The following is a 220,817-nucleotide window of genomic DNA, read 5'->3' as shown; positions in this document are numbered from 1 at the left end:
GCTGCAGCCAGCAGCTGCCGCTGAGGACGACGTGGAAGCCGGCCCCTTCGTACGGGGCGAGCCGCGCGCACCAGCGTCCGCCGACCCGTACCCGGTCGGAGGAGGGCCGCCCGACCCGTACGGCCGCGATCGCGTCGCTCACCACGTCCACCATGGCGGGAAGCGTAGTGAGCGTCTCGCGTATCCGAAGGAGCCGAGTGGGCATTGAGCGGCTCGCCCACTCCTCCCTACCGTCGATCCCATGACGAACGAGAGCGCACAGAGCATCGTCCTGGGGGACGTCGAGATCATCCGCATCGTCGAGTGGCAGGGGCCGTTCGCGCCCGCCCGTGCCCTCGTCCCGGACGCCGGGGCCGAGGTGTGGAAGGACAACGAGCAGTGGCTGGCGCCGGACCACTGGGCGCCGGAGGGCGACAGCGCGGTCATGGCGCTGCAGACCTGGGTGCTGCGCAGCGGCGGACGGACCGTCCTTGTGGACACGGGGGTGGGCGACGGGCGGGAGCGGCCGCACTCGCCGCACTTCCACCACCGGCAGGACGGTTTCCTCGGGCGTCTGGAGCGGGCGGGCATCCGGCCCGAGGACGTCGACGTCGTCGTCAACACGCATCTGCACGCGGACCACGTCGGCTGGAACACGCGCTCCGTCGAAGGGGAGTGGGCGCCGACGTTCCCGAACGCCCGCTACCTCCTCCCCGCCGCCGACGACTTCCACTTCGGCCCGGAGAACGCGTACGGCGGCGGCCTCCATGAGGAGGACCGGCTGATCTACGAGGACAGCGTGGCGCCCGTGCACCGCGCGGGGCTGATCACGCTCTGGGACGGGTCCCACCGCATCGACGAGAACCTCGTCCTGGAGTCGGCGCCGGGTCACACCCCGGGCTCGGCCGTGCTGCGGCTGGCGTCCGGGACGGACCGGGCGGTCTTCGTCGGCGACCTGCTCCACAGCCCGGTGCAGATCCTCGACCCGGAGCGGGCCAGCTGCTTCTGCGTGGACCCGGCGGGGGCGGCGGCCAGCCGCCGGCGGATCCTCGAACGGGCCGCCGACGCGCGGGAGCTGGTCGTCCCCGCGCACTTCGGCGGGGCGGGCGCCGCCGAGGTGCGCAGGGAGGGGACGGGGTTCGCCGTGGCCGCGTGGGCGGCCTACGGCGACACGGAGCGGGTCAGGCGCTGACGGAGGAGGAGCTCTCGGAGACGGGCGCGGCGCTACCGACGCCGTCCGCGGTCTCCTTCGCCTCCTCCGTCTCCTCGGCCTCCTTGGCCTCTTCGGTCTCTTCGCACAGGGCCTTCCGCAGCCGGATCGAGTACCCGACGGCCGCGATGACGCCGATCGCGGCGCACGCGGCCCACAGGACGTCGGGGCCGGGGCCGCCGACGATCGCGCCGGCGCCGATCGGGGCGACGAAGCCGGCGACGGCCCAGGACATGCCCATCACGCCCTGGTAGCGGCCCCGGGCGTGCTCGGGGGCGAGGCGGGCGGTGGCGGCGGCGTTCGTCGGGACGTGGATCATCTCGCCGACCGTCCAGACGACGACGGTCGCGGCGAAGGCGACGGGGGAGCCGGCGAGGGCGGTGGCGCCGGTGCCGAGGGCGAAGAGGAGGGAGGAGAGGCTCAGCAGGACGACCGGGGAGCGCTTGTCGGTCAGCTTGTTGACGAGCAGCTGGAAGCCGACGATCACGATGCCGTTGACGGCGATGACGACGCCGTACGAGGAGGAGGAGAGGCCCTCGCCCGCCATGGTGAGCGGCAGGCCGATCCAGGGCGCGGTGAAGACGAGGCAGACGAGGAGGTTGAGGAGCACGAGCGTGCGGAAGGGCGCGTCGCGCAGCACGGTGAGCATGCTGACCTTCTCCTCGGCGACCGGCTCGCCCGCCTTGTCGGTCGGGGCCTCGGGCCGGGTCTCCGGGAGCCGGAGGAAGACGATGAGGGCGCACAGGGTGGTGGCGACGGCGTCGACGACGAAGAGGGAGCGGTAGCCGAGGAACATCGCGGCGCCGCCGGCGATGGAGGCGATGGCGAAGCCGAGGTTGAGGGCCCAGTAGTTGAGGGCGTACGCCCGGCGCACGTCGTGGGCGGGGACCATGTCGGCGATGGTCGCGTTGATGGAGGGGCGGACGGCCTGCATGGCGACGCCCATGAGGAGCACGACGCCGGCGATGGCCCAGGCGCTGGTGACGAAGGCGAGCAGCAGGGCACAGCCGGCGGCCGCGAGGTGCATGGAGACCATGGTGGGCCGGCGGCCCCAGCGGTCGGTGAGCATGCCGCCGAACGGCGATCCCGCGACGCCGCCGAGCCCGTGGAGGGCGACGACGAGTCCGGCGAACCAGGCGGAGTACCCGAGCTCGACGGTCAGGTAGAGGGGGAGGAAGGTCAGGACGAAGGCCCCGGTCCGGTTGACCAGGGTGGACAGCCACAGCCACCAGAAGCCGTGCGGGAGGCCGGAGACCGTCGCGCGGGCTGATCGTCTGAGCGAATCGATGGACATGTGTGGCGGCCCCCTGCTGTACGTAAGCCCTGCTTCCGGCTCACGTAACTTACGCATCTCATACGTCGGACGCCAGCGAATTGACGACGCGCGTCAATCGTCAGCGGTCGTCTAGGCTCGTACGCATGGCCGACGCACCGTACAAGCTGATCCTCCTCCGCCACGGCGAGAGCGAGTGGAACGAGAAGAACCTGTTCACCGGATGGGTGGACGTGAACCTCACCGCCAAGGGTGAGAAGGAGGCGACGCGCGGCGGCGAGCTGCTCAAGGACGCCGGCCTCCTGCCCGACGTGCTGCACACCTCCCTCCAGAAGCGTGCCATCCGCACGGCGCAGCTCGCCCTCGAGTCCGCCGACCGCCACTGGATCCCGGTCAGCCGCTCCTGGCGCCTCAACGAGCGCCACTACGGCGCCCTCCAGGGCAAGGACAAGGCCCAGACGCTCGCCGAGTTCGGCGAGGAGCAGTTCATGCTGTGGCGCCGCTCGTACGACACCCCGCCGCCGGCCCTGTCCGACGACAGCGAGTACTCGCAGGCCAACGACGCCCGCTACGCCTCGATCCCGCCGGAGCTGCGCCCGCGGACCGAGTGCCTCAAGGACGTCGTCGAGCGGATGCTCCCGTACTGGTACGACAACATCGTCCCGGACCTCCTCGCCGGCCGCACGGTCCTGGTCGCCGCCCACGGCAACAGCCTCCGCGCCCTGGTGAAGCACCTGGACGGCATCTCGGACGCCGACATCGCGGGCCTCAACATCCCGACGGGCATCCCGCTCGCCTACGAGCTGGACGAGAACTTCAGGCCCCTCAACCCGGGCGGCACCTACCTCGACCCGGAGGCCGCGGCGGCCGCCATCGAGGCGGTCAAGAACCAGGGCAAGAAGAAGTAGCCCCGCGCGCTTCTCTGACGGGCCCCCGACCGCGGTTCCTCCGCGGTCGGGGGCTTTCGCGTTCCGCCCGGGTGCTGGGGAGGTTCCAGGTGTGTGACATCGCGCGGTGAGGTGCTGTGTCCGGGGAGCGGCGTTGCTACGTTCCCGGGCAGGGGGCGGCCGTGTGGTGGCCGCCCGTGAACAGGGGGACTTCCCTATGAACGCCGACCGTCTCAGACCCGCCGTCCTCGCGCTCGCCGCCGGCGCGCTGGCCGCCGTGCTCACCGGGTGTCAGCAGGGCGGTGCCGCCGCCGGTGGTGCCGCGCCGAGTGCGACCGCCGCGAGCAGCGCCGCTCCCGGACCGGCCGTATCGAGTGGGGGCGGCACGCCGACCGCCGCCCCCACCGACGCGCCGACCGTCGCTCCCGTCGTGAAGAAGCCGGCCGCGACGAAGACGTCCAAGCCCACGCCCGCGCCGAAGCCCAAGACCGCCGCGCCGGCACCCACCTGCGTCGACGCGACGCCCGGGCCCGACGAGGTCGACCCCCACGAGTTCGCCCTCTACCGGATCGAGGAGCTCGACGGCAGCACCGGGAAGGTCAACCTCGTCGTCCAGCACGGGGCTTGGGGCTGCGGGTCGCCCGACTCCGACGGAGAGCCGTTCGTCGTCACCGGCGAGGAGAGCCGCTGGGCCCTCGACCAGGCCGCGTACGTCACCGCCACCAACCCGATCGTCACCAGCACCGAGAACCAGCGCATCGGCGTGCAGGAACTGATCGACTGGGTGAAGGCCCACCCGGACTCGGGGCTCGTCTTCCGGTACCAGGTCGGGGACGACGGGGCGATTCACCAGCTCGAAGAGGTCTTCACTCCGTAGAGGGGGTCGCTGGGCCGGTCGGGTGAGGGCGAAACCTTCCGGCTGCGGTGCGCCGCTTACGGGGCGGGGGACGGGGCCAGGGATGAGGTGACCTTGGCCGTCTCCCTCGCATTCATCGCATTCATCGAAACGAGAACCCCGTGCGTCTCCGCCACTCCGTCGCCGCCGTCTGCGGCGCCCTCGCCCTCACCGCCACCCTGGCCTCCCCCGCCCACGCCGCCACCGGCGACTTCGGCTACTCCTTCGTCGGCCTCGACGGCGAGACGCAGCGGGCCACGCTGCTCGACCCGCCGAGCGGCGGGTGCGTCACGCTCCCCGAGGTCGCCGACCCGAGCGCCTCCGAGCCCGCGTTCGCGCCGCACAACGACACCGACGAGTACGCGATCGTCTTCACCGGGCCCGACTGCTCCGGCGACGACTGGACCCTCCGCCCCCACGGCCGCCCGGCCAGTGACCGGTTGAAGCTGCGGTCGGTGTTCTTCTTCCAGCCGTAGGCCACAGAGAAAGGGGAGAGGGGGTGGAGTGCGGGATCCGCACTCCACCCCCTCTCACCGGTCAGCCCGAGCAGCCCCCGCACTGGCACGGCGAGCCCGACTGGCAGCCGCAGCCGCAGCCCGAGCCGCAGCCGCAGGCGCCGAGCACCGGCAGGAACACCGCCTCGCGCGGCGCCTCCGGCGTGGAGTCGGTCGTCATGGGGGATTCGGCCATGGGGTCCCTCCCTAGTCGAGGCGAGCTTCGCCTCCCCCCATTGCATGCCCACCCGGACCGGCGCATCAACGGCGCATCGGCGCCCGTGCGCCTCTACGCGCCCTTCACCGGCGCCCGTGCGCCTACGCGCCCTCCACCGGCGCATCCGCGGACTGCAGCTCGTCCGCGTGCTCACCCGTCACCAGGTACACGACGCGCTTCGCCACCGACACCGCGTGGTCCGCGAACCGCTCGTAGTAGCGGCCGAGCAGCGTCACGTCCACGGCCGTCTCGATGCCGTGCTTCCAGCGGTCGTCCATCAGGTGCTGGAAGAGCGTCCGGTGCAGCAGGTCCATCTCGTCGTCGTCCTGCTCCAGCTGGAGCGCCAGGTCGACGTCCTTCGTGATGATGACCTCCGCGGCCTTCGCCATCAGGCGCTGCGCCAGCTGGCCCATCTCCAGGATGGTCGCGTGCAGGTCCCGCGGCACCGCCGTGGCCGGGAACCGCAGCCGCGCCAGCTTCGCGACGTGCTGCGCCAGGTCGCCGGAGCGCTCCAGGTCGGCGCTCATCCGCAGCGAGGTCACCACGATCCGCAGGTCCGTCGCCACCGGCTGCTGCCGGGCGAGCAGCGCTATCGCCCGCGCCTCCAGGTCGTGCTGGAGGTCGTCGACCTTCTGGTCCGCCGCGATCACGCTCTCCGCGAGCTTGAGATCCGCGTCGAGCATCGCCGTCGTGGCGCGCCCGATCGCCGACCCGACCAGCCGGGCCATCTCGACCAGGCCTTCGCCGATCGAGTCCAGTTCCTCGTGGTACGCGTCCCGCATGGATGTCCCTCTTTCCGCAAAACTCCGGGGTCCGGGTGGGGCTCGGACCCCCACGCTCCCACGTTCGGCCCCCAGTGCGTCCGGTTCCACCCCCTGATGTGAACCGGCACTTTCCCCTAGGTGAACTCTGGGCGACGCCCGTCACCCTGGCTCCCAGTACAAATGAACCACCCGTATCTCCATGGTGAACTCTGGGCGACGACTGTTCGAGCAGCCACTCGGACGGCTGGGAGAGTGTCCGCGACCCCGCATAACCTTGGAGGCATGGACGTGAACGCGGCGGTCGCCGCATTGGCAGCGATCGCCGGCGTGTGCACCGGCGTGATCGCCATGCTGGCGTTCCGCTGGAGCGAACGCGACCAGGCGCGCCCGACCCGTACCTCGCTGCACACCGACGCCGTGCTCCCGCCCGGCGTCGACACCGTGCTCTCCGTGCTGCGCTCCTCCGCGGTCGTCCTCGACGAGAGCGACTCCGTGGTGAAGGCGAGCTCGGCGGCGTACGCGCTCGGCCTGGTCCGGGGCGGCAAACTGGCCGTCGAACCCATGCTCAACATGGCCCGCGACACCCGCCGGGACGGAGAGATACGACAGGTCGAGCTGGACCTGGCCCGGCGCGGCACCGGACGCGGCGAGGCCCTCGCCGTCTCCGCCCGGGTCGCCCCGCTGGGCTCGCGGCTCGTGCTGCTCCTGGTCGAGGACCTCACCGAGGCCCGCCGTATCGAAGCGGTACGGCGCGACTTCGTCGCCAACGTGAGCCATGAGCTCAAGACTCCCGTCGGCGCGCTCTCCCTGCTCTCGGAAGCGGTCATGGACGCCTCCGACGACCCCGAGGCGGTCACCCGCTTCGCCGGCCGGATGCAGATCGAGGCGACCCGCCTCACCAACCTCGTACAGGAGCTCATCGACCTCTCCCGCGTCCAGAACGACGACCCGCTGGAGGACTCCGAGCCGGTGTCCGTGGACGAGCTCGTCGCCGAGGCGATCGACCGCTCCCGGCAGCCCGCCTCGAAGAAGCAGATCACCATGGTCTCCGGCGGAGCCGCCGACCTGTACGTCTGGGGCAGCCGGGGCCAGCTCGCCGCGGCCCTCGGCAACCTCGTCGAGAACGCCGTCAACTACTCACCGGCGCACACACGGGTGGGCATCGCCGCCCGCCACGTCGCCGCGCCCGCCGGCGACGTGATCGAGATAGCCGTCACCGACCAGGGCATCGGCATCCCCGACAAGGACAAGGAGCGCGTCTTCGAGCGCTTCTACCGCGTCGACCCGGCCCGCTCCCGTGCCACCGGCGGTACGGGGCTCGGCCTGGCCATCGTCAAGCACGTGGCCGCCTCGCACGGCGGTGAGGTCACCGTCTGGAGCACCGAGGGTCAGGGCTCCACCTTCACCTTGCGGCTGCCCGAGGCGGGCGCCGTACGGGACCGCCGGCCCGCCTCTTCTCCCACCCCTGATCTCATGACCGAACCGCTTACCGCCCCGGAGGTCCTTCCGTGACCCGAGTGCTCGTCGTCGAGGATGAGGAATCCTTCAGCGACGCCCTGTCGTACATGCTCCGCAAAGAGGGCTTCGAGGTCGCCGTCGCGGCGACCGGGCCCGACGGCCTCGACGAGTTCGAGCGCAACGGAGCCGACCTCGTCCTCCTCGACCTGATGCTTCCGGGCCTGCCCGGTACCGAGGTGTGCCGCCAGCTGCGCGGCCGCTCGAACGTCCCGGTGATCATGGTGACCGCCAAGGACAGCGAGATCGACAAGGTCGTCGGCCTGGAAATAGGAGCCGACGACTACGTGACCAAGCCCTTCTCCTCGCGGGAGCTCGTCGCCCGCATCCGCGCGGTGCTGCGCCGCCGCGGGGAGCCGGAGGAGGTCACCCCGGCGGCCCTGGAGGCCGGCCCGGTCCGCATGGACGTCGACCGCCACGTCGTCACCGTCGGCGGCGGCAAGGTCGACCTGCCGCTCAAGGAGTTCGACCTCCTGGAGATGCTGCTGCGCAACGCGGGCCGCGTGCTGACCCGTATGCAGCTCATCGACCGGGTCTGGGGCGCGGACTACGTCGGCGACACCAAGACCCTCGACGTCCACGTCAAGCGCCTCCGCGCCAAGATCGAGCCCGACCCCGGCGCGCCGCGGTACCTGGTGACGGTCCGGGGCCTGGGGTACAAGTTCGAGCCGTAGGCCGGCCGGGCCCGGATGGGGCCGGACGGAGTCCGGCGCAGCGTCCCGAAGCCTGCGTGGCCCCCTGGGGCCGCGCAGTGCGAGGGGCGCGTCCGGGATGGGGCTCGAGCCCGACCCCGGCGCGCCGCGGTACCGGGTGACGGTCCGGGGCCTGGGGTACAAGTTCGAGCCGTAAACCGGATTGCGGATACGTGAAAGGGGCGCCCCCTGGTGGGGGCGCCCCTTTCACGCGTACGTGATCAGTGATCACTGATCAGCGACCGGTGATCAGTGACCGGCCGTCGTCGGCTCGCCCGAGGGCGACGCCGGAGTGGTCGGCGTGGTGGTCGCCGACGCGGTCGCCGAAGCGGTCGCCGAGGCGGTCGGGGCCGCCTCCGGGAGGGCCGGGACGACGCTCGGGCCGTACTTCTCGAAGTAGCTCTTCGCCGGGACGACGAAGGCGCTCAGGGCGACGTCGCCGGTGCGGCTCAGCTTGAAGACGACCTTCTGCGCGTCGCCGTCGCGGGCGGCCTCGGAGCCGTTCAGGACGACGGCGGAGGCGTTGCCCTCGCCGCCGATGACGACGGAGCCGTGGGCCGGGACGACGATCGGCCCCGTGCCCTCGGCGGGCTTCAGCGCCACCGCGGCGCGCAGGCCCGGCAGGCTGATCGAGTCGAGGGTCTGCGGCAGGGAACCGTTGTTGAAGACGGTGGCCGAGACGGCGGCCGGGCCCTTGACGCCGGGCTCGGGCTGGGTGATGACCAGCGCGTTCTGGATCTTGACGTCGTCCACCGTGACGGCGGCGTTGTCCGGCCGCACTTGCAGCGTCTGTGCGTCGTTGCCCGCACCACAGGCGGACAGCGCGGCGACGGAGAACACGGTGGCGGTGGCGGCGAGGGCGCCGCGTCGAAGGCTGCGGCTCACGGCGGCGGCATCTCCTAGGACGAACGGACAGGCGTGGGAACTAAGGGACAGCTAAAGGTGTGTCAGCGCGCTTAGGTTACCGAGCCTCACTCAGCGTCCCGCACCCGACCCGCCCCTAACGGTCACAGCTGTCCCCGGGGTGCCCGTACGCCGCGCCCTCCCGTCACCCGGCGCGCGTCGGCCCGCGTGGCCGGATCACGACCCATTGACCTGTTGTTCACATAACCGCCTTGATCAATTCGGGGGAGTCCCCGCATTCCCCGCGGCGACCCCCGCGGAAAATCCCGTACCGATGTCACTTGATGTCCGCTGATCAATTTCGGGAATCTCCCCGGCGTGCCTCCGGACGGGTGGGCGATCCTCGAACGGAGTAGGCGAAGAAGGTCACTCCGAACCCGACAAAACGGGACATCGCCCCTCCCTGGAGGGCCTCCAGGTGGGTGTAACGTGCGCGTTTCTCTGCGTCGACGTAGCCGCTCCGACCTGCGAATACCGCCTTCCGGAAGCCCTCCGCAGCACGTCCGTGTCACCGTTGTCAAGCCCCGAGATATGCCCTGACCTGCGGAAACGCCATTCAGAAGAAGCCGAATCCGTGTTACCCTGGATAGCCACGGAAGGGGTACCTGTCACATGACGTTCAAGGTTGGCGACACCGTGGTCTATCCCCATCACGGGGCCGCGCTGATCGAGGCCATCGAAACTCGCCAGATCAAAGGCGTGGACAAGACCTACTTGGTGCTCAAGGTCGCGCAAGGCGACCTGACGGTTCGTGTGCCGGCGGACAATGCGGAGTTCGTAGGCGTTCGCGACGTGGTCGGTCAGGACGGGCTGGACCGGGTCTTCGAGGTGCTGCGCGCGCCGTACGCCGAAGAGCCGACGAACTGGTCCCGTCGCTACAAGGCAAATCTCGAGAAGCTCGCCTCCGGCGATGTCATCAAGGTCGCCGAAGTGGTGCGCGACCTGTGGCGTCGTGAGCGCGAGCGCGGACTCTCCGCCGGTGAGAAGCGCATGCTCGCCAAGGCCCGCCAGATCCTGGTGAGCGAGCTGGCCCTCGCGGAGAACACGAACGAGGACAAGGCCGAGGCCCTCCTTGACGAGGTCCTCGCGTCCTGAGCCGCACCTGAAGCGGTCGAGCAGTGAAGCAATGCCGCGGTGCCCGCTGGCGTACTGTGATCCACACAGTGCTGTCGCCGGGCGCTGCGGCATGTTCGCGTGTATGAGCCCATGGGCGAAGCCGATGCACGAGAGCCCACGTACGGGCGCTTGTACACGGCGCGTCCATGTGACCGCACCGCTGAAGTAACCCGCACCCCCTGAACTTCTCTACGTCCGAGCCCCTGTGCCGACGCGGCCACGCCTCGACCGTCGTCACGGAAAGGGCCCGGTCATGGCGGAGCGTCCGGCACGCTGAGGCCATACCCATGTCGGCCGCGGAAACAAACCTGCCGGAGTGCAACCGATGTCAGACGAAGCGCGTCCCAGTCGTACCGCCGTGGTGATCCCGGCCGCAGGGCGGGGCGTACGCCTCGGCCCGGGCGCCCCCAAGGCGCTCCGCGCGCTGAACGGCACCCCCATGCTCATCCACGCCGTCCGCGCGATGGCCGCCTCCCGCGCGGTCTCGCTCGTCGTCGTGGTCGCACCCTCCGACGGTGCCGCCGAGGTCAAGAACCTCCTCGACGACCACGCCCTGCCCGAGCGGACCGACTACCTCGTCGTCCCGGGCGGCGAGACCCGCCAGGAGTCCGTACACCTCGGCCTCCAGGCGCTCCCCGAGGGCATCACCACCGTGCTCGTCCACGACGCGGCCCGCCCGCTGGTCCCCGTCGAGACCGTGGACGCCGTCATCGAGGCCGTACGGGACGGGGCCGTCGCCGTCGTCCCCGCGCTGCCCGTCGCCGACACCGTCAAGGAGGTCGAGCCGGCCGAGAAGCCCGGCGACCCCGAGCAGGTCGTCGCCACCCCGGTCCGCGCCCGCCTCCGCGCCGTCCAGACCCCGCAGGGCTTCGACCACGACACCCTGGTCAACGCGCACGCGACCATCGCCCTCACGGGTGAGGGCGCCACCGACGACGCCGGCATGGTCGAGCGGCTCGGCGCGCCCGTCGTCGTCGTGCCCGGCCACGAAGAGGCCTTCAAGGTGACCCGTCCCCTCGACCTCGTCCTCGCCGAGGCCGTACTCGCCCGCAGGAGGGCCAACGATGGCTTCTGAGCAGCCCCTCATTCCCCTGATTCCCCGTACCGGCATCGGCACCGACGTCCACGCCTTCGAGAAGGGCCGCGAGCTGTGGTGCGCGGGGCTCCTCTGGGAAGGCCCCGACAGCGACGGGTACGGGCTCGCCGGGCACTCCGACGGTGACGTCGCCGCCCACGCCGCCTGCGACGCGCTCTTCTCGGCCGCCGGCATCGGCGACCTCGGCGCCCACTTCGGCACCTCGCGCCCCGAGTGGTCCGGCGCCTCCGGCGTCACCCTGCTCGCGGAGGCCGCCCGGATCGTCCGCGCCGAGGGGTACGAGATCGGGAACATCGCCGTGCAGGTCGTCGGCGTCCGCCCCAAGGTCGGCAAGCGGCGCGACGAGGCGCAGAAGGCGCTCAGCGAGGCGGCGGGCGCCCCCGTCTCCGTCTCCGGCACCACCACGGACGGGCTCGGCCTCACCGGCCGCGCCGAGGGCCTCGCCGCCCTCGCGACCGCCCTCGTCTACCCCGTATCGGCCCGGTAGCAGCGCCGTATCGCGGCGGCAGTGGCGTCGTACCGCCGCGGTGGCAGCCCCGTATCGCCGCGGCGGCACCCCTGTATCGCTCCGACAGCCGCCCCGTATCGCCCCGGCGGTGGTGAGAATCGTGCCCTGCCTCCGGGAATCGGTCGCAGGGCACTACCACACGCCCACTACCCTGGAGTGGTGACTATTCGCCTGTACGACACCAGCGCCCGGCAGATCCGTGACTTCACCCCGATCACACCGGGCTGCGTCTCGATCTACCTCTGTGGTGCCACCGTGCAGGCGGCCCCGCACATCGGCCACATCCGGTCGGGGCTGAACTTCGACATCATGCGCCGCTGGTTCGCGTACCGCGACTACGACGTCACGTTCATCCGCAACGTCACCGACATCGACGACAAGATCATCAAGAAGGGCGCCGAGCAGGGCCGCCCGTGGTGGTCGATCGGCTACGAGAACGAGCGCGCCTTCAACGACGGCTACCACGCCCTCGGCTGCCTCCCGCCGACCTACGAGCCCCGCGCCACCGGTCACGTCCCCGAGATGATCGAGATGATGCGGGGTCTGATCGAGCGCGGCCACGCCTACGAGGCGGACGGCAGCGTCTACTTCGACGTGCGCTCCTTCCCGGGGTACCTGGAGCTGTCCAACCAGGACATCGACGACCTCCGCCAGCCCTCCGAGGACGGCATCACCGGCAAGCGCGACCCGCGCGACTTCGCCATGTGGAAGGCGACCAAGCCGGGCGAGCCCGACTGGGAGACGCCGTGGGGCCGCGGCCGTCCCGGCTGGCACCTGGAGTGCTCGGCCATGGCCCACAAGTACCTGGGCTCCGCCTTCGACATCCACGGCGGCGGCCTCGACCTGATCTTCCCGCACCACGAGAACGAGATCGCCCAGGCCAAGGCCTTCGGCGACGAGTTCGCCCAGTACTGGGTGCACAACGCCTGGGTCACCATGAGCGGCGAGAAGATGTCGAAGTCGCTCGGCAACAGCGTGCTGGTGTCCGAGATGGTGAAGCACTGGCGCCCCATCGTCCTGCGCTACTACCTGGGCACCCCGCACTACCGCTCGATGATCGAGTACAGCGAGGAGTCCCTGCGCGAGGCCGAGTCGGCGTTCGCCCGCATCGAGGGCTTCGTCCAGCGCGCCACCGAGAAGGCCGGGCGGACCGTCGCCCCCGCCGCCGAGGTGCCGCCGGCCTTCGCCGAGGCCATGGACGACGACCTGGGTGTGCCGCACGCGCTCGCGATCATCCACACCACCGTCCGCCAGGGCAACAGCGCCCTCGCCGCGGACGACAAGGACGAGGCCATCGCCCGCCTCGCCGAGGTCCGCGCCATGCTCGGCGTCCTCGGCCTCGACCCCCTCGACCCGCACTGGGCCGAGGAGACCGGTGGCGGCGAGGAGCTCCACGGCGTCGTCGACACCCTCGTACGCCTCGTGCTCCAGCAGCGCGAATCGGCGCGCGAGCGCAAGGACTGGGCGACCGCGGACGCGATCCGCGACCACCTGAACCAGTCCGGCCTCGTGATCGAGGACAGCCCCGACGGCCCCCGCTGGACGCTGGGCAACCGTTAGAAGACGTGCCGCTCGGGACACCGGGCGGCACACTTCAGTTACAGACTTCGTACGTCTTCAGAGGAAACAGGTAGTAGTCATGGCCGGGAACAGCCAGCGCAGGAACCGTCGCACGTCCAACAAGAAGGGTGCGACGATCGGCAGCGGTGGCCAGCGGCGCAAGGGCCTCGAAGGCAAGGGCCCGACCCCCAAGGCCGAGGACCGCAAGGGCCACAAGGCCTTCCGCGTCTCCAACGCGATGGCCCGGAACGCGGCCAAGCGCAAGCCCGTCGCCCGCCGCGGCGGCAAGGGCCTGTCCGAGATGGTCGTCGGCCGCAACCCGGTCTTCGAGGCCCTGCGCGACGGCGTGCCCGCCACGACCCTGTACGTGCAGCAGTTCATCGACAACGACGAGCGCGTGCGCGAGGCCCTGAACCTCGCCACCGGCCGCGGCAACATCAACATCATGGAGGCGCCGCGCCCCGAGCTCGACCGGATGACGAACGGCCTCAACCACCAGGGCCTCGTCCTCCAGGTCCCGCCGTACGAGTACGCGCACCCCGAGGACCTCGTCGCGGCCGCCTTCGACGACCACGACGACCCGCTGATCGTCGCCCTCGACGGCATCACCGACCCGCGCAACCTCGGCGCCGTCGTCCGCTCCGTCTCCGCCTTCGGCGGCCACGGCGTCGTCGTCCCCGAGCGGCGCGCCGCCGGCATGACCGCCGGTGCGTGGAAGACCTCGGCCGGCACCGCCGCCCGCACCCCGGTCGCCCGCGCCACCAACCTGACGCGCTGCCTGGAGCAGTACCAGAAGGCCGGAGTCACGGTCGTCGGCCTCGCCGCCGACGGTGACCGCGACGTCCACGAGCTGGAGGAGCTGGGCGGCCCGGTCGTCATCGTCGTCGGCTCCGAGGGCAAGGGCCTGTCCCGCCTCGTCGGCGAGACCTGCGACTTCCTCGTCCGCATCCCGATGCCGGGCGGCGCCGAGTCGCTCAACGCCGGCGTCGCCGCCGGTGTCGTGCTCTACGAGGCGGCCCGCCGCCGCATGGGCTGACCCGAACGAGGGACGCGCCCCGGCCGTGATCTTGACGGGCCTCGGACATTTGGCAACCGTCAAGGCAGTGTCCTAACCGCACATCACTCGGTTAGATGAGTGTGGACACCAGAACGCCCCGGCCGGGGTTCGACGATCAGCCCGCGCTGAGCATGGTCAAGGTGGATTCCGATCCCGCCCAGGTGATCGTGAACCACGCCAGCTTCCGTGTGCGGCTCGCGCCGGCCCCGCAGCCGAAGTTCGCGGCCCGTACCGCCGCCCTGTCCGGAGTGGGCGCGGGCGGCCCCCGCCGCCGCCCCGTCGTGTGGAGCGGGAAGTCCGCGCCGGGCGCGACCGGCCTCCTCCAGGCCGTGCGCGAGTCCTCCGTCTCCACGCTCGAACCCGTCGGACACGGCGGCCACGGCGTCGGCGACACCCAGGCCATCCCACGCGTCGACACCACGATGCCCACTCCCGTGGTGCCCGCCGAGGCCGCGCCGCTGCTGCCGCCGATGCGCCGCGCCGAGGGCGCCTACGACGAGCTGTACGACCTCCGGCCGGAGCCCACCGAGCCGTACGGGCACGAAGCGCCGCACGCCCGGACGGCACAGCGCCACGGACAGGACAACGTCCGGCACGCCTACTACCCGGGCCGCCGGATGAACCTCGGCGTCGTGCTCCTCCCGCTCCGCGTCTTCCTCGGCTTCATCTCCATCTACGCGGGCATGGGCAAGCTCTGCGACCCCGTCTACTTCGACGGCGGCGAGCGCGGCTCCATGGTGAAGTGGCTCAACTCCCTCCACCCCTGGGCCCTCGCCGAACCGCTGCGCGACTTCGCCCTCCAGCACCCCGTCGGCGCCGGACTCACCGTCGCCTTCCTCCAGGTCGTCGTCGGCGTCCTCACCGTCCTCGGACTCTGGCAGCGGGTCGCCGCCGTCGTCGGCGGCCTGCTCTCCGCCGCGCTCCTGCTGACCGTCAGCTGGAAGACCGTCCCGGTGTACGACTCGGCCGACATCATCTACCTGGCCGCCTGGTCCCCGCTGATCATCGCCGGCGCCCCCGTCTACTCCCTCGACGGCCGGCTCGCCGGCGAGGCCTGGCGCACCCTCGGCCCCCGCGCCGAACTCTGGGACCTGCGCCGCCGGGTCACCCGCCGCAGCACCCTCCTCGCCGCCGTCGTCGTCGGCCTCACCCTCCTCGTCGGGTCCGTCCTCGGCGGCGCCGTCCGCTCCACCGAGATGGTCACCGTCCCCGGCCCCAACGACGACCCGATCAACCACCTCCCCGGCCAGCCGCTGCCCGGCGAGCCGACGAGCAGCGCCCCGTCGAAGGCGGCCTCCACCGCGCCCGAGCCCGCCACGGCGACCAGCGAGGCGCCCGCGCGCAGCGAGAAGACCGAGGAGGCCACCCGGCCCACCGAGACGACCCGCGAGTCCACCCGGACGCAGGAGCAGCAGCGCCCGACCTCGACCCAGGGCACGAGCACCGGCACCACCAGCCGTACGCCCACGCAGTCGAAGCCGGCGGCCCCGCCGTCCACGAGCGACAGCCCGAGCGGCACCAGCGGCGGCACGACGAGCGGCGGCTCGACCGGCTCCACCAGCACCCCGTCCGAGAGCGGCTCGACGGGCGGCGGCGCGCACAACCCGATCGGCGGCCTGCTGGGCTGACGTACGGGAACGGAAAGGCCGGCACCGAGGGGTGCCGGCCTTCTCGTATGCCTCCGCCCTGTCAGGCCTTCTGGGCGGCGAGCTCCTTGGCCGCCTCGGTGAGGTCCTTGGCGGTGTCGATGGCCCGCCAGTAGGCGCCGTGGGGCAGCGGGAAGCCGGCCAGGCGGCGCTCGCGGGCGAGGCGCGGGAAGGTGGCGCGCTCGTGGTCCCCGACGTCGGGGAGGAGCTCCGTGAAGGCCGCTGCGAAGACGTACACGCCCGCGTTGATCAGGAACGGCGAGGGCGGCGCCTCGATGAAGTCGGTGATGTTCCCGAAGGTGTCGGTCTCGACGGCGCCCCACGGGATCCGGGGGCGGGCCAGGGCGAGCGTCGCGAGGGCGTCCCGCTCGGCGTGGAAGGCGGCCATCTCGCGCAGCGAGAAGCGGGTCCAGATGTCGCCGTTGGTGGCGTACCAGGGCTGGTCCGGGGCGGGCAGGTGCGCGGCGGCGTACTTGAGACCACCGCCGCGGCCGAGGGGCTCGGTCTCGACGACCGTCGTCACCCTCAGAGGCAGGTTCGCGGAGTCCAGCCAGTCCTGGAGCACCTCGGCGAGATGGCCGCAGGAGACGACGGCGTCCGTCACGCCCTCGGCGGCCAGCCAGGAAAGCTGATGGCCGATGATCGGGGTCCCGGTGCCCGGGATCTCGACCATCGGCTTGGGGCGGTCGTCGGTGTACGGGCGGAGCCGTGAGCCCTGGCCGCCCGCCAGGACCACGGCCTGCGTCGGAGTGGTGTGCATACGGGGAACGATAGGCGCCCGGTATGCGTCAGGCCGTTCAGCTCGCGCGCATCACGCCGGTCGCGTACGAGGTGTCGCAGACCGGGCGGGAGAAGGACTGGGCGCGGGAGGGGCCGTAGTGCTCGACGGCGGCGCGGCCGAGGGCGCGGGCGATGGAGAAGCAGTGCTTGGCGAGGGAGGGCCGGTTCTCCACCTCGCGCTGGAGGTGGGTGAGGGCCACGCCGGGGTCCTTCGTCTGAAGCTCTGCGAGGAGCTGGTCGCGGAGAATATCCTGCGGGGCACGGGACTTGGCCCGGGTGGAGACGTCCGTGGAGGACGCCGTCAGCTGGGTGCCGGAGTCCTGGCCGGCCCACGGAACGGCGGACACCGCGAGCGTTCCCGAGAGCACCAGGACGACGGGCAGGACGAGGGCGAGAGAGCGGCCGATTCGGCGGGCAGTGTGCGTCACGCAGGCGAGCGTAGCGGCCGGTAGTGATATGGCGACATTTAGTCACTCTCGCGAGGGATGGTTCGAGGCGGCTTTTCGAATTACGTGTTGACGCGGGGGTGGGGGCGGGGCCCCGAATGCCGGGGTTTTCGGGGGTAAGCCCGTTTAAACGAACGGCCCCGCATCTGCAAGAGATGCGGGGCCGTACGGCAGTGCTTCGGGCGCGGTCTCGGTCGCTGAGGCGCGTCCGTTCCGGGCGGCGGTCTCAGTCACTGAGGCGGGCCCGTTTCGGGCGGTCTCAGTCGCTGAGGCGGGCGCCCGTGGAGGTCGAGAAGACGTGCAGCTCGTCGGCGCGCGGGACGACGTGCAGCGTGGAGCCCTTCGCGGGCACGTCGCGGCCGCCGACGCGGACCACGAGCTCCTTGTCCTCGCCGCCGACGCGGGTCGTGCCGTACACGAAGCCGTCCGAGCCAAGCTCCTCGACGACGTTGACCGTGACGGCCAGGCCGTCCTTGCCGGTGGCGCCCTGCACGTCGAAGTGCTCGGGGCGGACGCCGACCGTCACCGTGGTGTCGCCGTTGGCGGAGGCGGCGGCGATCGCGTCACGGGTGACCGGGACGACGCTCGTGCCGAACTTCACGCCGCCGTCGACGATCGGGACCTCGACCAGGTTCATGGCCGGGGAGCCGATGAAGCCGGCGACGAAGAGGTTGGCGGGCCTGTCGTACATGTTGCGCGGGGTGTCGACCTGCTGGAGCAGACCGTCCTTGAGGACGGCGACGCGGTCGCCCATGGTGAGCGCCTCGGTCTGGTCGTGCGTGACGTACACGGTCGTGATGCCCAGGCGGCGCTGGAGACCGGCGATCTGCGTACGGGTGGAGACGCGGAGCTTGGCGTCGAGGTTCGACAGCGGCTCGTCCATGAGGAAGACCTGCGGCTCGCGGACGATGGCGCGGCCCATCGCGACACGCTGGCGCTGACCGCCGGAGAGCGCCTTCGGCTTGCGGTCGAGGTACTCGGTGAGGTCGAGGATCTTCGCGGCCTCCTCGACCTTGGCGCGGATCTCCGACTTGTTGACACCGGCGATCTTGAGCGCGAAGCCCATGTTGTCGGCGACGGTCATGTGCGGGTACAGCGCGTAGTTCTGGAACACCATCGCGATGTCCCGGTCCTTCGGCGGCAGGTGCGTGACGTCGCGGTCACCGATACGGATGGAGCCGGCGTTGACGTCCTCGAGACCCGCGAGCATGCGCAGGGAGGTCGACTTGCCACAGCCGGAGGGGCCGACGAGGACGAGGAACTCGCCGTCCGCGATCTCGATGTCGAGCTGGTCGACGGAGGGCTTGGTGGCACCCGGGTAGACCCGGGTGGCCTTGTCGAACGTGACGGAAGCCATGGTGATGCGTCCCTTCACCGGCAGGAACGTGCCGGACGATCCGAGTAAAGGAAGGATTGAGGTCTAGTCCACCAGGGTGAACCGCAGGTGACGCTACCTGCCGCCGCCCGTTCTGTCAGCACTCAAGGGCCCGTGAGATTTCCGACCGCCCCCGGGGCCGGGTTGGTTACACTTCACTCGCTGCCTCCTTAGCTCAGCTGGCCAGAGCACCGCTCTTGTAAAGCGGGGGTCGTCGGTTCGAACCCGACAGGGGGCTCAGAGGGTGAAGGGCCGGTGCGGGGGGTGATCCCCGGTGCCGGCCCTTCGGCGTGGGGTCGTGTGGTGTCCGTGCAGGTCGGGGGCGGGTTTCCGGGCACGTTGGGGGCAACCTTCGGGGGCGGTCGGGAGTCTTCGGGCTGAGTGTTTTCTCTGTTCTGGCCGAAGGGTCCCCGTGTCTTCGAAGAGTCTCGTCGCCGCGCTCGGCGGTGGCGTCCTGTCCGCCGTCGTGCTCGGCGGTCTGGTGGTCGTCGCCCCGCAGGCGGCCGCCGCCGGTGTCACCTGCTCCACCAACGTCCCGATGCGGACGTTCTACAACAACACCTCGTTCTCCGGGACGCCCGTGAGGACCGACTGCGACGCCGCCGTCGCCGAGAGCTGGGCGGGCAGCCCGGCCGCCGGCGTGGCCGCGAACAACTTCGGTGTCCGCTGGTGGGTGTCCCGCGACTTCGGCTCCGGCGGGCCCTTCACGTTCGCCGTGTCCGCCACCGACGGAGCCCGCGTCTATCTGGACGGCGTCCGCAAGATCGACCTGTGGGCGAACACCGGGGACACCGCGCGCTCCCGGAGCGTCAGCCTCACCGTGCCCTCCGGCCGGCACACCGTCCGCGTCGACTACGCGAACTGGAGCGGCGCCGCCAAGGTCGGCTTCAGCTATGAGCCCCGGACCGCGGCCGCGTACGACACGGTGAAACCGCTCGCCCCCACCGGCGTGGCGACCGCGTACAACACCACCGCCCGCCGGACGACCGTCTCCTGGGCGGGCAACAAGGAGATGGACCTCGCCGGATACTCCCTGCACCGGCGGGCCGTCGGCTCCGGCACCTGGACGACCGTCACCGCCTCCACCACCGCGCGCAGCTTCACCGACCCCCTGGTGAACCCCTACGACCGCACGCCCTACTACTACGAGGTGCGCGCCAGGGACAAGGCGGGCAACACCTCGGCCGGCAGCGCGGACGTCATCGTGCGGCCGCTGCCCGAAGTCACCTCCCTGACCGGCACCTTCGACAAGGCGACCCGCAAGGTCACCCTGAAGTGGCCCCTCAACACCGAGCCGCACTTCGACCACTACACGGTCCTGAGCAACGACCTCATCGAGGGCTACTACCGCTGGGTCACCCTCGGCACCACCAAGGGCAACACCTGGACCACCGCCCCCATCGCCGCCGACGGCGAGACCCGTCACTACCGCGTCCTCGTCACCAACGACGGCGGCACCACCACGCCCAACCCGAGCAACATCAGCGCCACGGCGCTCAACGAGCTGTGGCTGGAGGTCCCCGACGGCATCGCCCCCGCCAACGCCCCGGACCTGGCCCTGGGCTCCTGCGCGGGCGGCGTACAGGCCACCGCCACCGACTGGACCCCCGCCCCCATCCGTGACTTCTCCGGCTTCGAGATCACGCGCCGCGCGGCCGGAGCGGCCACCTGGTCGGTCGTCCTGGACAAGACGTACGACCCGCGCCTCGACCCGGCCAAGGTCACCGTCTGCGCCCCGCAGGCCGCTGACGGCCTCGCCTACGAGTACCGGGCCCGCACCTACGACGAGGCCGGGAACTACTCGCCGTACAGCGGGAGTCGGACGGTGACGCTGCCGCTCGGCTGACGCCCGGCAAGGCGGGGCGCTCCGCGGTTCTCGTGCCCCGGCCCGCCGCCGTCAGGGACACTTGTGCGACACGGGGGCGTGCAGGTGTCGGGGTCTTGGGGAGGGGTGCGCGGATGAGTCGGCGGTCCGGTGGGCTGATCGCGGTGTGGGCCGAGCAGCAGCGGGTGGCGCAGAGGCAGCGGGAGGGCCAGCACCAGGCGGTGCTGCGGCAGCGGCGGGACGCCGAGCGGGCGCAGCGGGCGTACGAGCGGGACGCCGCCCGGATGCGGCGGGAGCAGCGGGCCGCCTACCGGCAGCAGCGGGACGCCGACGCGCTGCGCCGCACCCGGGAGTTGGACGAGCGGGTCGCCCAGCTGGAGGGGCTGCTCGCGGCGGGCTGCCGGGCGCCGGCCTTCGGGGTGGAGTCCTTGCGGCGGGAGGTGACCGTCGAGCCGTTCGCCCCCGGGCCGCTCGCCGAGCCCGTCGCCATGCCCGACCAGCGCTTCTACCAGCCGCAGGCCGCCTGGACGGCTTCCGGGCGCGCCCAGGCCGAGCGGGACGCGCGGGCCCGGTTCGAGCACGACTGGTACGCGGCGCAGGCCGCCGAGGCGCGGAGGGCCGGGCAACTCGCCGCGTACCAGCGGGAGTACGACACCTGGGCGGCCGCCCGTATCGCCGAGATACGCGCCCACAACAGCGGGATCGACGGGACCGTCACGGCCCTGCGGAACGGGGAGGCCGACACCGTCGTCGAGTACTTCTCCGCGGTGCTGTTCGCGTCGACCGCCTGGCCCGAGGGCTTTCCCCGCGAGGTGTCGGCCGCCTACGACCGGGCCGGGCGCGGGCTCGTCCTCGACTGGGACCTCCCCGGGTACGAGGTGGTTCCGGAGGCCAAGGGCGTCAAGTACCTGCCGAGCACCGACCAGGACAAGGAGGTCCCGCGGCCCGTCACGCAGCGGCGGGCGCTGTACCGGGACGTCCTCGCCCAGAGCGCGCTGCTCGCGGTGCGGGAGCTGTTCGCCGCGGACCGCTTCGGGGCGCTCGAAGCGGTGGCGCTGAACGGGTACGTCGGCGGGGTCGATCCCGCCACCGGGCTCGCCGGGCGGGTGTGCGTGGCCTCGGTCGTGGTGGAGCGGCCGGCGTTCGACCGGCTGAACCTGGAGCTCGTCGGTGCCGTGGAGTGCCTGACCGGGGCCCTCGGCGGGCGGCTCTCCGCCAAGCCCGACGAGCGGGTGGCGGTCGTGCCGCTGCGGGAGCCCGACCAGGTGGGCTCGGACGTGGTGGTGCAGGGGGACGGCGAGGAGCCCGACCTGCTCACCATGGACCCGATCGCCTTCGAGGGGCTCGTCGCCGAGCTGTTCCGGGCGCGGGGGCTCCAGGCGGTGACGACGCAGCGGTCGGGTGACGGCGGCGTCGACGTCAAGGCGCTCGATCCCGATCCGATCAGCGGCGGGTCGATCGCGGTGCAGGTGAAGCGGTACCGGAACACGGTGCCGCCGAGTGCCGTACGGGATCTGTACGGGACCGTGCAGGACGTCGGGGCCAACAAGGGGGTCCTCGTCACCACCTCGAAGTTCGGCCCCGGTTCGTACACCTTCGCCAACGGCAAGCCGCTGACCCTGATCTCGGGGACCGAGCTGGTGGACCTGCTGCACCAGCACGGTCTGCGGGGCCGGCTGGGGGGATCCGCTGCCGCGCCGGCTCCCCCCTCTGCCCCCACCTCCGCTCCCGCCGAGGCCGTCGAGGACTTCAACCTGCTCGGCATGGTGTGGTCGGGCTCCGCCGCGCTCGACGTCTGCGCGCTGGTCTGCGCGGGGAACCGGGTCCTCGGCGACGAATGGTTCGTCTTCTTCAACAACCCGGCGACGCCCGACGGTTCGGTCGCGATGGTGGCGGCCGCGCCCGGCGACCGCGCGGCCGTGCGGGTCGGTTTCGACGCGCTGCCCGCGCGGGCGGACCGGCTGGTCCTGGTGGCGGCCGTCGACCCGGAGGTGAACCCCGACGCGGACCTCGGCGGGTTCACGGAGGCCGGGATCCGGCTCCGGGACGACGCGGGCGCCGAGCTCGACCGTCTGGAGGTTTCGGACGGGCGTCCGGGGGAGACGGCGCTCGTCCTCGGGTCGTTCCGGCGGCGTGCGGGTGGGGACTGGGACTTCGTGCTTGGCGGGAAGGGGTACGGGGGCGGGCTCGAGGAGCTCGTGGGGGACTTCGGGATCGAGGTGGAGTAGGTCCGTCCGCCGGGTGGGGCGCGTCGCGTTCGCCGGGTGGGCGCCCACCCGGCGGACGGGTCCCTCAGCGGCCGCTCAGGCGGTTCGCCAGGACCGCCACCCGGTCCGTCTCCGCCGTGTGGGCCGTGGCCTCGCGGCGGTCGGCGCCCCGGAAGGCGGCGTACATGGTCTGGACGCCGAGCCAGCGCAGGGGCTCCGGCTCCCACTTGCGGACCTTGTGGTTCACCCAGGGGAGGGCCGTGAGGTCGGTGGGCCCCGACTGGCCCGAGTCCTCCTTGATCAGGTCGCGGAGGGTGCGGGCCGCGAGGTTGGCCGTGGCGACGCCCGAGCCGACGTAGCCGCCGGCCCAGCCCAGGCCGGTGGAGCGGTCGAGGGTGACGGTGGCGCACCAGTCGCGGGGGACGCCGAGGACGCCGGACCAGGCGTGGTCGATCCGTACGCCCGCGAGCTGGGGGAAGAAGCGGACCAGGATCTCCCGCAGGGCGTCGATGGTCTGGGGCTGGGTGCGGTCTGCGTTTATGGCGGTGGCGGCCTTCGAGCCGAAGCGGTACGGGACGCCCCGGCCGCCGAGCGCGACGCGGCCGTCGGCGGTGCGCTGGGCGTACATGTAGGCGTGGGCCATGTCGCCGAGGGTCTCGCGGCCGTCCCAGCCGATGGACTCCCACTGGGCGTCGGTGAGGGGCTCGGTGGCGATCATCGAGGAGTTCATGGGGAGCCAGGTGCGGCGCTGCCCCGCGAGGGAGGCGGTGAAGCCCTCGGTGCAGCGCAGGACGTACGGGGCGCGGACGGTGCCGTACGGGGTGATCGCGTGCTTCGGCTTGATCTCGGTGACGGGCGTCGACTCGTGGATCGTGACGCCGAGGGCCTCGACGGCGGCCGCGAGGCCCTGGACGAGCTTGACCGGGTGCAGGCGGGCGCCGTGCGGGGTCCAGGAGGAGCCGACGGCTCCGGCGACGCGGATGCGCTCGGCGGTCTCGCGGGCGCCGTACAGCTCGCGGTCGGTCTCGCCGAAGGCGAGCTCGGCGGCGTGGAAGGCCTTGAGGCGGGCGAGCTGGGCGGGGGAGAGGGCCACCTCGAGGACGCCGCCGCGGTGCTGGTCGGCGTCGATCTTCTCGGCCTCGCAGACGTCGAGGACCTCGGCGACGGTGGCGTTCATGGCCTGCTGGAGGCGGGCGGCGGCCTCGTGGCCGTGCAGCTTGGCGTAGCGGTCGCGGCCCGCGATGCCGTTGTAGAGCCAGCCGCCGTTGCGCCCGGAGGCGCCGTAGCCGCAGAACTTGGCTTCGAGGACGGTGATGTTGAGGAAGGGGACGGCCTTCTTGAGGTAGTAGGCGGTCCACAGTCCCGTGTAGCCGCCGCCGACGATGCAGACGTCGGCGGTGGTGTCGCCGGGGAGCGGTTCGCGGGGCGCGGGGGCGCCCTCCTGCGCGTACCAGAACGATATGCCGCCGTTGACGGTGCCGTTGACCGTGCTCATCTCTATCCCTCTTCCGGGTGCGTGGCGGGAGGTTACCGCTGGCCAGGGGTCCGTGGATACGGGTGCTTCGCCTGCCCCACCCCGTTGTGCCCACCCTCCCCCAAGCTCTCGGCCTCGCTCGAGCAGGGGGGACCCCCAGCGCCCCAGCGGAACGATTGCCCACAACGGGGGCGGAGACGGTGGGCGGGCGGTCGTCTGGACGCTCGGCCGGGTGCTGCAGAACGGGCTGTGGGACGTCGCGGACGGTGCGCCGGCCCTCGACCCCGGGCAGGTGCCGCCGCGCGGATGCTGCTGGCCAGGAGGGCCTGAGCCGGGCAGGCTGGGGCCATGATCCGTACTGCCACGCCCGCCGACGTTCCCGTCATCCACGCCCTGATCCGTGACCTCGCCGAGTACGAGAAGGCCCTCCACGAGGTCCGGGCGACCCCCGAGATGCTGCACGAGGCCCTGTTCGGCGAGCGGCCCGCCGCCTTCGCGCACATCGCCGAGAACGAGTCGGGCGAGCCGGTGGGCTTCGCGCTCTGGTTCCTCAACTTCTCGACCTGGCGCGGAGTCCACGGCATCTACCTGGAAGACCTGTACGTCCGCCCCGAGGCCCGCGGCGGCGGCCACGGCAAGGCCCTGCTGCGCGAACTGGCCCGTATCTGCGTCGAGCGCGGCTACGAGCGCCTGGAGTGGTCCGTACTGAACTGGAACCAGCCGTCCATCGACTTCTACGAGTCCCTGGGCGCCCGCCCGCAGGACGAGTGGAGCGTGTACCGCCTGACGGACGGGGCCCTGGCGAAGCTGGGCGCGGCGACGGTGTAGGAAGGAGCCATGGACATTGAGCAGCGGTTCCAGCGGATCACCGGCTTCATCGAGGCACGTCTGACGCCCCTCTTCGACCCGGCCAACGGCAGCGACCACGGGTTCGGCATGGACGACACGTCGCGGGCTCTGCGGGCCCTGCGCTACACCGTGCAGGCCGCGTCGGCGGTGAACGGGCTCGTGGAGAAGCGGGAGACGGCGCCGGAGCTGCGGCAGGTCGTCGACCAGGCTCTGGAGCACAACTGGGACGTGCTGCGCTCCATCGCCCGGATGTGGGAGGACCACCCCGACTTCACGAAGGAGTTCAAGGCGCACTCCTGGGATGTCCTCGGGGTCTGATTCCTTTAGGGGATCAGGACGACCTTGCCCGTCGTGCCCCGGTTCTCCAGGGCGCGGTGGGCCTCCGCCGCCTCCGCGAGGGGGAAGCGGTGGACCGCCGGGCGCAGGGTTCCGGTGGCCGCCGCGTCGAGGGCGGCGAGTTCGAGCGTACGGATGTCGCCGCCCGCCTTCTGGATCATGACGGGGCCGAGGACGGACTCCGAGGTGATCCCGCGCGCGGTGAGCTCCTCCTCGGTGAACGTGAGCGGTTCGCCGTCGTGCAGTCCGGCGCCGGACCAGCCGAAGACCAGGTGCTGTCCGCCCTTGCCGAGCAGGTCGACGGCGGTGCGGCCGGTGTCGCCGCCGACCGAGTCGAAGACGACGGTGGCCTTCTTGCCCACGGAGTCGAGGTACGCGCGGACCTTCTCCGGCCAGTCGGGCCGCTTGTAGTCGACGGCCAGGTCGGCGCCGTTCGCCTCGACGAGGGCGACCTTCGCGGGGCCGCCGGCGAGGCCGATGACGGTGGCGCCGGCGTTCTTGGCGTACTGGACGAGCAGGGTGCCGATGCCGCCGGCGGCGGCCGGGACGACCGCGACCGACTCGGGGCCGAGTTCGGTGAACCCCAGGATGCCGAGGGTCGTGCGGCCCGTGCCGATCATGGCGACGGCCTCCGCCTCGCCGAGGTGGTCGGGCAGGGCGTGCAGCCGGGCGGCGTCGGTGACGGCGAGTTCGGCGTAGCCGCCGGGGTTCATGCCGAGGTGGGCGACGACCCTGCGGCCGAGCCAGGACGGGTCGGTGCCCTCGCCGAGGGCGTCGACCGTGCCGGCGACCTCGCGGCCGGGGACGGTGGGGAGCGGGGTGGGCGTGGGGAACGGGCCCGTGGCGCCCTCGCGCAGGGCGGTGTCGAGCAGGTGCACGCCGGCCGCCGCCACCCGGATCCGGACCTGGCCGGGGCCCGGCACGGGGTCGGACGTCTCCTCGTAGGTGAGGTTCTCGGCGGGGCCGAAGGCGTGGAGGCGGATGGCGTGCATGACGTTCCCCTGTCGTCGTACGGGTGGGCTGACAGGTACAGCCTTTGACCTCAAGCGCGCTTGAGGTCAAGGCGGTCGGAGTGCTCTGCGTGGGAGAGCCGGTGCCTCACGCGTGCTTGAGGTCGAGACGGTCGGAGTGCTCTGCGTGGGAGAGCCGGTGCCTCACGCGTGCTTGAGGTCGAGGCGGTCCAGGTGATCCGCGCGCAGCGCCAGCGACACCGCCTCGACCGCGCTCGTGAACGACACCTCCGCGAGCACGCCCGGCGCCGCCACCTGGTCGCCCACCAGGTACACCCCGTGGCCCCGGTCGACGGCCGGCCGGTCGCGCCATGTGGTGCCCGGGCGGTCGAGCGCTCCCGTACGGCCCTGGCAGACGGACTCCTGCCGCCACACCGTCCGCTCGCGCCAGCCGGGGAAGCCCAGGTCGAGCAGCCGCTCGCCGTGGGCGACGCCGTCCGCCTTCGACGCGTCCGGGCCGATCGGCAGCTGCGCCTGGAGCAGCGACTGCCCGGCCGGGGCCAGCGAGGGGTCCTGCGCCGTGTACCGCTCGATCCAGCCGGGCGCGTCCAGGTCCGAGACCACGAACGGATCGCCCTTCCGGGTGCGCAGCGCCAGGTCGAACAGGACCGTACGGCCGCTCTCCCAGGTCAGCGACGGGTCGCCGAGGAGCCGGGCGGCGGCCGGGAGCGCGGTCGCGACGACCACCGGCCCCCCGCCGGCCGGCAGCACCTCGACCCGGGACGACGTCTCGATCCGTACGCCCAGCTCACGCGCGCGCGTGGCCATCCGGTCGATCAGCGCGCCCCAGCCGCCCCGGACGTACTGCGCCTCGGCCGGCAGGGCGGCGGACCGGTGCAGCCGCTCCTGCACGAAGCGGGCGGAGAGCGAGCCGGGGTCGTGGTGGAAGAGCGCGACCCCGACGTACGCCGCGGCCATGCGCGCGGTGCGCTCGCCCGCGACACCGGCGGCCCAGGTGCGGAAGTCGACGTCGACGGGGGCCTGTTCGGCGGTGCGGCGGGCCAGACGGAACAGGCTGATCGGCGGGATGCCGCGCATGGCGCCGTCGCGGTGGACGCGGAACCGGAGGGCCTCGGCGGTCGGCAGCACGGCCATGGGCGGGAGGAGCCCGCGCTGCTTCAGCCAGGTCCAGTGCGGGCCGCCGTTGTAGAGGGCGTGCGGACCCTCGTTCGTGCGGTACGGGCCGTCGGCCGTGCGCGCCCGGCCGCCGAGCGTCCGGTGCGACTCGTGGACGGCCACCTCGGCGCCGGCCTCGGCGGCCGTGATGGCGGCGGTCAGTCCGGCGAAACCGCCGCCGATGATCGTGAGCTTGCGCATGGGTCTGTCTCCCTCGTGCCGGTGTCGGTCTCGGTCTCACACGGGGGACGGCGGGAGGGGGCGCGGATGTGACATCGGGGCGTTGTCAGTGGCGTAGGTCACGATGGGGTCATGGCGACGAATCGGAAGAGGAAAGTGGCGGGGGCGCGGCGACCGGAGGTCCGGCTGCCTCCCCTGGAGGCGTACGAGGGCGGGCTCGCGCCCGACGGGGACTACGACGGCCTCGAACTGGCCGGGCTCGACCTGACGGGTCAGTCCGGGGAGGGGGCGCGGTTCCTGGACTGCGCGCTGCGGGAGTGCGGGCTCGACGCGGCGCGGCTGACGGGGGCGCGGTTCCTCGACTCGGTGCTCACGGGGGTACGGGGGGTGGGCACCGAGCTCGCCGGGGCGCAGTTCCGGGACGTCGAGGTCGTCGACGCGCGGCTCGGCGGGACGCAGCTGCACGGGGCGGTCCTGGAGAGAGTCGTCGTCCGGGGCGGCAAGATCGACTACCTGAACCTGCGGGCGGCGAAGCTGAAGGACGTCGTCTTCGAGGGCTGCGTGCTGAGCGAGCCGGACTTCGGGGGCGCGGCCCTGGAGCGGGTCGAGTTCGTGGACTGCGCGCTCACGGACGTGGACTTCACGGGCGCCCGCCTCACGGACGTGGACCTGCGGGGGGTGCAGCGCCTGGAGATCGCGGCGGGCGTGGAGTCGCTGTCGGGGGCGGTGATCTCGACGGGGCAGCTGCTCGACCTGGCGCCGGTACTGGCGGCGAGGCTGGGGGTGCGGGTGGAGTGAGGTACCCGCACCGCGGGGCAGGGGCTACTTCACGCGGGGGAAGCGGGACTGGAGGGTCCAGATCGTGGGGTTGTCCGCCAGGCCCTCGTGCATGTCGACGAGGTCCGCGATCAGGTCGTGCAGGAAGTCCCGCGCCTCGCGCCGCAGCTCCGCGTGGTTGAACGTCACCGGCGGTTCGTCGCCCGGCATCCAGTCGGCCTCGACGTCCACCCAGCCGAAGCGGCGCTCGAAGAGCATCCGGTCCGTGGACTCGGTGAAGTCGAGCTCCGCGTACTGGGGCTGCGCGGCGCGGCTGCCGCGCGGGTCCTGGTCGAGCTGCTCGACGATGTCGCACAGCGCCCACGCGAAGTCGAGCACCGGCACCCATCCCCAGGCTGTGGACACTTCGCGGTCCGTCTCGGTGTCGGCGAGGTACACGTCCCCGCAGAACAGGTCGTGCCGCAGCGCGTGGACGTCCGCGCGGCGGTAGTCGGTCTGCGGCGGGTCGGGGAAGCGACGCGAGAGGGAGTAGCCGATGTCGAGCACGGGACCGATGGTGTCACGGCATCCGGCATGCCTCGTACGTGAGGCGGCCCGGAGGTGTCACAGGGTCGGTCCCGCCTCGTACGCGTGGGTCACCGGCTGGGCCTTACGGGGCCGGTCCCGCCTCGGACCGTACCTTCACGGCGCCAGCCCCGCCTCGTACGCGAGGATCACCAGCTGGACCCGGTCGCGTGCGTCCAGTTTCGAGAAGAGGCGTGCCACGTGGGCCTTCGCGGTGGCCGTGCTGATGTGGAGCCGTTCGGCGATCTCGCCGTTCGACAGTCCCCGGCCGACGAGGGTGAGGACCTCACGCTCGCGGTCGGTGACGCCGTCCAGGCCGCGCGACGGACGGCGTACGGCCTCCGGCCGCGCCGCGAACTCCTCGATCAGGCGGCGCGTCACCCCCGGTGCGATCAGGGCGTCGCCCGCGGCCACCACCCGGATCGCGCCGAGGATGTCGTCGAGGGCCATGTCCTTGACGAGGAACCCGCTCGCACCGGAGCGCAGCGCGCCGTACACGTACTCGTCGTCGTCGAAGGTGGTGAGGACGAGCACCCGGGGCGCGCCGGGGCCCGCCGTGACGATCCGGGTGGCCTCGATGCCGTCCATGCCGGGCATCCGTACGTCCATGACCACCACGTCGGGCCGCAGCTCCCGCGCCAGCGCCACCGCCTCCGTGCCGGTGCCCGCCTCCCCGGCGACCTCCAGGTCGGGGGTGTCGGCCATGAGGACGCGCAGCCCGGCCCGGACGAGGGGCTGGTCGTCGACGAGGAGGACGCGGATCCGCGGGTTCACGGGGTGGGGGTTCCTTCCGGGAGGCGGGCGGGCAGTGGCAGCAGCGCGGTGACGTGGAAGCCCCCGCCGGGCCGGGGTCCCGCGGTGAGGCTGCCGCCGAGGAGCGCGGCGCGCTCGCGCATCCCGACGAGACCGTAGCCGCCCCCGGTGTCCGCGCCGGGCGGCGTCCCGCGGCCCTCGTCGGCGATCTCGACGAGCAGGGTGTCGGTGCGCCGTTCCACCGTCACCCGGCAGACGGGCGCGGCCGCGTGGCGTACGACGTTGGTCAGGGACTCCTGCACGATCCGGTACGCGGCGAGGCCGACCTCCGGCGGGAGCGACACGTCGGGGTTGCCGAGGTGCCGCAGTTCGACCCGTACCCCCGCGTCCGCGGTGGACGCGGCGAGCCGTTCCAGGTCGGCGAGGCCCGGCGCCGGGTCGCGCGGTGCGGGACGGCCGTCCGCGGTGGCGCCCCGCAGGGCGCCCAGGGTGCGGCGCAGCCCGGCGAGCGTCTCGCGGCTGGTGGTCTCGATGGTGGCGAGTGCGTTGCGGGCCTCGGCGGGCTGGGTGTCGATGACGCGGCGGCCGACGCCCGCCTGGATGGCGATGACGCCGATGCTGTGCGCGACGACGTCGTGGAGCTCGCGGGCGATCCTGAGCCGTTCGGCGGCGACGGCCTCGGCGGCGGTCGCGGCGCGCAGTTCGGCGGTGTGGCTGCGCCGTTCGCGTACGGAGCGGCCGAGGAGCCCGGCGGTGAGCAGGGCGAGCGCGAGGGCGACGACGGTGCTGACGAAGACGTCCTGCCCGGAGGTGGTGTACGTCGCGGCGCCGATCTGCACCGCGAGGGCGCCGAGGGCGGTGGGCAGCAGGATCCGCGGCGGGCGCAGGGCGGCGATCCGGCCGACGAGGGCGTCGGCGGCGAGCACCGGGAGGTAGAGGAGCGCGGCGTCGGGGCGGGTGGTCGCCGTCGCGAAAAGGCCGGCGAGCAGCAGCCCGAGCGCGGTGAGCGGGTTGCGGCGCGCGAGGGGCAGGGTGAGGCCGACGGCGACGGCGGTGAGGAAGAGCCGCAGTTCGGTGGAGCGGTACGGGCCGGTCCGGGCGGCGAGGAGGAACAGGAACGGCTGCGCGACGGCCGCGCCCCAGGCGAGGGCCGCCGGTATCCGCCCGGGGTGCGGGCGGTCGGTCGGGGTGGCGGGCATGATCCCGATCGTAGGTGCGGCCGTCCGCCGCCACATCGGCCCGCGGGCGTACGCCTCCGGGCCACCCCCTCGGGCGGGTTGTGGCCGCCGGGCCGATGTGGCGGCGGGTGCGTGACGGCCACGGTGGACCGCATGATCGAAGTCCACGAACTGACCAAGCGGTACGGCCGCCGACGCCAAGGCCTGCCTCGTCTCGCGGGCCGAGCCGCCACCCTCCCCACCCCCGCCCGCCCCGCCGTCGATCGGCTCACCTTCTCCGTGCAGCCGGGGCGTGTGACCGGTTTCCTCGGGCCCAACGGGGCCGGGAAGTCGACGACCCTGCGGTTGATCCTCGGGCTCGGCGAGCCGACGTCCGGGACCGCCACCGTCGGCGGGCGGCGCTTCCGGGACCTGCCGAGGGGGCTGCGGGACGTCGGGGCCCTGCTCGACGCGCACGACGTGCACGGCGGCCGGACCGCCGAGGCCCATCTCGCGGCGCTGGCCCGCACCAACGGCATCCCGCGCCGCCGGGTCGGCGAGGTCCTCGACGAGGTCGGGCTCGCCGGGGCCGGGCGGCGGAGGATCGGCGGCTATTCGCTCGGCATGAAGCAGCGCCTCGGGATCGCCGCCGCGCTGCTCGGCGATCCGCCGGTGCTGCTCTTCGACGAGCCGGTCAACGGCCTCGACCCGGAGGGTGTGCTGTGGGCGCGGGGGCTGTTCCGGCGGCTGGCCGCCGAGGGCCGGACGGTGTTCGTCTCCAGCCATCTGATGAGCGAGATGGAGCACACCGCCGACGACCTCGTCGTCATCGGCCGCGGCCGGCTCATCGCGGCCGAGAGCGTCGCCGGCTTCGCCGCGCGCGGCACCCGCCGGAGCGTGACGGTCCGGACGGCCGATCCGGCGGCCTCCCGGGGCCTCGCCGACGCCCTGGAGGCCGACGGGGCCACCGTACGAGGAGACGAAGGACGCCTGGGCGTCACCGGGATCGACGCGGAACGGGTCGGGCTCCTCGCCCACCGCCTCGGCGTTCCGCTCGCCGAACTGACCGCGCGCGCCTCCTCCCTCGAAGAGGCGTTCATGGAGCTCACCGCCGACAGTGTGGAGTACCGCTGATGCCGCACGCCCGTTTCCGCGACCTGCTCGCCGCCGAGTGGATGAAGCTGTGGTCGCTCCGCTCCACGCCCTGGGCCTTCGCCGTCGGCGCGGTCGCCGCCCTCGGCGTCAACCTCAACGCGACCCTCGCCGACTACCGCAACTACCCGCACTACTCGGACGGCATCAAGGAGCTCTTCGTGCCGATCTGGGCGATGCGCGACGCGTTCACGCTCGGCGGTGCCATGGTGTTCGTCCTCGCGACCGGCTCGATCGGCGCGCTGGTGATCGTCGGCGAGTACGGCACGGGCCAGATCCGTACGACCTTCGCGGCCGTCCCCGCCCGCCGGGCCGTCGTCGCGGCGAAGACGCTCGTCCTCGCGGCCGTGATGACGGCGTACGGCGCGCTGGTCGCCGGGGTGTCGTTCGCCGCCACGCAGGCCGTGCTCGACGGCCGGGGCGTCGGCATGGCGCTCGGCGACGAGGGCGTGGCGCGGGCGGTCGCCGCGTCGGCGCTCCTCGCGCCGGTGTGCGCGCTCGCCGGCTTCGGTCTCGGGGCGCTGCTGCGGCACACGGCGACGGCGATCGTCTCCCTGACCGGCGTACTGCTCCTGCTGCCGGCCCTGATGGACGACCGCAACCGCTGGGGCGCGACGTTCCTGCACGCGCTGCCGCAGGGCGCGTGGCAGCGGCTCACGCAGGTGGGGGCGTCGCCGGTGCCGGTGGACCATCCGTGGACCGCGGGCGGGGCGTGGACCGTGTACGCGGCCTGGGCGGTGGGCGCGGTGGCGGTGGCCTTCCTCGCCGTCCACCGCCGGGACGTGTGATCCGCGAGGCTCAGCGGCCCCGGCCGTGCACCGCCCGCGCCACCCGCGGCCCCAGCCAGCGCTTGAGGCGCCGCAGGGACTCCAACTGCTCGGCGGCCCGGTCGATCCGGTAGTACAGCTGCGGCGGTACGTGCGGCAGCAGCGGCGAGTGCCGCTGGCCGAGGAGGGCGAACATCTTGGCCGGCTCCAGGCACATGTAGCGCGGCAGGTTCTCGTACCACCGGGCGCTGTAGCGGGCCGCGCTCTGCGCCGAGACCAGTTCGGCGCGCCGCCGCCTGCCGTACGCGGTGAGGGCCGCGTCCAGCTCGCCGGGGGCGCTCAGGGCGTCGGCGAGGGCGAGCGCGTCCTCCAGGGCGAGGGTGGTGCCCGCGCCGATCGAGTAGTGCGTGGTGTGGGCGGCGTCGCCGAGGAGGACGAGGTTGCCGCGGTGCCAGACCCGGTTGGTGAGGGTGCGGAAGGTGAGCCACTGGGCGGCGCCGTCGGCGCGCTCGCGGCCGATCAGCTCGTGCCCGTCGAGGAGGTCGTGGAAGAGCTTCTCCAGGAGGTTCAGGCTGTCGGCCTCGCCGCGCGTGTCGAGGCCGAGGCCGGTCCAGGTCTCCGGCGAGCACTCGACGACGCAGGTGGAGCGTTCGCCGCTGAACCCGTAGGCGTAGCACCAGATCCAGCCGTGCTCGGTCTCCTTGAACGCGAAGCTGAAGGAGTCGAAGACCTTGGTCGTGCCCAGCCAGATGTACTGGTTGCGGCCGCTCGTGACCTCGCTGCCGAAGTGGTCGGCGTGCGCCTCGCGGAGCGCGCTGTTGACGCCGTCGGCGGCGACGACCAGGTCCGCGCCGGTGAGTTCGGGCGCGTCCGGGCCGGGGATGTCGTGCTCGAACTCGACCCGTACGCCCAGCTCCTCGGCCCGGTCGGCGAGCAGCGCCAGCATCCGCCGCCGCCCGATCCCGAAGCCCGCGTCGCCGCGGTGGACGGTCCGCTCGTCGCGGACGATGGCGACCCCGTCGGTCCAGGTGACGGAGGCCTCCGCGACCGCCGCCGCGGACTCGGGGTCGCCCGCGCGCAGCTTGTCGAGCAGCCCCGCCCAGTACGTCACGCCCCAGCCGTACGTGGAGCCCTCGGGGTTCCGTTCGTACACGGCGATGTCGTGGGACGGGTCCTGCCGCTTCAGCAGGATCGAGAGGTAGAGGCCGGCGGGTCCGCCGCCGACGATCGCGAGCTTCACGTGCGCTCCCACTGAGACATGACACCGTGCGGTCGAATGACGACGCACGGTAGCAGTGGGGGTGGGGTGGTGCCGGGGAATGCCACCACGGACCAGTCCTACGGGCTACGGCAGCAGGCGATGGCCATGGGAGAAGGCGGTGGCTACGGCAGCAGCGAGCGGCTACGGCATGAGAGGGCGGCTACGGCAGCAGGCGGCGTTCCTTCGCCACCGCGACCGCGCCCGCCCGGGTGTCGACGCCGAGCTTCGCGTAGATCCGGCCGAGGTGCGTCTTCACCGTCGCCTCGCTGATGAACAGCGCCCGCGCGATCTCCCGGTTGCCCAGGCCGCGGCCCAGCTGGCCGAGGATGTCCCGTTCCCGGTCCGTGAGCGAGGGGCCCGCAGCCCCGCGCATGCGGTCCATGACCCGGCTGGCGACCGGCGGGGAGAGGGCCGTGCGGCCCTGGGCGGCGGAGTGGATCGCCGCGAACAGCTCCTCGGGCCGCTCGGCCTTGAGCAGATAGCCCGTCGCGCCCGCCTCGATGGCCCGGGTGATGTCCGCGTCCGTGTCGTACGTGGTGAGGACCAGGACGTGGACACCGGTGGGCGCGATCCGCCGCGTCGCCTCCACGCCGTCGATGCCCGCGCCGAGCTGGAGGTCCATGAGCACCACGTCCGGCTTCAGCTTCGCCGCCATCGCGACGGCCTCCTCGCCGCTGCCCGCCTCCCCGACCACCTCGATGTCGGGCGTGCTGCCGAGCAGCGCGAGCAGGCCGGCGCGGACGACGACGTGGTCGTCGCAGAGGAGGATCCGTACGGACATCAGGACTCCAGGGAGAGCGGGATCGCGGCGGAGAGCACCGTGCCCTCGCCCGGGGTGGACTCGACCGTCAGGGTGCCACCGAGCTGCTGCGCGCGCACCCGCATCGCGGGCAGACCGTGGCCGCGCTCGGCCTGTTCACGCGAGAGCGCCGGGTCGAAGCCGCGGCCGTCGTCGGCGATGTCCAGGACGACCTGGTCGTCGAGGTAGCTGAGGGTCAGGGCGGCGGAGTCGGCGCCGGCGTGCTCGCGGATGTTCGCGAGGGCGCCCTGCGCGATCCGCAGCAGCGCCGCCTGCACCCGGTCGGGCAGCGGCACCGGGGTGCCGTCGACCCGGAAGGCCGCCGACTCGCGGGCGGCGAGCCCGCGCAGGGCCTCCTCCAGGCCGCCGCCCCCGGCGAGGTCGGCGGGCGCGAGGTCCTGCACGAAGCGGCGGGCCTCGGCGAGGTTGAGCTCGGCGATGGACTCGGCGGTACGGACGTGCCGGCGCGCGGTGCCCGGGTCGCCGTCCCACAGCCGGTCGGCGGCCTGGAGCAGCATCTGCTGGCTGGACAGGCCCTGCGCGAGGGTGTCGTGGATCTCCATGGAGAGCCGCTGGCGCTCCGCGAGGGTGCCCTCGCGGCGCTCGATCGCGGCGAGTTCGCGCCGGGTGCGGATCAGGTCGTCGATGAGCGCCCGCTGCCGGGCGGCCTGCCGGTCGGAGTACACGAAGACGCCGGTGGCGAGGGCGGCGACGGCCGGCGGGGCGACGATCAGGTTCGGGTCCCAGCCGCCGTGCGACAGCTGGACCTGTGCGAAGACCACGAACGCGGTGAGCAGGGCGACGAGGCCGAGCGCGGCGCGCGGCGGGAGGGTGCGCAGGCCCGTGTAGAAGAGGGGCACCGCGCACCAGGCGAAGCTGGGCGCGAGGACGACGAGGACGACCCAGACGGCGACGACCGTGCCCAGCCAGGCGATCCGGCGCGGGGTGGCGCGGGTGCCGAGCACGGGCCCGAGCAGGTAGAGGGAGGCGAGGGTGCCGGTGAGGGTGATGATCCAGGGGCTGCGGGCCTCCCAGTCGTGCCGCAGCAGGAAGCGGGCGAGGGAGGCGCCGAGCAGCAGGAAGAACGCGATGTGCATGACCCGCGCGAGCCAGCGGGCGTCGGGGTCGTGCTTCGTGGGCCGGGTCACCGTGCCGCCTCCCTGCCGTTCTGACCTGGGCCTGTCTGACCTGGGTGTATCCGTCCATGGTGGCCCGGAGGGACCAGGGCGGCATCAACCGATCGGCTGACAGACCCGTCGTCCGGAGTGCGCGCGGAGGACAGCCGGACCGTGGACCGGTGGGCGCCGGTTCCGGCCGGAGGATTGAGGCAGAGCGAAGGACGAACGAACCGCTCGAAAGCTTCCCCCTCCCTCTCCTCCTCACCTCTTACGGAGTCAGTCATGAAGAAGATCCTCCTCGGTGCCACCGCCGCCGCTGTCGTCGCCGCCGGTACCTTCGGCGTGGTCTCCGCGAACGCCGCCGCCCCGGCCGCCGCTCCCGCCGCCGTCATGGCCGACGCGGTGGGCGACAACACGATGCAGACGACGCACCTGACGATCGAGGCCGCCACCAAGGCCGCGCAGGCGACCCTCGACGCCGCCGAGCAGGAGAACCAGCGGGTGTCGGTCGCGGTCGTCGACCGCAACGGCAACACGATCGTCACCCTGCGCGGCGACGGCGCGGGCCCGCAGTCCTACGAGTCGGCCGTGAAGAAGGCGTACACCGCCGTCTCCTGGAACGCCCCGACCTCCGTCCTCGCGGGCCGTCTCGCCAACGCGCCGACCCTGAAGGACATCCCCGGCACCCTCTTCCTCGCCGGTGGCGCCCCCGTCACCGCCAAGGGCGCCCCGATCGCGGGCATCGGCGTCGCCGGCGCCCCGTCGGGCGACCTGGACGAGAAGTTCGCGCAGGCCGGCGTCGCCTCCCTCGCGAAGTAACGCCCCCCAGCTGGTGGTGGCGCCCGGATCCCCCGCCGGGCGCCACTGCCTTTTTCGTTGCGACCTTTTCCTTATTTGACCTTTTAAGATCGGTACGTGTCACAGCGCAGCCGGACCGGAATCGCCGCCCTCGCCGCGGCCCTCACGTCCCTCGCACTCCTCGCGGGCGGCTGCACCGGGGCCGGCGGCGTCCGCGGCACCCCCGGTGCCGCCGGGCTGCGCGACCCGCTCTTCCCGAAGCTCGGCAACGGCGGCTACGACGTCGGCCACTACGGCCTGACCCTCGCCTACGACCCCGCCTCCGGCCGGCTCGACGGCACCGCCGAGATCACCGCCCGCGCCACCCAGGACCTCAGCGCCTTCAACCTCGACCTCGCCGGCCTCACCGTGCGCCGCGCCACCGTCGACGGCGCCCCCGCCGCGTACAACCGCGCCGGGAACGAGCTCACCCTCCGCCCGCGCGACGACATCCCCGAGGGGGCGGAGTTCCGGACCACCGTCACCTACTCGGGCGTGCCCGAGCCGCTCACGGACGCCGACGGCTCCAAGGAGGGCTGGCTGCGCACGGCCGACGGCGCGGTCGCGGTCGGCGAACCGGCCGGCTCCATGACCTGGTTCCCCGGCAACCACCACCCCTCCGACAAGGCGGCCTACGACCTCACGCTCACCCTCCCCGCCGGCCTCGACGGCCTCTCCAACGGCGTCAGGACCGCGACCCGGACCGAGCCGGGCGGACGCGTCACCACCGTCTGGCACACGGCCGAACCCATGGCGAGCTACCTCGCGACCGTGGCCGTCGGCCACTACGAGACGGCGACGGCCACCGCCCTCGGCACCGTGCCCGTCCTCACCGCCGCCGAGGCCCCCGTCGCGGCCGGCAGCGCCGCGCTGCGGGGCGAGGTCCCCGCGGTCCTCGCCCGCCAGGTGAAGCGCTTCGGCCCGTACCCCTTCTCCGCCGCCGGCGCCCTCGTCACGAAGGACGGGGCCCTCGGATACGCCCTGGAGACCCAGACCCGGCCCGTCTTCCCGGCCGCCTCGTTCGACCGGACGACCCTCGTCCACGAGCAGGCCCACCAGTGGTTCGGCAACTCGGTCACGCCCGCGAGCTGGCGGGACATCTGGCTGAGCGAGGGCTTCGCGACGTACGCCGAGTGGCTGTACGACGAGGAGTACGAGCACGTGCCCGCCCGCACCCACTTCGAGCGGGCCTTCGCCCAGGACGCCGACTGGGCCTTCCCGCCGGCCGCACCGCCCACCGCGGAGAACCTCTTCGACCCGCCCGTGTACCAGCGGGGCGCGATGGTCCTGTACAAGCTGCGCGAGACGGTCGGCGACCGCGTCTTCGACGAGATCCTGCGCGGCTGGGCCGCCAAGTACCGCCACGGGAACGCCTCCACGGACGACTTCACGGCCTACGCGGAGAGCGTGGCGGGCCGCGACCTGGGCGGGCTGTGGGACGTCTGGCTGTACGGCGAGGAGAAGCCGGACCAGCCCTAGTCCGTCAGGGACTTCCGCATCACGACGCACGGGCGGCCGTGCGCGAGGTCCCGGCGGCGGGCCGTCTCCTCGTAACCGAGTGCGGTCCAGAAGGCCAGCGCCTTCGGGTTGTTCTCCAGCACCGCGAGCCGGAGGCCGGTGCGGCCCCCGGTGCGGAACCGGTCCTCGACGTACGCGGCGAGCCGGCGCCCGTACCCGGCGCGCCGCGCGTCGGCGTGCACCATCAGCAGGCCGAGCCACGGGTCGGTCTGGGCCGGGTCGGGGTGGCGGCCGAGCGTGACCGCGACGGCGACGAGCCGGCCCTCGGAGCGGGCGAGCAGCACCTCGGCCGTCGGCTGCGCGAGTTCGTCGGCGAGAGCGGCGGCGACCTGCTCGGGCCGGATGTCGTCGGGGTCCGGGAAGTCGCCGCTGAGCTGCTGGAACTCCCGGTTCGACGCGTACAGCGCGGTGAGCTCGGTGAGCAGCGGGCCGGGGAGGGCGTGCGCTTCCGTGCGGGGGAGGGATTCGACGATCACGCGGGAAAGGGTAGGGCCCCGGCGCGAGTTCGCGCCGGGGCCCTGTCGGAGGCGTCCGTCAGAGGTTGACGCCGAAGTCGCGGGCGATGCCCTCGAGACCCGAGGCGTAGCCCTGGCCCACGGCGCGGAACTTCCACTCGGCGCCGTTGCGGTACAGCTCGCCGAAGACCATGGCCGTCTCGACGGCGGCGTCCTCGGAGAGGTCGTAGCGCGCGAGCTCGGCGCCGCCGGCCTGGTTCACGATGCGGATGTAGGCGTTGCGTACCTGGCCGAAGTTCTGCGAGCGGGAGACCGCGTCGTAGATGGAGACCGGGAAGACGATCTTGTCGACGTTCGGCGGGAGGGCCGCGAGGTTGACGTTGATCTGCTCGTCGTCGCCGCCGCCCTCGCCGGTGCGGTTGTCACCGGTGTGGACGATGGTCTGGTCCGGCGTCGACTTGTTGTTGAAGAAGACGAAGTGGGCGTCGGAGGCGACCTTCCCGGCGGCGTCCACGCCGATCGCGGAGGCGTCGAGGTCGAAGTCCGTGCCGGTGGTGGTGCGGACGTCCCAGCCGAGGCCAACGGTGACGGCGGCGAGGCCCGGGGCCTCCTTGGTCAGGGAGACGTTGCCGCCCTTGGACAGGCTCACAGCCATGGAAAGTCCCTTTCATCGTTCTGTCGTCGCCTGGAGAAACGCGTGCGTGCCTCCAGCGGTTCCCGGTGGTCCCGTGGCGAAAACAGGATGACTCCTATGGCCCCGTCCGGGGAACATGGAAGGCATGTCCGGTCCGTATCCCATCCGCGGCTCCGTCTCGCTCCCCGAGGCCGAGCTCCAGTGGCGTTTCTCGCGGTCGTCGGGGCCGGGCGGGCAGCACGTCAACACCAGCGACTCGCAGGTGGAGCTCCGCTTCGACCTCGCGGCCACCGACGCGTTCCCCGAGGTGTGGAAGGCCCGCGCCCTGGAGCGGCTCGCCTCCCGCCTGGTCAACGGCGTCGTGACGGTCCGCGCCTCGGAGCACCGCTCCCAGTGGCGCAACCGCGAGACCGCGGCGGTCCGGCTGGCCGCCCTGCTCGCCGAGGCGACCGCCCCGCCGCCGAAGCCCCGCCGGCCGACGAAGATCCCGCGCGGGATCAACGAACGGCGGCTGCGGGAGAAGAAGCAGCGCTCGGAGACGAAGCGCACCCGCCGGTCCCGCGACTGGAGCTGAGCGGGCCGTAAAGGGCCGCGGCGGGCGATCTCGGCGCTGCTCAGCCGAGCTTGCGGTACTTCCCCTGGTAGTACGTCAGCGGGTCGCCGCCCCCCGAGGACAGACCGACCGTCAGGACCCGGCCCACCACCAGCGTGTGGTCGCCGGCCACCACCCGGCTCTCCGTGCGGCACTCCAGGACCGACAGCGCGCCGCCCATCAGCGGGGCGCCGCTCTCCTCGCCGCGCGTGTACGGCAGGTCGGCGAAGAGGAGCCGGTCGCTGACGCGGTTCTTCATGGCGAATCGCCCGGCGATGTGCCGCTGGTCCTCGGCGAGGATCGACACCGCCCAGACGGGGACCTCGGCGAGCAGGTCGTCCATGCGGGAGCCGTTGCGGAGGCTGACGAGGACCAGGGGCGGGTCGAGGGAGACGGACACGAAGGCGGTGGCCGTCATGCCGACGTCCTCGCCGCGCGGGCCGTCGTCGGGGTCGTGCGCGGTCACCAGGACCACGCCCGCCGCGAGGCGGGCCATGGCCGCACGGAACTCGTCGTTGCTCACCCCCTCAGCATGAGGGATCGCCAGATCGGAGACGGGGGGTGAGGGGGGTGTCTTCTGCAGCACACCCGCACGCTATCCGCGGCCGTCCCGGCCCCGCATCGGGCCGGGGGACCAGGCGGACGGGGTCGGCGGACCTAGGCCCTGTCATATGCCATCGGTGAACGGCGGCTGTACGGCGGCCCACGGGACCCGCCATGACCTGCTGTGACTTGAGTCACAGAGGCCAGTATTTGCTGACCCTGTGTACCGGGTGTGGAGCTCACTGTGATTCAGTGGCGGTGACAGTGCAGTACGAAGCCGATGAGAACCCTGGAGTTGCTGTCGAGGTCTCGGGGAGAGCGAGCGATGGAGACCGAGTCGGAGCCTTACGTCCGTCTCTCGACCCTGCGGCAGCTGCATCAGGTCGTGGCGGACCTCAACACTGCCCGCAGCCTGGCGGACACCCTGCAGACCGTCGCCGACGGTGTGGTCGCCGGTCTCAACTACGAGCTGGCCTGCGTCAACCTCGTCCGCCCCGACGGTGACCTCGTCGTCGCCGCCTTCGCCGGAAGCTCCGCCGCGGAGGCCCTGATCACCGGCCGCGTCGGCTCCCGCACCTCCTGGGAGCGCCGCCTGTCCATGGGCGTCTCCTGGGGCGACCTGCGGTTCATCCCGCACACCGAGGGCTGGGTCCTCATGGAGGACGACGTCCCCCAGTGGCACACCGAGGGGCCCGCGCCCCGCTTCGAGGACGAGTGGCACCCGCACGACCGGCTCTACGCCCCGATGTACGCGTCGGGCTCCGGCCGTGAGCTCCTCGGCGTCATATCCGTCGACCGCCCGCGCAACGGCCGGCACCCCGGCCCCTGGGGTCAGGAAGCGCTCCAGATGTACGCCTCGCAGTCGGCCATCGCCATCAGCAACGCCCGCCTCCGCTCCAACATGCAGCGCGCCCTGGTCCGCCTGGAGCGCGAGCAGCAGGCCCTCCGCGCCTCCGAGGAGTCCTTCCGGCAGGCCTTCGAGTACGCGCCCTCCGGCATGGCCATCGCCGAGATGGGCGGCGACCAGCACGGCCGGCTGCTCCGTACCAACGACGCCCTGTGCCGGCTCCTCGGCCGCCCCTCCTCCGTCATGCGGCGGTACTCCTTCGCCGACCTCGTCCACCCCGAGGACATCGGGACCCTGCTCCGCACCTCCGCCGAGGGCGGCCGGGCCGAGCTGCGGCTCGGGCGCCGGGACGGCACGTACGTCTGGGTCTCCCTGCGCAACTCCGTCGTCGCCGACACCGCCGACGGGCCCCGCTTCCTCCTCACCCACGTCGAGGACATCGAGGAGCGCAAGCGGCACGAGCTCCAGCTCGCCCACCGGGCCTCGCACGACGCCCTCACCGGCCTCCCCAACAGCGCCGAGCTCCGCTCCCGGCTCTCCGCCCGGCTGTGCGAGCGGCCGTCGGCGCCGGGGGACGAGGCGGCGTACGGCGCGTACGACTCCCAGCGCGACGGCGGGTACGGGGCGGGGAACGGGGCCGGGAGCGGGAGCGGGAGCGGGGCCGGGAACGGTGCCGGCGGCTACGAGCCCACCTACGACCCCTCCTACGACTCCGGCTACGAGCCGCAGCCGTACGCCCACGAGCACGAGCACGAGCACGGCTTCGGTTTCGAGCCGGCGGGCGCCGGGCCGTACGACCACCACGTCCACATCGTGGCGCCCACCGGCGGCGAGACCGACGACGGCACGAAGGGGCTCGCGGTCCTCTTCTGCGACCTCGACGGCTTCAAGTCGATCAACGACCGGTTCGGGCACCACACCGGCGACGCCGTCCTCATCGAGGTCGCGCGGCGGCTCACCACGGGCGTCCGGGACGGCGACACGGTGGCCCGGCTCGGCGGGGACGAGTTCGTCGTCCTCGCCGACGGCCTCGGCGCCGCCGACGCCGCCGACCTCGCCGTCCGCCTGCGGAACGCGATCATCCCGCCGATCCGGGTGGACGGGCGGGCGGTCCGCGTCGGGGCGAGTTTCGGCATCGGCTGGGCCGAATGCGGGATGACCGTGGAAGAGGTCCTGAACTCCGCCGACCAGCGGATGTACGTGGAGAAGCGTTCCCGCGCCAAGGTCCACCGGCGGGCCGGCTGAGTCGCGCGCTCGCCCGTTCGAGGTAGGCTCGGCCGGTCGGCGACGGCCGGCGAGCATGGAGAGGACGACCCGGATGGCTGCCGGAAACGACGGCGCGAACACGCCCGAGGACGACGATCCGTTCGGCTACCTCTACGAGGACGGCCAGGCAGCGGGTGCCCGGCCCCCGCAGGGCGGCGGCTACGGCTACCCCGGCCCCGCCCCGGCGCAGCCGGGCGTGCCCCGGACCTCGTACAACCAGGTCAGGACCGTCGGCGAGCGCAAGTACGGCCACCACCAGCAGCAGCCGTACGTGCCGCCGCAGCAGGCCCCGTACGGGCAGCCGCAGGCGCAGTACGCGGCGCCCGAGACCTACGGTGCGCAGCCGCAGACCCGCCCGATCCCGGCCCAGCGCGGCGGCGGCTCCGGCCGCGGCCCCAACACGAAGGGCATCCTGGCGGGCGCCATCGCGGTCGTCGCGGTCGTCGTCATCGGCATCTCGGTCGCCCTGTTCAACAACACGGGCAACGAGAACGACAAGGACGCCCAGGGCGGCGGCAACACCCCGTCGACCGCCCCCTCCCAGGCCTCCGAGACGCCGAGCACCGAGCCGAGCGCCGAGAAGACCCCGGAAGAACTCCCGAAGCAGGACGCGGCGACGCTGACGCTGGGCGGGTCGGCGACGACGGAGAGCGTCGTGAAGGGCGCCGAGGGCGTCGGCGGCGCGTACGTGTCGGGCTTCAACACGCCGGGCGCCTCGGTGACCTGGAAGGCGAAGATGCCGACGGAGGGCAAGTACCGCCTGACCGTGCGCTACGCCATCCCGGCGGTCGACGCCAACGCCACCCTGACGGTGAACGGCAAGGCGAACTCCCTGCCGATCGGTCTGAAGAACTTCATCAAGTCCTCGGACCCGAACCTGGAGAAGAACTGGCAGACCACCTGGGCGCCGGTCGACCTCCAGAAGGGCGACAACGAGATCAAGATCTCGTGCGAGGCCGGCAACCAGTGCAACGTGCTGCTCGACTGGCTGGAAGTCACCCCGGTGGTGTAGGCGCCGCACCACCTGTGGTGATGCCCTGACGGCCACCCTTCCTCGGCCGCCCGTAAACGTAAGATCATCCTCTGATGATCCTTCCCTCGCTGACCACGAGGGAAGGCTGGACGATACGGGGAGTCCTCAGGGGCGGAAGGGCTGGGTCGCCGACAGGTGCGTGTCGCTCGGGCGCATCGCCTGAGGACCCGGTAGGACGGCGTGGTCAGGCAAGGGCCGGCTGCGCCGTCACCGTCACCCGCGTCAGCAGCTCCTCGTACGCCCCCGTGTCGAACTCGCCCGCCACCGGGGAGAGGACCGTCGCCGCTGAGAGGGCGACCGCGCGGGTGAGGCGTTCGGGCCAGGGGGCTTCGTCCACCAGGCCTGAGAGGAGGCCGGCGACGGCCGAGTCGCCCGCGCCTGTGGGGTTGCCCTTGACCGTGGCGGGCGGGGTCGCGCGCCACAGGCCCTCGGGGGTGGCGGCGAGCATGCCCTCGGGGCCGAGTGAGGAGACGACCGCGTGGGCGCCCCGGCGTCGGGCGTCGCGGGTGGCCCGATGGGGTTCGCGGGTGCCGGTCAGTTGGGCGAGTTCCTCGGCGTTGGGCTTGACCAGGTCGGGCCGGGCGGCGATGCCGCGGCGGAGGGGTTCGCCGCTGGTGTCCAGGAGGACGGGGACGCCGGCCGTCCGGGCGAGGCGGATCAGTTCCGCGTACGCGCCGACGTGGATGCCCGGCGGCAGGCTGCCGCAGAGGGCGACCGCCCGTGCTCCGTCGAGGAGTTCGGTGAAGCGGGCGCGGAAGGCGGTCCATTCCGCGGCGGTGACGGTCGGGCCCGGTTCGTTGAGCTGGGTGGTGTCGCCGCTCGCGGTGTCGACGACGGCGACCGTGCGGCGGGTGGTCCCGGCGGTCTCGACGAGTTCGTCGCGTACGGGCGTGGCCGCCAGCTGGTCCCGCAGCGTCGCGCCCGTCGCCCCGCCCGCGAAGCCCGTGGCGACGGTCTCGTGGCCGAGGGCGGCGAGGACGCGGGCGACGTTGAGCCCCTTGCCGCCGGGCCGTTCGATGACCTGGGTGACGCGGTGGGAGGCGTGCGGGGTGAGGGCGGGGACCCGGTAGGTCAGGTCCAGTGCCGTGTTGAGGGTGACCGTGAGGATCAAGACCCGTCCACCCCCCGTACTCCTCGTGAAGTTCTGTGGAACGCACGTTCCGACGGGCACCGATCATGCCAAACGAACGGCGGTTGGCCCAGACCCACGGCCAACCGCCCTCCCGGGTGACACCTGATCAGACGGTCGTGCTCTCCAGCGGATCCACGATCCACTCGCCCTTGCGCATGACGCCCTTGAGCTCGAACTCGGCGTCGAGGACCACGATGTCGGCGTCCTTGCCGGGCTCCAGGGAGCCGACGCGGTCGTACATGCCGAGCAGTCGGGCCGGGTTGGCGGAGATGGCCTGGACGACGGATTCGACCGGCAGGCCGTCGATGGTCGCCGCCCGCTTGAAGGCGCGGTCCAGGGTGAGGGTGGAGCCGGCGATGGAGCCGCCCTCGACGAGGCGGGCGACGCTGTCCTTCACCTCGACGGCCAGCGGGCCGAGCATGTAGCGGCCGTCGCCGAATCCCGCGGCGTCCATGGCGTCGGTGATGAACGCGACCCGCTCGGGTCCCGCGTGGTGGAAGGCGAGCTCCAGGGCGGCGGGGTGGAGGTGGGTGCCGTCGTTGATGAGCTCGACGGTGATCCGCTCGTCCTCCAGGAGGGCGGCGATCGGGCCGGGGGTGCGGTGTCCGAGGGCGGGCATCGCGTTGTAGAGGTGGGTGGCGACGGTGGCGCCCGCGTCGATGGCGGCCCGCGTCTGCTCGTACGTCGCGTCGGTGTGGCCGATGGCGGCGATCACGCCGTGCTCGGCGAGGAGGCGTACGGAGTCGATGCCGCCGGGCAGCTCGGTGGCGAGGGTGACCATCCTGGCCTGGCCGCGCGCGGCGTCGACGAGCTTGCGGACCTCGGCCGGGTCGGGGTCGCGGAGCAGGGTCTCGTCGTGGGCGCCCTTGCGGCAGGGGGAGATGAACGGGCCCTCGAAGTGGATGCCGGCGATGTCGCCCTGTTCGGCGAGCTCGGAGAGCAGCCCGGCGCGCCGGCCGAGGAAGTCCATGTCGCCGGTGACGAAGGAGGCGACGACGGTGGTGGTGCCGTGCAGGCGGTGGGTGTGGACGCCCTTGAGGACCTCGTCGACGGTGCCGGAGGTGAAGGAGGCGCCGCCGCCGCCGTGGTTGTGCAGGTCGACGAAGCCGGGGACGAGCCAGTGGCCGCTCAGGTCGACGACGGGGGCGCCCTCCGGGGCGGAGCCCGCGATGCGGTCGCCTTCGACGATCACGCGTCCGTTCTCCACCGTCCCGGTGGGCAGCACGACATGTGCGCCGGCGAGAACCTTGTGATCGGCCATCAGGCGGAAACCTCCGAGTCGGTGGGGTGCTGTGCGGCGAGAAGGTCCCAGGCGAGGAGACCCGCGCCCAGGCATCCGGCGGTGTCCCCGAGGGCCGCCGGGACGATGGCGGGCAGCTTCTGGAACGTGACGCGTTCCTCCACGGCGGCCCGGAGTGGTGTGAACAAGGTTTCCCCGGCCTCGGCGAGCCCGCCACCGATGATGAGGGTGCGCGGGTCCAGGAGGGTGAGCGCGGTGACGAGGCCGTCGGCGAGGGCGTCGACGGCGTCCTGCCAGACCCGTACGGCCGTGGCGTCGCCGGATTCGACGGCCTTGGCGCAGTCGGCGGCGTCGGCCTCGGGGGCGCCGCTCGCCTCGGCCCAGGCGAGGGAGACGGCGGAGGCGGAGGCGTACCGCTCCAGGCAGCCGCGCTGGCCGCAGCCGCAGTCGGTGCCGCCGGGGCGGACGACGATGTGGCCGATCTCGCCGGCGTAGCCGTGGGCGCCGGCCTCGATGCGGTCGCCGATGCCGATGGCTCCGGCGATGCCGGTGCCGAGGGGCACGAAGAGGAAGCGGTCGGCTCCGTTGCCCGCGCCGATACGGCCTTCGGCGAGGCCGCCGGTGCGGACGTCGTGGCCGAGGGCGACGGGGATGCCGTCGAGTCGGAGGCTGAGGAGTTCGCGCATGGGAACGTCGCGCCAGCCGAGGTTGGCGGCGTAGACGGCGATGCCGTTCTCGGCGTCGACGATGCCGGGGACGGCGACTCCGGCGGCCGCGGCGGGCTCTCCGTACCGCTCCTGGCCGAGGGCGCGGAGCTCTTCGGCGAAGCCGAGGATGGTCTCCACCACGGCCTCGGGGCCGCGCTCGCGCCCGGTGGCGCGGCGGGCCTCGTGCAGCAGGGTGCCGTCCGCCCCGACGAGGGCGGCCTTCATGCCGGTGCCGCCCACATCCAGGGCGATGACGTGTCTCACGGGGGACAGTCTGTCCCGCGGGAACCCAAAAGGTCTAGTCCACTGCCGAGGATTGTTGCGCGCGGATACAAATTCGAAGGCGGCCATGGAGCCATGGTCCCGTCGCAGTTGCGGAAGTGATACCCAAGTGGTGTAGACCTCACACCCGCGCCCGGTGCAGACTTACGGCCCTGAGAAGAGCAAACACGCAGCTCAATGCAGCGAGAACGCTGACGAAACGACAGCTCAAAGACGAGCAAAAGGTGGATGAAGCCGTGGAGCGGCGACGATTCCTTGGATTGACCGCGGCCGCCGCCGCCCTCGGACTGACCGCCACGGTCGCCGGCTGCGGCTCCCTGGGCGGGGACTCCGGCGATGTGACCCTGAAGCTGGTCGCCGCCGACTACGACCTGACGGGCGGCGACACCACCAAGAAGTACTGGGCCGACCTCGTCACCGCCTTCGAGGCGAAGCACCCCGGGGTCAAGGTCGAGGTCCAGGTCGTCTCCTGGGACGACGTCGACCGCAAGGTCGCCGAGATGGTCAAGGCCGGCCAGGCCCCCGACATCGCCCAGATCGGCGCCTACGCCGACTACGCGGCCGCCGACCAGCTCTACGCCGCCGACGAGCTCCTCTCCATCCGCGTCCAGGCCAACTTCCTGGCCCCGCTCGTCGCCGCCGGCGAGTACAAGCGCACCCAGTACGGCATGCCGTTCGTCGCCTCCACCCGGCCGCTCTTCTACAACAAGGACCTCTTCCAGGAGGCCGGCGCCAAGGCCCCCACCACCTGGGACGAGCTCGCCGAGGCCGCCGAGAAGCTCAAGGCCAAGGGCGTCACCACCCCCTTCGCGCTGCCCCTCGGCCCCGAGGAGGCCCAGGCCGAGGCCCTCATGTGGCTCCTCAGCGGCGGCGGCGGCTGGACCGACGCCGCCGACCGCTACGCCGTCGACTCCGACGCCAACATCCGCACCTTCGAGTGGCTCCGCACGAACCTCGTCGGCAAGGACCTCACCGGCCCCGTCGCCCCCGGCAGGCTCAACCGCAAGGCCGCCTTCGCCGCCTTCGCGAACGGCGAGGTCGGCATGCTCAACGGCCACCCCTCGCTCCTCAAGGAGGCCGCGAAGAAGGGCGTCCAGGTCGGCCAGGTCCCCCTCCCCGGCGTCGACGGCACGCCCAAGACCTCCATGGGCGTCGCCGACTGGATCATGGGCTTCAAGCAGAACGGCCACCGCAAGGAGATCGGCGACTTCCTCAACTTCGTCTTCAGCGACGAGAACGTCCTGAAGTTCGCCGGCGACAACGACCTCCTGCCGGTCACCGTCACCGCCTCCACCCGCATGGAGACCGACCCCGCCCACGCCAACCTGCGCGTCTTCCTCAAGGTCCTCCCCGACGCGCAGCTCCCGCCGGTCGGCAAGACCTCCTGGGCCAAGGTCAGCGAGGACGTCAAGCAGAACATCGGCAAGGCCGTCACCCCCGGCGGCAAGCCCGCCGACGTCCTCGGCCGGATCGGCCGGGCGGCGACGGCGGCGGAGAACGCGGAGTAATAGGTTGGTCGTATGACCGCCTTCGAGGAGACAGAGGAAGACGGCGAGAGCGGGCTCGGGGAGCAGGAGCGGGCGCTCCTCGCCGTCGAGCGCCGCTCCTGGCCCGGACCCGGTGCCAAGGAGCGGGCCGTCCGCGAGCGGCTCGGGCTCTCGCCGACCCGCTACTACCAGCTCCTCAACGCCCTCCTCGACGACCCGCGCGCCCTGGCCCACGACCCCGTGACCGTCAACCGGCTGCGCCGGGTCCGCGAGGAGAAACAGCGCCGCCGCGAAGGGTGACCCCGGCCACGCTGACGTGACCCCCGTACCTCGGTAGGGTCGGAAACATGGTCAGCAGCCTCCCGCACCCGACCACCCCTACCGGCCGAGACGGTCTGGCCGCGCTCCTCGCGCGGCCCGCGAAGGCCGTCGTCGCCCTCGACTTCGACGGCACCCTCGCCGAGATCGTCCCCGACCCCGAGCAGGCCCGCGCCCACCCCGGCGCCGTGCCCGCGCTCGCCGCCCTCGCCCCGCAGGTCGCCTCGATCGCCGTCGTGACCGGCCGCCCCGCCGGGGTCGCCGTCCGCTACGGCGGCTTCGCCGGCGTCCCCGGCCTTGAGCACCTCGTCGTCCTCGGCCACTACGGCGCCGAACGCTGGGACGCCGTCACCGGCACCGTCAAGGCCGCCGCCCCGCACCCCGGCGTCGCCTCCGTCCGCGCCGAGCTCCCCGGCTTCCTGGACCGGGCCGGGGCCTGGCCGGGCGTCTGGATCGAGGAGAAGGGCCGCGCGGTCGCCGTCCACACCCGCCGCGCCCAGGACCCGGAGGGCGCCTTCGAGGCCCTGCGCGGTCCCCTCGGCGAGCTCGCCGTCGCCCACGGCCTCGTCCTGGAGCCGGGCCGGATGGTCCTGGAGCTGCGCCCGCCGGGCATGGACAAGGGGCTGGCCCTCGCGGAGTACGTACGGGAGCTGGGCGCCGGGTCCGTGCTGTACGCGGGCGACGACCTGGGCGACCTGCCGGCCTTCGCGGCGGTCGAGAAGCTCCGCTCCGACGGCACCCCGGGCGTCCTGGTGTGCAGCGGCTCCACGGAGGTCCCGGAACTGGCCGAGCGCGCGGACCTGTCCGTGGCGGGCCCGGCGGGCGTGGTGGAGTTCCTGACGGCACTGGCGAGGGCGGTACGGGAGGGCTGACGGGCCCCCGAGAACGCGGCGGGGGCGGTACGGAGGGCCGCTGAGCCCCTCCGTACCGCCCCTGTCTTCTTACGTACCGGTCAGTGCGCGGCCGGGTTGGCGACGCTGATCGTCAGGTCGTCGCCGGCGTCACCGGTGACCGTGACGCGCACGCCGTGCCCGGCGACCTTCACGCTGGCCTGGGGCGCCGAGGCGTCCCAGTAGGCATTCGGGTCGGTGTCGTCGAAGACCGGGATGCCCGGGACGGAGGGGGCGCAGGCCGCCAGCGTCTCGACGGTCTTGTTGCCGCCCTTGCCCACCAGGACCTCCTTGTGGAGGCAGGTCGCGTCCGTGGCCTCCAGGCCGAAGGTCGCGTCGAAGGGCTGGCGCCGGTTGGTGGGCGCGGTGCCGTCGGCGTACCGGAAGGGGGCCGGGCGGGCGTCGACGGCCATCGCCGAGCCGCCACCGGGGTGCTTGCTGACGTTGTTGTCGTCGAAGGACCGGTCGACGTACCAGACGAGCATGCCGTTCTGGAAGCGGAAGTACTCGACCCAGTCGGGGGCGGTGATGCCCTTGCTGAACTGGTACGGGCCCTCGGCGAGGAGCGCGTCGGCGCCGACGTACTCGCGGTTCTCGACGAGGTAGTACCGCGGCGAGGTGGCCGTCTCGGTGCCGGTGGAGATCTTCCAGCGGCCCTGCGCGGTCCAGCCGCCCACGCCCTGCTCGACGTCGTCGGCCGCGAGGGTCGTCCCGCCGGAGGTCAGCGTGACGTCGTCGAGGAACGCGCCGGCGAAGTGCACGCCGCCGTCGCTCTGGTAGCGGAAGCGGAAGAGGGACGGCTTGCCCGCGGAGTCGTACGAGTAGCGCAGCGTCGTCCACTTGCCGGCGGAGGAGCCGGAGACGGAGGCGCCGGCGCGGGCCCAGGTGGCGCCGCCGTCGAGGGAGTACTCGGCGAAGAGGTAGTCGAAGTCGGCCTCGATCTCGTACCAGGCACTCGCCTTGACGGTCACCTTCGGGGCGGCCGGCACGGAGCGGGTGAGGGACTGGTTGAGGCCGTCGGCGGAGCCGGTCCACCAGGCGTGCGTGCCGGAGGCGGGCGTGGCGTAGGTGGTGCTGCTCGTCTTGTCCGGGAGCGCGACGCGGACGGCCTGCTCCTTGCCGGGGACCTGGAGGGCGGCCGGGCTCAGGGTGTACGAGCCGTCGGCGCCGAGCGGGGCGTCGGCGTAGTCCAGCCAGCCGAGGAAGAGCTTCTCCTCGGCGCCCATGAGGCCCGGGTGGGTGCCGATGCCGGCGTTGGCGGCGGCGCCGTGGCCGAGCCAGGAGCCGGAGCTCATCAGGGTCCAGAAGGCGGTGGAGTTCTCGCCGCCGTCGGTGTCGTAGTAGTCCGGCAGGCCGAGGTCGTGGCCGAACTCGTGGCAGAAGACGCCGAGTCCGCCGTTCTCGCCCTCGGTGGTGTAGTCGCCGAGCCAGTACCTGGACTGGCCGATGCGGGCGCCGCCGGCCTTGTTCTGCGCACCGGAGACGACGGGCCCGGTCAGCCCGTAGGCATCCCCGTTCACGTACCAGCGGTGGGACCAGATGGCGTCCTCGCCCTGCGCGCCGCCGCCCGCGTCCTCGCCCATGCCGGCGTGCACGGCCTGGAAGTGGTCGATGTAGCCGTCGGGCTCGTCGAAGTCGCCGTCGTGGTCGTAGTCGTTGCGGTCCCAGACGTCGAACTGGGCGAGGTACGCGTCGATCTCGGCCGGCGTCTTGCCGGCGGCGAGCTGGGCGTTCCACCAGGCGTCGCCGGTGTCCTGGATGAAGGCCCAGGAGCCGCCGGTGTCCTCGACGGCGTTGTCGCCGTAGGTGGAGGCGTTGCCGGGGACCTTGACCCAGTCCTCGACGGTGTTGGAGACGGAGTAGGCGCCGCTGGAGAGCTTCTCGTAGAAGGTCTTCATGGACTCGCCGGAGCCGTTGAAGAGTTCCTCGTAGTGGGCCTTGGAGAAGTCGGCGGTCCAGGCGTTGGAGTTGTCGGTGCCCCGGTCGGGCTGGGGTATCTGGTTGTGCAGCGGGCCGGGGGTGGTGCCGAGCTTGCCGGAGCCCTGGTCGCCGAACTCGGAGAGGATCGTGAAGATCTTCTCCTGGCGGGTGGCGGTGGTGGTCTCGGTCTCGGCGAACTTGCCGGGCGCGACCTCGACGACGCCCTGGGCGTTCGCCTTGGCCTTGCCCTTGGCGACCAGGTCGATCGCCTGCTCGCGCAGCTTGGTGCGCTGCTTCGTGAGGGGTCCGGGCCGCTCGTCGAGCCGGGGGGCGTTCGCACCCGCCGGGGCGGCGTCCCGGGCCTCCTGCGCGGCGGCGGGGGTGAGCCCCGCGGCGAGGAGTGCGGTGAGCGCCGACCCGAGAGTCATGCCCACGACAATCTTCTTCACGTGTGTCGCGATCCTTCCGCTTGCCTCATGTGCCTCATGGGGAAAAACGGATCGCCTGGGGGAACGATCGCCGCGAGTGTGACACGGGGAGACCCCTCAAGAGGAGGGGTCGGCACCGTTTGTCGTCACCGTTCTCGTCGTTGTCGTCACCGTTTATCGGAGCAGGAGGTCCACGAGACCGGTCAGATCCTCCTCCCCGCTCCCGATGTCGAGGCGCCGGCGCATGAGCGCGAAGTACGGCTGGAGCAACTCCGGGCTCACGCCCTGCCCTTCGGCCGTGGCCAGGAAGGTCGGGGTCCCGGCGACCTGCATGGCGAGGTTGGAGACGACGCCGGTGGTGAGGTCACCGCTCTTGAGCCGCTCGGCGGTCTGCCGGACGGCCGGCCCGGCCATGGCGGGGATCCACTCCCCGAGCAGCGGGGCGAAGGCCACGGGATCGATGTCCTCCCTCCGGACCAGCGCGAAGGCGTGCGCGACACCCGCGAACATCCCGTACATGGCGCTGAGCAGGGCGATGTCGTGCAGGGCGGCGAACCCGGCGTCCTCGCCGACGTACCGCGTCCCGACGGGAACGGCCAGGACCTCCCGCCGCGCCTCGAACACCTCCCGCGCCCCGCTGTAGAAGACGAAGCCACCCGCCTCCGGGACCCCCACCATCGGCGGTACGGCCATGATCCCGCCGTCCAGATAACGGGCCCCGCGCTCCTCGGCCCAGGCGGCACGGGCGCGGGCCTGGCCGGGAGTCGTGGTGGTCAGATTGACGAGGTCCTTCCCGGCGAGGTCGACGCCGTCGAGAGCGGCACCGACGGAGTCGTCGTCAAGCAGGCACACGACGACGAGGTCACCGGCCGCGACGGCGCCGGCCGCGCTGTCCGCCGCCTTCGCCCCCTCGGCGACGAGCGCCTCGGCGCGGGCCGGGCTGCGGTTCCAGACGGTGAGCGGATACCCGGCGGCGAGCCAGGCGCGGGCGAGGGCGGTACCCATGGCACCGAGCCCGAGAAGGGAGACGGGGGTCTGCGGAGACGTGTTCGCTGTCATGCAGACAAGGCTGCTCCGGCCCTCTGACCTGCTCAAGTACCCACTTTCAAGTGGGTGGTTACCCTGAGGTGAGCGAACAGCTCAGAGAGGGGGAGCGGATGGCGACACCGAACCGACCGTCGACGCCCGACGGCCACGTCTGCGGCATCGACACCGCGATGGAGGTCATCGGCGGCAAGTGGAAGGTCCTGATCCTCTGGGCGCTCCACGAACAGCCGCACCGCCGCTTCGGCGAACTGCGCCGCCTGATCCCCGGCATCACGGAGAAGGTCCTCGCCTCCCACCTCCGCGAACTCGAGGCGGACGGCATCGTGGACCGCGTCTCCTACGACGAGGTCCCACCCCGCGTCGAGTACACCCTCACGAAGACGGGCATCCGCCTGAACGAGGCCTTGGAACCGCTGGCAGCGTGGGGGAGGGAGCGGCGGGAGGGCCGAACGACCGCCTGAGCCTCCGGAGAGCCCGTCGTGACCTCGGCCCACGAAAGTCAGCCGAGGAGGCGGGAAAGCCGGAAGGGCGTCCGCCATGTGTGCCACGGCAACCACCCACCGACCCCGGCCACGCTTCCCTTTGATGCCGCGGCCTCGGCCCACGGCGGCCGGTGGATGCCCGGGGTGAGGGTGGGGCCTCCCGTACGGCGGGTGCGCTTACCTACTTAAGACGGAGCGGCAGGGGCAGGCGTCTGGCCTGCGGGGATACAGCGAGAATCTTGCGGCTATGTGAGATCCCTATGCGAAATCGCATAGGGATCAAATGTTCATATTGGCTGCCAATGCCAGAGTGCATAAGATGATGCCTGACCTGGGATTCTTATGCAGCCTTGGATGGTTCTATCCAGTCGCGGAGGTAATCTGTGCGTGCGGCCCGGCGCGTGACCAAGATCGAGACGGTCAACCGCTCCACCGGCGAGATCCAGGACCTCACCGTTCACTCGTCGGTCAGCTCAGGCTCCGGGCTCTGGTTCCGAGGAGGTGGCTACACCACGATGGGTTACGAGGCTCACAACGCCCTCGCTGAGGCCGACCTCAGCGGAGCGGCGTACAAGCTGTTCCACAAGATGTGTGCCCTGCAGAACCGCAAGGACCACGGCTTGGTCCGCGTTGAGACGCAGGCGAAGTTCGCCGCGCAGGTCGGGATGCAGCAGCCGACCGTGTCGCGGGCTCTGCGCCAGCTCGCCGAGGCCGGATTCATCTACCCCGACGGCCGTGACTGGCGCCTGCGCGCCGACTTCGTCTTCAACGGCAACGGCGCCGCCCAGGGCCAGGCCATCCAGAACATTCCGGACGGTACCCCCGACCCGTACGCGCCGAAGGGCGCCGCGCTGACCGTCATCGACGGCGGCGACGACAGCGGCGCGTGAGTGACCGTCCTAGCGGACGTGCTCCTCAGCCGTAGCGATCTTCCTGATCATCGCGGAGAGCAGAGGCGACTCGGGGGACGGCCGGCTCATGCCGATCACGTGGTAGCCCCATGACTCGTAGACGCGTTGGACCTTTCCTTCGCCCGCCGCAGCGTTGACCATCAGCGACACGTACGTCTCGCTGCGACCGGAGAGCAGTTCGTCGTGGATGCGGCGTGCCAGTCCGGTGCCTCGGTAGGCCGGCGCCACGCCGATCTCCTTGAGAGCCAGCGCCGGGGAGGTGGTGAATCCGGCGTCGACCTCGCCCATCCGCGTCCACCAGCGGTCACCGCTCTCCACGGTGTTCCCGTACGCGTAGCCCACTGGCTGTTCCTCGGCGTCGAAGGCCAGGACCGCCTCGAACCCGGGCTCTCTTCCGTGTCGCTCCAGACGTTCGGTGAAGGTCGGCACCGCGTAGTTCGGCAGGTGGAGCAGGGGCTCGCGCACCTTCGCGTACACCGCGATCAAGGGCGAGATGACCTGCTCGACGTCCCTCGGTGAGTTCGTGTAGCGGCGGAGTCGTGGGGTCATTCGGGCTGCCTCCAGGTGTCGCGGGCGTACTGGGTCCAGGTGTGGGCAAGGGCGGTGCCGGGGGCGATGGCCTCCAGGCGGCTGCCGAAGGCGCGGAGCATACCCACGACGCGAGCGTGACGGACTGCGGCATCGGAGGGGACGGACATGGCGCTCGCGAGGGCGGCTTCGACGTCACCCTGTTCGAGCTGGGCGCGTGCGACGCGGGTCGTGGCGATGGCCTTGGACCGGTGCATGTGGGGACGCAGGGCGGCGAGGCAGCGGTGACCGTGGGCCTCGGCGCGCTCGAAGTCGCCGAGGGCGAGGTAGGCGGACAGGGCGAGGCTGTCGAGTTCGGCCTGGTCGTAGAAGGCGTTCATCCAGACGGGACGCTGGGCTTCCGGGTCGGCGCGCAGCAGAGCGTCCTGTGCCTGGTCGAATGCACGGCGGATGGCCGTGCCGTCCCCGGCCGCACCGTGGATCGCGCCCTGCCGGGCCAGGCCGAGGGAGGCGAACAGGGGGTCCTGGCGGGTGATGCTCAGTTTCCGGGCCACGTCGTTGGCGGCGGCAGCGTCCGCCGCCCGGCCCATGTGCCGGTACATCGTGCCCGCGTGGGACCAGATGCGGAACTTGATGTACGGATCGCCGGCCATCTCGGCGAGCTGATGTGCGACGCGCATGTGCCCGGTGGCGTCCTCGAAACGGCGCCCGTCGATGGCGGCCCACATCGCGGAGGAGCGAAACGCGGCGGCCGAGGCGTAGACCTGCTTCCTGATGCGCTGGCTGGCACTTCCGGTGTCCTGGAGGGCCAGCGCTTCGTCCGCGAGAGCTGCGGCCTTGTGCTCGATGACGAGTTGGCCGCCGTGCCGGTGGTCGTTGGCGACGACGTCCGCGAATCTGCGATGGAGCCGCTCGATGTCGCTGACACCGATGCGGCGGGGAGCGCTGAGAACCGGGGTGGCTGAGCTGAGGGCCAGGGCCGTTCCGGCCGTGATGAACTGGCGGCGTTCCACTGGGCCCTCCGGTGGTGCTGTGGTGCTGGGGCAATCGAACCCCAGGTCTTTCAATGAGCAGCGGAAGACAGCTTCCAGCGCCTTGCGCGTGCGACCGATCGGGCGCCAGGTGGCCCCGTTGATCAGATTGCGAACGGTCCGGTCCGACACGTCGCCGGGCCTGCCGGTGATCTCCAGCAGAGCGGTGTTCATCCGCTCGGCCAGCTCCTCCTGCGTGAGGCCTAAGTCGACCATCCGCTGCTTCAACACGGCGTTGGCTGCCATGAGACAGAACGTAGAGCCAACTCATCGGTCGGGCCAGGGGCGTCGCAAAGGGCTCGCAAAGTCTTCCGGTTGCATCCCGTGCCACAGCCGATGACCTTTCCTGTTCCCCAGCCGGCTCGGGCCGTTGACTGATCACACGCCGTCCGAGTGTGGGCTGATCAGTGCAGCTCCCCCTACCAGCCCGGACGGCCCTCGCATTCCCCGAAGGCAGGAGCAGGCGATGGACAGCTCTCTTCCTCACCGGACGCCCGGCGCAAGCGGGCACGAGCCCGGCGTACCGAGGCCCGAGTACGGCGTTCCGAGCCGGGCCTTGCGAGTACGGGCGGCCGGTGGCTGGGAGCGGTTCATGCGCCGCTTCGCCGACGAGCGGCCCGACGAGGACGGCGAGGCGTGAACGCCGTCGACCACGCCGGGTACGAGCAGCACGAGCTGCTCGGACGCCAGGTGCGGGACATCGCCTCCCGGGGCGAGGGCGAGCTCATGGCGGTCACGCACGAAGTGCACTCTGGCGGACGTGTGGTCCGCGTCGCTCACATCCGCCCTCCGTCCGGAATCGAGTGGACGACGGCTGCCGACAACGTTCAACCCGCTCTTTCCTGAGGCAGACGCCTCATCTCCGTCTTTCAAGGAGTCCCATGAGAATCTCCGCTTCTCCCACCTCCATCCGACCGTGGGGCGCGAGCCGGCTCGCCCCCTACTTGACTACCGTCCGTCGGCCGCACGCCACCGTCACTGTCGACGCCGCAACCCAGCTTGGGGTGTTCCGCGACCGAGCCGGTCAGGTGGTCGAGATGGGCAAACACGGCACCAGCTCCGGCACCGAGACCTCCACGACGACGAACTCGGACTCCAAGAACGACCAGGGCCACGACCAGGACAGCAGCCAGGACTGATGACCGCGACCGAGAAGAGGCCTGTTCTGGTGGTCACCGAGGCGGATGACATCACCGCCGACATGGTGATCGGCGAACTCAACCGGCACGATGTGCCGGTGGTCCGGTTCAACCCCGCCGACATCGGAGGGGACCTCACGGTCTCGGCTCGGTTCGGCACCTGCCCGACCCCGGTGGTCGGGCAGGTGCGCACCCCGTCGAGAACCGCCGATCTGGTCTGCGTCCGATCGGTGTACTGGCGCCGCCCGGAGTGGCCGTCGTTCCCCAACCTGTCACCGGACGACTCCCGTTTCGCGGCGGCGCAGGTGCGCTACGGGCTTGGGGGCATCCTCTATGCCCTGGACGCCCCGCTCTGGGCCAACCCCCGTTACGCATCGCCGCGGCCGACTACAAACCCGCCCAGCTCGCCCTCGCCCAGCAGCTCGGCTTCACCATCCCTCGCACGCTCGTCACCAACGATCCGGTCGAGGCGCGCGAGTTCATCCGCAGCCAAGGCGACGCGATCTTCAAGACTCTGCGGTGGACCTCCTACACGCGTGATGGAGTGCCGGTGACCGGATGGGCCGAGCCCGTCACCCCCGACGAGATCGACGACAGCGTCGAGGTCGCGCCCCACCTGTTCCAGGCCCGCGTGGACAAGGTCGCCGACCTCCGCGTCCTGATCGTGGGCCGGCACACGTTCGCCGTACGCATCGAATCCGAGCTGCTTGACTGGCGCAAGGACTACAGCGCCCTGACCTACACCGTGGAGCACCTTCCCGACCGCTTGGGCAAGGCACTGCATACCTACCTGGAACGCCTGGAGCTGGTATCGGGAAGCTTCGACCTCGCGGTCGACCGGGCGGGGGACTACTGGTGGCTGGAACTCAATCCCAACGGGCAGTGGGCGTGGCTGGAGACCGAGACCGGCCTCCCGATGTCCGCTGCCTTCGCCGACCTACTTGCAGAAGGAGACAGCCGATGACCGACCCGGCATCCGAGCGACGCCGCATGGCGGCCGTGCTCGTGGGCAAAGGCGTCCTGAAGTCCCCCTGGCTGCTCAGGGCCGTTGAGACCGTCTCCCGCGAGCAGTTCCTCCTTCCCGGCGTCTTCCTGGATGATGGGCTGACTTGGCGGCCCGTCACCGCTGCCGATGCGGACCCAGGCGAGTGGCTGAGGATCGCGTACAGCGTCGACACTCTCACCACTCAGCTCGACGGTCGCCTCACCGCCGACCAGGTCGGCGAACCCGTTGTGGGTGTGCCCACGTCCTCCTCGACCGACCCGACCACCGTCGTCGCCATGATCGAGGCCCTGGACCTCGCGGCGGGCCATCAGGTGCTGGAGATCGGCACGGGCACCGGCTACTCCACCGCCCTGATGTGTCACTACCTCGGCGAGGACAATGTCACCACGGTCGAGGTCGACGCACAGGTGGCCGCGCGCGCCGATGCCGCTCTCGAAGCCGTCGACGTTTCGACGTGGACGGTGACGGGCGACGGGCTACTCGGCCACCCGTACCGGGCGCTGTACGACCGTGTCATCGCCACCTGCGCGGTCCGCCGCGTCCCGTACGCCTGGATCCGGCAGACCAAGCCCGGAGGCATCGTCCTCGGCACGGTCGGTTCCTGGCCGTGGGGAACCGGCCTGGCGAAACTCACCGTCGGCGATGACGGGAGCGCCGAGGGCGCGATCGTCGAGCGCTCCTCCTTCATGCAGGCACGGGCCCAGGCGGTGGCCCCCGTGGCGGGTGACCTCTCCGCCCGGACCGCGTACGCCGACAGCAAGCGGCACGCTTTGGTGTCCCCGCTCGTCCTGGAGGAGTGGATGCCCGCCTTCCTTGCGCAGTTGGCCGCACCGGGCACTCAGCTCGTCCGCGCGACGAACGGTGACGGCTCACCCTTGCGGCACCTGTTCGATCCGGAGAGGGAGTCATTCGCTGAGTTCCTCGTCGACGGCGAGAGCTGGACCGTCCGTCAAGGCGGCCCGGTGGCACTGTGGGACGACGTGGAACGTTCTCTCGTCGCCTGGCGGGACGCCGGAGCACCGGAAATCGACTCCGTACGGCTCCGCGTGACACCCGCTTCCCATCAGTACTGGATCGACCGGGCCCCTTCCCTGCGCTGGGAACACCGGATCACCTGACCCACTACGCTCCGGCCATGGACGACGAACCGCTCGCCGAGTGGGCCGAGCGCCGGGACGCGAGGATCGGGCAACTGCGTGCTGTCCCCCTCGTGACCGGCGACGGCCCGCGGGCTTTGCATCTGAACCCCGATGCACCCCGCGCGATCCAGCGGTGGAACGGACACTTGTGGGAGCCACACGGCTTCGTTGCGAACCTCGCGGAGGCGCGGCGCATCCTGTTTCCCCGGACCGAGGCCCCCTCGGCCCCGGAGACAGCGCCGAAGCTCGGTCCGGGGACCGGCAGACATCGGAAGCCTGAGGCGCCGCGATAGTCCCGACACGGTCTTCGAACCTGCGAGGCGTGGTTGCTTGGGGGTGCCCAGGACCCACCGCAAGGACCACGGCCTGGTGCGCGTCGAGACGCAGGCGAAGTTCGCCGTGCAGGTCGGGATGCAGCAGCCGACCGTGTCGCGGGCTCTCCGTCAGCTTGCCGAGGCGGGATTCATCTACCCCGACGGCCGTGACTGGCGTCTGCGCGCCGACTTCGTGTTCAACGGCAATGGGCTGCCCAGGGCCAGGCCATGCAGAGCATCCCCGCTGGCACCCCCGACCCGTACGCACCGAAGGGCGCCGAGTTGACCGTCATTGACGGCGGCAACGACAGCGACGCGTGAGCGACGGGCCGCGAGACCGTGCATGGGGTGTCGACCTCGTGCATCCGCCCTGCCGGGATCGGTCCGGACAGGGGCGCCGCCCTTCCGGACGTCAGTGGGTTTGCTCGATGCGTTCGAAGATGTCCGCGTCCGTCTCTCGCTGCCAGGTCGGCAGGTCGGCCCAGTCGGCGACGTATCCGGGCTTCGGTTCCTCGAAGTGCCGGAACATCTGGGCGGTCCAGCAGATCGCAACGAAGCGGCCCTTCTGCTCGCGAGTGAGCCGTGCCGCATGCCCTCCGCTGGCCTCGATGAAGTCGCGTACCTGTCCGCACACGGCGGCGGCCGCCTCGCGCTCCCACTCAGGGGTCTCGTCCCACGGCGTGATGTAGCCGGGCTTCGGCTCGCCGGGATAGTGCTTGTTCACCCCGGCGATCCACGCCTCGCGGAAGCTCTGGCCGTCACTCATGCGCGTGTCCTTCTCGTCATGCGGTACGCGGTAGCGCCGCGATTCGGTGGTCTAGGTCCGAGACTCGGCCATCGGCCATGAGCGGGGCAAGACGCCCTCGAAGCGCGTCCAGCTTCCTGCCGATGAATCCCGAGTGGGAGCGGTCGCCGAGCCGGGCCCTGCGGGTACGGGCAGCCAGTGGCTGGGAGAGGTTCATGCGCCGCTTCGCCGGCGAGCAGCCCGACCAGGAGGGCGAGGCGTGAACGACGTCGACCACGCCGGGTACGAGCGACATGAGCTGCTCGGGCACCGGGTACGGGACATCGCCTCCCAGGGCGAGGGCGAGCTCATGGCGGTCACGCAAGAGATGCACAGCGACGGACGTGTGGTCCGCGTCGCTCACATCCGTCCGGCGTCCGGTGTGGAGTGGTCGACGGCCGTTGCCAACATCCAGGGTGTCCGGCCGATCGAGAGGAGGAGCGCGCCCTCGCGCCGGCCCCAGCGGCTCGCGGCCGCCCCGCGCGCGGTGATCATGCAGCCGACGACGCAGTGCCTGCCCATGGACTGCACGTACTGCTACCTGCCCTTGCGGAAGAAGACGCACCTCATGACGGTGGATGTCGCCAGAGCGGTGGCTGCGCCGGTCAATGTGTGGGCGGCCGACGACCCGGTATTCGAAGTGGTCTGGCACGGAGGTGAACCCCTTGCCACGGGACGCGAGCACCTGGCCGCGCTCATGGCGCCTTTCGAGGGCGTGAAGCACTCCGTGCAGACGAACGCCGCTCTCGTCGATGACGCCTGGTGCGAGTTCCTGTTGGAGCGCAACGTGGCCGTCGGAGTCAGCATCGACGGCCCCGTGGACATGAACACGCACCGTGTGACCCTTGCCGGGCACCCCGGATTCCACGTCACCATGCGTGGGGTCGACCGTCTGCGCCGTCATGGCATTCCGTTCTCCGCCATCGCGGTCGTCTCCGACCCCGAACCGGCGAACGCCGCCCGGTTCTACGAGTTCTTCGCCGAACTCGGCGTCACCACTCTCGGCGTGAACGTCGAGGAAGAGGAAGGCGTCAACCTCTCCGCACCCGCGCCCGACCTCGTTCGAGCGGCCGAGTTCTGGGCCGCCTTCGCCGATGCCTGGCGGGCCAACCCGGTCATACACCTCCGGGAGCTCCAGCGCGTACTGAACTTCGCCGGCGCGGTCCTCCAGGGCCAGGTCGCGGGGCCCCTACCGGCCTCCGCCCCGTGGGACCCGCTGCCCACCGTCGCCTACGACGGCGGCGTGGTCTTGCTCTCTCCCGAACTGGCGGGGTTCACCGACGACCGGTTCGGCGACTTCACCACCGGCAACGTGCTCAGCCTCGGTCTCGACGTCCTGGTGGCCGAGGCCGAGGAACGTACCCCCTGGATCGCCGAGTTCTGGAAGGGCGTGGACACCTGCCGTGCCACATGCCCGTACTTCGCCTTCTGCGGCGGAGCTCACCCCGCCAACCGGTACTTCGAGCACGACGGTCGCATGGACGGGACCAGGACCCGGTACTGCACCACCGCCAAGATCGCCCTGATGGAAGGAGTAGCGCGCCATGCCCGCGAACACGCCCACTGACGCCACCACCCTCGTGATGGACTCGCCCCACGGCTTCCGGTCCCTCCTGGAGGCCGCCGGGGCGCAGGCTCTGGCCACTTTCGACAACCGGCCCACCTGGGACAACCCCACCCCGGTGTTCGACAACCGGCCCACGTGGGACGACTGGAGCAAGAAGTCCTAGCCCACGCTCACGCCGGGGCGGTCCCAGCCGACTCCGTGGGGCTGCCCCGGTCCCACGACAGAACGGAGCACAACCATGGCCACCCGCGTCTTCGGGCACGTCACCGTGACGACCCCGGACTTGGACGAAGCAGGCCTCTACCTGTCGAACGTCGACACCCTCGACAGCGCACGTGGCATCGTCCAGGACTTCTCCTTTCGGGACGCGGACCTGCGCTCGCTGGACCTGGCGGACACTCAGCTGATCGCGGGCCGTATCGCGGATGTGCGATCTCAGCGCGTCGAGCTACAGGCTGTGAACTTGCACAGTGTGGAGATCAACGGCAGCGATCTCCGGTCGGTCCGCTGGAGCGAGAGCAAGCTGACCCGTGTGGTGGTCCACGACTGCAAGCTCATGGGCGCTGCGCTGGACGGCCTGGTGCTCGACGACGTGCTGTTCGAGGGCTGCAAGTTCGACTACGCGACGTTCGACAAGATTCGCGCCACCGGGCCCGTGGTGTTCACGGGCTGCGTCCTCACCGAGGCCGTGTTCAGCGACTGCGACCTGTCCGACGTCGTGTTCTCCGACTGCACCTTGAGGACCACGGAGTTCAGCGGCGGCCGCTACCGGGACACCGACCTGCGCGGCAACGACCTGTCGACGATCCGGGGCGTCGCGAACGTCGCCAAGGTCCGCATTGACCACACCCAACAAGCCGACCTCGTTCACGCCCTGGTGAACGAACTCGACATCACGGTCGGGGACGACTGACCTCAGGAGGGCTCCCGTGCCCCTGTATCTGACCTTCAACGACTTGGGCGCTTTACGCGCACGCTGTGACTTCGCCGTAGTCCGCACAGCCAAGGACGAGGCGGAGTACGAGGACGGGGCTGTGGTCCCCTCCGGCCGCTGGCAGTCCCTGGACGATGAGGCCGCGCGCGTCCTGGCCGCTCCCCTAAGAGCGCGCTCCAGCATGCTCGTGGAGATCGTCCGGCCTCCCGTACCCACTGGCCGGGGTCTTGACGACCTGGTGAAGGACCTGGGGGACGACGAAGCCGAGTACATCGGCCAGGCCCTTGCCGAGCCCGGGACACGCACCACCACGGACAACTACCAGGACGGGCGCCTGATCGGCCTCCACCTCGACAACTGGGACAAGCTCGATTACGGCCAGAGGGCCGTGGGCAGGCGACGGCTCGCCCTCAACCTCGGGCCGGGCGACCGGTACGTCATTCTCGGAGACCTCGACGCCCAGGCCGTCTGCCGGGCGGTCCATCCCGACTCGTACGAGCGGCGGTATCCGCACACCGACGACTACCGCACGTACGCAGCTGCCGGCCATCCCCTCGGGTGCGTCCGGATCCGTCTCGCTCCAGGGGAGGGCTACCTGGCCCCCACCGAGTACCTCCTGCACGACGGCTCGACCGAGGGCCAGGACAAGCCGTCCGCCATGGCTTTCTGGCTCGGACACTGGAGCCGAGGCATCCTGCCCTCGCTCGTCTGACTCTGACCCGAGGAGGGCGACCTCGCGGCCGAGCCGGACTCGACCCGTGCCTACACCCCCGTTCTCGTGATCGGAGACCGCAGTGACCGCTGAGCCGATTCTGTGGATCAAGGACGACATCTGCGGCCTCGGCCCCTTCCGGGCCGACCTCGTCGAGACCTACTGGCGGTGGGAACAGGACCCGGTGCTCCTCGTGGGCTACGGGCGCCAGAGTCCCGAGTCCCTGGAGGCCCGTGCCGAGGGCATGGTCCACCAGCTCCGTGGCGAGAACATCCGCTTCACCGTCTACGACGTCAGCGGCGCCCAGCCCGCCCCCGTCGGCGTCGCGACGCTGCTGCCCGACCATCAGGTGCGCACCGCCGAGTACGTCGTGATGCTCGCTTCGGAGGCACGTGGGCGGGGTCTGGGGACTGCGGCCACGCGTCTCGTTCTCGACTACGCGTTCCACGTCGTCAACGTGCGCATGGTCTGGTTGAAGGTGCTGGCGCCCAACGTGGGCGGCGTCAAGGCGTACGAGAAAGCGGGGTTCCGGACGGCCGGCGCGCTGCGCGAAGCGGGCTTCTGGCTTGGGCAGGTGTGCGACGAGCTGATCATGGACGTTCTCGCCCGCGACTTCACCGGACCCTCCGCCGTGCGTGCCCTGGTCGACCCGGAAGGGGAGTAGGGATCAGGCGGTCGCGCACGTGGCGTTGACCGGACGGGCCTCAGGCCCGCCCCGGGGCACTGTCGTTTGTCAGGAGACTCCGCTGGTCGAACGGTTATTCTCCCTGTGTTCGGATGGACGTGGGGCGGGGGGAGACGAAGTGCGGATCGAGCGGCGGTTCAACGGGCCGGTGGACAGTGCCAACGGCGGCTACGCCTGTGGGCTCTTCGCGCAGCAGGTCGCAGGGTCTTCCGGGGGTGACGTCGGGGTGACGCTCCTCTCTCCGCCTCCGCTCGACACCGAGATCACCGTCGTCGAGGCCGGGGCCCGGACCCAGTTCTGGGACGGAGACACCCTGGTGGCCGTGGCCGGGCCGGGCCGGGCGTCGGGCCGCCCCCCGGAGTGGGTGCCCGCCTCCGTGGCCGCCGATGCCGAGCCGGGCTTCCTCGGTGCGGGGGCCCAGGCTCTCTCCCGGACCTGTTTCGTCTGCGGTCCCACCCGGCGGGACGACGGCCTGACCCTGCGGCCCGGTCCGGTGTCCGACGGCGACACGACGGCCTGCCTCTGGGAGCCGGAGGACCTCGCCGACGTCGACGAGGTCGCGCTCCTGTGGGCGGTCCTCGACTGTCCCGGCGGCTGGACCGTCGACCTGGGCGCCCGGCCCATGCTGCTCAGCCGGATGGCGGCGACGCTGATCGGACGAGTCCGCGCCGGGGAGCGTTACGTCGTACGCGGCGAACGAGTCCGCCAGGAGGCCAGCACCCTGGCCGCCGCCTCGGCGCTCTACCACGAGGACGGCGAGCTCATCGCCTGGGCGAGCACCTGGTGGACGGCCGTCTGATCGTGCTCACCCCTCCCGCAGCGCCTCCAACTGGTTCAGGAACCAGCGCTGCGGGGGCTGGGACGTGGCCGTCGCCGCCAGGCGCTTCGTGCGGTCCGTGCGTTCCGACGGGGGCATCGTGAGGGCCTGGTGCAGGGCCTCGGCCGTCGCCGAGACGTCGAAGGGGTTCACGACGAGGGCGTCCTCGTGGAGTTCCTCGTAGGCGCCCGCCTCGCGGGAGAGGACCAGCGCGCAGCCCGTCTCCGAGACGACCGGTATCTCCTTCGCCACCAGGTTCATGCCGTCGCGCACCGGGTTCACCAGGGCCACGTCCGCGAGGCGGTACGCCGCCAGGGAGCGGGTGAAGTCGTCCTTCACCGAGACCAGGACCGGCTGCCAGTCCGCCGTGCCGAACTCGGTGTTGATCTCCGCAGCCAGGGTGCCCACCGCCTTCGTGTACGACCGGTACGACTCCAGGTCCTGGCGCGAGGGGTACGCCGAGGCCAGATGGACGACCCTGTTGCGCCATTCGGGGTGCGTGGTCAGGAGTTCGCGGTAGGCCTGGAGGCCTCTCAGGATGTTCTTCGACAGTTCCGTGCGGTCCACCCGGACGATCGTCTTGCGGTCGCCGATCTCCGTGCGGAGGCGCGCCACCTTCTCGTCCACCTCCGGGCGGTACGCCAGTGCCCGCAGTTCGTCGCCGTCCACGCCCAGGGGGTACGCCGCGACCCGCGTGCGCCCGAGGTCGCCCGCGCCCTCCTCGAACGCCTTCGCCCAGGCCCGGGTGTGGAAGCCGAGACGGTCCGCGCCCAGCATGCCCCGGAGGAGTTCCTCCCGGATGTCGGTCGGGAGCATGCCGAGGTACTGAGGGGAGGCCCAGGGTGTGTGGGTGAAGTGGGCGATGCGGAGGTCCGGGCGGAGGTCCCTCAGCTGACCTGGGACCAGTGCCAGGTGGTAGTCCTGGACCAGGACCGCCGCTCCCTCCGCCGCCTCCGCCGCCAGTGCCTCCGCGAAGGCGCGGTTGTACGCGCGGTACGACTCCCAGCGGCGGCGGAACCCCGCGTCGAAGACCGGCTCCCGCGGGATGTCGTACAGATGGTGGTGGAGGAACCACAGCACCGAGTTCGCGATGCCGTTGTACGCGTCCGCGTACACGGACGGATCGATGTCGATCATCCGTACGCCCGGCTCGGCGACACCCCGCCGGACCGCCTCCCGGTCGCCCTCGCCGAGCGCCGCGCACACCCAGAGGCTCTCCTGGGCGTCGATGGTGCTCAGGGCCGAGACCAGGCCGCCGCCGCCCCTTCTGGTGCCGAGCGAGCCGTCCTCGCCGAGCACGTACGAGACCGGGCCCCGGTTGGATGCGACGAGCACAGTAGCCATGTGGCGAACCTAGCCCGTCCTGTAAACGCTCAAACGTACGTATACGAGACGGGCTGATCCGGCCACGCTGGGTCGCCGCCGGGGCCCGGCCACGCTGGGTAGCCGCCCGGGGGTGTCACGCCACGCGGCGCTGCGCGTACTCCGCGATCTCGGCCATCGGCGGCCGCTCCTCCGTGTCCACCGCGTACGTCCGCGGCTCGAAGCCCTTCTCGCCCCGCTCGAACTGCGTCAGCCGCGGCCGCACCAGATGCCCCCGCGACAGCCGCAGCTGCGCCGTCCGGTAGATCGCCGCCGCCATCCGGCCAAGCGCCAGCCCGTCCTGGTGCCGGTGCTTGCGTACGCCGACGTCCACCTGTGCGAGCGCGTCCAGGCCCACCGTGTGCAGGGCGTCCACGAGCAGCCCCAGCTCCACGCCGTAACCGACCGGGAAGGGGAGCCGTTCGAGGAGGGAGCGGCGTGCCGCGTACTCGCCGCCCAGCGGCTGGACGAAGCCGGCCAGCTGCGGCCAGTGGAGGTTGAGGAGCGGGCGCGCGACCAGTTCCGTCACCCTGCCGCCCTGGCCAGGGGTGTCCCCGAACGGGCGGTCGTACATCGCCTTCACGAAGTCGACGTCCGGGTCCGTGAGCAGCGGGCCCACGATCCCCGTCACGAAGTCCGCCGAGAAGTCCCGCAGGTCCGCGTCCACGAAGCAGACCACGTCCCCGCTCGTCACCATCAGTGACCTCCACAGGACCTCGCCCTTGCCGGGCAGGGCCGGTATGCGGGGGAGGATCGCGTCCCGCGCGACCACCCGCGCCCCGGCCGCGGCCGCCACCTCCGCCGTACGGTCCGTGGAGCCCGAGTCGATCACCACCAGCTCGTCGACGAGCGGCACCGCCTCCGTCATCAGCTCGCGGCGGATCACGGCGACGATGTCCCCGACCGTCGCCTCCTCGTTCAGCGCCGGCAGGACGACACTGACCCTCGTGTTCCGCTTGGCGGCAAGCACCCGCTCCAGCGGGCGGTCGGACACGGACCAGGACCGCCGGGCCAGCCAGCGCTCCACTTCCTCCAACAACGTGATCTCCATCTCGCGGATCGGACGTCGGTCTCCACCTTCGAAGCCTTCGGTTACAGTCTTGAACAACGCGGATGCCCGATGCATGTCGGGGTGCCGCCCGCGTCTCACAATCGAATACCGCTCATCCAGAGGGGCAGAGGGAAACGGCCCGTTGAAGCCCCGGCAACCCTCCAGTCGGTTCTCGTCCTCCAGCGAGGTCCCCGGCTAGGGAAGGTGCCAAATCCGTCTCATGGCGAAAAATTCGTCATGGGAAAGATGAGGAGAAAGGGCCTCGCCTCCATGGCTGTACAGACCGCTACCCCCGTGACCACCGTCGACCTCGGTCCGGCGTCCGGGCTCTCCTGTCGCGAATGCGGTGAAGTGTTCCCGCTCGGACCCGTCTTCGCCTGCGAGCTCTGTTTCGGACCGCTCGAAGTCGCGTACGACCTTCCCACCGGTGACCCCGAGGCGCTGCGCAAGCAGATCGAGGCCGGACCCGCCAACATCTGGCGCTACGCCCCGCTGCTGCCCGTCCCCGCCGACGTCGCCGAGAAGCCGAACCTGAACCCCGGCTGGACCAAGCTCGTCCAGGCCGACAACCTCGCCCGCGAGATCGGCGTCGCCCCCGGCAAGCTGTTCGTCAAGGACGACTCCGGCAACCCGACCCACTCCTTCAAGGACCGGGTCGTCGCCCAGGCCATCGAGGCCGCCCGCGCCTTCGGCTTCACCACCCTCTCCTGCTCCTCCACCGGCAACCTGGCCGGCGCCGTCGGCGCCGCCGCCGCCCGCGCCGGCTTCCGCTCCTGCGTGTTCATCCCGCACGACCTGGAGCAGGGCAAGGTCGTCATGGCCGGTGTATACGGCGGTGACCTCGTCGCCATCGAGGGCAACTACGACGACGTCAACCGCTTCTGCTCGGAGCTCATCGGCGACCCGCTCGGCGAGGGCTGGGGCTTCGTGAACGTCAACCTCCGCCCGTACTACGGCGAGGGCTCCAAGACGCTCGCGTACGAGATCTGCGAGCAGCTCGGCTGGATCATCCCCGACCAGCTCGTCATCCCGATCGCCTCCGGCTCCCAGCTCACGAAGATCGACAAGGGCCTCCAGGAGCTCATCAAGCTGGGCCTCGTCGAGGACAAGCCGTACAAGATCTTCGGCGCCCAGGCCGAGGGCTGCTCCCCGGTGTCCGTCGCCTTCAAGGCCGGTCACGACGTCGTCCGGCCGCAGAAGCCGAACACGATCGCCAAGTCCCTCGCCATCGGCAACCCGGCCGACGGCCCGTACGTCCTCGACATCGCCCGCCGGACCGGCGGCGCCGTGGAGGACGTGAACGACGAGCAGGTCGTGGACGCGATCAAGCTCCTGGCGCAGACCGAGGGCATCTTCGCGGAGACCGCGGGCGGCGTGACCGTCGGCGTCACCAAGAAGCTCGTCGAGGCCGGTCTCATCGACCCGGACCTCACCACCGTCGTCCTCAACACCGGCGACGGACTCAAGACCCTGGACGCGGTGGCCGACACCTCTCAGGCGACCGTCACCATCCGCCCGAGCCTGGACGCGTTCCGCGACGCCGGCCTGGCGCTCTGAAAGGTTACGAAGACATGGCCGTGAACGTCCGCATCCCCACCATCCTCCGCACCTACACGGGCGGTCAGTCCGAGGTCCAGGCCGAGGGCGCGACCCTCGCCGAGGTCATCGCGGACCTGGAGAAGAACCACACGGGCATCGCCGCCCGCGTCCTGGACGACCAGGGCAAGCTGCGCCGCTTCGTCAACGTCTACGTGAACGACGACGACGTGCGCTTCGAGCAGGGCCTGGAGACGGCCACCCCGGCCGGCGCGGGCGTCTCGATCATTCCGGCCGTCGCCGGGGGTTGCTGAGCCCCCGAAGGGCTTACCAGTCAGTACGAATTGCCCCTTCCGCGCGATAAGCGGAAGGGGCAATTCTGCATGGTTGAGCGCGGTAGAGTTGGGGAAGTCCCCTCCGCTGCTCATGCCGGGCGCATATGAGAATGCGCCCCCGCACGACAAGAAGCAGCCAAAGTGCGCGCACGTTGTGTACCTTCTGCGTGCTTTGCCGGGCCCGACTTGCCCCGTCATCTTGGGGATTCTCCCCAATTCCCCTTTCCGGGCCGCCCAGAATTCCCGGTCGAATGACCTGTTGCAGAGGGCAGTTGGGCAGATACATTCAGCCGCGGTCGACGCGTTCCGGCGCAGAGGTCTGACCCGGGTCCGCGAAGTGCGGGTCCCGCGCAAGGGCCAGTAATAGGGGAGTTAGGCATGGCTCAGGGCACCGTCAAGTGGTTCAACGCGGAGAAGGGCTACGGCTTCATCGCGGTAGACGGTGGTGCGGATGTTTTCGTCCACTACAGCGCGATCCAGATGGATGGCTACCGCAGCCTCGAAGAGGGCCAGCGGGTCGAGTTCGAGATCTCGCAGGGCCAGAAGGGTCCGCAGGCGGACATGGTCAAGCTCGCCGTCTGAGCGCGGCGCGATCGGCCACCGACGCAACGCCGTCGAGGGGTCCGCATCCCTGAGGGGATGCGGACCCCTCGTGCGTTCCCGGGGCTCCATCCGGAGTGTCCTGACAGTCGAGAGTCGCTTGCACCCTCCCGTCACCCGACCGCCACCCCTCATCGACGTTCCTTCGGAACGGCTTGCACTCTCCTAGGGCGAGTGCTAATCATTGGCGTTAGCACTCGGAAGGTGAGAGTGCTTACGAGGATCGGGCAGACGAGGTCCGCGGCCAGGTGGGGCAAGGAACCGCCGGGCACGCAGGCCGTCCGTCGCGGGCGTCGGCGCGGTCCTGGAGCGTTATCCACCCCATGTCCGGGAGGACCACTTCACATGGCCAAGATCATCGCGTTCGACGAGGAGGCCCGGCGCGGTCTCGAGCGCGGCATGAACCAGCTCGCTGACGCCGTCAAGGTCACCCTCGGCCCGAAGGGCCGCAACGTCGTCCTCGAGAAGAAGTGGGGCGCCCCCACGATCACCAACGATGGTGTCTCCATCGCCAAGGAGATCGAGCTCGAGGACCCGTACGAGAAGATCGGCGCCGAGCTGGTCAAGGAAGTCGCCAAGAAGACGGACGACGTCGCCGGCGACGGTACGACCACCGCCACCGTCCTCGCCCAGGCGCTCGTCCGCGAGGGTCTCCGCAACGTCGCCGCGGGTGCCAACCCGATGGCCCTCAAGCGCGGCATCGAGAAGGCCGTCGAGGCCGTCTCGGGCGCCCTGCTCGAGCAGGCGAAGGATGTCGAGACCAAGGAGCAGATCGCTTCCACGGCCTCCATCTCCGCCGCCGACACCCAGATCGGCGAGCTCATCGCCGAGGCCATGGACAAGGTCGGCAAGGAAGGCGTCATCACCGTCGAGGAGTCCCAGACCTTCGGTCTGGAGCTGGAGCTCACCGAGGGCATGCGCTTCGACAAGGGCTACATCTCGGCGTACTTCGCCACCGACATGGAGCGCATGGAGGCGTCGCTCGACGACCCGTACCTCCTGATCGTCAACTCCAAGATCTCCTCCGTGAAGGACCTCCTTCCGCTCCTGGAGAAGGTCATGCAGTCGGGCAAGCCGCTGCTGATCATCGCCGAGGACGTCGAGGGCGAGGCCCTGTCGACCCTGGTCGTCAACAAGATCCGCGGCACCTTCAAGTCCGTCGCCGTCAAGGCCCCGGGCTTCGGCGACCGCCGCAAGGCCATGCTGAACGACATCGCCATCCTCACGGGCGGCACGGTCATCTCCGAGGAGGTCGGCCTCAAGCTCGAGAACGCGGGCCTGGACCTGCTGGGCCGCGCCCGCAAGGTCGTCATCACCAAGGACGAGACCACCATCGTCGACGGTGCCGGTGACAGCGAGCAGGTCGCCGGTCGCGTGAACCAGATCCGCGCCGAGATCGAGAACTCCGACTCGGACTACGACCGCGAGAAGCTCCAGGAGCGCCTCGCGAAGCTGGCCGGCGGCGTGGCCGTCATCAAGGCCGGTGCCGCGACCGAGGTCGAGCTCAAGGAGCGCAAGCACCGCATCGAGGACGCCGTTCGCAACGCGAAGGCGGCCGTCGAGGAGGGCATCGTCGCCGGTGGCGGCGTGGCCCTGCTCCAGGCCTCCAACGTCTTCGAGAAGCTCGAAGCGGACCTGTCGGGCGACGAGGCCACCGGTGCCAACATCGTCAAGCTGGCCCTTGAGGCCCCGCTGAAGCAGATCGCCGTCAACGCCGGCCTCGAGGGTGGCGTCGTGGCGGAGAAGGTCCGCAACCTGCCCGTCGGCCACGGCCTGAACGCCGCGACCAACGAGTACGTCGACCTCATCGCCGAGGGCATCATCGACCCGGCGAAGGTCACGCGCTCCGCGCTGCAGAACGCCGCGTCGATCGCCGCGCTGTTCCTCACCACCGAGGCCGTCATCGCCGACAAGCCGGAGAAGGCCGCTGCGCCGGCCGGCGGCGGCATGCCGGGCGGTGACATGGACTTCTGATCCCCACCGGGATCGGCAGTTCATCGCTGAACGCGAACGAGGGCGGCACCCCCTGGTGGGGGTGCCGCCCTCGGGCGTTTCGACCGGTCGCCCGACGGGAGCGGCGGGGCGATCCTGGAAGAGGCTCCTTGTGAAGCTTCCTCGTGAAGGGAGACCGCGATGGTCACCCTCCTCACCACGCCCGCCGACCGTGAGCTCGTCGTCACCCGCACCTTCGAGGCCCCGCCGGCCCGCGTCTGGGAGGCCTGGACGCGGCCCGAGCACGTGCGGGAGTGGTACGGGGCGGCCGGGCTCACCACCTCCGTCGTCGACATCGACCTGCGGGCGGGCGGCGCCTGGCGCTGGGGCCAGACCGCGCCGGGCGGCCAGGAGATCGTCTTCTCCGGGACGTACGAGGACGTGGTCCCGGCGGAGCGGCTCGACTACACGGAGGTCTTCGAGCAGATGCCGGACGCCGAGCCCGTCCGCGTGACCCTCACCTTCGACGCGACCCCCGATGGCGGCACGGCCCTGACCAGCACCTCCTTCTGGCCGTCGAACGAGGTCAGGGACCAGGCGCTGGCGGCGGGCATGGAGGCGGGGGTGCGGGAGCAGTACGACCGGCTGGCGGCGTACCTGAGGGGGATGCGCTGAGTCAGGGGCGGCGGAAGAGGGCCGTCCAGAGGAAGGACTCGCCGAAGCGGGGGGAGTCGGCGGGTTCGTCGCGCATGCGGCGGAGGTCGACCTCGGTGAGACCGCCGAAGATCGCGCGGAGCGAGGTGTCGGTGTAGGCGAGTCCGCCGTGCAGCCTGCCCTCGCGGTAGAAGTCGGCGTCCGGGAGTTCGGAGCCCATGCCGCCCTCGCCGGCGGCGAACGTGGTGAGCGCGAAGTGGCCGCCGGGGGCGAGGACGCGGTCGAGGAGCGAGAGGTAGCTGACGCGCCGGTGCGGGGGCAGGTGGTGGAAGCAGCCGGAGTCGTAGACGAGGTCGTACGGGCCGTCGAGGGCGGCGGTGAAGGCGTCGGCGCAGAGGAAGCGGACGTTCTCGGTCCCTGCCTCGCGGGCCCGTTCCTCCGCCCAGGCGATGGCGGTGGGCGAGAGGTCGATCGCGGTGACGTCGAAGCCGAGGGACGCCAGGTGGAGCGTGTTCCGGCCGGGGCCGCACCCGAGGTCGAGGGCCCGTCCGCCGGCCGGGACCAGGCCCTGCTCGACGTACGACACGAGGTTCTCGTCGGGCTTCGCGACGAAGAACGGCACGGGCTTCTCCCGGTCCGCGTAGAAGCCGTCCCACCAGTCGGCCCCGCCCTCGGTCCACCGGTCGGCACCGGGCGAGAACAGGCTGTCGAGCAGGGCGAGTACGTCGTCGATGGTGCGGATGCTGCGGTCGGTCTCGTTCAAGTGGATCTCCCCTCCGAGTCCCTTAAGAATACGGGGAGTTGAAGTAAAAGCCCAGGTCAGGGGTGGTGTGGGGAGCCGCCGTGCGGGGGCTGTGCGGCCCGTGGGCGCCCGCGTGGGCCCACCCGCACGAGGGGGTGCGCGGGTCCCGGGAAAGGGGCACACAGGGCCGGGAAGGGGCCTTCCAGGGGGTCGCCGGGCCATGTTTTTCTGGCGTCTTTCCCGCGCCTGAACATACGATTCCGCTGCCGACAGGGGGGCCCGCCGGCCCCCGGCCGCGCACCTGTCGGCCAGGCCCCCGGTGTCTTCCCGGCCGTCAGGCCGGCGGCGCCACCAGCTGCTCCTCCTGGCCCGAGCGGCGCAGCGAGTCCGCGACGAAGCCGTTCGTCTTCAGTTCCTCGATCGTGGCGCGGAGGAAGGCGACCGTCTCGGGGCGGCGGCCGATCGTCGTCCCCACGGCCTGTCGGATCTCCATGAAGCGGCCCTCGATCAGGCGGACTTCGGGGTGCGCGGCGGCGTAGGCGGTGAGCGGCTGGCGGATGCCCGCGCCGACCTCAAGGCCTTCCGCCCGGAACGTATCGACGCCTTCCTCTCCCCGTACCACGGTCGCGTGGGCGAGGTTCCTCGACAGGAACAGGTCGTACGCGGAGCCCTTCTTGACCCCGATCCGGACGCCCGGCGCGTCCACGTCCTCGACGGTGGTGAGGGCCGAGCCGCGCGGCACCGCGTACACGCCCTCGATGACGACGTACGGCGCGGTGAACGCGACCTCCGTCTCGCGCGCCGGGTCCACGGCGAGGAAGCAGAGGTCGGCGCGGCCGTCCGCCATCGCCTCGAAGGACTTGCGCGCCGCGTCGAAGCAGAGCAGCTCGACGCCGACGCCGAGCCGGGCCGCGATCTCCCGCGCCAGGTCCACGGTGATCCCGGCCGGCGCCTCGGGCGTGCCCTGCGCGAGCACCGGGTTTCCGAGGTTGATCGAGGCCCGGAGGACGCCGGTGGGGGCGAGGTCGGTGACGAGGGCGGGGCTCGGTGTCGTGGTCATGAGGCGGAGTCTAGGCGGGGCCCTGAGGGGTGACGGGGGCGTGTGGCAACCGCCCCCGGCCGCCCGGGGGCGGGGCCCCGGAGAGGGGGCGGCGCCGTCGGGCAACCGCCCCCGCCCGCCCTGGGGTTGGCCCCACCGTCGATCCGCCCGCCTACCGGATGGGGTCCGGTCGACCCCTCCGCGAGGCTGTGCGCATGACAACGAATCGTGGACGCAAGGCCCTGATGATCGCTCTCTCCGTCGCCGCCGTCGCCGGGGTCGGACTCGTCGGGGGCGGGGTCACGCCCGCCGCCGCGGCGACGCTGAACTGGGGCGACTGCGACCTCGCCGTGAAGCCGCTGCCCGGGCAGCAGTGCGCCACACTCTCCGTCCCCCTCGACTACGCCGACCCCGACGGCGAGCGGATCGGGCTCGCCGTCGCCCGGCTGCCCAGCGCCCGGCCCGAGGCGCGGCGCGGGACGCTCATGGTGATCCCGGGCGGCCCGGGGAGCTCCGGTGTGCAGCGGCTCGGGCAGAAGGGGGCCGCGCTGGCGCGGGAGATGAACGGCGCGTACGACCTGGTGGCCTTCGATCCGCGCGGGGTCGGCGGCTCCGCGAAGGCCCGGTGCGGGTTCGCCGAGGACGACCGGCGCCTGGTGACCTTGCGGTCCTGGCCCGCCGCCGACGGCGGCATCGGCGAGAACGTGGCCCGCTCGCGGCGGATGGCGGAGGCCTGTGCGCGGAACGGCGGTGCGATGCTGCGCGGGCTGACCACCGCCAACCAGGTGCGGGACCTCGACCGGCTGCGGCAGGCGCTCGGTGAGCGGAAGCTGTCCGCGTGGAGCGTGTCGTACGGGACGTACGTGGCCGCCGTGTACGCCCAGAAGTTCCCGGAGCGCACCGACCGCTGGGTCCTCGACAGCAGCTCCGACCCCGACCCGAAGCGCGTCGCCCGCGGCTGGCTCGCGGGCATGGCGAGCGGCGCCGAGGACCGTTTCCCCGACTTCGCGGCCTGGGCGTCCGCCCCGGACCGGGACGAGGACGGGCTGCGGCTCGCCGCGCGGCCCGAGGACGTACGGCCGCTCTTCCTCGGCCTCGCCGCCCGGCTCGACCGTGCGCCGCGCGCCTCGACGACCCCCGGCACACCCCTGACCGGCACGGTGCTGCGCCAGGCGCTCCAGCAGGCCCTGTACTCCGACGCGGCCTTCCCGGCCTTCGCCCGGCTGATGTCCCAGGCCCTCGACCCGGCGGGCGTGCCCGTGCTGCCGCCCGAGCTGGCCGGGCCGATGCCCGACGAGGCGGCGACCGTCAGCGTGGGCGTGATCTGCAACGACGTGGACTGGCCCGCCTCCGTCCCGGCGTACGAGCGGGCCGTCGCCGCCGAGCGGATCCGCCACCCGCTGACGGCGGGCATGCCGGCGAACATCACGCCGTGCGCCTTCTGGAAGGGCGGTGCGGTGGAGAAGCCGACCCGGATCACCGACCGGGGCCCCTCGAACGTGCTGATGATCCAGAACCTGCGCGACCCGTCCACCCCGCACTCCGTCGGGATGAGGATGCGGGAGGCCTTCGGCGAGCGGGCGCGCCTCGTCTCGGTGGACAAGGGCGGCCACGGGGTCTACCTCGGCAACGGCGACGCGTGCGGCGACCGGGCCGTGACCCGCTTCCTGACCGAGGGCGTGCGGCCCGCGGAGGACGTCCTCTGCCGGTGACGGCTCACGCGTGGAGCGCCGCACGCAGGTGGCCCCCGGACGCCGTCAGGCGTGCGGCGGCCGTGTCGGCGTCGATGTCGGCGAGGATCATCAGGATCGCGGTCTTCACCTCTCCGTCGGCGGCGGCGAGCGCGGTCTCGATCTGCTCGTCCGGCGCGCCGGTGGCGAGCGCGACGATCCGCCGCGAGCGGGCCTGGAGCTTGTCGTTGGAGGCGCGGACGTCGACCATCAGGTTCCCGTAGGTCTTGCCGAGCCGGATCATCGTGATCGTCGAGATCATGTTGAGGACCAGCTTCTGTGCCGTACCCGCCTTCAACCGGGTGGAGCCGGTGAGGAGTTCGGGTCCGGTGACGACCTCGATGCCGTGCTCGGCGGCGGCGGCGAGCGCGCTGTCCTCGTTGCAGGAGATCCCGATGGTCAGGGCGCCGAGGGCGCGGGCGTGGGCGACGGCGCCGATCGCGTACGGGGTGCGGCCGGAGGCGGAGACGCCGACGACGGTGTCGTCGGCGGTGAGCCCGAGGGCGTCCAGGTCCGCGGCGGCGAGTTCGCGCGAGTCCTCGGCGCCCTCGACGGCCTTGATCATGGCGGTGGGGCCGCCCGCGATGAGGCCGAGGACCTGCGAGGGGTCGGTGTTGAAGGTGGGCGGGCACTCGCTGGCGTCGAGGACGCCGAGGCGGCCCGCGGTGCCGGCGCCCAGGTAGATCAGCCGTCCGCCGCGGGACATCCGCTCGGCGGTGGCGTCGATCGCGGCGGCGATCGCGGGGAGCTGCCGGGCGACGGCCTCGGGGACGGTCCGGTCCTCGCCGTTCATGGTGCGGGCGATGTCCAGGGTGGGGAGCCGGTCGATCTCGGCGAACTCGGGGCGGAAGGCCTCGGTGGTGAGGGTGGCGAGCTGGGCGCGGAGTTCGGAGTACGAGGTGGGCACGGGCGCTCTTTCGGTACGGCGGCGTCGTCGGCGCCGGTGAACGAGTTGGTCGGGCAGCGGGTGCGGGGCTCAGCGGGTTCGCGGGGAGTGGCGGTGGGCGAGGGCTTCGTAGGAGGCGGCGAGGGCCGGGGCGGCCGTCTCGTACGTGCGCTGGGTGACGCAGGTGAACAGGCAGTCGACGACGAGGAGCTGGCTGGTGCGGGACGACATGGCGGCGGGGCGCAGTTCGCTCTCGCGGGCGGTGGAGGTGGTCAGGACGTGGTCGGCGTACTGGGTGACGGGGCCGTCCGGGCGGCCGGTGATGGCGACCGTGGTGGCGCCGTGGTCGAAGGCCACGCGCAGGGGTTCTATGACGTCGCCGGTGGAGCCGGAGTGGGTGATGGCGATGGCGACGTCGCCGGAGCGGAGCTGCACGGCGTTGGTGACGGCGAGGTGCGGGTCGCTGTGGGCGTGGGCGATCAGGCCGATCCGGAGCAGCTTCTGGCCGAGGTCCTGGGCGACGAGGCCGGAGGCGCCGATGCCGTAGATGTCGATGCGGCGGGCGGTGGCGAGGGCGGCGACGGCGGCGCCGAGCTGGATGGTGTCGAGGCCGGCGGCGGTGTCGGCGAGGGTCTGCTGCTCGTCGTAGGCGAGCTTGGCTACGACGTCGGCCACGGGGTCGTCGACGGCGATGTCGGCGGTGACGGCCGGGGCGCGGCCGGACTGCTGCTGGGCGGCGAGGCCGGCGAGGGCGAGGCGCAGGTCGCGGTAGCCGGGGTAGCCGAGGAGCCGGGCGGTGCGGACGACGGTCGCCTCGCTGGTGCCGGTGAGCTCGGCGAGGCCGGTGACCGTGAGGGCGGCGCAGCCGGCGGGGTCTCCGGCGACGGCCTCGGCGACGCGCTGCATGGAGCGGGTCATGGACGGCGCGAGGGTCCGCACCTTGGCCGCGAGCGCGGCGGGGGCGGGGGGCGCCCCGCTGCTGAAACTTTCCTTCACATCATTGGTCACATGTGAAAGATACTTTCGGGAAGAGGGGGGCGACAAGACCCCGTCGGTCCACTTCGGCCCCGGATCCGGAGGGGACCTTCGCCCTTTCCGCCGCTCGGGTGACAACTCGGGTGACAATGAGTCCATGGACGACATCGACCCCGTGGAGCAGGCGCTGCACGCCGCTCGCGCGCTGGTTCTGGCCGACCTGGTGGCCCGGGAGGTGGCCGCCGCAGAGGTCGTGTCGATGGTGGAGGACGCGGTGACCCACCGCCGCTGGTGGGTCGAGCAGTGGCCCGAGGGGGTGTCGTACGTCGCCGGGCTCGTCGCCCAGGACGTGCAGGACGCCCTGCTCGAACGGCATGGACGCTGGCCGCTCTGTCCGGTCTGCGCCTCGGGCGACCCGCACGCCCTCGACGTCGAGCCGGAGCTCGGTCCCGACCCGCACTGGGTCTGCGGCAAGCAGGGCGTGGTGGTGGCCCCGGTGGGCGGCCTGACGTGACGGGAGTGCCGGCGTGAGCCTCTACATCGACCCGCCGACCTGGCCGGGTCACGGCCGCATGTGGTCGCACCTGGTCAGCGACGTCTCCTTCGAGGAGTTGCACGCCTTCGCCGCCTCGATCGGCGCGCCGCCGCGCGCCTTCGAGCGGGACCACTACGACATCCCGTCGGACCGGTACGGCGACGCGGTGGCGGCGGGCGCGATCGAGGTCGGCTCGAAGGAGCTGCTCGGCCGCCTCACCCGGGCGGGCCTGCGCCGCCCGAAGGGCCGGCCGGTCGCCTGAGCCCTCGTCTCAGGGCAGGTCGGTGACACCGACCTGCATGTGGACGTGGTCAGCGGACGACGTCGAACACGTTCTTCTGCAGGCCGTTGGCGTAGGCCTCGTGCTCGACGAGCTTGAGCTTCTGCGTGTCCTTGTCGGTGGTGCTGAAGAGGCGCTTGCCCGCGCCGAGCAGGAGCGGGAAGACGAGCAGGTGGTAGCGGTCGATGAGGCCCGCGTCCGACAGGGCCTGGTTCAGGGAGGCGCTGCCGTGGACGATGATCGGGCCGCCCTCGGTCTCCTTCAGGGCGGCGACCTCGTCGATCGAGCGCAGGATCGTCGTCTCGCCCCAGTTGTCGACCAGGTCGTCCTCGGTGAGGGTCGTGGAGACGACGTACTTCGGCATGGCCTTGTAGTCGGCGAAGTCCTCCATGTCGGGCCACACGGGGCTGAACGCCTCGTAGCTGGTCCGGCCCATGAGCATCGCGGCCGCTTCCTTCTGCTCGCGGCCCTTGATCTCGAACGCCTCGGGGAGGAAGTCGACGTCCTTGAAGGTCCACCCGGCGTTCCGGTAGCCGGGCTCGCCGCCCGGGGCCTCCACGACGCCGTCGAGCGAGATGAAGGCGGTGCTGATCAGGGTGCGCATGGTCGGTTCCTCGGCTTCTCGTGTCCTGGTCTGTTCATGAGCTTTGACTGTCGATCATGGAGGAACTCATCGCTCGCGGCGGGATTTTCTTCGAAAGGCCGGTCAGCAGGGCGCGTCGGCTGCCTGTTCCTGCTGCCGGGGCGTGCCCGAGGTGACCACGCGGGAGGTGGACTTGTGCAGCTTGAGGGCCACCGCGGCCGTCGCCAGGCCCAGGGCGGTCATCGCCGCGCCCGCCCAGGCGGGGGAGGCGAAGCCGAGGCCGGCGTCGATGACGGTGCCGCCGAGCCAGGGGCCGCCGGTGTTGCCGAGGTTGAAGGCGGCGGTGGTGGTGGCGCCCGCGAGGGTGGGGGCGGCGCCCGCGAGGTTGAACATGCGGGCGTTGAGGGCCGGGGCGGTGTAGAACGCGGAGACGCCGAGGAGGAAGGCGAGCAGGACCGTGACGACGGGGTTCGAGGCGAAGACCGCCAGGGCGATCAGGAAGACGGTGGAGGCGCCGATGCCGCTGAGCAGCACCCCGAAGAGGTGGGCGTCGGCGACGCGGCCGCCGATCGTCGTACCGGCCAGGGCGCCGATGCCGAAGAGGGCGAGGACGGCCGAGACCCAGCTCTCGTCGAGCCCGGAGACGTCGGTGAGGAGCGGGGCGAGGTAGGAGAAGGCGCAGAAGACGCCGCCCGCCGCGAGCGCGGTGATCGTGATGGAGAGGAGGACCTGCCGGTCGCGGTAGATGGCGAGCTCCCGCTTGAGGCGGGGCCTGGTGGCGGGGAGCGGGAGGTGCGGGATGCGGGTGACGACGCCGACGAGCGCGATGGCGGAGGCCGCGCCGACCGCCCAGAACGCCGAGCGCCAGCCGAGGTGTTCGCCGAGGAACGCGCCGGCCGGGACGCCGAGGACGTTGGCGATGGACAGGCCGCCGATCATGACGGCCATCGCCCTGGCGCGGGAGCCGACGGGGACCATCGCGATGGCGACGGCCGCGCCGACCGCCCAGAAGCCGGCGCAGGCGAGCGCGCTGACGACGCGGGAGGCGAAGAGGACGGTGTAGTTCGGGGCGAGCGCGCCGGCGATCTGTCCGAGGCCGAAGACGGTGATGAGGGCGACGAGGGTGGTCTTGCGGGGGAGCCGGAGGGTGGCGACGGCGAGGAGGGGCGCGCCGACGACCATGCCGATCGCGAAGGCGGAGATGAGCAGGCCCGCGCGGGGGATGGAGACGCCCATGTCGTCGGCGATGGGCGGCAGGAGCCCGGAGAGCATGAACTCGCTCGTGCCCAGGGCGAAGACGGAGAGCCCGAGGATGTAGACGGCCAGGGGCATACGGGTGGGGGGTATCGAGGGGGAGGGGGCGGCGGTGGAGGTCGTGCGCTCGACCGAGGGAGACGGCATGACATGCGTCAACCTGTGCTTTGTGCCTGTCATTCCGGGGTGACGGGAAGTCTTGCGATGCGGGACGGATCTTTCCCGGCCGGGGTTCCTTACGCCGGGTAACAAGATGATCAACGATGCGGTCGGTTTGTTCGGACCTGGGGTGCCGCGTGACCTTGGTCGGGATTATTTGATCTTCACGGGCGGGGGTGCGGCGTGGCATCGTCGCCGCGTAAGCGGCAGTGCCGGTTCCTGGGGAGGACCGAGCGCCGGTATGTGCCGTGACCAGGGGGGACACCGTCTGGCGGCAGACCGTCGTCTGTCATGCCCAGATCAGGGCACTGCCTCACGATCGAGAGATTGCCAGGCAGAACATGTCCCTGTTCAGAGACGTCGGCAGACGCCGGCGTCGCATGCGGTACGCCCTCACCCGGGCCACCAGCGCGACCGCGCTCGTCACCGCCGCGGCCCTGCTCACCGGCCTCGTCCAGGCCACCCCCGCCGCGGCCGACACGACCCCCGAGGCGGACACCGGATACGGCCGCAACAGCATCGGCGAGGACCGGCGGCGCGACCGCTGCCTCGCCGGTGTCGCGCTGCACGTCGGCGGCCCCCAGATGAAGGCCAAGGCGGTCGAGGGCCTCACCGGCACCGAGACGCAGCTCCGCGAGGCCATCGGTGACATCGGCTGGATCGGCTACGGCCCCCTGGGCCTGGCCGCCACCGCCGACAAGGACGCCGCCGGCGTCTACTCCGACGAGGTCCGCAACCGCGTCACCGCCCTCGATGAGGCCAACAAGCCCTACCGCGAATCGGCGTGGGCCGACGACGGCATGGAGTGGCACGCCCCCGCCTTCGGCCAGGACGTCACCTACTTCACCCTGGTCACGCAGACCGAACTCGCCTGGCAGCTCGGCTGGGACGGCCACAGCAACGCGAGCGCCGAGGCCGTGGCGCGCGCCCGGGCCATCGCGGAGGAGAACCACGGCAAGGACGACTGGCACGACTTCTACGCCGACTGGATGCTGCGGGACAGCGAGGTCAACGTCACCCGGTACTCCGGGGGTACGACGTCGAGCGACATCGCGTCCTACCTGCGGCACGGCGGCTACGCGACCGAGGCGCCCGCCAAGGACTCCCCGGCGTACCGCGTCGAGGCCGAGGACCTCAAGCAGGCCTGGGCCGCGTGCGACTACCAGAACCCGGTCGACCCGCGCCGCGTCCTCAACGACGCCGTCATGACCGCCATGGTCGAGTGGGAGCAGGAGTACGCCGGCCAGGCCCCCCAGCGCGCCACGATCATCCAGGCCGAGGCCGACGCCGCCGAGGCGACCCGCAAGGCCGCCGACGAGATGGTGAAGGCCATCGGGCTCGCCTGGTTCGCCGACCAGATCATGACCTGGCGCGCCTACTGGCAGGCCCAGCCCGCCGACACCATCTTCGAGAAGCCGGACCAGGCGTTCTACGACAAGGCCACGGCCGACCTCGCGCGGACCCGTGCCGACGCGGCCGCCGCGGTCACCTCCGCCAAGCAGTGGGCCGCGAAGGCCGCCGCCGCCTCGCAGAAGGCCGCCACCGCGCAGCAGGAGGCCTGGGGTGTCGCCGACACCGGCCACGTGCCGCGCGGCCGGGGTCTGATGTACGCCCAGCAGTCGGTCCAGGTCGCCCGCGCCTCCGCGGCGGCCGCCGAGGCGGCCGCGAAGGCCACCGAGACCGCGCAGAGCGCCGCGAACGCGACGGTCGCCACCAGCGACGCCCTGCTCGCCAAGGCGCAGACCGAGTCGCACGCGATCAACACCGAGTTCCGCCGCGTCGCCGCCGAGGAGGCCGCCGCCCAGGCGAAGGCCGCCGCCGACAGCGCCGAGGCCAACGCCACGGCCGCCGCGGAGAGCGCGGCCACCGCCAAGGCCGCGCGGACGACGGCCGAGGCGAAGCGCGACAAGGCGAAGACCGCCGCCGCCACCGCCGCCACCGAGCGCGCCAAGGCACAGGCGGAGCAGGCCACCGCCGTCGCCTCCCGCGCCAAGGCCGCCACCGAGCGCACCAAGGCCGTGGAGGCCGAGCAGCGCGCGGCCGGGCAGAAGACCGCCGCGCAGAGCGCGGACACGGCCGCCGGTACGGCGACCAGCGACGCCACGGCGAAGCGGACCCTCGCGAACACGAAGGCGAAGGCCGCCCAGACCGCGCGCGAGCAGGCGATCGCCGCACTCCAGGCGAAGCAGGCCACCGCGGCCCGCGCCGCCGCCCTCGAAGCCGCGGCCACCGCCGCCGAGGGCACGGCCGCGGCCACCGAGACCCGCGCCGCCGCCACCGCGGCCCGTACGGCCGCGACCCAGGCCGCCACGGCCGCCACCGCCGCGCAGACCGCGGCGGACGAGGCCACGGCGGCCGCCGTCACCGCACGCACCGCCGCCACCACGGCGGAGGGCGCCGCCGAGCGGGCCCAGGCGTCCGCCGAGAGCGCGTGGTCGGCGTACTACACCTCCGTCGGCGCGGCCTCCACCGCGCACGCGGCCGCCGCCGTCGCGCTCGACGCCTCCCAGGACGCGGCGACCCGCGCGGACAACGCCGCCACCGCGTCGGAGAACGCCACCGAGCTCGCCAAGAAGGCCCAGCAGGAGTCGGCCGCCGCGGGGGCCGGCGCCGCCGAGGCCCTGAAGTCCGCCGCCACCGTGGTGGGCCGGGCGTACGCCGCGGGCCAGGCCGCGCTCGCCGCCCGCGACAGCGCCCAGGCCGCGGTCGTCGCCGCCGGCGACGCCATCACCATCGGCAGCCCGTACCAGGAGAGGGACAGCTCCGCCGCCTTCGCCGTGCTCGTCGGCCAGTCGTCGAAGTCGATCGCCGAGCAGCAGGCGGCGGCGGCCGAGGCCAAGGCCGCGCAGGCCGCACAGGCGGCCGAGTCCGCGCAGCAGTCCGCCGCGCAGGCCACCGGCGACGCGAAGCTCGCCGCGGAGGCGGCCGCCCGCGCCGCCTCGGACTCCGTCCGCGCCGTCGAGGCCGTCACCCGCGCCCAGGCATCCGCCGCCGAGGCCACCACCGCGCAGAAGGGGGCTGAGACCGCCTCCGACGACGCCGCCGGCCAGGCCGTGCAGGCCGGGAACGACGCCGTCTCCGCCCGCCTCACCGCGAACGAGGCGAGCAACGCGGCCGCCGAGGCCGACCGCGAGGCCACGGACGCCGAGCGGCACGCCGCCGAGGCGAACGAGAAGGCCGGTCGGGCCGCCGACGCCGCCCAGAGCGCGCAGGACAAGGCGACCCGGGCCGAGCAGGACGCCAAGGACGCCGAGACCAAGGCGTCCGACGCGGCGGGGAACAGCACCGCCGCCGAGGAGGCCGCGAAGAAGGCCGAGCAGGAGCAGCGCGAGAAGAACGAGGCCGCACACAAGGACGCGCTCGCCGAGGGCACCACGCCCATCAAGGGCGGCGCCTCCAACTGGCCGGTGCTCGGCGAGCGCGAGGAGCGGATCCTGCTCGACGCCTGCGGCCAGACCTGCGTCGACGACTACCGGAAGGGCCTCGCGGCCGTCTCCGTGAACATCGTCGAGTGGGCCGGCGCCCACGGCGGGCAGATCCTCTTCGAGCAGCTCGACGCGGCCAAGGTCAAGGACTGCCTGGCCCGGAGCGACGTGGAGGAGTGCCTGTGGGGGCTCGTCGACGTCCCCTCGTCCGCCGTGATCGTGGGCCGGATCCCCGCGCTCGCGCAGGCGATCGAGCAGGTCTCCACCGGCATCCGGAAGATCTTCTACGACGCCGACGACGCCCTGCGCCGCCTCAACGACCTGACGGCCGTCATCCGTGACGTCCGCAGCACCCCGCGCCTCGACCGCTGTCTCGCGGGTGTCGCCCTGCACGCGGGCGGTGCGAAGACGAAGGCCGTCGCGATCCAGGGCCTGTCGGGCACGAACGACGACCTGAAGGCCGTCATCGGCGACGTGGGCTGGATCGGCTTCATGCCCCTGGGGCAGGCCGCCGACCAGGACCGCGAGGACGGCTACGCCTACCTGGACGCCTTCGCGGCCCAGAAGGCGATCCTGGAGGACGCCAACAAGCCGTACGCGATGAGCTCGTTCGACGACGGGATCACGCTGCACGCGCCGGAGTTCGGCGCCGACATCAGCGCCTACACGTACGCCACCCAGGCGAAGCTGACCGGCCGCATCGGCTGGGACGCGCACACCAACGCGAGCCCCGAGGCGATCGCCAAGGCCCGCCAGATCACCGAGCAGAACCTCGGCAAGGACCCCTGGCACGACTTCGCCGCCGACTTCATGCTGCGCGACTCCAACGTCGCCAACGTGCGGTACTCCGGCGGTACGACGTCCACCGACATCGCCACGTACCTGCGGTACGGCGGCTTCCCGAACGGGAAGATCACCGAAGGCACCCCCGAGTTCCGCGTCGAGGTCGAGAACCTCAAGCAGGCGTGGGCCTCGTGCAACCACGCCGACCCCGTCGACCCGCGCAACGCCCTGAGCGAGGCCGTCTCCCAGGCCTCTGCCGAGTGGGAGGCGGAGTACGCCGGACAGGCCGCCCCGCGCACCCTGATCGCGAAGGCGGAGGCGGACGCCGCCGCGGCGACCCGCCAGGCGACCGCCACCATGATCGAGGCCATCGGCCAGGCGTGGCGCGCGGACCAGATCCTGCGCTGGCAGAAGTACTGGCACGACCAGCTGGAGGCCGACCCGGACGACATCCTCAAGCCGAAGCAGGCCCTCTTCGACAAGGCGAAGACGGACCTGGCGAACGCCCGGGGCAAGGTCCAGGCGCTGAGCGCCGCCGCCAAGGACCAGGCAGCCGCCGCCAACGCCGCCGCCGCGCGAGCGGTGACCGGCCAGACGCAGGCCTGGGCCATCGCGGACGCCGCCGAGGTGCCGCGCGGCCGTGGCCTGATGTACGCCCAGCAGTCGGTGCAGGTCGCCCGTGCCTCGGGCGCGGCCGCGACGGCCGCCGCCAAGGCGACCGAGACGGCCATGAACGCGGCGAACGCCACCGTGTCGACGTCCGAGGCGCTGCTCGCCCTGTCGAAGACCGAGGCGCACGCCGTCAACACCGAGTTCCGCCGCATCGCCGCGCAGGAGGCCGCCGCCCAGGCGAAGGCCGCCGCGGACAGCGCCGACGCCTACGCGGCCTCGGCCGCGGCGAACGCCGAGACCGCCAAGAAGGCCAAGGAGAAGGCCCTCGCGGAGGAGCAGGACGCGAAGCAGGCGGCGGCCGACGCGCAGGCGCAGCGTGCCGTCGCCGAGCTGGAGCGCGCCAACGCGGCGGCCTACCGGGCCACCGCCGAGCGCGAGCGCGACAAGGCGGCGGGCTACGAGGCCGACGCCGTCGCCCAGGGCCGGATCGCGAGCGACGCCCGCACCTCGGCCGAGGCGGCGGGATCGACGGCCGCGTCCAAGCGCGGCGTCGCCGAACAGGCGGAGCGCGACGCGGTCGCCGCCCGCGACAGGGCCCTGGAGGCCGAGCAGCGACGGGACTCGCTGAACGCGAAGGCGGCGGCCCTTGAGGCCAACGCCGACGCCGACGAGGGCACGGACGCGGCGACCGCCTCCCGTGCCGCCGCGACCGACGCCCGTGCCGCCGCGAACGAGGCGACCACGGCGGCCACCAACGCGCGCGCGGCGGCGAACGCGGCCACGGCCGCGGCGACCGACGCCCGCGAGGCGGCCACCAAGGCGCAGGGCTCCGCGTCCCGCGCCAAGGCGGCGGCCGACAGCGCCTGGTCGTCCTACCTGACCGCGGCCGGTTCCGCCGCCGCGGCGCACGCGGCGGCGGCCGAGGCCATCGACGCCTCCGAGGCGGCGGCGGCCGACGCCAAGGGCGCCAAGGAGCAGTCGGAGAAGGCCTCCGCGGCGGCCAAGACCGCCAAGGCGGAGGCGGCCGCCGCCCGTTCCGAGGCCGCGCAGACCGCGTCCTGGGCGGCGACCACCGCGGGCAAGGCGCTCGCGGCCGTGCAGTCCTCGCTCGCGGCCCGCGACTCCGCGGCCGCGGTCAACAAGCCGGCGAACGAGGCCATCGCGCTCGGCGGCCCGTACCAGGAGGACGACAGCTCCGCGGCGTTCGCGGTGCTGACCGGCCAGCAGTCGCTGACGATCGCGCAGCAGCAGGCCGCGTCCGCCGCCGCGACGGCGAACCAGGCCGAGGCGTTCTCCGCCGAGGCGAAGGCCCTGGCCGAGCAGGCCGCGGCGGACATGAGGCTCGCGGCGGAGGCCTCCGCCGCGGCGGCGGCCGACTCGCTGCGCGCCGCCAAGGCGTACCAGCGGGCCCAGGCCTCGGCCACCCAGGCCGCGAAGGACGCCAAGGACGCCCAGGCGGCCGCGGGCCGTGCCGACGGCTACGCCATGGCGGCCGGCGAGGACGCCCTGAAGGCGTCGTGGGCGGCGTCGGACGCGCAGTCCGACGCCAACGCGGCGGACGCGGCGGCGACCGAGGCGGAGCAGGACGCCGCCCACGCCCGTACCGTGGCCACCCAGGCCGAGGAGGACGCGGCCAGCGCCCGTGCCACCGCCACCAAGGCGGAGGAGGACGCGACGGCGGCCGAGACGGCCGCGGCCGGTGCCAGGGAAGCGGCGGAGGAGGCCCAGGCCGCCGCGGACCGCACGGAGACGTCCGGCAACAACGAGCAGATCTCGCAGGGTGTCACCACCGGCATCGGCGGGGTGTGGGCGGTCCTCGACCACATCGAGTACATCGGCGAGCCGCAGAACGTCGTCAAGGACAACTGCAACCCGATCATCCACATCGGGGACTGCACGATCACGGCGACGGTCACGTACAGGTCGCACGTCGACCTGTACATGTGCATGGAGCCGTCGGCCGACACCACGACCGCCTGCTCGAAGGAGGACACGCTCTACCTCGGTCCGGACGTGACGGACGCGAAGACCGAGCGCATGTCGATCACGCTGACGATGACCGAGTTCAACTCGGGCATCGACCCGGTCGACATCCTGCTCGGCGACTTCATCGGCTGCGCCAAGCTGATCACGCCGGGCGTCAGCGGGGGCAGTTGGGGCGACTGCGCCTGGGCGGCCAGCTGGTTCGTCGCCGGTGCCCTCTTCAAGGGGGCCAAGGCCGCGGTGACGGCGATGGACGCCGCCATCAAGACCGGCATCGGCTTCACCGAGGCCTGGGTGGCGCTGCGTTCCATCGGGCTGACCGAGGGCGCCATCGCCGGTATCGGCACGAAGATCATCCAGAAGCTGCAGAAGGTCTGCGAGAAGGTCGACAACGTCACCCCGGCGGCCTTCTCCTTCGCCTCCTTCTCCGCCTCCAGCGTTCCGCACAACCCGGCATGCTGGGTCGAGATGGGTGGTCCCGGCGTCTGGAACATTTCCAAGGAAGGCGGCAAGAGCGCCCGCGCCATCGCCTACGAGTTCCAGATCACCGGAGTTCCCGAAGGCTTCGGCTATCTGATCAGGGAAACGCCGAATCCCAAGGGCGTGCTGAAGCTCGACGGCTACAAGAACGGTGTTCTCCTCGAAGCCAAGGGGCCTGGCTACTCGGCTATGCTGAACAGCTACAAGCCGAAGGTCGTCGAGGAGGACTTCGTCAAGCAGGCGAGGTATCAGGTCGAAGCGGCGCCGAATACGCCCATCGAATGGCACATCGCCGAGGAGGACGTCTTCCTGGAGGCCCAGCGGATCTTCTCCCAGACGCCCGACCTCGCGCGGATCACGGTCGTCCACACCCCGGCCACGACCCCCTAGCCGGTGCGCCGGCGCTCCCGAACCCTCTGGGGCGCCGGCCCCGTGTTCCTTCGTCTGGAGAGAAGTTTGAGTTACGACATCTTCGTGATGCGGTTCGAGAACGGCGAGACGGTTCCGCTGGACATGGCCGTGGCCCACGAGGTCCTCGACCCCTTCTCGGTGGCACGGGACCCCGAGGTGGACGTCCTGTCGGTGCGTACGGCAGAGGGGGAGGAAGCCGATGTGTACTTCAACCCCCCGAACGGCATCACCTTCAACCGCTTCGGCGGGGTCGGGGTCATGGACCTCCTGGCCGTCCTGCTGCGACGGCTGGACGCCGTGCTCGTCGTACCGGGCGGGCCGGTCGTGGTGCAGCGGGACGAGACCCGGCAGCACCTGCCGGAGGCCGTGACGGACGACTGCCCCGTGGTCGTCGCCCACACCGGTGCGGAGATCGACCGGGCCATCAGGGCCGCCTGAGCGAACGGCGAAGGGGGCCTCCCCGGTGCGTGAAGCACCGGGGAGGCCCCCTTTCCGCACGCATGGGAAGGGGTGTCAGCCCCTCGTGTCCGCGATCCGCTTCAGCTGGGCGTCGACCACCGGCACCGGGATCGCCGCCTGCTTCGGGTCCAGCATGTTCACGCCGTAGAACGCGGCGACGACGCCGCCGCTGCGGACCACGGTGTACGTCATGGGCACCTTCTGCTTGCCGATGTCGCCGGTGATCCGGTACGCGACGGTCTCGTCGGCGCCGGCCCCGAGCTTGGGGGCCGGGAGGCTCTCGACCTTGCCGTAGGTGAGGCCGAGGGTCTTGAAGCCCTTGGGGCAGGCGGTGACGGCGGCGCGGAGCTCGGTCATGACGCGGGTGGCGTCGGCCTCCGAGTGGGAGGCGAGCCACATGGAGCCGACGGTGGCGTCGGTGGCGGCGGTGGGCTTGAGGGAGCGGTGCGCGACGCCCACGGCGGGGAGGTGGGTGAAGCCGCCGATCAGGCTGGCGAGGGGCTGGCAGGCCTTGTTGTCGGACTTCATGCCCCGGCCGGCCTCGACCTCGGCCTTGGCGATCTTCCTGGCCTCGTATCCGGCGGCCTTCCCGGTGAGGGCGGCCTTTTCGAGCTGCCCGGCGTCGAGGGCGCCGATGCGCTTCGCCTCCGCGGAATTCTTCTCGTCGGCGCTCTGTGCGGTCGCCTTCGGCTTTTTGTCGCCGGATTCCGCGGATTCCCCGCTGCACGCGGACGCCAGAAGCAGGGCCGGTATGACGGCGACGATCGGGAGGGCCCTGTTCAGTCTCATTTTCTTTTGCTTTCCTGGCGTCTCTCGAGGGTGACGAACAAACGAAAATGATCTTACCGGCGGTAGGGGTCCTTCCTCATTACGTTTTGGCGTCGGCGGGGGCGTATCCGACCTGTTCGTTCAGTCCTTTCCGGACATGTCCGCCAGTTCCGCGAGTTCCCGTTCCAGGTTCTCCCGGGCCCGCTCCTCCCAGGCCGCCGCGCCGTAGGGGGTGCGGAAGAGGCGGGGGAGGCCGAGGAGCTGGCGGAGGACGGCGGCGCGGCCCTTGCGGAAGGCCGGTTCGGGGACGAAGGCGTACTCCTCGCGGACCGCCGCGGTATACCCCTGGTAGGTATCCGGGCGGCTGGCCAGGATCGCCAGGTCCGCATCGCAGAGGGTCTCGCCGTTGAGGTCACCCGTGGCCGGATCGTGGGTGGTGGTGAGGCGGACCAGGCGGGCCACCTCGGTCACCTCGTGCGGGGTCAGGCCCGCTTCGGTGAGGGCCTTCTCGGCCAGGGCCGCCGAGCGTTCCTCGTTCTCCGAGCGGTCCGGGCGGTAGACGGCGTCGTGGAACCAGGCCGCGAGCCGTACGAGTTCCAGCTCGCCGCCCTCCCCGCCCTGGTCGGCGAGCTCGTCGATGCGGTCGAGGACCGCTCTGAGGTGGGCGACCGTGTGGTAGCGGCGCTGTGGTTCGGCCCAGCGGGACAGCAGGTTCCGGCCGTACGGGGCGGGGTCGGGGCCTTCGCGGCCGGCGCGGGCGGCGAGCAGGGTGGTGTTCCAGCGCTGGAGCAGGGCGGGGTCCTGGTCTGCGGTCATGGGGGCATTCTGCCCGGCCGGGGGCGCGGAGGCGGGGCTTCCCACGCGCCGCCGCGAGCGAGTGTGCGCGGCTTCCCGCGCGCCGCCGCGAGTGCGGAAGATGCGCTTCCCACACGCCGCCGCGAGTGCGGAAGGCGTGCTTCCCGTGTGTGGCCGGGCGTGCGGAAGACGTGCTTCCCGTGTGTGGCCGGGCGTGCGGAAGACGCGCTTCCCGCGCGTGGCCGGGCGTGCGGAGGCGGCGCTTCCCGTGCTCCCTCATCTCCCTCTTACATACCCCCCATGGGTATGCTACGGTGCTCCGCACAGGTACCCCCTAGGGGTATGTAGCAGCGAGTGAAGGGTCAGGGCAATGTCAACCGTCAATCCCCGGCGCTGGTGGGCACTTGTCGTGCTCGCCGCCGCTCAGTTCATGGTCATCATGGACACCTCGATCATCGGCGTCGCGCTTCCCGAGATGCAGAAGGACCTGGGCTTCTCGCAGAGCGAGCTCCAGTGGATCTTCAACGCCTACGTGATCGTCTTCGGCGGCCTGCTGCTCCTCGGCGGACGCCTCTCCGACCTCGTCGGAGCCCGCAAGATCTTCGTCTCCGGCTGGGCCGTCATGATCGCCGGTTCGGTCGTGGCCGCCGCCGCGCAGACCGCCTGGGTCGAGATCGTCGGCCGCGCCGTCCAGGGCGTCGGCGGTGCGCTGATCGCGCCCTCCGCCATGACCCTGCTCATGATGCTCTTCATGCACGACCCGAAGGAGCTCGGCAAGGCGATGGCGCTCTACGGCGCCGCGGCTCCCGCCGGCGGCACCGCGGGCGTCTTCCTCGGTGGTGTCTTCACCGAGTGGGTGAGCTGGCAGTGGGTCTTCATCATCTACATCCCGATCGGCCTCGCGACCCTCGCCGCGACCAAGATCCTCCCGAACGTCGAGTCCCGCCGCGGCTCCGTCGACATCCTCGGCGCCGTCGCCGTCACCGCCGGTCTCGCGCTCGCCGTCTTCGCCGTCGTCCGTGCCCCCGAGGTCGGCTGGGGCGCCACCGCCACGATCCTGGAGCTGGCCGGCGCCGCGGTCCTCCTGATCCTCTTCTTCGTCATCCAGAAGAGCATCCGCGAGCCCCTCATGCCGCTCAGCGTCTGGCGGGTCCCGCGCCTGGGCTCGGCCAACCTGGCCATGACGCTGCTCGGCGCCGCGTGGATCCCGATGTGGTACTTCCTCAACCTGTACCTCCAGCAGGTCCTCGGCTACGGCGCCTTCGAGTCCGGTGCCGCGCTCCTCCCGATGACCGTGCTCCTCATGATCTTCATGACGGCCATCACGGCCCGGCTCATGATGAAGTTCGGTGCCAAGCCGCTCATCGCGGGCGGTCTGCTCGTCCTCGCCGCCGGTCTGGTCTGGCTCGCGGCCGTCGAGCCCACCGGCACCTTCCTCGTCGACGTCCTGCCGGCCTCGCTGGTCGCCGCGCTCGGCATGTCCCTCGCCTACATCCCGACGATGATGAGCGCGATGGCCAACGCCCCGCAGGAGCAGGCGGGTCTCGCCTCCGGCATCGTCAACACCACCTACAACGTCGGCTCCGCGCTCGGCCTCGCCGCGCTCACCGCCGTCGCCATGTCCCAGGGCGCCGACCAGCTCGGCAACCTGCCGAAGCTGACGGAGGGCTTCTCCTCCGCCTTCATCGGCGCCGCGATCATCGCCGCCGTCGGCGGTGTGGTCACCCTCCTCGTCATGAAGAGCGACAAGGCGGTCGCGGCCGAGGCCGCCGCCCCCGCGCCGCAGGGCGAGAAGGTCTCCGCCTGATCCCCGCCCCGAAGGGGCTGCCCGATGTCCGACCCCGGACGTCGGGCGGCCCCTTTTCCGTATCCCGAGAGGAAGAGAAGTGGAACTCGACACCCGGGCCGTGCACGTCTTCAACGAGCCCTTCCAGGGCGGCAGCTGGCCGCTCTCCGTGCCCCTCGTGCAGTCCTCCGCCTTCGCCTTCGACTCCGCCGCCGAGCTCGCCGGCGCGATGGCCGACCCCGACGGCCGGTACGTCTACAGCCGCCGCGGCAACCCGACCGTCCGGGCCCTGGAGCAGACCCTCACGGGGCTCGAATCGGGGGCGGGCGCCCTTGCCTTCGCCTCCGGGATGGGCGCCCTCAGCGGCGTCCTCCTCGCCCTGCTCAAGCCCGGCGACCGGGTGGTCGCCCAGCGCTGCCTGTACGGCGGGACGCACGCCGTCCTGGCGGACCTCGCCGAGCGGTACGGGATCGAGGTCGTACGGATATCCGGCGACGACCCGGCCGAGTTCGAGGCCGCCGCCGTGCACCCCGCCACCCGGCTCCTCGTCCTGGAGACGATCGCCAACCCCACCGGCCAGGTCGCGGACCTGCCGGGACTCCTCGCCGCCGCGCGCGCCCTCGGGGTGACGAGCCTGGTCGACAACTCGCTCGCCTCGCCCGTCCTGTGCCGCCCCCTGGAGCTCGGTGCCGACATCGTCGTGCACTCCACCACGAAGTACCTCTCCGGGCACTCGGACGTCCTCGGCGGCGCGGCCGTCTTCGCGGACGACGCCCTGCGCCGCCGCGTGTGGCCCCGTACGGTCGAACTCGGCGCCTGTGCCGACCCGTTCGCGGCCTGGCTCACCCTGCGCGGGATCCCCACGCTGCCGCTGCGGATGCGCGAGCACTGCGCCAACGCCACCGCCCTCGCCGAGCTCCTCGCGTCCCGCGCCGGCGTCACGGCCGTCCACTACCCGTGGCGCCCCGGTCATCCCTCGTACGACACCGCTCGGAAGGTCCTCGCCGGCGGCGGGGGGCTGCTCTCCTTCGAGCTCGCCGGGGGCCGGGAGGCGGGCCGGGCCTTCATCGAGCGCGTACGGCTCGCGAAGCTCGCGCTGTCGCTCGGCGGCGTGGAGACGCTGGTGGCCCACCCGGCGTCCACCTCCCACCGCGAGCTGGACGCGGACGCGCTCGCGGCGGCGGGGATCGCCCCGGGCCTCGTGCGGATGTCGGTGGGCATCGAGGACGTCGAGGACCTGTGGAACGACATCGAACAGGCGATGCCGTAAGGCTTCTTTTGGGTTGACAAAATAAATGACTGATTCGTAGATTGGGTGATGCCAGGAAACGCAGACTCCTAGCTCAAGGGGGGGCGCGCGATGCGCTACTTCGAGGACTTCCGGCCCGGCGACGTCCATGAACTGGGCACCGTCACCGTCACGGCGGAGGAGGTGCTGGAGTTCGGCAGGCGCTTCGACCCGCAGCCCTTCCACACGGACCCCGAGCTCGCGAAGGACTCCCCGTTCGGCGGTCTGATCGCCAGCGGGTTCCACACCCAGTCGATGTTCATGCGCCGCTACGTCGACGGACTGCTCGCCTACAGCGCCTGTACGGGCTCGCCCGGCATCGACGAGGTCCGCTACCTGCGGCCCGTCCGCCCGGGTGACGTCCTCACCGCCCGCGTCGAGATCCTCGGCGCGACCCGGTCGCCGTTCAATCCCGCCACCGGCACCGTCAAGCCGCGGTGCACGCTCGTGGCCGCCGACGGGACGGCCGTGTTCAGCATGATCCTGCACAGCATCTTCCGCCGGCGCCCCGCCGACGCCGAGGCCGGCCATCTGTCGTCGATGCCCGCGGCCGAGGACCCCGTCGCCTGTGCGCGACCGGCCAAGACCTGTGTCCCGGCCATGAGCGCCTGACGAACCGTCCTTCGTCGGGCCCCTGAACACGGCCGTCCGAAACACCTGACCTCAACCGAAGGGAGACCTCCTGTGGAGGCCGTATCCCGCACCGCCCAGTGGACCGCCGCCGCGCGCGCCCTGGAGACCGAGCGCGAGGACCGGCTGTTCGCCGATCCCTACGCGCGCACCGTCGCCGACGAGATCGGCTTCGAACTGCTCGCGCGCTACGACGGCGGCGGCATCGTGCCGTTCCTCGCCATCCGCACCACCTACCTCGACCGGGCCATCGTGAAGGCGGTGGAGGAGCGCGGCATCCGGCAGGTCGTCTTCCTCGCCGCCGGCATGGACACCCGCTTCTTCCGGCTGCCCTGGCCCGACGGCGTCACCGTCTACGAGCTCGACCGCCCGGCGCTCCTGGAGGCCAAGGCCGAGATGCTCAAGGACGAGCCGCTGCCCGCCGGCCGCACCCGGGTCCCGATCCCGGTCGACCTCACGCAGGACTGGACCGGACCCCTGAAGGAGGCCGGCTGGAAGAGCGAGGAGCCCGTCCTGTGGGTGGTCGAGGGCCTGCTGTTCTTCCTGCCCGAGCAGGCCGTGCGGACCCTCATCTCGCTGCTCGCCTCGCACGCCGCGCCCGGCTCCGTGCTGCTCGGCGACGTCATCTCGAAGTCCGCCCTGGAGAACCCGCTGGCCCGCACCTTCATGAGCGCGCTCAGGGAGGACGGCAACCCGTGGCTCTTCGGCACCGAGGAGCCCGAGGCGCTGCTCGCCGACTGCGGCTGGGTCGTACGGGAGGTCAGGCAGCCCGGTGAGGACGGCGCCGCCTTCGACCGCTGGCCCTACCCGGTCCCGGCCCGCTCCGTGCCGCGCGTGCCGAGGTCGTTCCTCTTCACGTGTGACACGCCCGTGTACGAGGAGGAGAAGGCCGCATGAGCGCCCAGGACTTCCACCAGAGGGTCATCACCGACGCCGGCGCGGCCGTCCGCGGTCTGACCGTCGCCCTCGGCGAGCGCCTCGGCCTGTACAAGGCCCTGGCGGCCGACGGCCCGCTGACCGCCGCCGAGCTCGCCGCGAAGACCGGCACGAACGAGCGGTACATCGAGGAGTGGCTGCACGCCCAGCTCTCCGCCGGGTACGTCGAGCGGCACCCCAGCTCCCTCACGTACACGCTCCCCGCCGACCACGTCGAGGTCCTCGCCGACCCGAAGGCCGTCACCTACGCGGCCGGGTTCTTCACCGCCCTCAAGGCGCTGTACGCCACCGAGGACCTGCTCGTCGAGGCGTACCGGACCGGTGACGGCGTCGGCTGGGCCGAGCACGACGCGGCCCTCGACACCGGCATGGGCTCCTTCTTCCAGCCCACGTACGAGCACAAGCTCGTCCCGGACTGGCTGCCCGCCCTGCACCAGGTCACCGACAAGCTGAACGGCGGCGGCACGGTCGCCGACGTCGGCTGCGGGGTCGGCCACACCACCCTCCTCATCGCGAAGGCCTTCCCGAACGCCACGGTCCACGGCTTCGACTACTCGGAGGAGGCCATCTCGATCGCGCGGGAGCTCGCCGAGGAGGCCGGTCTGTCCGACCGGGTCGTCTTCGAGGTCGCCTCCGCCGACGACTACCCGGGCTCCGGCTACGACCTGGTGTGCTTCTTCAACGCCCTGCACGACATGGGCGACCCGGTCGCCGCCGCGCAGCACGTCCACAAGTCGCTCGACGCGGACGGCACCTGGATGCTCGTCGAGTCCAACGTCTCCCCGCAGGACATCGACACCCAGACCCCCGCCGCCCGCATGTTCATGGCGCTGTCCGCCGTGATGTGCCTGCCGGTCGCCGTCGCCCAGCGCGGCCCGCACGCCCTCGGCAACCACTCCGGCGAGAAGGCCTTCCGGGCCATCGCCGAGGAGGCCGGCTTCACCCGCTGGCGGCGCGCCACCGAGACCCCCGTGAACGCGGTCTACGAAGTCCGCCCGTAACCCCACTCCGAACGACTAAGGAGCGAGACCATGGGCGTCACCGCCCCGCTGCCGGTCACCGACCGGTTCATGGAGGTCCTTGCGCGCCTCAGCGAGCGCTCGGTCGAGGACTACTACAACCCCTACCAGACCTTCCAGTGGCCCGAGACGCTGGAGGAGAACCGTCTCTGGATGACGCCGGAGCTGCTCACCGTCTACGGCACCGAGCACTACGACACCCTCGGCGAGGAAACGCTTCAGCGCCTGTCGAAGTGGGAGTCCATCAACTTCTACAGCCTCAACGTGCACGGCATCCGCGAGCTCCTCATCGAGGTCGTCGGCCGCATCCACATGCCGGGCTTCGAGGTCCCCTCGGACTTCTTCCACCACTTCATCGGTGAGGAGAACGAACACATGTGGTTCTTCTCCGAGTTCTGCCGGCGCTACGGCCACAAGATCTACGGCTCCACCGCCATGCGTGCCGACGCCGCCTGGGAGCCCGAGGTCGAGAACTTCCTCGTCTTCACCCGCATCCTCTTCTTCGAGGAGCTCGTCGACCACTACAACTCCCGGATGGCGAAGGACGACTCCCTCTGCCACACCATCCGCGAGGTCAACCGCATCCACCACCAGGACGAGTCCCGGCACATCGCCTTCGGGCGCGAGCTGGTCTCCCTGCTCCACCAGCGGATGTGCCAGGCCGTGAGCGCCGAGCGGGTCCGCGAGGTCGAGGCGTACCTCAAGCGGTACGTCGTCTACAGCGTCAACTCCCTCTACAACCCGCACGTGTACAGGGACGCCGGCGTCGCCGACCCGCTCGGCCTGCGCAACGCGCTGGTCGCCGACGAGTCCCGCCGCCCCCACGAGCGCAAGGCGATCCGCAAGCCGCTCTCCTTCTTCCTGAAGACCGGCATCTTCTCCGACGACACCCTGCCCGTCCTCTGACCGACACCCTCACCCGAGAGGTGCACCGACCATGACCTTGACGACCCCCGAGAAAGGCGTCGGGTCCGCCACGGGCCTGCCCTCGCTCGGCCCGGAGGGGACCCGCCTGCTGCGGCTCCTCGACGACACCTTCGAGGGCTGGGGGGTGGCCGCGGGCGCCCGCCCCATGACCATGCCCCCGCTCCTCCCGGCCGCCGACCTGGCCAAGCTCGACTACTACGACAACTTCCCCCACCAGGCCGTCGTCGCCGCCCCGCTCGACCTGGAGCGCCGCACGACCACGCCCTTCGACACCACCGCCGGCCGCTTCCCGAGCGAGGCACTCGAACCCGCCGCGCTCGGACTGCCCTCGGCGTCCTGCTACGCCGTCTACCTGACCCACCAGGGCACCCAGGTCGCCGACGACACCCTCGTCACGATCTGCTCCTGGTGCTTCCGCAAGGAGACGCACTACGAGGGCATGCGGCGCCAGCTCGGCTTCCGCATGCGGGAGATCGTCGCCATCGGCGGCCGTGAGCACGCCGAGAACCACCTCGCCGAGTTCACCACCCGCATCCAGTCCTTCGCGAAGGCGCTCGACCTGCCGCTGCGCCGGGAGGCCGCCTGCGACCCCTTCTTCGACAAGGGCAGCTCCAAGGCGGTCCTCCAGCGGCTCACCCCGGTGAAGTACGAGTTCCTGTACGAGGACCTGGCGATCGCCTCGGTCAACACGCACCGGAACTTCTTCGGCGAGCGCTGCGACATCACCCTGGCGTCGACCGGCGGACCGGCCTTCACCAGCTGTGTCGCCTTCGGCCTCGAGCGCTGGCTGTCGGCGCTGACCCGGCGCCACGGCAGCTGGGAGGCCGCCGAGCGGGCCGTCCTCGACGCCGGTGCGAGTCTCGCGGCCGGGCCGGTGATCTGACGTGCCGGCCCGTCCCGCCGCCCCGCCGGCGGGTGGCCTGGGGTGGGCGAACCTCGGCATGGACATCGTGTCCGTCAACCGTGTCCGCAGGCTCCTCGCGCAGTACGGGGAGAAGTTCTTCGAGCGGATGCTCACCCCCGGCGAACTCGCCGACTGCCGCACCTCCTCCGGGCTCGACGTGCTGAGCCTGTGCGGACGCATCGCGGCGAAGGAAGCGGCCTTCAAGACGTTACGCGTCCGGGGCAGGTTCCTGCCCTGGACGGACATCGTCGTACGCCGCTCCGAGGGCGGCTGGCCGCTGGTGGAGCTGCACGGTCCGGCCGCCGAGATGGCCGCCGAGTCCGGCATCTCCGAGATCACCGTGTCCATCAGCCACGACGTGGACTACGCGGTCGCGGTCGCCGCGCCGATCATCGCCCCCACCCCTTCCGCCCCCACCCCCTTTCACAGCAGCAGCAGTAGCTAAAAGGAGAAGCATCATGGCCGACGGCCTGCAGACGGTGAAGAACTGGATCCTCGAGCGTCACCCCGAGCGCGACGACATCGCCTCCGACCTCGACCTGATCGAGAACCGGCTCATCGACTCGCTGTCCTTCGTCGAGTTCGTCTTCCTCCTGGAGCAGGAGAGCGGCACCGCCATCCAGATGGAGACCCTGGAGGTCGACTCCATCCGCACCCTCGGCGCCATCGAGCAGCACTTCTTCCAGGCCAAGGTGGAGGTCCAGGCATGAGCCGCCGCCTCTTCACCTCGGAGTCCGTGACCGAGGGACACCCCGACAAGATCGCCGACCGGATCAGCGACACCATCCTCGACGCGCTGCTCGCCGAGGACCCGCACTCCCGGGTCGCCGTCGAGACCCTGATCACCACCGGCCAGGTCCACATCGCCGGCGAGGTCACCACCTCCGCGTACGCGCCGATAGCCCAGCTGGTGCGCGACGCCGTCCTCGACATCGGCTACGACTCCTCCGCGAAGGGCTTCGACGGCGCCTCCTGCGGCGTGTCGGTGTCCATCGGCGCCCAGTCCCCGGACATCGCGCAGGGCGTCGACACCGCCCACGAGGCCCGTGTCGAGGGCGCGGAGGACGAGCTCGCCTCCCAGGGCGCCGGCGACCAGGGCCTGATGTTCGGCTACGCCTGCGACGACACGGCCGAGCTGATGCCGCTGCCGATCGCCCTCGCGCACCGCCTGTCCCGGCGGCTCACCGAGGTCCGCAAGGACGGCACCGTGCCGTACCTGCGCCCGGACGGCAAGACGCAGGTCACCATCGAGTACGACGGGGACCGCCCGGTCCGCCTCGACACGGTCGTCGTCTCCTCGCAGCACGCGGCCGACATCTCCGTCGACGGCCTGCTCACCCCGGACGTCCGCGAGTACGTCGTCGAGCACGTCCTCAAGCAGCTCGTCGAGGAGGGCGTCAGCCTGGAATCCGACGGCTACCGGCTCCTGGTCAACCCGACCGGGCGCTTCGAGGTCGGCGGCCCGATGGGCGACGCCGGACTCACCGGCCGGAAGATCATCATCGACACGTACGGCGGGATGGCCCGGCACGGCGGCGGCGCCTTCTCCGGCAAGGACCCGTCGAAGGTCGACCGCTCGGCCGCCTACGCCATGCGGTGGGTCGCGAAGAACGTCGTCGCGGCCGGTCTCGCCAAGCGCTGCGAGGTGCAGGTCGCGTACGCGATCGGCAAGGCGGAGCCCGTCGGCCTCTTCGTCGAGACCTTCGGCACCGGCACCCTCCCGGACGAGAAGATCCAGGAGGCGGTCGGCGAGGTCTTCGACCTGCGGCCGGCGGCGATCATCCGCGACCTGGACCTCAAGCGGCCGATCTACGCGGCGACCGCGGCGTACGGCCACTTCGGCCGCGAGCTCCCCGACTTCACCTGGGAGCGCACCGACCGCGTGGAGCGGTTGAAGAAGGCAGCGGGGGTCTGAGGGAGATGCGCATCGCTGTCACGGGATCCATCGCGACCGACCATCTGATGACCTTCCCCGGCTGGTTCAGCGAGCAGCTGCTCGCCGACCGGCTCGACCGGGTCTCCCTGTCGTTCCTCGCCGACAACCTGGAGGTCAGGCGCGGCGGAGTGGCAGCGAACATCGCCTTCGGACTCGGTGTCCTCGGCCTGCGGCCCGCCCTCGTGGGCGCGGTCGGCGCCGACTTCGAGCCGTACCGGGTCTGGCTGAAGGACCACGGTGTGGACACCGACTCGGTGCGCGTCAGCGAGTCGCTCCACACCGCCCGCTTCGTCTGCACCACCGACCGGGCCCAGAACCAGATCGCCACCTTCTACGCCGGGGCGATGGCCGAGGCGCGCGAGATCGACCTCCGCGAGGTCGCCGCGCGCACCGGCCGCCTGGACCTTGTCCTGGTCTCCCCGGACGACCCCGAGGCCATGCTCCGGCACACCCGCGCCTGCCGTGACCTGGGGATCCCCTTCGCCGCCGATCCTTCGCAGCAGCTGGCGCGGCTCGACGGGGAGCAGGTGCGGGAGCTGGTGGACGGGGCCCGGTTCCTGTTCACCAACGAGTACGAGACGGCCCTCCTCCTGGAGAAGACCGGCTGGCCGGAGGCGGAGGTCCTGCGCCGGGTCGGCGCCTGGGTCACCACCCACGGCGAGGCCGGCGTCCGCATCCGCGGCGAGGGCCGCGAGCCGCTGGCCGTGCCGGCCGTGGAGGTCCCGGCGGTCGTCGACCCGACCGGCGTCGGCGACGCCTTCCGGGCCGGTTTCCTCGCGGCGACGCTGTGGGGCGTGCCCGAGCGGTGCGCGGCGCAGCTGGGCTGCGCGGTCGCGGCGACCGTCCTCGACTACGTGGGGACGCAGGAGTACCGGCTGCACCGGGACTCCCTCCTGGACCGCATCAGGACGACGTACGGCGTCGGCTGCACGGCGACGCTCGTCACCCATCTGAGGGGGCTGACATGAGGCCGTCCCTGCGGGACGAGTTCACGAAACGGGTCGTCGTCGCCGACGGGGCCATGGGCACCATGCTCCAGGCCGCCGACCCGACGATGGACGACTTCCGGCAGCTGGAGGGCTGCAACGAGATCCTCAACCTCACCCGCCCCGACATCGTCGCCTCCGTCCACGACGCCTACTTCTCCGTCGGCGTGGACTGCGTCGAGACCAACACCTTCGGGGCGAACCTCGCCGCGCTCGCCGAGTACGGCATCGAGAACCAGGTGTACGAGCTGTCCGAGGCCGGTGCCCGGATCGCCCGCGCCTCCGCCGACGCCCACACGGCCCTCGACGGCCGCCCCCGCTGGGTCCTCGGCTCCATGGGCCCCGGCACGAAACTGCCGACCCTGGGCCACATCACGTACGAGCCCCTCCGCGAGGCCTTCCGGCAGAACGCGGAGGGCCTGATCCGGGGCGGCGCCGACGCCCTGCTCATCGAGACCTCGCAGGACCTGCTCCAGACGAAGGCGGCCGTCATCGGCGCCCGCCGGGCCCTGGACCGGGCCGGCGTGGACCTGCCGGTCATCGTGCAGGTCACGGTCGAGACGACCGGCACGATGCTGCTCGGCTCGGAGATCGGGGCCGCCCTGACGGCCCTGGAGCCGCTCGGCATCGACATGATCGGCCTGAACTGCGCGACGGGCCCCGTGGAGATGGCCGAGCACCTGCGGCACCTCTCCCGGCACGCCCGCGTCCCGATCTCGGTCATGCCCAACGCGGGCCTGCCCGTCCTCGGGAAGGACGGCGCCCACTACCCGCTGTCCCCGGCCGAACTGGCCGACGCCCAGGAGCAGTTCGTACGGGAGTACGGCCCCGCCCTGGTCGGCGGCTGCTGCGGAACGACCCCCGAGCACCTGCGGGAGATCGTGGACCGGGTGCGCGGCGCGGCCGTCCTCGACCGGCAGCCGGCCGTGGAACCGGGCGCGTCCTCCCTGTACAGCCATGTGCCGTTCCGGCAGGACACCTCGTACCTGGCGATCGGCGAGCGGACCAACGCCAACGGTTCGAAGAAGTTCCGCGAGGCCATGCTCGAAGGCCGCTGGGACGACTGCGTCGAGATGGCGCGGGACCAGATCCGCGAGGGCGCGCACCTGCTCGACCTGTGCGTGGACTACGTGGGCCGGGACGGCGTCGCCGACATGGCGGAGCTCGCGGGCCGCTTCGCGACCGCCTCCACCCTGCCGATCGTCCTCGACTCCACCGAGGTCGGGGTCCTGCGCGCCGGCCTGGAGAAGCTCGGCGGCCGGGCCGTCGTCAACTCGGTCAACTACGAGGACGGCGACGGCCCCGAATCGCGGTTCGCGCAGGTCACGGCGCTCGCCAAGGAGCACGGCGCGGCGCTGATGGCCCTCACGATCGACGAGGAGGGCCAGGCCCGGACGGTCGGGGCGAAGGTCGCGATCGCCGAGCGGCTCATCGACGACCTCACGGACAACTGGGGGATCAGGGAGTCGGACATCCTCATCGACACCCTGACCTTCACCATCTGCACGGGCCAGGAGGAGTCGCGGGGCGACGGCATCGCCACGATCGAGGCGATCCGCGAGCTGAAGCGCCGCCACCCGGACGTCCAGACGACCCTGGGCCTCTCCAACATCTCCTTCGGCCTCAACCCGGCGGCCAGGATCGTCCTCAACTCCGTCTTCCTCGACGAGTGCGTGAAGGCGGGCCTGGACTCGGCGATCGTCCACGCGTCGAAGATCCTCCCCATCGCCCGCCTGGAGCCGGAACAGGTCGAGGTCGCGCTCGACCTGATCTACGACCGGCGCCGCGAGGGCTACGACCCGCTCCAGCGCCTCCTGGAGCTCTTCGAGGGCGCCACGGCGAAGTCCCTCAAGGCAGGCAAGGCGGAGGAGCTCCTCGCCCTGCCGCTCGACGAGCGCCTCAAGCGGCGGATCGTCGACGGCGAGAAGAACGGCCTGGAGGCCGACCTCGACACGGCACTGGGGGAGCGGCCGGCCCTGGAGATCGTCAACGAGGTGCTGCTCGACGGCATGAAGACGGTCGGGGAGCTGTTCGGCTCCGGCCAGATGCAGCTGCCCTTCGTGCTCCAGTCCGCCGAGGTCATGAAGACGGCGGTGGCGTATCTGGAGCCGCACATGGAGAAGTCCGACGCGGAGGGGAAGGGCACGATCGTCCTCGCCACCGTCCGCGGCGACGTCCACGACATCGGCAAGAACCTCGTCGACATCATCCTCTCCAACAACGGCTACAACGTCGTCAACATCGGCATCAAGCAGCCGGTCTCCGCGATCCTGGAGGCGGCGGAGCAGCACAAGGCCGACGTCATCGGCATGTCCGGTCTCCTGGTGAAGTCCACGGTCATCATGAAGGAGAACCTGGAGGAGCTGAACGGCCGGGGACTGGCCTCCCGCTTCCCCGTGATCCTGGGTGGCGCGGCCCTGACCAGGGCATACGTCGAACAGGACCTCCACGAGCTGTACGAGGGCGAGGTCCGCTACGCGCGGGACGCCTTCGAGGGCCTGCGCCTCATGGACGCGCTCATGGGCGTCAAGAGGGGCGTTCCCGGAGCCGCACTGCCCGCGCTGAAGCAGCGGCGGGTCCCCGCCCGGCAGCCGGTGCTCGAAGTCCGCGAGCCCGAGCCCGCCGGCCGTTCCGACGTCGCCGCCGACCACCCCGTACCCGAACCCCCCTTCCTCGGGTCGAAGGTCGTCACCGGCATCCCCCTCGCCGAGTACGCCCCCTGGCTCGACGAGACCGCCCTCTTCAAGGGCCAGTGGGGACTGAAGGACGCCGCGACCATCGAGACGGAGGGCCGGCCGCGCCTGCGGGCCCTGCTCGACCGCATCGAGCGGGAGAACCTGGTCGAAGCGGCCGTCGTCCACGGCTGGTTCCCCTGTGTGTCCAAGGGCGACGACCTGATCGTCCTGGACGAGGACGGAGGCGAGCGGACCCGCTTCTCCTTCCCCCGCCAGCAGCGGGGCCGCCGCCTCTGCCTGGCCGACTTCCACCGCGCCGAGGACTCCGGCGAGGTCGACGTGGTCGCGCTCCAGGTCGTCACCGTCGGATCGAGGATCGGGGAGGAGACGGCCCGGCTCTTCGCCGCCGACGCCTACCGCGACTACCTCGAACTCCACGGCCTGTCCGTGCAGTTGGCCGAAGCGCTGGCCGAGTACTGGCACGCGCGCGTCCGCGCCGACTGGGGCATCGCCGGCTCCTCGGAACCCGCCGGCCTCGACGGGATGCTGCGCACCGAGTACCAGGGCTGCCGCTACTCCCTCGGCTACCCGGCCTGCCCCGACCTGGAGGACCGGGCGAAGATCGCCGCGCTGCTGCGCCCCGAGCGGATCGGGGTCGTGCTGTCGGAGGAGTACCAGCTGCACCCCGAGCAGTCGACGGACGCGATCGTCGTCCACCACCCGGAGGCGAGCTACTTCAACGCGGGAGGCCGCAGGTGACTCCGACGTACTCCTTCGAGTTCTTCCCGCCGAAGACCGACAGGGGCGAGCTGACCCTCTGGGACGCGATCCGCCGCGTCGAGGCCCTCAAGCCGGACTTCGTCTCCGTGACGTACGGCGCGGGAGGCTCGTCCCGCGACCGGACCATCGACGTGACGAAGCGGATCGTGACGGAGACGACGCTCCGGCCCGTCGCGCACCTGACGGCCGTCGGGCACTCGGTCGCCGAGCTGCGGGCCATCATCGGCGCCTACGCGGACGCCGGCGTCCGGGACGTGCTCGTCCTGCGCGGCGACCCGCCGGGCGACCCGCGCGGCGCGTGGACCCCGCACCCGCAGGGCTTCACGTACGCGAGCGAACTCGTCGAACTGGTCCGCTCGCTCGGCGAGTTCAGAATCGGCGTGGCCGCCTTCCCGGAGGGCCATCCGCGATCCCCCGACGCGAGGAGCGACCTCGCGCACTTCGTGGCGAAGTGCAGGGCGGGGGCGGACTACGCCATCACGCAGATGTTCTTCGACCCCGAGGACTACCTGCGGCTGCGGGACCGGGTCGCCGCCGCCGGCTGCGACACCCCGATCATCCCGGAGATCATGCCGGCCACCGACGTACGCCAGATCCGCCGCTTCGCCGAACTGTCGGACGCGGCCTTCCCCGAGGACCTGGCGCACCGCCTGGAGGCGGCGAAGGGCGACCCGGCCGCCGCGTACCGCATCGGCGTCGAGCACGCCACGCAGATGGGCCTGCGGCTGCTCGACGAGGGCGCGCCGGGCCTGCACTACATCACGCTCAACAAGTCGACGGCGGCCCTGGAAATCCACCGAACCATCATGAGTGCAAGGAGAGTTGCAGCGCATGTCTGACTTCACCGACTTCAAGGTCGCCGACATCTCGCTGGCCGAGTTCGGCCGGAAGGAGATCACCCTCGCCGAGCACGAGATGCCGGGCCTGATGGCGATCCGCCGGGAGTACGCGGAGACGCAGCCGCTGGCGGGGGCCCGGATCACCGGCTCGCTGCACATGACGGTGCAGACCGCCGTCCTCATCGAGACCCTGGTCGCCCTCGGCGCCGAGGTCCGCTGGGTGTCCTGCAACATCTACTCGACCCAGGACCACGCGGCCGCCGCGATCGCCGCCGCCGGGATCCCGGTCTTCGCCTGGAAGGGCGAGACCCTGGAGGAGTACTGGTGGTGCACGGAGCAGGCCCTGACCTGGCCCGGCGCCGATGGCCCCAACATGATCCTGGACGACGGCGGTGACGCGACGCTGCTCGTCCACAAGGGTGTGGAGTACCGGAAGACGGGCGCGCTGCCGGAGGCCTCGAACGAGGAGCTGGCGGTCGTCCGCGCCCTCCTGGAGACCACGGCCCTGGACTGGTCGACGATCGCCGCCGGCATCCGGGGCGTCACGGAGGAGACGACGACGGGCGTCCACCGCCTGTACGAGATGCACCGCGAGGGGGAGCTCCTCTTCCCGGCGATCAACGTGAACGACGCCGTGACGAAGTCGAAGTTCGACAACAAGTACGGCTGCCGGCACTCGCTCGTCGACGGCATCAACCGGGCGACGGACGTCCTCATCGGCGGCAAGACGGCCGTCGTCTGCGGCTACGGCGACGTCGGCAAGGGCTCGGCGGAGTCGCTGCGCGGCCAGGGCGCCCGCGTCATCGTCACCGAGATCGACCCGATCTGCGCGCTCCAGGCGGCGATGGACGGCTACCAGGTCGCCACCCTGGAGGACGTGGTGGAGACGGCCGACATCTTCATCACCACCACCGGCAACAAGGACATCATCATGGCGTCCGACATCGCCCGCATGAAGCACCAGGCGATCGTCGGCAACATCGGCCACTTCGACAACGAGATCGACATGGCCGGCCTCGCGCAGATCCCCGGGATCGTGAAGGACGAGGTCAAGCCGCAGGTCCACACGTGGACGTTCCCCGACGGCAAGGTCGTCATCGTCCTGTCCGAGGGCCGGCTCCTGAACCTCGGCAACGCGACGGGCCACCCGTCCTTCGTGATGTCGAACTCGTTCGCGGACCAGACGCTGGCGCAGATCGAGCTCTTCACGAAGACGGAGCAGTACCCGACGGACGTGTACGTCCTCCCGAAGCACCTGGACGAGAAGGTCGCCCGCCTCCACCTCGACGCGCTGGGCGTCCGCCTGACGACGCTCCGCCCCGAGCAGGCGTCGTACATCGGGGTCCCGGTGGAGGGCCCGTACAAGCCGGACCACTACCGCTACTGAGATGTGTACCGAACGTGACCCGTGGCTCCCCGACCGGCTCCTCCGCACGGAACGGGACCTGCTGATGCCGCTCCTCCGGCGCACACCGGAGGAGGCGTACGAGCTCCGCACCGCATGCCCCGGCTGGACCGCCCGGCAGGTCCTCGCCCACTGCGGGGCGGCGCTCGTCCGGATCGTCGAGGACCGCCTGGAGGAAGGCGTGTTCCTGCCGGAGGCGAACGCCTGCGACGTGGCGGACCGGGAGGACTGGCCGCTCGACCGGATCCTCGACGAACTGGAACGCGGCCTGACGGAGGCCGGGCCGGTCATCGCGGCCCGCGAGGACGGCCGCCTGGACGCGGTCGCCCTCGGGGAGTGGGTCCACGCCGGAGACGTACGGGAGGCCTTCGGCGAGCCCGGCGCGTACTGCGGCGAGGCGCTGGACCTGGCACTCCCGCTGCTCTCGGTGACGAGCCGCCGCCGGGAGACGCCGCGGCTGATCGGAGCCTTGGCGGGCCGGGACGGCGAGGTGGCCCTCGGCAACGAGATCGAGGGCCGCCCGGCGGCCCGCTTCCTGGGCGACGCGGCGACCCTGATCCGCATCTACGCGGGCCGCCCCCTGGTCCGCACGCGCTACGCCCTCACGGGCGCCACGGAACAAGAACTCCTCATCTACCGCTGACCACCCGCGCCCTTGCGGGACGGTGCGCCCGCGCCCGGCGGGGCGGCGCCCACCCGCCGTGTGGGCAATCGTCCCGCAGGGCGGGACGGGTGGGCACACGGGACGGCGCGCTTCAGCGGCGCCTCCGCGTTCTGCGCCCTGGCCCGCACCACGTTGTGCGCCGCCCTGCACGTGCGGGTTCAGGCGCGGAAGCCTCTGGCGCCGGCAGGGCGCGGGTCCGTTGTGCCCACCCGTTCCGCCCCTGCGGAACGTATGCCCACAACGGGGCGCAGCGAGGGCGCAGCCCGCGACGGGCGGAGGCGCGGGCACGGGCCCGCAACGGGCGCGGCGGTACGCGGTGTCTGACGAAGGGAACCCCATGTCCACGCTCGACCGGCTCCTCCGTACCCACGCGGCGGCCACGCCCGACCACCCCGCCGTAGCCTTCGGCGACGAAACGCTCGGCTTCCGTGAGCTGCACGGCGCAGCCGAAGCCCTCGCCACCCACCTCCGCACCCTCGGAGCAACCCGCGACGCCCGCGTCGGCGTGCTCGTCGAGCCGTCGCTCGACCTGATGACCGGCATCTGGGGCGTCGTCCTCGCCGGCGCCGCCTACGTGCCCCTCTCCCCGGAGTACCCCGAGGAGCGCCTGCGCTACATGATCGAGGACAGCGGGGCGAGGATCGTCCTCACCCAGGGCCGTTTCCGCGACCGCGCCGAGGAGCTGGCCCCGCCCGGCACGACGGTCGTCGTCATCGGGGACGTACCGCAGAAAGACGTACCGCAGAAAGACGTACCCCGGAACACGGCCCCGCTCCCGGCCATCGCCCCCCACGACCTCGCCTACGTCATCTACACCTCCGGCTCCACCGGCAAGCCCAAGGGCGTCATGGTCGAGCACCGTTCGATCGTGTCCCAGATGCGCTGGATGGCGGCGGAGCACCGTCTCGGCCCGGAGGCGATCGTCCTCCAGAAGACCCCGATGAGCTTCGACGCCGCGCAGTGGGAGATCCTCGCCCCGGCGGTGGGAGCGAGGGTCGCCGTGGGCCCGCCCGGGGTGTACCGCGACCCCGAGGGCCTGATCGACGCGATCCGCGCGCACGGCGTGACGATGCTCCAGGGCGTGCCGACCCTCCTCCAGGCCCTCGTGGACACGGAGCGCCTCGGCACCTGCACCACCCTCGAACGGGTCTACTCGGGCGGCGAGATCCTCTCCAGGAACCTCGCCGCACAGCTCCTCGCCGAGCTCCCGGCCGTCGACCTGATCAACCTCTACGGCCCCACCGAGTGCACGATCAACGCCTCCTCCCACACCGTGGACCGGGCGACGCTCGCGGACGCCCCGTCCGCGATACCCATCGGCAGACCGGCCCACGGCACGACCTTCCACATACGCGACGGCGAGCTGTGCATCGGCGGGATCCAGGTGGCGCGGGGGTACCTGGACCGTCCCGAGCTGACCGCCGAGAAGTTCCTCACGACGGACACCGGCGAGCGCCTCTACCGCACGGGCGACCTGGCGCACTGGAACGAGGACGGCACGGTCCAGTTCGCGGGCCGCGCGGACAACCAGGTCAAGTTACGCGGCTTCCGCGTCGAGCTGGACGAGATCGCGCTCGCCATCGAGAACCACGACTGGGTCAAGAACGCGGCGGTCATCGTCAAGGACGAGCCCCGCACCGGATTCCAGAACCTCGTCGCCTGTGTGGAGCTGTCGCCGAAGGAGGCGGCCCTGATGGACCAGGGCAACCACGGCGCCCACCACCAGTCGAAGGAGTCGAAGCTCCAGGTCAAGGCCCAGCTGTCCAACGCCGGCACCCGTGAGGACGCCGGGCTCGCGGGCTGCCCGGTGCTGCAGCTGCCGGGCGGGACGCCGTCGGAGCGGATGCGGCGCACCGTCTTCGCCCGCAAGACGTACCGCTTCTACGAGGGCGGCGAGGTCACCCGCGCCGACGTCCTCGCGGCCCTGTCCCGCCGCCCGGAGGGCATCGGATCCCGCCCGGTCGGCAGTCTCACGGCCGCCGACCTCGGTGAACTCCTCCGCTGGTTCGGCCAGTTCGGCAGCGAGGAGCGGCTCCTCCCGAAGTACGGCTACGCCTCGCCGGGCGCGCTGTACGCGACGCAGCTGTACCTGGAGGCGCGCGGGATCGCGGGCCTCGACCCGGGCACGTACTACTACCACCCGGTCCGCCACCGCCTGTACCTGACCGAGCCGCTCCCCGCGACCGCCGAAACGTCCCTGCGCCTCTCCTTCCGGGGAAAGCGCGAGGCGATCGAGCCGGTCTACAAGAACAACATCCAGGAGGTCCTGGAGATCGAGACGGGCCACATGGTGGGCCTCTTCGAGGAGGTCCTGCCGGGGTACGGCCTGGACCTCCGGGCCGTGCCCGGGGGCGGGCTGTGGGAGGTCGTCCCGTACGACGAGGCGGCGAGGAGCGACCCCGAGGCGGACGTCTACGTCCAGGCCCACGGCACCCGCATCCCGGACCTCCCCGAGGGCCAGTACGCCCACGAGGAGGGCGAGTTGACCCCGATCTCTCCCTCCCTCGTCGAGAAGAAGCACGTCATCGCCATCAACCAGGCCGTGTACGAGCGGGCCTCGCTCGGCATCGCCGTCGTCAGCCGCACGGCGGACACGGACCGCGCGTACGTCGACCTCGGCCGGGTGCTCCAGCGGCTCCAACTGGGCGGCCACGGCCTCGGGTTCATGTCCTCCGGCTACAGCTCCAAGTCAGGCCACCCCCTCCCGGCGGCCCGTCGCCTGGACGAGATCCTGGCGGCGGCGGGCCGGGCGACCGGCCCCTCGTACTTCTTCGTCGGCGGCCGGGTCAGCGAGGAGCAGCGGCTGAGCGAGGGGATGTACGAGGACACGGTCCACATGAAGGGCCCGGCGGAGATGATCCGCGACGACCTCGTGCACCACCTGCCCGACTACATGATCCCGAACCGGGTCGTGGTCCTGGACCGGCTGCCGCTGTCGGCGAACGGCAAGGTGGACACGAAGGCGCTCGCCGACCTCGCCGTGGTCAACGCGGGCCTGCACGGCCGCCCGCACGTCCCGGCCCGTACGCGGACGGAGAGCAGGCTCGCGGAGATCTGGGCGGCGGCCCTCAAGTACGAGGAGGTCGAGGCGGTCTCCGTCCTGGACGACTTCTTCGAGTCGGGCGGCAACTCGCTGATCGCGGTCGCGCTGGTCACGCGGATCAACCGCGCGTTCGGGGCCTCGCTCCCGCTCCAGGTGCTCTTCGAGCGGCCGACGATCGAGAAGCTGGCCCACCAGCTGGACGGCGCCGCCGCGACCCCCGCCTCCCGTCTCGTACGGCTCCACGCGGCCGGCGCGCAGTCGCCGGTGTACTGCTGGCCGGGGCTCGGCGGCTACACGATGAACCTGCGGCACCTGGCCGAGGAGGTCGGCATCGACCGGCCGTTCTACGGCGTCCAGGCACACGGCATCAACCGGGGCGAGGAGCCGTACGCCACGATCCGCGAGATGGCCGCGGCCGACGTGGCCGCGATCCGCCGCCGCCAGCCCACCGGCCCGTACACCCTGTGGGGCTACTCCTTCGGCGCGCGCGTCGCCTTCGAGTCGGCGCACCTCCTGGAGGCGGCGGGGGAGCAGGTGGAGAACCTGTTCCTGATCGCCCCGGGCTCACCGAAGGTCCGCTCCTCGGAGACGGGAGGCGCGACGTACGACAATCCGGCGTTCGTGACGATCCTGTACTCGGTGTTCGCGGGCGCGATCGATCCGAGTGTGCGGGCGGAGGACCGCCGGAGCTTCGTCTCGTACGTGGCGGAGAACTTCCCGTCCCTCGACCCGGAGCTGATCGACCGGATCATCGCGATCGTCGAGGAGACCTTCGAGTTCACGTACACCTTCCGGGAGTTGACGGAGCGGCAGGTGAAATGCCCGGTGACCCTCTTCAAGGCGGAGGGCGACGACTACTCCTTCCTTGAGCAGGCCACGGGCTGGTCGAGCAGCCCGCCGACGGTCGTGGAGCTCGACGCGGACCACTACAGCCTGCTCCGGCAGCCGGACCTGACGGAACTCGTCAAGAAGATCCGCTACCGCCTGGGTCTTTAGCACCGTCCCCCGGGGCGGTCTCGCCCGTGACCGGGGGTTTCGAATGGAGGATGGCCCGGGCCTGTTCGGCGGCCCGGGTCGTGGTCTCGGAGACGAAGTCGAGGAAGCGGGCGACGCTCTCCAGGCGGTGGCCGGCCGGGGTCTGGGGGCCGAAGACGCCGACGCCCTCGCGTGCGGTCTCGACGATCTGCGCCAGGGCCCGGGCGGAGGCCATCATCGACTGGTACCAGACGTCGTCGTCGACGGCGTAGCGCTCGCGGCGGCGGTCGTCGCGCTCCCGGCGGATGAGGTCCTGGCTGTCGAGGAACGCGACGGCCTTGGAGATGGACGCCGGGCTGACCTGGAGGCGGTCGGCGAGTTCGGACGCGGTGAGGCTGCCCGCGTCGGTGAGCGTGAGGGCGGCCATGACACGGGCCATCATCTTCGGCATGCCCGAGGCCATCATGACGGTCGTGAACGTCTCCTCGTACGCGCGCACGGCCTCGGCGTCACGCCCATGTGCCTGCGGGGCGGCGGTGGTTCCGCGGGGTGCGGTCGGCTTGCGGCGGTGGGCGCGCTGCTCGGTGGCGCGGTGGGCGAGGTCGGCGCGGTAGCCGGCGGGGCCGCCGTTGCGCATGACCTCGCGGGTGATGGTCGAGGTCGGACGGTCGAGGCGGCGGGCGATCTCCGCGTACGCGAGGCCGTCGGCGAGTCCGAGCGCGATCTGCTGACGTTCGGGCTGGGTGAGTCTGCCTCCCGGCATCGGGATCTCCTTCGTCGTCCGTGGTGAGCCCAGCATAGCGTTCACGCTCAATCCATTGCAACGCGATGAGTGGATGACGTTGCATTAGATCCAGAGCCATTGCAATGAAATCTGCCAACTGACCTGCACTGACGCCACTTCCACGCAATGAACTGCTTGCTGGATCCTCGAACGCAACGTAGCTTTTCCTTCATCGGAAACGGCGCGGCGAACAAGTGCCCGCCACAGACGAAGGAGCAGCACCATGCAGAAGTTCGACACCACCGCCCCGATCGCCGCCGTCCTCGCCGTCCCCGCCGGCCGCATCCGGCTCATCGCCGCCGACCGGACCGACGCCACCGTCGAGGTCCTCCCCGCCGACCGCTCCAAGAGCCGCGACGTGAAGACGGCCGAGCGCACCGAAGTCGCCTACGCCGACGGCGTCCTGCGCATCGAGGTCCCGAAGACGAAGAACGGCATCCTCGGCAGCACCGGAGCCATCGAGGTCACCGTCCAGCTCCCGGCCGGCTCCCGCGTCGACGCCGAGGCCGCCGCGACCGAGTTCCGCGGCGTCGGGCGGCTCGGCGAGGTCGCCTTCGAGGGCGCGTACGGCCAGATCAAGATCGACGAGGCCGCGGGCCTCCGCCTCACCGCCGCCGACGGCGACATCGAGGTCGGCCGGCTGACCGGCCCGGCGCGGATCAGCACCGCGCGGGGCGACATCCGCATCGCCGAGGCGACGGGCGGCACGCTCACCCTGACCACCCAGAAGGGCGACATCACGGTCGGCGCGGCGGCCGGCGTCTCCGCCTCCCTGAACGCGGGCACCGCCTACGGCCGCGTCGACAACTCCCTCCGCAACGACGGCACGTCGGGCCTGGACATCCAGGCGACCACGGCGTACGGCGACATCACGGCCCGCAGCCTCTAACCCACCACCCACGGCCTTCCAGGAGCCATCACCATGACCACCCCGGCGATCGCGGCGAACGGGCTGCGCAAGTCCTACGGCGACAAGACCGTCCTCGACGGCATCGACCTGACCGTCCCCGAGGGCACGATCTTCGCCCTGCTCGGCCCGAACGGCGCGGGCAAGACGACGGCCGTGAAGATCCTCTCGACGCTCATCACGGCGGACGGTGGCCGGGCGCGGGTCGCCGGCCACGACATCACCGCGCAAGCGCAGTCCGTACGGGCGGCGATCGGCGTCACCGGCCAGTTCTCGGCGGTCGACGGCCTGATCACGGGAGAGGAGAACATGCTCCTGATGGCGGACCTGAACCACCTGTCGAAGCAGGAGGGCCGCCGGGTCACGGCCGAACTCCTGGAGCGCTTCGACCTGACGGAGGCGGCGAAGAAGCCGGCCTCCACGTACTCCGGCGGCATGAAGCGCCGCCTGGACATCGCCATGACGCTGGTCGGCAACCCGAGGATCATCTTCCTCGACGAGCCCACGACCGGCCTTGACCCCCGCTCCCGCCACAACATGTGGCAGATCATCCGCGAGCTGGTGGCGGGCGGGGTGACGGTCTTCCTGACGACCCAGTACCTGGAGGAGGCCGACCAGCTGGCGGACCGCATCGCGGTCCTCAACGACGGCGAGATCGCGGCGGAGGGAACGGCGGAGGAGCTCAAGCGCCTGATCCCGGGTGGGCACGTGAGGATCCGCTTCACCGACCCGGACGCCTACCGCTCGGCCGCCGCCACGCTCACCGACGCGGCCCGCGACGACGAGGCACTGTCGCTGCAGCTCCCGAGCGACGGCAGCCAGCGCACACTGCGCACGATCCTCGACCGCCTGGTCGCGTCACACATCGAGGCGGACGAACTGACGGTCCACACCCCGGACTTGGACGACGTCTTCTTCGCCCTGACCGCGACCACCACCGCCACCGCCACCACCGCCACCGTCCCCGCTCAGCAGAAGGAGTCCGCCCGATGAGCTCTCTGTCCCTCGCCGCCCGTGACACGACGACGATGCTGCGGCGCAACCTCCTGCACGCCCGCCGCTACCCCTCCCTCACCCTGAACCTGCTCCTCACCCCGATCATGCTGCTCCTGCTCTTCGTCTACATCTTCGGAGACACGATGAGCGCGGGCATGGGCGGCGGGGACCGCTCCGACTACATCGCGTACCTGGTCCCGGGCCTGCTCCTCATGACGATCGGCTCGACGACGATCGGCACGGCGGTCTCGGTCTCGAACGACATGACCGAGGGCATCATCGCCCGCTTCCGGACCATGGCGATCCACCGCGGCTCGGTCATCACGGGCCACGTGATCGGCAGCGTCCTCCAGTCGGTGGTCAGCGTGGTCCTGGTCGGTGCGGTGGGCGTGGCGATCGGCTTCCGCTCGACGGACGCCACGGCCCTGGAATGGCTGGCGGCCTTCGCCCTCCTGGTCTTCTTCGCCCTGGCCCTGACCTGGATCGCGGTGGGGATGGGCATGGTGAGCCCGAACGCGGAGGCGGCCAGCAACAACGCGATGCCGCTGATCTTCCTCCCGCTGATCTCCAGCACGTTCGTCCCGGTCGAGCAGATGCCCGGCTGGTTCCAGCCGATCGCCGAGTACCAGCCCTTCACCCCGGCCATCGAAACCCTCCGCGGCCTGCTCCTGGGCACCGAGATCGGCTACAACGGCTGGCTGGCCGTGGCCTGGTGCGCGGCCCTGACGGCCCTCGGGTACTTCTGGTCGAAGGCGGTGTTCAACCGAGACGCCAAGTGATGCACCTGATGATCGTCCTGGAAGGCCCGTCGCCACCACCCCGCAGGTGGACGCGACGGGCCTTCGGGCTGTTCGTTGCACGTGTCGGCTGCTCAGCGGGCCATAAGACGACGGGCTTTCGGGACGCCCGCCGTACGGGTCGGCTCAGCGGGCCATTCGGCGGTCCAACTCCCGCACCCGTGCGTCCAGCGCGCTGCCTACGACGGCGGACGCTGCCCGCGGATCTGCGGGAACCTGCACGTCGTACTGGCCGCTGCCCCGCACGTCCCCGTTCGGCGGTCCGGGCAGCTCCACCTCGATCCCCGCGCGCCGCGCGAGCGCGACCGCCGCCGCCACGAACCCCTCGGAGAGCGCGAGGATGACGGAGTGCCCCGCCCGGCAGTGCCAGGAAGCCAGGCCGCGCACGAACTCCGCGTACTCGGCCGGAGAGACCTCCAGGACGCTCGGGTCGTACGCGTACTGGCCCGGGCCGATCCCCGAGGACAGCCCGAGCTCGGCCTCGAAGACCTCGACCTGCCGCAGGAAGAGGCGCCCGGCACCGTTCGACGGGTTCCAGAGGGTCTCGCCGTCCTTCTCGAAGTAGATGCTCACCACTGGCTCCCTCGGCTCGATCGTCCCGAAGCTCAGGGTAGGTGAGGGGGGAGGGGCCCTATGGGATCAGCGGTGCTACGACGCAGGCGGGGTAGTGGGTTTCGTCGGCGACGGGGCGGAAGAGGGTCGTCTGGGTGTGGGTGCCGGGGCACTCGCGGGTCCCTCGGAGCCGTGCGGAGATCGGCTCGCGCGGTGCGGTCGGGGGTAGTTCCTTGGTGGGTACGTCACGCAGGAGGTACCGGACGAGCCCACCGGGCCGGTGTACGGGTGTCCCGCCGGTGGGCAGGCAGCGCTGGATGTGTTCGTGGACGTCGGTGGAGGTGTGGCCGGCGTCGAGCCAGCGGGCGGCGAGGCGGGCGAGCTCGTCGCGCATGCCGGGTGGGATGTGGCGGAGGGCGGGGGAGAGGACGGGAAGGGCGGCGATGAGGGCGCGGGCTTCTTCGAGGCGAGGGGACTCGCCGGCGGGCGCGTCGGGCTCGGCCGTTCCCTCCGGCTCTGGCTCTGGCTCTGGCTTCGGCTCCGGCTCCGGGGGAAGGTTGGAGGTGTCTTCCCCAAGGTCTTTCTCTGGATGACCGTCGGTCGACGGGGTCGTCGGCTCACCGGCGTCCGGTTTGCGGGGACTCGGTGTGACCTGCGAGGACGGGACGGGTTGCTGCGCAAGCAGCTTGGCGGCCTGGTCGGCGGTCAACGGGCAGCTGGAGACGAGCTGTTGGGTGATCCACAGTCCTCCGCCGATCTGCACGCGCCGCTCGTGCACGAACCCTTCCTCCTTGAGCTGCCGCTTGGCGCGCGCGAAGGCGCATGCCCCGATCCGGGTGCGTTGGGCGGTGCGGGAGAGGGATTCGCGGGCGTCCTGGGGGAGGGAAAGCTGCCAGGTCAGAAGCCGAACGGCGTCGGAGCCGAGGCGGGGGTGCCGGATGATCTCGTGCGAGAACTGGCTGAAGGCGCGCGAGGGCGCGTTAAAGTGCCGGTAGATCACGGTGGGAGGTGCCTTCCACGAGTGGTCCAGGCCCTCGCTGATAGCTGTGAACTGTCGGCGGGGGCCGTTTTGCGCGAAGGTAACGCACCCAACGCAGCGGGATTGGCGCGGCGAGTGAAGATGACTCGTGTGGGTGACCTTGAGGCGCATGCCTCAACGGCGTACTGACTCCAAGCGGCGCTTATGTATCGCGGCCTGACATGCTCAACTCCTTATCGATACAAGGGGGCATGGCGATGAAGACGATCGGGCTGATCGGCGGGATGAGCTGGGAGTCGACGGCGGAGTACTACCGGTTGCTGAACGAACTCACGCGTGACCGCCTCGGTGGACTCCACTCGGCACGGTGTGTGCTCTACTCGGTGGACTTCGCGGAGATCGAGCAGTTGCAGGTCCAGGGCCGCTGGACCGAGGCCGGCGAGATCCTGGCCGCGGCAGCTCAGGCCCTTGAGGCGGCCGGCGCGGACATGGTCCTGATCTGCACCAACACGATGCACAAGGTCGCCGACCAGGTCGAGGCGGCCGTCTCCATCCCCCTGCTGCACCTGGCTGACGCCACCGCAGAGGCCGTACGGGCTTCTGGTGTGCGCCGAGTCGGCCTCCTGGGCACGGCGTTCACCATGGAACAGGACTTCTACCGAGGCCGTCTCGAAGCGGGCGGACTGGAAGTGCGCATCCCGGACGCAGACGGGCGCGAGATCGTTCACCGCGTGATCTACGAGGAACTCTGCCTGGGCATCGTGCGGGAAGAGTCACGGGCCGCTTACCAGAAGGTCATCAGGGACTTGGTCGCCGATGGCGCGGAAGGCGTCATCTTGGGCTGCACCGAAATCGAGCTGCTCATCGGTTCCGAGGACAGCCCCGTCCCGGTCTTCCCCACCGCACGACTCCATGCCGCGGCTGCCGTGCACGCAGCACTCGGCTCGGTGTGACCCGGCACCGAGGGTGCGGGTGCGGCCGGGCCGCGCTTCCGGTCCGGGCAGTGTCCGGGGTGGGCTCGGCGGCGGTCGGGCCGGTGGTTGAGCGGAATGATCAGATATTCCGTGGACGGCAGGACGACGACAGAACTAGGATCTACGGCGACATCGCGTGTCGGTCACCGGCTGGGTGAGGCATGGAGGTGTCGGGACATGCCTTCGGAGGCATTCCTTGTCAGTCGAGTTGAACCACACGATCGTCCATGCCCGGGACAACCGGGACTCCGCAGAGTTCTTCGCGAACCTGCTCGGCCTTGAGATCACCGCCGAGTGGGGTCCGTTCATCGCGGTCGGCCTGAGCAACGGCGTCACGCTGGACTTCGCCACCGTCCCCGCGGACAGCATCACCCCGCAGCACTACGCCTTCTTGATCTCCGAGGAGGAGTTCGACGCGGCGTACGCGCAGATCAGGCAGCGCGGCATCGAGCACTACGCCGATCCCCAACGGAAGCAGCCCGGCACGGTCAACCACAATGACGGTGGCCGCGGCGTGTACTTCATGGACCCGGCGGGTCACGCCATGGAACTCATCACCGTGCCGTACGGCGGCTGGACCTCGTAACCACATGCACCGAGGGCCGCACCCCCAGAGTGGAGTGCGGCCCTCGACGGGGCGCTTGGGAAGGTGGGACCAGATGGCCGAGATCAGTCTGCACCTGTCGGTGCGGGACCTCGCCGAGGCGGACCTGCCGCACTGCGGCTGGGCCGGTTCGCCGAAGCATGTGCGGGAGCTCGTCCGCCAGATCCGGCGCGCCGAGGCGGGCGAGGTCGACTACCTGGCGGTGTGCACGCCCGCCGGACTGCCGGTGGCCGTCGGCGGCGTCGACTACACGGTCCGGCCCGGCGCCGGCACGTTGTGGCAGCTCGGCGTCCACCCGGCCCTGCAGTCCTGCGGGATCGGCACGTACCTGATCGGCTCCGCCGAGCAGCGGATCGCCGCCCGGGGCCTGTCCCGCGCCGAGCTCGGCGTGGAGGAGGGCAACCCCCGCGCCCGAGCCCTCTACGAACGCCTCGGCTACCGGGCCTTCGGCCGCGAGCTCGACTCCTGGGACGTGGAGGCGGAGGACGGCTCGCTCCAGCGGTACGAGACGATGTGCACGCTGATGCGGAAGGACGTGGCGTGACGCAGGAGTTCACAGGTGGGCGCCATCGCGGCATGCGCCTGGTGGCCGACGGGTTCGATCGCCTGGCGATAATCGACCGATGAGCACCGTCGAACGCCCGATGCCTCCCCTGAACGCCGACGAGCGCACCACGCTGGAAAGTTGGCTCGACTTTCACCGCACCACACTCGCCATGAAGTGCGAGGGCCTCGACGGTGAGCAGGCCGCCGTCGCGTCCGTGCCACCGTCCGGCTTCACTCTGACCGGCCTGGTCCAGCACATGGCGGAGGTGGAGCGGAACTGGTTCCGCCGAGTGCTGGCTGGAGAACAGGCCCCGCCCATCTACGACCCGCAGGCTGACCCGCATGGCCCCGACGGCGGCTTCGAGCTGGCCCGGGGCGCCACTCTGCACGACGCTCTCGCCACCTGGCAGGCGGAAATCGCCCGCGCCCGCGAGCACTGCGCCGACCGTGCCCTGACCGACACCGGTCGCTTCATGGAGCAGGACGTCAGCCTCCGCTGGATCTACGTCCACATGATCGAGGAGTACGCCCGCCACAACGGCCACGCCGACCTGCTGCGGGAACGCATCGACGGCGCCACCGGCGTATAGCGCCGACCGGACAGCGCCGACCGGACAGCGTTGGCCCTGTCTCGAAGGCCGGCGCCGCCGCCACGCGCGGGGGCCGGCCTTCGTCGTGCTCAGTGCGCCGCGCGCACCGCCGAGACCAGTCCGCCGGGGCCTTCGTCCTGCTGCGGCGGGGTGAGCACCGGACGGCCGTAGGCCTCGGCGCGCTCGCGCAGGGTGAAGGTCTCCGCCTTCCAGCCCAGGCCGTCCAGCCAGCCGACCGGGTCCTCCGGCATCTCCGAGACCCACATCGACGCCGCCGTTCCAGGAGCGGCGTCCTGGCGGAAGCGTTCGACCACACCGCGCGGGCCCAGTGTCAGGCCCATCCTGCTGCCTGCGGCGGACAACGCGCCGACCCGTTCGAGCAGCGACTGGACCGCTTCCGCGGGCAGGTAGATCAGGAGTCCCTCGGCGATCCACACCGTCGGCCGCGCAGGGTCGTGCCCGGCGGCGGCCAGGGCGCCCGGCCAGTCCTCGCGCAGGTCGACCGGGACGGTGATCCGCTCGCAGCGCGGAACGGCCCGCTCCTGGCGCAGCACCGAGGCTTTGAAGGCCAGCGGTTCGGCCGTGTCGACCTCGAACAGCCGGGTTCCCGCTGGCCAGTTCATCCGGAAGGCCCTGCTGTCCATCCCGGCTCCGAGCAGCACCACCTGCCGCACGCCGGACGCGACCGCCCGGTCGAGCAGGTCGTCCAGGAACTTCGTCCGGATGACGATCGAGAGGGCCACGCCGCGCCGGCGGCGTCGCGCCGGCTCGTCCGCGCACGGGGGCGGCGGCGCCTCGGGGTCTCTCCCGCCGGCCGTGGCGAAGGCCGACGCCAATGGGTCCCGGAACAGCGGCTGCGCACGTGCCGTCTCCATCGCCCTCACGCGGGCCACGCCCACGGCTGTGGTCCACACCCCGGACGGCTCGACCCGTCCCGCCGCATCAGTCATGCGTCCAGTCTGAGTGCGGGCCGGCGCGTCAGACCACCGCGAGCCGGTTCACCACCAGCTCCAGCCTCTGCTCCATGTACTCCGGCGGCAGCCGGCCCGCGCGGGCCAGGGTGGCGAGGCCGTGGAGGGCCGCCCAGAACGTCTCGGTGAACAGTCCCGGGTGGACGTCCTCCCCGGAGACCTCGCCGAGGCACTCCATCAGGGCGGCGAAGGCGTCCTTCAGCGGCTCCGGGGTGTCCTCCTGCGCGTACGCCAGGCCGCCGTCGAGCTGGAACAGGGCGTCGTAAACCGCGGGGTGGGACTCGGCGAAGTCGAGGTAGGTGCGGGCGAGGGCGGTGACCCGGGCGCGCGGGCCGTCCGTGACGTCCGCGGCGGCGGTCGCGGCCCGCAGTGCCACGGCCATCTCGGACGCGCCTTCGAGGGCGACGGCGCCGATGATCTCGCGCTTGCCGCGGAAGTGGCTGTAGAGGACGGGCTGGCTGTACTCGATGCGCTCGGCGAGCCGGCGGGTGGTGACCGCGTCCCAGCCCTGCTGCTCGGCGAGTTCGCGGGCCGCCGCGACGATGAGCCGCTCGCGGTCCGCCCGTTCACGCTGCTTGCGTTCCTGTACCGACATGATTCGATCCTAGCACCGCTAGACAATCGAGCGGCAGTAGCGCTAGCGTTGCCTCATCAGCTAGCAATGCTAGATCGCAGGAGGGGTCATCATGCTCAACGCACTTCAGGTGTTCACCACGGTGCTCGTCGGCCTGATGGTGGGGGTCGAGTTCGCCGTCGCCTTCGTCATGAACCGGATCTTCAGCGCACTCCCCGAGGACAGCGACCAGCTCGCCCGCTCCCACGGAGGCCGGATGCTCGGCGCCCTGATGCCGTTCTGGTACATCGGCTCGCTCGTCCTGAGCGCGGTCTGGGCCGTCGCCGACTGGCACGACCAGGGCGCGACCCTCGTCGTCATCGCCGCCGGGCTCCTGATCGTGAGCGTGCTCATGTCGGTCCTGCTGCTCGTCCCGATCAACAACCGCGGCAAGACGTGGACCCCCGAGACCCGCCCCGAGGGCTGGAAGGAGCAGATGAACCGCTGGGACCGCTACCACTACGCCCGCGTCGCCGTCATCATCGCCGCCTTCACCTGCCTGGTCGCGGCCCTCGTCTGAGCCCGCCCGCACTCTCCGATGGCGGCGGCCGCTGTTTCCCGGGAGGGCGTGACGCGTCGCTCGTTCGGGGGCCGTCGTCGTGCGGGGTGGACGAGCCGCTGGTCTGCTGGTCGGGACTCTTCCCGGACGTACAGGAGCATGGCCATGAACAAGGGCGTCGTCGTCACCGTCGAGATTCCCGGTGGGACCCAGGAGCAGTACGAGCGGACCACGCGGCTGATCCAGGACGCCGAGTGGTTTCCGCCCGCCGGGTTCATCGCGCACGCGTCCGGGCCGGACGGGACCGGTGGGTGGCGGATCACGGACTTCTTCGACAGCGAGGAGAACTTCCTCGCCTTCGTGGAGAAGGCCAAGCCGTTCTTCGAGCAGACGGGCACCCCGCCGATCATGCCGAGGGTGCAGCAGGTCGTGAACGTGCTCGTGCGGCCCGAGCCCGAGTAGCCCGAGTAGCCCGAGGCGTCCGCGTATCCCAAGTAGCCCGAGCAGTCCCCGTACGGCGGGCGAAAACCCTTTGCGGGGCGGGGCGGAGGGCGTCACTCTCTCTGGCATGACCAGCCATCCCGCCGCCCGCCCCGTCGCCGATCTGTTCGCCGCCGACGGGCGCCTCAAGGCGATCCCGCGGAAGCCCGCCCGCCGTGAGGCGCTGCTCGCGCACCTCGCCGCGACGCTGTTCGAGGCGGACCGGACGTACAGCGAACCCCAGGTCAACGACGCCCTGCGCGCCGTGCACGAGGACTTTCCGGCGCTGCGCCGCTACCTCGTGACCGGCGGATTCCTCTCCCGTACGAGGGACGGCGCGGACTACCGCCGACAGCAGCAGCCCGGTTCCCCCGGAGGCGCGATCCCCGCCGTCGCGTGACGGCCGCGGTGGTGGCCGGCCTGCTCGCCGGCTACGGCATCGCGATCCCGGTCGGCGCGGTCGGCGCCTACCTCGTGGCCGTCACGGCCCGTACCGGCTGGCGTACGGGCGCGGGCGCGGCCCTCGGCGTCGCCACGGCCGACGGGGCGTACGCGCTGCTCGCCGTGGCCGGCGGCTCCGCGCTCGTGCCCGTGCTCGCGCCCGTGATGACCCCGCTGCGGTGGACGTCCGCCGTCGTGCTCGCGGTGCTCGCGGTCCGGGCCGCGTGGACGGCGCTCGCCGCGCACCGCGCGGGAGGGCTGGCCTCCCGGGACGACGGGACCGTCCTCACGCCCGCCCGCGCGTACGGCTCCTTCCTGGGGATCACGATCCTCAACCCGATGACGGTGATCTACTTCGCCGCCCTCGTCCTCGCCACGGGCCACTCCGCCCCCGCCACCCCCACCGACCGCGCCGCCTTCGTCCTCGGCGCCCTCACCGCCTCGGCCAGCTGGCAACTCCTGCTCGCCCTGGGCGGCACCCTCCTCGGCCGCACCCTGACGGGCACGCGGGGCCGACTGACCACGGCCCTCGCGTCGAGCACCCTGATCGTGATCCTCGCGGTGCGACTGGTCGCGCAGGGGTGACGCGCGGCCGCCCTCCGGCGGGGGCGGCCGTTCTAGACGTAGGGCAGCAGCCGCATCATGTCGATTCCGGGGCGCACCTTGGCGATGGCCGTGAAGTCGTCGTCCACGTGCAGCAGCGTCAGCCGGTGCTGCTCGGCCGTGAGCGCGATCAGGATGTCCATCGGTGACGGCCCGCGGTGATGGCCGATCCGGAGCAGGTCCCGCTGTACGGCGACGACCTTGGGCCACGGGTCTTCCGGTGCCGGGACCCAGGTGAACGTCTGGCTCAGCATGGTGGTGAAAGGCTCGTTGTCGCGGTCCGAGCGCAGTGCCCGCATCAGCTCCGCTTCGACGGGCGGGCACAGGGAGACCTGCCCGTGCGCCACTCGGGTCGGCCAGGGTTCGCCGAGCTGGCCGCGCAGGAGCCGCCACACGGCCGACGTGTCGGCGAGGTAGCTCACTGGCCGGACCGCTCCTGCTCTTCCAGGAAGTCGAAGTCGAGGAAGCTCTCGGCGTTCTCCTGGAGCCACCGCAGTGCACGGGCCCGGTCGTCCGCGCTGATCGACGCCGCTATGGTCAGCGCGCGGTTGATGGTGTCCCGCTTGGTCTTGGTGCCGAGCTGCTGCTGCGCGAAGGCGAGCATGTCGTCGTCGATGTCGACCAGGGTCTTGGACATGGGAGCCTCCCGCAGCAGGTCGTATATGTCGACGCGGAGAGTATATATCGCGCCGGGTGGGGAGGTTCAAGAACGCGCGTACCGCGCCAGGAACAAGTCCACCCCCGAGCCGATCACCCGGGTCAGTTCCTCGTCGTCGATCTCCGCGTCGGGGGAGAACGTGCGGACCAGCTGCGGTACGCCCACCGTCGCCCCGACCAGTTGTTGCACGGCGAGCGTGGGGTCGGGGGTGTCGAGGACTCCCCGTGCGCTCAGTTCGGTGACGGCCTCGATCAGCGGGACGTTGTTCATGTCGTACGAGACCCGGTACCAGAGGTGCCCCAGCTGCGGGAAGCGGTCGATCTCGCCGATCACCAGACGGCGCAGCTTCATGATGTCGGGGCGCAGCAGGATCCGCGCCCAGTCCGTGGCGAGCCCGACGAGCGCGGCCCGCAGGTCCGGGGCTTCGGCGATCGTCGAGTTCGACGGCTCCAGGTCCGCGTACGTCTTCGGCAGGACGCCGCCGATCACGGCCAGGAACAGACGCTCCTTGCTGCCGAAGTGCTTGTAGATCGTCGCCTTCGACACGCCCGAACCGCGCGTGATCGCGTCCATGGACGCCGCCGAGTACCCCTCCGCGAGGAACTCCGCGAGCGCCGCGTCGATGATCGCCTGGCGCTTGCGCGAGGCCGCGTCCGCCGGGTCCGGGATGATCGGGATGCCGTACTCGTCGGTCGCGTCGGCGTCCATGGCGGTGGTCCTTCGGTCGGTGGCGGCTCTGGGTCACTATATGAACTGAACGGTTTGGTCTGCAAAGGATCCGAGCGCCGGGCCGGCCGCCACGCCGATCAGGAACGCCAGGTTGAACAGGCCGATCGCGCCGCCCTGGCGGGCCGCCGGCACGGTTTCCGTCGCGGCGCCCGACAGCAGTCCCTGGCCGCCCGCCGTCACCAGCGCGCTCGCCCCCGAGCCGACCAGCACCGCCACCGGCCACGGCGCGGTCACGGCGAGCACCAGTGCCACCGCCGAACCGGCCCCCAGGAGCCCCTTCAACCGGGCCGCGCCCAGCCCCGGGGCCACCCGCACCAGTTGCCAGGACAGCAGCGCCCCGGCCAGCGCGGCGACCGACGCGACCGCCCCCGTCTCCACCGGGCCCCAGCCGGTGAGCGCGGCGACGCGGCGCGGAGCGGCGTACAGGAGCACGAAGTTGACGGTCGAGAGCGCCAGCATCAGCGCGGCGGCGGAGAGGAAGCGGCCGTTCCGGAGGACGTCGAGGGGGAGTCCGGGGGTGGGGACAGGTGTACGGGGGGACTCCTCCTGCGCCAGGCGGAGTACCGGGCGCAGGGCCGGCAGGCTGAGGAGCGGGAGGACCAGCGCCGCCCGCCACCCGAACGCGCCCGCCACCGCCGCCCCCACGAACAGGCCCGCCGTGCCTCCCGCCGCGCTGCCGATCGCGACCAGGCCCGGCGTCCGGCCCGAGCGGTCCCGGCCGGCCAGCTGGAACGCGGCCACGTTCAGTCCCGCCGCGCCCGCCGCCTCCAGGGCCCGGCCCGCGACCGCCAGGGGCAGGTTCGGCGCGAAGAGGACGAGCAGTGCACCGAGGGGCACGAGGGCGGCGGCGGCCCTGATGACTCCGGCGGTGCCGCGTCGGCGGCCTGCGGTGGCCGAGAGGAGCGGGGTGCCGAGGGCCATGCCGAGGCCGAAGGCCGTCATGAGCCAGGCCACGGACGCCGGGCCGACCCCGAGGGCCCTTGCGGCTTCCGGGAGCGCGAGGCTCGGGCCCGAGACGCCCATCGAGGCGGGGGCGGCGAGCGCGGCGAGGAGGAGGCCGGTCCTGGCGGCGCCTTGTCGGGCCCCGCCGGTTCTGGCCAGGGCTTGTCGGGCCGCGCCGGTTCTGGCGCCGCCCCGTCGGGCCCCCGCGGCCCGGCGGGTGGGCGCGAACGTGCCGCTCATACCGGCATCCGCCCCATCGCGCCCCGCCTGAAGTCCCGCTCCGCCTCCCGGAGTTCCGCCGCCGTGTTCATCACGAACGGCCCGCTCCGGGCGACCGGCTCGCCGATCGGTTCGCCCGTCAGGATCAGGACCTCGGCGGCAGCGTCCGGGGCCTCGACCGTGAAGTGGTCGCCGTCCGCCGCGAGGACCGCGAGGTGGCCGTCGGGGAGGGGCTCGCCGGCCACCGTGGCCGCGCCCCGCATCACGTACACCATCGCGTTGTGACCCACCGGGGCCGTGAACTCGGCGCTCGTGCCGGCCGCGAGTCGGCCGTGGGCGACGAGTACCGGCGTACGGGTCTCGAACGGGCCCGTCACGCCGTGGCTCGTCCCCGCGAGGACCGTGATCTCGGCGCCCTCCGGGGTGACCGCCACCGGCAGGTCGCCGGCCTCGGCGTTCTGGCTGCGCGGCGGGGTGCCCTTGAGGTGCGCGGGGAGGTTCAGCCAGATCTGGAGCATGTGCTGCCGGCCGCCCGAGGCGAGGAACTCCGGGGTGGGCAGGGCCTCGTGGACGATCCCGGAGCCTGCGGTGAGCCACTGGACGCCGCCCGCGCGGACGACGGCGCTGTGGCCGCGCGAGTCGGCGTTCGCGATGTCGCCGTCGAGGACGTACTGGATCGTCTCGAAGCCGCGGTGCGGGTGCGGGGGCGCGCCCTTCGCCTCGCCGGGCGCGAGCTCGACCGGGCCGACCTGATCGACCATCAGGAAGGGGTCGACGAAGGGGAGTTCCGCTGTCGGGAAGGGGCGGCGGACCGGGAATCCGGCGCCCTCGTAGGTGTGGAAGGGGCGGGCCGTGCGGGCGACGGTCCGGCGGCGGGCGGTGGGCTGCTGCGGCATGCGGGGAGTGGTCATGACTCGAATGAACTACACCATTCAGTTCACTGTCAAGACTGAACCGTTTCGTTGACAGAATGAACCGATCGGTTTAGTTTCCTCGGTAGCGAGTCCGGCACCCGCCGGCTCGCCCGACGAAACGGGGTTCCCATGACCGAGACCGAGACCGAGACCGAGTCCACGATTCCCGTCACCGTCACCGTCACCGACACCGACACCGACACCGGCCCGGGCGCGGTGAAGGCCCGGCCGGGCACCGTCACCGCCACCTACCTCGGCACAGCGACCGTCCTCCTCCGCATCGGCGACCTCACCCTCCTCACCGACCCCGCCCTCGACCCGGCCCCCGCCGACTACCCGGGCGCCCGCCCGCTCCACCGCACCGCGGGCCCCGCCCTGACCGCCGCCGAACTCCCGCCCCTCGACCTGGTCCTGCTCTCGCACGACCAGCACGCCGACAACCTGGACACGGCCGGCCGTCAGGTCCTCGCGGGAGCCGGCCTTGTGCTGACGACCCCCGAGGGCGCCGAACGCCTCGGCGGCCGGGCGGAGGGCCTCGCCCCCTGGGAGAGCAGGACGGTCACCGTCGGGGCGACGACCGTCACGGTCACGTCGACCCCGGCCCGCCACGGCCCGGAGGGTACGGAACACGTCACCGGCCCCGTCACGGGCTTCGTCGTCGCGTACGAGGGCGGCACGCTGTACGTCTCCGGGGACACCGTTCGCCACGACGCCCTGACGGAGATCGCCGACCGCTTCCGTATCGACACGGCCTTCCTCCACCTCGGCGACGCGCACTTCCCGTCCACCGGAGACCGCGCCTTCTCGATGAGCGCGAACGAGGGCGCCGCCCTCGCCCGCACCCTCGGGGCCCGCACCGTGATCCCCCTCCACTACGACTCCTGGGACCATCTCGCCGAGGACCCGGCCCGCATCACGAAGGCGTTCGAGGCCGACCCGGAGCCGGCGGGGCGGCTGCGGTGGCTGCGACCGGGCGTGCCCGAGACACTCTGAGCGCGAGTCCGAGTCCGAGTCCGAGTCCGAGTCCGCCTCCGGCCTCAGCGGCCCCGGCGCGCCCCGGCCGTCACGGCGACGGCCCCCGCGACCGCGAGCACCGCACCCGCCGCCATGACGCCCCGGCCGGAGCGGTACGAGAGCACCGACCAGCACGACCGCGCCGACAGCAGGGAGCCGACGCTCGCCCAGGACCCGACGGACAGCGCGGAGGCGGCGGAGCCGATCGACCCGACCGAGAGGAACGACCCGACCGAGCCGATCGACAGGGTCGAGTTGACCGAACCGATGGACAGGAACGAGTCCCGGGACCAGAGCGAGAGACGCGAAGAGGAGCTCGAAGAGGCGGTCATGGCCCGATCGTAGGCGCTCACGCGACGAACGCCCCGGGACCGAATCGCCCCCACCGTGACGCCCCGCACCTGAGACCTGGATCACACGGGAGGTCATGTCACAGGACGCGGCGCCGTCTCGTCTCGGGAACGTAAGCCCACCGACCCGCACCGACCCGCGCCGACCCGCACCGACCCGCATCGAACCGAGGAGACACGACCATGGACGCGCGACTCGACTTCTTCGCCAGCCCCACCGCCGGCAAGGCCCTCAAGCACCTCATCGCCGCCGGCCGGAGCCTCAAGGACTCCACCCTCCCGGCCGCCGTCCAGGAACTCGTCTCCCTCCGCGTCAGCCAGATCAACGGCTGCGGCGCCTGCCTCGACATGCACACCAAGGAGGCCGCCGCGGCGGGTGAGAGCGCCGTCCGCCTCGCCCTCGTCGCCGCCTGGCGCGAGGCCACCGTCTACACCGAGGCCGAGCGCGCCGCCCTCGCCCTCGCCGAGCAGGGCACGCGCGTCGCCGACGCGGGCGAAGGCGTCAGCGACGAGGTCTGGGACCGGGCCGCCCAGCACTTCGACCAGGAGCAGCTGACCGCCCTAGTCCTCCTGGTTTCCTTGATGAACGCCGCCACCCGCATGAACATCATCAGCAAGCAGCCGGCCGGCGGCTACGAGGTCGGCCAGTTTCACTGAACGGGGAGTGACATGGGCAAGGTCGAGGAGTTCCAGGAACTGCGGCCACTGCTGTTCTCGATCGCGTACCGGATACTCGGCAGCGTCAGCGAGGCCGAGGACGCCGTGCAGGAGACGTGGCTGCGGTACGACGCCTCCCCGACCACGCCCACGTCCGCCAAGGCGTTCCTCTCGGCCACGGTCACCCGGATCGCCATCGACGTACTCCGCTCCGCGCGCGTCCGCCGCGAGGAGTACGTCGGACCGTGGCTCCCCGAGCCGCTCCTCGACGACCCGTACGAGGACCCCGAGCGCGCCGCCGAGCTCGCCGACTCCGTGTCGATGGCCGCGCTGCTGCTCCTGGAGCGCCTCAGCCCCCTCGAACGCTCCGTCTTCGTCCTGCGCGAGGTCTTCGGCTTCGGCTTCGACGAGATCGCCTCCGCCGTCGGCCGTACGGAGGCGGCCTGCCGCCAGCTGTCGGTACGCGCCCGGCGGCACATGCGCGACGGCCGCCCCCGCTTCGAGGCGGACCGCGCCGAACGACAGGAGCTCGCCGCCCGCTTCTTCGACGCGTTGAAGGGCGGCGACGTCGACGGCCTGCGGGGCCTCCTCGCCGCCGACGTCCAGATGGTCGGCGACGGCGGCGGGAAGGCCCCGCAGCTCGCCCGCGCGATCACCGGCGCGGACAACGTGGCCAAGCTGCTTGCCGTCGTGTTCCCCGCGATGCTCCGGGTGGACCTCACCCTTGAGCCGCACGAGGTCAACGGCCAGCCCGGCGCGATCGTCCGCGACCGCGACGGCAAGGTCCTCCACACGCTGGCCCTCGACATCACGGAGGGCCGCGTGCAGGCCATCCGCTCGGTCATCAACCCCGACAAGCTCGCCCACCTGGGCCCGGTCGCCGACGTCTGGTCGATCCACGACCAGGTCCGCGAGGCCCGTCGGGGGTAGGCCGTCAGCCCGCCTTGACGGCCTCGACGAACGGCGCCCAGGCGGCGGCGGCGAGAAGGAGGACGGGGCCGTCGGGACGCTTGGAGTCACGGACGGGGACGATGCCGGGGACGTTGTCGGCCACTTCGACGCACTCGCCGCCGTCCCCGTTGCTGTAGCTGCTCTTACGCCACACGGCGGCGGTCAGATCAAGGGCGCTGCTTGCCATGTCGGTAGTCCTCAGCCGCTTCTTCGATCAGGGCGAGGGACGCCTCTGGCGGCAAAGCGGCGGCCCTCAGCCGATCGTATGCCTTGCGGTACTGCTTCAGGAGGGACGGATCATCGATGGTCTGACCGTGGTACGGACCCTCCGTGTACATCAGCGGCGGTTCGTCCGCGAACTCCATGAACATCATCGACAGCTCCATGAACGGCTGCGTAGGTGCGTTCCACGGCAGGATCTGCAAAGTGGCGCAGCCGCGCCGAACGAACTCGGCGATGTGGTCAAGCTGCTCTGCCATCTCCACTGGTGTGATCGTGAAGTTGCGCACCAGCGACTCGTGCATGATCACCCAGTAGTCGGGACTCGTCGGAGCGTCGAACAGCTCCGCACGCTTCAGACGCGCGTCGATCTTGGCCTGGGCCTCCTCGGGGGTGTCCCTCGGGTGCGTGGACCGAATCACCGCCCTCGCGTACGTGGCGGTCTGGAGCAGGCCAGGGATAAGCGCGTTGCTCCACCGCTCGATCGCGAGCGCGCGCTTCTCCGACTCGGCGATCGCCGCGAAGTACGCAGCGTGCGCGCCCTGCCTGGCCTTCCTCACGTCCTCGCAGCGCCGCTGGAAGAAGCCGTCCGTCTTAAGCACCCGGTCCACGTGCTGGGCCAGGTCAGCAGGCATCCGCCGCTTGCCGTGCTCGATCTCGCTCAGATAGGTCGCTCCATAGAAGCTCCCCTCCACCAGTCTCTCCAGCGTCAGCCCCGCCTCCTCCCTCTTGAAGCGGAGCTCCTTCCCGTAGAACTGCGGGACGCTCGCCGAGCCGTCGATGTCCTTGCGCGCAGCCACCGTTGACCGCCTTTCGCACCTTGCTCCGTTCCCTCTGGTTCGTGAGGGCGTCGCGCACTGTCGCTTCACCCACAGGTGGGATGTCGTGTACGACGCTTCACGTTGGCGTGTCGTGCATGTCGGGATCGTCGTTGAAGGCGTGTGACTCATCAGATCTTCGGAAGACTCCGACCCTTTCCTGTGGTGATGCCGTCGGGGCAGCGGTACTGGACCGTGCTGGACGAGGACCGTCTGGTGCCCGTACCGGCGGCGGACGAGTTCCTGCGGCACGTACGGTTCGGCCGCGGACAGGCAGAGTCGACGACTCGTACGTATGCGGGGGCGGTCGCGCTCTACCTGACCTGGTGCCGGTGCACCAAGCGGGACTGGACGACGGCAGCGGGCCGTCTGGGCAGCTTCATGTTCTGGCTCCAGTACTCCCGCGGGGACGACGGCCCGGTGGTGGCTGGGCCGGGGAGTGAGCCGGTCCGCGGGCCGCGCCGGATCAACACCGTGCTCGCTGGGGTCCGCGAGTTCCTCGCGCACGGCACGTCCCTGGGCACGGTGCCGGTGATCGTGCTGTCCCAGCTCTACGAGATCGCCGACGACCGTGACCTGCCGGCCGAGGCCCGTGGTGAGGGCAGTGGCCTGCGCTACTACGCCAAGGCCCGGCACCGGGCCCCCGAAGTGGACGAGCCGGTCGACCGAGCCGCCGATGAAGAGGTCCTGGCCCTGCTGCGGGCCTGCCGCAACGCCCGTGACCGGTTCATCGTGCTGCTGCTGGCCCGAGCCGGGCTGCGCCGAAGCGAGGCGGTGGGCCTGCGCCGGGAGGACATCCACTTCGTCCTCGACGCCAGCAGCCTGGGTTGCCGGGTGCCGGGCTCGCACCTGCATGTGGTGCGTCGGGACAACGCCAACGGCGCCTGGGCGAAGTCGAAGCGCTCGCGCGCCGTCCCGGTCGACTTCTTGCTGGTCCAGGCTTACGACCAGTACGCCGTCGAACGCGACACCTGTTCCGAAGCGAGGGACAGCGATTTCGTACTGGTCAACGTCTTCCGGCCGCCACTGGGAGCACCCATGCCACCCGCGGCCCTGAACGACCTGTTCGACCGGCTCTCGCGCCGGGCCGGCCTGGAGGACGGCGTCCACCCGCATGCACTGCGGCACACCTTCGCCAGCAACGCCGCCGACGCCGGCGCGATGGTCGACGAGATCGCGGACTTGCTGGGCCATGCCAGCCCGTCCAGCTCCCAGGTTTACCTGCACCCCGACCCACAGCGGTTGCGAGCTGCAGTCGAGCGGGTGGCTGCCCTCGCGCCGGGGAGGGGCCGATGACCTCGCCGCTGCAACTGGTGCCCCCTGCGGCCTCGAATCTCCTGCCGGCGCGAGCCGAACGGCTGCGAAGCCTGATCCGACCGGACTCACTGGAGGTGCTGAACTGGGACGAGACTGCCCGGGTCCTGCGCCCCTCGCCGGACCACGCCCTTCTCGGCATGAACATCTGCGCCCGTCGCGGATGCTGGGCCGCGGCCCGCAAGACGGAATTGGGCCTGTGCTCGGCCTGCCGTGGCCGCTGGAGGCAGAGCGGAAAGACGCCCGAGGAGTTCCTGACCACCGAGCCGAAGCAGATCAGCAACGTCTCCGGCGGCTGTGCCGTTCCGAAGTGCCAGCGGCCCTGGACGTCGTCGAGGACGCAGATGTGCACCCGGCACCGCGAGCAGTTCGTCAAGCTGGGCCGCCCTCCGCTGGAGGAGTTCCTTGCTCACCCACGTGTGCTTCCGCTGCTGGGCTTTGGCCTGTGCTCGGTGGACGCCTGCCACCGGTATCGGGCAGGCGAAACGCAGTTGTGCTGCCCTCCGCACTGGGTGCGATGGAAGGAGACCCGGGGCAGCGGTGTCGACTTCGAGCGGTGGTGTCGCACTGAACCCGGCACCTCCGAGTCCACAGCCGTGAGCCTTCGCGGGCTGCCGGACCTGGTGACCTACGAGGTCCTCTATGTGCTCCAGGCCCGCACCGACGCCGAGATCAAGAGCCCGCCCGTCCAGCTGCGGGCCCTGGTTCAGCAGCTGCGCGGACAGCAGGTCAAGCAGTTCGATGACGTCGAGATCGCCCGCAACACTCACGTGGCCGGCATGGCCAACAGCATGCGACGCATGCTCGCCGCGGCCGTATCCACCCCGGAACTGGAGCAGATCAAGGACGTCTGGAACATGGGCGTCTTCGGCCTGGGCCAGTGGCGCAGGATGGACTTCACGCCGCTGCGTCAGGAGTGGATGCGCAGGGCCTGCAAGACCTGGGTCCTGGACGAGATCCCCCGCCGCTACGGCAAGAACATCCCCAACAGCCTCTCCGAGATGATCACCTGCGTCCGCTACCTCTCGCAGAACCTGGTCCGCACCCGCGAGGACGGCGGGGAGAACATGGCCGCGCTCGGCCGACGCGACATCGAGGCGTTCACCCAGTACGTCGCGCACCTGGAGCACACCGGCGAGGTCAGCTCGTTCCGCCGCACGACGATCTGCCGCTTCACCGGCCGGTTCCTGCGCGAGATCCGAGACATGGGCTTGACCCGCCCCGGCGAGATCCTCGCCGACCTCCCGGACGACTTCGCCCTGCGCCGGCACGACATGCCGCCGGTCAGCACCGAGGAGGGACCGGGTCGGGCCCTGCCCCGGGAGATCCTCACCCAGCTCTGCGAACGCCTGCCCACCCTGGACCAAGTCCGCTACGGCACCGCGGACATGCGCAACGCCATCGAGATCCTCATCGACACCGGCCGACGCCCGGACGAGATCGGGTGCCTGCCCTGGAACTGCCTGGAGACCGACGAACACGGCAAGTCCGTACTCGTCTACACCGACTTCAAAAACAACCGCACCGGCTGCCGCCTGCCGATCCCGGACTCCACCGCCCAGATCATCGTCGAGCAGAAGAAGGCCATCCGAGCCCGCTTTCCCGACACCGAGCTGACCGAACTGGTCCTCTTCCCCCGGCCCCGGCAGAACTCCGGCGGAACCCAGCCCTACCGGATCAGCCACATCGGCAACGTTCACCGCCACTGGGTCAACGCCATGCCGCCGCTGCTGCTGGCCGACGGCACGGAGTTCCCCAAGCTCGACGTCGTCCCCTACTCCTACCGGCACTCCTACGCGCAACGGCACGCGGACGCCGGCACGCTGCCCGACGTGCTCCGCGAACTGATGGGACACCGGTCGCTGCAGACCACCCAGGGCTACTACCGGGTCACCGAGAAGCGCACCCGGGCCGCGGTCGACAAGCTCGTCTCGCACCAGTTCGACCGGCACGGCAACCGGGTCTGGACCGAGGCCCGCCAGCTCCTGGACCACGAACACGCCCGCCTGCGGATCGGGCAGGTCTCGGTCCCCTACGGCATCTGCATCGAGCCCAGTAACGTCAAGGCCGGCGGGCACGGCTGCCCGTTCCGGTTCCGTTGCGTCGGCTGCGATCACTTCCGCACCGACCCCTCCTACCTCCCCGAGCTGCGGACCTACCTCGACTCGCTGCTACGAGACCGAGAACGCCTCACGGCGGCGACCGATCTGGACGACTGGGCCCGCTCCGAGGCGACCCCGTCCGAGGAGGAGATCAAGCGCATCCGCACGCTGATCCGCCGCGTCGAGACCGACCTCGACGGACTCACCGACGACGAGCGCATGCAGGTCAAGGACGCGACACGGACCCTGCGGAAGACCCGAACGGTCTCGCTCGGCATGCCCGGCATCCGGCCGCCCGAGCCGGACCTGCGACTGGAGCGCGACGCATGACGACACCACCCCACCACCTGGCCCGGGCCCGAGCCGTAGACTCCGAGCGCCGCCGGGCCCGGGTCCTCAAGGCTCTTAACCAGCTTGCCGCGAATGGCGAGGAGATCACCGTGTCCGCGGTCGCCCGCGCGGCCCGGGTTCACCGCAGCCTGATCCACCGACACGGCGACCTGCATGCGGCCGTCCTCGCCCGCGCAGCTGAACCGCCGCCCGGCGCGACCGTCGGGTCCCAGGTCAGCCGCCAGTCGCTGCTGGCCGACGTCGCGAACCTCACGGCCCGCAACGGCCGGCTGACCGCACACATCACCCGGCTCGAACGACGCCTATCCGAAGCGCTCGGGCAGGCCGCCTGGGAAGCCTCCGGACTCGGTGCTCCCGCCGACGTCGAAACACTCACCCATCGCATCAGCGAGCTGGAGCAGCAAGTCCTCGACCTCCGCGCCGAACTCGGTGAACGGGACGAGGACCTCGCTGCTTCGCGGGCGGCCAACCGCGAGCTGATGGCTCAGCTCAACCGCTGACCGAGACTCCCGGCGGCATTGAGGCGGAAGCGCTATGCCGCAGAATGCAGCCATGCCGAGTCGAAGACCGCCTGAGCAGCCGCCGCATCAGGGCGGTAGGCCCTATTCATACGAGCCGCCGCCCCGTTGCGGACGTCCCACGCTCCTTGGCCCGTCGTGCCTTCGACCACCTGAGATCGGCGAGGGATGCCGCTTCCACGCGACAGACGAAGAGCGCGCGGCTCACGAACTCGAAGAAGCAAAGAAGCGTGCTGCTCACGCACTGGAAGAAGCAAAGAAGGCAGAGAAGGCCCAGGAAGCAGCCCAAAGAGTAGAGCGGCAGCGTGCAGCACGTAAACGAGCTGAACAGAGCGCTCAGCGCTGGAGTGCCGGCTGCTGCTCCGTGTTCGTGCTGGTCATACTCGCCGGGCTAGGAACGTTGGGCTGGTCAAGTGTGCAGGACCACAACCGCCAGCAGGCATGCCACCCACATCAGGAACAGGCCAACCACCTGGACGAGAAGGCCAAGGCGATCAACGTGCCGCTCGTCTCCGCCTTTGACCCTGCAATCAGCGAGCTCCAGCTGCGGGATGCAGACCTGGATCAGATGTTGACTGATGGCATCGCGAAGCTGGGCGAAACCGCCACACCCGATGAGGTGGCCGACGCCTATTCTGATAGATGGATCGCTGCGAATCAGGCTGCAGACGAAGTCCTCGACCACCAGGACTGCTTCAGCCAGCGGGTACGAGAGAGAGCGGAACACATACGCCAGGCGCCGGGATCGGTTAAGAGCGTCACAATGCCCGAGCCTGCCCGGTGCGCCGACGGTTGGCCATCCCGGTCCATCGGCCGACAGGGCGCCTGTTCTCATCATGGCGGCGTTGTCCCAGCCAGGCCCTGGGCCGTCCTGAACTTCTGAGGTCCTAACGCCACGAAAAGCGTCTGGCAGGTGGGAACACCAGCCGTGGGGCGCCTCTCGTCCTCAGGAATTTTGCCCCCTGACGGATCCGACCACCGCCCGTGACGATGAGCGAGTGCTGCCGGAAGTCGTGAACTGCGACACCTGTCGCGCACCAATTGGCCACGGGCACACATCGCTGAGCTGCACAGGCATCGCGCCGCCCGAACTCACGCCCCGTCCCACCCCAAGAGAAGCTCCGTGGAGCGGGAAACGCTTCCCACGGTAGGGCGCGGGGCGGCAGCGTGTGAGGGGTTCGTCACGGCACGCAACGAAAGGTGGACGCCCCATGGACGACGACATCACCCCGGACGTCGACGCACTCCGCACCGCTCTCGCAGCTCACGGCATCACCCTCCCCTCCCTGAGGGTGGACCTGGTCACCTTCGCCGGGACCGGCATCCGCCCCCCGCTCGTCGCGCTCGGCAACTGCAACCTGGCGACCGCACGCCAGCTGACCGACGTGCTGCGGAAGGCGGCCGGCGGGTGAGGCTGCCCCTCACGGTCGAGCTGCTCGCCCTGCCCAAGGAGGTCGCGGAGGTGCGGCGGATGGTGGAGGGGGACGACGTACGGCTGTGCGTGAGCGAGCTGCTGACGAACGTCATCCGGCACGTGGGGGAGGGGACCCCGGTGACCGTGCGGGTCGCCGCCGCGCAGGGCGGGCGGACGAGGGTGGCGGTCACCGACCCCGATCCCCGCGTCTGGCCCGTACTCCAGGTCGCGGCGGACGACGCCGAGTCGGGGCGCGGGCTGGCGCTGCTCGACGCGGTGGCGGCGCGGTGGGGCGTGGACCAGGGGCCGTACGGGAAGACGGTGTGGTGCGAGCTGGGCGGGCCGGCCCGCGACGTGCGGTCCGGCGGGGCCTTTCCGGTCAGGTGAGGGACGACGTCTCGGCTTCGACCGCGCCGGCGGGTACCTGGACCTTGACGAGCTCGTCCTGCCCGGTGAGGGTCAGCGTGGTCGTGGACCGGACCGTTCCCTTGATGTCCATCTCCAGCCGGACCTGCACGAGCCGGCCGCGTTCGTCGATCCAGACGTCGGCGGTGGCGGGGATCGTGCCGCCCAGCATGTCGCGCATCTGGTCGGTCTTCTTCCGGGCCTCCGCGGACATGTTCAGGGTCAGCGCCGCCTGGGGGAGGTGGCCCCGGTAGCGGGTGGCGGAGACGCCGGCCGCGTCATCCACCCCGAGCCGCTGGTAGCGCTTGCCCAGGACCACTTGGCGCAGCAGGAATTCGGGGTCGTTGCCGGGGGCCTTGAGGATGCGCTCGGTCGTGATGTCGGCCCGGTCCACGAACATCCAGTCGGCGGACTCCGTCTTCGTGTCGCCTCGCAGGTAGAGCCGCTTCGGGGTGAAGACCTGCTCGAAACGGATCGTGTCCTGCAGGTTCACGCAGGAGGAACCGGCGCCAGCCCTTTGACATGTCCGCCAGCTACCCGGCGGTGCGACGGAGGAACCGCTTCCGGCGGAAGGCTGCCGGACCTTGGCTCGCTGGACCAATCCGGCCGTCCGCGCGCATCGCGCCAGGACCCGCCCGTACTGGCTGGACGCACCACGTACCGAACCCTGAAATTGGTCTAGTCCAAGTTTGGTCCAGGCCATTGACGTGGTCATGGTCGCGGGGGTTTCGTCGTATCCCAACAGGTGTGCGTGACAACGGCGTTGGCGCACCCGGCATCCCGGCATCCCCGGTATCCCGGTATCCCGGTATCCCCCTATTCCCGCCCCCCCACAGTCATTGGATAGCGATAGCCATGAGACGACGCGTACGTTCGCTCCGCTCGGCCCTCACCGCCGCCGTGACCGCCGTGGCCGCCCTCGGGCTCGCCGCCGTCGCCGCCGCTCCCGCGCAGGCCGACGCGCAGGCCGCGACCCCGCTCCCCGCCCGGGTCTTCGCCCCCTACTTCGAGTCCTGGACCGGGGAGAGCCCGGCCGCCCTCAGCGCGCAGTCGGGGGCCAAGCACCTGACGATGGCGTTCCTCCAGACCGCGACGAAGGGCTCCTGCACCGCGTACTGGAACGGCGACACCGGCCTCCCGGTCGCCCAGTCCTCCTTCGGCGCCGACATCGCGACCATGCGGTCCCGCGGCGGCGACGTCATCCCCTCCCTCGGCGGCTACACGGCCGACACCACCGGCACCGAGATCGCCGACAGCTGCACCGACGTCAACCAGATCGCCGCCGTGTACGAGAAGGTCATCACGACCTACGACGTCACCCGGCTCGACATGGACATCGAGGTCGACTCCCTCGACAACACGGCGGGCATCGACCGCCGCAACAAGGCCATCAAGCTCGTCCAGGACTGGGCCGCCGCCAACGGCCGCCAGATCCAGATCTCGTACACCCTGCCGACGACCACCCACGGCCTCGCCGCCAGCGGGCTCGCGGTGCTCAAGAACGCCGTGACGAACGGCGCGAAGGTCGACGTCGTCAACATGATGACCTTCGACTACTACGACAACGCGGCGCACGACATGGCCGCGGACACCAAGACGTCCGCCCAGGGCCTCTACGACCAGCTCGCCAAGCTCTACCCGACGAAGACGGCCGCGCAGCTCTGGGGCATGGTCGGCATCATCGAGATGATCGGCGTCGACGACTTCGGCCCGGCCGAGACGTTCACCCTCGCCAACGCCCGTACGGTCTACGACTGGGCGGTCTCCAAGGGCATCAACACCCTCTCGTTCTGGGCGCTCCAGCGTGACAACGGCAGCTGTGCGGGCGGCGCCGCGGCCGACGGCTGCTCGGGCATCCAGCAGAACACCTGGGACTTCTCGCACATCTTCGCCCCCTTCACCAGCGGGACGACGGCCCCGGCCGACGACTTCTCGGTGACGACCTCCCCGGCCGCCGCCACCGTCACGGCGGGCGGCTCCACCTCCGCGACCGTGAACACCGCGGTCACCTCGGGTGCGGCACAGACGGTGAACCTCACGGTCAGCGGCCTGCCCGCCGGCGTCACCGCCACGGTCAGCCCCGCCTCGGTGACGGCCGGCGGCTCCGCGACCCTCACCGTGAACACCACGGCGGCCACGGTCTCCGGCACCTACCAGATCGTCGTCAACGCGGCGAGCCCCTCGGCCGGTCACGCGGCGGTCCTCTCCCTGACCGTCACCGGCGGCGCCCCCCAGTGCACGGCGGCCCCGTGGGCGTCCTCGCAGGTGTACACCGGCGGCCAGCAGGTCTCGCACAAGGGTCACACCTGGAAGGCCAAGTGGTGGACCCTGGGCGAGGAGCCGGGCACCACGGGCGAGTGGGGGGTGTGGCAGGACCTCGGCGCCTGCTGAACCTTCGGCGTCGAACCGGGGCCCGCCGCGTGGAGGCGGGCCCCGGTTCCGTGCGGTCAGGAGACGCGCTTGAGGGTCCAGGCGTTGTTGTTGAAGCCGGAGTTGGGCCACGCGACGCAGGAGCTGCTGTAGTAGGAGCTGGTCGCGGTCCAGCCGGCGGGGTAGTACGTGGACCCGCAGGCCTGGACGACGGTACCTATGGGCAGGCCGGTGAGCTGCTTGATCTGCTTGATGTTCGGGTCGAAGTTCTGGGTGCCGCAGCTGGCGCTGTAACCCCAGCTGACGTCGACGTAGCCGTACGGGGTGGCCGAGCTCGCGCACGTGGTCGTCACGTCACCGGGGGCCGCCTGGGCGGGCGCGGTGCTGAGGGCGAACATCGCGGCGGCGCCGGCGAGGGCCATGGTGGTGGTGCGGAAGCGGGTCACGGTGGGCTCCTTGGATCCGGAAACGGCCAATGGCGTCTGGCATATGGCAGCCCTGTTTCTACGGCGTGTACGCGTGACGTAACAGCCTGTTTCGAGTCCGTTGGGATCAGGCCACGCCGACGGCGGCGCCACCGGCGCCCGGTTCGGTGGCTCAGTCGATGTGCACGATCTGGAAGGCCTCCGCCATCCGGCCCGGGGGCAGGCCGCCCGCCGTGGCGTGTTCGCCGAGCCAGTCGCGCAGGAGGCCCGCCAGGTCGTCGAAGTGGGCCGTCTGCGAGGTGTGGATGCGCAGGGCCTCGACCTTGCGGTCGAAGACGGAGGTGACGTCGACGTACTGGTTCGGGGTGGGGCCGGTCATCAGCCACAGCTCGTGGACGGTCCACGGCTCCAGGCCCTCCTCCTTGAGGAGCTCCGCGTGGGCGAAGGGGTTGCGGGCCTCGGGGTAGACGGCGCGCAGGCAGGCGTCCCCGACCGCGCGGTGGTCGGGGTGGAGGTCGGCGACCCGCGCCCAGTTGATCTCGGGGGAGGGGACGATCGCGCGCTGCGGCCGTACTTCGCGGATGACCCGGCACAGATCGCGGCGGAGCTCCACGGAGGCCTCCACGAAGCTGTCGGGGTAGCCGAGGAAGCGGACGTCGGCGACGCCGCTGAGCTTGGCCGAGTGGACCTGTTCGGCGCGGCGCAGGTCCGCCATGGCCTGGCGGGGGAGCGCTTCGTCGTAACCGCCCGCGCCGCCGTCGGTGACGATGCAGTACGTGACGCGGGTGCCGCGCTCGATCCACTGCATGACGGTGCCGCTGACGCAGAACTCGATGTCGTCCGGGTGCGCGGCCACGACCAGCAGGGACTCGGGGGCCGTCCGGTTGAAGTCCTCCATGGGGCCAGCCTGTTGGGGCGGCAGGGGCGTCGCAAGGCCAACTCGTGGCGTGAACAGGACATGGCACTTACGCGCCATTCAAAAACTTGGTAGATTCAAATCATTGGGTAATCCGGGTGACGTGCTTGGAGGGTGACCGGTATGTGCAGGATCCTCGGCTCCTTCGCCGCCGGGGCGGACCGCCCCGAGCAGGCCCAGCTCGCGGCGGTCTCCGCCCGCCAACGCCACGGCGGCCCCGACGAGCACCAGGTGCTCACCGGGCCCGGCTGGTCGCTCGGCTGCGACCGGCTCGCCGTGACCGACCCCTGCGGAGGCCAGCAGCCCTACCGGCTGCCCCACCTGCCCGGCATCCTCGCCGTCCTCAACGGCGAGATCTACAACCACGCCGATCTCCGCCGCACCCTCGCCGCCCGCGGCCACCGCTTCCCCGACCGCTGCGACGGCACCGTGCTCCCCGCGCTCTACGCCGAGTACGGGCCCGCCTTCGCCGAACACCTCGACGGCATGTTCGCCGTCGCCGTCCTCGACCTGCGGCCCGGCTCCACCCGACTCGTCCTCGCCGTCGACGACATGGGCATGAAACCGCTCCACCTGCACCACGACCCGTACGACGGCTCCACCCGCTTCGCCTCCGAGATCCCCGCGCTCCTCGCCTTCGAAGGGGTACGGATCTCCCCCCGCGAGGACGCCCTCGACACCGTCCTCGCCACCCGCACCTCCTTCTCCACCCACACCGCGCTCGACGGCGTCGACGTCCTGCCGCCCGGCGCCACCGCGCTCGTACGGCCCGGGTGCGCGCCCGTCGTGCGCAGGAGGGGCCCGTACCGGGCGACCCCCCTCGGTGACACCCAGGACGTCCTGCGCCACGAGGTGCGCCGGCTCGCCCAGGCCGAGGTGCCCGTCTGCGCGGTCACCAGCGGCGGGCTCGACTCCGGGCTCGTCACCGCGCTCGCCGCGGAACACGCCCGCGAGACCGACGCGCCGCCGCTGCACACCTTCCACCTCACCTACCGGGGCCGCTGGCCCGACTCCGAGGCCCCGTACGCCCGTTCCGTCGCCCGGCGCGCCCGGACCGTCCACCACGAGGTCGCCGTCGACCCCGACGAACTCGGCTCCCTCCTCACCCGGACCGTCCGCCACCTCGGCCAGCCCAACGCCGACCCCATCACCCTCTCCACCTACGCCCTCTTCCGCGCCGTCCGCGAGAACGGCTTCACCGTCGCCCTCGCAGGGGACGGCGCCGACGAACTCTTCGGCGGGTACGACCGGATGCGGGCCGCCCTGACGGCGGGACCGGACTGGGCCGCCGCCTACACGGACGCGCTGTCGGCGGCGCCGAGGCTGCTGCGGGAGCACCTCTACACGTCCCAGTACCGCGCGTTCATCGCCGACCAGGGGTCCGCCGCCGACCGCATCGAGCAGGAGCTGCGCTCGGCGGAGGCCGTCGGCGCGGACCGGCTCACCGCGATGACCGCGTTCGAGACGCGGTGGCGGCTCCCCGCGTACCACCTGCGGCGCCTGGACCACCTCTCGATGGCGTGGGCGGTGGAGGCGCGGCTGCCGTTCTGCCAGCCGTCGGTCGTCACGCACGCGCGCTCCCTGCCGGTGGGCGCGCGGACGGGCAAGCGGGCGCTGTACGAGGCGGGCGCGGAGCTGCTGCCTGCGTCCGTCCTCCGGCGCCCGAAGCAGCCCTTCACGCTCCCGGTCGCGGCGATGCTGGCCCCGGGCGGGCCCCTGCTCGACCTGGTCCGCGAGATGCTGTCCCCGGCGCGGCTGGTCCTCGGGGGGAAGATCCGCGCGGACCGCGCGGCGAAACTCCTGGCCCGGCACCTGGAGCACCCCACGCCCCAGGCGGCCCTGACGCTCTGGTCCCTCGCCGTCCACGAGCTCTGGACGGAGGTCGTCCAGGGCATGCGAATCCCGGTGGGCTGTGCGGCCTGAATCCCCGGGACCCCACCGTCCCGAACCCGCCGTCGCCGGGGTCACCGTCGTCCGGGCCCTCGACGCGCCCGGGCCCACCCTCGTCGTGCCCCTCGACCAGCTCCCCGCCGGCGTCCTCGCGTTGGGCGGCGAGCTGGCGCAACTGCGCCACGCCCTCGCCGCCACCCCCTACGCCCGCATCGCCAAGATCGCCCTCTACGACCCCGTCTCCCTCCGCTACCGCTTCGTCCAGGCCCTCCCCGACGGCCGTTTCGACTTCCGGGCCGGGTGCGGGCACTCCCTCCTCGCCTGTGTCGTCGCCGACGGGAGACGACAGCCCGTCACCGTGCGGGCCGTGACCACCGGCGACACCGTGCTCTGTGAGCCGTACGGCGACACGTACACGCTCAGCTTCCTCCGCGCTCCCACCGCACCCGGCACCCTCCCGACCGGCCGTCCCGTCGACCTTCTCGACGGCGTGCCCGTCTCGCTCGTGCGGTACGGCAATCCGTACGTGTTCGTCGACGCCCGGCACCTGCCGGAGGACGCCCCGTACGACCGGCTCCTCGCGCTCCGGGCGGAGGCCGCCCGTCTCCTCGGGCACCCACCGGACTCCGCCCTCCCCAAGATCGCCGCCTTCAGCGACGGCCCCGACGGGCTCTCCGTCCGCGCCCTCACCGTCGGCGGCTGGCACCCCCGGCTCGCGCTCACCGGGGCCGCCGCGCTCGCCGCCGCGGGGGCGATCGACGGGACCGTCGTGCCCGCCGTACAGGGGCCCGTCCGTACCCCCACCGGGATCGTCACCGTCTCCACCGCGCCCGACCGCGTCCGCGTCCACCACAAGCGCGCCGAGGTCCTCGGGACGCTCGAACTCCCCTGGCGTATCCACGCAACGGCGTGAACGCGCACCCCTCTCACCAGGACCGCAGCCCGATTCGTCTGCCACGCTGAAATGGACCGGCCATCGGTATCCGTGGCGAGATGGGGAGAGCGGACACACATGAAATTCGAGAATCTGCGTGTCGTCGTGACCGGGGCGTCCCGCTATTTCGGCCGCGCGCTCGCCGTCGGATTCGCGCATCTCGGCGCCGAGGTCTACGTGTCGGCGCGGACCGTCGAGGCCGCCGAGCGCACCCGTACCGAGGTCATGGGATCGGCCCGTGACCGTATCCACGCCTTCGGCTGCGACCTGAGCCGGCCCGCCGAGATCCGGGAGTTCGCGGCCCGGGTCGGCGAACGGACCGACCGGGTCGACCTGTTGGTCAACAACGGCGCCCGCTGGCTCGACGGCATGGACCTGGAGGCGGCCAGCGACGCCGAGATCGTGGAGACGATCGAGTCGACGGCCGGCGGCACCGTCCTCATGGTGAAGCACTTCCTGCCGCTGCTCCGGGGCTCGCTGCGGCCCGACATCGTGAACATGGTCGCCGTCCGCGACGCCGAGGGCGCCTCCGCCGCGACCGCCGGCGTCGCCCACGAGGCCTTCTGGGCGGCGAAGAGCGCCCAGGCGGGCTTCGCCGACATCCTGTCGCGCCGCCTGCGGCCCTCCGGGGTCCGCGTCTTCTCCCTCTTCCCGCCCGACTTCTCGACCTCGGACCCGCGCTTCGCGGAGTGGGACGGAGCGAACCCGGACGGAATGGCACCCGACGAGAAACTCACCACACAGGCCCTCTTCGAGTGCATCGTCTACGCCGTCGAGCAGCCCCGCGACTGCTTCATCCGCTCCTTCCACTTCGAGCCCCGCTGACCGCCCTGCGCCCCACGGCGCCCCGTCAAGGAGGTCCCATGAGCACCCCTGTCTGGATCACCGCGACCCCTCCCGCCACCCACGGCGAACTCCACATCGGCCACCTCGCAGGGCCGTACGTCGCCGCCGACGTCCTCACCCGCTATCTGCGCGCGGAGGGCGAGGCGATCCGGTTCACCACCGGCACCGCCGATCACGCGAGCTCCGTCGAGGTGCGGGCGCTGCGCCACCACCGCAAGCCGGAGGAGGTCGCGGAGGGCTACCGTGCCGCGATCACCGCCGACTGGCTGCGTGCGGGCGTGGAGTTCGACCACATCGTGCGCCCGCGCCGGGACAAGGGGTACGGGCGCTGGGTGCAGGACCTCTTCGCGAAGCTGTACGCGCAGGGCGTCATCGCGCCCCGGACCCGGCTGCTCCCGTACTGCGAGCCCTGCGGCCGCTGGCTGCACGGCGCGCACGCGACCGGCACGTGCCCGCACTGCGGCGCGGCCAGCGACGGCGGGATGTGCCACGAGTGCGCCCGGCCGAACGACGGCGGCGACCTGATCGCTGCGCGCTGCGCGCTCTGCGACACCCCGGCGGTCGCCCGCCGCTGCCGCCGCCTCTACGTGCCGCTGGAGCCGTTCCGCGACACGCTCGCCGACTACTGGGCGACGGCGGGCCTGCCGCCGCGGCTCGCGGCGCTGTGCGAGTCGCTCGTCGAGGACGGGCTGCCGGACATCGCCGTCGGCCAGCCCGGCGAGTGGGGCCTGCCGGTGCCCGTCGAGGGCTTCCCCGAGCACCGCATCGACGGCTGCTTCGAGGCCGCCGCGATGCACCTCTTCGGCTACGACGTGAAGGGGCCGCTGCCGCGCCGCGCGATCCACTTCTGCGGCTTCGGGCACGCCTTCTGCCATGCCGTGCTGCTGCCGGTGCTGCTCCTCGCGCAGGACGTCAAGCTGCCGCAGGACTTCAACGTCAACGAGTCGTACGTGATCGAGGAGGGCGTCCAGGAGGGCCACGTCTGGGCGCTCGACCTGCTCACCGAGTACGGCTCCGACACCCTGCGCCGGCACGTCCTCCAGGCCCGTCCGCTCGGGCGCCGCACGGTCTTCCGGCGGGAGCGGCTCGCCGCCGCCCGGCACGAGCTGGACGAGAACTGGAACAGCTGGCTGTCCCGGCTCTTCGCGGCCGTACGGGAGGAGTGCGGCGGCCTCGCCCCCCAGGCGCTGCCCGGCGGCACCGGCTGGGAGATCCTGGAGCGGCGGCTGCACCGGGGCGTGGACGACCTGCGCGAGGCGTACGGCCCCGACGCGTTCGACCCGCGCCGGGCGGTCGCGGTCCTGGACGAGATGGTCCGCTCGACGGCCGACTTCGGCCACGTCAACGCCCACGAGCGGTGCCGGCCCAGCACCTCCTGCCGTCATCTCCCGGCCCTCGCCGCCCAGTTGGCGGTGGCGTCGGCGCTGGCCGCCTGGTCGCGGCCGGTGATGCCGGAGGGCGCCGACCGGCTCGCGTCGGCGCTCCGGGTGGAGCCGGGGCGCCCGGTCGACTGGCAGGCCCTGACGGGGCCGCTGCCGGGGACCAGGCTGGCGCCGCCTTCGGGACCGGTCTTCGGGTTCTGAGCCTCGCCCGCCTCCGTACTACTAAGCAACTAAGTACTTTCTTAGGAAAGTTCGTCAGGAAGTTCGTCAGGAATCTTCGTCCCCTGCCGCGTGACCGTGCGCGCGAGCGACGCGCAGGGACACGTGGCCCCCCACCTCCCTCTCACAGGAGCCCCACGTGTCCCTGCGCGTCGCCATGCTCAGCGTCCACACCTCCCCGCTCCACCAGCCCGGGACGGGGGACGCCGGCGGCATGAACGTCTACATGGTCGAGCTCTCCCGCGCCCTCGCCGAACAGGGCGCGGAGGTCGACCTGTTCACCCGCTGCCGGGGCGAGGACGCGCCCCCGCTCGTCGAGCTCGCGCCGGGCGTGCGGGTCCGGCATCTGCACGCCGGTCCGCGCCGGGCGCTGCCCAAGGAGGCCATGCCCGACCTGGTGGTGCCGTTCTCGCTGGCCCTGCTCAAGGAGGAGCGGCGCTACGACCTGGTCCACTCGCACTACTGGCTCTCCGGGCAGGCGGGCCGGATCGCGCAGGTGGGCTGGCGGATACCGCTCGTGCACACCGCCCACACCCTGGCCCGGGTGAAGAACGCCTCGCTCGCCGAGGGCGACACCCCCGAGCCGGAGCTCCGCGTCCGGGGCGAGCACCTGGTGGTGGGCAGCGCGGACCGGCTGATCGCCAACACGGCCGACGAGGCGGAGGCGCTGCGTTCGCTGTACGGGGCGGAGGGGGCGCGGACCGAGGTCGTACGGCCCGGGGTCGACCTGCGGACCTTCCGTCCCGGGGACGGCCGGGCGGCGGCGCGGGCCCGGCTCGGGCTGCCGGCCGGGGCGTTCGTGCCGCTGTACGCCGGCCGCATCCAGCCCCTGAAGGGACCGGACGTCCTCGTGCGGGCGGTGGCCGAGCTGCTGCGGGAGGCGCCGGAGCTGCGCCGCCGGCTCCTGGTGCCGGTGGTGGGCGGGCATTCGGGCGCCACCGAGCGGGGCTCGGCCTGGCGCCTCGCGGAGGAGCTCGGGGTCACCGATGTGCTGCGGCCCTGCCCTCCCGTACCGCAGGAGAAGCTGGCGGACTGGTACCGGGCGGCGGACGTGCTCGTGGTGCCCTCGCGCAGCGAGTCCTTCGGTCTGGTGGCGGTGGAGGCGCAGGCGTGCGGGACGCCGGTGCTCGCGGCGGCGGTGGGCGGGCTGCCGACGGCGGTGTGGGACGGGGTGACGGGGATGCTCGTGCGGGGTCACGACCCGGTGGAGTACGCGCGCCGGCTGCGCTGGCTGGCGGCGCACCCGGAGGCGGTGGAGGCGATGGGGGCGGCGGCGGTGCGCCATGCGCGCGGGATGAGCTGGCGGGTGTCGGCCGGGCGGACCATCGAGGTGTACCAGGGGGCCCTGGAGCGGGGGATGGGGCAGGGGCGGCGGCACGCCCCTGCCCCGGCGGCCCCTCTCTCCTGGAGGAACGAGAAGGCCGTAGCACAAGTCTAGCATCTCTTTTGGTTCGACCAAAGGTATGGGGAGCTCTGGATGCCTCAATTCCGTTGCCCTGCTGGCGCATTGACGCATCCACGCCATGGCGGGTCCACGCACGAACTATCACTGGATTCGATACGGGGACCGGGACAGTATGGAGATGTCTTCAGGGAACGCCCGGCGGCACGGGCCCCCGGAAGACGGAATTCACATTCCAAGCCCTGGAGGAATCATGTCCGTTGCGCAGAACACCGGTATCCGCGAGACCGCCCGCCGGCTCATCGTCGCGATCGTTGCCTGTACGGCCGTCGCCGCCGGCGCAGCTGTCGCCGTCTCCGCCGACAGCACCCCGGTCACCCCCCACACCAACGCCGGTGTCAGCGGGAACGGCTGGCCGGTCCCGCCGGTCACCCCGACCCCCACCCCCACCAACTGAATCCCCACCAACTGAATCCATTACCAGGGATATTCAACGGGCAATTCCCCCGGGCGATCCCCCCCCACCGTGAGGCCCCGCAATCGCTGCCACGATTGTGGGGCCCCGCGCATTTCCCGTGAGCACCGCGGAAAGGGTCAGTCCAGCCAGCCGAGCCGCACCGCCCGCGCCCCCGCCTCGAAACGGCTCGTCGCCCCCAGCTCCTGCATCAGCTCCGAGATCATCCGGCTGACCGTCCGCAGCGACACCCCGAGCGTCCGCGCGATCCGCTCGTCCTTCATCCCCGAGGCCAGCATGTGCAGCGCGGCCCGCTGCTGCTCCGAAAGCCCGTCGCCGCCCGCCTCCGCCGCCATCTCGTTCCCGTACGGGGTCGCCGTGTGCCAGCAGTGCTCGTACAGGCTCAGATACGGCCGCACCAGCGCGCTGCCCCGCGCCAGGATCGCGCCCTCGCCCGGCTCGTCCGGCCGGATCGGTACCAGGGCGAACTGCTGGTCCGCGATGATCAGGTTCATCGGCACCACCGGCGCGAGCCGGATCTCCACCCCGAGCTCCGCCCGCTGCCCCAGGAACTTCTCCATCTGCGGGTCCGTGGCCTCCTGGCGCCCGTAGATGGCGCGCACCCGCACCCCGTTCGCCAGCTGCCGCCGGTCCCGGTCGAGCATCAGCTCCGGGTTCTGTCGGCCCGGCGTCCCCGGGTGCAGCGAGGCCGAACTCTCCTGCATCACATCGGTGATGTCCTCGATGGCCTGCTGGATCCTGCGGTAGTCGGTCAGCGCCTCGACGTGCGCCTCCGCCCGGGTCAGCGCCTCCGCCCGCAGATACGAGCCCGCCAGGACCTCCAGCGTGCTGTACGCCTCGTCCGCCTCGGCCAGGTGCTCCCGCAGCCGCTCCCGCTCCCGCTCCAGGAGCCGGAGCAGCGCGATCTCCGGATCGATCACCGCCACCGTGTCCGCCTCGGACCGCCAGCTGCCGTCCTGCACGGCGTCGACGGTGGCGTGCACCTGCCCCGTGGGCACGATCAGGCCCAGGGAGAGCAGTTCGCGACGACATCGCTCGTACTCCTCCGGCACGAGGCCGAGTTCCCTGCCGACCTCCTCGAAGTCCGAGACGCCCCGGCGGCGCAGCTCCTGGTACACGGCAAGCAGGACGCCGGTCGTGCCGTCCCCGATGCCGTCGCCCGCGGTGACCATGGCGAAGTGACCCCCTCATTCTCCGAGTCGCCCCGCCCCGCCCTGTCACCCGGCGCGGCGGGAGTCCGTCGTGCGCTTCCTCCGGCCCGCACGGCCCCCGGTGCCTGACCGGCGGGCCGTGCGCGTCCTCCATGACATCCGAACTCCTCGTACTAGGCCACGGGTTCCGGCCCCTCGCCGTCGAGCAGTCCGAGGCGTGCCGCCTTCACGCCGGCCTCGAAGCGGCTCGCCGCCCCCAGCTCCTGCATCACCTCGGAGAGCAGCCGGCTCACCGTCCGCAGCGAGACGCCGAGGCTGCGCGCGATCTGCTCGTCCTTGATGCCGGACGCGAGCATGTGCAGCGCCGCCCGCTGCTGGTCGGAGAGGCCGTCGCCGCCGGACTCCCCGGGCTCCTCGCCGTACCGGGAGGCCGCCTGCCAGCAGTACTCGTACAGCGCGAGGTACGAGCGGACCAGGCCGGGGCCGCGGGCCAGGATGGTGGGCGAGTCCGGGTCGTGCGGGTCCGTGGGCAGCAGGGCGAAGTTCTCGTCGGCGAGGACCATGTTCATCGGGACCACGGGGGAGAGCCGCAGCTCCACGCCGAGCGCCGCCCGGTCCTCCAGGTGCTGGGTCATCTCGGGCACGGTCCCGACCCGGCGGCTGTACATGGCGCGGACCCGCACCCCGCGGGCGGCCCGGGAGCGGTCCCGCTCCAGCTCGGCGGCCATGTCCTCGCGGCGTACGGACCCGGTGTGCATGACGTGGACGGCGGTCCGCACGGATTCCGTCAGCTCCGACAGCTCGCGCAGCACCCGCTGCGGGTCGGTGACGATCTCGACCTCGACCTCGGAGCGGGGCGCGGCCCCGGCCCGCAGGAACGGCCCGGCGAGGGCTTCGAGGGCGGTGTGCGCGCGGCTGGTCGCGGCGAGGCGGTCCTGGAGCCGGTCGCGCTCCCGGCGCAGCAGCCGCAGCAGGGCGACATCGGGGTCGACGACGGTGTGGGCGCCGGGCTCGGACGCGCCGGGTTCGGACGGGTCGGGGAGGGCGGTGAGGCCTAAGGAGACGAGTTCGCAGCGACATCGCTCCCGCTCCTCGGCGGAGAGCTCGAACCGGTCCGCGACCTCGTCGAAGCCGGCCTCGGGGCGGGCGCGTAATGCCTGGTAGACGGCGAGGGCCTGATCGCTCCCCGGCCGGGACACGGCGGCGTTTCTGGACACGGCGCAGCAGACTCCCCTCGGATCCGGTGGACCCTGTTGAATCGCCCCGCTAGACCCTGCCACAAAATCGAACGACACGCACGGAGTTGACCGTGGCCCAGCTGCCGGAGCGTACGGCGGTGACTGCGGCTCAGGCGGCGGGTGCGTACGGCGGTGACTGCGGCTCAGGCGGCGGGGTCGCTCGCCCGGCAGTCGGGGCACAGACCCCTGAAGACGATCTCGGCGTCGTCCACCCGCCACCGCGGCAGTGCGCCGCGGGGCGGCTCGGGCGCGGTCGCGGACACGTTCTCCACGCGGCCGCATCCGGTGCACAGGGCGTGCTGGTGGGGCGGCCCGGAGATCTCGAAGACCGCGGGCAGACCGGGGCGGTCGAACTTGCTGACCAGACCCGTCTCCTGGAAGTGCCGCAGCATCTCGTACACGGCCTGGCTGGTCAGCGTGCCGAGCCGCTCGCGGGCCGTCGTCGTGATCGCCTCGACGTCCAGATGGCCGCCGGCGGCGAGCACCGTGAGCACCTCCAGGCGCGGGCCCGTGACCCGCAGCCCGACATCGCGCAGGCGCTGGATCACCGCCTCGCGGCCCGTCAGCTCTTCCACGACTGCCATCTTCTCCGCCCGCCACCTGGTCGGCTCAAACTTTTGTGGGCATCGTACCTCTTGCTCGTCAACCTCGGCAGGTCCGTAATCGGTCAGTCGTCCGTCCTGCGCACGCGGAGGAGTCAGTCGTCCGCCCTGCACACCAGGAGCACCGACTCGGTCCTCTCGTCGATACGGTGCCGCCGCCGGCCCTCGATGTGCAGCCCTGCCGAGTGCAGCTCCGCCGCGAGCCGCTCGGGGTCGACGATCCACTTGTCGGTGGTCAGCACCACCCGCTCCGAGGAGACCTTGCCGGTCCTCGCCGCGTAGTACGTGATCCGCTCGCTCATCGACGGCAGGTCGAAGACCTGCCGGGCCACCACCCACTCGTCGATCCCGTCGAACCGCGGCACCTGGAAGGCCCAGGTCCGCCGCGGCTCCGCGATGAGACCCGGCAGCAGGTGCGCGGTGTAGTCGAGGGCGAGCGCCCCGCCCGACTCCAGATGGGCGGCGACCTCGCGCAGCAGCCCCGGCCGGCTGTCCGGCGGTACGGCGGTCACCATGGCGCCCGCGAGCAGCGCGAGCCGGTAGCTGCCCGCCAGCCGCAGCTCGGCGAGGTCGGCGCGGTGGGTGACGACGAGCCCGGCCACCTGCGGGCCGATCCGGCGGGCCCAGCCTTCGAGGCGCTCAAGGGCCGAGGCGTCCCGGTCCACGGCTTCCACGGCGAAGCCGTGCCGGGCGAACGGGACGGCGAGCCGCCCGGCGCCGGAGCCGAGGTCGAGGACGGGTCCGCCGGTGGAGCGGGCGAGGCTGAGGTAGCGGACGATGTCCGCGCTGTGCGGGCCGAGCAGGGCGTCGTGCAGCCAGACCGAGCCCTCGTCGGCGGGGGAGACCGATTCGAGCCCGGGGAGCGTGTCGGCGGCGACCCGGATGCCGGCGCAGGGCGCCGGGTCCCGGTCGAAGCCGTATCGGGACGGCAGGACCGGAGCGAGCGCTGCGGGCACGACGGGCAGGGAAGTGCTCGGTGTGTGCATCGCTCCTCCAGGGGCTCGCTCGGTCCATGCCGTCCGGACGAGGTACCCGTGCCGCCGGGCCCGCGCCGCTGAACCCATCCTGACCTGGGGAGCGAACCCCGATCCACCGGATCGGGCTGCGTGAACACGCGATGGCGTGGATCTGCCACGGGGGCGGTCAGGAGAGCGGCCGGCTCCAGCGGGTCGGAGCGAGGGCCGCGAAACCGAGGTGCGCGTAGAAGGGGAGCGCCGGATCGGGCGCCGCCGGGAGTTCCACGCGCTGCTCCCGGGCGCCGTAGTCACGCATCCGCTCGGTCGCGGCGGCGAGCAGGGCCGTACCGACGCCGGCGCGGCGCGAGCCGGGCTGCACCGCGAGGGCGTACACCTCGCCCTCGCCCGGGACCGGGACGCCGCCCGCGGCCACGCCGACGACCGTGCCCTCCGGGTCCGTGGCGACCAGCCAGCCGAGCCAGCCGGGAGCACCCCCCGGAATTTCAATTTCCGCGCGTATGCGGGGGAGTGCGCATTGGGCGGAGATCAGCCGCCGCATCGGGATTTCGTCCAGTATTCCGGCGTAGCTGCTCCGGATGATGTCGGCAAGCAGTCTGGATATCGTGGTCGCGTCGCCGGCCGCTGCCGTACGAACGCCGGCGAGCTGCATTGGTTGTGCACCCTTCGACGTGCCGAGTCCGAGCCCCAACGTACCCACAATAGCGGCGCATTCCGTGATCTGTGACCGATGCGAAATCTACGAATTCACTTAGTAAATAGCGGTGTTCGGGGATTACTGGGGGAACGAGCAGCAGGCGATCACCAGCGGCGCCATCGCCAGTCCCCCCGCCGCGATCGTCAACACCCCGTACAGCACGGGGTGTCCGGCGCTGTGCGGGGCGAGGATGCGCCGCATCCGCAGCGCCGCCGAGGGTCCGCCCGCGCCGAACGCGGACCGCGGCGCCCGCCCCGAGGCCAGCGCGTACAGCGCCGTCGCCAGCGCGTCCCGCGTGCACCGGCGCAACGCCCGGTCGTCCGCGGTCATTTCGAGCAGCAGGGGTACGGCGGACCCGCCGCGCCGCGCGAGCGGGAGGTGCGGGAAGACCGCCGCGAAGGCGTCCGCCGCCGCGACGAGCAGGTGGTGCCGCCCCGAGATGTGCGCCCGCTCGTGCGCGAGGGCCGCCCCGAGCTGGGCCGGGGTCAGGGCGTGCACCGCGCCCGAGGAGACGACGACCCGGCGCGAACGGCCCGGCAGGCAGTAGACGGCGGGCCGGTCGTCGTCGAGGACGGTGGCCCGCAGCGTCGCGTCGTACCGCCCGACGAGCCGCAGCACGCCCGCGTGCCGCGTCCGCATCCGCCGGGCGCGGGCGAGACGGCGTACGAACGCGGCGGTGGGCGCCGAGAGGACGAGGAGCGAGAGGGAGAACGCGAACCGCTCGCGCCCGTCGAGGTTCAGGAGCTGGTCGAGCGTGGGCGGCCGGAACGTGAACATCATGTCGCTCAGGCGGTGGCTCGCGGTGCCCGTCAGGACCAGCTGGGCGGGCAGCAGCGCGGCCCCCACCGCGAAGCCCGCGCCGCACGCGGCCCAGACGCCGAGCGCGAGCCGCGGCACCTGCTGGACCCAGCGGGCCCGGGCGAGCAGCCAGGGCACGAGGACACCGGTGACGAGCACGAGCCCGAGCGGGATGAGCAGGTGGTGGTTCACGCGTGACCTCCGGCCGGCGCGTCCGGGTGCGGGCCCCCGCCCCGGGCCGCGCGGAGGGCCGCGTCCAGGGCGGCCATGTCCTCGTCCGAGATGACCTCGACGAAGCGGAGGAGGGCGGCCGGGCGGTCCTGGCTGTCGCCGAGCGCGTCCCGCATCAGGCCCGCCGTGTACTCCTCGCGGCTGCGGACCGGCTCGTACAGCCAGGCCCGCCCGGACTTCTCGCGGCGGAGCCAGCCCTTGCGGTGCAGGATGTCCGCCACCGTCATCACCGTCGTATAGGCGACCCGGCGTCCCCGATTGATGTCGTCGACGATCTCGCGGACCGTGGCGGGCCGCTGCCACGCCCACAGCCGGTCCATGATCTCGGCCTCCAGCTCTCCCAGCCGGCGCACGTGCATCCCCTCACCCTCCCCTTGCGGGCGGCTCATCGTACGGGCCGCTCCCCCCGCCCAGGTATACCCCCCAGGGGTACAGTGGCAGGATGTCGACCCTCATGAAGAACCGCCCTTGCGCGAAGGTCTGCGACTCCGGTCTGCCCGGTTCGGTGGAGCTGGTGCTCCTCCGCCAACTGCTCGGCCTGTGTCTCCGGCTGAGTCTCACGCTGTCCGCCGACTGCCCTTCACGCAAGGGCGGTTGATGTCTCCTCGGTGAGTCCTGGCGACTCCGTCACGTCCGGATCAGCCGGGCGATGGCCTTCGACGCCTCACCCACCTTCACCTTCGCCTGGTCCCCGCCCTGGGCGATGGCCTCCGTGACGCAGCAGCTCAGGTGCTCGTCCAGGAGGGCCACCGCGCAGGACTGGAGGGCCGCGTTGATGGCGGAGACCTGGGTGAGGACGTCGATGCAGTAGACGTCCTCGTCCACCATCCGCTGCACCCCCCTGACCTGGCCCTCGATGCGCCTCAGCCGTCTGATGATGTCTTCCTTGTGCTGTCCGTAACCGGCCACGACGGGCTCCTAGGAGATCAGGGATTCAGATCGGGGATTCAGATCGGGATTCCAGGTCCGGGATTCAGATCCGGGATTCACAGGGCGGGGGGCGGAGGGTGGTTCAGCGGTCGATGGGCTGGAAGCCCCGCAGGCGGAGGCTGTTGCCGACCACGAAGACCGAGGAGAAGGCCATGGCCGCGCCCGCGATCATCGGGTTGAGCAGTCCGGCCGCGGCGAGCGGCAGGGCGGCCACGTTGTAGGCGAAGGCCCAGAAGAGGTTCGAGCGGATCGTGCCGAGCGTCTTGCGGGAGAGCCGGATCGCGTCGGCCGCGGCCCGCAGGTCCCCCCGTACGAGGGTCAGATCGCCGGCCTCGATGGCGGCATCCGTACCCGTGCCCATCGCCAGACCCAGGTCGGCCTGGGCGAGCGCGGCGGCGTCGTTCACGCCGTCGCCGACCATGGCGACCGAACGCCCCTCGCCCTGGAGGCGCTTGACGACGTCCACCTTGTCCTGCGGCATGACCTCGGCGATGACCTCGTCGATGCCGACCTCGGCGGCGACGGCCTCGGCGACCGCCTTGTTGTCACCGGTGAGCAGGATCGGGGTCAGACCCAGCGCACGGAGCCGCTTGATGGCCTCGGCACTGGTCTCCTTGACGGCGTCGGCGACCTCCAGGACCGCGCGGGCCTCCCCGTCCCAGGCGACCGCGATGGCCGTCTTGCCGGCCCGCTCGGCCTCTTCCTTCGCGGACTTGAGCGCGGCGGGCAGGGCCATGGCCCACTCGTCGAGCAGCTTCTCGCGGCCGACGAGGACGGCGTGGCCCTCGACGATGCCCTGGACGCCGAGTCCGGGGATGTTGGCGAAGTCCTCGGGGGTGGGCAGGGTGCCGACCTTGGCGGCGGCGCCGGTGGCGACGGCCTGGGCGATCGGGTGCTCGGAGGAGTGCTCCAGGGCGCCGGCCAGGCGCAGGACGTCGGTCTCGTCGACGCCCTCGGCGGTGTGGACCTTGATGAGGGTCATGCGGCCGGTGGTGACGGTGCCGGTCTTGTCCAGGACGATCGTGTCGACCTTGCGGGTGGTCTCCAGGACCTCGGGCCCCTTGATCAGGATGCCGAGCTGGGCGCCGCGGCCCGTACCGACCATGAGGGCGGTCGGGGTGGCCAGGCCGAGGGCGCACGGGCAGGCGATGATCAGGACGGCGACGGCGGCGGTGAAGGCGGCGGTCAGGCCCTGGCCGGTGCCGAGCCAGAAGCCGAGGGTGCCGAGCGCGAGGGCGATGACGATCGGCACGAAGACGGCCGAGATCTTGTCGGCGAGGCGCTGGGCGGCGGCCTTGCCGTTCTGCGCGTCCTCGACGAGCTTCGCCATGCGGGCCAGCTGGGTGTCGGAACCGACGCGGGTGGCCTCGACGACCAGACGGCCGCCGGCGTTCAGGGTGGCGCCGGTGACGGAGTCGCCGACGGAGACCTCGACGGGCACGGACTCGCCGGTCAACATGGAGGCGTCGACGGCGGACGAGCCCTCGACGACGGTGCCGTCGGTGGCGATCTTCTCGCCCGGACGGACCAGGAAGCGGTCCCCGACCTGGAGTTCGGCGGTCGGTACGGTGACCTCGCGGCCGTTCTTGAGGACGGTGACCTCCTTCGCGCCGAGCTGCATCAGCGCCTTGAGCGCGGCGCCCGCCTTGCGCTTCGAGCGGGCCTCGAAGTACCGGCCGGCCAGGATGAAGGCGGTGACGCCGGCCGCGGCCTCCAGGTAGATGTTCCCGGCGCCGTCGGTGCGGGCGATCGTGAACTCGAAGGGGTGCGTCATGCCCGGCGTACCGGCGGTGCCGAAGAACAGCGCCCACAGCGACCAGAGGAACGCGGCGATCGTGCCGACCGAGATCAGGGTGTCCATGGTGGCCGCGCCGTGCTTGGCGTTGGTCCAGGCGGCCTTGTGGAAGGGCCAGGCGGCGTAGACGACGACCGGGGCGGCGAGCGTGAGGCTCAGCCACTGCCAGTACTCGATCTGCAGCGCCGGGACCATCGCCATCGCGATGACGGGCACGGCGAGCGTCACGGCGGTGATCAGGCGCTGCTTGAGCGGCCGCAGCTCGGCATCGGCGATCTCCTCGTCGGAGGGGCCGCCGCCGCTGCTGTCCTCGGCCTTCGGGGGAGTGGGCTCCTGCGCGGTGTAACCGGTGGCCTCGACGGTGGCGATCAGGTCGGCGACGTCGATGTCGGCGTCGAAGGTGACCTTCGCCTTCTCGGTGGCGTAGTTGACGGTGGCCTCGACCCCGTCCATGCGGTTGAGCTTCTTCTCGATACGGGCCGCGCACGAGGCGCAGGTCATGCCGCCGATGGCGAGCTCGACCTGGGCGGTGCCCGGAGTGGTCGTGGTCATTTCCTGCTCCTCGGTGCAGCGGGGTTCGGGGGCCGGGGCCCGGGCGTGGAGGTCGGGCCCCGGCGGCCGGGGGGTGCGGGCGGTCGTCCGCCTGCCGGGCGGACCGTCGGGTACCGGGACGGGGGACGCCGGCGGGGTGTCGGTCTGCCCGGCGGCGGATCAGGCCCGGCCGGTCAGCTCGTAGCCCGCGTCGTCGACGGCCGCGGTGATCGCGGCGTCGTCGGGCTCGCCGCCGGTGGTCACGGTCACCAGGCCGCCGGCGACGTCGACGTCGACGGAGAGGACGCCGTCGAGGGCGCTGACGGACTTGGTGATCGCGCTCTTGCAGTGGCCGCAGGTCATGCCGGAGACGGCGTAGACCGTGACGGTGCTGTCGGCGACCGCGACGGCGGTGGCCTCCGTGGTCGAGCAGCTGTTGTCGGGGGTGCAGCAGGAGCCCATGGCTTCCTCCTCGGTCGGTTCCACTCGGAGATACCCTCGGGGGGTATCCGGTTGTGAGTCCATGTATACCCCCCGGTGGTATCCGGCGCAAGTGTGGGCCGGACTTGACTTGATACCCCCCAGGGGTATGGTGAAGTGCATCGAACGGTTACCCACGCCGTCCCACACGTACGGGAGAGCAGTCATGAACACCGGAGTGAAGATCACTGCGTTTGCCGCCGCGCTCGCCGCGACCTTCGGGACCGCGTACGGGGTCGGCAAGGGGATCGGCCCCGTGGACGAGCCGAAGAAGGCGGAACACGCGGAACATGCGGAACATGCGTCGCAGGACCCGCAGAAGAAGGAAGCCGGCGGGCATGTGGGCCACGAGGAAGGCGGCACCACGGCAGCCGCCGCGGCTCTCCCGGGCGGCCTCCAGATCTCGCAGGACGGCTACACCCTCGCCCTGGAGACGCCCACGCCCGCCGTGGGCCGGAGCACCCTGAAGTTCTCCATCAAGGACGCGACCGGCAAGAAGGTCACCGCGTTCACCACCGAACACGGCAAGGAACTGCACTTCATCGTCGCCTCGCGCGACCTCAACACCTTCCGCCACCTGCACCCGGTGAAGGCCGCGGACGGCACCTGGTCGGTGGACGCCGACCTGCCGGTGGCGGGCGGCTACAAGGCCTTCGCGGACTTCAAGCCCGCGGCCGCGGCGAAGGGCGTCACGCTGGGCGCCGACCTCTCGGTCCCGGGTGCGTACGCGCCGAAGCCGCTGCCGGCGATCGCCCCGACCGCGACGGTCGACGGCTACCAGGTCCGGCTCGGCGGAGTCCTGGACCCGGGCAAGCCGGGCGAGCTGAAGCTCACCGTCACGAAGGCCGGGAAGCCGGTGACGAACCTGGAGCCGTACCTCGGCGCGTACGGACACCTCGTCGCGCTGCGCGACGGCGACCTCGCCTACCTCCACGTGCACCCGAACGAGGGCGGCCCCGGCCCGGACGTCTCCTTCACGGCGGAGGCGCCCAGCGCGGGCACGTACCGCCTCTTCCTCGACTTCCAGCACGAGGGCAAGGTCCGCACGGCGTCGTTCACGGTGAAGGCGGGCGGGGCGGCCGGGGCGCCCGGGCAGCCCGTCGGTGCGACGCACGATGCGGGAGGCCACAGTCACGGCTAGTCTGGTCATTGGACTAGACCTGTAGTCGTCATTCATGGAGGAATGGGCTCGATGAGCAACCGTGCTGTCCTTGAGGTGATCGCCCTCGACGAGGAAGACGCGGTCGCTGCCCAGACCGGTGGCGCCGACCGGCTGGAACTCGTCACCGACATGGCGGCGGACGGACTCACCCCGTCCACGGCCACCTTCACGGCCATCCGCCGCGCGGTCGACATCCCGCTCCGCGTGATGCTCCGCCTGGCGGACGGCTTCGCGGCCGGCGACGTCGACGCCCTGGTGGGCCGGGCGGAGGAACTCCGCGCGGCGGGCGCGACCGAGTTCGTCCTGGGCTTCCTCACGGCGGACGGCGAACCGGACCTGGTGGCGGTGGAGCGGCTGATCGCCGTCCTGGACGGCTGCGACTGGACCTTCCACCGGGCGATCGACCGGGCGGCCGACCGCGACGGCCTCCGCAAGCGCCTCGCCGACCTGCCGGGCCTCGACACCTACCTGACGGCGGGCGCGGCGACCGGCGTCGACGACGGCCTCGCCACCCTGAAGGCCGAAGCGGCCCGCGCGGGCGAACCGGGCTACGAACCCCAGATCCTCGTCGGCGGCGGCCTCCGCCTCGACCACCTCCCGACCCTCCGCACGGCAGGCCTCACTGCCTTCCACATCGGCGGCGCGGCCCGCCCGAACGGCTGGACGTCCCCGGTCTCGACGGAGGCGGTACGGGTGTGGCGGGGGGCGGTGGACGCGTAGGCGCTGCCGCTTGGGCGCTGGGGGGCCTGTGAGGGGAGCCGTCGCTTTGGCTCTCGGGGTGGGCCGGGTCGGTGGGCTTCTGGTGGGACCGCCCTCTTTCCGAGAGTCGCTCCTTCCGGCGGCGCGTCAAGGGCGCCTCCGGCGTCGCTGCGCGATGGGCTTCGCCCACCCTTGACCCGCCACCTCCAGAAGCGAAAGACCTCTCGGAGGGCGGTCCGGGGGTGGGGGTCCACGCCGCCAGTCCGGGGGTGCTTCCCGCCGTAGGCGGGGAGCACCCCCGTGGGTGGGGGCGAGGCCGGGCATCGGCGGGCCGGGTGTTGGCCCTGAAGCTGGGTGGGTGGGGGCTTGGTTCGTAGCGGGTGTGGGTGGGGCCGGTTCCGTCTCGTCGGGGTGCGCTGTCGTTGAATGGGGCGGCCCGGCGGCGCTGAGCGGGTTGCGGCCGTCGGGTTGTTGGGCTTCATGCCCCGCTGGTCACTGCCGGTGGGTGGTGGGGTGCGAATAACTGCGCGCTACTCCCGGTAACGGCCCCCAATCGGGGCCCCAAAAGGGGCGCATCGCCCATCCGTGTCGAGTTACTGCGGGAAACCACCACCGGGGGCGACCAGCGGGCCGGATGTGAACCGAGCCCCCCACCCATTGGCCTGTCAGTCGCTTCACCCGCCCCGGACACCGCGAGGCCCGGCCGCACCAGGAGCCCGCCAGGTTCCCCGCCCCCAGGGCCCCGGCTGGGTGAGGTCATCGTTTCGGCAGGCGCTCCCGGTTGCGCCAGGCGGATTCCCAGCGGCGGGTCAGGGACGGGTAGACGATCGTGTGGCGGAAGGGGGCGATCAGGGCCATGTAGACGCGGCCTTGGCGGCCGTTGGGCTTTACCAGGACCGCCATGCGCAGTTCGTGGTCGCCCGCGGGTGTCCGTACCCACGCCAGGTGCATGATCCCGTGGACGGTCGAGTTCGCCAGCTCTCCGGCGCTCTCGTCGTGGAGCTGGTAGAGCGGCGTGAACGGGCTGCCGTCGGGGGCGGGGGGCGCCGTCGACGTCAGTTCCCCCGGCATGCGCTCGCGCACCGGCCGGACCCGGGTGCCGAGGCCGGCCTGAGGCTTGTCCCAGCCGAGCAGGGCGCCCAGTTTCCAGCGCACCGCGAACAGGAACCGGGTGGCCGGGGACTGCCGGGCGAAGCCGCCGTCCGACAGCATCGCGGCGAGCATCACGGGGAAGTCGTCGGGCCCCGCGCCCGGAGTTCGGAAGGACCAGACGTCCAGGACCGTGAAGTCCGCGGTGAACTCGTGGATCCGCCACGGACGGCCGGTGTGCTCGCTGACGGGAAGTCTCATGGCTGCTGCCGCCTTTCCCCTACGTTCTATACGCTTGCGTATAACGACGAGGCCAACCATGCCAGACCTGATGTACGGAGGCGTATATTCGGTCGCCGAGTGAGGGAGGACACACCGTGGGCGCTCCGCGCACGCCACGCGACCGATGGGTGGAGGAAGGGCTTCGCGTCCTCGCCGACAGCGGGCCCGACGCCGTACGCGTCGAAGCCCTCGCCAAACGCATCGGCGTCACCAAAGGCGGCTTCTACGGGTACTTCGCCGACCGTGACGCCCTCCTCGCCGCCATGCTCGACACCTGGGAGCGCGAGGCCACCGACCAGGTCATCGACCGCGTCCGGCATGACGGGCACGGAGACGCCAGGGCCCTCATCACCCTCGCCGGCATGCTCACCTTCTCGGGCGACCGGCTGCGCCCCATCGATCTCGCCGTCCGCGACTGGGCCCGGCGCGACGAGGCCGTCGCCGCGCGTCTGCGCCGCGTCGACAACCGGCGCATGGAGCTGCTCCGCGAGATGATCGGCACCTTCTGTTCCGACCCCGACGAGGTCGAGGCCCGTTCGCTCGTCGCCTTCTGCGTGGCCATCGGCCACCACTTCCTCGCCGCCGACCACCCCGGCCGCACCCGCGCCGAGGTCCTCGCCCGGGCGGGGGATCTGATTTTGGACCGGCCGGCGGGGGGCGAATCCCGTGGTCCGGACGGTGAGTGATCGTTAGCCTCGCCCGTATGACCACCCTCGCCATCGACACCGCCCTCGTCGAGCGGCTCATCGCCGCACAGTTCCCCGACTGGGCGGGGCTTCCCGTGCGGGAGGTGGACTCCGCCGGCACCGACAACGCCATGTTCCGGCTGGGGGACGGCCTCGCCGTACGGCTGCCGAAGGCCGACTGCGCCGCCGGGCAGGCCGAGAAGGAGCAGCGCTGGCTGCCGCGCCTCGCGCCGCACCTGACCCTGCCCGTTCCCGTGCCCGTCGGGCAGGGGGCGCCCGGTGAGGGGTTCGACCAGCCCTGGTCCGTGTTCGCCTGGCTCGACGGGGCCGACGCCTACAACGCGCCGATCACCGATCTCGCCCACGCCGCCGTCGAGTTGGGCCGCTTCGGCGTCTCCCTGCGCGGGGTCGACGCGACCGGCGGGCCCGCCTCCTCGCGGGGCGGGCCGGTCGCCGACTGGGAGGAGGGCTGCATGGCGCCCGCCCTCCGTGAACTCGGCGCCGACGGCACCCTCGACGCCGAGTTCGCGGGCGAGGCCTGGGAATCCGTGCTCCGCCTCCCGGCCTGGCAGGGCGAACCCGTCTGGCTCCACGGCGACCTGCTGCCCAGCAACCTCCTCACCCGCGGCGGGCGCCTGCGCGCCGTCATCGACTTCGGCTGCCTCGGTACGGGCGACCCGGCCGTCGACCTCATGGCCGCCTGGACCCTGCTCACCCCCGACACCCGGCCCCTCTTCCGCGAGGCCGCCCAGGTCGACGACGCCACCTGGGCGCGCGGCCGCGGCTGGGCCCTGTGCTGGGGCGTCGTGACCGAGCACTACTACCGCGGGAAGAACCCGGTCCTCGCCGACACCGGCCACCGCGCGTGGACACAGGCGCTTCCGGAGTACGTGTTCTAGGTCCCGTCCATGCCGGGACCAGGTCCCGGCCGCGTCGGCCAGGATGGTGTCGAGCAGGCCGGGGAAGCGGGTGTCGAGCTCCGTGCGGCGCAGTTCGACCAGCTTGGTGCGCCCCTCGCCCGCACCCTGTAGCCGTCTCGCGGCCTGGCCGCCTCCTAGGAGGCCACCAGCTCCACCTCGAACCCGTCCTCGTTCTCCAGGTACGCCGCGTAGTGCCCCTCCCCGCCCGCGTACGGGTGGCGGTCCGTGAACAGCAGCCGCCAGCCGTGTGCCGGGGCCTCGGCCGCGAGGGCGTCGACGGCCGGGCGGTCGCCCGCGTGGAAGGCGAGGTGGTTCAGGCCCGGGCGGAGGCGGTCGTGGCCGCCCGGCGTACGGGCCGGGGACTGCTCCACGACCAGGTAGCAGGAGCCGAGCGCCCAGCTGCGGCCGCCCTCCCAGGACTGGAAGGGCGTGTAGCCGAGCGCCCCGAGCAGCCAGCCGAGGCTCCGCTCGGCGCGCGGCAGGTCGTCCACCCACAGCTCGACGTGGTGCAGCGCACCCACGGGGGCGGTCACAGGCCGCCTCCCCGCTCGACGCCGACCGAAGCGCGCCGGTCCGTGCCGCTCACAGCGTGCCCAACTGCTCGGGCACCGGCGCCGAGTGAACGACCGTCAGGCCCGACACCGCACGCGTCAGCGCCACGTACAGACGGCGCAGGCCCGTCCGTTCGTCCGGTTCGCCGTCGACGACCGCCGCCGGCTCGTCCAGGACCACGTAGTCGTACTCCAGACCCTTCGCGAGCGAGGCCGGGACCAGTGTAAGCCGGGACTCGGCCGTCGTCTCCTCGCCGGGGGAGAGGTACGCGAGACCCGCCGCCGTCAGCGCCTCCGCGAGCGGCGCGATCCGCGCGTCCGCGGCGATCAGGCCGATCGAGCCCTCGTGCGTCAGCGCCTCCACGCAGGCGGCGACGACGTCCTCGTCGAGGGCGTCGCTCGGCCGGACCGCCAGGGATCCGGGGTTCTCTCGTACGGACTCCACCGCCGCGAGCCCCGGCGACATGTGCGGAAGCAGCCGCGAGGCGTACGCGATGACCTCGCGCGGCACGCGGAAACCGGCCGTCAGCTCCTCCACCAGCGCCTCCGGCTTCCCCAGGTGCGCGAGCGCCTGCGCCCAGCTCTCCGTCGCCCACGGCGTCGTGCCCTGCGCCAGGTCGCCCAGGACCGTCGCCGAACCGGTCGTGCAGCGGCGGCCCACCGCCCGGTACTGCATGGGGGACAGGTCCTGCGCCTCGTCGAGGACCACGTGGCCGAGCGAGTGCGTCCGCTCGACCAGGTCCTTCGCCTCGTCGATGAGGACGGTGTCCGCCGCCGACCACTTCGCCGTCTTCACGCTCCGCGCCGGCTTCGCCCACAGCAGCAGCTTCTGCTCGTCCTCGGTGAGCAGCCCCTCGGCGTGCTCGGCGAGGAAGCCGGCGTCGCTCAGCAGCCGCAGGACCAGCTTCGCGGGCTCGACGAGCGGCCAGCACTCCTTCACGACGGCCTTGACCGCCGTGTTCCGCGCGACCGCGTTCTGCACGCGGTCGTCGGGCGCCTCGCCGGCCTCCTCCATGCGGACGAGCACGGCGTGCGCGATGCGCTGCGGGAGGGCCTCGCGGGCGGCGCCGTACCGGATGTCGCGGTCCAGCAACTCCCGTACCATCTGCTCCAGTTCGTACGCGGGGACCCGCCAGCGCCGCGAGCCGCGCACCACCATCAGGGACTCCTTCGGCAGCGACACGTGCGAGCGGACCGCCCGCCGCAGCACCTCCGCCATCCGCGCGTCGCCCTTCACGACCGCCGTCGCCGCCTCGTCCGTGCCCCGCACCTCGACGTGCGCGACGAGGTCGTCGACCGTCGCCTGCTGGACCTCCAGCTCGCCGAGCGCGGGCAGGACCTGCTCGATGTAGTGGAGGAAGGAGCGGTTCGGCCCGATGACCAGGGTGCCGGTGCGGGCGAGCCGCTCCCGGTGCGCGTACAGCAGGTACGCGACACGGTGCAGGCCGACGGCCGTCTTGCCGGTCCCGGGGCCTCCCTGAACGCACACCGTCCCCGACAGGTCGGAGCGGACGATCCCGTCCTGCTCCGGCTGGATCGTGGCGACGATGTCGCGCATGGGGCCGACGCGGGGCCGCTCGATCTCCGCCTGGAGGAGACGGCTGGTGTGTTCGAGCTCGTGCGGGTCGGAGAGGTGCTCGTCCTCGTACGCGGTGAGGTCGCCGCCCGTGTAGCCGAAGCGGCGGCGCAGTCCGACGTCCTGCGGGTCCTTCTTCGACGCCTGGTAGTACGGCTGCGAGACCGGCGCGCGCCAGTCGATCACCATCGGGTCGCCGCCGGCGTCGTGGACGTGCCGCCGCCCGATGTAGAACCGCTGTCCCTCCTGCGTGGTGTGCAGGTAGTCGAGGCGCCCGAAGAAGAGCGGGGTGTCGGCGAGGTCCGCGAGTGCCTTGATCCGTTCCTCGATCTGCCGCCCGAGCACCAGGGAGTTGACCCAGTTCGCGGTGACGTCCTTGATGTCGAGCGCCTCGACGTCCTCCCGCATCGCGCGCAGCGCGGCGCGGGACGAGGTCAGATGGGCCCGCTCGTGCGCGAGCGGGTCGGATTCGGGCACGGATACGGACACGGACACGGACACGGTGAAGCCTCCGGGCAGGTACTACGCGGACACGACAAGGTGGCCGCCGGTTTCCGACCGGGCGGCGGCGCGCTCCACGAGCGGGAGGCGGGGAAGCGGACGAGTCTAACTCCGGGCGGTCGGCCGGGCGAATCCCTTTTCCCTTAGGGGGACGGGTCCACCCGGGGGTGGACCCGGATTCCACCCCGGGGCCGATGTGTTCTGAATGTCCGGATTCCATCATGGAGTCATGAGTGCGACGACCTTCACCCTCGTGACCACCGTCCCCCGCCCCCGCACCCACCTGGGCACGGCCCTCCGGGCGATACGCGCCTTCGGCGGCGCGGCGGCGTCGGTCGCCCTCCTCGGCGACTACGGACCCCCGGAGGCGGGGGTCCGGAACCCCCGCCCGACGCACCGGAGCCGTTGAACCGAAACGGACGTCGCGGAACCGGACGTCACCGATCGCGCTCCGGCGTGCAACTCTTCGCCGTCCTCGACGGTCTCCTCATCGCATCGATCTTTCCCCGAAGCAGTGAGGAACACAGGAGATCATGAGGAAGCCCTCCTTCGGCCGTCTCGCGCGGCTCGCCGCGTGCGCCACCGCGGCCGGCCTGGTCACCGTCGGCGTGACCGCCGCGCCGGCCGCCGCGGACAGCGACCAGCTGTGGATCGTGTCTCCCTGGGAGCTCGCGCTGCCCAAGGGCGTCGACGGCGGCGAGGCCCCGGCCGTCACGCTCGGCCTGGGGATGTACCACGACAACCCCGGCGTCCGCGTGACCGACGGCGAGCTCACCGTCGACGTCTCCGGCCTGACCGGCGTCGCCGACGTCACCTGGCCGGACACCTGCGCCCCGTTCGGAGCCACCGCCGTCTGCTCCTTCCCCGAGGTGCCGCTGACCGGCGAGGCCCCCGTGGAGGTGAAGCTGCGCGCCGCCGCCGGTACCGCGGCGGGCGTCACCGGCCAGATCACGTACCGGGGCACGGCCCACACCGACACCGGCACCATGACCGCGTCCAGCGGCTCCACCACCGTCCGCGTCGCGTCCGGACCCGACCTCGCCGTCACCCAGGCCGCACCGGTGACCGGCGTCGTCCCCGGCACCACCGTCCCCGTGCCGGTCTCCGTGGTGAACCGGGGCAACGAGCCGGCGAACGGCGTCCAGGTCACCCTGTACGTCACCCGCGGCCTCGACCTCGGCACGGTCGCCCCGCAGTGCACCAGCGAGCCGCTCGGCGCGGGCACGATCAAGGCCCTCACCAAGATCGACTGCGCCTTCGACGACGTCGTGGCCCCGGGCGGCTCCTTCGCCCTGCCGACGGCGCTGCAGGCGAAGACCGCCCCGTACGCGCTGTCCGAGCGCATCGACATCGTCGTGCAGGCCCGCGGCGGCGCCGAGGACCTCGACCCGGCGAGCAACGGCACGGTCGCCACGATCGGCGTCAGCAACACCGCGGACTTCGCGGTCCGCGGCGGGCGGCTGACCGCCGCCGCCGGCGAGACCGTCCGCGCGGACGTGACCTTCCGCAACCGCGGCCCGGCCTGGATCGCCAACCTCGGCTCCGGCGACCCGGTCGGCTCCGTCGACGTCACCGTCCCGCAGGGCGCCACCGCCACCACCGTGCCGGACGCCTGCGAGCCGCGCACCGCGGACGGCGGCTGGTGGGAGGGCGAGGTGCGCACCGGCGCGCCGCGCTACGTGTGCCAGCTGCCGATCTGGGTGGCCGAGAAGCAGACCGTGACGTTCCCGTTCGACCTGCGCGTCGACACGGTCGTCACCGGCGCGAAGGGCGCGATCACCCTGAACCCGCCGTACGGCGCGGGCTTCCCGTTCGACCCGAACGCCGCCGACAACAAGGCGAAGCTGGTCCTGAACCCGGCGGCCTGACGAACGCGGCGGAGGAGCCCCGATGCGGGGCCCTCGGCCTGACGAACGCGGCGGAGGGCCCCGACGCGGGGCCCTCGGCCTGACGAGCACCGCGGAGGGCCCCGATGCGGGCCCTCCGCCTTCTCCTCAGCCGAGCAGCTCGTCCGCGTCCACGATCCGGTACGCGTAGCCCTGTTCCGCCAGGAAGCGCTGACGGTGGGCCGCGAAGTCCTGGTCGATCGTGTCGCGGGCGACCACCGAGTAGAAGTGCGCCTGGTGGCCGTCCGCCTTCGGGCGCAGCACCCGGCCCAGGCGCTGGGCCTCCTCCTGGCGGGAGCCGAAGGTGCCGGAGACCTGGATGGCGACGGTCGCCTCCGGCAGGTCGATCGAGAAGTTCGCGACCTTGGAGACGACCAGGACGTTGATCTCGCCGTTGCGGAACGCGTCGAAGAGCCGCTCCCGCTCCTTGTTCGACGTCTCGCCCTTGATGACGGGCGCGTCGAGATGCTCGCCGAGCTCGTCGAGCTGGTCGATGTACTGCCCGATGACGAGGATCTGCTGCCCGGCGAACTTCCTCACCAGCGCCTCCGTCACCTTCCGCTTCGTCGCCGTCGTCGCGCAGAAGCGGTACTTCTCCTCCGGCTCGGCCGTCGCGTACGCGAGCCGCTCCGAGTCGGTCAGGTTCACCCGGACCTCGACGCAGTCGGCGGGCGCGATGTACCCCTGCGCCTCGATCTCCTTCCACGGCGCGTCGAACCGCTTCGGCCCGATCAGGGAGAAGACGTCCGACTCCCGCCCGTCCTCGCGGACGAGCGTCGCGGTCAGGCCGAGCCGCCGCCGCGCCTGGAGGTCGGCGGTGAACTTGAAGACCGGCGCGGGCAGCAGGTGCACCTCGTCGTAGACGATGAGCCCCCAGTCCCGGGAGTCGAAGAGCTCCAGGTGGGGATAGATCCCCTTCCGCTTGGTCGTGAGCACCTGGTACGTGGCGATGGTGACCGGCCGGATCTCCTTGCGGGTCCCGCTGTACTCGCCGATCTCGTCCTCGGTCAGCGAGGTCCGCTTCACCAGCTCGTGCTTCCACTGGCGCGCGGAGACGGTGTTCGTCACGAGAATGAGGGTCGTCGCCTTCGCCTGGGCCATCGCCCCGGCGCCGACCAGCGTCTTGCCGGCGCCGCAGGGCAGCACGACGACACCGGAACCGCCGTGCCAGAAGCCGTCGACGGCCTGCTTCTGGTACGGGCGCAGCGACCAGCCGTCCTCGGCGAGGTCGATCCGGTGCGCCTCCCCGTCCACGTACCCGGCGAGGTCCTCGGCCGGCCAGCCGAGCTTCAGCAGCGTCTGCTTGATCTGCCCGCGCTCGGAGGGGTGCACGGCGACGGTGTCCGGGTCGATCCGGTCCCCGACCAGCGGCTGCACCTTCTTCGACCGCAGGATCTCCTCGAGCACCGGCCGGTCGGTCGTGGTCAGCACGAGCCCGTGCGTGGGGTGCTTGGAGAGCGTGAGCCGCCCGTACCGGGACATGGTCTCGGCGATGTCGACGAGCAGCGCGTGCGGCACGGGGTACCGCGAGTACTCGACGAGCGCGTCGACGACCTGCTCGGCGTCGTGCCCGGCGGCCCGCGCGTTCCACAGCCCGAGCGGCGTCACGCGATAGGTGTGGATGTGCTCCGGCGCCCGCTCCAGCTCCGCGAACGGCGCGATGGCCCGCCGGCATGCCTCGGCGAGCTCGTGGTCGACCTCCAGGAGCAGCGTCTTGTCGCTCTGGACGATGAGTGGCCCATTCACGTGCGATCGGTCCTTCCCGGGCCGCTCCGGTGACGGCCAATCCTCCAGTCTGCCTGATGCGCGCTAGACTTGGTCGTCCGCCAGTTCCGCCACGCCCGTGATGCGGTGCAGGGGGTACGTGCGGACCTCGTCGGCCGTGTGGTCGTAGCCCGTCACGAAGCCGCCCTCGACGCGGACCGGGGCGATGACGCGCTGGCTCGCCGCGCCCTCCGCGTTGACGTAGCCGATCCACACCGCCGAGCCCGTCAGCGCCGCCGCCTGGACGGTCGCCAGGGTCTCGGCGGCGGAGGTGCGGGGGAGGCCGCCCGTCGTCGCCGGGGCCGCCGGTTCCTTCCGTACCGCCGTCGCCGCCCGGTCGCCCGCGCGGATCGCCTTCACCGCCGCGCCGAGGAGCGTGGCGTCCGGGGACGGCGGGCCCTCCGGGACCGGTACCGGGGCCGTACGGGCAGGGGTGCGGTACGCGTCGGCGCGGGTGATCAGGACGTCGCCCTCGGCGGACTCGGCGGCCGGGGCGTACCCCATCGCCCGCAGCCCGTCGAGCAGCGACGCCGGGTCCGTCTGCGCCGCGAGCACCGTCGGCGCGAGCCGGCGGAGCCCCAGGACGTCGGACCTCCGGTCGGCGAGGATCTCGGCGAGGACGGTGTCGTCGTCGCAGCGCACGTACGCGGAGGCGGCCCCGATCCGCAGGTGGCCGTGCCTCCTCGCCACGTCGTCGATGAGGTACGCGAGCGGCTGCGGCACCGGTGTCCGGGAGTGCGCCGTCAGGAAGTCGTGCAGGTCGGAGGCCGACCGCCCGGAGTCGAGGGCGCGCCGCACGGAACCGGGCGTGAACCGGTACACCGTCGCACCACCCTTCGATTCCACGTCCGCCAGGACCGCGAGCGCGTCGGCGAGCGGCCGCCGCAGCGGCCCCGGCGCGACGGCCGTCAGGTCGGCCTGGAGCAGCACGTGGTCGACGGCCTCGGGCAGCAGCGGCGCGAGCAGGGTCGCCGCCCGCCCCGCCGCCACCGCCAGCTCGACCCGGCCCCCGTGGTCGGCGGGCGTCGCCGCCTCCGCGAGCGGCAGGTTGAGCAGCGCCCGCGCCGGGCCCGCGAGCGCGCCCCGGCCCGTGAGCCCAAGGAGCTCCGCCTCGGCGAGCGTCCAGCGCGCGAGCCGGGACCGCAGGTCGAGGGAGGTGTCGGGGGCGGGGGCCGTGGAGTCGTCGGGACCGCCGGATGCCGTCTGCGGCGCGCGCGGCGGGGCCGCCTGCGCCGCGCCCCGCAGCGGCCGCTCCCACCGCATCCGGGCGAACACCGTCTCGGGGTCCGCGGCCGCACCCGGCGGCAGGGTCGCGAGGAGTTCCAGGACCCGGTGGCGGACCTCCGGCGCGGGCGCCCGGTCCAGGTCGGGGCCGAGCGCGGCGAGCGTGCGGCCCTTCGCGTCGGCGCCGCCCACCAGGCCGGCCGTGCGGGTCGCGACGAGCCAGGGCGCGACGAGCCGGGCCCAGCGCTCGGCGGCGGGCAGGTCGAGCCAGTCGTCGTACGCGGGCGTCGGCGCGTACCGCTCGTCCGCCTCGCCGTCCGAGGCGAGCAGCCCCGCCCCGAAGCACAGCTCGATCCAGAACGCGGCGAGCTGCTCCGTCACGTCCAGGGCCGCCGCCGTCCGCTTGAGGTCCCGTACGGACATCCCGCCCGCCCGCAGCACCTGCGGGCCGCCCTGGTCCCAGGACTTGAGCAGCTCCTCGACCGTCGCGAGCGTGGCGTACGCCTGCCCGGCGGCCGCGCTGTCCACAACCTGGGGACGGTAGTCGCGCGCCGTCACCACCACCGGCGCCGCCGGCTCCGGCGCCCGGTGCGCCCGCCCGCCCCGCAGATGCAGCGCCACCTCACGCGGCAGCACCATCGTCCGCGCCGACACCGGCAGCAGCAGACCCCGGTCCCGCAGCCACCGCACCGGCGGCGCCGGATTCGCCGTCACCTCGCCGTACGGCGGACCCCACACCAGCCGGTCCAGGACGGCGAGGGCCTCCGGGGACGCCTCGTCGAGCAGCGTGCCCATCCGCGCCCGGTCCGTGAACAGCTCCGTCAACGCCGCCACCGCCGACACCGGATCGTGCGTCGGCGCGAGACCGGCCGTCGCGATGATCTCCTGCACCCGGCCGGGCGACATCCCCGCCGTCGCCTCCGCGACCGTCGGCCCGAGACCGGTCGGCGAGGGGTGCTGCGGCGACGGCGAGAGCAGCTCCCGCGCGGTCCGTACGAGCCGCAGCCGGTCGTCCTCGCCCCACACCAGCGCCTGCTCGCGCAGCAGCGCCACCGCGCCCGGCAGCGCCGCCTCGATCTCCGGACCGCCCTCGTCGCCGGTGAGCAGCGCGAGCAGCACGGGGTACGGGGCGGGGTCAGGGGCCACGGCCAGCGCCTCCGCCGTCTGGAGCGCGAACCGGTCGAGCCGTTCGAGCGCCCGCACCACCGAACCCCGCGTGCCGGCCCGCGTCGCCAGCTGCGTCAGATCGTTCGGTACGGGGCTCAGCAGGTCCGGGCGGGCGCGCAGCAGCGCGGCGAGCCCCTCGTCGCCCCGCGCGCGCAGCGCCTCCGCGAGCGTGCGCGGCGCCGCGCCGGCGCTGGTTACCTCGGGCACGTGCGCCTCCCGGTCGAGCTCACCGATCCCCATCCGCACCACGTTAGCCGCTGTCCAGGCGCTAACGTCGGGCCGTACCGGGCGAACCGGCCGTGGAGGGGCACCGTGGGGATCGAGAGCGACCGTCTGGTCTACGACTATCTGAGCCGGGTCGGCGATCTGGCACAGCAGCGGCAGCTGCCGGCGAGCGACCGCATGAAGCTCGTCTCCGGCCTGCGGAACGAGATCGACCGCCGGCGCGCCACGCGCGGCGAGGAGAGCGAGGCGGCGGTACGGGGCATCCTCGGCTCTCTGGGCACCCCGGACGAGGTCGTGGACCGCGCGGGCCCTTCGGACGGGCGGCCGGTGCCGGAGCCCCGCACGGGGCAGCGGCCGGTACCGGAGCTCCGCACGGGGACGGGCCGGACACGCGGTCTCCGCCGCACCCGCGAGACGGGACCGGACGCCTCCGGAAACCCGCGCACGGCTCCGGGCGCGTCGGCGTCCGCAGGGAAATCGGACCGTGCGGCGCGGGGCTCGGGGGCGGCCGCCCCCGGCGCGTCGGGCCCGCGCAGGCCGGGCGGCGAGGGCGCGCACCCTGGTGGGGCGGGTCCGGCGGGTCGCGGTGCCGCGGGTCCCGGTGCGGCGCGCTCCAGCGGGTCGGGCTCCGGCGTGGCGGGTCCCGGCGCGGCGCGCCCGAGCGGATCGGACCCCGGTGCGGGTCGCCCCAGCGCGGCGGGTCCCGCGATCCCCGCCCAGGACGGCCGTGGCACGTCCGCCGCGGCCGACCGTGCGGCCGACTGGTGGCGTACGGACACCGACGACCCCTCCGACGAGGACGGGTTCTTCGGCTTCGTCGGCGGCATCGAGCGCCCCGACCTCTTCGCGCCGCCCGCGCCGGAGGAGGACGAGGACGACGCGGCCGAGGAGCCCGCACCGGGGAGGACCCGGCGCCTGGCCCGCATCCTCCGCCGACGCAAGGCCGAGGCACCGGCGGAGGCCCCGGCGGCGGAAGAGGAGGAGTCGGCCCCGGCCCGCCCCCGCCTGGCGAACCCCTTCGTCCTCCTCGCCGCGCTGCTCCTGCTCGGCGGCGCGGTCTTCGGCTCGCTCGTCGCCCTCGCGGCGGGCTGGCTCCTCGCGTACGCCTCCCGCAGGCTGACCCCCGGCGAGGTCAAGGCCGCCGTCCTGGTGATCCCCGGCCTCGCCGCCGCGAGCGGGATCGTCTGGCTGTGGGGCCGCGTCCAGGGCCGCTGGGGCGAGGCGGTGGCCCCGGGGGGCGAGGCGATGGGCGCGGCGATCTCCGAGACCTGGCCGTGGGTGCTCCGGGGCGCGGCGATCGCCTCGGCCCTGTTCCTGGTCTGGCGCTCCCGCAGGCACTGAGCCTCAGGAGACGACCGGGGCCGCCCACGGCGCCCCCGGCACCACCAGGGGTGAGCCCGTCACCGGGTCCGGGACGACGACCGACGTGAGGCCGAAGACGTCGCGTACGAGGTCCGCCGTGACGATGTCCGACGGCGGGCCCTCCGCGACCACCCGCCCCGCCTTCATGGCGACGAGGTGGTCGGCGTACCGCGCGGCCTGGTTGAGGTCGTGGAGGACGAGGACGACGGTCCGGCCGCGCAGCCGGTTGAGGCGGCGGAGCAGGTCGAGGACCTCCACCTGGTGGGAGATGTCCAGGTAGGTGGTGGGCTCGTCGAGGAGCAGCAGGTCGGTCTCCTGGGCGAGGGCCATCGCGATCCACACCCGCTGCCGCTGCCCGCCGGACAGCTCGTCCACGGAGCGGTCGGCGAGGGCGGTCACGTCCGTACGGGACATGGCGTCGGCGACGGCCCGCTCGTCCTCCTCCGACCACTGCTTCCACCAGGCCTGGTGCGGCTGCCGGCCCCGGGACACGAGGTCGGCGACGGTGATGGCCTCGGGCGCGACGGGCGTCTGCGGCAGCAGGCCGATGGAGCGGGCGATCCGCTTCGTGGGGAGCTTCGCGAGCGACTCCCCGTCGAGGAGGACGGCGCCGCCGGCGGGCTTGAGGAGCCGGCCGAGGGCCCGGAGGGTGGTGGACTTGCCGCAGGCGTTGGGGCCGACGATCACCGTCACCCTGCCGTCGGGGACCGCGAGGTCGAGCTCCTCGACGACGGTCCTGTCCTCGTAGGCGAGCGAAAGCCCGCGCGCGGTCAGCCTGCTCACGTTGTGCCTCCAACGGCTCGGCTCCGGACGATGAGCCAGATCAGGTACGGGGCTCCGACGGCCGCCGTGAGGACGCCCACCGGCAGTTCGACGGGCGAGAAGAGGCGCCGGCCGAGCAGGTCGGCGACGACCACGATCAGCGCGCCCGTGAGCGCGGAGCAGAGCAGCGGGATCTGCGCCGTCCGGGTCGTGCGGCGGGCGATCTGCGGGGCGAGGAGGGCGACGAAGTCGACCGGCCCGGCGACGCCCGTCGCCACCGACGCGAGGACGACGCCGACGGCGACGAGCCCGAGCCGCACCCCGCCGAGCCGGTCGCCGAGCGCGGTCGCCGTGTCGTCGTCGAGGGAGACGGTCCGCTGGGCGCGGGCCGCCCACACGACGGCGGGCAGCAGGAGCAGCAGCGTCCAGCGGATCGGCGCGGACTCGTCCCAGCCGCGCCCGTTGAGGGAGCCGGTCATCCAGATCTGGGCCTGCTGGGCGACGAGGTAGTCGCCCTTCGTCATGAAGAGCGTGATGAGGGACCGCAGGGCGATCGCGATGCCGATGCCGATGAGCACGAAGCGGGTCGCGTGCAGCCCGCCGCGCCAGGCGAAGGCGTACACGAGGGCGGCGGCGAGGATGCCGCCGGCGATGGAGAGGTACGGCAGGACGGTGTACGAGGTGAGGCCGAAGGTCATCGCGGCGACGGTGACCGCCCCGGCGCCCTGGCTGATGCCGATGATGTCGGGGCTGGCGAGCGGGTTGCGGGCGACGGTCTGGATGAGGCCGCCCGCGATGCCGAAGGCGGCGCCGACGGCGAGGGCGACGACGAGCCGCGGCTCGCGCAGCTCCCCGACGACGAACGCGGACGGCGACGACTGCCCGAGCAGGATCCGTACGACCTCGGCGGGCGCGACGAACCGCTCGCCGACGCAGAGGTACGCGACGCAGGCCGCGGCCAGGACGAGCAGGAGGCCGGCGGCGACGAGGGCGGAGCGGCGGTGCACGAGGAAGGACGCCCGCCCGGCGCGCAGCAGCCCGTATCCGGCGGGCCGGAGGTCCAGGGAGGTCACGTCGGCACCGGAACTCACGCCGGCACCGGAACTCATGCCGGCACCGCCTTCCGTCGTACCAGCGTCACCAGGAACGGCACGCCGATCAGTGCCGTCATCACCCCGGCCGGGATCTCGCCCGGCGGGAAGACGATCCGTCCGGCGACGTCGGCGGCGAGCAGCATCACCGGGCCGATGAGCGCGGCCATCGGCAGCACCCAGCGGTGGTCGGAGCCGACGACGGCGCGGGCGATGTGGGGGACGGCGAGGCCGACGAAGGCGACGGGCCCGGCGGCGGCGACGGCCGCGCCGGTCAGGACGGTCGCGCCGAGCCCGCCCACGATCCGCACGGTCGCGACGCGCTGCCCGAGCCCCCTGGCGACGTCCTCGCCGAGGGCGAGCGCGTCGAGCCCGCGCGCCACGGACAGGACGAGGACCGTGCCGAGCAGCAGGAAGGGCCAGATCTGGCCGACGATCTCGGTGTCGCGCCCGTCGAGGGAGCCGATCTGCCAGAACCGGAACTCGTCGAGCGCCGAGGCCCGGGTCGTGAGGACGCCGGTGGTGACGGAGAGCAGCAGCGCGTTGATCGCGGCCCCGCCGAGCGCCAGCTTCACGGGCGTGGCGCCGCCGCGCCCGGCGGAGGCGGTCGCGTGGACGGCGACGGAGGCGAGGGCGGCGCCGGCGAAGGCGAACCACACGTACCCGCTGAGCTCGTGCACGCCGAGGAAGGCGATGGCGAGGACGACGGCGACGGAGGAGCCCTGGCTGATGCCGAGGATGCCGGGGTCGGCGATCGGGTTGCGGGTGATGCCCTGGAGGGCGGTGCCGGCGAGCGCGAGGGCGGCGCCGACCATCAGCCCGATGAGGGTCCGGGGGACGCGGAGCTGCCGGACGACCTCGGCGTCGTCGCCGGTCGCGCCGTGCAGCAGGGCGTCGAGGACGGTGGAGGGCGCGATGGGGCGGGCGCCGACGGCGAGGCTGAGGAGGACGGCGAGGAGCAGGGCGACGAGGGCCGCCGAGGTCGCGAGGACGCGTCTGGTGCGGAAAGCGGCTGGCATCGGGACCCATCGGGGGAGGCGCAGGTTTGGTTAGGCTCGCCTTATTTAACCAGCCACCCCTGGGCGAACACCTGTGCACCCACGGCCCCGACAATGGGTCCATGACGACCACACCGCCGCCCACGGACCGGCTCACCGTCGGTTTCGACCTCGACCTGACCCTGCTCGACACCCGCCCCGGCATCAAGGCGGCCTTCGTCGCCTTCTCCGCCGAGGTCGGCGTCCCGATCGACGCCGACCTCGTCGTCAGCCGCCTCGGGCCGCCCCTGGAGCAGGAGATGGCGCACTGGTTCCCGGCGGAGCACGTCACCGAGATGACCGCCCGCTACCGGGCGCTCTACCCCTCGTACGCCATCGAACCCACCCTCCCGATGCCGGGCGCCCTGGACGCGATCGAGGCCGTGCGCGAGGCCGGCGGCCGCACGATCGTCGTCACCGCCAAGAACGGCCCGCACGCCGAGCTGCACCTCGACCACCTCGGCATGAAGCCCGACGCCGTCGCCGGCGGCCTGTGGGCCGAGGGCAAGGCGGAGGCCCTGCGCGCGCACGGCGCAGGCGTGTACGTCGGCGACCACGTCGGCGACGTCCGGGGCGCCGCCGCGGCGGGCGCGTTCTCGGTGGCCGTCGCGACCGGCCCCTGCCCCACCGAGGAGCTGCGTGCGGCCGGCGCGGACGTGGTCCTGGCGGACCTGACGGACTTCCGTGCCTGGTGGGAGGGCTACCGCGGCTGAGCGGCCGTGGCCGAAGCCTTTCGGGCCTGCCGCCGCTGGGACGCGACCGACGTCAGCAGCCCGGCGGCGGCGACCAGGAAGCCGACGCCCATCAGCATCGACACGAGGTACGCGACGGTGGGGAACGGGTCCGTCCCGAGGAACAGCGGGGCCACGGTGACCAGCGTCGCGACCGCGCCGACGATGAAGACAATCGCACCGGCACGGACGAGGCCGTCGCCCGGAGCGTTGTCGTCAGACGCTCTTACAGAGCTGGTCACGGAAAGCCTCCAAGTCGGTCGGTGCGCATCTGCGGGGATGGGCATGAGTGTGATGGTACTGGCGCGTGAGAATGCGTACATATGTGCGGCACGGTCGCAAGGTCGGGTGACCTTGTGTGAATTTCGTCCGAGCGTGTGAGCAGTTGCCTACCGTCCGAGGTTGTGAAGCTGGTGGTACAGGTCAAACTGCTGCCGACGTCTGAGCAGACGTCGGCACTGGAGAAGACCCTGCACGCCTGCGACCAGGCCGCCACGCATGCCTCGAACGTCGCCTACGCCAGGAAACTGAACAATCGCAACGGCCTCCAGAAGGAGGTGTATGCGGATGTGAAGGCGACGTTCGGGTTGTCGGCGCAGCCGGCGGTGCGGGTGGTGAAGAAGGTCGTCGACGCCTATGCCGCTCTGAAGGCGAATCTGCGGGCCGGGAATCTGGGCCCGCCCTCCTCGAAGCGGTACCGCTCGGCTGTCGGGTCGCCGGTCGTGTTCCGGCCCGAGGCGGCTCAGCCGTTCGATGACCGTTGCCTATCGTGGCAGTACGACGCGCGCACAGTGTCGATCTGGACGGTGGACGGGCGGCTGAAGGGGGTTCGGTTCGCCTGTTCGCCTGATCAAGCCAAGATGCTGGTGGCTCACCGCAAGGGGGAGAGCGATCTGATCCAGCGAGGCCGGAAGTGGTTCCTGATCGCTACGTGCGACGTCTCTGAGCCTGCCCGTTACGAGCCGGTCGACTGGATCGGGGTGGACCGGGGCATCGTCAACCTGGCTACCACCAGCGACGGCGACAATCACCAGGGGCGGCGTCTCGGTCGTTATCGGCGCTGGCAGGTACGTAAACGCGCGGAACTTCAGGCCAAGGGCACCCGCTCGGCCACTCGCCGTCTTGCCCGGCGGGTGAAGAGGGAGCACCGCCATGCCACGCAGGTGAACCATCGGATCAGCAAGGAGATCGTGTCCGTCGCGCAACGCACGGGTCGCGGGATCGCCGTCGAAGAGCTCGACGGCATACGGGACCGGGTACGGCTTCGCCGCGACCAGCGGGCCACTTTCTCCTCGTGGCCGTTCCACCAGCTTGGACAGCACCTTGCCTACAAGGCCCGCAGGGCCGGGGTGCCGTTTCTTGAGGTGGATGCGGCCTATACCTCGCAGCGCTGTCCGCGCTGCGGGCACACCGAGCGGGCCAACCGCCCCACTCGGGATGATTTCCGTTGTCGTCGGTGCGGGCTCGCTGGCCCTGCCGATGTCGTCGCCGGGGTCAACGTGCGCGACCGCGCACGCTCGGCGTGGGTATTCGTCACCATGCCCGTCCTGCCACCGGCCTAGCCGAATGGCGGGAGATGCGCCCCGTGACCGTCCCGTCGTAGGGGGCAGTCGGGAGCGCGACGAGGTGTGGGCGCCCTGGTTCTTACGAGCCGGGGTGCTCACGGCCACAGGGGTGACTACGCATTCGGCCACGTCTTTCGGCTCGTCCGTGTCGGGAAGCCAAGGCCCGCGTGACGTATCAGGCCTCGAAGCCTGATACTCGGAAGAGGCGGCGACGTACGGTGTCGGCGTGACGACCGAAGACCTGGGCAAGACCCTGCGTCGCCTGCGCCGTCTGGCCGGGCTGACGCAGGAAGAGCTGTCGGAGCGTTCCAGCGTGTCCGTGGACGTGATCCGGCAGCTTGAGCAGAGGCGTAAGCACTCGGCGCGCCTTCCCACGCTTCACGCCCTGGCGAACGGGCTCGGGGTGGAACTGACGACGCTCCTGGGGGACCCTCCTGCGGTGTCGTCCAAGGGAGAGAACGACGGCCCCAAGTTCGTAGCGATGCGGCGCGCGATCATGCCCGCGCTCTGGGGACCTGAGCCCCGACCGCCGGCCTCTGGCTTTTCCCCGGACGCGCTCCGCGAGCAGATCGCAGAGGGCTGGACCCGCTATCACGGGGCCGAGTTCGACTCTGTGATGGATGCGCTGCCCGCACTGATCACGGATGCTCACTCGGCCACGGCCTCTGCCGACCAGGACGAGCGGGGGGAAGGATTCGCAGCCTTGGGCAAAGCGCTACAGCTTGCCGGACACGTCGCCGTTCGCATGGGGAAGACAGACCTGGCGCTGATCAGCCTCGAACGGGCGATAGACGCTGCCGCCCACTCTTCGAACCCTCTGCTGCTCCCTATGCTGGTGAACTCCACTGCGTGGACGTACCAGCGGCAGGGACGGCTGGAAGACGCTCTGACCATCGCTCTGCGTGCTGCTGAGGACATGAAGAACGCGGGGCTCACTGAGACGGCGGACGGACTCAAGGTCTGGGGCGGGCTGACGATGAGCGCCGCTACCTCGGCAGCCAGGAGCGGTGACTATGACCGCGCGGCGGACCTCATGGAACGAGCGGAGAAGGAAGCCGCACGCGTCTCCAAGCTCCCTGAGGGCGGTGACAGCCGCATGGTGAGCGTGTTCAGCCCGTCGTCGGTCCGTATCGAGCGCGTACGTCTCGCCGTCCAGTACGGCCACCCGCACGACGCGTTGGCGCTGGCCAAGGGAGTGAGGCTGAGGAAGGACACTCCGCCGTCCTGGCGGACGTGGCTACTCCTGGACGTGGCGCGTGCCCATACGGACATCGGAGATGCTGCTGGGGCGGTCAAGACTCTGGAGTCCCTGCGCAAGGTGGCACCGACATGGATGCAGCACCACACACTGGCCGTGGCGATCGTCCGTGACCTCTGGTCGCTCCCGAACCATCCCCCGGGGTTGCGGGCGTTGGCCGAGTTCCTGGGGGTCGTCGGCTAAGCGATCAGAACTAGGACGTTGTGTCCCTGTCGGCACTCACGCTCAGTCGATTGCATGAGAGGTCAGCGCTCCGGCGACCGCGCGAACGGCCCCGGAGCTTGGCCGACTGCAAGGAGTCGACACGTGAACGCTACCGCGCACGGCGCAGCGGAACAGGTCCCGGAGCAGACGCTTCCGCTCGATGTGCAGACGATGCGAGGGACGGCCCTGAGAGCGCTCGGGGAGGGGGCGGAGAGTCTGCCCCTGGAAGAGCTGGACAGCCTGACTCAGGCTCTCCGGGGGATGCTGATGCTGCTTCTCCCCGAGGTGGCCGCAGCAGCCGACAGGCACCCGAAGGGAGACCTGCCTCGTATCTGCGCCCTGGTGGGCGTCGAGGACGCCTCACGCTGGCTCAGGACTCGTCCCGTGCCCGCTGCTTCCCGGTGGGCTCTCAGACACACTCAGAGGCTCGCGCGGTCGGTCATGGCGCTCACCGACCATTACGTGAACCTCGGAGATCAGGTATGAGACAGACCCTCTACTTCTGCCGTGGCTGTGAGGGCGTGATCACCGAGGAAGCCGACGCTGTGTTCCTCTGGCATGAGCCGGGGAACAGCGGCCCGGGAAGGGACGTCTACGCCCACCGCGAGCACGTCCACCAGGTAAGGGAAGACGAGACCGCTATCCGTCTCCTGGCGCGCATCCGGGTAAAGCGCCTGAGGTCTCCGGATGCCGAGTGGCGTAAGAATCTCTGATCTCCCAGACAGGTCGATACCCCCGCGACCCGCCCTCAGGGTGTGGGGGTTTCGCGCAAGTCACCCCGTGCGCCCCACTGGGCCTCTGCCCTGCTGGTAGGGGCTTCCTTCATTTGGCGGCGCGATTAAGGCTGTCGGTCCCTGGGGACAGCCCCAGTAAGGTGATCCAGGGCATTTCTACGGGCGCCCAGGAGTGTCCGGGACCGACAGAGGGAGAGTGTGCTTTGCCGACTGGCAAGGTCAAATGGTTCAACAGCGAGAAGGGCTTCGGCTTTCTCTCCCGCGACGACGGCGGCGACGTCTTCGTCCACTCGTCGGTGCTCCCTGCCGGAGTCGACGCACTGAAGCCGGGACAGCGGGTGGAGTTCGGAGTCGTCGCCGGTCAGCGCGGCGACCAGGCGCTGTCCGTCACGATCCTCGACCCGACCCCGTCCGTCGCCGCGGCGCAGCGCCGTAAGCCCGACGAACTGGCGTCCATCGTGCAGGACCTGACGACGCTCCTGGAGAACATCACGCCGATGCTGGAGCGCGGCCGCTACCCGGAGAAGGCGGCCGGGAAGAAGATCGCCGGCCTGCTGCGCGCGGTCGCCGACCAGCTCGACGTCTAGCCCTTTCGGCCGCCCTCGCACTGCTGCGCAGGCTTCGGGCGGCTGCCGGACTCCGTCCGGCCTCCCGTTACGGGAACGCCAGCGCGTCCGGGCCGAGGGGCGGTACGAGTCCCTCGGCCGCGGCGCGCGTGAGCAGCCCGCGGACCGCCGCGTAGCCGTGCTCGCCGAGGTCGGCCGTGAACTCGTTGACGTAGAGACCGATGTGCTGGTCGGCCACCTTCGGATCCATCTCCTGGGCGTGCTCCATGACGTACGGCCGCGAGGCCGCAGGGTCGTCCCAGGCCATCCGCACCGAGGCGCGGGCGGACTCGGCGAGCAGTTCGAGCGTCTCGGCGCCCAGCGAGCGGCGGGCGACGATCGCGCCCAGCGGGATCGGGAGGCCGGTCGTGGTCTCCCAGTGCTCGCCCATGTCGGCGAGGCAGTGCAGCCCGTAGTTCTTGTACGTGAAGCGGGCCTCGTGGATGACGAGCCCCGCGTCGACCTTCCCGTCCCGGACGGCGGGCATGATCTCGTGGAACGGCATCACGACGACCTCGCCGACCCCGCCGGGCACCTTCTCGGCCGCCCACAGCCGGAACAGCAGGTACGCGGTCGAGCGCTCGCTCGGCACGGCGACGGTCTTGCCCCGCAGGTCCACGTCCGCGCCGCGCGTGAGCACGAGCGGGCCGCAGCCCCGGCCGAGGGCGCCGCCGCAGGGCAGCAGGGCGTAATCGTCGAGGATCCACGGCAGGACGGCGTACGAGACCTTCAGGACGTCGTGGGTGTCGGTGCCGCTCTCGGCCCAGCCGTTGGTGACGTCGATGTCGGCGAAGGTCACGTCGAGCCGGGGCGCGCCCGGGACCCGGCCGTGCGTCCAGGCGTCGAAGACGAAGGTGTCGTTCGGGCAGGGCGAGTAGGCGATCTTGAGTTTCACGCGTGCGCCTCCACGAAGACGGTACGGCTGAGCAGCTCGAAGGTGTGCCGGAGGGCGCCCAGGGCCTCGCCGATGCGCCAGGCGGCGCGGTCGCGGGGGCCGACGGCGTTCGACACGGCCCGGATCTCGACGACGGGCACGCCGTGCGCGGCGGCGGCCTCGGCGACGCCGAAGCCCTCCATCGCCTCGGCGGCGGCCGCCGGGTGGCGCTCCGCGAGCTCGGCGGCGCGACGGGCGGTCCCGGTGACGGTGGAGACGGTGAGAACGGGCGCGAGGGCGTACGCCGGGGCCGCGGCGGGCCGGCGGGTGGCGTCCGGGGCGGCGGAGTCCGGGGCGGTGTCGTCCCGGCCCCAGGTGTCCCGGCCCCAGGTGTCCCGGCTCCCGGTGTCCCGGCTCCCCGCGTCCAGCGCGGCGGTGATCCGCCCGGTCAGCTCCTCGGGCACGGTGTGGACCGAGCGGCCGAAGCCGAGGTCCTCGACGGTGAGGTACCCGTCCGGGGTCTCGGCGCCGAGGTCGGCGGCGACGATCGCCGAGGACACGACGACGGACCCCACCGGTGCCGCGGGCTGGAACCCGCCGGCGATCCCGGCGGAGACGACGAGGCCGTAGCCGCTCCCGGCCAGGGCCTCGCACGCGAGGGCCGTCCCCGTCGCGGCGGCGACGGCCGCGGGGCCGACCCCGCCGACGAGGACGTCGACGTGGTCGTGACGGCGCAGGACGAGACCCCCCGGCAGCGGGAGCGGCTCGGGGGAGCCGAGTCCGGCGGAGACGGAGTCCGCCTCCGCCGCCACGGCCGTCACGATCAGGATCCGGTGGACCACCGGCGGATCAGGAGTCCGTGTCCTTCTTCAGCTGGAAGTGCCAGATGCCGGTCAGCTTCTTGCCGGTGTTCTCGACGATGGTCACCTGGGTCTTGTCGGTGGACTCGCCGGACTGGCTGGAGAAGAAGGCGCTGGCCGGGATGGTCCGGTACGTCTTCTTGTACGGCTCGGGCTCGGCCTGCTGGCCGCCGAGGAAGATGGTCCAGCCGTTGTCCGCGATCTTCGGGTCCACCCCGAAGCGGATCTTGTCGTCCGTGGAGACCGTGATGGACGTCTCGGCCTTCTTGTTGAGGCACTGCTGGATCTGCGACTCCTTGATGGCGTCGCCGTCGTTGTAGCAGGCGGCCTCGGCGTGGACCGATTCGGTCCCGACCGTCAGGGTCGCGAGCGGAGTCGGCTTGTCGCAGGCGGAGAGTACGAGGAGCCCGGCGGAGACGGCCCCGAGGGCGACGGCGGCCCGGCGGCGCGAGCCGGAGAAGAACGCAACGGTCATGAGCCGAAGGCTATCGGGCCGTCGCGTCCGCGCCACGCGGGGGTACGGCGTGCCGCCACGGCGTACCACTTCGTACGGACTGTCCGGGTCCGTCCGGCCCTCCGGATCCGGGATCGGGCGGAGATCAGCTCACGCGGAGGCCGGCTCAGGCGGAGATCAGGCCACCTTCGCCTTGGGACGCCCCTTCGGGCCCGGGCGGCTGCGGGCGGCCGAGAGGAGCCCCCGGACGGCGAGGAGGGCGCCCACGGCGAGGATCCCGGCGGCGACGGCCATCCCGAGGGTGCCGTTCAGGGGCAGGGCGATGCCGATCCCGCCGCCCACCACCCAGGCCATCTGGAGCGCCGTCTCGGAGCGGGCGAACGCCGAGGTCCGCACCAGCTCCGGCACGTCCCGCTGGATCAGCGCGTCCAGGGACAGCTTCGACAGGGCCTGGGTGAGCCCGGCGACGGCGACGAGGACGGCGACCATGAGGCCGCCGAAGAAGATCGCCGCGCAGATGGCCGTACCGAGCACGGCGCTGATCATCGTGGCGATGATCACCTCGGGCCCGTGGCCCCGGTCGCGCAGGAGCGAGCCGGCGGCCGTACCGCAGGCGTTCCCCGTACCGGCCGCCACGCCCACGATCCCCAGGGAGACGGCGGCGCTCTGCCCGGACAGCGGGTGCTCGCGCAGCAGGAACGCCAGGAAGAAGATCAGGAAACCCGACAGCATGCGCTGCGAGGCGTTCGCCTGGAGCCCGTGCAGCACCGACGGGCCCACGGTCCGCAGGCTCGGCTTCTTCTCGCCGTGGGTCAGCAGGTGCGCCCGCCGCTCACCCTTCGCGGAGTCCACCTTGTGCGGCAGCCGCAGCGCCCAGAACGTGCCGAGCAGGAACAGCGCGCACGCGCCGTACAGCGGCCAGCCCGGCCCGACCAGCTGGAGCCCCGCCCCGATGGGCGCGGCGATGCCGGTGGCGAGCAGCCCGGCGAGGGTGACCCGGGAGTTCGCCTTCACGAGGGAGAAGTTCGGTGGGAGGAGGCGGGGCACGACGGCGCTGCGGACCACCCCGTACGCCTTGGAGGCCACGAGGACGCCGAGCGCGGCGGGATAGAGCTCAAGCCCGCCGGTCGCGACCGCCCCCGACATCATGATCGCGAGGACGGCCCGGGTCAGCATCGCGCCCGCCATCGCCGCGCGCCGCCCGTGCGGGATCCGGTCCAGGAGCGGGCCGATCACGGGGGCGAGGAGCGTGAAGGGGGCCATCGTGACGGCCAGGTAGAGCGCGACGCGGCCCCGGGCCTGGTCGGTCGGCACCGAGAAGAAGACGGTGGAGGCGAGGGCGACGGTGATCATGACGTCGCCCGCGCCGTTCACGGCGTGGAGCTCGATCAGCTTCCCGAGCCCCGACTCGCCCGCGCCGTGCGCGTGCGTCGCCTTCCGGATCCCCTTAGCGGTCCCGGTGAACGGCAGGTGCAAGGCACGCCCGACCTTCCGGCCCGCTCGGCGGAGCGGCCCGGCGGGATCGTGTGATCGTACGGGGGACCGTGCGGCTGCCACTCCGTCATAGTGCCCCACGGGCGCCCCGGACGAACCGGGGCACGACGGAGGACCGGAACGAGCCCTCGCGCGCACGGCTCCACCCCGGGGCACTTCGCGCGGCGCGTACGGGGTCGGGCGGGTCTCTTTCGCGCGGCGCGTACGGGATCAGGGCGGGTCTCTTCGCGCGGCGCGTACGGCGTCGGGGCGGGCCTTTTCGCGCGGCGCGTACGGGATCAGAGCAGGCCCCTTCACGCGGCGCGCACGGGTCGGGGCGGGGCGCTTCGGCCCCGGTTCGCGCGTGCCGGGCGTCCGGGATACGGGCCACTTGGGACGGGCAGGTGGGCGGAGGCCCGCGAACGGGGTAGCGTGCGTAGCGCGTCACCGGCGGAAGCTCTCGGCCGCGCGCCTCTTCGGCATCCCGCAGAATGGATGGCGTTAGGTGTGCCCGAGACGCGCGAGACAAGTCGGGTGCGGACGTCGATGCGGCCCTCTGGTCCGCTCCGCCCGTCACCCGTGGCTTCGCTCCCGCCCCTCGGCCGACGCACCCGTGAGACGGCGTAGGAGAGAAGCGAGACCTGTGAGTGCTGCGACGACGCGAAGCGGTACCCCGCGTACCCCGCGAGCCACGCGTACCCCCGACCGCCTGTGCGCCGAGGCCGTAGACCTCGCGCGGGAGGCCGCCGAGGAGGCGGCCGCGCCCGGCATCGTCGGCGCACACGTCGAGGTGGTCGCGGAGGGCGACCGCGTCGTCACGCACTACTTCGAATCCAAGGAGCCCGGCTACCGGGGCTGGCGCTGGGCGGTGACCCTCACCCGCGCCTCCCGCGCCAAGAACGTCACGCTTGACGAAACCGTCCTGCTGCCGGGCACCGACGCGCTCATGGCTCCGGAGTGGGTGCCGTGGAGCGAGCGGCTGCGGCCCGGGGACATGGGTCCCGGGGACCTGCTCCCCACGGAGCAGGACGACCTGCGCCTGGAGCCCGGCTACTCGGGCGAGGACGCGCCGCCGCCGAACTCCGCCGTCTCGGAGGAGATGGTGGAGCACCTCGACGAGGAGGACGCCGAGCTGACCTCGCGTACCCCGTCGCGGGGAGCGATCGCGGCGGTCGCGGAGGAGCTCGGCATGCGCCGGGCGAGGGTCCTCTCCCGCTACGGCCTGCACGTGGCGGCGGACCGGTGGGACGAGGCGTTCGGCGCGAAGACGCCGATGGCGCAGGCGGCACCGGCCTCCTGCGAGTCCTGCGCGTTCCTGGTGCCGCTGGCGGGCTCCCTGAAGCAGGCGTTCGGCATCTGCGCCAACGAGTTCTCGCCGGCGGACGGCCGGGTCGTGTCGCTCGCGTACGGGTGCGGGGGCCACTCGGAGGCTGCGGTCATGCCGAAGCCGCCGCGGCCCGCGGCGCCGGTCCTCGACTCCATGGCGGCGGACGTCTTCCCCCTCCGCCCGGCTAAGGACTCGGGCTCCACGACGGAGCCGGACGCGGCCTCGGAGGACCTGGGCCACTCTTGACATCCTCCGCCCCGTGCGCGGGGCGGAGTCCCTTCTCAGGCCGCGTGCGGCCTGAGGGGTGGTTGACGCTTCGCAGACCGGGTGTCCCCGAGGTCTCCACGTCCTGACACCGCCTGCCCGGCGGCGTGATCGATGTTGCGCCCCGCGTTGGTGTCCGCGTTGTCCTCGAACCCGCAGTCGGGGTTCTTGCACACGAAGCGGGCCTGGGTCTCCCGGTTGCCGGGGGTGATGCGGCCGCAGGAGGAGCAGCGCCTTGAGGTGTTGGGAGCGGGAACCCTGACCACGATGCCACCGCGGTCGGCGGTCTTTGTACTCCAGCATGGTCACCGTCCGGCCCCACGCCTCGCCGGCGATCGCCCGGTTCAGTCCGGCCTTCTGGCGGACATTCCTCCCGGGGGCTTCCACGGTCCCTCTGGCGGACTTGACCATGTTGGTGATGGTCAGGTCTTCCACCCCGATGCGTGAGAAGGTCTCGGCGATGTCGGTGGTGGTCTTGTGCTGCCAGTCGACCGCTCGGCGCTTGGCTGTCGCACGGAGCTGGGCGATCTGGTCATACGTGCGCGTCAGGCGACGAGAGTCCCTCTCGCCGGGCTTGCGGGCCCGGCGCCTCCGCTCCCTGGCCTTCTCCAGCCGGCGCAGCCGCTTCGTCTCACCCTCGGTGAGCCAGGGGCCGTGTTCTCGAAAGGTGCCGTCGGACAGTTCCTCCATCAGGTGATCGCCGATATCCCGGTCATCGCGCGTCCGCGTTGCCGGAGCGTCGCGAAGGGACCCCAGCGGTGTCCCTTCGCGAGATGTGGCTGGACTTCAACGGCGTGATCCATACGGGTCGCTGGCGCGGGGGCGGATACGCGCCCGGCCTGGACGGACGTGCCCCGTCGCCCTCCACCCCACCCCGCACGGTACCTTCGGGCCCCGGCACCATCACCGCCCCGCAGAGTGGAGTCAGACGTGAGCGTCAGCGTCCGGACGACGACCGACGGAACCGATCCCTTCGGCACCGCCCGGCTGCGGCGGGGCGTGCTCGACGCCTGGGGCGCGAGTCCCGCCCGGTTCCGGGAGGACGCGAACGCCGAGGAGGACCTGGCGCTCGGCGGCTACCGCGACCGCCTCGTCGTCGAACTGGCCCAGAACGCCGCCGACGCCGCCCACCGCGCCGCCGTCACCGGCCGTCTCCGGCTGACCCTGCACCCGGCGGACCACGAGGGCCCCGCCGTCCTCGCCGCCGCGAACACCGGCGCCCCGCTGGACGCCGCCGGCGCCGAGTCGCTGTCCACCCTCCGCGCCTCCGCGAAGCGCGAGCAGGCGCACGGCGCCGTCGGCCGCTTCGGCGTCGGCTTCGCCGCCGTCCTCGCCGTCTCCGACGAACCCGCCGTCCTCGGCCGGCACGGCGGCGTCCGCTGGTCCCTCGCCGAGGCCCGCGAACTGGCCGCCGAGACCGCCCGGTACAGCCCGGGCCTCGGCGACGAACTGCGCCGCCGCGACGGCCACGTACCCCTCCTGCGGCTGCCGCTGCCCGCCGAGGGCACCGCCCCCGACGGCTACGACACCGTCGTCGTCCTCCCGCTCCGCGACGCCGCCGCCGAGGACCTGACCGAGCGCCTCCTCGCCTCGGTCGACGACGCCCTGCTCCTCACTCTTCCGGGTCTCGCCGAGATCGTCGTCGAGACACCCGAAGGAGGGGTACGGACCCTCCGCCGCTCCGAGGACGACGGCTACGTCCGCATCGACGACTCGGCGACCGGAGGCGACGGCGGCCAGGGCGGTCACCGCTGGCGGACCGTCACCCACGGCGGCCCGATCGAGCCCGGACTCCTCAAGGACCGCCCGGTCGAGGAGCGTCTGCGCCCGCACTGGTCGGTCACCTGGGCCGTACCCGTGGACGCCGAGGGCGCCCCGCGCTACCCCCGTACGACCCCGGTCGTGCACGCCCCCACCCCCACCGACGAGCCGCTCGGCATCCCTGCCCTCCTCATCGCGTCCCTCCCGCTCGACACCGCCCGGCGGCACCCCGCGCCCGGACCCCTCACCGACTTCCTGGTGCAGCGCGCGGCCGACGCGTACGCCGAACTGCTCGCCGACTGGCAGCCGGTGACGACCGCGACCCTCGACCTCGTGCCCGGCCCGCTGGGCAAGGGCCCGCTCGACGGTGCGCTGCGCGAGGCGATCCTGGACCGGCTGCCGAGGGTCGCGTTCCTGGCGCCCGCCGCGCCGTCCGAGGAACTGCCGGCGCTCCGCCCGATCGAGGCCGAGGTCGTGGAGGGCGCGGGCGCGGAGACCGTCGAGGTCCTCGCGGAGGTCTTCCCGACCCTCCTCCCGGCCGGCCTGGAGCGGCGCCCCGAACTCCGTACGCTCGGCATCGGCCGCGTCCCCCTCACCGAGGCCGTCGACCGCCTCGCCGGGGTCGACAGGGCGCCGACCTGGTGGTGGCGGCTCTACGACTCCCTCGCCGGCGTCGACCCGGACCGTCTGACGGGCCTCCCGGTGCCGCTCGCGTCCGACGCGGACGAGGAGCGGATCCGTACGACGATCGGCCCCCGCCAGGTCCTCCTCCCGCAGGACCGCACCCCCGCCGAGCTGACCCGGCTCGGCCTGAAGGTGGCGCACCCGGAGGCCGCCCACCCGCTCCTGGAGAAGCTGGGCGCCCTGCCGGCCACGCCCCGCGCGGTCCTGACGACCCCGCAGGTGCGGGCGGCGGTCGCGGCCTCCCTCGACGCGGGCGAGATCTGGGACGAGGACACCGACACCCTCGACGCGGAGGAACTGGCCGAGACGGTCCTCGCGCTGGTCCGCGACGCGGAGCTCGACCCGGGCGAGGAGCCGTGGCTCGGCGCGCTCGCCCTCCCCGACGAGGACGGCGAACTCTCCCCGGCCGGCGAACTCGTCCTCCCCGGCTCCCCCTTCGCGTCCGTGATGCGCGAGGACGAACTCGCCTTCGTCGACTCCGAGATCGCGTCCCGCTGGGGTGAGCAGCCCCTCGCCGCGTGCGGGGTGCTGGCGAACTTCGCGCTGGTCCGCGCGACCGATCTCGTCCTCGACCCGGACGAGGTCGAGCCGCGCGAGGGCGACTACCCGGAGCCGGACGACGCGGGCCTCCTCGACGCCGTCGACGTGTGGTGCGAGGACGTCCTCGACCGCCTCCCGGAGACCCCCGTACCCCCCGTGGCGACGGAGATCGTGGCCGTACGGGACCTGGACCTGGTCGACGACGACTGCTGGCCGCAGGCCCTCGCGCTCCTTGCCCAGCCACCCCTCCGGGACGCCCTGACCCAGCCCGTACGGGTCCTCCTCCCGGACGGCACGACGGAGACCGTCCGCTCGTACACGGCCTGGTGGCTGCGCGACCACCCCGTCCTCGACGGCCGCCGCCCGGCGGGCCTGCGCGCGGAGGGCTCGGACCCGCTGCTCTCCGGCCTGTACGACTCCGCCGACGCGACCGGCTTCGAGGACGAGCAGGTCCTCCGCGCCCTGGGCGTCCGCACCTCGGTCGCGGCCCTCCTCGACGAACCGGGCGGCGCGGCGGAACTCCTGACGCGGCTCGCGGACCCGTCGCGGGAGGTGACGGGCGTCCAGCTCCACGCCCTGTACACGGCCCTGGCGGACCTGGACCCCGACCAGGTGACGCTCCCCGACGAACTGCGCGCGGTCGTGGACGGCGGCCTGGTCGTCGTCGACGCGGCGGAGGCCCTGGTGGCGGACGCCCCCGACCTGCTTCCGCTGGCCGGCGACCTGCCCCTCCTCCCGGTCTCCCCGACCCGCGCGGCGGACCTGGCCGAGCTCTTCCAGGTCCGCCGCCTGAGCGAGGCCGTGGAGGCGGAGGTGACGACGGTCGGCGAGGAGCACGAGGTCCCGTCCGCGGTCCACGCCCTCCTGGGCCCGTCGACGCCCGCCTCGTACATCGAGCACGAGGAACTCCAGGCGGGCGGAGTGGAACTCGACTGGCGCCGCACCCCGGACGGCGTCGTCCACGCCGCCACCCTGGAAGGCGTGGCGGCGGGCCTCGCCTGGGCGTCCGGCCAGTGGCCCCGCCGCTTCGAGGTGGCGGCACTCCTGGAGGACCCGTCGAGGACGTCGGAACTGGCGAGGGACCGCTGGTTCGACTAAAGGGGCGGTACGGGCCAGGGACCGCTGGTTCGACTAGACGGCGGTGCGGGGGAGGCGCTGGTAGAGGGGCCGCTCGGTCCGGACGGGCGCGGCCTTCCGCGCCGACCGTGCGGCCGACTGCGCCTCGCAGTTGACCACGAGGTCCGTCCCGCCCTCGCCGTCGCAGTCGTCGACGCCCGCCTGGCCGTCGAGGGCGTCGTCGGCGGGACCGCCCCGCAGGAAGTCGTTTCCGTCGCCGCCGCGCAGGGCGTCCCGGCCGCCGGTGGTGCCGAGCGTCTGGCTCCAGTCCGAGTTGTCGCCGAAGATCCGGTCGTCGCCGCCGCGGCCTTCGATCAGGTCGTCGCCGGCGGTGGCGCCGGTGGGATCGACGAGGGAGTTGTCGCCGATGAGGATGATCTCGCCGGTGGTGCCGCCGATGATCCGGTCGTTGCCTGAGCCGACCGCGGTGCCGCCGGCCGTGTGGTCGCCGACGGCGCCGAACGCGCCGTCCGTCCCCAGGTCGATCAGGTCGTCGCCGCCGGCCCCGGTCGCGGGGCCGAACCCGGCGAAGCTGTCTCCCGTGACGTCGCCGAGGGTGCCGGGGCCTTCGAGCAGGACGTCGTCCCCGGCACCCGACGCGGAGAGGTAGCCGACGGAGTCCCCGACGATGACGTCCTCCCCGTCGCCGCCGATGATCCGGTCCGGGGCGCCGCCGTCGGCGTGGTCGGCGTAGTCGTCCCCGTAGAGGACGTCCTCGCCGACCCCGCCGACGAGGACGTCGGGGGAGGCGCCGGAGGCGGTGCCCTGGATGGCGGCGTTGTCCCCGAGCAGGAAGTCGTCGCCGGTCCCGCCGTCGAGATAGTCCCGGCCGGTGGAGCCGATGACGTCGCCGGTGTACGCGCGCACGTCGCCGACGATCTCGTCGTTACCGGCGTCCCCGAAGACCCGGTCGTCGCCGGTGCCGCCCGAGATGCGGTCGTCGCCGTCCCCGCCGTGGATGGAGTCGTTGCCGCCCAGGCCGCAGATCCGGTCGTTGCCGCCCTTGCCGTCGATGACGTCGTTGCCGGACGTGCCGATGATGACGTCGTCACCCGGGGTGCCGACGGTGCCGGTGACGGTGGCGGCGGCTTCGAAACAGGTGGCGGCCGCGGAGGCGGGCCCCGCGGCGGTGACGGTGAGCGCGGCGGCGACGAGCGCGGGGGCGCAGAGGAGGCTGACGGCTGATCTGAGGGTCATGGGGGGCATGGGGTTCCTTCGGGAGAGCGGTCGCGTTGCGTGACATCTCCCCCGGATGAAGGGGGGAATGAATGTACGGAGAGTGATTTCACCCAATGGATCGGGGGGAACGCGTCGGAAATCTTTGACGCGTCGGAAATTCCCGACGTATCGTGGGGGCATGGCGACCGACGACGTCTTCGGCGTGCTGGCCAACCCGGTACGCCGCAAACTGCTCGAAACGCTGAGGGAAGGCCCTCGCTCCACGGGCGAGCTGGCCGGGATGTTCGAGCTCGGGAGGCCGGCGGTCTCCGAGCACCTGGCGGTGCTCCGTACGGCGGGACTCGTACGCGAGGAGCCGCGCGGACGGCACCGCTTCTACCACCTCGAACCGGCCCGGCTGGCCGAGGTGAGCGAGTGGCTGCATCCGTTCGAGCACTACTGGAAGCAGCGCCTGGACGCGCTGGCCGATCTCCTGGACGAGGAAGCGGAACGATGACCGAGAACACCGAGAACTCCACGATCACCTGCGAGAAGTTCCTGCCCCACGCACCGGCGGCGGTGTGGAAGGCCCTGACGGACCCGGACCTGCACGCCCGCTGGTGGGCGGCCGGCGACGTCAGGCCCGTCGTGGGGCACCGCTTCACCCTCGACATGGGCAACTTCGGGCAGCAGCCCTGCGAGGTGACCGCGGTGGACGAAGAGCGACTGCTCGCCTACCGCTTCGCCGAGGGCACGCTCGACACCACCATCACCTGGACGCTCCACCCGGAGGGCGAGGGCACCCGCCTGGTCCTCACCCACGCGGGCTTCGACCTCGACTCCCCGATGGGCCGCCAGGCCTACGAGGGCATGGGCCACGGCTGGCCCCACGTCCTGAACCGCCTGGAAGAGACGCTGCAGGACTGACCCGGCAACGAGGGTGCGGGTGCGGCCGCCCTCTTTCCGAGTGTGGCGGCCTCCACCACCGCGTCAAGGGCGCCTCCGGCGTCGCTGCGCGATGGGCTGCGCCCACCCTTGACCCGGCGGCGGAGCCCGCCTTTTCACACTCGGAGGGCGGCCGGGGGCGGGGCCGCGCGGGGGGCCCGGGCAGTATCCGGGGTGGGTGAAGCGGGTGACGGGCCGGTGGGTGGGGGCTTGGCTTGTGGCGCGGGTGGGTGGGTCCGGTTCCGTCTCGTCGGGGTGCGCGGCAGTTGAATGGGGCGGCCGGGCGGCGCTTAGCGACCGACGGCCGTCGGGTAGTCGGACTTCAGGCCCCGCTGGTCACTGCCGGTGGGTGGTAAGGCGCGAATAACTGCACGCTACTCCCGGTAACAGCCCTCAACCGACGCCCCAAAAGGGGCACATCACCCAACCGGCCTGAGTTACTGCAGGAAACACACCACCGGGAGCGACCAGCGGGGCCTGAAGCCCCACCAAAGGACCACGGACAGCCGCTCAGCGCCGCCGGGCCGCCCCATTCAACGACAGCGCACCCCGACGAGACAGAATCGGCCCCACCCACACCCGCTACGAACCAAGCCCCCACCCACCCAGCCGCGCGGCCGACACCCGCCCAGCCGATGCCCGGCCTCGCCCCCACCCACGGGGGTGTTCCCCGCCTACGGCGGGACGGGCCCCCGGCGCCCCGGCGTGGACCTCCACCCCCGGACCGCCCTCCGAGAGGTCTTTCGCTCCTGGAGGTGGCGGGTCAAGGGTGGCCGAAGGCCATCGGCGAAGCCGACTTGCCCTTGACGCGCCGCCGGAAGGAGCGACTCTCGGAAAGAGGGCGATCCCACCAGAAGCCCACCGACCCGGTCTACCCCGAGAACCCGACCGACCCGAAGAGAAGCGTGCGCTCGGCGAGGATGTCGCGGCCCGCCTCGCTCTTGTAGATCTCGTCGACGCTCCCGAACCGGGCCTCGCTGTAGTCGAGGTCGAGCAGGGCCGTGGCCTGGCGGACGGATGCCTCGTCCGGGCCTTCGATTTCGATGAAGGTGGGAAGGTCGGGCCAGGTGTCGAAGTCGAAGGCGACCTCGCCCAGGCGCCACTCCTCGCGGTAGTTCTCCTCGAAGCGGACCTCGGTGAGGCCGAGACGGCGAAGGATGTCGGCCATCGCGTGCGGGTCGGCGACCTCGGTCTCGATCTCGGTGGTGCCGTCGATGGTGGTGGAGTCGGTGACCTGCTTGAGGGTGAGGGTGGAGCGGGTGCCCTCGTCCCGCAGTCGGAGCCATGCCCCGCGGTCGAGAGCGTCGTTCTCGAAGATCTTGCGGGTCATGAGGGTGCGCGGGAAAGCCTGCGTGGCGCCCAGGGCTGCCAGCTTGTTCCGGAGGGCGGTGACGTCGACGTTCAGGAACTTGGCTTCGTACTCGTGCTGCATGTCCGTCCTTCTCACAGGGTGCCGTTACGGGGCGGTGCGGGCTGCGATGAGCAGGCCCGTGCCAGGTGGACGTTCCAGAACTCACCAACCCGGCCCACCCCAAAGCCTCACCCACACCTGCCGCCCTCAGGCCAGGTGATCGTCTGCGCCTCCGGGGCGACCGTGATCCGGAAGCGGTCGAGGCCCGGTGCCCCGGCCCGGCGCCAGCGGGCAACGTGGTCTTCGATCCGGTTCCAGAGGCGGTCCGGACCGCCATGGCGGGCGATCCAGCGGTCGCCGTCGCGGTGCAGCGCGGCCCACGACCCGGTGGTGACGTCGATGAGCAAGGGGTGCTCCTCACCTCCCTCGGAGGAGAGGCGAACGAGTTGCGCGCGAGGCGCGGCGAGTTGAGCGACGAAGCGGGTGGTCCAGTCGTCCAGGATGTCCGGGCCGAGAGCTGTCTCGGCCTCCTCATCGCCAGAGAGATCGGGGAGCACTCCCAAGGGTGGCGGGACATGGGGGCGGGCCGGCATGAAGGAGATCTGGCCGCCGAGGAGTCGGCCGTGCGCGGTACCGTCCTCGCCGACGGTGAGGCGGGCGAGTTCGGAAGAGTACATCCAGCCGCACACGGTGGCCAGGATCTGGCCGCCGGGCCGGCTCTGGGCGAGCCAGGCCGGTGGGATGGCCAGGACACCGCAGGTGGCCACGATGCGGTCGTACGGCCCGCTGCCCGGGTCCCCCGCGGAGGCCGTCCCCGACGAGCAGGCGGGGCGCGTGGCCGGTGGTGCCGAGGGCGGCGCGGGCCCGGATCGACACGTCCTCGTCGAGGGGCGTGAGCGCGCGGCACTCGGCGTGCGAGAGGACAGGGCCGAGTTCGTACGGCCCAGGGCGGCGAGCAGGATGTAGCCCGGGAACGGGTCGGCTTCGTCTCGCGCGGCACGTCACCTTGCTGGAAGGCGGCCCACCAGGCGCTGTCGCGTGGCGTTCGGGTGAACCACGTTCGGGTGATCCACCGACCCTCCAGGCACTCGCGTCCGCGCCGCGGATGACCGGCCCGCTGGATGCGGTTGAGGGCGGTGCGCAGGGCGCACTGGCCGTACGGCGTCTGCTTGGCCAGCGTCTTCACCGAGATGTCGCTGCCCTCGGGGAGCCGGTCGATGTACGCGGCGATGGCGGCCTCACGGGACGGGAGGTGGGTGAAATTCTGGGGCCCACGCGGCTCCTGGTGCGGCTAGAGGCGTATGACACTGCGTGGCAAATCAGCCACTCTGCGTCAAGTCGCAGGGTGGGTGGGTGGGTTGAAGACCAGGCCCGATCCCCTTCCCTGGAACAGCGCCCGAAGCACGGACCTTGAGTTTCGGGCCCGGCGGGCCCCTACGCCGGGAACCTTCGGTCCACCCAGCGCCAGGCCAGTTCCAGGAGGAGGCAGCCCGCTGCCGCGATGGCTACCGCTGTCCAGGGCATCGTCACGCCCACCAGTTTCAGGGCGAAGAAGTTCTGGAGCCAGGGGACGATCAGGACCAGGAGGAAGGCTCCTCCCATCGCCGCCACCAGGGTGAGGCGCCACCAGGTGTAGGGGCGGGCGATGATCGCCAGGACCCACATCGAGACGAGGAAGAGGGTGAGGGTGGCCGCGCTCGTCTCGGCGCCCAGGGCGTCCGTGCCCGTGTAGTAGTGGCGGGCCAGGAGGTACGTCGTGAAGGTGGCCGCCGCCGCGATGGCGCCGCCGGGGATCGCGTACCGCATCACCCGGCGTACGAAGTTCGGCTTCGCGCGTTCCGTGTTGGGGGCCAGCGCGAGGAAGAAGGCCGGGACGCCGATCGTGAGGGTGGAGAGCAGGGTCAGGTGGCGGGGGAGGAAGGGGTACTCCACCTGGGAGACGGCCACCAGGATCGCCAGGAGGACCGAGTAGACCGTCTTCGTGAGGAAGAGCGTGGCGACGCGCGTGATGTTGCCGATGACCCGGCGGCCCTCCGCCACCACCGACGGGAGGCTCGCGAAGCTGTTGTTCAACAGGACGATCTGCGCCACCGCCCTCGTCGCCTCCGAGCCCGAGCCCATCGAGACGCCGATGTCCGCGTCCTTCAGGGCCAGGACGTCGTTCACGCCGTCGCCCGTCATCGCGACCGTGTGGCCGTGGGACTGCAGCGCCGCCACCATCTCCCGTTTCTGCCGCGGCGTGACCCGGCCGAAGACCGCGTTCTCGTCCAGTATCTTCGCCATCTCCTCCCGGTCGGTGGGGAGCTGCCGGGCGTCGATCGTGTTCTCCGCTCCGGGCATGTCCAGTTTTCCGGCCACCGCGCCCACCGCGACCGCGTTGTCGCCGGAGATGACCTTGGTGGCGACCCGCTGGTCGGCGAAGTAGGCGAGGGTGTCGGCGGCGTCGGGGCGGAGACGTTGTTCCAGGACGATCAGGGCGGTGGGGTGGGTGTCGGTGGTGAGTTCGGGGTCGTCCAGTTCGTGGGTCGTACGGGTCAGGAGGAGGACCCGTAGGCCCTGTTCGTTGAGGTGGTCGATCTTCGGGAGGGTCGGGTCCTCCGGGGGGAGGAGGACGTCCGGCGCGCCCAGGAGCCACGTCGAGTTCTCGCCGTTCCCCTCGCTGAACGACGCCCCGCTGTACTTGCGGGCCGACGAGAACGGCAGGCTCTCCGTGCAGCGCCACTCCACCGTGTCCGGGTAGGCCTCGATGATGGCCTGGAGGGAGGCGTTCGGGCGCGGGTCGGATTCGCCCAGGGCGCCCAGTACTTTGCGGACGTAGCCCTCGTCGCTGCCGTTGAGGGAGTGGAGGGCCGTGACGTCCATGCCGCCCTCGGTGAGCGTGCCCGTCTTGTCCAGGCAGACGACGTCGACCCGGGCCAGGCCCTCGATCGCCGGCAACTCCTGGACGAGGCACTGCCGGCGGCCGAGCCGGATGACGCCGACGGCGAAGGCGACCGAGGTGAGGAGGACGAGGCCCTCCGGGATCATCGGGACGATGCCGCCGACCGTACGGGCGACCGCTTCCTTGAAGTCGTTGTTCTTGACGACGAGCTGGCTGATGACGAGCCCGATCGCGGTCGGGACCATCATCCACGTCACGTACTTGAGGATGGTGGAGATGCCCGTACGCAGTTCCGAGTGGACCAGCGTGAAGCGGGACGCCTCCTCGGCGAGCTGCGCCGCGTACGCCTCGCGTCCGACCTTGGTGGCGGTGAAGGCGCCGCCGCCTGCGACGACGAACGAGCCGGACATCATCCGGTCGCCGGGTTTCTTCACCACCGGGTCGGCCTCGCCCGTGAGCAGCGACTCGTCGATCTCCAGGCTGTCGGCCTCCGCCACCTCGCCGTCCACGACGACCTTGTCGCCCGGGCCGAGTTCGATGAGGTCGCCCAGGACGATCTCGGAGGTGGAGATCTCGGCGGCCGCGCCCTCCCGCCGGACGGTGGGTTTCGCCTCGCCGATGACGGCGAGCCCGTCGAGGGTCTTCTTGGCGCGGAGCTCCTGGACGATGCCGATGCCGGTGTTGGCGACGATCACGAAGCCGAAGAGGCTGTCCTGGATCGGCGCGACGATCAGCATGATCACCCAGAGCACGCCGATGATCGCGTTGAAGCGGGTGAAGACGTTCGCCCGGACGATGTCCGTGGTCGAGCGGGAGCTGCGCAGGGGGACGTCGTTGACCTCCCCGCGGGCGACGCGTTCGGCGACCTGGGCGGAGGTGAGCCCGGCGGGGTGGTGGACGACGGGCGGTTCCGCCGGCCCGGTGCGTGGGTCGGTCTCCGGTCCGGGCCGTGGGCCGGTCCCTTCGCCGTCCGTGTCGATCTTCGCCCGCTGAGTCATGTTTTCGACGGTACGACCGGATTCGGTCGTTCACCTGCCGAGAGGGGGCCTCTTACGCAGGGGCTACGGCTGCGCGTCCCCGCCGTCGGCCGTCTGCTGGGCCGCCGCGTGTCGCTTGATCGCCGCGTCCCGCTTCCGTACGTACCAGATGCCGATCAGGCCGAGGCCCGCGCCGGCCAGGCAGGTCCAGATCCACGAGGTGATGCCCCGGTCGTCGAACCAGCCGTAGAAGGGGAGCTGCGCGAGGAAGAGGACGAACCAGAGGATCGTTCCGCCGGTGATGGTGGCGACGACCGGCCCTTCGAGGGGCTCGGGTGCCTCGTGCTTCGGTGTCCACTTCGCCATGGGCTCAGTTTAGGCCGCCCGTTTCTGTGTCTACGCGCGGAGATAGACGCCCGCTCGTTCATGTGTTCATACTGAAACGGTTTGCCTCTGGCGGGTTCCACTCGTATGAACCGCCAAAAAGGACTTCTCTGAACCTCCGAAGAGGAACCCCCATGAGCTCGACGGCCACCGCCAAGGCCACGCCCCAGGAGACCCCCCAGGACCAGGGTCCCGTCTCCGGCCTCGACCGCTACTTCAAGATCTCCGAGCGCGGCTCCACCGTCGCCCGCGAGGTCCGTGGCGGTTTCGCCACCTTCTTCGCGATGGCCTACATCATCGTGCTGAACCCGATCATCCTCGGCAGCGCCAAGGACATGTACGGGCACCAGCTCGACAGCGGCCAGCTCGTCACCGCCACCGTCCTCACGGCGGCGTTCACGACGCTCCTCATGGGTGTCATCGGCAACGTGCCGATCGCCCTCGCCGCCGGCCTCGGCGTCAACACGGTCGTCGCGCTCCAGCTCGCGCCCAAGATGTCCTGGCCGGACGCCATGGGCATGGTCGTCCTCGCCGGCATCGTGGTGATGCTGCTGGTCGCCACCGGTCTGCGCGAGCGCGTCATGAACGCCGTCCCGGTCGGCCTGCGCAAGGGCATCGCGATCGGCATCGGCCTCTTCATCATGCTGATCGGCCTCGTCGACTCGGGCTTCGTCTCCCGTATCCCCGACGCCGCGCACACCACCGTCCCGCTCCAGCTCGGCGGCGACGGTCACCTCACCGGCTGGCCGGTCCTCGTCTTCATCCTGGGCACGCTCCTCACCCTCGCGCTGATCATCCGCAAGGTGCCGGGCGCGATCCTGATCTCGATCGTCGTCATGACGATCGCGGCCATGGTGATCAACGCGGTCGCGAAGGTTCCCTCGTGGGGCCTCACCACCCCCGAGTGGCCCGGCAACCCCGTCGCCTCGCCCGACTTCGGGCTCGTCGGCAAGGTCAGCCTCTTCGGCGGCTTCGACAAGGTCGGCGTCCTCACCGGCGTCCTGTTCGTCTTCACCGTGCTGCTGTCCTGCTTCTTCGACGCGATGGGCACGATCCTCGGCGTCGGCGACGAGGCCAAGCTGATCGACAAGGACGGCAACTTCCCCGGCATCAACAAGGTCCTCCTCGTCGACGGCCTGGCCGTCGCCTCCGGCGGTGCGACCTCCTCCTCGGCCACCACCTGCTTCGTGGAGTCCACGGCGGGCGTCGGCGAGGGGGCCCGTACGGGTCTCGCCTCGGTCGTGACCGGCGGGCTGTTCTCGGTGGCGCTGTTCCTCACGCCGCTCGCGACCATGGTGCCGTCGCAGGCGGCGACCCCCGCGCTGCTCGCGGTGGGCTTCCTGATCCTGGCCGGTTCGATCAAGGAGATCGACTGGGCCGACTACACCATCGCGGTGCCGGCGTTCCTGGCCATGCTGATGATGCCGTTCACGTACTCGATCACGAACGGCATCGGCATCGGCTTCATCTCGTTCAGCGTGCTGCGTCTGGCGGCCGGCCGGGGCCGTGAGGTCCCGGTGGCCATGTACGTCGTGTCGGCGGTCTTCGTCTTCTACTACGCGATGCCGGCGCTCGGCCTCACGTGATCGTCGGTCGCGGCTCCGCGTGAGCCGTAGAACTTCTCCGTCTCGTCGACGGCGGTCTTGAACCGCTCGTCGAAATCCTCGCGAATGAGCGTCCGGGCCACATAGTCCTGGACGCTCATTCCTCTTTTCGCGGCGTGACTCCTGAGCCGGTCGAGCAGCTCACCGTCGATGCGCAGGCTGAGCACTGTCGATCCCATGCCGTTCAGGGTCGGGGCAGGCGGTGCCTCTTTGCGTCACTTTCCGGATCCGACTCACTCATTTGGGTGATACATGGATGCCGAAGCGTGACCCGCGCACACCTCGGTTGTCGCCCCCTGTGACCCTTGTGGGCCTTATGGGTGTGATCCGTGCGACGTCCGCGCGTTCTCGTTGGTATTTAGACAGAGTAATGAGTTAGCCTAATGAACATGCCTGACCTGTCCCACGGCACCGCCGACGACGCCGCCGCCGTGAACGCGCTCCGCTCCGCCGTCATGCGACTGGGCCGACGCCTCAAGCACCAGCGCGTCGACGAGTCGCTGAGCCCCACCGAGATGTCGGTCCTCGGCACTCTCGCGCTCTGCGGCTCCGCCACCCCCGGTGAGCTGGCGCGCAAGGAGCACGTCCAGCCGCCGTCGATGACCCGCATCGTCGCGCTGCTCGAAGCCAAGGGACTGGTCCGGCTGGAGCCGCACCCCGACGACCGCCGGCAGAAGGTGGTCAGCCAGACCGAGCAGGCCGAAGCCATGCTCGAAGAGTCCCGCCGCAAGCGGAACGCCTGGCTGGCCTCCCTCGCCGAGGGTCTGGACGAGGACGAGTGGGCCAAGCTGCGCGCGGCCGCCCCGGTCCTGGAGAAGCTCGCCCACCTGTAACCGAGGCGCCAAGGAGGCGACGCACTTTGAGTACGGGACACGGAGCAGACTCCGCACCCGTCCATCAACCCACCCCCGACACCCGCGGGCGGGGAGGAAGCCTCTTCGGAGACACCTTCTCCTCGCTCGGGATCCGGAACTACCGGCTGTTCTTCACCGGAGCGATCGTCTCCAACACCGGTACGTGGATGGCCCGGATCACCCAGGACTGGCTGGTCCTGAGCCTCACCGGCTCGGCCGCCGCCGTCGGCATCACGACGGCCCTGCAGTTCCTGCCGATGCTGCTCTTCGGGCTGTACGGCGGTGTCATCGCCGACCGCTACCCGAAGCGGCGCCTGCTGCTCGTCAGCCAGGCCGCCCTCGGACTGTGCGGGCTCGCGCTCGCCGTCCTCACCCTCTCCGGTTCCATCCAGGTCTGGCACGTCTACCTGATCGCGTTCCTGCTCGGCATGGTGACCGTCGTCGACAACCCCGCCCGGCAGACCTTCGTCACCGAGATGGTCGGGCCGAAGCAGCTGCGTAACGCCGTCTCGCTCAACTCGGCGAACTTCCAGTCCGCGCGGCTCATCGGACCCGCCGTCGCCGGTGTCCTCATCGCCGGAGTCGGCAGTGGCTGGGCCTTTCTCCTCAACGGCCTGTCCTTCATCGCCCCGCTCGTGAGCCTCCTGCTCATGCGGACGAGCGAGCTCCACAAGGTGGAGCGCGCCCCGCGCGGCAAGGGGCAGCTGAGGGAGGGCCTGCGGTACGTGGCCGGGCGGCCGGATCTGATCTGGCCGATCGTGCTCGTCGGCTTCATCGGCACCTTCGGGTTCAACTTCCCGATCTGGCTCACCGCCTTCTCCGGCGACGTCTTCCATGTCGGCGCCGGCGCGTACGGCCTCCTCAACACCCTCATGGCGGCCGGCTCCCTCGTCGGCGCCCTCGCCGCGGCCCGCCGCGGCTCGACCCGGCTGCGGATGCTGGTGATCACAGCGGGCGTCTTCGGCGTCCTGGAGATCGCCGCCGCCCTGTCGCCGGCGTTCTGGCTGTTCGCGCTGCTGCTCGTGCCGATCGGGCTGCTCGGACTCACGGTGAACATCACGGCGAACTCGGCCGTCCAGCTGGCCACCGATCCCGCCATGCGGGGCCGGGTCATGAGCCTCTACATGATGGTCTTCGCGGGCGGTACGCCGATCGGGGCCCCGCTGCTCGGCTGGGTCACCGACACGTACGGCGCGCGCGCCGGCTTCGTCGCCGGCGGCGCGATCTCGCTCGCCGCGGCGGTCGTCGTGGGCCTCGTCCTGGCCCGGGTCGGCGGCCTCAAGGTCGCGATGCGCTGGTATCACGGGCACCCGCAGGTGCGGTTCGTGGCGCGGGAGCGGCTGGCGACAGCGGCGTAGCCCTTGGGCGGGCGGCGGCCCGGGCTCGGGTGCGGGGCCCTGGGTGGGCGGCGGCCTGGGCTTGGGTGCGGTCGTGTGCCCGGGGCCGGGGCCTCCGCGGGGGAGGTGGTGTCCGGACTGCGTCTCACCGCGCTTCGCGCGAGTTCAAGACGCTTTCACGTCCGGACACCACCTCCCCCGCTCCGGCCCCGGCCCCTCCCGCCGTCCTCGTCCTCGGTCGTACAACCTTCCGGCGGAGTGGGGAGTCGTAGCGGGCGTATCCATGGGGTTCGGGGAGGGAACACACCTTGCGTACTGCTTTGTCGCGCCGTGTCTCGATGTCGGTGGGGATCGTTCTGGCGGTGGCCGCCGTGATGCCGTTCGTCGCGGCCACGGCCACGGCCGCCCCCGTCGCGGTGGCACCGGCCGCCGGGACCGCCACCGCGCCGGTCAAGGTGCCGTTCCTGGCGTCGGGGGGTGAGCTGCTCAGCGCGGGTGCCACCGGGTTCCTGTCCGAGGACGTCGACGGCACGGCCCGCTGGACGCGGTACGCCGACGGGGTGTCGAAGGTCGTCCCGAAGGGCGTGGGGGAGGAGGTTCTCGGCTCTCCGGGCTCGGACATCGTCGTGGTCGCGTACTACCCGTACACCGCCGGGGACGAGAACCTCTACACCAAGACCGTGCGGCTGTACGACATGAAGACGGGTGCCGCACCCGTCACGCTCGACCTGCCGGCGAGCCCGGAGACCGCCGGGATGCTCGGCGGCGTGGTGGGCTCGACGCTCCTGATGACCGATCACCAGACGCTGAAGCTCATCGACGTCACCGGCGGGAAGGCGACCGTCCGCGTGGTGGGCGACGGGTACAAGGAGCCCGGGTGGATGCCCGGTGCCGTGCCCGGCACGGCGGTCGCGATCGACTCCGGCGAGTATCTGGTCGTCGACCTGGCCACCGGGCGGGAGACCGGCCGCTACCAGCTGTCGGGGACCGGCTGGCCGTGGGCCTTCTTCCTCTCGCCGAACCGTGTGGCCTGGACGGAGCGGACGGACGCCCAGCTGGCCCTTGCCACGGCGGTACGGGGGCAGAGCGAGGTCGTGCGCACGCCGCTCGGTCCCGACGGTTCGGCCGAGATCACCGGCGGGCTCCTGGGCGACTGGTTCGTGTGGGGCGCCACCACCGGGAACGCCACCCCGTGGCACGCCTTCTCGGCCCGCTCCCTGAAGGACGGGTCGACGGTCAAGCTCCTCGACCACGCCACGGACGCCGCACAGGGCGCCGACGGCAGCTTCCTCGTCCTCGGTACCACCGCCGCCCACGGCGCGGGCGTCTACCGGGTGGCGCTCGGCGCGGACGGTCAGCCGTCGGCCGAGCTGTTCGCCTCCACCGGCGAACCGAACGACGGGGCCACCCCTCTGGCGTACGCCGGTGGCGCTCCGGTCACCGTCGATCTGGACGGAGTCGCCAAGGCCCGGCTGGCCTGGAAGTTCTCCACGACGCGGGCGGACCTCACCGTCGAGCTGAGGCGTCAGGGGTCGTCGGAGAGTTTCCAGACGGTCGTCCGACCCGCGTCCGGCACCGGGGCGTACCCCGACGGAACCCTCGGGTTCGACTGGGCCGGCGAGATGGGGAACTGGGACCCGGAGCCCGCCGCCAACGGCGCGTACGACTGGAAGGTCACCGCCCGGCCGTGGAACGGGATGCCGTCGGTCACCACGTCCGGCACCCTGACCGTCACCCGTTCCCCCAAGGCGCACGACTTCGACGACGACGGGGCGCCGGACCTGGTCGCGCGGGCCGCGAACGGCTATCTGGAGCAGATCGGCACGCGCTGGGACGACGCCGCGGGACGGCTCGTCCCCCGGGAGTACAACGTCAACACGCAGCTCGGCTGGAACGTCTACGACCAGGTGGAGGCCGCCGGTGACCTCGCCGGTTCGAACGCCGCCGACCTGGTCACCCGCGACCGGGACGGGGTCCTCTGGCTCCACCGCGGCACCGGCAGTGACACCCGTGTGGGGTACGAGTCCCGGGTGCGGATCGGCGGCGGGTGGAACACGTACACCCGGTTCACCGGCGGCAGCGATCTGACGGGCGACGGGCGGGCCGATCTCGTCGCCGTCGACAAGGTGGGGGACCTGTACCTCTACAAGGCGACCGGTTCCACCACGGCTCCGTTCGCTCCGCGGAAGAAGACCGGTTTCGGCTGGGGAATCTACGACCAGATCACGGCCGTGGGGAACGTCGGCGGTGGACCGGCCGGTGATCTCGTCGCCCGCGACAAGGACGGGACGCTCTGGCTGTACCTCGGCAGGGGCGACGGGACGTTCGCGCCGCGCACGCGGATCGGCGGCGGCTGGGGCGTGTACGCCGACGTCGTCGGCATCGGTGACGGGAACAAGGACGGCCGGCCCGACCTGTACACCCGGACGGCGGCCGGTGCCGCCTCCTTCTACGCCGGTACGGGGGACTGGAAGGTCCCGTTCAAGCCCCGCGCGACGACCGAGGCCGGCAGGGGGACGATCTGGGGCGGTCAGGCCGTCCAGCAGGTCTCCTGACCCGACCGGCGGCCCCGGCCCCTGCCACACTGCTCCTATGAGGCTCTTCGCCGCCGTCGTGCCGCCGTCGGAGCAGCTGGACCAGCTGGGCGGGGTCGTCGCCCGGTTGCGCCGGCTGCCCGGTGCGGACGGGATCCGCTGGACTTCGCGGCCCGGCTGGCATCTCACGCTCGCCTTCATGGGGGAGGTCGGGGAGGAGCTGCTGCCGGAGCTGCTGGTGCGGATGGAGCGGGCCGCGCACCGGACGGCGCCGTTCCCGCTGCGGCTGCACGGGGGCGGGCACTTCGGGCGGCGGGCGCTGTGGGCCGGGGTCGCCGGGGATCTGGAGACGCTGCGGCTCCTCGCCGAGCGGTCCGACGCCGCAGCGCGCCGGGCCGGGGTCGCGATGGACGAGCACCGGCGCTACCAGGGGCACCTGACGGTCGGCCGCGCGCGGGAGGAGGGGGTGTCCCTCCGCCCGTTCGTGGACGAGCTCACGTCCTTCGAGGGGCGGCGGTGGCAGGTGACCGAGCTGGCGCTCGTCCGGTCGAACCTGCCGGTGCGCGGGGTGGTGGGGGAGCAGCCCCGGTACGAGACGGTCGGTGCCTGGCCCCTTGAGGGCCGGGAGGGGCTCTCGGGTTAACCTCGACGGGTGGATCCGAAGACTCGAAACCTGATCATGGCCGGCGCTCTCGTCCTGATGTTCGCGATCATCGCCGTGGCGTCGGTGGTCGGTCAGTAGCCTTTCGCGGCGGGTCGTCCGCGGGTGCCCCTGTTCAGGGGGTTCCCAGCCAGCTCGTGGCGTCCAGGCGGAACGCCGTCTCCTCGGGGACGACGGTCCGCAGGGCCGCCTCCATGTCGCGGACGCGGTCCGCGCCGAGTGCGGCGATCCATTCCGCCCGCAGGTCGTCGAAGATCGTGGCGGAGCGGGCGAGGGCGTCGTACCCGCGCGGGGTGAGCCGGACGAGTTTGCGGCGGGCGTCGGCGGGGTCGTCGGCGCGCTCGGCGTAGCCGGCGGCGAGGAGCCGGTCGACGGTCTTGCCGGCGGCCTGCTTGGAGACGCCGAGGCGCCGGCCGATGTCGCTGGCGGTGGCGCCGTCGACGCCGATGGCCTGCATGGCGAAGCCGTGGGCGGGGCGCATCTCGGGGTGGCCCTCGTCGGCGAGGCGGGCGTGGAGCCGGTCGATGAGGGTGCGGAAGCCGCCGAAGAGGAGCAGGGGCAGTTCGTATCCGGGAGTGTCGCGCACGGGTACCCCCTTGCTCATATCGACAACCTGGTTTACGTTTTCTCCAGCGACATGGTCAACCATGTTGTCCATTCTAGTCCGTCCACTCTGGGGGAATCGCCTTGTCCGCACCGCTCGACACCGCCCGCACCGCCGCCGCCGTCGCCCTCCTCAAGGAGACCTCGCCGGAGACCCTCGACGGCTTCCTCAGGCTCAGCGCGATCTTCGAGTCCACGACCCTCGACCCGCACTCCCGCGAGACCGTCATCCTGACCGTCGCCGAACGCAACCAGTGCCACCTCTGCGTCGACATGCACGAGGCCAAGATGGCCGCCCTCGGGCCCGCCCCCGACGCCGAACGCCTCGCTGCCGTGCGGAAGTTCACGCTCCAGGTCTTCGCCTCCTCCGGCGCGGTCAGCGACGAGGACCTCGCCGCCTTCGAGAAGGCCGGCTACACCCGCCGCAACGCCCTGGAGGTCGTCCTCGGCATCGGGACGTACACGGTGTCGACGTTCGCCAACCGGCTCACGCGAGCGGCCTGATCCCGTACGCCCGGTAGGGGCCGCCCAGGCCCCACGCCTGGTGCATCGCGTCGGCGAAGGCGGCGGCCAGCTTGCGCTCGCCGCTCGGGCCGGGGTGCGTGCCGTCGTAGGTGTCCGCCTCCAGGTCGTACGACTCCGGGATCGTCGCGAGGAGGAGGGGCGAGGCGGCCGTGTCCAGGTCGGCGACCGCCTTCGCGAGGAGCTCGTTGAAGCGGGCGCACTCGGCGGCGAACGGGGCGTCGTACCCGGCGCGGACGTTCGGGATGACCGGCAGGAGGACGGCCCGCACGTGCGGGTTCGCCGCCCGGGCCGCCGCGACGAACGCCCGGACGTTCTCCTCGGTCTGGTCGCTGTTCGTGTACCAGCCCAGGTCGATCAGGCCGAGGGAGATCAGGAGGACGTCCGCCCCGGTCGTCATGACCGTCTCGCCGATCAACGGCGCCATGTGCAGCCAGCCCTCGCCCCAGCCGGCCAGGTGCCGCCGGGCGTCGGCGGGGAACGCGGGGTCGGCGTACGCCTCCGACGACGGCGCGTCGGCGGCGGGGTCGTACAGGCCGGAGCGCGGGCCGACGATCTCGTACCCGCCCGGAAGCGTGGCCTCCAGGTGCTCCCACATGCGGTGGCGCCAGGTCCAGTCGCCGGCGCGTCCGATGGTCATGCTGTCGCCGACGAACAGAAAACGCATGGTCACATCATCGCGGACGGTGTCCCGGAGCGGCGACGTGATCCGGGACACCAGCGATCGGCCTCCGGGACACCGGCGGCCGCTACTACCTCAGGAAGGCGGCGACCGTCGCCGCGAGCCGTTCCGCGTCGTCGTGCCACGGGAAGTGCCCCGCCCCCGCCAGGACCGCGAGCTCCGCCTTCGGGAACAGCTCCGCGTACGCGGTGGCCGTCGGCACCGGCGTGTTCGCGTCGCCCTCCCCGGCCACGACGAGCACCGGGCGGCCGAAGTCCGCGAACGCCGCGCGCGTGGCCGCCGGTTCGAAGGCGCCCTCGCCGGCGTAGGCCCCCGCGGCCTCCCCGTTCCGCCGCCGGTGGCTCTCGGCGTGCCGCTCCCGTGCCGCCTCGTCCCAGGTCCCGTGGAAGAACGGCGCCACCGCCTGGAAGGTCTCCGCCGAACCGCGCCCCGCCGCCAGCTCCCGGAGCGCCGCGTACGCCGGACCGAACCACGGCTCCCGCTCCCGCCACGGTCGCCGCGCCGCCGCGAGCCGCTCCTCCCCGCTCGTGTCGAGCCCGACGGCCGCCGTGCCCGGGGTGAGGAGGACCAGACGGGCCGCCCGCTCCGGGTGGCGGGCCGTGTACAGCGCGGCCAGGTTGGCGCCCGCCGAGTGCCCGAGGAGGTCGATCGTGTCCAGCCCCAGGTGCGCGCGCAGCGCCTCGACGTCTTCGACCTGCCGGTCGCAGCGGTACGAGGCCGGGTCCTCCGGCACCGCGGAGGCGCCGGTGCCCCGCAGGTCGAGGCGGATCAGGGTGCGGTGGGCGTCGAGCCCGCCGAGGTCACCCAGATAGGCGGAGTCCTGCATGGGCCCGCCGGGCAGGCAGACCAGCGGGGCGCCGGAACCGGAGGCGTGGTACGCGAGGAGGGTGCCGTCGGGGGCGGGGAAGGTGGGCATGGGCGCGACCATGACAGCGGCTTAGGGGCAGGTCAAACAGGTTTCCGGCAGGGCGCGCGGGGCCGGCCCCGGTGGCCCCGGTGCTGGTCGGCCGGGCTTCCCGCGGCCCGCGCGGTCCGGCACGGCGGCCTCCGGCCGCCGGTCGGCCGGGTTTCCGGGCCGTCGTGGCAGGCTTGATCCATGCGATCTGCTCTGTGCGCCCTCGGCGCGGCCGCCGCCCTGGTGCTGCTTCCGGCCGGTCATGCCCGTGCCGAAGGGCAGGAACCCGACCGGGACTTCACGATCCAGGACCCCCGGATCACCGAGTCCAGCGGCCTCGCCGCGAGCCGGGCCCACCCCGGGATCTACTGGACGCACAACGACCAGGACGCGCCCCTGATCTACGGCGTCGACTCCCGTACGGGAAAGACCGTCGCCACCCTCACCATGGCCGGCGTCGGCACCCCCCGTGACATGGAGGGGATCTCCGTCGGCCCGGACGGCGACATCTACGTCGGCGACATCGGCGACAACCTCGACGGCTCCTGGGACCACGTCTGGATCTACCGCTTCCACGAGCCGGAGACCCTCAAGGACCAGACCGTCACGGCGAAGCAGTACGTCGTGAAGTACGCCGACGGGGCCCGCAACGCCGAGGCCCTGATGGTCCATCCGAAGACCGGCCGGGTGTACATCGCGAGCAAGAACGAGGACGGCGGCGGCCTGTACGCGGGCCCCGAGCGGCTCTCCTCGTCCGGCACGAACGTCTTCCGGCGCGTCGGGGAGGTCCCCTGGGTGACGGACGGCGCGTTCTCGCCGGACGGCGGCCGGCTCGTCCTGCGCGGCTACTTCACGGCCAGGGAGTACGCCTGGAAGGACGGCCGCCTCGGCGACGACGGCACGGCGATCGGCGCCCCCTTCCAGGGCCAGGCGGAGTCCGTGACGTACACGCCGGACGGCTCGGCCTTCATGTTCGGCTCGGAGGGGAAGAACAGCCGGGTGGTGCGGGTCGAGCGGGAAGCGGAGCACCCCTCGGACTCGCCGACCGCGCGGACGCCGGGCGCGCCGAAGGCCCCGGCGGGGCAGGACAAGCAGGACGGTCAGGGGAGCGCCACCACCGGCTTCCTCGTCCTCGCGGGCGCCACGGTCCTCGTGGTCGGCTTGAAGCGGCTGTTCCGCAAGGGCTGAGCCCTGCGCCGCCACCAGCGCCGCTGACGCGTACGCGAAGGGCCCCGCACCGGTCGCGACCGGTGCGGGGCCCCTCGTACCAGCTGATCAGGCTGTTACAGCTGACCGATGACGTAGTCGATGCAGGCCGTGAGCGCCCGCACGTCCGCCGGGTCGATCGCCGGGAACATCGCGATCCGCAGCTGGTTGCGGCCCAGCTTGCGGTACGGCTCGGTGTCCACGATGCCGTTGGCGCGCAGCACCTTCGCGACCGCCGCCGCGTCGATCTCGTCCGCGAAGTCGATCGTGCCGATGACCTGCGAGCGCTTCGCCGGGTCGGTGACGAACGGGGTCGCGTACTTCGACTCCTCGGCCCACGTGTAGAGGGCGTCCGAGGACTCCTTCGTCCGGGCCACGGCCCAGTCCAGACCGCCCTGGCCGTTGATCCACTTCAGCTGCTCGTTGAGCAGGAAGAGGGTCGAGAGCGCCGGGGTGTTGTACGTCTGGTTCTTCAGCGAGTTGTCGATCGCCGTGGGGAGGGAGAAGAACTCGGGGACGTGACGGCCCGAACCGTGGATCTTCTGCGCCCGCTCCAGGGCGGCCGGGGAGAACGCCGCGAGCCACAGGCCGCCCTCGGCGGCGAAGGACTTCTGCGGGGCGAAGTAGTAGACGTCCGTCTCGGTGATGTCGACCGGGAGGCCGCCCGCGCCGGAGGTCGCGTCGACCAGGACGAGCGCGCCCTCGTCGGCGCCCGCGACCCGCTTGATCGGGGCGGCGACACCGGTGGAGGTCTCGTTGTGCGTGTACGCGTAGACGTCGACGCCCGCCTCGGCCACCGGCTCCGGGTGGGTGCCCGGCTCGGAGGAGACCACGGTCGGCTCGGCAAGCCAGGGAGCCAGCTTGGCGGCCTTCGCGAACTTGGAGGAGAACTCGCCGAAGGTGAGGTGCTGCGACTTGTTCTCGATGAGACCGTGGGTCGCGACGTCCCAGAAGGCGGTGGAGCCGCCGTTGCCCAGGATCACCTCGTAGCCCTCGGGCAGCGAGAAGAGGTCGGAGATGCCGGCACGTACCTCGCCGACCAGGTTCTTGACCGGAGCCTGGCGGTGGGACGTGCCGAGGAGGGAGGTGCCGGTGGCGGCCAGGGCGTCCAGCGCCTCCGTACGCACCTTGGAGGGGCCCGCGCCGAAACGGCCGTCGGCGGGCTTGATGTCAGCGGGAATCTGGATCTCAGCCACGAGGCGGAGAGTATCGGGTCGGGGAGGCGCCGGTCGCCGGATGTCCGCCCGATGAGACGAAACGTGGGACATCCTGGCGTTGTGGGAAGACACGACGAAGACCCGTCCGGACTCGCCGCCGACCTGCGCGCCGCGGTCGCCGGAGACGTCGATTTCTCCGTCACCGCGAGGGCGCTCGCGACGATGGACGCCTCCAACTACCGCCGTGTACCAGCCGGTACGGTCGCGCCGCGCGACGCCGACGACATCGCGGCCGCCCTGGAGGTGTGCCGCGCGCACGGCATCACGCCGGTCGTCGCGAGGGGTGCCGGGACCTCCATCGGAGGCCAGGCGACCGGCACCGGCGTCGTGCTCGACCTCACACGGCACATGGACGGGATCGTCTCCCTGGACCCGTCTTCCCGTATCGCCGTCGTCCGGCCGGGCCTCGTCCTGGACCGGCTGCGGGAGGCCGCCCGGCCGTACGGGCTGACCTTCGGCCCCGATCCGTCCACGCACAGCCGCTGCACCCTCGGCGGAATGATCGGCAACAACGCCTGCGGGGCGCACTCGGTCGCGTGGGGGACCACGGCGGACAACGTGCGCTCGCTGGATGTGGTGACGTACCGGGGAGAGAGGTTGACGCTGGGGAGGGGCGGGGAGGGCGCCCCGGCGGGTCTCCTGGACCTCGTCGAGCGGAATCTGGCCCTCCTCCGTACGGGCTACCCGGCCGGGCTGCCGCGCCGGATCTCCGGGTACGCCCTCGACGCGCTGCTTCCCGAGCGGGGCGTCGACGTGGCCCGCTCCTTCTGCGGCAGCGAGGGCACGCTCGGGGTGGTGACGGAGGCGACGGTCGCGCTCGTCCCGCTGCCGGCCGAGCCCGTACTCGTGGTCCTCGGATACGCGGACGAGAGCGCGGCGGCGGAGGCCGCGGCCGGGCTGCTCCCGTACAGGCCGCTGACCGTGGAGGGCATGGCGGCGGACCTGGTGCGGGGTGGCGCGGAGGGGCTGCCGAAGGGTGGCGCGGAGGGGCTGCCGAAAGGTGGGGCGTGGCTGTTCTGCGAGGTGGACGGTGACGGCGCGGCCCGTGAGCTGGTCCGGGCGGCGGACGCGGTCGACGCGGCCGTGGTGCGGGAGGCGGCCGGGCAGCGGGCGCTGTGGCGGATCCGGGAGGACGCGGCGGGGACGGCGACCCGGATGCCGGGGGGCGGGGACGCCTGGCCCGGCTGGGAGGACTGCGCGGTGCCGCCGGCGCGGCTCGGCGCGTACCTCCGTGAATTCCGGTCACTCCTTGCGGAGTTCGGCCTCCGGGGGATCCCGTACGGGCACTTCGGGGACGGGTGCGTGCACGTGCGGATCGACTTCGACTGGTGGAGTGCGGAGGGCGTACGGGACTTCCGGCGGTTCTCGGAGGCGGTCGCCGACCTCGTGGTCGCCCATGGCGGATCCCTGTCCGGGGAGCACGGCGACGGGCAGGCGCGGGCCGAGCTGCTGCCGAGGATGTACGGGGAGGAGCTGGTCGGCCTCTTCGGCGCGGTCAAGGACGTGTGGGACCCGGACGGGGGCTTGAACCCGGGGATGCTGGTGCGGCCGCGGCGGCTGGACGAGGGGCTGCGCTTCGAGGGGCTGCTGCCGGTGGTGGGGGCGGGAGCCGGGGTCGGAGCGGAGTTGGGGAGGTCTGCCGCGCGGTGCGTGGGGGTGGCCAAGTGCCGGGTGGCGGGGAAGAGTTCGGGGCCGGAGGTGATGTGCCCCTCGTATCGGGCGACGGGGGAGGAGAAGCACTCCACCCGGGGGCGGGCGCGGCTCCTGCACGAGATGGCGCTCGGTGAGGTGATCACGGACGGCTGGCGCTCGGAGGAGGTGCGGGAGGCGCTCGACCTGTGCCTGTCGTGCAAGGGCTGCCGGAGCGACTGCCCGGTGGGCGTCGACATGGCCGCGTACAAGGCGGAGTTCCTCGACCGGCACTACGCCGGTCTGGGAGGTCTGTGGCGTCGCCCGCGCTCCCACTGGACGATGGGCCGCCTGCCGGGATGGCTGGCGCACTTCGGGCGCGGCCTGAACACGGCGATGCGGCTGCCGTTCGCGGCGCGCCTCGCCGGGGTCACGCCCGAGCGGACGATGCCGAGGATCGCGGAACGGTCCTTCGCGTACTGGTTCGCCCAACGCGCCTCGACCCGCCCGCCGTCGCTCACCCTGTGGCCGGACACCTTCACGAACTTCCTGGCGCCGGAGGTGGGCGAGGCGGCGGTCCGCGTCCTGGAGGACGCGGGCCTGGGGGTGGACCTGCCGCCCGGGCGGGTCTGCTGCGGGCTCACGTACGTGTCGACGGGGCAGCTGGGGGCGGCGCGGAAGGTGATGCGGCGGACGTTGGACGTGATGGGGGACGTGAGGGGGGAGGTGGCGGGCCCGGTGGTCGTCCTCGAACCCTCCTGCGCGGCGACCCTCCGCACGGACCTGCCCGAGCTGATGGGCGACGATCCGCGCGCGGCGCGGCTCGCGGGGGCGGTCCGCACCTTCGCGGAGGCCCTGGAGGAGCTGGCCCCCGACTGGACCCCGCCCCGCCTCGACCGCCCGGTCACCGGCCAGACCCACTGCCACCAGCACGCGGTCCTGGGCGACACGGCGGACCGCCGCCTCCGTGAACGGGCGGGCCTGACGGGCGACTTGGCGGGCGGCTGCTGCGGCCTTGCGGGCAACTTCGGCTTCGAACCGGGCCATTACGAGGTCTCGGTGACCTGCGCGGAGGACCAGCTCCTGCCCGCGTTGAGGGCTGCCGGGGATGCGGTGGTCCTGGCGGACGGCTTCTCGTGCAGGACTCAGATCGGCGACCTGACGGACATGCGGGGGCGGCACTTGGCGGAGGTGCTGGCGGAGGGGTTGGAGGAGGGGCTGGGCCCGCCGGCGCTCTGACGCGAAGGGGGCGAGGGCTCCGTGCGGAGTCCTCGCCCAGGGGTGGCGGTCAGGCGGATTCGACCGGGAGGCCCGCCTCGACCCAGTCCTGGATGCCCTCGCGGTACTTGCGGACGTGGGTGTAGCCGAGGGCGGTGAGCCGGTCGGCGACCTGTCCGCTGTTGGGGCACGCCGGGTTCGAGCAGTACGTGACGATCGCGGCGTCGAGGTCGGGGAGCAGGGTGGGCGCCTGGGCGTCGACGTCGGCCAGGACCAGCGCGAGGGCGCCGGGGAGGTGCTGCTGGGCGTAGTACTCGCCGCCGAGTGCGTCGATGACGGTCACGGTCCCGGCCTTGATCGCCGCTTCCAGCTCGTCACGCGTGATGAGTGCGGTCATGCCACTGCCTCCAGAGAATCGGACTACAGTCCTCTTATGGCTCATGACGATAGCGGACTGCGGTCCGGTTCTGCAATGCCGCTGGAACTGCTGCGGACGCCGCCGCCCAAGGAGCGCGCGGACGCGGCCCGGAACCGGGTCGCGGTACTGGAGGCCGCCGCCAGGCTGTTCGCCGAGCAGGGCGTCGAGGCGGTGTCCATGGACCAGATCGCCGCCGCCGCCGGTGTCGGCAAGGGCACGCTGTTCCGCCGGTTCGGCGACAAGGCGGGGCTCGCCGCCGCGCTGCTCGACGCCCGCGAACGCGTCCTGCAGGAGGCGATCCTGCACGGGCCGCCCCCGCTCGGCCCCGGGGCGCCGGACGAGGAGCGCCTGGCCGCGTTCCTCGACGCCTACTTCGACTATCTGCTTGAGCACCTGGCGCTGGTCCGGATGTCCGAGACCGCGACTCCCGGCGCCCGCTACAGGATCGGGGCGTACCGGTTCTGGCACCGGCACGCGGCGATCCTGCTCGCCGCCGCACCCGACCCCGACCACGCCGCCCACGCCCTGCTCGCCGCCGTCGCGGCGGACCACGTCGCGGCACTCCTGCCGGAACTGGGCGAAGACCGCATGCGCGCCGGCCTGCTGCGCCTCGCCCGGTCGTCGGCCCGCTGATCACCGCCTCACGCGTCGGGTACGGGCGTGGCCTGGTGGTAGTACATCCGCCAGCCGGACGCGTCATCCAGCTTCCGCCAGATCGAACTCCTCCGGGCCCGCCTGCCGTCGAGGACGGTCTCGAACGTCAGGTGCACGACCCCCGGCGCGAGGACGGTGCCGGTCATCCCCGTGGGGACGTACTGCGGGCCCTCGTCGGCCGCACCCTGCATGACCGGCATCGACGAGAGCATCGACTGCCGGTCCCACCTGCGCCCCGAGGCGCCCACCTCCGTGAACTCCGGATCGAGGAGCGCGTCCGACAGGGCCACGGACGCCCGCACGGCCGGGCTCATCAACTGCAGCTCCCGCTCGATGACCTCGGCCACGATGTCTTCGCTGTTCATGTTCATCGGGGCATCCTGTCGTGGCCGGTCCGGGCGCTCGCAAGCGAATTGACCGGTCACCCCCCGCTGACGATCTCCCGCGCCATCGCGACGAGCGCCCCGGTCGCCGGGTGCGGGAAGGCGTCCCGCCAGGCGAGGAGCACCGGGAGCGGGGGCGCGTCCGGGAGGGGGCGGTAGGTGACGCCCGGGTGGGGGTGGAGGGCGGCCGTGGAGGCGGCGGAGACGCCGATGCCCCGGCCGGCGGCGATCGCCGTGAGCCAGTCGTCGGTGTTGGCGACGGTGAGGGTGGCCGGGGGGCGGGCGGTGGCGGGCCAGAGCGCGAGGGTCGTCGTGCCCGAGACCGTGTTGAGGACGACGGTCTCGCCCGCGAGGTCGTCGAGGGTGAGCCGGGGGCGGCCGGCGAGCGGGCTGTCGGCGGGGAGCGCGGCGACCCGCTCCTCGGTGGTGAGTTCCGCCGTGGCGAGGCCGGGTGCCTCGACGGTCCCGCGCAGCAGCGCCGCGTCCACCTCGCCGCGGGCGAGGCCGGCGGTGCGGTCGTCGATGCGGAGGAGTTCGAGCGGGGTCTCGGGGTGGGCGCGCTGCCAGCGCCGGAGCAGGGGAGTGGTGTACGGGCCGAAGGCCGACCAGGCGTGCCCGAGGCGCAGGGGGCGGTGGCGCAGGCGCGCCGGGTCGACGGCGGCCTCGAAGGCGGCGAGGGCGGCGGCGGCCCGGTCCTGGAAGGCGCGGCCTTCGGCGGTGAGCGCGAGGTGGTGGGTGGAGCGGTCGACGAGCCGGGCGCCGAGGTGCTGTTCCAGGGCGGCGAGCGTGCGGGAGACGGCGGGCTGGGTGAGGTGGAGCCGGGCGGCCGCCCTGGTGAGGCTGGATTCCTCGGCGATGGCGAGGAAGCAGCGGAGGTGGCGTAGCTCGATGCTCATGCGTCCGGAGCATAACCGCAGCACAATCGGCATTTCCGGCGCCGCGCGGGGGCTCGTAGCGTGGGAGGGGATGGCGGGGCTATCCGGGTGTGGACCCGACGGGGGTGCATTATTCTGGACTTCGAGTCCAGTTCAGTGAACTAGCGTGGGTGAAGGAGTCGTCGGTGGACAGTCCGGTCAAGGAGGCGGCCCCGGCAGCGGTCACGGCTCCCGTGGTGGCGTCGGGGGCGGCGGCCGGTCATCGGCTCGGGCCCGTCGCGCTCGTCGTCGCCGGAGGGCTCTCCGTGCAGTTCGGCTCCGCCGTCGCCGTCCTGCTCATGCCCCGCGCGGGCGCGCTCGGGGTCGTCACCCTGCGGCTCGTGCTCGCCGCCGCCGTCCTGCTGATCGTCTGCCGGCCCAAGGTCCGCGGCTACGGCCGCGCCGACTGGGGGACGGTCGTCGCCTTCGGCACCGCCATGTCCGGGATGAACATCCTCTTCTACCAGGCCGCCGACCGGATCCCGCTGGGCGCCGCCGTGACCCTGGAGGTCCTCGGCCCGCTGATCCTCTCCGTGGTCGCCTCGCGGCGGCTGATGAACCTCCTGTGGGCCGGGCTCGCCCTCGGTGGTGTCGTCCTCCTCGGGGGCGGCGGCTTCGACCGCCTGGACCCGGCCGGCGCGGCTTTCGCGCTCGGGGCGGGCGCGATGTGGGCCACGTACATCGTCTTCAGCGCGCGTACGGGCCGCCGTTTCCCGCAGGCGGACGGGCTCGCGCTCGCCATGGCCTTCGGCGCCGTCCTCAGCCTGCCGCTCGGCATCGCGGAGGCGGGCGACAAGCTCCTCGTGCCGTCGACGATCGGCCTGGGCCTCGCCGTCGCGCTGATGTCCTCGGTCCTCCCGTACACCCTGGAACTCCTCGCCCTGCGCCGCCTGCCCGCGCCGACGTTCGCGGTCCTGATGAGCCTGGAACCGGCGATCGCGGCGACGGCCGGCTTCCTGGTCCTCAGCCAGGCCCTGTCGCTGACCGACGGCCTCGCGATCGCCCTCGTGATCGCGGCGAGCATGGGCGCGGTCCGCACGCAGTCCCGCCGGGTCCGGGCCGAGTAGAAGCGGCCGGCCGCCTCCTCGTTCAGGCCGAGGCCGCTTCAGGGCGGGGGTGTCAGTGCGTCGAGACCTGGAGGCAGGCCACGTCGTACTGGGACACAGAGTGGGGGTTGACGGAGTTCTGCGGCTGTTCGCCGGCGTAGCGGGTCCCGGCGACGCCGTCGGGGTTGAAGGCGGAACCGGGGGCCGACTGGGACTGACCCGGGCGGACGGGCTGCTCTTCGCAGGACTGGTTGGGCTGTCCGGCGAAGGCGGGGCCCGCGGCGATGCCCGCGGTGCCCGCCGCGAGGGCGACGGAGGCCACCGCGAGAGCCGCACGCTTCAGCGGATGCATGACCACTTCTCCTTCCGCGGAGTGCCTGTCATGGGTACGTGCGCGGGGAGGGGATGGATTGTGCGGGCGACCGCCGTCCGGGTGGGCGAGGGGCGCCGGGCCGGGTGACCTCGGCGCCGCGCGCCTCGACGAGGCTCCGGCCCGGTCCGGCCCGCCCGCCGCCCGCCTATGATCCGCCCATGATCGCCGACCTGCAGTGCATCGTCCTGGACTGTTCCGCGCCCCGTGAACTCGCCGTGTTCTACCGGGCCGTGCTCGGCGGGGACGTCGATCGGCCCGACCCGCGCTGGTCCCTCGACGAGGCCTGGTCCACGCTGCACGCGCCCGGCGGTCTCGTCCTCTGCTTCCAGGGCGTGCCCGATCACCGCCCGCCGACCTGGCCGGACCCGGAGCGCCCCCAGCAGTCCCATCTCGACTTCGGCGTCCCAGATCTGGACGCGGCCGAGGCGCAGGTCCTCGCGGCCGGGGCGAAGCTGCTCGACGCCGGGGCGGGCGCGCGGAGCTGGCGGGTCTACGCGGACCCGGCGGGTCACCCGTTCTGCCTGGTCAGGCACTGACCCGCCGGGGGCCGTGCGCCTGGTCAGGCACTGGTCCGCCAGGGGCCGTGCGCCTGGTCAGGCGCCGACCCCCGCCGGGCTCTCCCGCTGACCCGATCCTGTTGATCTTTGGCCCTCGGCCTGTTTCCGCCGGTCGCGCGGGCGCGGACGATGGAGGGGTTCTCAGTCGTACGAGGAGGGGGAGCCGATCATGGCCCTGGAGATGCGTGACCGGTGCGAGCGCTGTGAGACGGCGGTCCTGACGCCGGACGGGCCCGCGCGGATCTGTACGTACGAGTGCAGCTTCTGCGTCCCCTGTGCCGACGCGATGGACGACGTCTGCCCCAACTGCGGCGGCGAACTCGTGCCCCGGCCGCGCCGGGCCGCCTAGCCACTGGCTGTCATCGCCGCTGGTCGGCCGGGGGGTCCTCCCGGCCGTCCATCACTCTCGCTGATGATAGTTGATACCTTCGCGAAGGTTTTTATTTCATGGGTCCATGACCGCATCCACCAGCTCCACTCCGGAGCCGGCGACACTGCCGGCTCGTCCCGGGGCCTACCCGGACGGCAGGACCCCCCTCGCTGACGCCGTGCTCGCAGTCGCCCGACGTGACATCGCCACGTTCCACGCGCTGCCGCTCTCGCACGGCCGGTCTATCCGCGACTCCCACATGCGGGAGACCTACGAGGCGCTCTTCGGCGTCGCGCAGCTCGCGGCCGACGTGTCCTACAGCGGCACGATGCTCGACTCCTTCTTCCGGCCCCGGGGCCCGCTCCGCGAGGCCCAGCGCCTCGCGGCCCGCAGCTTCGGCGCCGACGCCACCTACTTCCTCTCCGCCGGCACGAGCACCGCCAACCGGGTCGCTCTGACCGCGCTGACCCAGCCCGGCTCCCGCGTCCTCGCGGACCGCTCCTGCCACCAGTCGGTGCACTTCGCCCTCAACTCGCTCGGCGTCCAGGTCGCGTACGCCCCGATGCAGCGCTGCTGCGACGACTGCCCCCGGACGTACGCGGACCTTCCCCGGCTCCTGGAGATGTTCCGGACGGCCGCCGCCGAGGGCCGGCCCTTCGACACCGTCGTCCTCTCCGCCGTCTCCTACGACGGCGTCCGGTACGACCTGCCGACCGTCCTCGCCGAGCTCGCCGCCGTCCACCCCACCGTCTCCGTCCTCGTCGACGAGGCCTGGGGCGCGGCGCACCGCTTCCACCCCCGGCTGCGCCCGCTCACCGCGCTGCACGCCGTCGAGACCCTCCGCGCCGCCGACCCGCGCCTCGCCATGAACGTGGCCGTCACCCACTCGGCGCACAAGTCGATGTCGGCGCTCCGCCAGGGCTCCTACCTGCACCTCATCGGCGACGGCGAGGCCCAGGAGCGCACCGCGCAGGCCCTGTTCCAGCACCACACCACCTCGCCCAGCTGGCCCGTGCTCGCCAGCCTGGACCTGGCCCGGCTCCAGGCCGAGACCGAGGGCGAGTCGCTCCTCGGCCGGTCCCTCGGGCTCGCCCGCACCCTGCGCGTCGAGCTCGCCACGGACCCGCGGCTCTCCGCGTACCGCCCGCTCGGCCCCGACGGCCACCTCACGGACGCCGCGCAGCTCGTCAGCGACGACCCCACCCGGGTCCTCGTCGACATCAGCGCCCTCGGCATCACGGCGGCCGACTTCCGGCGGATGCTCTTCGACGAGTACGCGCTGTACGTGGCCCGGGAGAGCGGCGACGCCGTCCTCTTCCACATCCACATCGGTGTGGACGAGGCGACGCTGCTGCGGCTGCTCGACGCCCTGCGCACCATCCAGCGCACCTACCGGAGCGCCTCCGCGGCCCTGGCCACGGGCACCTCCGAGCACTTCATCATCGCCTACCCGCCCGGCATCCCGATCACGGTGCCCGGCGAGAAGCTCTGCGAGCGGACGCTCAGTCAGATCGACGAGCTGCGCTCCAGCGGCTGCGAGATCTACACGCTGCGGAACCCGACCGTCTCCGCCCGCGAACTCGCCGTCCAGGCCGCCTTCACCGGTTCCGTGCCGGCCACGGCCGACCACCTGACCGCCGAGAGCCTCAGCACCGAGCAGCTCGCCGGTGCCGCCGCCGCCGTCTCGGCCGCCGGCACCACCGCGGCCACCGTCTCGGCCGCCGCGACAGCAGTCGTCACCAGCTGATCCGCCACCCCCCGACTTCGAGGAGAGCACCTCCATGATCAAGATCGCGGACATTCGCAAGCACGCCGCCCGCTGGCCCCAGCGCGTCGCCGTCGTCGACGGCGAGACCCGCATGACCTGGGCGAGCTTCGCCGACAAGGTCAGCCGGGTGGCCTGCGCCATCCAGGACCTGCTCCCCGAGACCCGGCCGGCCCGCGCGGTCTTCCTCGCCGAGAACAGCTGGGAGCTGGTGGTCTCCATGGCCGCCGTCAGCTCCCTCGGCATCCCCTGCGTCGGACTCGACTACAGCGCCGGACCCGTCGCGACCACCGCCGCGCTCGACCAGCTGCAGCCGACCGTCGTCATCACCTCGCAGGAGCACCGGGCCCTCGTCGAGGAGTGCGGCTGGCCCGGCGGCAGAGACATACTCGACATATTCATCGACAGCGAGCCGGTGGGCCTGCCCGACGGGCAGACCGTCTCCGTCAGCTTCACCGACCTCCTCGTGTCGGCCCCCGGCGACCCGCAGCCGGTGGAGCAGCCCTTCGAGGCCTTCTCCTTCACCTCCGGCACGAGCGGCGTCCCGAAGATGGTCGTGCGCCGCACCTCCTTCGAGGCGCGCCGCTTCGCCGACCTCGTCGACCAGTACGCCTTCGACGAAGAGGACGTCCACCTCGTCACGGTGCCGCTCTACCACGCCTCCGGTCCCGGCTGGGCGCGCATCTTCCTCACCCTGGGCGGCACGGTCGTCCTCGGCCCGCACGACGACGCCGAGGAGCTCATCCGCATCATCCAGGACGAGGGCGTCTCCACCACCCTGATGGTGCCGCCGGTCCTGGCCCGGGTCGTCGCCCACCCGAACTCCGAGCACCTGCACAAGACCTCCCGCCTGCACTTCGTGCTCTCCGGCGGCCGGCACCTCAACCGATGGGTCATCAACAACGCCTGGGACCGCCTCGGTCCGGTGCTCCACCTCTACTACGGGACGACCGAGACCGGCGTGAACGTCATGATCGGTCCCGAGGAGCTGCACGTGGCGCCCTGCCGCTCCGGCCGCCCCATGCCCGGCAACACCGTCGTCGTCCTCGACGCCGAGAACCGCCCGCTCCCCAAGGGCAGCCGCGGCCGGGTCGCGATAGCCAGCTACCAGCTGATGGACAGCTACGCGACGAGCGAGCCCGACTTCATGACCCTCGACTACGGCGGCCGTACGCAGCGCTTCCTGCTCACCGGCGACAGCGGGCTCGTCGACGAGGCGGGCCGGCTCGAACTCACCGGCCGCAACGACGGCGTGGCGAAGGCCGAGGCGGGCAAGCCGCTCGACGTCAACATCTTCGGCCTCGAAGCCGATCTGATGGACCTGCCCTGCGTCCGCGAGACGGCCGTCCTGCGCACCAGCCTCCCCGGCGTCGGCGAAGTGCTCGTCGTGCCCTTCACCCCGGTCGCGCCCGAGCGGCAGGAGAGCGGCTACCGGGCGGTCAGCGCCGCCTGCGCCCGCCGGGTGCCGTGCCTCCCGGCGTACGTGGTGCCCGTCGAGGCCATCCCGTACAGCCCGACGGGCAAGGTCCGGGCCGCCCAGCTCCTGGAGTCGGTCCTGCCGCTGCTCGACATCCGGCCCGCGGAGGACCGCGAGCTGGAGTCCGCCGGGGTCTGACCCCCCCCGCCCGTACGTCCGACAGCCCCCCGTAAGCGTGGCCGGGTCCCGGAGCCCGTACCCCCTCCTCCGGATCCGGGACCCGGCCGCCTCCCCTCCCTGAACTCCCCTCAACTCCCGGCCGGCTCAGGCCCGACAGGAAGAATCATGAACAGTCAGAACACGTACACGCGAGGCGTCCTCCTCTGCCTCCTGGCCACGGTGTCCTGGGGCGCGATGTTCCCCCTGATGGACTCCACCCTCCAGCACATCGACCCCTTCACCTTCACCGTGATGCGGTACACCATCGCCGGTGCGATGTTCCTGGTCTTCCTGCGGATGCGGGAGGGCAGGGCGGGGCTCCGCCTCAAGGGCGAGCGCATCGGTCTGGCCTGGCTGTTCGGCACGGCCGGCTTCGCGGGCTTCCAGTTCCTCGTCTTCTTCGGCCAGGACCTCATCGGTGCGCGGGGCGCGCTCAACGCCTCGATCATGATGGCGACCATGCCCATGATGGGCTTCCTGGTGAACTGGGTGCTGAAGAAGGTCGTTCCGCCGAAGTTCTCGCTCATCTTCATCGCGATGTCCTTCGTCGGCACCATCCTCGTCGTCTCCGACGGTGACATCGGCTCGCTGATCGCCGACCCGAAGACCGCCGGCGCCGACGCGCTGCTCCTCTTCGCCGCGCTGTGCTGGGTCGTCTACACCTCGGGCGCGAGCTACTTCCCGACCTGGTCCCCGATCAAGTACACGGCCATCACCACGGTCCTCGGCCTCGCCAGCGCCACCGTGATCACGGCGATCATCCTGGCCGCCGGCGGCGTCCCGGTCCCGACGGCCGGTGCCGTGGGCTCGATCCTGCCCCAGCTCGCCTACATGAGCGTCATCGCCGGCTTCGTCGGTGTCCTCGGCTGGAACTTCGGCAACCGCTACCTCGGCCCGCTCAACGGCGTCCTCTTCATGGACGTCGTGCCGATCACGGCCTTCGTGATCTCCGCCCTGACGGGCGTCGTCCCGGCCGGCATGCAGATCGTCGGTGCCTCGCTCACGGCGGCGGCGCTGGTCTTCAACAACCTGTACCTGCGCAAGGTCGCCGCCAAGGCCGCCGCGGCCGCCCCGGCCCCGACGCCGGTCGTGGCTTCCGGTTCCGGTTCCGGTACGGGCTCCGCTTCCGCTCAGGCCCCGGTCGCCTCGGGCAGCAGGTCCTGACCGGACCCGACCCGCTGCACGCGTACGGCGTGGGGGCCCCCCCCCGCGGGGGGGGGCGCCGTACCCCCCCCAAAAAAAAAACCCCATCACCCACCCCCCCCAA

219 protein-coding genes, 1 tRNA gene, 3 pseudogenes and 1 riboswitch (1 of these 224 only partly in view) are annotated in these 220,817 nt (G+C 71.9%); of the genes and pseudogenes, 131 read left to right on the top strand and 92 right to left on the bottom strand.

Annotation, left to right across the window (positions count from 1 at the left end; all coding sequences use genetic code 11):
• On the bottom strand, nt 1–151 hold the beginning of the coding sequence (locus ACZ7HT_RS12920) for an AraC family transcriptional regulator (RefSeq protein ID WP_471164061.1). 752 nt of this gene lie to the left of the window's left edge; the window shows 151 of its 903 coding nt (coding positions 1–151); its start codon is at nt 149–151; its stop codon lies off the left edge, out of view.
• A gap of 90 nt (nt 152–241) precedes the next feature.
• On the opposite strand from ACZ7HT_RS12920, the gene ACZ7HT_RS12915 reads away from it, so the two are divergent.
• Nucleotides 242–1,171, top strand: a complete 930-nt coding sequence (locus ACZ7HT_RS12915) for an MBL fold metallo-hydrolase (RefSeq protein WP_471163871.1) — start codon at nt 242–244, stop codon at nt 1,169–1,171.
• Here ACZ7HT_RS12915 and ACZ7HT_RS12910 read toward each other — a convergent pair.
• Nucleotides 1,161–2,483, bottom strand: coding sequence for an MDR family MFS transporter (locus tag ACZ7HT_RS12910; RefSeq protein WP_471163869.1), 1,323 nt, complete (start codon nt 2,481–2,483; stop codon nt 1,161–1,163). The two genes, ACZ7HT_RS12915 and ACZ7HT_RS12910, sit on opposite strands and share 11 nt — an antisense overlap.
• A 125-nt stretch (nt 2,484–2,608) precedes the next feature.
• On the opposite strand from ACZ7HT_RS12910, the gene ACZ7HT_RS12905 reads away from it, so the two are divergent.
• From ACZ7HT_RS12905 to ACZ7HT_RS12895, 3 genes are all read left to right on the top strand, one after another.
• Nucleotides 2,609–3,370 carry a phosphoglyceromutase gene (locus tag ACZ7HT_RS12905; protein ID WP_471163867.1) on the top strand — a complete coding sequence of 254 codons (762 nt, stop codon included), beginning with the start codon at nt 2,609–2,611 and terminating at the stop codon, nt 3,368–3,370.
• Between the two features lie 196 nt (nt 3,371–3,566).
• Nucleotides 3,567–4,226: a hypothetical protein gene (locus tag ACZ7HT_RS12900; protein ID WP_471163865.1), complete on the top strand. Its 660-nt coding sequence runs from the start codon at nt 3,567–3,569 to the stop codon at nt 4,224–4,226.
• A 140-nt stretch (nt 4,227–4,366) separates the two neighbouring features.
• The gene (locus ACZ7HT_RS12895) at nt 4,367–4,720 is read left to right on the top strand and encodes a hypothetical protein (RefSeq protein WP_471163862.1); all 354 of its coding nucleotides are present in this window, start codon (nt 4,367–4,369) and stop codon (nt 4,718–4,720) included.
• Between the two features lie 61 nt (nt 4,721–4,781).
• Here the strand turns inward: ACZ7HT_RS12895 and ACZ7HT_RS12890 are convergent, their stop codons facing one another.
• Nucleotides 4,782–4,934 (bottom strand): hypothetical protein, encoded by a 153-nt coding sequence (locus ACZ7HT_RS12890; RefSeq protein ID WP_352028959.1) that lies wholly within the window; start codon nt 4,932–4,934, stop codon nt 4,782–4,784.
• A 122-nt stretch (nt 4,935–5,056) separates the two neighbouring features.
• Nucleotides 5,057–5,737, bottom strand: coding sequence for a phosphate signaling complex protein PhoU (phoU, locus tag ACZ7HT_RS12885; RefSeq protein WP_471163859.1), 681 nt, complete (start codon nt 5,735–5,737; stop codon nt 5,057–5,059).
• Between the two features lie 264 nt (nt 5,738–6,001).
• On the opposite strand from phoU, the gene phoR reads away from it, so the two are divergent.
• The 3 genes and pseudogenes from phoR to ACZ7HT_RS12870 form a co-directional block, all read left to right on the top strand.
• Entirely contained in the window at nt 6,002–7,231 is a 1,230-nt protein-coding gene (gene phoR / locus ACZ7HT_RS12880) for a two-component system sensor histidine kinase PhoR (protein WP_471163856.1), read from the top strand.
• A complete protein-coding gene (gene phoP, locus ACZ7HT_RS12875; RefSeq protein WP_188271409.1) occupies nt 7,228–7,908 on the top strand; it encodes a two-component system response regulator PhoP in 681 nt (226 codons plus the stop codon). Before phoR ends, phoP begins: the two co-directional genes overlap by 4 nt.
• A 103-nt stretch (nt 7,909–8,011) precedes the next feature.
• Nucleotides 8,012–8,083 (top strand): annotated as a pseudogene (locus ACZ7HT_RS12870) (DNA-binding response regulator); the annotation flags it as partial.
• Nucleotides 8,084–8,175: 92 nt separating this feature from the next.
• On the opposite strand, the gene ACZ7HT_RS12865 reads toward ACZ7HT_RS12870, so the two are convergent.
• Nucleotides 8,176–8,811, bottom strand: a complete 636-nt coding sequence (locus ACZ7HT_RS12865) for a DUF461 domain-containing protein (protein WP_471163853.1) — start codon at nt 8,809–8,811, stop codon at nt 8,176–8,178.
• Between the two features lie 630 nt (nt 8,812–9,441).
• On the opposite strand from ACZ7HT_RS12865, the gene ACZ7HT_RS12860 reads away from it, so the two are divergent.
• From ACZ7HT_RS12860 to ACZ7HT_RS12835, 6 genes are all read left to right on the top strand, one after another.
• Nucleotides 9,442–9,924 (top strand): CarD family transcriptional regulator, encoded by a 483-nt coding sequence (locus ACZ7HT_RS12860; protein ID WP_003953493.1) that lies wholly within the window; start codon nt 9,442–9,444, stop codon nt 9,922–9,924.
• A gap of 346 nt (nt 9,925–10,270) precedes the next feature.
• Complete coding sequence (ispD, locus tag ACZ7HT_RS12855; RefSeq protein WP_116159714.1) at nt 10,271–11,020, top strand: 2-C-methyl-D-erythritol 4-phosphate cytidylyltransferase; 750 nt, start codon at nt 10,271–10,273, stop codon at nt 11,018–11,020.
• The gene (gene ispF / locus ACZ7HT_RS12850) at nt 11,010–11,528 is read left to right on the top strand and encodes a 2-C-methyl-D-erythritol 2,4-cyclodiphosphate synthase (RefSeq protein ID WP_471163848.1); all 519 of its coding nucleotides are present in this window, start codon (nt 11,010–11,012) and stop codon (nt 11,526–11,528) included. The genes ispD and ispF overlap by 11 nt, the downstream gene beginning before the upstream one ends.
• A 180-nt stretch (nt 11,529–11,708) precedes the next feature.
• Complete coding sequence (cysS, locus tag ACZ7HT_RS12845) at nt 11,709–13,109, top strand: cysteine--tRNA ligase (RefSeq protein WP_471163845.1); 1,401 nt, start codon at nt 11,709–11,711, stop codon at nt 13,107–13,109.
• 79 nt (nt 13,110–13,188) lie between these two features.
• Nucleotides 13,189–14,145: a 23S rRNA (guanosine(2251)-2'-O)-methyltransferase RlmB gene (rlmB, locus tag ACZ7HT_RS12840; protein WP_471163843.1), complete on the top strand. Its 957-nt coding sequence runs from the start codon at nt 13,189–13,191 to the stop codon at nt 14,143–14,145.
• Between the two features lie 95 nt (nt 14,146–14,240).
• On the top strand, nt 14,241–15,794 hold the full coding sequence (locus ACZ7HT_RS12835) for a DoxX family membrane protein (RefSeq protein ID WP_471163841.1): 1,554 nt from the start codon (nt 14,241–14,243) through the stop codon (nt 15,792–15,794).
• Between the two features lie 61 nt (nt 15,795–15,855).
• Here the strand turns inward: ACZ7HT_RS12835 and ACZ7HT_RS12830 are convergent, their stop codons facing one another.
• From ACZ7HT_RS12830 to ACZ7HT_RS12820, 3 genes are all read right to left on the bottom strand, one after another.
• On the bottom strand, nt 15,856–16,572 hold the full coding sequence (locus ACZ7HT_RS12830) for a nucleotidyltransferase family protein (RefSeq protein WP_471163839.1): 717 nt from the start codon (nt 16,570–16,572) through the stop codon (nt 15,856–15,858).
• A 37-nt stretch (nt 16,573–16,609) separates the two neighbouring features.
• Entirely contained in the window at nt 16,610–17,020 is a 411-nt protein-coding gene (locus ACZ7HT_RS12825) for a hypothetical protein (protein WP_471163836.1), read from the bottom strand.
• 277 nt (nt 17,021–17,297) lie between these two features.
• Entirely contained in the window at nt 17,298–18,395 is a 1,098-nt protein-coding gene (locus tag ACZ7HT_RS12820; protein WP_471163833.1) for an ABC transporter ATP-binding protein, read from the bottom strand.
• Between the two features lie 182 nt (nt 18,396–18,577).
• On the opposite strand from ACZ7HT_RS12820, the gene ACZ7HT_RS12815 reads away from it, so the two are divergent.
• The 3 genes from ACZ7HT_RS12815 to ACZ7HT_RS12805 all read left to right on the top strand — a co-directional run bounded on the left by ACZ7HT_RS12815 (nt 18,578) and on the right by ACZ7HT_RS12805 (nt 22,466).
• Nucleotides 18,578–18,651, top strand: a tRNA-Thr gene (locus ACZ7HT_RS12815).
• 174 nt (nt 18,652–18,825) lie between these two features.
• Nucleotides 18,826–20,259: a PA14 domain-containing protein gene (locus ACZ7HT_RS12810; protein WP_471163830.1), complete on the top strand. Its 1,434-nt coding sequence runs from the start codon at nt 18,826–18,828 to the stop codon at nt 20,257–20,259.
• Between the two features lie 113 nt (nt 20,260–20,372).
• Nucleotides 20,373–22,466, top strand: a complete 2,094-nt coding sequence (locus ACZ7HT_RS12805) for a restriction endonuclease (protein WP_471163827.1) — start codon at nt 20,373–20,375, stop codon at nt 22,464–22,466.
• 64 nt (nt 22,467–22,530) lie between these two features.
• Here the strand turns inward: ACZ7HT_RS12805 and ACZ7HT_RS12800 are convergent, their stop codons facing one another.
• On the bottom strand, nt 22,531–23,940 hold the full coding sequence (locus tag ACZ7HT_RS12800; protein WP_471163825.1) for an NAD(P)/FAD-dependent oxidoreductase: 1,410 nt from the start codon (nt 23,938–23,940) through the stop codon (nt 22,531–22,533).
• A gap of 169 nt (nt 23,941–24,109) precedes the next feature.
• On the opposite strand from ACZ7HT_RS12800, the pseudogene ACZ7HT_RS12795 reads away from it, so the two are divergent.
• From ACZ7HT_RS12795 to ACZ7HT_RS12785, 3 genes and pseudogenes are all read left to right on the top strand, one after another.
• Nucleotides 24,110–24,249 (top strand): annotated as a pseudogene (locus ACZ7HT_RS12795) (aminoglycoside phosphotransferase family protein); the annotation flags it as partial.
• Nucleotides 24,250–24,267: 18 nt separating this feature from the next.
• Complete coding sequence (locus tag ACZ7HT_RS12790) at nt 24,268–24,747, top strand: GNAT family N-acetyltransferase (RefSeq protein WP_471163822.1); 480 nt, start codon at nt 24,268–24,270, stop codon at nt 24,745–24,747.
• A gap of 9 nt (nt 24,748–24,756) precedes the next feature.
• Nucleotides 24,757–25,086: a hypothetical protein gene (locus ACZ7HT_RS12785; RefSeq protein ID WP_030691147.1), complete on the top strand. Its 330-nt coding sequence runs from the start codon at nt 24,757–24,759 to the stop codon at nt 25,084–25,086.
• 5 nt (nt 25,087–25,091) lie between these two features.
• On the opposite strand, the gene ACZ7HT_RS12780 is transcribed toward ACZ7HT_RS12785, so the two are convergent.
• Complete coding sequence (locus tag ACZ7HT_RS12780) at nt 25,092–26,096, bottom strand: zinc-binding dehydrogenase (protein WP_471163820.1); 1,005 nt, start codon at nt 26,094–26,096, stop codon at nt 25,092–25,094.
• Nucleotides 26,097–26,258: 162 nt separating this feature from the next.
• Nucleotides 26,259–27,431 (bottom strand): NAD(P)-binding protein, encoded by a 1,173-nt coding sequence (locus ACZ7HT_RS12775; protein WP_471163818.1) that lies wholly within the window; start codon nt 27,429–27,431, stop codon nt 26,259–26,261.
• A 111-nt stretch (nt 27,432–27,542) separates the two neighbouring features.
• Between ACZ7HT_RS12775 and ACZ7HT_RS12770 the strand changes: the two genes are divergently transcribed.
• On the top strand, nt 27,543–28,208 hold the full coding sequence (locus tag ACZ7HT_RS12770; protein WP_471163815.1) for a pentapeptide repeat-containing protein: 666 nt from the start codon (nt 27,543–27,545) through the stop codon (nt 28,206–28,208).
• A 24-nt stretch (nt 28,209–28,232) separates the two neighbouring features.
• Here ACZ7HT_RS12770 and ACZ7HT_RS12765 read toward each other — a convergent pair whose 3' ends face one another.
• The 3 genes from ACZ7HT_RS12765 to ACZ7HT_RS12755 all read right to left on the bottom strand — a co-directional run bounded on the left by ACZ7HT_RS12765 (nt 28,233) and on the right by ACZ7HT_RS12755 (nt 30,703).
• On the bottom strand, nt 28,233–28,733 hold the full coding sequence (locus ACZ7HT_RS12765) for a hypothetical protein (RefSeq protein ID WP_116159700.1): 501 nt from the start codon (nt 28,731–28,733) through the stop codon (nt 28,233–28,235).
• 135 nt (nt 28,734–28,868) lie between these two features.
• A complete protein-coding gene (locus ACZ7HT_RS12760) occupies nt 28,869–29,525 on the bottom strand; it encodes a response regulator (protein ID WP_471163813.1) in 657 nt (218 codons plus the stop codon).
• Nucleotides 29,522–30,703 carry a sensor histidine kinase gene (locus ACZ7HT_RS12755; RefSeq protein WP_471163811.1) on the bottom strand — a complete coding sequence of 394 codons (1,182 nt, stop codon included), beginning with the start codon at nt 30,701–30,703 and terminating at the stop codon, nt 29,522–29,524. The genes ACZ7HT_RS12760 and ACZ7HT_RS12755 overlap by 4 nt, the downstream gene beginning before the upstream one ends.
• Before the next feature lie 132 nt (nt 30,704–30,835).
• On the opposite strand from ACZ7HT_RS12755, the gene ACZ7HT_RS12750 reads away from it, so the two are divergent.
• Together ACZ7HT_RS12750 and ACZ7HT_RS12745 are read left to right on the top strand one after the other, a co-directional pair.
• The gene (locus ACZ7HT_RS12750) at nt 30,836–31,795 is read left to right on the top strand and encodes an ATP-binding cassette domain-containing protein (protein WP_471163808.1); all 960 of its coding nucleotides are present in this window, start codon (nt 30,836–30,838) and stop codon (nt 31,793–31,795) included.
• On the top strand, nt 31,795–32,601 hold the full coding sequence (locus tag ACZ7HT_RS12745) for an ABC transporter permease subunit (RefSeq protein WP_471163806.1): 807 nt from the start codon (nt 31,795–31,797) through the stop codon (nt 32,599–32,601). The genes ACZ7HT_RS12750 and ACZ7HT_RS12745 overlap by 1 nt, the downstream gene beginning before the upstream one ends.
• 10 nt (nt 32,602–32,611) lie before the next feature.
• On the opposite strand, the gene ACZ7HT_RS12740 is transcribed toward ACZ7HT_RS12745, so the two are convergent.
• The 3 genes from ACZ7HT_RS12740 to ACZ7HT_RS12730 form a co-directional block, all read right to left on the bottom strand.
• Complete coding sequence (locus ACZ7HT_RS12740; RefSeq protein ID WP_471163803.1) at nt 32,612–33,820, bottom strand: FAD-dependent monooxygenase; 1,209 nt, start codon at nt 33,818–33,820, stop codon at nt 32,612–32,614.
• Between the two features lie 181 nt (nt 33,821–34,001).
• Nucleotides 34,002–34,622: a response regulator gene (locus tag ACZ7HT_RS12735; protein ID WP_015035223.1), complete on the bottom strand. Its 621-nt coding sequence runs from the start codon at nt 34,620–34,622 to the stop codon at nt 34,002–34,004.
• A complete protein-coding gene (locus ACZ7HT_RS12730) occupies nt 34,622–35,788 on the bottom strand; it encodes a sensor histidine kinase (RefSeq protein WP_471163800.1) in 1,167 nt (388 codons plus the stop codon). The genes ACZ7HT_RS12735 and ACZ7HT_RS12730 overlap by 1 nt, the downstream gene beginning before the upstream one ends.
• 252 nt (nt 35,789–36,040) lie before the next feature.
• On the opposite strand from ACZ7HT_RS12730, the gene ACZ7HT_RS12725 reads away from it, so the two are divergent.
• Both ACZ7HT_RS12725 and ACZ7HT_RS12720 read left to right on the top strand, forming a co-directional pair.
• Nucleotides 36,041–36,577 (top strand): GlcG/HbpS family heme-binding protein, encoded by a 537-nt coding sequence (locus ACZ7HT_RS12725; RefSeq protein ID WP_471163798.1) that lies wholly within the window; start codon nt 36,041–36,043, stop codon nt 36,575–36,577.
• Between the two features lie 96 nt (nt 36,578–36,673).
• Nucleotides 36,674–38,074 (top strand): M1 family metallopeptidase, encoded by a 1,401-nt coding sequence (locus ACZ7HT_RS12720; RefSeq protein ID WP_471163796.1) that lies wholly within the window; start codon nt 36,674–36,676, stop codon nt 38,072–38,074.
• Here the strand turns inward: ACZ7HT_RS12720 and ACZ7HT_RS12715 are convergent.
• Together ACZ7HT_RS12715 and ACZ7HT_RS12710 are read right to left on the bottom strand one after the other, a co-directional pair.
• The gene (locus tag ACZ7HT_RS12715) at nt 38,071–38,589 is read right to left on the bottom strand and encodes a GNAT family N-acetyltransferase (protein WP_471163793.1); all 519 of its coding nucleotides are present in this window, start codon (nt 38,587–38,589) and stop codon (nt 38,071–38,073) included. The two genes, ACZ7HT_RS12720 and ACZ7HT_RS12715, sit on opposite strands and share 4 nt — an antisense overlap.
• Before the next feature lie 58 nt (nt 38,590–38,647).
• A complete protein-coding gene (locus tag ACZ7HT_RS12710) occupies nt 38,648–39,223 on the bottom strand; it encodes a TerD family protein (RefSeq protein ID WP_073911578.1) in 576 nt (191 codons plus the stop codon).
• Nucleotides 39,224–39,338: 115 nt separating this feature from the next.
• Here ACZ7HT_RS12710 and arfB point away from each other — a divergent pair, with 115 nt between their 5' ends.
• Entirely contained in the window at nt 39,339–39,776 is a 438-nt protein-coding gene (arfB, locus tag ACZ7HT_RS12705; RefSeq protein WP_471163789.1) for an alternative ribosome rescue aminoacyl-tRNA hydrolase ArfB, read from the top strand.
• Nucleotides 39,777–39,816: 40 nt separating this feature from the next.
• Here the strand turns inward: arfB and ACZ7HT_RS12700 are convergent, their stop codons facing one another.
• Nucleotides 39,817–40,380 carry a flavin reductase family protein gene (locus ACZ7HT_RS12700; RefSeq protein ID WP_471163788.1) on the bottom strand — a complete coding sequence of 188 codons (564 nt, stop codon included), beginning with the start codon at nt 40,378–40,380 and terminating at the stop codon, nt 39,817–39,819.
• Between the two features lie 282 nt (nt 40,381–40,662).
• On the opposite strand from ACZ7HT_RS12700, the gene cdgB reads away from it, so the two are divergent.
• Both cdgB and ACZ7HT_RS12690 read left to right on the top strand, forming a co-directional pair.
• On the top strand, nt 40,663–42,429 hold the full coding sequence (gene cdgB / locus ACZ7HT_RS12695) for a diguanylate cyclase CdgB (RefSeq protein ID WP_471163786.1): 1,767 nt from the start codon (nt 40,663–40,665) through the stop codon (nt 42,427–42,429).
• A 73-nt stretch (nt 42,430–42,502) separates the two neighbouring features.
• Complete coding sequence (locus ACZ7HT_RS12690; protein WP_471163783.1) at nt 42,503–43,462, top strand: CBM35 domain-containing protein; 960 nt, start codon at nt 42,503–42,505, stop codon at nt 43,460–43,462.
• Nucleotides 43,463–43,667: 205 nt separating this feature from the next.
• Here ACZ7HT_RS12690 and ACZ7HT_RS12685 read toward each other — a convergent pair whose 3' ends face one another.
• The 3 genes from ACZ7HT_RS12685 to ACZ7HT_RS12675 all read right to left on the bottom strand — a co-directional run bounded on the left by ACZ7HT_RS12685 (nt 43,668) and on the right by ACZ7HT_RS12675 (nt 46,826).
• Nucleotides 43,668–44,594: a 1-phosphofructokinase family hexose kinase gene (locus ACZ7HT_RS12685; protein ID WP_471163781.1), complete on the bottom strand. Its 927-nt coding sequence runs from the start codon at nt 44,592–44,594 to the stop codon at nt 43,668–43,670.
• A 127-nt stretch (nt 44,595–44,721) separates the two neighbouring features.
• Nucleotides 44,722–45,876, bottom strand: coding sequence for an N-acetylglucosamine-6-phosphate deacetylase (nagA, locus tag ACZ7HT_RS12680; RefSeq protein ID WP_471163778.1), 1,155 nt, complete (start codon nt 45,874–45,876; stop codon nt 44,722–44,724).
• Nucleotides 45,876–46,826: an ROK family protein gene (locus tag ACZ7HT_RS12675; RefSeq protein WP_471163775.1), complete on the bottom strand. Its 951-nt coding sequence runs from the start codon at nt 46,824–46,826 to the stop codon at nt 45,876–45,878. Before ACZ7HT_RS12675 ends, nagA begins: the two co-directional genes overlap by 1 nt.
• Before the next feature lie 242 nt (nt 46,827–47,068).
• On the opposite strand from ACZ7HT_RS12675, the gene ACZ7HT_RS12670 reads away from it, so the two are divergent.
• The 3 genes from ACZ7HT_RS12670 to otsB are packed head-to-tail and all read left to right on the top strand — an operon-like array spanning nt 47,069 to nt 49,521.
• On the top strand, nt 47,069–48,352 hold the full coding sequence (locus tag ACZ7HT_RS12670; protein WP_471163772.1) for an extracellular solute-binding protein: 1,284 nt from the start codon (nt 47,069–47,071) through the stop codon (nt 48,350–48,352).
• 12 nt (nt 48,353–48,364) lie between these two features.
• Nucleotides 48,365–48,631, top strand: a complete 267-nt coding sequence (locus ACZ7HT_RS12665; protein ID WP_471163769.1) for a DUF3263 domain-containing protein — start codon at nt 48,365–48,367, stop codon at nt 48,629–48,631.
• Nucleotides 48,632–48,678: 47 nt separating this feature from the next.
• A complete protein-coding gene (gene otsB, locus ACZ7HT_RS12660) occupies nt 48,679–49,521 on the top strand; it encodes a trehalose-phosphatase (RefSeq protein ID WP_471163766.1) in 843 nt (280 codons plus the stop codon).
• 80 nt (nt 49,522–49,601) lie between these two features.
• Here otsB and ACZ7HT_RS12655 read toward each other — a convergent pair whose 3' ends face one another.
• Both ACZ7HT_RS12655 and ACZ7HT_RS12650 read right to left on the bottom strand, forming a co-directional pair.
• The gene (locus ACZ7HT_RS12655) at nt 49,602–51,908 is read right to left on the bottom strand and encodes an immune inhibitor A domain-containing protein (protein ID WP_471163763.1); all 2,307 of its coding nucleotides are present in this window, start codon (nt 51,906–51,908) and stop codon (nt 49,602–49,604) included.
• A 153-nt stretch (nt 51,909–52,061) separates the two neighbouring features.
• Nucleotides 52,062–52,946: an NAD(P)-dependent oxidoreductase gene (locus ACZ7HT_RS12650; protein ID WP_471163761.1), complete on the bottom strand. Its 885-nt coding sequence runs from the start codon at nt 52,944–52,946 to the stop codon at nt 52,062–52,064.
• Between the two features lie 98 nt (nt 52,947–53,044).
• Here ACZ7HT_RS12650 and ACZ7HT_RS12645 point away from each other — a divergent pair, with 98 nt between their 5' ends.
• Both ACZ7HT_RS12645 and ACZ7HT_RS12640 read left to right on the top strand, forming a co-directional pair.
• Nucleotides 53,045–53,395, top strand: coding sequence for a winged helix-turn-helix transcriptional regulator (locus tag ACZ7HT_RS12645; RefSeq protein ID WP_471163758.1), 351 nt, complete (start codon nt 53,045–53,047; stop codon nt 53,393–53,395).
• 422 nt (nt 53,396–53,817) lie between these two features.
• Entirely contained in the window at nt 53,818–54,306 is a 489-nt protein-coding gene (locus tag ACZ7HT_RS12640) for a helix-turn-helix domain-containing protein (protein WP_471163755.1), read from the top strand.
• 9 nt (nt 54,307–54,315) lie between these two features.
• Here ACZ7HT_RS12640 and ACZ7HT_RS12635 read toward each other — a convergent pair whose 3' ends face one another.
• Both ACZ7HT_RS12635 and ACZ7HT_RS12630 read right to left on the bottom strand, forming a co-directional pair.
• Nucleotides 54,316–54,876 (bottom strand): GNAT family N-acetyltransferase, encoded by a 561-nt coding sequence (locus tag ACZ7HT_RS12635; protein WP_471163752.1) that lies wholly within the window; start codon nt 54,874–54,876, stop codon nt 54,316–54,318.
• A complete protein-coding gene (locus ACZ7HT_RS12630) occupies nt 54,873–56,132 on the bottom strand; it encodes an XRE family transcriptional regulator (protein WP_471163750.1) in 1,260 nt (419 codons plus the stop codon). Before ACZ7HT_RS12630 ends, ACZ7HT_RS12635 begins: the two co-directional genes overlap by 4 nt.
• Before the next feature lie 220 nt (nt 56,133–56,352).
• Here ACZ7HT_RS12630 and ACZ7HT_RS12625 point away from each other — a divergent pair, with 220 nt between their 5' ends.
• From ACZ7HT_RS12625 to ACZ7HT_RS12600, 6 genes and pseudogenes are all read left to right on the top strand, one after another.
• Nucleotides 56,353–56,526, top strand: a complete 174-nt coding sequence (locus ACZ7HT_RS12625) for a hypothetical protein (RefSeq protein ID WP_471163747.1) — start codon at nt 56,353–56,355, stop codon at nt 56,524–56,526.
• A complete protein-coding gene (locus ACZ7HT_RS12620; RefSeq protein WP_471163745.1) occupies nt 56,523–56,732 on the top strand; it encodes a hypothetical protein in 210 nt (69 codons plus the stop codon). Before ACZ7HT_RS12625 ends, ACZ7HT_RS12620 begins: the two co-directional genes overlap by 4 nt.
• A 35-nt stretch (nt 56,733–56,767) precedes the next feature.
• Entirely contained in the window at nt 56,768–57,025 is a 258-nt protein-coding gene (gene tgmA / locus ACZ7HT_RS12615; protein WP_471163742.1) for a putative ATP-grasp-modified RiPP, read from the top strand.
• Nucleotides 57,025–57,989, top strand: a pseudogene (gene tgmB / locus ACZ7HT_RS12610) (ATP-grasp ribosomal peptide maturase). Before tgmA ends, tgmB begins: the two are co-directional and overlap by 1 nt.
• Nucleotides 57,986–59,149 carry an ATP-grasp peptide maturase system methyltransferase gene (gene tgmC, locus ACZ7HT_RS12605; protein WP_471163740.1) on the top strand — a complete coding sequence of 388 codons (1,164 nt, stop codon included), beginning with the start codon at nt 57,986–57,988 and terminating at the stop codon, nt 59,147–59,149. The pseudogene tgmB and the gene tgmC overlap by 4 nt, the downstream one beginning before the upstream one ends.
• A 17-nt stretch (nt 59,150–59,166) precedes the next feature.
• A complete protein-coding gene (locus ACZ7HT_RS12600; RefSeq protein WP_471163737.1) occupies nt 59,167–59,463 on the top strand; it encodes a DUF6087 family protein in 297 nt (98 codons plus the stop codon).
• A 433-nt stretch (nt 59,464–59,896) separates the two neighbouring features.
• On the opposite strand, the gene ACZ7HT_RS12595 is transcribed toward ACZ7HT_RS12600, so the two are convergent.
• Nucleotides 59,897–60,250, bottom strand: coding sequence for a hypothetical protein (locus ACZ7HT_RS12595; RefSeq protein WP_471163734.1), 354 nt, complete (start codon nt 60,248–60,250; stop codon nt 59,897–59,899).
• A 238-nt stretch (nt 60,251–60,488) separates the two neighbouring features.
• Between ACZ7HT_RS12595 and amcB the strand changes: the two genes are divergently transcribed.
• From amcB to ACZ7HT_RS12565, 6 genes are all read left to right on the top strand, one after another.
• Entirely contained in the window at nt 60,489–61,835 is a 1,347-nt protein-coding gene (gene amcB, locus ACZ7HT_RS12590) for a cyclophane-forming radical SAM peptide maturase AmcB (RefSeq protein ID WP_471163732.1), read from the top strand.
• The gene (gene amcA / locus ACZ7HT_RS12585) at nt 61,813–61,998 is read left to right on the top strand and encodes a multiple cyclophane-containing RiPP AmcA (protein WP_471163729.1); all 186 of its coding nucleotides are present in this window, start codon (nt 61,813–61,815) and stop codon (nt 61,996–61,998) included. Before amcB ends, amcA begins: the two co-directional genes overlap by 23 nt.
• 75 nt (nt 61,999–62,073) lie before the next feature.
• Nucleotides 62,074–62,748 carry a pentapeptide repeat-containing protein gene (locus tag ACZ7HT_RS12580; protein WP_471163726.1) on the top strand — a complete coding sequence of 225 codons (675 nt, stop codon included), beginning with the start codon at nt 62,074–62,076 and terminating at the stop codon, nt 62,746–62,748.
• Between the two features lie 16 nt (nt 62,749–62,764).
• On the top strand, nt 62,765–63,481 hold the full coding sequence (locus ACZ7HT_RS12575) for a hypothetical protein (protein ID WP_471163723.1): 717 nt from the start codon (nt 62,765–62,767) through the stop codon (nt 63,479–63,481).
• 118 nt (nt 63,482–63,599) lie between these two features.
• Nucleotides 63,600–64,145, top strand: coding sequence for a GNAT family N-acetyltransferase (locus ACZ7HT_RS12570; RefSeq protein ID WP_471164058.1), 546 nt, complete (start codon nt 63,600–63,602; stop codon nt 64,143–64,145).
• Nucleotides 64,146–64,284: 139 nt separating this feature from the next.
• Nucleotides 64,285–64,965, top strand: a complete 681-nt coding sequence (locus tag ACZ7HT_RS12565) for a hypothetical protein (protein ID WP_471163721.1) — start codon at nt 64,285–64,287, stop codon at nt 64,963–64,965.
• Between the two features lie 6 nt (nt 64,966–64,971).
• Here ACZ7HT_RS12565 and ACZ7HT_RS12560 read toward each other — a convergent pair whose 3' ends face one another.
• Nucleotides 64,972–66,327: an alpha,alpha-trehalose-phosphate synthase (UDP-forming) gene (locus ACZ7HT_RS12560; RefSeq protein ID WP_471163718.1), complete on the bottom strand. Its 1,356-nt coding sequence runs from the start codon at nt 66,325–66,327 to the stop codon at nt 64,972–64,974.
• Nucleotides 66,328–66,442: 115 nt separating this feature from the next.
• Nucleotides 66,443–67,384 carry a glucosyl-3-phosphoglycerate synthase gene (locus ACZ7HT_RS12555; protein ID WP_471164055.1) on the bottom strand — a complete coding sequence of 314 codons (942 nt, stop codon included), beginning with the start codon at nt 67,382–67,384 and terminating at the stop codon, nt 66,443–66,445.
• Nucleotides 67,385–67,505: 121 nt separating this feature from the next.
• Nucleotides 67,506–67,649, top strand: a riboswitch (SAM riboswitch).
• On the opposite strand from ACZ7HT_RS12555, the gene thrC reads away from it, so the two are divergent.
• From thrC to ACZ7HT_RS12530, 5 genes are all read left to right on the top strand, one after another.
• A complete protein-coding gene (gene thrC / locus ACZ7HT_RS12550) occupies nt 67,643–68,953 on the top strand; it encodes a threonine synthase (protein WP_471164053.1) in 1,311 nt (436 codons plus the stop codon). (Overlaps the previous riboswitch by 7 nt.)
• A 14-nt stretch (nt 68,954–68,967) precedes the next feature.
• A complete protein-coding gene (locus ACZ7HT_RS12545; RefSeq protein ID WP_017238235.1) occupies nt 68,968–69,246 on the top strand; it encodes a MoaD/ThiS family protein in 279 nt (92 codons plus the stop codon).
• Nucleotides 69,247–69,645: 399 nt separating this feature from the next.
• The gene (locus ACZ7HT_RS12540; RefSeq protein WP_015035246.1) at nt 69,646–69,849 is read left to right on the top strand and encodes a cold-shock protein; all 204 of its coding nucleotides are present in this window, start codon (nt 69,646–69,648) and stop codon (nt 69,847–69,849) included.
• A gap of 363 nt (nt 69,850–70,212) precedes the next feature.
• Nucleotides 70,213–71,841: a chaperonin GroEL gene (gene groL, locus ACZ7HT_RS12535; protein WP_351180160.1), complete on the top strand. Its 1,629-nt coding sequence runs from the start codon at nt 70,213–70,215 to the stop codon at nt 71,839–71,841.
• A gap of 159 nt (nt 71,842–72,000) precedes the next feature.
• A complete protein-coding gene (locus ACZ7HT_RS12530; protein ID WP_471163715.1) occupies nt 72,001–72,474 on the top strand; it encodes an SRPBCC domain-containing protein in 474 nt (157 codons plus the stop codon).
• A 1-nt stretch (nt 72,475) separates the two neighbouring features.
• Here the strand turns inward: ACZ7HT_RS12530 and ACZ7HT_RS12525 are convergent, their stop codons facing one another.
• Entirely contained in the window at nt 72,476–73,216 is a 741-nt protein-coding gene (locus tag ACZ7HT_RS12525) for a class I SAM-dependent methyltransferase (protein WP_471163712.1), read from the bottom strand.
• Between the two features lie 313 nt (nt 73,217–73,529).
• Nucleotides 73,530–74,255, bottom strand: coding sequence for a transporter substrate-binding domain-containing protein (locus ACZ7HT_RS12520; protein WP_471163707.1), 726 nt, complete (start codon nt 74,253–74,255; stop codon nt 73,530–73,532).
• A 194-nt stretch (nt 74,256–74,449) separates the two neighbouring features.
• Here ACZ7HT_RS12520 and ACZ7HT_RS12515 point away from each other — a divergent pair, with 194 nt between their 5' ends.
• Complete coding sequence (locus ACZ7HT_RS12515) at nt 74,450–75,946, top strand: alpha/beta hydrolase (RefSeq protein ID WP_471163704.1); 1,497 nt, start codon at nt 74,450–74,452, stop codon at nt 75,944–75,946.
• A 4-nt stretch (nt 75,947–75,950) separates the two neighbouring features.
• On the opposite strand, the gene murQ is transcribed toward ACZ7HT_RS12515, so the two are convergent.
• Nucleotides 75,951–76,871, bottom strand: a complete 921-nt coding sequence (gene murQ / locus ACZ7HT_RS12510) for an N-acetylmuramic acid 6-phosphate etherase (protein WP_471163701.1) — start codon at nt 76,869–76,871, stop codon at nt 75,951–75,953.
• 69 nt (nt 76,872–76,940) lie between these two features.
• Nucleotides 76,941–77,858: a MurR/RpiR family transcriptional regulator gene (locus ACZ7HT_RS12505; protein WP_471163699.1), complete on the bottom strand. Its 918-nt coding sequence runs from the start codon at nt 77,856–77,858 to the stop codon at nt 76,941–76,943.
• 124 nt (nt 77,859–77,982) lie between these two features.
• Here ACZ7HT_RS12505 and ACZ7HT_RS12500 point away from each other — a divergent pair, with 124 nt between their 5' ends.
• Together ACZ7HT_RS12500 and ACZ7HT_RS12495 are read left to right on the top strand one after the other, a co-directional pair.
• Nucleotides 77,983–78,339 carry a hypothetical protein gene (locus tag ACZ7HT_RS12500; protein WP_471163696.1) on the top strand — a complete coding sequence of 119 codons (357 nt, stop codon included), beginning with the start codon at nt 77,983–77,985 and terminating at the stop codon, nt 78,337–78,339.
• A 13-nt stretch (nt 78,340–78,352) separates the two neighbouring features.
• Nucleotides 78,353–78,622 carry a DUF4031 domain-containing protein gene (locus ACZ7HT_RS12495; RefSeq protein ID WP_471163694.1) on the top strand — a complete coding sequence of 90 codons (270 nt, stop codon included), beginning with the start codon at nt 78,353–78,355 and terminating at the stop codon, nt 78,620–78,622.
• Between the two features lie 49 nt (nt 78,623–78,671).
• On the opposite strand, the gene ACZ7HT_RS12490 is transcribed toward ACZ7HT_RS12495, so the two are convergent.
• Both ACZ7HT_RS12490 and ACZ7HT_RS12485 read right to left on the bottom strand, forming a co-directional pair.
• Nucleotides 78,672–79,244: a dihydrofolate reductase family protein gene (locus ACZ7HT_RS12490; protein ID WP_471163691.1), complete on the bottom strand. Its 573-nt coding sequence runs from the start codon at nt 79,242–79,244 to the stop codon at nt 78,672–78,674.
• 102 nt (nt 79,245–79,346) lie between these two features.
• Nucleotides 79,347–80,555: a Cmx/CmrA family chloramphenicol efflux MFS transporter gene (locus tag ACZ7HT_RS12485; RefSeq protein ID WP_471164051.1), complete on the bottom strand. Its 1,209-nt coding sequence runs from the start codon at nt 80,553–80,555 to the stop codon at nt 79,347–79,349.
• A gap of 422 nt (nt 80,556–80,977) precedes the next feature.
• On the opposite strand from ACZ7HT_RS12485, the gene ACZ7HT_RS12480 reads away from it, so the two are divergent.
• Nucleotides 80,978–88,309 carry a polymorphic toxin type 27 domain-containing protein gene (locus ACZ7HT_RS12480; RefSeq protein WP_471163687.1) on the top strand — a complete coding sequence of 2,444 codons (7,332 nt, stop codon included), beginning with the start codon at nt 80,978–80,980 and terminating at the stop codon, nt 88,307–88,309.
• Between the two features lie 66 nt (nt 88,310–88,375).
• Nucleotides 88,376–88,768, top strand: a complete 393-nt coding sequence (locus ACZ7HT_RS12475; RefSeq protein WP_471163685.1) for a hypothetical protein — start codon at nt 88,376–88,378, stop codon at nt 88,766–88,768.
• A gap of 75 nt (nt 88,769–88,843) precedes the next feature.
• Here the strand turns inward: ACZ7HT_RS12475 and ACZ7HT_RS12470 are convergent, their stop codons facing one another.
• A complete protein-coding gene (locus ACZ7HT_RS12470; RefSeq protein WP_471163682.1) occupies nt 88,844–89,578 on the bottom strand; it encodes a hypothetical protein in 735 nt (244 codons plus the stop codon).
• A 120-nt stretch (nt 89,579–89,698) separates the two neighbouring features.
• Entirely contained in the window at nt 89,699–90,373 is a 675-nt protein-coding gene (locus tag ACZ7HT_RS12465; protein ID WP_471163679.1) for an HD domain-containing protein, read from the bottom strand.
• Between the two features lie 349 nt (nt 90,374–90,722).
• Here ACZ7HT_RS12465 and ACZ7HT_RS12460 point away from each other — a divergent pair, with 349 nt between their 5' ends.
• The 16 genes from ACZ7HT_RS12460 to ACZ7HT_RS12385 all read left to right on the top strand — a co-directional run bounded on the left by ACZ7HT_RS12460 (nt 90,723) and on the right by ACZ7HT_RS12385 (nt 111,166).
• Nucleotides 90,723–92,159, top strand: coding sequence for an MFS transporter (locus tag ACZ7HT_RS12460; protein ID WP_471163676.1), 1,437 nt, complete (start codon nt 90,723–90,725; stop codon nt 92,157–92,159).
• 79 nt (nt 92,160–92,238) lie between these two features.
• On the top strand, nt 92,239–93,408 hold the full coding sequence (locus ACZ7HT_RS12455) for a trans-sulfuration enzyme family protein (RefSeq protein ID WP_471163673.1): 1,170 nt from the start codon (nt 92,239–92,241) through the stop codon (nt 93,406–93,408).
• 90 nt (nt 93,409–93,498) lie between these two features.
• Complete coding sequence (locus tag ACZ7HT_RS12450; protein WP_471163670.1) at nt 93,499–94,038, top strand: MaoC family dehydratase; 540 nt, start codon at nt 93,499–93,501, stop codon at nt 94,036–94,038.
• Between the two features lie 72 nt (nt 94,039–94,110).
• The gene (locus ACZ7HT_RS12445) at nt 94,111–94,953 is read left to right on the top strand and encodes a class I SAM-dependent methyltransferase (RefSeq protein ID WP_471163667.1); all 843 of its coding nucleotides are present in this window, start codon (nt 94,111–94,113) and stop codon (nt 94,951–94,953) included.
• On the top strand, nt 94,950–95,993 hold the full coding sequence (locus tag ACZ7HT_RS12440; protein ID WP_471163664.1) for a class I SAM-dependent methyltransferase: 1,044 nt from the start codon (nt 94,950–94,952) through the stop codon (nt 95,991–95,993). The genes ACZ7HT_RS12445 and ACZ7HT_RS12440 overlap by 4 nt, the downstream gene beginning before the upstream one ends.
• Before the next feature lie 30 nt (nt 95,994–96,023).
• Entirely contained in the window at nt 96,024–96,917 is an 894-nt protein-coding gene (locus ACZ7HT_RS12435; RefSeq protein WP_471163662.1) for a diiron oxygenase, read from the top strand.
• 31 nt (nt 96,918–96,948) lie between these two features.
• Entirely contained in the window at nt 96,949–97,821 is an 873-nt protein-coding gene (locus ACZ7HT_RS12430; RefSeq protein WP_471163659.1) for a class-II aminoacyl-tRNA synthetase family protein, read from the top strand.
• Between the two features lie 58 nt (nt 97,822–97,879).
• Nucleotides 97,880–98,287 (top strand): holo-ACP synthase, encoded by a 408-nt coding sequence (gene acpS / locus ACZ7HT_RS12425; protein ID WP_471163656.1) that lies wholly within the window; start codon nt 97,880–97,882, stop codon nt 98,285–98,287.
• 13 nt (nt 98,288–98,300) lie between these two features.
• Nucleotides 98,301–98,552 (top strand): phosphopantetheine-binding protein, encoded by a 252-nt coding sequence (locus ACZ7HT_RS12420; protein ID WP_471163653.1) that lies wholly within the window; start codon nt 98,301–98,303, stop codon nt 98,550–98,552.
• A complete protein-coding gene (gene metK / locus ACZ7HT_RS12415) occupies nt 98,549–99,757 on the top strand; it encodes a methionine adenosyltransferase (protein WP_471163650.1) in 1,209 nt (402 codons plus the stop codon). Before ACZ7HT_RS12420 ends, metK begins: the two co-directional genes overlap by 4 nt.
• Before the next feature lie 5 nt (nt 99,758–99,762).
• A complete protein-coding gene (locus ACZ7HT_RS12410) occupies nt 99,763–100,746 on the top strand; it encodes a carbohydrate kinase family protein (RefSeq protein ID WP_471163647.1) in 984 nt (327 codons plus the stop codon).
• Nucleotides 100,743–104,198: a methionine synthase gene (gene metH, locus ACZ7HT_RS12405; protein WP_471163645.1), complete on the top strand. Its 3,456-nt coding sequence runs from the start codon at nt 100,743–100,745 to the stop codon at nt 104,196–104,198. Before ACZ7HT_RS12410 ends, metH begins: the two co-directional genes overlap by 4 nt.
• Entirely contained in the window at nt 104,195–105,058 is an 864-nt protein-coding gene (gene metF / locus ACZ7HT_RS12400; RefSeq protein WP_471163643.1) for a methylenetetrahydrofolate reductase [NAD(P)H], read from the top strand. Before metH ends, metF begins: the two co-directional genes overlap by 4 nt.
• Nucleotides 105,051–106,445, top strand: coding sequence for an adenosylhomocysteinase (gene ahcY / locus ACZ7HT_RS12395; RefSeq protein ID WP_471163641.1), 1,395 nt, complete (start codon nt 105,051–105,053; stop codon nt 106,443–106,445). The genes metF and ahcY overlap by 8 nt, the downstream gene beginning before the upstream one ends.
• A 1-nt stretch (nt 106,446) precedes the next feature.
• Complete coding sequence (locus ACZ7HT_RS12390; protein WP_471163639.1) at nt 106,447–107,106, top strand: maleylpyruvate isomerase family mycothiol-dependent enzyme; 660 nt, start codon at nt 106,447–106,449, stop codon at nt 107,104–107,106.
• Between the two features lie 358 nt (nt 107,107–107,464).
• Entirely contained in the window at nt 107,465–111,166 is a 3,702-nt protein-coding gene (locus tag ACZ7HT_RS12385) for a non-ribosomal peptide synthetase family protein (RefSeq protein WP_471163636.1), read from the top strand.
• On the opposite strand, the gene ACZ7HT_RS12380 is transcribed toward ACZ7HT_RS12385, so the two are convergent.
• Nucleotides 111,135–111,908 carry a GbsR/MarR family transcriptional regulator gene (locus tag ACZ7HT_RS12380; RefSeq protein ID WP_471163634.1) on the bottom strand — a complete coding sequence of 258 codons (774 nt, stop codon included), beginning with the start codon at nt 111,906–111,908 and terminating at the stop codon, nt 111,135–111,137. The genes ACZ7HT_RS12385 and ACZ7HT_RS12380 overlap by 32 nt on opposite strands.
• 244 nt (nt 111,909–112,152) lie before the next feature.
• On the opposite strand from ACZ7HT_RS12380, the gene ACZ7HT_RS12375 reads away from it, so the two are divergent.
• The 3 genes from ACZ7HT_RS12375 to ACZ7HT_RS12365 are packed head-to-tail and all read left to right on the top strand — an operon-like array spanning nt 112,153 to nt 114,611.
• Nucleotides 112,153–112,818, top strand: coding sequence for a DUF4097 family beta strand repeat-containing protein (locus tag ACZ7HT_RS12375; protein ID WP_471163631.1), 666 nt, complete (start codon nt 112,153–112,155; stop codon nt 112,816–112,818).
• Nucleotides 112,819–112,851: 33 nt separating this feature from the next.
• Nucleotides 112,852–113,829, top strand: coding sequence for an ATP-binding cassette domain-containing protein (locus ACZ7HT_RS12370; RefSeq protein WP_471163630.1), 978 nt, complete (start codon nt 112,852–112,854; stop codon nt 113,827–113,829).
• A complete protein-coding gene (locus ACZ7HT_RS12365) occupies nt 113,826–114,611 on the top strand; it encodes an ABC transporter permease (RefSeq protein ID WP_471163628.1) in 786 nt (261 codons plus the stop codon). The genes ACZ7HT_RS12370 and ACZ7HT_RS12365 overlap by 4 nt, the downstream gene beginning before the upstream one ends.
• Nucleotides 114,612–114,755: 144 nt before the next feature.
• On the opposite strand, the gene ACZ7HT_RS12360 is transcribed toward ACZ7HT_RS12365, so the two are convergent.
• Nucleotides 114,756–115,202: a DUF6086 family protein gene (locus ACZ7HT_RS12360; protein WP_471163625.1), complete on the bottom strand. Its 447-nt coding sequence runs from the start codon at nt 115,200–115,202 to the stop codon at nt 114,756–114,758.
• A gap of 58 nt (nt 115,203–115,260) precedes the next feature.
• Nucleotides 115,261–116,181: a hypothetical protein gene (locus tag ACZ7HT_RS12355; protein WP_471163622.1), complete on the bottom strand. Its 921-nt coding sequence runs from the start codon at nt 116,179–116,181 to the stop codon at nt 115,261–115,263.
• Between the two features lie 236 nt (nt 116,182–116,417).
• On the opposite strand from ACZ7HT_RS12355, the gene ACZ7HT_RS12350 reads away from it, so the two are divergent.
• From ACZ7HT_RS12350 to ACZ7HT_RS12335, 4 genes are all read left to right on the top strand, one after another.
• Complete coding sequence (locus tag ACZ7HT_RS12350) at nt 116,418–117,113, top strand: aspartate/glutamate racemase family protein (protein ID WP_471164048.1); 696 nt, start codon at nt 116,418–116,420, stop codon at nt 117,111–117,113.
• 217 nt (nt 117,114–117,330) lie between these two features.
• Nucleotides 117,331–117,720 carry a VOC family protein gene (locus tag ACZ7HT_RS12345; protein WP_471163619.1) on the top strand — a complete coding sequence of 130 codons (390 nt, stop codon included), beginning with the start codon at nt 117,331–117,333 and terminating at the stop codon, nt 117,718–117,720.
• 73 nt (nt 117,721–117,793) lie between these two features.
• Nucleotides 117,794–118,282: a GNAT family N-acetyltransferase gene (locus ACZ7HT_RS12340; protein ID WP_471163617.1), complete on the top strand. Its 489-nt coding sequence runs from the start codon at nt 117,794–117,796 to the stop codon at nt 118,280–118,282.
• Between the two features lie 79 nt (nt 118,283–118,361).
• Nucleotides 118,362–118,874 carry a DinB family protein gene (locus tag ACZ7HT_RS12335; RefSeq protein ID WP_471163614.1) on the top strand — a complete coding sequence of 171 codons (513 nt, stop codon included), beginning with the start codon at nt 118,362–118,364 and terminating at the stop codon, nt 118,872–118,874.
• Nucleotides 118,875–118,963: 89 nt separating this feature from the next.
• Here ACZ7HT_RS12335 and ACZ7HT_RS12330 read toward each other — a convergent pair whose 3' ends face one another.
• Together ACZ7HT_RS12330 and ACZ7HT_RS12325 are read right to left on the bottom strand one after the other, a co-directional pair.
• A complete protein-coding gene (locus ACZ7HT_RS12330) occupies nt 118,964–119,824 on the bottom strand; it encodes a class I SAM-dependent methyltransferase (protein WP_471163612.1) in 861 nt (286 codons plus the stop codon).
• Between the two features lie 28 nt (nt 119,825–119,852).
• Nucleotides 119,853–120,440: a TetR/AcrR family transcriptional regulator gene (locus ACZ7HT_RS12325; RefSeq protein WP_471163610.1), complete on the bottom strand. Its 588-nt coding sequence runs from the start codon at nt 120,438–120,440 to the stop codon at nt 119,853–119,855.
• A gap of 91 nt (nt 120,441–120,531) precedes the next feature.
• Here ACZ7HT_RS12325 and ACZ7HT_RS12320 point away from each other — a divergent pair, with 91 nt between their 5' ends.
• The 4 genes from ACZ7HT_RS12320 (at nt 120,532) to ACZ7HT_RS12305 (ending at nt 122,463) form a co-directional block, all read left to right on the top strand.
• Entirely contained in the window at nt 120,532–120,978 is a 447-nt protein-coding gene (locus tag ACZ7HT_RS12320) for an anthrone oxygenase family protein (RefSeq protein ID WP_471163608.1), read from the top strand.
• A 138-nt stretch (nt 120,979–121,116) separates the two neighbouring features.
• Nucleotides 121,117–121,419, top strand: coding sequence for a hypothetical protein (locus tag ACZ7HT_RS12315; RefSeq protein ID WP_471163606.1), 303 nt, complete (start codon nt 121,117–121,119; stop codon nt 121,417–121,419).
• 106 nt (nt 121,420–121,525) lie between these two features.
• Nucleotides 121,526–121,837, top strand: coding sequence for a DUF2087 domain-containing protein (locus ACZ7HT_RS12310; RefSeq protein ID WP_471163604.1), 312 nt, complete (start codon nt 121,526–121,528; stop codon nt 121,835–121,837).
• A complete protein-coding gene (locus ACZ7HT_RS12305; protein ID WP_471163602.1) occupies nt 121,834–122,463 on the top strand; it encodes a LysE/ArgO family amino acid transporter in 630 nt (209 codons plus the stop codon). The genes ACZ7HT_RS12310 and ACZ7HT_RS12305 overlap by 4 nt, the downstream gene beginning before the upstream one ends.
• A gap of 32 nt (nt 122,464–122,495) precedes the next feature.
• Here the strand turns inward: ACZ7HT_RS12305 and ACZ7HT_RS12300 are convergent, their stop codons facing one another.
• From ACZ7HT_RS12300 to ACZ7HT_RS12280, 5 genes are all read right to left on the bottom strand, one after another.
• Nucleotides 122,496–122,903, bottom strand: coding sequence for a PIN domain-containing protein (locus ACZ7HT_RS12300; RefSeq protein WP_471163599.1), 408 nt, complete (start codon nt 122,901–122,903; stop codon nt 122,496–122,498).
• The gene (locus ACZ7HT_RS12295) at nt 122,900–123,118 is read right to left on the bottom strand and encodes a type II toxin-antitoxin system VapB family antitoxin (protein ID WP_471163597.1); all 219 of its coding nucleotides are present in this window, start codon (nt 123,116–123,118) and stop codon (nt 122,900–122,902) included. The genes ACZ7HT_RS12300 and ACZ7HT_RS12295 overlap by 4 nt, the downstream gene beginning before the upstream one ends.
• Nucleotides 123,119–123,184: 66 nt before the next feature.
• Nucleotides 123,185–123,847, bottom strand: coding sequence for a TetR/AcrR family transcriptional regulator (locus ACZ7HT_RS12290; RefSeq protein ID WP_471163594.1), 663 nt, complete (start codon nt 123,845–123,847; stop codon nt 123,185–123,187).
• A gap of 36 nt (nt 123,848–123,883) precedes the next feature.
• Nucleotides 123,884–125,050 carry an MFS transporter gene (locus ACZ7HT_RS12285; protein WP_471163592.1) on the bottom strand — a complete coding sequence of 389 codons (1,167 nt, stop codon included), beginning with the start codon at nt 125,048–125,050 and terminating at the stop codon, nt 123,884–123,886.
• The gene (locus ACZ7HT_RS12280) at nt 125,047–125,940 is read right to left on the bottom strand and encodes a pirin family protein (RefSeq protein WP_471163590.1); all 894 of its coding nucleotides are present in this window, start codon (nt 125,938–125,940) and stop codon (nt 125,047–125,049) included. Before ACZ7HT_RS12280 ends, ACZ7HT_RS12285 begins: the two co-directional genes overlap by 4 nt.
• 132 nt (nt 125,941–126,072) lie before the next feature.
• On the opposite strand from ACZ7HT_RS12280, the gene ACZ7HT_RS12275 reads away from it, so the two are divergent.
• Complete coding sequence (locus ACZ7HT_RS12275) at nt 126,073–126,936, top strand: MBL fold metallo-hydrolase (protein ID WP_471163588.1); 864 nt, start codon at nt 126,073–126,075, stop codon at nt 126,934–126,936.
• 44 nt (nt 126,937–126,980) lie between these two features.
• Here ACZ7HT_RS12275 and ACZ7HT_RS12270 read toward each other — a convergent pair whose 3' ends face one another.
• Nucleotides 126,981–127,289, bottom strand: a complete 309-nt coding sequence (locus tag ACZ7HT_RS12270) for a hypothetical protein (protein ID WP_471163585.1) — start codon at nt 127,287–127,289, stop codon at nt 126,981–126,983.
• Nucleotides 127,290–127,490: 201 nt separating this feature from the next.
• Between ACZ7HT_RS12270 and ACZ7HT_RS12265 the strand changes: the two genes are divergently transcribed.
• Both ACZ7HT_RS12265 and ACZ7HT_RS12260 read left to right on the top strand, forming a co-directional pair.
• Nucleotides 127,491–127,964: a carboxymuconolactone decarboxylase family protein gene (locus tag ACZ7HT_RS12265; protein ID WP_471163583.1), complete on the top strand. Its 474-nt coding sequence runs from the start codon at nt 127,491–127,493 to the stop codon at nt 127,962–127,964.
• Nucleotides 127,965–127,976: 12 nt separating this feature from the next.
• A complete protein-coding gene (locus ACZ7HT_RS12260) occupies nt 127,977–128,894 on the top strand; it encodes an RNA polymerase sigma-70 factor (protein WP_471163581.1) in 918 nt (305 codons plus the stop codon).
• 4 nt (nt 128,895–128,898) lie between these two features.
• Here ACZ7HT_RS12260 and ACZ7HT_RS12255 read toward each other — a convergent pair whose 3' ends face one another.
• Together ACZ7HT_RS12255 and ACZ7HT_RS12250 are read right to left on the bottom strand one after the other, a co-directional pair.
• Complete coding sequence (locus tag ACZ7HT_RS12255) at nt 128,899–129,102, bottom strand: DUF397 domain-containing protein (RefSeq protein ID WP_471163578.1); 204 nt, start codon at nt 129,100–129,102, stop codon at nt 128,899–128,901.
• Nucleotides 129,083–129,934 (bottom strand): helix-turn-helix domain-containing protein, encoded by an 852-nt coding sequence (locus ACZ7HT_RS12250; RefSeq protein ID WP_471163576.1) that lies wholly within the window; start codon nt 129,932–129,934, stop codon nt 129,083–129,085. Before ACZ7HT_RS12250 ends, ACZ7HT_RS12255 begins: the two co-directional genes overlap by 20 nt.
• A 186-nt stretch (nt 129,935–130,120) precedes the next feature.
• On the opposite strand from ACZ7HT_RS12250, the gene ACZ7HT_RS12245 reads away from it, so the two are divergent.
• The 6 genes from ACZ7HT_RS12245 to ACZ7HT_RS12220 all read left to right on the top strand — a co-directional run bounded on the left by ACZ7HT_RS12245 (nt 130,121) and on the right by ACZ7HT_RS12220 (nt 136,038).
• Nucleotides 130,121–131,248, top strand: a complete 1,128-nt coding sequence (locus ACZ7HT_RS12245; RefSeq protein ID WP_471163573.1) for a tyrosine-type recombinase/integrase — start codon at nt 130,121–130,123, stop codon at nt 131,246–131,248.
• A 614-nt stretch (nt 131,249–131,862) separates the two neighbouring features.
• A complete protein-coding gene (locus ACZ7HT_RS12240) occupies nt 131,863–133,698 on the top strand; it encodes a tyrosine-type recombinase/integrase (RefSeq protein WP_471163569.1) in 1,836 nt (611 codons plus the stop codon).
• Nucleotides 133,695–134,219, top strand: a complete 525-nt coding sequence (locus tag ACZ7HT_RS12235) for a hypothetical protein (RefSeq protein ID WP_471163566.1) — start codon at nt 133,695–133,697, stop codon at nt 134,217–134,219. Before ACZ7HT_RS12240 ends, ACZ7HT_RS12235 begins: the two co-directional genes overlap by 4 nt.
• A 382-nt stretch (nt 134,220–134,601) precedes the next feature.
• Nucleotides 134,602–135,120, top strand: coding sequence for a hypothetical protein (locus ACZ7HT_RS12230; RefSeq protein ID WP_471163563.1), 519 nt, complete (start codon nt 134,602–134,604; stop codon nt 135,118–135,120).
• Between the two features lie 328 nt (nt 135,121–135,448).
• Nucleotides 135,449–135,649, top strand: coding sequence for a hypothetical protein (locus tag ACZ7HT_RS12225; protein WP_471163560.1), 201 nt, complete (start codon nt 135,449–135,451; stop codon nt 135,647–135,649).
• Nucleotides 135,646–136,038 carry an ATP-binding protein gene (locus ACZ7HT_RS12220; RefSeq protein ID WP_471163558.1) on the top strand — a complete coding sequence of 131 codons (393 nt, stop codon included), beginning with the start codon at nt 135,646–135,648 and terminating at the stop codon, nt 136,036–136,038. Before ACZ7HT_RS12225 ends, ACZ7HT_RS12220 begins: the two co-directional genes overlap by 4 nt.
• Here ACZ7HT_RS12220 and ACZ7HT_RS12215 read toward each other — a convergent pair.
• Nucleotides 136,031–136,549, bottom strand: coding sequence for a LolA-like protein (locus ACZ7HT_RS12215; protein WP_471163555.1), 519 nt, complete (start codon nt 136,547–136,549; stop codon nt 136,031–136,033). The genes ACZ7HT_RS12220 and ACZ7HT_RS12215 overlap by 8 nt on opposite strands.
• A gap of 362 nt (nt 136,550–136,911) precedes the next feature.
• Between ACZ7HT_RS12215 and ACZ7HT_RS12210 the strand changes: the two genes are divergently transcribed.
• Complete coding sequence (locus ACZ7HT_RS12210) at nt 136,912–138,447, top strand: glycosyl hydrolase family 18 protein (RefSeq protein ID WP_471163552.1); 1,536 nt, start codon at nt 136,912–136,914, stop codon at nt 138,445–138,447.
• A gap of 56 nt (nt 138,448–138,503) precedes the next feature.
• On the opposite strand, the gene ACZ7HT_RS12205 is transcribed toward ACZ7HT_RS12210, so the two are convergent.
• Nucleotides 138,504–138,872, bottom strand: coding sequence for a hypothetical protein (locus tag ACZ7HT_RS12205; protein WP_471163549.1), 369 nt, complete (start codon nt 138,870–138,872; stop codon nt 138,504–138,506).
• A 151-nt stretch (nt 138,873–139,023) separates the two neighbouring features.
• Entirely contained in the window at nt 139,024–139,749 is a 726-nt protein-coding gene (locus ACZ7HT_RS12200; protein ID WP_471163546.1) for a PIG-L deacetylase family protein, read from the bottom strand.
• 141 nt (nt 139,750–139,890) lie between these two features.
• Here ACZ7HT_RS12200 and asnB point away from each other — a divergent pair, with 141 nt between their 5' ends.
• The 6 genes from asnB to ACZ7HT_RS12170 all read left to right on the top strand — a co-directional run bounded on the left by asnB (nt 139,891) and on the right by ACZ7HT_RS12170 (nt 146,897).
• Nucleotides 139,891–141,690: an asparagine synthase (glutamine-hydrolyzing) gene (asnB, locus tag ACZ7HT_RS12195; protein ID WP_471163543.1), complete on the top strand. Its 1,800-nt coding sequence runs from the start codon at nt 139,891–139,893 to the stop codon at nt 141,688–141,690.
• Nucleotides 141,680–142,570 (top strand): 2-methylaconitate cis-trans isomerase PrpF family protein, encoded by an 891-nt coding sequence (locus ACZ7HT_RS12190; RefSeq protein ID WP_471163539.1) that lies wholly within the window; start codon nt 141,680–141,682, stop codon nt 142,568–142,570. Before asnB ends, ACZ7HT_RS12190 begins: the two co-directional genes overlap by 11 nt.
• A gap of 99 nt (nt 142,571–142,669) precedes the next feature.
• The gene (locus ACZ7HT_RS12185) at nt 142,670–143,416 is read left to right on the top strand and encodes an SDR family oxidoreductase (protein ID WP_471163536.1); all 747 of its coding nucleotides are present in this window, start codon (nt 142,670–142,672) and stop codon (nt 143,414–143,416) included.
• 38 nt (nt 143,417–143,454) lie between these two features.
• Entirely contained in the window at nt 143,455–145,020 is a 1,566-nt protein-coding gene (locus tag ACZ7HT_RS12180; RefSeq protein WP_471163533.1) for a class I tRNA ligase family protein, read from the top strand.
• Between the two features lie 175 nt (nt 145,021–145,195).
• Nucleotides 145,196–146,476, top strand: coding sequence for a D-inositol-3-phosphate glycosyltransferase (gene mshA / locus ACZ7HT_RS12175; RefSeq protein WP_471164046.1), 1,281 nt, complete (start codon nt 145,196–145,198; stop codon nt 146,474–146,476).
• Nucleotides 146,477–146,693: 217 nt separating this feature from the next.
• Nucleotides 146,694–146,897: a hypothetical protein gene (locus tag ACZ7HT_RS12170; protein ID WP_471163531.1), complete on the top strand. Its 204-nt coding sequence runs from the start codon at nt 146,694–146,696 to the stop codon at nt 146,895–146,897.
• A 137-nt stretch (nt 146,898–147,034) separates the two neighbouring features.
• On the opposite strand, the gene ACZ7HT_RS12165 is transcribed toward ACZ7HT_RS12170, so the two are convergent.
• From ACZ7HT_RS12165 to ACZ7HT_RS12135, 7 genes are all read right to left on the bottom strand, one after another.
• Nucleotides 147,035–148,087 carry a helix-turn-helix transcriptional regulator gene (locus tag ACZ7HT_RS12165; protein WP_471163528.1) on the bottom strand — a complete coding sequence of 351 codons (1,053 nt, stop codon included), beginning with the start codon at nt 148,085–148,087 and terminating at the stop codon, nt 147,035–147,037.
• A 152-nt stretch (nt 148,088–148,239) separates the two neighbouring features.
• Nucleotides 148,240–149,283, bottom strand: coding sequence for a LuxR C-terminal-related transcriptional regulator (locus ACZ7HT_RS12160; protein ID WP_471163524.1), 1,044 nt, complete (start codon nt 149,281–149,283; stop codon nt 148,240–148,242).
• A 164-nt stretch (nt 149,284–149,447) separates the two neighbouring features.
• On the bottom strand, nt 149,448–149,888 hold the full coding sequence (locus ACZ7HT_RS12155) for a Fur family transcriptional regulator (RefSeq protein WP_471163521.1): 441 nt from the start codon (nt 149,886–149,888) through the stop codon (nt 149,448–149,450).
• 113 nt (nt 149,889–150,001) lie between these two features.
• A complete protein-coding gene (locus ACZ7HT_RS12150) occupies nt 150,002–150,892 on the bottom strand; it encodes an SAM-dependent methyltransferase (protein ID WP_471163518.1) in 891 nt (296 codons plus the stop codon).
• Nucleotides 150,893–151,049: 157 nt separating this feature from the next.
• On the bottom strand, nt 151,050–151,532 hold the full coding sequence (locus tag ACZ7HT_RS12145; RefSeq protein WP_471163515.1) for a GNAT family N-acetyltransferase: 483 nt from the start codon (nt 151,530–151,532) through the stop codon (nt 151,050–151,052).
• A 123-nt stretch (nt 151,533–151,655) separates the two neighbouring features.
• The gene (locus ACZ7HT_RS12140; RefSeq protein ID WP_471163512.1) at nt 151,656–152,567 is read right to left on the bottom strand and encodes a M56 family metallopeptidase; all 912 of its coding nucleotides are present in this window, start codon (nt 152,565–152,567) and stop codon (nt 151,656–151,658) included.
• Nucleotides 152,564–152,959: a BlaI/MecI/CopY family transcriptional regulator gene (locus ACZ7HT_RS12135; protein WP_471163510.1), complete on the bottom strand. Its 396-nt coding sequence runs from the start codon at nt 152,957–152,959 to the stop codon at nt 152,564–152,566. The genes ACZ7HT_RS12140 and ACZ7HT_RS12135 overlap by 4 nt, the downstream gene beginning before the upstream one ends.
• A gap of 89 nt (nt 152,960–153,048) precedes the next feature.
• Here ACZ7HT_RS12135 and ACZ7HT_RS12130 point away from each other — a divergent pair, with 89 nt between their 5' ends.
• The gene (locus ACZ7HT_RS12130; RefSeq protein WP_158718993.1) at nt 153,049–153,204 is read left to right on the top strand and encodes a hypothetical protein; all 156 of its coding nucleotides are present in this window, start codon (nt 153,049–153,051) and stop codon (nt 153,202–153,204) included.
• 29 nt (nt 153,205–153,233) lie between these two features.
• Here ACZ7HT_RS12130 and ACZ7HT_RS12125 read toward each other — a convergent pair whose 3' ends face one another.
• The 3 genes from ACZ7HT_RS12125 to ACZ7HT_RS12115 all read right to left on the bottom strand — a co-directional run bounded on the left by ACZ7HT_RS12125 (nt 153,234) and on the right by ACZ7HT_RS12115 (nt 156,324).
• Nucleotides 153,234–153,515 (bottom strand): metal-sensitive transcriptional regulator, encoded by a 282-nt coding sequence (locus tag ACZ7HT_RS12125; RefSeq protein ID WP_015035316.1) that lies wholly within the window; start codon nt 153,513–153,515, stop codon nt 153,234–153,236.
• A 103-nt stretch (nt 153,516–153,618) separates the two neighbouring features.
• Nucleotides 153,619–155,883, bottom strand: coding sequence for a heavy metal translocating P-type ATPase (locus ACZ7HT_RS12120; protein ID WP_471163508.1), 2,265 nt, complete (start codon nt 155,881–155,883; stop codon nt 153,619–153,621).
• Between the two features lie 159 nt (nt 155,884–156,042).
• Complete coding sequence (locus ACZ7HT_RS12115; protein ID WP_352026998.1) at nt 156,043–156,324, bottom strand: heavy-metal-associated domain-containing protein; 282 nt, start codon at nt 156,322–156,324, stop codon at nt 156,043–156,045.
• A gap of 184 nt (nt 156,325–156,508) precedes the next feature.
• Between ACZ7HT_RS12115 and ACZ7HT_RS12110 the strand changes: the two genes are divergently transcribed.
• Together ACZ7HT_RS12110 and ACZ7HT_RS12105 are read left to right on the top strand one after the other, a co-directional pair.
• Nucleotides 156,509–157,483 (top strand): hypothetical protein, encoded by a 975-nt coding sequence (locus ACZ7HT_RS12110; RefSeq protein ID WP_471163505.1) that lies wholly within the window; start codon nt 156,509–156,511, stop codon nt 157,481–157,483.
• Nucleotides 157,484–157,534: 51 nt separating this feature from the next.
• A complete protein-coding gene (locus ACZ7HT_RS12105) occupies nt 157,535–158,224 on the top strand; it encodes a copper homeostasis protein CutC (protein WP_471163502.1) in 690 nt (229 codons plus the stop codon).
• 735 nt (nt 158,225–158,959) lie between these two features.
• Here ACZ7HT_RS12105 and ACZ7HT_RS12100 read toward each other — a convergent pair.
• Complete coding sequence (locus tag ACZ7HT_RS12100; protein ID WP_471163500.1) at nt 158,960–159,553, bottom strand: DUF2867 domain-containing protein; 594 nt, start codon at nt 159,551–159,553, stop codon at nt 158,960–158,962.
• Nucleotides 159,554–159,669: 116 nt separating this feature from the next.
• Here ACZ7HT_RS12100 and ACZ7HT_RS12095 point away from each other — a divergent pair, with 116 nt between their 5' ends.
• Nucleotides 159,670–160,260, top strand: coding sequence for a TetR/AcrR family transcriptional regulator (locus ACZ7HT_RS12095; protein ID WP_471163496.1), 591 nt, complete (start codon nt 159,670–159,672; stop codon nt 160,258–160,260).
• Between the two features lie 17 nt (nt 160,261–160,277).
• Nucleotides 160,278–161,159 carry an aminoglycoside phosphotransferase family protein gene (locus ACZ7HT_RS12090; protein WP_471163493.1) on the top strand — a complete coding sequence of 294 codons (882 nt, stop codon included), beginning with the start codon at nt 160,278–160,280 and terminating at the stop codon, nt 161,157–161,159.
• A 155-nt stretch (nt 161,160–161,314) separates the two neighbouring features.
• On the opposite strand, the gene ACZ7HT_RS12085 is transcribed toward ACZ7HT_RS12090, so the two are convergent.
• On the bottom strand, nt 161,315–161,713 hold the full coding sequence (locus ACZ7HT_RS12085) for a VOC family protein (RefSeq protein WP_471163489.1): 399 nt from the start codon (nt 161,711–161,713) through the stop codon (nt 161,315–161,317).
• 49 nt (nt 161,714–161,762) lie between these two features.
• The gene (locus tag ACZ7HT_RS12080; protein ID WP_471163486.1) at nt 161,763–163,808 is read right to left on the bottom strand and encodes a HelD family protein; all 2,046 of its coding nucleotides are present in this window, start codon (nt 163,806–163,808) and stop codon (nt 161,763–161,765) included.
• 229 nt (nt 163,809–164,037) lie between these two features.
• On the opposite strand from ACZ7HT_RS12080, the gene ACZ7HT_RS12075 reads away from it, so the two are divergent.
• Nucleotides 164,038–164,217, top strand: a complete 180-nt coding sequence (locus ACZ7HT_RS12075) for a hypothetical protein (RefSeq protein ID WP_471163483.1) — start codon at nt 164,038–164,040, stop codon at nt 164,215–164,217.
• Nucleotides 164,218–164,341: 124 nt separating this feature from the next.
• A complete protein-coding gene (locus ACZ7HT_RS12070) occupies nt 164,342–165,676 on the top strand; it encodes a COG1361 family protein (protein ID WP_471163480.1) in 1,335 nt (444 codons plus the stop codon).
• A gap of 126 nt (nt 165,677–165,802) precedes the next feature.
• Here ACZ7HT_RS12070 and ACZ7HT_RS12065 read toward each other — a convergent pair whose 3' ends face one another.
• Nucleotides 165,803–167,440: a DNA repair helicase XPB gene (locus ACZ7HT_RS12065; protein ID WP_471163474.1), complete on the bottom strand. Its 1,638-nt coding sequence runs from the start codon at nt 167,438–167,440 to the stop codon at nt 165,803–165,805.
• A gap of 63 nt (nt 167,441–167,503) precedes the next feature.
• Nucleotides 167,504–170,089: a helicase-associated domain-containing protein gene (locus ACZ7HT_RS12060; protein ID WP_471163471.1), complete on the bottom strand. Its 2,586-nt coding sequence runs from the start codon at nt 170,087–170,089 to the stop codon at nt 167,504–167,506.
• Between the two features lie 72 nt (nt 170,090–170,161).
• On the opposite strand from ACZ7HT_RS12060, the gene ACZ7HT_RS12055 reads away from it, so the two are divergent.
• Complete coding sequence (locus ACZ7HT_RS12055; RefSeq protein WP_471163469.1) at nt 170,162–171,415, top strand: hypothetical protein; 1,254 nt, start codon at nt 170,162–170,164, stop codon at nt 171,413–171,415.
• Nucleotides 171,416–171,418: 3 nt separating this feature from the next.
• Here the strand turns inward: ACZ7HT_RS12055 and ACZ7HT_RS12050 are convergent, their stop codons facing one another.
• The 3 genes from ACZ7HT_RS12050 to ACZ7HT_RS12040 are packed head-to-tail and all read right to left on the bottom strand — an operon-like array spanning nt 171,419 to nt 174,308.
• Complete coding sequence (locus tag ACZ7HT_RS12050) at nt 171,419–172,219, bottom strand: ABC transporter ATP-binding protein (RefSeq protein WP_471163466.1); 801 nt, start codon at nt 172,217–172,219, stop codon at nt 171,419–171,421.
• Nucleotides 172,216–173,307: a FecCD family ABC transporter permease gene (locus ACZ7HT_RS12045; protein WP_471163461.1), complete on the bottom strand. Its 1,092-nt coding sequence runs from the start codon at nt 173,305–173,307 to the stop codon at nt 172,216–172,218. The genes ACZ7HT_RS12050 and ACZ7HT_RS12045 overlap by 4 nt, the downstream gene beginning before the upstream one ends.
• Nucleotides 173,304–174,308 (bottom strand): FecCD family ABC transporter permease, encoded by a 1,005-nt coding sequence (locus tag ACZ7HT_RS12040; RefSeq protein ID WP_471163458.1) that lies wholly within the window; start codon nt 174,306–174,308, stop codon nt 173,304–173,306. The genes ACZ7HT_RS12045 and ACZ7HT_RS12040 overlap by 4 nt, the downstream gene beginning before the upstream one ends.
• A 101-nt stretch (nt 174,309–174,409) precedes the next feature.
• Between ACZ7HT_RS12040 and ACZ7HT_RS12035 the strand changes: the two genes are divergently transcribed.
• On the top strand, nt 174,410–175,039 hold the full coding sequence (locus ACZ7HT_RS12035) for an HAD family hydrolase (RefSeq protein WP_471163455.1): 630 nt from the start codon (nt 174,410–174,412) through the stop codon (nt 175,037–175,039).
• Here ACZ7HT_RS12035 and ACZ7HT_RS12030 read toward each other — a convergent pair.
• Nucleotides 175,027–175,299, bottom strand: coding sequence for a hypothetical protein (locus tag ACZ7HT_RS12030; RefSeq protein ID WP_471163450.1), 273 nt, complete (start codon nt 175,297–175,299; stop codon nt 175,027–175,029). The two genes, ACZ7HT_RS12035 and ACZ7HT_RS12030, sit on opposite strands and share 13 nt — an antisense overlap.
• A 162-nt stretch (nt 175,300–175,461) precedes the next feature.
• On the opposite strand from ACZ7HT_RS12030, the gene ACZ7HT_RS12025 reads away from it, so the two are divergent.
• The 5 genes from ACZ7HT_RS12025 to ACZ7HT_RS12005 all read left to right on the top strand — a co-directional run bounded on the left by ACZ7HT_RS12025 (nt 175,462) and on the right by ACZ7HT_RS12005 (nt 179,405).
• Nucleotides 175,462–176,619 carry an RNA-guided endonuclease InsQ/TnpB family protein gene (locus ACZ7HT_RS12025; protein WP_471163448.1) on the top strand — a complete coding sequence of 386 codons (1,158 nt, stop codon included), beginning with the start codon at nt 175,462–175,464 and terminating at the stop codon, nt 176,617–176,619.
• Between the two features lie 229 nt (nt 176,620–176,848).
• Nucleotides 176,849–178,063: a helix-turn-helix domain-containing protein gene (locus ACZ7HT_RS12020; protein ID WP_471163446.1), complete on the top strand. Its 1,215-nt coding sequence runs from the start codon at nt 176,849–176,851 to the stop codon at nt 178,061–178,063.
• Between the two features lie 123 nt (nt 178,064–178,186).
• Nucleotides 178,187–178,570 carry a DUF6415 family natural product biosynthesis protein gene (locus tag ACZ7HT_RS12015; RefSeq protein ID WP_471163444.1) on the top strand — a complete coding sequence of 128 codons (384 nt, stop codon included), beginning with the start codon at nt 178,187–178,189 and terminating at the stop codon, nt 178,568–178,570.
• Nucleotides 178,567–178,797: a hypothetical protein gene (locus ACZ7HT_RS12010; protein WP_471163441.1), complete on the top strand. Its 231-nt coding sequence runs from the start codon at nt 178,567–178,569 to the stop codon at nt 178,795–178,797. Before ACZ7HT_RS12015 ends, ACZ7HT_RS12010 begins: the two co-directional genes overlap by 4 nt.
• A gap of 224 nt (nt 178,798–179,021) precedes the next feature.
• Nucleotides 179,022–179,405 (top strand): cold-shock protein, encoded by a 384-nt coding sequence (locus tag ACZ7HT_RS12005; protein ID WP_030694234.1) that lies wholly within the window; start codon nt 179,022–179,024, stop codon nt 179,403–179,405.
• A gap of 67 nt (nt 179,406–179,472) precedes the next feature.
• On the opposite strand, the gene ACZ7HT_RS12000 is transcribed toward ACZ7HT_RS12005, so the two are convergent.
• From ACZ7HT_RS12000 to ACZ7HT_RS11985, 4 genes are all read right to left on the bottom strand, one after another.
• On the bottom strand, nt 179,473–180,318 hold the full coding sequence (locus ACZ7HT_RS12000) for a 1,4-dihydroxy-6-naphthoate synthase (protein WP_471163437.1): 846 nt from the start codon (nt 180,316–180,318) through the stop codon (nt 179,473–179,475).
• Entirely contained in the window at nt 180,315–181,139 is an 825-nt protein-coding gene (locus tag ACZ7HT_RS11995; RefSeq protein WP_471163434.1) for a futalosine hydrolase, read from the bottom strand. The genes ACZ7HT_RS12000 and ACZ7HT_RS11995 overlap by 4 nt, the downstream gene beginning before the upstream one ends.
• A 7-nt stretch (nt 181,140–181,146) precedes the next feature.
• Nucleotides 181,147–181,632 (bottom strand): DUF2771 domain-containing protein, encoded by a 486-nt coding sequence (locus tag ACZ7HT_RS11990; RefSeq protein WP_471163432.1) that lies wholly within the window; start codon nt 181,630–181,632, stop codon nt 181,147–181,149.
• A gap of 156 nt (nt 181,633–181,788) precedes the next feature.
• The gene (locus tag ACZ7HT_RS11985) at nt 181,789–183,186 is read right to left on the bottom strand and encodes an MFS transporter (RefSeq protein WP_471163429.1); all 1,398 of its coding nucleotides are present in this window, start codon (nt 183,184–183,186) and stop codon (nt 181,789–181,791) included.
• A gap of 541 nt (nt 183,187–183,727) precedes the next feature.
• On the opposite strand from ACZ7HT_RS11985, the gene ACZ7HT_RS11980 reads away from it, so the two are divergent.
• Nucleotides 183,728–184,657 (top strand): DUF3027 domain-containing protein, encoded by a 930-nt coding sequence (locus ACZ7HT_RS11980; protein WP_471163426.1) that lies wholly within the window; start codon nt 183,728–183,730, stop codon nt 184,655–184,657.
• Between the two features lie 35 nt (nt 184,658–184,692).
• Here the strand turns inward: ACZ7HT_RS11980 and ACZ7HT_RS11975 are convergent, their stop codons facing one another.
• Entirely contained in the window at nt 184,693–184,941 is a 249-nt protein-coding gene (locus ACZ7HT_RS11975) for a zinc ribbon domain-containing protein (RefSeq protein WP_471163424.1), read from the bottom strand.
• Between the two features lie 652 nt (nt 184,942–185,593).
• On the opposite strand from ACZ7HT_RS11975, the gene ACZ7HT_RS11970 reads away from it, so the two are divergent.
• Complete coding sequence (locus tag ACZ7HT_RS11970; RefSeq protein ID WP_471163421.1) at nt 185,594–188,758, top strand: sacsin N-terminal ATP-binding-like domain-containing protein; 3,165 nt, start codon at nt 185,594–185,596, stop codon at nt 188,756–188,758.
• 33 nt (nt 188,759–188,791) lie between these two features.
• Here the strand turns inward: ACZ7HT_RS11970 and ACZ7HT_RS11965 are convergent, their stop codons facing one another.
• Nucleotides 188,792–189,973: a calcium-binding protein gene (locus ACZ7HT_RS11965; RefSeq protein ID WP_471163419.1), complete on the bottom strand. Its 1,182-nt coding sequence runs from the start codon at nt 189,971–189,973 to the stop codon at nt 188,792–188,794.
• A gap of 160 nt (nt 189,974–190,133) precedes the next feature.
• On the opposite strand from ACZ7HT_RS11965, the gene ACZ7HT_RS11960 reads away from it, so the two are divergent.
• A complete protein-coding gene (locus ACZ7HT_RS11960) occupies nt 190,134–190,451 on the top strand; it encodes an ArsR/SmtB family transcription factor (protein WP_471163416.1) in 318 nt (105 codons plus the stop codon).
• Nucleotides 190,448–190,861 (top strand): SRPBCC family protein, encoded by a 414-nt coding sequence (locus tag ACZ7HT_RS11955; RefSeq protein WP_471163412.1) that lies wholly within the window; start codon nt 190,448–190,450, stop codon nt 190,859–190,861. Before ACZ7HT_RS11960 ends, ACZ7HT_RS11955 begins: the two co-directional genes overlap by 4 nt.
• A gap of 889 nt (nt 190,862–191,750) precedes the next feature.
• Here ACZ7HT_RS11955 and ACZ7HT_RS11950 read toward each other — a convergent pair.
• A complete protein-coding gene (locus ACZ7HT_RS11950; protein ID WP_471163410.1) occupies nt 191,751–192,311 on the bottom strand; it encodes a class IV adenylate cyclase in 561 nt (186 codons plus the stop codon).
• A gap of 107 nt (nt 192,312–192,418) precedes the next feature.
• Nucleotides 192,419–192,997 (bottom strand): methyltransferase domain-containing protein, encoded by a 579-nt coding sequence (locus ACZ7HT_RS11945; protein ID WP_471163407.1) that lies wholly within the window; start codon nt 192,995–192,997, stop codon nt 192,419–192,421.
• On the opposite strand from ACZ7HT_RS11945, the gene ACZ7HT_RS11940 reads away from it, so the two are divergent.
• The gene (locus ACZ7HT_RS11940; protein WP_471163404.1) at nt 192,990–193,196 is read left to right on the top strand and encodes a hypothetical protein; all 207 of its coding nucleotides are present in this window, start codon (nt 192,990–192,992) and stop codon (nt 193,194–193,196) included. The two genes, ACZ7HT_RS11945 and ACZ7HT_RS11940, sit on opposite strands and share 8 nt — an antisense overlap.
• Nucleotides 193,197–193,664: 468 nt before the next feature.
• On the opposite strand, the gene ACZ7HT_RS11935 is transcribed toward ACZ7HT_RS11940, so the two are convergent.
• Both ACZ7HT_RS11935 and ACZ7HT_RS11930 read right to left on the bottom strand, forming a co-directional pair.
• Nucleotides 193,665–196,109: an HAD-IC family P-type ATPase gene (locus ACZ7HT_RS11935; RefSeq protein ID WP_471163401.1), complete on the bottom strand. Its 2,445-nt coding sequence runs from the start codon at nt 196,107–196,109 to the stop codon at nt 193,665–193,667.
• 63 nt (nt 196,110–196,172) lie between these two features.
• Complete coding sequence (locus tag ACZ7HT_RS11930; protein ID WP_471163399.1) at nt 196,173–196,454, bottom strand: DUF2530 domain-containing protein; 282 nt, start codon at nt 196,452–196,454, stop codon at nt 196,173–196,175.
• Between the two features lie 152 nt (nt 196,455–196,606).
• Between ACZ7HT_RS11930 and ACZ7HT_RS11925 the strand changes: the two genes are divergently transcribed.
• Nucleotides 196,607–198,058, top strand: a complete 1,452-nt coding sequence (locus ACZ7HT_RS11925; RefSeq protein WP_471163396.1) for an NCS2 family permease — start codon at nt 196,607–196,609, stop codon at nt 198,056–198,058.
• Here ACZ7HT_RS11925 and ACZ7HT_RS11920 read toward each other — a convergent pair.
• Nucleotides 198,028–198,255 carry a ribbon-helix-helix protein, CopG family gene (locus tag ACZ7HT_RS11920; protein ID WP_116159561.1) on the bottom strand — a complete coding sequence of 76 codons (228 nt, stop codon included), beginning with the start codon at nt 198,253–198,255 and terminating at the stop codon, nt 198,028–198,030. The genes ACZ7HT_RS11925 and ACZ7HT_RS11920 overlap by 31 nt on opposite strands.
• A 210-nt stretch (nt 198,256–198,465) precedes the next feature.
• Here ACZ7HT_RS11920 and ACZ7HT_RS11915 point away from each other — a divergent pair, with 210 nt between their 5' ends.
• From ACZ7HT_RS11915 to thpR, 4 genes are all read left to right on the top strand, one after another.
• On the top strand, nt 198,466–198,909 hold the full coding sequence (locus tag ACZ7HT_RS11915; RefSeq protein WP_056552920.1) for a MarR family winged helix-turn-helix transcriptional regulator: 444 nt from the start codon (nt 198,466–198,468) through the stop codon (nt 198,907–198,909).
• Nucleotides 198,910–198,935: 26 nt separating this feature from the next.
• Nucleotides 198,936–200,288: an MFS transporter gene (locus ACZ7HT_RS11910; RefSeq protein ID WP_471163392.1), complete on the top strand. Its 1,353-nt coding sequence runs from the start codon at nt 198,936–198,938 to the stop codon at nt 200,286–200,288.
• Nucleotides 200,289–200,575: 287 nt separating this feature from the next.
• On the top strand, nt 200,576–202,822 hold the full coding sequence (locus ACZ7HT_RS11905; protein ID WP_471163388.1) for an FG-GAP repeat domain-containing protein: 2,247 nt from the start codon (nt 200,576–200,578) through the stop codon (nt 202,820–202,822).
• Between the two features lie 37 nt (nt 202,823–202,859).
• Nucleotides 202,860–203,444, top strand: a complete 585-nt coding sequence (gene thpR, locus ACZ7HT_RS11900) for an RNA 2',3'-cyclic phosphodiesterase (RefSeq protein ID WP_471163386.1) — start codon at nt 202,860–202,862, stop codon at nt 203,442–203,444.
• A 133-nt stretch (nt 203,445–203,577) separates the two neighbouring features.
• Here the strand turns inward: thpR and ACZ7HT_RS11895 are convergent, their stop codons facing one another.
• Nucleotides 203,578–204,111 carry a MarR family winged helix-turn-helix transcriptional regulator gene (locus ACZ7HT_RS11895; protein WP_471163383.1) on the bottom strand — a complete coding sequence of 178 codons (534 nt, stop codon included), beginning with the start codon at nt 204,109–204,111 and terminating at the stop codon, nt 203,578–203,580.
• 38 nt (nt 204,112–204,149) lie between these two features.
• Here ACZ7HT_RS11895 and ACZ7HT_RS11890 point away from each other — a divergent pair, with 38 nt between their 5' ends.
• Nucleotides 204,150–204,569, top strand: coding sequence for a carboxymuconolactone decarboxylase family protein (locus tag ACZ7HT_RS11890; protein ID WP_471163380.1), 420 nt, complete (start codon nt 204,150–204,152; stop codon nt 204,567–204,569).
• On the opposite strand, the gene ACZ7HT_RS11885 is transcribed toward ACZ7HT_RS11890, so the two are convergent.
• Together ACZ7HT_RS11885 and ACZ7HT_RS11880 are read right to left on the bottom strand one after the other, a co-directional pair.
• A complete protein-coding gene (locus ACZ7HT_RS11885) occupies nt 204,553–205,254 on the bottom strand; it encodes a GDSL-type esterase/lipase family protein (RefSeq protein WP_471163377.1) in 702 nt (233 codons plus the stop codon). The two genes, ACZ7HT_RS11890 and ACZ7HT_RS11885, sit on opposite strands and share 17 nt — an antisense overlap.
• An 85-nt stretch (nt 205,255–205,339) precedes the next feature.
• Nucleotides 205,340–206,185, bottom strand: coding sequence for an alpha/beta fold hydrolase (locus ACZ7HT_RS11880; protein ID WP_471163374.1), 846 nt, complete (start codon nt 206,183–206,185; stop codon nt 205,340–205,342).
• A 180-nt stretch (nt 206,186–206,365) separates the two neighbouring features.
• Between ACZ7HT_RS11880 and ACZ7HT_RS11875 the strand changes: the two genes are divergently transcribed.
• Entirely contained in the window at nt 206,366–207,352 is a 987-nt protein-coding gene (locus tag ACZ7HT_RS11875) for a WD40 repeat domain-containing protein (RefSeq protein ID WP_471163372.1), read from the top strand.
• A 95-nt stretch (nt 207,353–207,447) separates the two neighbouring features.
• Here ACZ7HT_RS11875 and serC read toward each other — a convergent pair whose 3' ends face one another.
• On the bottom strand, nt 207,448–208,566 hold the full coding sequence (gene serC, locus ACZ7HT_RS11870) for a phosphoserine transaminase (RefSeq protein ID WP_471163369.1): 1,119 nt from the start codon (nt 208,564–208,566) through the stop codon (nt 207,448–207,450).
• 51 nt (nt 208,567–208,617) lie between these two features.
• On the opposite strand from serC, the gene ACZ7HT_RS11865 reads away from it, so the two are divergent.
• Nucleotides 208,618–211,455: an FAD-binding and (Fe-S)-binding domain-containing protein gene (locus ACZ7HT_RS11865; protein WP_471163366.1), complete on the top strand. Its 2,838-nt coding sequence runs from the start codon at nt 208,618–208,620 to the stop codon at nt 211,453–211,455.
• A gap of 49 nt (nt 211,456–211,504) precedes the next feature.
• On the opposite strand, the gene ACZ7HT_RS11860 is transcribed toward ACZ7HT_RS11865, so the two are convergent.
• Entirely contained in the window at nt 211,505–211,831 is a 327-nt protein-coding gene (locus ACZ7HT_RS11860) for a rhodanese-like domain-containing protein (RefSeq protein WP_471163364.1), read from the bottom strand.
• Between the two features lie 36 nt (nt 211,832–211,867).
• Here ACZ7HT_RS11860 and ACZ7HT_RS11855 point away from each other — a divergent pair, with 36 nt between their 5' ends.
• Nucleotides 211,868–212,485: a TetR/AcrR family transcriptional regulator gene (locus ACZ7HT_RS11855; protein ID WP_471163361.1), complete on the top strand. Its 618-nt coding sequence runs from the start codon at nt 211,868–211,870 to the stop codon at nt 212,483–212,485.
• An 8-nt stretch (nt 212,486–212,493) separates the two neighbouring features.
• On the opposite strand, the gene ACZ7HT_RS11850 is transcribed toward ACZ7HT_RS11855, so the two are convergent.
• Together ACZ7HT_RS11850 and ACZ7HT_RS11845 are read right to left on the bottom strand one after the other, a co-directional pair.
• Entirely contained in the window at nt 212,494–212,877 is a 384-nt protein-coding gene (locus ACZ7HT_RS11850) for a nuclear transport factor 2 family protein (protein WP_471163358.1), read from the bottom strand.
• A gap of 50 nt (nt 212,878–212,927) precedes the next feature.
• Complete coding sequence (locus ACZ7HT_RS11845) at nt 212,928–213,785, bottom strand: LysR family transcriptional regulator (protein ID WP_471163355.1); 858 nt, start codon at nt 213,783–213,785, stop codon at nt 212,928–212,930.
• A 164-nt stretch (nt 213,786–213,949) separates the two neighbouring features.
• Here ACZ7HT_RS11845 and ACZ7HT_RS11840 point away from each other — a divergent pair, with 164 nt between their 5' ends.
• A complete protein-coding gene (locus tag ACZ7HT_RS11840) occupies nt 213,950–214,870 on the top strand; it encodes an EamA family transporter (RefSeq protein WP_471163353.1) in 921 nt (306 codons plus the stop codon).
• Nucleotides 214,871–214,922: 52 nt separating this feature from the next.
• Here ACZ7HT_RS11840 and ACZ7HT_RS11835 read toward each other — a convergent pair whose 3' ends face one another.
• Nucleotides 214,923–215,201, bottom strand: a complete 279-nt coding sequence (locus ACZ7HT_RS11835) for an adenylate cyclase (RefSeq protein WP_181924553.1) — start codon at nt 215,199–215,201, stop codon at nt 214,923–214,925.
• A gap of 179 nt (nt 215,202–215,380) precedes the next feature.
• Between ACZ7HT_RS11835 and ACZ7HT_RS11830 the strand changes: the two genes are divergently transcribed.
• The 5 genes from ACZ7HT_RS11830 to ACZ7HT_RS11810 all read left to right on the top strand — a co-directional run bounded on the left by ACZ7HT_RS11830 (nt 215,381) and on the right by ACZ7HT_RS11810 (nt 220,714).
• Nucleotides 215,381–215,758 carry a VOC family protein gene (locus ACZ7HT_RS11830; protein WP_471163350.1) on the top strand — a complete coding sequence of 126 codons (378 nt, stop codon included), beginning with the start codon at nt 215,381–215,383 and terminating at the stop codon, nt 215,756–215,758.
• Nucleotides 215,759–215,948: 190 nt separating this feature from the next.
• A complete protein-coding gene (locus tag ACZ7HT_RS11825; RefSeq protein WP_471163348.1) occupies nt 215,949–216,128 on the top strand; it encodes a DUF1272 domain-containing protein in 180 nt (59 codons plus the stop codon).
• A 106-nt stretch (nt 216,129–216,234) separates the two neighbouring features.
• Nucleotides 216,235–217,896 carry an aminotransferase class I/II-fold pyridoxal phosphate-dependent enzyme gene (locus tag ACZ7HT_RS11820; protein WP_471163345.1) on the top strand — a complete coding sequence of 554 codons (1,662 nt, stop codon included), beginning with the start codon at nt 216,235–216,237 and terminating at the stop codon, nt 217,894–217,896.
• Between the two features lie 34 nt (nt 217,897–217,930).
• Nucleotides 217,931–219,529, top strand: a complete 1,599-nt coding sequence (locus ACZ7HT_RS11815) for a class I adenylate-forming enzyme family protein (protein ID WP_471163343.1) — start codon at nt 217,931–217,933, stop codon at nt 219,527–219,529.
• 147 nt (nt 219,530–219,676) lie between these two features.
• Nucleotides 219,677–220,714, top strand: coding sequence for a DMT family transporter (locus ACZ7HT_RS11810; RefSeq protein ID WP_471163341.1), 1,038 nt, complete (start codon nt 219,677–219,679; stop codon nt 220,712–220,714).
• Nucleotides 220,715–220,817 lie beyond the last annotated feature (103 nt).

The sequence above is a fragment of the Streptomyces sp. NPDC037410 genome, assembly GCF_055602235.1.
This window is presented reverse-complemented; position numbering and strand designations above follow the sequence as displayed.

Bases quoted from the DNA above. Each gene is read 5' to 3' on its own strand.
- ACZ7HT_RS12915 (WP_471163871.1), top strand. From the start codon at position 242: ATGACGAACGAGAGCGCACAGAGCATCGTCCTGGGGGACGTCGAGATC.
- ACZ7HT_RS12910 (WP_471163869.1), bottom strand. From the start codon at position 2,483: ATGTCCATCGATTCGCTCAGACGATCAGCCCGCGCGACGGTCTCCGGC.
- ACZ7HT_RS12905 (WP_471163867.1), top strand. From the start codon at position 2,609: ATGGCCGACGCACCGTACAAGCTGATCCTCCTCCGCCACGGCGAGAGC.
- ACZ7HT_RS12900 (WP_471163865.1), top strand. From the start codon at position 3,567: ATGAACGCCGACCGTCTCAGACCCGCCGTCCTCGCGCTCGCCGCCGGC.
- ACZ7HT_RS12890 (WP_352028959.1), bottom strand. From the start codon at position 4,934: ATGGCCGAATCCCCCATGACGACCGACTCCACGCCGGAGGCGCCGCGC.
- phoU (WP_471163859.1), bottom strand. From the start codon at position 5,737: ATGCGGGACGCGTACCACGAGGAACTGGACTCGATCGGCGAAGGCCTG.
- phoR (WP_471163856.1), top strand. From the start codon at position 6,002: ATGGACGTGAACGCGGCGGTCGCCGCATTGGCAGCGATCGCCGGCGTG.
- ACZ7HT_RS12860 (WP_003953493.1), top strand. From the start codon at position 9,442: ATGACGTTCAAGGTTGGCGACACCGTGGTCTATCCCCATCACGGGGCC.
- ispD (WP_116159714.1), top strand. From the start codon at position 10,271: ATGTCAGACGAAGCGCGTCCCAGTCGTACCGCCGTGGTGATCCCGGCC.
- ispF (WP_471163848.1), top strand. From the start codon at position 11,010: ATGGCTTCTGAGCAGCCCCTCATTCCCCTGATTCCCCGTACCGGCATC.
- rlmB (WP_471163843.1), top strand. From the start codon at position 13,189: ATGGCCGGGAACAGCCAGCGCAGGAACCGTCGCACGTCCAACAAGAAG.
- ACZ7HT_RS12835 (WP_471163841.1), top strand. From the start codon at position 14,241: ATGAGTGTGGACACCAGAACGCCCCGGCCGGGGTTCGACGATCAGCCC.
- ACZ7HT_RS12830 (WP_471163839.1), bottom strand. From the start codon at position 16,572: ATGCACACCACTCCGACGCAGGCCGTGGTCCTGGCGGGCGGCCAGGGC.
- ACZ7HT_RS12820 (WP_471163833.1), bottom strand. From the start codon at position 18,395: ATGGCTTCCGTCACGTTCGACAAGGCCACCCGGGTCTACCCGGGTGCC.
- ACZ7HT_RS12805 (WP_471163827.1), top strand. From the start codon at position 20,373: ATGAGTCGGCGGTCCGGTGGGCTGATCGCGGTGTGGGCCGAGCAGCAG.
- ACZ7HT_RS12800 (WP_471163825.1), bottom strand. From the start codon at position 23,940: ATGAGCACGGTCAACGGCACCGTCAACGGCGGCATATCGTTCTGGTAC.
- ACZ7HT_RS12790 (WP_471163822.1), top strand. From the start codon at position 24,268: ATGATCCGTACTGCCACGCCCGCCGACGTTCCCGTCATCCACGCCCTG.
- ACZ7HT_RS12785 (WP_030691147.1), top strand. From the start codon at position 24,757: ATGGACATTGAGCAGCGGTTCCAGCGGATCACCGGCTTCATCGAGGCA.
- ACZ7HT_RS12780 (WP_471163820.1), bottom strand. From the start codon at position 26,096: ATGCACGCCATCCGCCTCCACGCCTTCGGCCCCGCCGAGAACCTCACC.
- ACZ7HT_RS12775 (WP_471163818.1), bottom strand. From the start codon at position 27,431: ATGCGCAAGCTCACGATCATCGGCGGCGGTTTCGCCGGACTGACCGCC.
- ACZ7HT_RS12770 (WP_471163815.1), top strand. From the start codon at position 27,543: ATGGCGACGAATCGGAAGAGGAAAGTGGCGGGGGCGCGGCGACCGGAG.
- ACZ7HT_RS12755 (WP_471163811.1), bottom strand. From the start codon at position 30,703: ATGCCCGCCACCCCGACCGACCGCCCGCACCCCGGGCGGATACCGGCG.
- ACZ7HT_RS12750 (WP_471163808.1), top strand. From the start codon at position 30,836: ATGATCGAAGTCCACGAACTGACCAAGCGGTACGGCCGCCGACGCCAA.
- ACZ7HT_RS12745 (WP_471163806.1), top strand. From the start codon at position 31,795: ATGCCGCACGCCCGTTTCCGCGACCTGCTCGCCGCCGAGTGGATGAAG.
- ACZ7HT_RS12735 (WP_015035223.1), bottom strand. From the start codon at position 34,622: ATGTCCGTACGGATCCTCCTCTGCGACGACCACGTCGTCGTCCGCGCC.
- ACZ7HT_RS12725 (WP_471163798.1), top strand. From the start codon at position 36,041: ATGAAGAAGATCCTCCTCGGTGCCACCGCCGCCGCTGTCGTCGCCGCC.
- ACZ7HT_RS12710 (WP_073911578.1), bottom strand. From the start codon at position 39,223: ATGGCTGTGAGCCTGTCCAAGGGCGGCAACGTCTCCCTGACCAAGGAG.
- arfB (WP_471163789.1), top strand. From the start codon at position 39,339: ATGGAAGGCATGTCCGGTCCGTATCCCATCCGCGGCTCCGTCTCGCTC.
- cdgB (WP_471163786.1), top strand. From the start codon at position 40,663: ATGGAGACCGAGTCGGAGCCTTACGTCCGTCTCTCGACCCTGCGGCAG.
- ACZ7HT_RS12690 (WP_471163783.1), top strand. From the start codon at position 42,503: ATGGCTGCCGGAAACGACGGCGCGAACACGCCCGAGGACGACGATCCG.
- nagA (WP_471163778.1), bottom strand. From the start codon at position 45,876: ATGGCCGATCACAAGGTTCTCGCCGGCGCACATGTCGTGCTGCCCACC.
- ACZ7HT_RS12665 (WP_471163769.1), top strand. From the start codon at position 48,365: ATGACCGCCTTCGAGGAGACAGAGGAAGACGGCGAGAGCGGGCTCGGG.
- otsB (WP_471163766.1), top strand. From the start codon at position 48,679: ATGGTCAGCAGCCTCCCGCACCCGACCACCCCTACCGGCCGAGACGGT.
- ACZ7HT_RS12650 (WP_471163761.1), bottom strand. From the start codon at position 52,946: ATGACAGCGAACACGTCTCCGCAGACCCCCGTCTCCCTTCTCGGGCTC.
- ACZ7HT_RS12645 (WP_471163758.1), top strand. From the start codon at position 53,045: ATGGCGACACCGAACCGACCGTCGACGCCCGACGGCCACGTCTGCGGC.
- ACZ7HT_RS12635 (WP_471163752.1), bottom strand. From the start codon at position 54,876: ATGACCCCACGACTCCGCCGCTACACGAACTCACCGAGGGACGTCGAG.
- ACZ7HT_RS12630 (WP_471163750.1), bottom strand. From the start codon at position 56,132: ATGGCAGCCAACGCCGTGTTGAAGCAGCGGATGGTCGACTTAGGCCTC.
- ACZ7HT_RS12625 (WP_471163747.1), top strand. From the start codon at position 56,353: ATGGACAGCTCTCTTCCTCACCGGACGCCCGGCGCAAGCGGGCACGAG.
- tgmA (WP_471163742.1), top strand. From the start codon at position 56,768: ATGAGAATCTCCGCTTCTCCCACCTCCATCCGACCGTGGGGCGCGAGC.
- tgmC (WP_471163740.1), top strand. From the start codon at position 57,986: ATGACCGACCCGGCATCCGAGCGACGCCGCATGGCGGCCGTGCTCGTG.
- ACZ7HT_RS12600 (WP_471163737.1), top strand. From the start codon at position 59,167: ATGGACGACGAACCGCTCGCCGAGTGGGCCGAGCGCCGGGACGCGAGG.
- ACZ7HT_RS12595 (WP_471163734.1), bottom strand. From the start codon at position 60,250: ATGAGTGACGGCCAGAGCTTCCGCGAGGCGTGGATCGCCGGGGTGAAC.
- amcA (WP_471163729.1), top strand. From the start codon at position 61,813: ATGCCCGCGAACACGCCCACTGACGCCACCACCCTCGTGATGGACTCG.
- ACZ7HT_RS12580 (WP_471163726.1), top strand. From the start codon at position 62,074: ATGGCCACCCGCGTCTTCGGGCACGTCACCGTGACGACCCCGGACTTG.
- ACZ7HT_RS12560 (WP_471163718.1), bottom strand. From the start codon at position 66,327: ATGGCTACTGTGCTCGTCGCATCCAACCGGGGCCCGGTCTCGTACGTG.
- thrC (WP_471164053.1), top strand. From the start codon at position 67,643: ATGAGGAGAAAGGGCCTCGCCTCCATGGCTGTACAGACCGCTACCCCC.
- ACZ7HT_RS12545 (WP_017238235.1), top strand. From the start codon at position 68,968: ATGGCCGTGAACGTCCGCATCCCCACCATCCTCCGCACCTACACGGGC.
- ACZ7HT_RS12540 (WP_015035246.1), top strand. From the start codon at position 69,646: ATGGCTCAGGGCACCGTCAAGTGGTTCAACGCGGAGAAGGGCTACGGC.
- groL (WP_351180160.1), top strand. From the start codon at position 70,213: ATGGCCAAGATCATCGCGTTCGACGAGGAGGCCCGGCGCGGTCTCGAG.
- ACZ7HT_RS12530 (WP_471163715.1), top strand. From the start codon at position 72,001: ATGGTCACCCTCCTCACCACGCCCGCCGACCGTGAGCTCGTCGTCACC.
- ACZ7HT_RS12520 (WP_471163707.1), bottom strand. From the start codon at position 74,255: ATGACCACGACACCGAGCCCCGCCCTCGTCACCGACCTCGCCCCCACC.
- ACZ7HT_RS12515 (WP_471163704.1), top strand. From the start codon at position 74,450: ATGACAACGAATCGTGGACGCAAGGCCCTGATGATCGCTCTCTCCGTC.
- ACZ7HT_RS12500 (WP_471163696.1), top strand. From the start codon at position 77,983: ATGGACGACATCGACCCCGTGGAGCAGGCGCTGCACGCCGCTCGCGCG.
- ACZ7HT_RS12490 (WP_471163691.1), bottom strand. From the start codon at position 79,244: ATGCGCACCCTGATCAGCACCGCCTTCATCTCGCTCGACGGCGTCGTG.
- ACZ7HT_RS12485 (WP_471164051.1), bottom strand. From the start codon at position 80,555: ATGCCCCTGGCCGTCTACATCCTCGGGCTCTCCGTCTTCGCCCTGGGC.
- ACZ7HT_RS12480 (WP_471163687.1), top strand. From the start codon at position 80,978: ATGTCCCTGTTCAGAGACGTCGGCAGACGCCGGCGTCGCATGCGGTAC.
- ACZ7HT_RS12470 (WP_471163682.1), bottom strand. From the start codon at position 89,578: ATGAGACTGAACAGGGCCCTCCCGATCGTCGCCGTCATACCGGCCCTG.
- ACZ7HT_RS12465 (WP_471163679.1), bottom strand. From the start codon at position 90,373: ATGACCGCAGACCAGGACCCCGCCCTGCTCCAGCGCTGGAACACCACC.
- ACZ7HT_RS12460 (WP_471163676.1), top strand. From the start codon at position 90,723: ATGTCAACCGTCAATCCCCGGCGCTGGTGGGCACTTGTCGTGCTCGCC.
- ACZ7HT_RS12450 (WP_471163670.1), top strand. From the start codon at position 93,499: ATGCGCTACTTCGAGGACTTCCGGCCCGGCGACGTCCATGAACTGGGC.
- ACZ7HT_RS12440 (WP_471163664.1), top strand. From the start codon at position 94,950: ATGAGCGCCCAGGACTTCCACCAGAGGGTCATCACCGACGCCGGCGCG.
- ACZ7HT_RS12435 (WP_471163662.1), top strand. From the start codon at position 96,024: ATGGGCGTCACCGCCCCGCTGCCGGTCACCGACCGGTTCATGGAGGTC.
- ACZ7HT_RS12430 (WP_471163659.1), top strand. From the start codon at position 96,949: ATGACCTTGACGACCCCCGAGAAAGGCGTCGGGTCCGCCACGGGCCTG.
- acpS (WP_471163656.1), top strand. From the start codon at position 97,880: ATGGACATCGTGTCCGTCAACCGTGTCCGCAGGCTCCTCGCGCAGTAC.
- ACZ7HT_RS12420 (WP_471163653.1), top strand. From the start codon at position 98,301: ATGGCCGACGGCCTGCAGACGGTGAAGAACTGGATCCTCGAGCGTCAC.
- metK (WP_471163650.1), top strand. From the start codon at position 98,549: ATGAGCCGCCGCCTCTTCACCTCGGAGTCCGTGACCGAGGGACACCCC.
- ACZ7HT_RS12410 (WP_471163647.1), top strand. From the start codon at position 99,763: ATGCGCATCGCTGTCACGGGATCCATCGCGACCGACCATCTGATGACC.
- metH (WP_471163645.1), top strand. From the start codon at position 100,743: ATGAGGCCGTCCCTGCGGGACGAGTTCACGAAACGGGTCGTCGTCGCC.
- ahcY (WP_471163641.1), top strand. From the start codon at position 105,051: ATGTCTGACTTCACCGACTTCAAGGTCGCCGACATCTCGCTGGCCGAG.
- ACZ7HT_RS12390 (WP_471163639.1), top strand. From the start codon at position 106,447: ATGTGTACCGAACGTGACCCGTGGCTCCCCGACCGGCTCCTCCGCACG.
- ACZ7HT_RS12385 (WP_471163636.1), top strand. From the start codon at position 107,465: ATGTCCACGCTCGACCGGCTCCTCCGTACCCACGCGGCGGCCACGCCC.
- ACZ7HT_RS12380 (WP_471163634.1), bottom strand. From the start codon at position 111,908: ATGCCGGGAGGCAGACTCACCCAGCCCGAACGTCAGCAGATCGCGCTC.
- ACZ7HT_RS12375 (WP_471163631.1), top strand. From the start codon at position 112,153: ATGCAGAAGTTCGACACCACCGCCCCGATCGCCGCCGTCCTCGCCGTC.
- ACZ7HT_RS12370 (WP_471163630.1), top strand. From the start codon at position 112,852: ATGACCACCCCGGCGATCGCGGCGAACGGGCTGCGCAAGTCCTACGGC.
- ACZ7HT_RS12365 (WP_471163628.1), top strand. From the start codon at position 113,826: ATGAGCTCTCTGTCCCTCGCCGCCCGTGACACGACGACGATGCTGCGG.
- ACZ7HT_RS12350 (WP_471164048.1), top strand. From the start codon at position 116,418: ATGAAGACGATCGGGCTGATCGGCGGGATGAGCTGGGAGTCGACGGCG.
- ACZ7HT_RS12340 (WP_471163617.1), top strand. From the start codon at position 117,794: ATGGCCGAGATCAGTCTGCACCTGTCGGTGCGGGACCTCGCCGAGGCG.
- ACZ7HT_RS12335 (WP_471163614.1), top strand. From the start codon at position 118,362: ATGAGCACCGTCGAACGCCCGATGCCTCCCCTGAACGCCGACGAGCGC.
- ACZ7HT_RS12330 (WP_471163612.1), bottom strand. From the start codon at position 119,824: ATGACTGATGCGGCGGGACGGGTCGAGCCGTCCGGGGTGTGGACCACA.
- ACZ7HT_RS12325 (WP_471163610.1), bottom strand. From the start codon at position 120,440: ATGTCGGTACAGGAACGCAAGCAGCGTGAACGGGCGGACCGCGAGCGG.
- ACZ7HT_RS12320 (WP_471163608.1), top strand. From the start codon at position 120,532: ATGCTCAACGCACTTCAGGTGTTCACCACGGTGCTCGTCGGCCTGATG.
- ACZ7HT_RS12315 (WP_471163606.1), top strand. From the start codon at position 121,117: ATGGCCATGAACAAGGGCGTCGTCGTCACCGTCGAGATTCCCGGTGGG.
- ACZ7HT_RS12310 (WP_471163604.1), top strand. From the start codon at position 121,526: ATGACCAGCCATCCCGCCGCCCGCCCCGTCGCCGATCTGTTCGCCGCC.
- ACZ7HT_RS12295 (WP_471163597.1), bottom strand. From the start codon at position 123,118: ATGTCCAAGACCCTGGTCGACATCGACGACGACATGCTCGCCTTCGCG.
- ACZ7HT_RS12290 (WP_471163594.1), bottom strand. From the start codon at position 123,847: ATGGACGCCGACGCGACCGACGAGTACGGCATCCCGATCATCCCGGAC.
- ACZ7HT_RS12285 (WP_471163592.1), bottom strand. From the start codon at position 125,050: ATGAGCGGCACGTTCGCGCCCACCCGCCGGGCCGCGGGGGCCCGACGG.
- ACZ7HT_RS12280 (WP_471163590.1), bottom strand. From the start codon at position 125,940: ATGACCACTCCCCGCATGCCGCAGCAGCCCACCGCCCGCCGCCGGACC.
- ACZ7HT_RS12275 (WP_471163588.1), top strand. From the start codon at position 126,073: ATGACCGAGACCGAGACCGAGACCGAGTCCACGATTCCCGTCACCGTC.
- ACZ7HT_RS12270 (WP_471163585.1), bottom strand. From the start codon at position 127,289: ATGACCGCCTCTTCGAGCTCCTCTTCGCGTCTCTCGCTCTGGTCCCGG.
- ACZ7HT_RS12265 (WP_471163583.1), top strand. From the start codon at position 127,491: ATGGACGCGCGACTCGACTTCTTCGCCAGCCCCACCGCCGGCAAGGCC.
- ACZ7HT_RS12260 (WP_471163581.1), top strand. From the start codon at position 127,977: ATGGGCAAGGTCGAGGAGTTCCAGGAACTGCGGCCACTGCTGTTCTCG.
- ACZ7HT_RS12255 (WP_471163578.1), bottom strand. From the start codon at position 129,102: ATGGCAAGCAGCGCCCTTGATCTGACCGCCGCCGTGTGGCGTAAGAGC.
- ACZ7HT_RS12245 (WP_471163573.1), top strand. From the start codon at position 130,121: ATGCCGTCGGGGCAGCGGTACTGGACCGTGCTGGACGAGGACCGTCTG.
- ACZ7HT_RS12235 (WP_471163566.1), top strand. From the start codon at position 133,695: ATGACGACACCACCCCACCACCTGGCCCGGGCCCGAGCCGTAGACTCC.
- ACZ7HT_RS12225 (WP_471163560.1), top strand. From the start codon at position 135,449: ATGGACGACGACATCACCCCGGACGTCGACGCACTCCGCACCGCTCTC.
- ACZ7HT_RS12210 (WP_471163552.1), top strand. From the start codon at position 136,912: ATGAGACGACGCGTACGTTCGCTCCGCTCGGCCCTCACCGCCGCCGTG.
- ACZ7HT_RS12200 (WP_471163546.1), bottom strand. From the start codon at position 139,749: ATGGAGGACTTCAACCGGACGGCCCCCGAGTCCCTGCTGGTCGTGGCC.
- asnB (WP_471163543.1), top strand. From the start codon at position 139,891: ATGTGCAGGATCCTCGGCTCCTTCGCCGCCGGGGCGGACCGCCCCGAG.
- ACZ7HT_RS12185 (WP_471163536.1), top strand. From the start codon at position 142,670: ATGAAATTCGAGAATCTGCGTGTCGTCGTGACCGGGGCGTCCCGCTAT.
- ACZ7HT_RS12180 (WP_471163533.1), top strand. From the start codon at position 143,455: ATGAGCACCCCTGTCTGGATCACCGCGACCCCTCCCGCCACCCACGGC.
- mshA (WP_471164046.1), top strand. From the start codon at position 145,196: ATGCTCAGCGTCCACACCTCCCCGCTCCACCAGCCCGGGACGGGGGAC.
- ACZ7HT_RS12170 (WP_471163531.1), top strand. From the start codon at position 146,694: ATGTCCGTTGCGCAGAACACCGGTATCCGCGAGACCGCCCGCCGGCTC.
- ACZ7HT_RS12165 (WP_471163528.1), bottom strand. From the start codon at position 148,087: ATGGTCACCGCGGGCGACGGCATCGGGGACGGCACGACCGGCGTCCTG.
- ACZ7HT_RS12155 (WP_471163521.1), bottom strand. From the start codon at position 149,888: ATGGCAGTCGTGGAAGAGCTGACGGGCCGCGAGGCGGTGATCCAGCGC.
- ACZ7HT_RS12150 (WP_471163518.1), bottom strand. From the start codon at position 150,892: ATGCACACACCGAGCACTTCCCTGCCCGTCGTGCCCGCAGCGCTCGCT.
- ACZ7HT_RS12145 (WP_471163515.1), bottom strand. From the start codon at position 151,532: ATGCAGCTCGCCGGCGTTCGTACGGCAGCGGCCGGCGACGCGACCACG.
- ACZ7HT_RS12130 (WP_158718993.1), top strand. From the start codon at position 153,049: ATGTCGACCCTCATGAAGAACCGCCCTTGCGCGAAGGTCTGCGACTCC.
- ACZ7HT_RS12120 (WP_471163508.1), bottom strand. From the start codon at position 155,883: ATGACCACGACCACTCCGGGCACCGCCCAGGTCGAGCTCGCCATCGGC.
- ACZ7HT_RS12115 (WP_352026998.1), bottom strand. From the start codon at position 156,324: ATGGGCTCCTGCTGCACCCCCGACAACAGCTGCTCGACCACGGAGGCC.
- ACZ7HT_RS12110 (WP_471163505.1), top strand. From the start codon at position 156,509: ATGAACACCGGAGTGAAGATCACTGCGTTTGCCGCCGCGCTCGCCGCG.
- ACZ7HT_RS12105 (WP_471163502.1), top strand. From the start codon at position 157,535: ATGAGCAACCGTGCTGTCCTTGAGGTGATCGCCCTCGACGAGGAAGAC.
- ACZ7HT_RS12100 (WP_471163500.1), bottom strand. From the start codon at position 159,553: ATGAGACTTCCCGTCAGCGAGCACACCGGCCGTCCGTGGCGGATCCAC.
- ACZ7HT_RS12090 (WP_471163493.1), top strand. From the start codon at position 160,278: ATGACCACCCTCGCCATCGACACCGCCCTCGTCGAGCGGCTCATCGCC.
- ACZ7HT_RS12075 (WP_471163483.1), top strand. From the start codon at position 164,038: ATGAGTGCGACGACCTTCACCCTCGTGACCACCGTCCCCCGCCCCCGC.
- ACZ7HT_RS12070 (WP_471163480.1), top strand. From the start codon at position 164,342: ATGAGGAAGCCCTCCTTCGGCCGTCTCGCGCGGCTCGCCGCGTGCGCC.
- ACZ7HT_RS12060 (WP_471163471.1), bottom strand. From the start codon at position 170,089: ATGGGGATCGGTGAGCTCGACCGGGAGGCGCACGTGCCCGAGGTAACC.
- ACZ7HT_RS12045 (WP_471163461.1), bottom strand. From the start codon at position 173,307: ATGAGTTCCGGTGCCGGCGTGAGTTCCGGTGCCGACGTGACCTCCCTG.
- ACZ7HT_RS12040 (WP_471163458.1), bottom strand. From the start codon at position 174,308: ATGCCAGCCGCTTTCCGCACCAGACGCGTCCTCGCGACCTCGGCGGCC.
- ACZ7HT_RS12035 (WP_471163455.1), top strand. From the start codon at position 174,410: ATGACGACCACACCGCCGCCCACGGACCGGCTCACCGTCGGTTTCGAC.
- ACZ7HT_RS12010 (WP_471163441.1), top strand. From the start codon at position 178,567: ATGAGACAGACCCTCTACTTCTGCCGTGGCTGTGAGGGCGTGATCACC.
- ACZ7HT_RS11990 (WP_471163432.1), bottom strand. From the start codon at position 181,632: ATGACCGTTGCGTTCTTCTCCGGCTCGCGCCGCCGGGCCGCCGTCGCC.
- ACZ7HT_RS11965 (WP_471163419.1), bottom strand. From the start codon at position 189,973: ATGACCCTCAGATCAGCCGTCAGCCTCCTCTGCGCCCCCGCGCTCGTC.
- ACZ7HT_RS11960 (WP_471163416.1), top strand. From the start codon at position 190,134: ATGGCGACCGACGACGTCTTCGGCGTGCTGGCCAACCCGGTACGCCGC.
- ACZ7HT_RS11955 (WP_471163412.1), top strand. From the start codon at position 190,448: ATGACCGAGAACACCGAGAACTCCACGATCACCTGCGAGAAGTTCCTG.
- ACZ7HT_RS11950 (WP_471163410.1), bottom strand. From the start codon at position 192,311: ATGCAGCACGAGTACGAAGCCAAGTTCCTGAACGTCGACGTCACCGCC.
- ACZ7HT_RS11935 (WP_471163401.1), bottom strand. From the start codon at position 196,109: ATGACTCAGCGGGCGAAGATCGACACGGACGGCGAAGGGACCGGCCCA.
- ACZ7HT_RS11930 (WP_471163399.1), bottom strand. From the start codon at position 196,454: ATGGCGAAGTGGACACCGAAGCACGAGGCACCCGAGCCCCTCGAAGGG.
- ACZ7HT_RS11925 (WP_471163396.1), top strand. From the start codon at position 196,607: ATGAGCTCGACGGCCACCGCCAAGGCCACGCCCCAGGAGACCCCCCAG.
- ACZ7HT_RS11920 (WP_116159561.1), bottom strand. From the start codon at position 198,255: ATGGGATCGACAGTGCTCAGCCTGCGCATCGACGGTGAGCTGCTCGAC.
- ACZ7HT_RS11915 (WP_056552920.1), top strand. From the start codon at position 198,466: ATGCCTGACCTGTCCCACGGCACCGCCGACGACGCCGCCGCCGTGAAC.
- thpR (WP_471163386.1), top strand. From the start codon at position 202,860: ATGAGGCTCTTCGCCGCCGTCGTGCCGCCGTCGGAGCAGCTGGACCAG.
- ACZ7HT_RS11895 (WP_471163383.1), bottom strand. From the start codon at position 204,111: ATGGTTGACCATGTCGCTGGAGAAAACGTAAACCAGGTTGTCGATATG.
- ACZ7HT_RS11885 (WP_471163377.1), bottom strand. From the start codon at position 205,254: ATGCGTTTTCTGTTCGTCGGCGACAGCATGACCATCGGACGCGCCGGC.
- ACZ7HT_RS11880 (WP_471163374.1), bottom strand. From the start codon at position 206,185: ATGCCCACCTTCCCCGCCCCCGACGGCACCCTCCTCGCGTACCACGCC.
- ACZ7HT_RS11875 (WP_471163372.1), top strand. From the start codon at position 206,366: ATGCGATCTGCTCTGTGCGCCCTCGGCGCGGCCGCCGCCCTGGTGCTG.
- ACZ7HT_RS11865 (WP_471163366.1), top strand. From the start codon at position 208,618: ATGAGACGAAACGTGGGACATCCTGGCGTTGTGGGAAGACACGACGAA.
- ACZ7HT_RS11860 (WP_471163364.1), bottom strand. From the start codon at position 211,831: ATGACCGCACTCATCACGCGTGACGAGCTGGAAGCGGCGATCAAGGCC.
- ACZ7HT_RS11855 (WP_471163361.1), top strand. From the start codon at position 211,868: ATGGCTCATGACGATAGCGGACTGCGGTCCGGTTCTGCAATGCCGCTG.
- ACZ7HT_RS11850 (WP_471163358.1), bottom strand. From the start codon at position 212,877: ATGAACATGAACAGCGAAGACATCGTGGCCGAGGTCATCGAGCGGGAG.
- ACZ7HT_RS11845 (WP_471163355.1), bottom strand. From the start codon at position 213,785: ATGAGCATCGAGCTACGCCACCTCCGCTGCTTCCTCGCCATCGCCGAG.
- ACZ7HT_RS11835 (WP_181924553.1), bottom strand. From the start codon at position 215,201: ATGCATCCGCTGAAGCGTGCGGCTCTCGCGGTGGCCTCCGTCGCCCTC.
- ACZ7HT_RS11830 (WP_471163350.1), top strand. From the start codon at position 215,381: ATGATCGCCGACCTGCAGTGCATCGTCCTGGACTGTTCCGCGCCCCGT.
- ACZ7HT_RS11825 (WP_471163348.1), top strand. From the start codon at position 215,949: ATGGCCCTGGAGATGCGTGACCGGTGCGAGCGCTGTGAGACGGCGGTC.
- ACZ7HT_RS11820 (WP_471163345.1), top strand. From the start codon at position 216,235: ATGACCGCATCCACCAGCTCCACTCCGGAGCCGGCGACACTGCCGGCT.
- ACZ7HT_RS11815 (WP_471163343.1), top strand. From the start codon at position 217,931: ATGATCAAGATCGCGGACATTCGCAAGCACGCCGCCCGCTGGCCCCAG.
- ACZ7HT_RS11810 (WP_471163341.1), top strand. From the start codon at position 219,677: ATGAACAGTCAGAACACGTACACGCGAGGCGTCCTCCTCTGCCTCCTG.